This window comes from Bordetella muralis, assembly GCF_054781015.1.
Genome location: NZ_BAAGVF010000002.1, coordinates 173,015 through 401,348, shown reverse-complemented (window position 1 = coordinate 401,348; position 228,334 = coordinate 173,015). Strand labels below are relative to the sequence as shown.

Below are 228,334 nucleotides of genomic sequence, written 5' to 3'. Positions count from 1 at the left end.
CGGTCAAAAATACGCCGCCGCGCATCTTCGTCGAAAACGCCCCCGCCGTATTGGTACTGGTCGATGGCGACCCTGTCCTAAAGCCCGTCGCTCACGCCGATGGCTGGCAACGCGTCGTCAATAGCCGGACCTTGATTCTGCGTGGTACGGATGGCGACTATCACGTCAACGCAGCGGGCTATTGGTACACCTCGCGCTCATTATCCGAGGGGTGGCGCAGCGAATCCCCATCGCAAGGCCTGCTCACCGTCGCAGCAACCGCTGCACAACAGGCACCGGTCGATCCCATGCTCGCAAAAGGCGCGGCACGCCCTCCCGCTGCGCCTGCCTTGATCGTGTCGTCCGAACCTGCCGAACTGGTCCTGATCCAGGGCCAGGCACAGATGCGGCCCGTGCAGGGCACCAACCTGCTGTCCGTCAACAATGCGGACCATGCCCTGTTCATGCAGCCGGCGGACAACCGCTATTACCTGCTGGTGTCCGGACGCTGGTTCAGCGCCTCCACATTGAACGGCACGTGGAGCTATGTTCCTGGCAACAAACTGGGCGCCGACTTTGCCCGCATCGACGTGCATGATCCACAAGCGGGTGTGCTCGCCTCCGTGCCCGGCACACCTCAAGCCAAAGAAGCCCTCATTGCCTCGACCATCCCTCAAACCGCAACCGTATCTCGCACCAAGGCCACACTGCATGTGGACTACGTCGGCGGCACGCCGAATTTCGACCGCGTCGCCGGCACGCAGTTGCGTTACGCCGTCAACACGTCTGTGCCGGTGATTCAAGTCACGAGCAACGAGTATTACGCCTTGTCCCAGGCGGTGTGGTTCACCGCCAGCTCACCGCAAGGTCCCTGGCGTGTGGCGGCCTCCGTACCCGCGGCGGTCTACACCATTCCTCCTGAATCGCCTCTGCATTACGTCACGTACGTGCACATCTATGGCTCCACGCCAGATACGGTCGTGGTCGGCTATACGCCCGGTTACTTGGGCATGATCGCCGGCCCCGATGGCACGGTGGTCTATGGCACGGGCTACACCTATCCTCCCGTCATTGTGAACAACAGCTGGGTCGGCTATCCGCCCACCTATGGCTATAACGCCGCATTGAGCACCGCCGCGGGATTTGCCTTCGGCTTCGCCATGGCCGACATGTGGGGGCCCGAGCCCTATTGGGGGCCGTACGGCGGTTTCCCGTACTCGCGCGGCGTGGACATCAATACGGTCAACGTGTACGGCGGCTGGGGGCACGGCACCGTCACCCGCAGCGTGGGCTACAACAACTGGACCGGCAACGAATGGCGCACTGCGCATGCCGACGGCTATAACGCCGCCACCGGCAGCCACTTTGAGGGATCACGCGGCGCCGATTACAACGCCTACACCGGCAATGCCGCCGCGGGGCAGCGCGACGCCTACAGGAACAACTCGACCGGCGTCTCAGGCGCCAGCCGCTCGGGGGTTGTCGAAAACGACGACGGCCAGTGGCGCGCCGGCCGGCAAAGCGTACGCAACAATGCCAATACCGGACGCACCATCGTCTCCAGCACCACGGCCAACGGCCAAGCCGGCGATGGCGCCGATAACGTGGACCGCCGTGGCGTCGCGCATGACAGCCACACCGGCAACTCGGTTGCGTGGAACAACGGCCACATCTACGGCGACGCCGACGGCCATGTCTACCAGCACTCCGCCGACGGAGGCTGGCAGACTCACACCTCCTCAGGCTGGCAGCCAATCCAGCGCAGCGATTTTTCATCCGGCAATGTGTCGAACTATCTGAATGACCAGCGCCAGGCTCGCGACTGGAGCGATGACCGATTCAACGCCATGCGCGGCGATTCGGATTTTGCAGGGCGCTTTGGCGGAGGTGACCGTTTTGGTGGCGGACGTTTCGGTGGATTCGGAGGTGGCCGAGGCTGGCGCCGCTAGGCCCCCGGATATCGTCGACATTCGATCCGGGACGGGGATGGTGAGGACACCGCCTCGTGCGATCGCTAGTCGTTTACAAGCCTTTGATTTTCACAAATCCAGCAACAGCAGCCGCCCCGACAAGGGCGCACTGCCCAATGCATCAATAGACACGCGATGCCGTTCGGTCGTGATCGCCAGTTGTGCCGCGCCATCCGCACGTTGAATCATGGCCAGGTCGGTCGGACATGGCACAGGCAAACCGACCACGCGATCCAGCTGACCATCCCGCGTCAAGCGAATCACTGACCAGCCATCAGCCAACGCCGTCCAGATACCGCCCTGTGCATCGAATGCCAACCCACTGACTCGGCCAGACCCTCGCGGCAAACTCGTCAACCGGCGTACAGCGTTCTCGCCAGGCCGCAGCATCACAATCGATCCAGATCCCTGCAAGGCCGCATACAACGTTTTCTCGCTGGCATGCCAAGCCAAGCTTTGTACAGGCTCACCAATCCGCCAGCGCACGTCCAACGTGCCATCGGCACGCAATAATCCTATCGCCGCCCCTGATTCCGGCAGACCACACGCGACCCAAATAGCTTGCTCTTCGCCATTGCACAGCGCCAGCACCGAACCGTTGATCCATGACACCAACGCTGTCGCCGTTCCATCAGCACTGACCCGCTGCACCCCAGACTGATGCACGACGATGACACCCTCTCCATCGTGGACCAAACCGATGATGGGGGCCTCCACACGGCAGATCTCCCGATCCTCGCCATTCTCATACAAGCGCAGTGATGGGGCGAGCACATCTGCCCACCACAGTTTCCGTCCGCCATCCGATGATATCGGATGTGCTCCATGAAACGCCCATCTACCCGGCACCGCGTTGACAGACGCTTCGGCATCCGCGTTCGTATCAGCCGCCTGCGTCTGTAGTTGCGCCCCCACTCGCCGCGCTGCCTCCGCCACCTCAGGGCCCAGCAATTCCAGACGCTCCCGTGTCAAACGATACGCCGGCCCCGCGACACTGATCGCGCCACGCACCTGACCTGCACTGTCAATGACCGGCGCACCCACGCAGCGCACACCGAGCACGATTTCCTCATCATCGATGGCATATCCACGCGCCCGGGTAATGCCCAACTCCGCATGCAGGCGGCGGCGATCGGTAATCGTCAACGGCGTCAACGCTTTGAGTACGGCATCCCGAACGAAACTCTCACGTTCCGCATCCGGCATCGCCGACAAAATCGCTTTGCCCTGGCTCGTGCAATGCACAGGCTTGCGCTCGCCTAGCGCCGCCGCAGAGCGCTGGCTATGTGCGCCATCGCAACGCTCCAGCGAAATCACTTCGCGCCCGTCGAGCGCGGCCAGATAGGTAGTCTCGCCGGTCAAATCGCGCAACAAGCGCAATTCGTATGCGGCAGCTGCCACCAGATCCGGCATGGCATAAGCCTGACGCGCCATTTCAAAACAACGAAAACCCAGGCAATACACCTTGCGCAACGGGTCCCGCCGCAATAGACCGCGCGCGACCAGCGTCGCCAGCAAGCGATACACCGTCGTACGCGGCAATGCCAGGCGTTCGGCCAACTCACTTTGCCCCAATCCTTCTGGTGCCGTGCCCACAGCATCCAGCACATCCAGCGCTTTCTCGAGGGCGCCGGTGCCCTCGCCTGCAGAGGTGGCCATGGTTTGTCTCAAATGGTGGTACTGGACCCGCCATCGCTGCCAGCGGGTATCGGTCAATCCATTCTATTTCACCTCAAAGCTCACTAGGATGAACCCATGTGCATGCGCCACACCGCGCATCCCTTCAATCCCATAATGTGAGACAGACATCATGAAAGACGTGCCTGCGCCCTTGACTAGTATTCCTCAACGCGCTCCGGCCCCCTATGTGCCTGATTCGGTTCTCGACCGTCTGGCCAAGGCAACCAGCGGTTCATTGACCACTCAGCTTTATATAAAGGGCATTCGACAACCGGTATTGCATGGCCTGCGCCCCTTGAATAAAAAGATCAAGCCCTTTGCGGGCCGCGCCTACACGATGCGTTTCATTCCTGCCCGCGAGGATGTGGATTTCTACGGCAATCTAACGACCGCCCCCGATGCCGACAATCTGCAATGGGTAGGCGTAGAACAAGTCGAGCCCGGCCATGTATTAGTCATCGACAGCAATCAGGATGGCCGTGCGGCATCGATGGGAAATATGCTGATCACCCGCATGATGATGCGCGGCGCCCGCGGGGTCGTCACTGACGGCACCTTTCGCGATGGCACCGAGCTGAGCAATATGGATTTCCCGATCTGGAGCACAGGTGTCACCGCCACGACACGATTGAGCTATCACCATGTCGCGGACTTGCAAGTCCCGATCGGTTGCGCAGGCGTGGCTATCTACCCTGGCGACGTTATCCACGGCGATGGCGACAACATCACCGTCATCCCCGCTCACATGGCCGAGGAAATGGCCGACCTCTGCGAAAAACGTGATGACATCGAAGCGTATCTGGCTCTCAGGGTCCAGGCTGGAGAACCCTTGTGGGGACTGTATCCGCCCAGCGATGCGACACGCGAGCAGTACAAGCAATGGATCGCTGCCGGCCGCCCCGCCATCACTCCTGCACAGCCGGCAGGCCGCTGATACCCACCGAGGAACCATGATGTCCCCATCCTATACCCCCGACTACTACGCCGCACTCATCCGACGCTATTTCGACGCCTGCAATGCCGCAGACTACAACGCACTCGTCGATTGCTTTACGCCGGACGCGGTACATTATTTCCCCGCCGGACTACCGGAAGTCCCCTGGCGCAGCGCCGACACGATCGCCCGCAAGTGGGTATGGTGCGTCGAAACGCTAGGCTCGCAATGGACCATCGAACGTATCATCGTCAGCCACGATTCCCCCGAGGCCATGATCGAATGGACGCATTGGAAAAACAAGCCAGGCACTGCTTTGAGAGGCGCAGAGTGGTATGACTTCGATCCCGAGACGGGCAAAATCTCCGAGATCCGCGCGTACTACGCCTCGCCTGCGGACTCTAAGGCCACGATCAACGAATTGGTGGATTTTGACTATTCTGGCCGCGGCTACCACCTGAAGAGCGCGACGAGGGCAGGCGAATGATCCGTCACATCGTACTCTTTCGCCGCCGCCCGGACGTCGCCCGGGACCCGCAACGAGAAGCCGATCTGGCAGCACGCATGACAGCCCTCGGCGCGGATATCCCTGCCATTCAGTTCTGGCGCGTTGCGGCCAATGAATTCGAACGCCCGATCAGCTGGGACTATGTGCTCGAATCAGAAGTCGCCGATGCCGAGGCGCTCGACGCCTATCTGCTTCATCCTCTGCACCAGGCCTTGGTCGCAGATCTGAAACCTTATTTTGAATGGGCGGCTGTGGACTATACAGTGGGTGCGGACTCAACGGCTGCTTGAACAGCATTGGCCGGTACCATGACGGCCGTGCAGATGAATCGATCACATCGTCTGATACTGCAGCGTGAACGGTACGCTGCGTGGCTCTAGTGGACGGTGGCGCCGGGGGCAGGAAGGGGGCATGAGTTCTGTTGGACGTTGCATCTTGAGCAGGACGGGGGCATGAGTGCTATTGAACGTCGAAGCGGGGCAGTGACCGTGTTGGCGCTTCACGGAGTCGGTCGGTCGCCTGCGCGTCCGACTGCCGCGTCGCTCGTCTCGTCCGGCCCCTTCGGGCCTACCTACGACGTCCGCTCGCGCGACTCCGAGGCGCGCCAACACGGTCACTGCCCCGCTTCGACTCGCAGCATCTCTGATTCCCTCGCCGCTGGCACGGCTGGTCTTCGTAGGCTTCGTAGGAACGGACTTTTGCAAGGATGAAGATCTTGCAGGGCGGCGATTCATAGCCGCCTACGGGCGCGCCCATGAATCGCGTTCGTGATCGGCATGCAACGACCGTGGCATCGGGGATGAACAGAAGATCTCTCGAGCAACGATTTCTCATCGATCAGCAGGAGATTGTTCGCGCCACGATTTCGCGATATCCGACGATGGGGCGACGCCTCTTCGCACGCTCTGCGTATCCCGATGTCCTACGTGTGGTGACGTTCTACGTGCCCTCGTTCTATGCGTCATGACGCTCTACATCTCATCGTACGTTCCATGCGTCATCTTCGCATGCATCAACGCTAGCCAAGCAGATCTTCCAACCTGGCACCACGCCACCCCGTCGCATGCCCGGACCGATCGCGATTCGCGTGTGTGCAGGGCACACGCGAATCGCAGCACTGCAAGATCTTTCTCTTTGCCAACACGGCGGCAGAAAAACGCCAAGCAAAACAACCGTGCCAGCGATGTCATGAGCTTGAGTTACTGCGAGTCGAGCCGAGGCAATCGGGCCGTGAGGGCTTCACAAAGCCGGTCCGGCGCGCGGGCGCCGGACACCGTGTTCGCTCGTCTCGTCCGCGCCTACGCGCTCCCTTCGACATCCGCTTCACTCGGCTTTGAGGCGCCCTCACGGCCCGATTGCCTCGGCTCGACGTCCAATAAGCACAGCCACCCTCACTCCACCTAACCCTCTAACGCCCCCCCCGGGCGACAACTCCCCTCAGGGCCGTTTACCGAACTCCTCCGAATCCGCACGCCAGCGCAGGGCCTGTTCACTCAACGAGAATCCCAACCCAGTCCGATCCGACACATACATGCGTCCGTCTTTCAACTGCATCTGCTCGTTGAACATCGGCCCCAACCATTCGAAATGCTCCAACCACGGCTCAATCGGATATGCGGCGGCCAAATGCAGATGGATTTCCATCGCGAAATGCGGCGCTAGTTTGCGGCCTTTGAAGGCACCCAGCGACATGATCTCCAGGAACGGCGTGATACCACCCACCCGAGGCGCATCGGGCTGAATGAAATCACTACCCTCGGTCATGATCAGTTGGGCGTGTTCACCAGCGCTGGTCAACATTTCTCCCGTGGCAATCGCCGTATCAAAGCGGTCCGCCAACAAAGCGTGCCCTTCGAAGTCATACGCGTCCAGCGGCTCTTCGATCCAGGTCAAATCGAATTGCTCCAACGCACGGCAGGCGCGCGTGGCCTTTTGACGATCCCATTGTTGATTGGCATCGACCATCAGAGGGAATTCATTCCCCAACAGTTTGCGGACCTCGCCGACACGATGAATATCGATGGACAGATCAGGCTGGCCGACTTTCAACTTGATCCCGCCGATACCGCTTTCCCGGGAAATCTGCACGTTCTTCAACACCTGATCCAGAGGCGTATGCAGATAGCCACCCGACGTGTTGTAGCACTGTACCGAATCACGATGAGCGCCCAGCAACTTGGCCAACGGCAGTCCCGCGCGTTTAGCCTTGAGATCCCACAACGCGATATCAAACGGCGCAATCGCCTGGGTCGTCAAGCCGCTGCGCCCCATAGAGGCTCCAGCCCAGAGCAGTTTGGTAAACAGGCGCGGAATATCGCTGGGATCTTCACCGAGCAGATTCGGCGCGATCTCCTTGGCATGCGCGTACATCCCCGGACCACCCGCGCGCTTCGAATAACCGAACCCGATCCCTTCGTGCCCATCACGCGTGCGAATCTCGGCAAAGATAAAGGCGATTTCCGTCAACGGCTTTTGACGGCCGGTCAGGACCTTTGCGTCACTGACGGGCGTATCCAATGGCAGATAGATCAGCGATACCTTGATCCACTCAATGCGATCACCACTTTCGGCAGCAGTGCGCACATTCGCGTCGGCCTTGGCGTAAGAAACAATATTCGATTCAACAGCTTTCATGATGGGTGTTCCAATATCGGGATTAACGAGCGTCCACTCAATTCAATTTGATGCCTGCTTTCTGTACCACCTGCGCCCAACGGGCAATCTCGCTGTCGACAAAGCGAGTGAAATCCTCGGATTTCGAGGTAACCACGACAAACCCGGCCACCTCCAGTTTTTGACGTACCGCCGGATCTGCGAATCCCTTGATCATGGCGGTTTCCAGTTTCTTCACGATAGCAGGCGGCGTGCCTTTCGGAGCAGACAAGCCCGTCCACGAAACCGCGCTGAAGCCGGGATACCCTGATTCGGCGACCGTCGGCACATCGGGATAAAGCGGGTTACGTTGCTCGCTGGTCACCGCCAGGGCGCGCAGCTTGCCTGCCTGGACATGAGGCAACACCACGTCCTGATTGGTGAACATCCCGTTGATCTGATTGGCCAGCACATCATTCAATGCGGGAGCGCTGCCTTTATACGGAATCCCTACCATGTCCAGGCCGGCAACCTGTTTCAGATACTCGGTCGTCACATGCCCCGACGAGGCGTTGACCTGGCCAAAATTGAATTTTCCGGGATTCGCCTTGACCCATGCGACAAATTCGCCAAACGTCTTGGCTGGAAACGACGGATTGACCACCAGCACATTGGGGCCCGCCGCCAACTGAGAAATATGGACAAAGTCCTTTGCGGAATCATACGGCGGCTTGGGACTGAAGCCGTGAATGATGGCATTGCTACCGATGCCAGATAACAACAAGGTATAGCCATCAGGCTTGGCGCGTGCCGCCTGATCAGTGCCGATAGCACCGCCCGCGCCACCCTTGTTCTCTACCACGAATGGCTTTCCAAGCTGCCGTCCCAATACATCTGCCATCAAACGTCCCATCAGATCACTGGTACCGCCTGCAGGAAACGGCACAATGATCGTGACAGGACGAGACGGATAGTCATCATTCTGTCCAAACGCCGTGGCAGGAATGCTCGCCACACTGGCGAGCAGGCCGAGCGCAATCAACAGAGTTCTACGATTCATCGTGGTCTCCTTTTTCGGCCGATCGCCGTAGTTTTATGTAGAATTTGAAAGCGCTTTCATTTTGACGGCTGGCGGAAATTTCGCAATCCCGATTTCTGCCTGCTGCCGTCAACAGTCCCATAATTTGGAAATTTCACCAACCATGCCGCGCCCGCCCTCCGCCAAAGCCCGCATGAGCGACGTTGCCTATGCTGCTGGCGTCTCGCTGGTAACCGTATCTCGTGCCATCAATACGCCAGACTTGGTTGCCCCCGATACCTTGGCAGCGGTCAAGGCAGCTGTCGATAGATTGGGGTATGTCCCTAACCTGACGGCTGGCAGCCTCGCGTCCAATCGTTCACGTATCGTCGCGGCTATCGTGCCGACCATCTCTAATCTGGTTTTCTCTGAAACCATCGAAGCGCTGGCCCAAACGCTGACACGGGACGGGTACCAACTGTTATTGGGTCAAAGCGGCTACTGCCCGGATACAGAAGGCGCCCTGATCGACGCTTTTCTGGGACGTCGCGTCGATGGCATCGTCCTTACAGGCACAAACCATTCGGCGTCGCTGCGCATCAAACTACGCCGCGCCGGTATTCCCGTCGTACAAACCTGGGACTTGCCTGGCGAGCAGGGAGCCAAAGCGATCGACATGCTTGTCGGCTTTTCAAACAGAGACGCAGGGGCTGCCGCAGCGGAGCATTTACTGCACCGGGGACATCGTACGCTGGCCTTTATCGGTGCTGACGAGCCCCGGGCTCGCGAACGCCTGGCAGGTTTCGCGTCAGCAACGCGCCGCAAGGTCGAAGCAGAGTTGATTGCTCCCCCGGTGCAGGTAGACGCTGCCGCCGACAGCCTGCACCGTCTGATGGCACGCCGTCCTGAGATTACGGCGATCTTCTGCAACAACGACCTGCTCGCAACCGGCGTGCTGTTTGCCTGCCAGCAACGCGGCTGGACCGTGCCGGGGAAGCTGGCCGTGATGGGTTTTGGTGATCTGCCTATTGCACGTGCAGCCCACCCCACCCTCAGTACACTGCGTATTGACCGGGCAGCAATAGGGGCACAAGCTGGCCGTTTACTGCTGGAACGCCTGACTCAGGGTCGCAAGAGCGGCAAACCCTGCAACATCGGCTTCGAAGTCATTCAGCGAGCCAGCACATGACTGAGCTGCACGCGCTGTGGGCAGAATTTGCAGGAGAATGGACTTTTGTAATCTCAAGTCCTGCAATTCTCACGCTCGAAAAAACGTCTAGAGCCGCATGGATACTAAAGAGAAGAGATTATTCAGGATCGATTATTTATTGGAGTCAACAATGATCAGTGAACAAGATCGCAAATACCTTCGACGTTGTATCGAGCTGGCAAAGGCAGCGCTGGCTGCAGGCGACCAACCCTTTGGATCATTGCTGGTCTCAGCGAGGGGCGAAGTATTGTTTGAAGACCATAACCGCGTTTCGGGCGGCGATGCTACCCGGCACCCGGAGTTTGAAATAGCACGCTGGGCAGCACAAAACTTGCGCCCCGAAGAGCGGGCACAAGCAACGGTTTACACATCGGGCGAGCACTGTGCCATGTGCGCCGCAGCGCACGGCTGGGTCGGACTCGGCCGAATCGTCTATGCCAGTTCTTCAGCGCAACTGCGCACCTGGCTATCCGCGCTAGGCGTCCCATCGTCGCGGGTATATGCGTTGCCAATCAACGAGGTCATCGCAGATACGGTTGTCGATGGGCCGGATGATGGACTTGCCGAAGAGGTTCATCAACTTCAGGTTCGATACTACGCTACAGCCAACGGACGATAGTTGGATAGCAAGGATTAAGCAGTGACCGGGCTCGGCAACAGCCCTGGCCTGCCTGCGCAATGGATACTCACGTTAATACGCCGCGTCCACTACACTTGGCACATTAATGATCCCGGGCCCGACGGCTACTCTCAGGTGGCTGTCAGTCCAATACTCCATTGCCATCACGATCCACTATGCCATCCCCAAAGCCCGCACTGATTATCTTCAACCCGGTCTCGGAAGCCCATCGCGAACAGATCGCCGAACACTTCGAGGTGCTGTACGCCCCTACGCCTGAGCTGGCTGCGGAAACCATCGCGGCAGCGGCTGATCGCATCGAAGTCGCACTGAGCATAGGCTCAATCGGGCTCACCGCTGCACAAATCGATGCCTTGCCCAGACTGAAGCTGGCGCACGCATTGGGCGTGGGCTACGAAAAAATCGACGTGGCCCATGCCAAACAGCGCGGCATTTCCACCTCGAATGGCGCAGGCACCAATGACACCTGTGTTGCGGACCATACGATGGCGCTGATACTGTCCATGATTCGCAACGTGCCTCAATTGGATCAACTCACCCGCAAGGGTTTCTGGCGCACGGAAATCCCATGGCCGCTTCATGTATCGGGCAAAAAACTGGGCATTCTGGGTCTCGGTGCCATCGGCGAAAAAATCGCCAAACGAGCCCAAGCCTTCGACATGGCAATCGGCTACCACAATCGCCGGCAGCGCGCAGATGGTGCACACACGTATTTCCCGTCGCTCAGTGCACTCGCCGAATGGGCAGATATTCTCGTCGTCGCCACCCCAGGCGGGCCTGACACGCAGCATCTCGTTAACGCGGATATCCTCAACCAACTCGGCAGCGAAGGATATTTGGTCAACATTGCCCGCGGCAGCGTGGTCGATACTGCCGCGCTAGAACATGCGCTGCGTCACGACCTCATCAAAGGCGCGGCCTTGGACGTCTACGAAGACGAGCCCCATGTCCCGTCCTCGCTATTCGACCTGACCAATTTGGTATTGACGCCCCACGTGGCCGGCTGGTCGCCCGAAGCCATCCAGCTCACTGTCGATAAGTTCCTGGAAAATGCGCGCCGCCTGTATGCGGGAGAGCCATTGCTGACTCCCATCTAATATCGTGCTGACACGCACCAAATAAGCAATGGGGCGGGTCCGGACGAAACGAGCAACGCGGCAGTCGGACGCGCAGGCGGCCGACCGACTCCGTGAAGCGCCAACACGGTCACCGCCCCGCTTCGTCGTCCAACAGAACTCATGCCCCGCAATGCCCGTTATAAAACAGCATTGTTCAGGCTGAACTTAATAGTGCACCACGCTACGAATCGACTTGCCTTCGTGCATCAAATCAAACGCACTGTTGATCTCGTCCAGCTCCATGGTGTGCGTGACAAACGGCGCGAGCTCGATCTTGCCCGACATCGCGTCTTCGACCATGCCCGGCAATTGCGTGCGGCCCTTCACGCCACCAAAAGCTGTGCCTAGCCAACGGCGCCCCGTCACCAACTGGAACGGACGCGTCGAGATTTCCTGGCCGGCGCCAGCCACTCCGATCACGACCGACTGGCCCCAGCCACGGTGCGCACACTCGAGCGCAGCGCGCATGACATTGACGTTGCCGATACATTCGAACGAGTGGTCCACGCCCCAACCGGTCATGCCCACAATGACTTCCTGGATAGGCTTGTCAAAGTCCTTGGGGTTCAGGCAATCCGTCGCGCCGAAGACCTTCGCCAGACCGAATTTGTCGGGGTTCGTATCAACCGCGATAATGCGGCCTGCCTTGGCCTGACGTGCTCCCTGGATCACGGCCAGTCCGATACCGCCCAGGCCAAACACCGCAACGGAATCACCCTCTTGAACCTTGGCGGTGTTATGCACCGCGCCAATACCCGTCGTCACACCGCAACCCAGCAGACAAACATGTTCCGGGTTGGCATTCGGATTGATCTTGGCCAAAGACACCTCGGCCACCACGGTGTATTCGCTGAACGTCGAACAGCCCATGTAGTGATATACAGGCTGGCCGTTGTAGGAAAAACGCGTCGTACCATCAGGCATCACGCCTTTGCCCTGCGTGGCGCGCACGGCCACACACAAATTGGTCTTGCCCGATTTGCAGAACAGGCATTCGCCGCATTCAGCGGTGTAGAGCGGAATGACGTGATCGCCCGGCTTGACGCTGGTGACGCCCTCGCCAACCTCGACCACGATACCGGCGCCTTCGTGGCCCAGAACGACGGGGAACAAACCCTCGGGATCCTCACCGGACAACGTAAAAGCATCGGTGTGACACACACCAGTATGCGTAATCTTGATGAGCACTTCTCCTTTACGGGGAGGTTCGACATCGAGCTCGACGATCTGCAGGGGCTGGCCTGCGGCAAAGGCGACGGCGGCACGTGATTTCATGGAAAAGCTCCGTAAAGAAAAAAGGCAAACAGCATCAGCCGCGCTGACACATTGATTATTTCAGGTAAGTACGAACCAGAGTCAAGAGCTCTTGTACGCGTTGATCATATTGCGCGCCGGATTCGGACGGCTGGCTAAAGCCCTCTCGAATGTGCGACTCCAGCACTTCTGACATCAGTCCATTGATCGCCCCGCGAATCGCGGCGATCTGTTGCAGTACGGGGCCGCAATCTGCGCCCGCCTCCAGTGCCCGCTCCAGGGCATCGCACTGGCCACGGACACGGCGCACCCGCGCGAGCACGCGCTTTTTTTCATCAGGAGAGTGCGGCATGGCGTCAACGGGATCTGAAAATATACTAGGAGGGAGTATATTGGACATGCACTCAATGACGCAAGCCGAGCCCTTTTAGGGTGTCCCATGACTCCCTCCTGGCGCGCAACCGCCGCAAACGTTGTAACGGCCCATCAGCCCCCCTGCCGGCGTCCTCAATCGTGCCGGCGCCGCAGTACAATTCCCCCGTTTTTCAGGCCGTGTGAGCCAGCAGACTACGCACGCCGGGCCGATCACCCGGTGTCAGTACCCCTCCGCGAAGCGCACCTCCCTTATTTCCCGCTACGCCCCCTCTCCCGTGTGGGCCAAGTGTTTTACTCAGTCGCTTCTTACGAGGACATCATGTCGCGGCAGTTGCTGGCCCTGGTGCTGGCTCCCATTTTGGGTTTGTTTGTTGTCTGTATCGGCAACGCGTTTATTTCCTCATTGACCACGTTACAACTGGACGCCGCCGGCGCTTCAGCCACGGTCATCGGGATCATTTCTTCTTCTTATTTTGTGGGCCTGACGATCGGGGCGATTTTTCACGACCGTTTGATCCTGCGTATTGGTCATATCCGCGCCTATAGCGGATTTGTGTCGCTGATTGCCGTGACCGTGCTGCTGCAAGGCTTGATCTTTGACCACACCGCATGGTTTGTCCTGCGCATGATCAACGGCTGGGCCAGCGTAGGCGTTTTTCTGGTAGTTGAAAGCTGGCTGTTGCTCGCCGGTGACCCGAAAATCCGGGGCCGATTGCTGGCGATCTACATGATTACTTTCTACGGCGCCAGCATGCTGGGGCAATTGGAGCTCGGCACCATCACGCAATGGGGAGAGATGGCGCCCTACATGGTGGCAGGCATGCTGGCCGCATTGTCGGTACTGCCCATGGTCATGATTCCCCGCGTATCCCCGCTGGTTGAACGCGCCGAACCGCTGTCTCCTCGACAGCTGTTGCGTCTGACCCCGACCGGCGTGATGGGCTGCTTTGGTTCGGGGGTCGCGATTGCGGCGATCTACACCTTGCTGCCTTTATATCTGCAACGCATCGGTCTCAACGTCGACGAGGTCGGCAAGATGATGAGTATCGTCATCCTGGGTGCGATGCTGTTGCAATACCCGGTGGGCCGCTGGTCCGACCTGAGAGACCGTCAGGTCACGCTCATCGTGCTCAGCGCATCGTGCGCCGTGCTGTCGTTGGCCGTTCTGTTGCTGCCCGACTCGTCCTCGCTGTTGATGATTCTGCTGTTCCTGCTGGGCGGCGGCGTATTTGCTATTTATCCCGTGGCAGTCAGCCATGCTGCGGATCGAGCACCGGCGGACGCATTGGTCCGCATGATTCAAGGGCTGTTATTGATCAATTCCCTCGGTTCCGCGATCAGTCCGCTGCTGATCTCGCCGGTGATGACCAAAATGGGAGCAGCAGGCCTGTTCTGGGTTTTCCTGATGCTCAATCTCGCACTGACGGCCTACTTTCTACTGCGCCGCAAGACGCGCCCTGCCCCCGCGCCCATTGCACCCTTTACAGCGGCAGCCCAGATGTCACCCGTGGGCGTGGAAATGCGGGTAACCGACGATCTCGTGCAGGGTGCGCTGGACCACGAAATGGTCGAAACGCTGGAAAAAGTAACACAGCCAGCTGGATAGGCAATCACGCAACGCAGACGCACCCGCTGGCCTCATCGCTGCGAGTGCCCTTGCAACCGAACCGTTATGCTCGATAGCGCAACGCCTCAATCACCAGCGACAACGCTGGTGAAACCTGGCGTCGATTGGCATAGTAAATGTGATACCCAGGAAAAGATGGCCACCAGTCTTGCAGCACCGGCACCAGTCGGCCCTGTTCGATATGAGGCTGCACCAGATCGTACGGCACATAGGTCAGCCCCATGCCATCCAAGGCCGCCTGGAGCATTAAAAACGTGTTGTTGAACACTGTCTGCCCGGTCACCCGCACATTGATCGCGCGGCCGTCTTTTTCGAGATCCCACGCATAGAGGCCGCCATGCGTAGGCAAGCGTAGGTTGATGCAACGATGCTGCGTCAGATCATCAGGAATAGTCGGCAGCGACCTGCCGGTCAGATATGCCGGCGACGCAGCGATAGCCATGCGCAACGCAGGCGCAATGCATACAGCGACCATGTCCTTATCGATGCGATCCCCCACGCGAACCCCTGCGTCAAAGCGGCCTGCCGCGATATCGGTCAAGGCATAGTCCACGCTGAATTCGATATTGATATCGGGATACTGCTGCAACACCGGCAGCAAACGCGGCCACAGCACCGTCACAATCGCGTGATCATGAGCGGTAATACGCACTGTGCCTGCAGGCTTTTCCCGCATGACACTCAGCGACTCGATTTCCTGGTCGATCTCAGCAAGGCGCGGACCGATCGTACTCAATAGACGCGTCCCCGCCTCGGTCGTCGATACGCTGCGCGTTGTGCGCGATAACAATCGAACACCGAGCCTGGCTTCCAACGCAGACATGGCGTGGCTCAGCGCCGACCTGGACAGGCCGAGCTGCGCCGCCGCGCGCGTAAAGCTGCGCTCGCGGGCCACGACCAAAAATGCTCGCAGGTCATTGAGATTCTCTTTTGCCATTGGTGAATTTTTTGCACTAGAGCATGCTGATATTACCGTCTTCTCATCTAATGAGTCAGCCCATAAAGTTACCTGGAGGCCGCTGCGCCACACAACGCGCACGGCAAATTCTCGCAACGGTCCTGGCCGACGGACGCGCTATTCAGCCTTGCCGCTTGCCAGTAACCGTCAGCCTACAGGAACACACTCATGGCATCCCCATTTCTAAAATTCGCCTGCTGCGCCTTCCATCTGCAAACCGCGATGATAGGCGCCGCCGAGGCTGCCTCTCCCAGCAACGCCCAGCAAATCACACGCGCTGGCGATCAAGCGTCTGTTGCCGGGCCAGAAACCTTCTTTACCGGACAGGCACGTATTGACCCGGTCTGGCCCGCTCGCGAGACCATCAACGCCTCAGGCGGGCTCGTCACTTTTGAGCCCGGCTCTCGATCGGCATGGCACACCCATCCTGCCGGACAACAGCTCGTCGTGGTATCCGGTGTGGGACTCAGTCAGGAATGGGGCAAGCCGGTTCAAGTTATTCGCCCCGGCGATGTGATCTGGTGCCCCCCAGGCGTCAAACATTGGCATGGCGCCGCGCCCGACACGGCCATGACCCACTTGGCTGTAACCGGCACCGTAGACGGCAAAAACGTAGACTGGATGGAGAAAGTTACTGATGAACAATACAGCTCCCGCTAAACAACGCAGTGCCGCTGTCATTGCCAGCGTACTGGCCATGGCCCTCCAAAGCGCAGTCGCCGCAAGCGAGATCGAGGCTACGACAACTCAGGCCAAACCCATGGCTCATACAACGCACGAATCTGGTGTATCCCAAACGTTGACCGCTCGCCAACAGGCCATCGTGCCAATCGCGGCGTTCGCTGCAACCGGCGACCTGCCTGAACTGAACAACGCGTTAAACCAAGGATTAGATGCCGGCCTGACGATCAGCGACAACAAGGAAATTCTCTCGCAGCTCTATGCCTACGCAGGATTTCCGCGCAGCCTCAATGCTCTGAATGAACTGATGAGAGTGTTGCAGGCGCGCAAACAACGCGGGATGACCGACGAGATAGGACAAGAGCCCAGCAAGGCGATTCCAACGGGCAAGGCCTTGTTAGAGGCGGGCACCGCCAATCAAACCAAATTGTCGGGCGCACCGGTCAAAAGCGCACTATTTGATTTCGCCCCGGCAGTCGATGAATACCTCAAAACCCATTTATTCGGCGATATCTTTGAGCGCGACAATCTGGATTGGCGAGACCGCGAACTGGCCACTGTCGCCATGCTATCGGCAATGCCCGGCGTCGAACCGCAACTGCAGGCACATATCCGCATCAGCATGAATGTCGGCCTGACGGCAGGACAATTACAGCAGCTAGCCCAGGTGTTGACCGATCGCGTAGGCACCCACAGCGGTCAGCGCGCTCAAGAGGCGTTGAAGCAACATCTGTCGCGCGGAGGATAGCGCTGCACCGGCAGCCGGCGATCGCCGGCTGCCGCGGTAACATCGAATAAGCAGCGCGATTTAAGCGGCCAGTGTCGCCGTATCAATCACAAAGCGATACTTCACGTCACCCTTGAGCATGCGCTCATAGGCCTCGTTGATCTCGTCGGCACGGATCAGTTCGATATCCGCCACAATTCCATGCTCGGCGCAGAAATCCAGCATCTCTTGCGTTTCGGGAATGCCGCCAATCATCGAGCCGGCAATCGAGCGGCGCTTCGTAATGAAGTTAAATACATTGGGCGACGGGTGCGGCGTGGCGGGCGCGCCTACCAGCGTCATCGTGCCGTCACGCTTTAGCAGCGCCAAGAATGCATCCAGATCGTGCGGAGCGGCGACGGTATTCAAGATGAAATCAAAGCTCTGGGCATGGGCAGCCATTTCTCCGGGATTGCGTGATACGACGACCTCATCAGCACCCAACGCTTTTGCGGCTTCGCGTTTGGAGTCCGACGTCGTGAACGCCACTACATGCGCACCCATTGCATGGGCGAGTTTGATACCCATATGTCCGAGCCCGCCAATCCCGACGACGCCGACTTTCTTGCCTGGACCTGCTTCCCAATGACGCAGCGGGGAATACGTCGTAATACCGGCGCACAGCAAGGGCGCTACCGCCGCCAACTGATCCTCGGCATGCCGGATGCGCAAGGCGAATCGCTCATGCACCACAATTTTTTGCGAATACCCGCCCAATGTCCAGCCGGGCTCATCCTTGGTCGGCGCGTTATAGGTACCGACCATGCCATCGCAATAGTTCTCAAAACCCGCTTCGCAATCCGCGCAGTGCTTGCAGCTATCCACAATACAGCCGACGCCGACCAGATCGCCGATCTTGAAATCCGAGACATGTGCGCCGACCGCCGACACACGTCCTACTATTTCGTGACCGGGCACACAAGGAAACTGCGTCCCCTCCCATTCTGCACGTACCTGGTGCAAATCGGAGTGGCAAACACCGCAGAAAGCAATATCGATCTGCACATCATGCGCGCCCGGTGTACGGCGAGTGATTTGCAAGGACTCGAGAGGTTTATCGGCCGCATGGGCGCCATAGGCATGAACAAGCATGTGAATTCCTTTATGCATCAAGTTACATGAGCATTTTCCAGGTATCGTCAGCGAATCGATAGCGTATTTCGCTGGATTTCTTGCCCAATTCTCCGAGAAACACGCGTTACGGGTAGCAAGGCACATGCCACACGCAGTAAAGTTGCGGCAGGAGATCTCCACCGATATAGCATCCACATCCCACACAGTAACCCTGCCCGCGTCACTGCAACAAGCCATGACGCATATGATCTGCGCTCGCGTCCATCAGGAGGGCGACTACGAAACCGCCATTGCCAATCTCGGCCTTTTTCGACGCGACAATCCTGCCCCCCCGTGTGTCTGCGTGGTCGAACCCTGCATCGTTCTGGTGACCCAGGGCGCAAAGCAGATGTGGATTGGAGGAAAGGCCTATCCGTATGATTGTTCGCGTATTTTGATTACTTCTTTGGACCTGCCCGCGACATCAGAGGTATTGGCCGCCAGTCCCGCCACCCCCTGTGTCGGCCTGGCGATGAAACTCGACCTGCGCATCCTGGCCGAGCTGATCGCTCAAGGCAACCTGCCTCCCTCCCGAGATCGCGCGGTCGGCGCCGGCGCAGGCATCGGAGATGTCACTCCCATGATCCTGGACGCCTTCTGCCGTCTGGTGAAACTGCTCGACGAACCCGACTCCATCCCGGTTCTCGCGCCATTGATACAGCGAGAAATTCACTACCGGCTGCTAAAAAGCGACCAGACGGCCAGGCTGCGTCAGATCGCCTCTGTAGACAGTCAGGGCAACCGCATCGCCAAGGCGATCGAATGGCTGAAACATAACTATGCGCAATTGCTGCGCGTGGACGATCTGGCCGCACGTGCGCAAATGAGCAGCGCAACGTTTCACCATCACTTCCGTCAACTCACCTCGATGAGCCCTCTGCAATACCAAAAATGGCTTCGGTTAAACGAGGCGAAACGCCTGATGTTGAACGAACACCTGGACGCAGCCAGTGCGGCATTCAAAGTCGGCTACGAAAGCCCTTCTCAGTTCAGCAGGGAATACAGCCGGCTATTCGGGGCACCGCCCAAGCGCGATATCAGCGAATTACGGCAGCAGGCCAAGGCCGCTTGAGGCGTGCAGCACAGGCAGCACTCCCCTGCCTGATACCCGCGGCCAGCCATCCCGGACGGATTTGTAACGGGACAAACAATCTGCAAACCGGCCGTTTTCCGGGCGTTCTCCTTATACAATTTCCAGGTGGGTTTTTGACATAGAACGCTAGCAGTAGTTAACTCGTATATTCACATGGCCGCGAGACGGCCGTCGTTTTCTCCGGCAGTCATTTCCCGATAGGGCCTCATGGTCTTTCTCGGGATCCGAATACCGGTCAAGTCGATCACAACATTCCCTTTGGAGCATTCATGAGCAGTTATCCCGACACTCTCCTGTTGATAGACAACGAATGGCGCGAAGCCAAAGGAAATAAGCGCATTGACGTGGTCAACCCGGCGACCGGCGCCAAGATCGGCCAGGTCGCCAACGCGTCGCGCGAGGACTTGGACGACGCGCTGGCCGCCACGCAACGTGGATTCGAGACCTGGCGCGAGATGTCTGCCCATGAGCGTTGCAGCATCATGCGCCGCGCCGCCGTGCTGGTGCGCGAGCGCGCTGACGACATCGCCCGTCTGCTGACCCAGGAACAAGGCAAACCGCTGGGCGAAGCCCGTGTCGAAGTGTTGGCCGGATCGGAAATCATCGATTGGTTCGCCAACGAAGCCTTGCGCGTCTACGGCCGTATCATCCCGGCTCGTAACACCGCCGCCCAGCAAATGGTGCTCAAAGAGCCCGTGGGCCCGGTCGCCGCATTCACGCCCTGGAACTTCCCCGTCAACCAGATCGTGCGCAAACTGGGCGCTGCCCTGGCATCGGGTTGCTCGTTCCTGGTCAAAGCCCCCGAGGAAACCCCTGCCTCGCCGGCCGCGCTGTTGAACTGCTTTGTCGACGCCGGCATCCCCAAGGGCGTGATCGGCCTGGTATTCGGCTCGCCGGCCGAGATTTCCAGCTACCTGATCCCGCACCCGATCATCCGTAAAGTGACCTTCACCGGCTCCACCCCGGTAGGCAAACAATTGGCCGCGCTGGCTGGCCAGCACATGAAGCGCGTCACCATGGAATTGGGTGGCCACGCCCCGGTGATCGTGGCCGAAGACGCCGACGTCGAATTGGCAGTCAAGGCTTCTGGCGGCGCCAAATTCCGCAATGCCGGCCAGGTCTGCATCTCGCCGACCCGCTTCCTGGTGCACTCTGCCGTCAAGGCCGACTTTGAAAAGGCCTTTGTGGCCCACGCCGAAAAGCTCAAATTGGGTGATGGCTTGACCGAAGGCACGACCCTGGGCCCGCTGGCCAACGACCGCCGCCTGGCGGCCATGGACAAGATCGTCAGCAATGCCCGCGAAAAAGGCGCACGCGTTGCCACCGGTGGCGAGCGCGTCGGCACGGCAGGCAACTTCTTTGCCCCGACGATTCTGTCCGACGTGCCGCTGGATGCCGACGTCTTTAACGAAGAACCGTTTGGCCCCATTGCCGCGATCCGCAGCTTTGAGACCCTGGACGAAGCCATCCGCGAAGCCAACCGCTTGCCCTATGGCCTGGCCGCCTACGCCTACACGCGCTCGTTCAAGTCGGTCACCGAGCTGTCGCGCCGCCTCGAAGTCGGCATGGTCTGGATCAACCAAGCCGCTTCGCCGTCGGCCGAGCTGCCCTTTGGCGGCGTCAAGGACTCTGGCTATGGTTCCGAGGGCGGTCCCGAGGCCCTGGAAGCCTATCTGGTAACCAAGGCGGTTTCCGTAGTCGGCGTCTAAGACCCCTCGCTAGTGCCTGACAACAAACCGCCCGCCGATCATCGTTGATCGGCGGGCGGTTTGCTTGTAGCGGAACAGAAATTTACTGTTGCATCACGCGGATCTCGTCCACGTCGAACTCGATGCCTTTGCGATCACGATCAAGCTCACCGTGCAACTCGACCATGGTCTTGTCGTCGATCTTCACACCGACGGGAAAATCGTCGTCATCGATATCAACACGAATACGGCCCGTGCCATCATCAAACGTATAGTGGTCGTCGCCATCGTGCGATACGATGCGGCCACGCAGAATGGCGTTCTGGTCGTCGCGCCCGGTTTCGATCAGCGCCTTGACCGATGTGACGGCAATAGAAGACGGTCCCGTATACCCCTGTTGCGCGGCAGCGGGGGCAGAACTCGGGCCCGAGTATCCCTGGGCACTCACGCCGCCAGCCACCAAAGCACCCGCCAGCGCAGCACTCGCCAACAGAGTCCGACTCAACGACGTAGGACGAAAAGATAGATTCATGACATGACTCCTTGCGCGACATGCGCTGTTGTTGAACACAGCTCCATTAGATACGCTGAAGATTAAGCGAATCTGAGCCTCTGCATACGGCTCGACTATCAACACACAACGCACAAATACCCGCGGATCCTTAATGCGAGCGGTCGACAGGCAACGCCAGCGTCACGCCCAGTCCTCGTCCCTGCAGGCCCGGGCCGAATTGCAGATCAGCACGGTGCAATTCTGCGATCCTGGCCACTATCGACAGGCCCAAGCCACTGCCCTGCACGCCACTGCCCAATACGCGAAAAAACCGTTGCGTCAGCCGCTGCCTGTCGGCCTCTGCGACACCATTACCGTCATCACGGACCGCCAGCATCACAACGTCACCCAGGCGTTCGACGGTGATCTCGACTTTGCCGCCAACCCGCCCATAACTGATGCCGTTATGCACGAGGTTACGCAGCGCGGTAAGCAGCCCATCACGATTGCCTCTGAACGTAGCAACGCGGCAATCGACCGATATCGTGACGTTCCTGGATGCCGCATACGGGGCGCAGGCCTTCACAACTTCGTTCAATAACGCCGACGCCTGAATATCATCGGCCACCAACGCATCGGCAGACTCCGGATCCAGGCGGGCAAGCTGCAACAGGTTTTCCACCAAGGCTGTACTGCGAGCAACGTCCTCGCGCAAACGCTGCAAATCTCCTGCAACGGCATCGACGCCCGCTGTCTGAACGCGACGCTGCATCACTTGAATCCGCGATGCCAAAGCAGCCAGCGGCGTGCGTAGTTCGTGAGCAGCATCGGCGGTAAAGCGACGCTCGCTTTCCAGGGCTTGACCGAGACGCCCCAATAATTGATTCAAGGCGGCGACCACGGTACGTACCTCGAACGCCTTGCCGTCATAATTCAAAGGAGAAAGATCGGTAGGGGATTTTGCTGCCATGGCACCCGCCATGCGCTCCAGTGGCGCCACCAGGCGACGGATCAACCACCAATTCACCAACCCCAACAGTAACCACAGCCCTACCAACGGCCAGGCCAATGACTCCAGCATATCGACGATGAGGTCGGTTCGATCCTCCCACTCCTGGCCGATCTGCACGGAAAAACCCAAGGAGTCGTGCTTACGCACATATACACGCCATCGCTCGCCAGACACTCTGACATCATAAAACCGGTCATCACGCCGGCGCGGATCGACAAAGGGGCGCTTGGGCGCATCCTCGCCCCGGCGGATCACGGCCCCCTCGGGTGAGATGATCTGGTAATCCAGGCGCAGCGTGGGTTGCGTCTCATCATCGCGGCCGCGTGCAGGCATTCCCGCTGCCGAGATACCCTCGCCCAGCGCCAACACCAGCCTGGCGCCTTCTTCGAGGGTATCGTCGAATGTGTCACTCACCTCTTTCCACGCCAACATCAACACAATGACAGTGCTGACCACACCCACAGCAATGCTCGACCCCAACGTGGTCGAAATCAGTCTGCGGCGCAGCGAATAGCCACGGGGGGCTTCGGAACGAGGGATTTTGCTGGTGCGACGCCAACGCATATCAGTCCGCCAACCGATAGCCTTGGCGGCGAATCGTCTTGATCAACTCTGCCGACAGTTTGCGGCGCAGGTTATAGATATGCACTTCGATGGTGTTGCTTTCCACCTCGTCGCCCCAGCCGTACAGAGACTCCTCGAGTTGCGCGCGCGACACGACATGCCCCGGGCGGCGCAGCAAGGCATGCAAAATGGCAAACTCGTGTGCCGTCAACTCGACAGGGCGATCGTGGAACGTAACCTGTTTGGCCGCAACATCCATCGTCAATTCGCCATGGCGCAAACCGGTCTCGGGACGTCCGTCGTGCCGCCGTATTGCCGCTCGGATCCTCGCCGACAATTCCTCCAGATCAAAGGGTTTGACCAGATAATCGTCCGCGCCGAGATCCAGCCCCTCTATGCGATCCCGCACAGCGTCGCGAGCGGTGATCATGATGACAGGTATCGTTTCGCGGCGTGTCCGCAATGCACGTAACAATGCATCGCCAGTCAGACCTGGCAAGCCACGGTCCAGCAACAGGCATTGATACTCATGCGTGCTCAGCGCGGTTTGCGCGAGATCGCCACGGGTGACCCGGTCGACCGTGTAGCCGTCCAGCGTCAGCCATGACTCGATGGACTCGCCCAATGAAATGTCGTCTTCGGCCAATAAGATTCGCATTCGTCGACTATACGCCAGGACATTAAGCGAATCTTAAATTGAATTGACGGGTTCAACCTCGTCGTCCAACTACCCACTCACCAACCGGAGCAGTGTGATCTCCGACGGGGCGCCCAGCCGCTTGGGCGGCCCCCAGTAGCCCGTGCCACGGCTGGTATAGACCCACATGTCCCGGACACGATGCAAACCGGCGACAAAGGGCTGCTGAAAACGCACGAATAGATTCCAGGGGAAAAACTGTCCGCCGTGCGTATGGCCCGACAACTGCAAGGCATAACCCGCCTGGGCAGCCGCGGTGGCGCTGCGAGGTTGATGCGCCAGAAGCACGCGAATAGCCTCGCTGGGCGAGCCCGCTACGGCTTTGGCCGGGTTGCTCGCCTGCTCGGGATCAAAGGCTCCCGCGCTGTAGTCAGTGACACCCGCCACGACGAGGGGCGTTTCCCGATGCCATATCACGACATGCTCGTTCATCAAAACCTGCAGCCCCAAACGGCGGAACTCTGCCACCCAGGGGCCGACGCCCGAGTAATACTCGTGGTTCCCGGTCACCAGGAATGTGCCGTGCCGGGCAGCCAATCGGCCTAGCGGCCGTGTGTGCGCAGATAACTGCGCCACAGGGCCATCGACCACGTCCCCTGTCACGGCGATCAAGTCAGGCTCCAGCGCATTGACCGCCTGCACGATGTGCTCGACATAACCGTGCTTGATGGTCGGTCCTACATGAATATCACTGATCTGAGCGATGGTGAAACCCTGCAGCGCTGGAGGCAAATTCGCAATCGGCACATCGACTGGCCGCACGCGGGCCAAGCGCCGGGCATTAATGGCCCCTACCAGGGTGGCGGCCAATGCCACCATGAGAACCGTCACAGCGCTATCGAACTTGATCTGCGTGACGGGCAACGTCATCGTTGCAAGGTCGCCGCCAACAAATACGATCGCCAACGCGACGTCCCGCAGCAATGTGCACACGAACGTAGAGGAAAACAGGCCCATCAGAACGAGCCCGACTCCGGCGACCCAATCGGCCCAGGGGCGCGCCGCAAAAGGCCGGATAACGAGAGACAACGGCATCATGACGCAGGATGCCACCAGCATGCCTACGCCTACCCATTGCCACCCGCCAGTCAGATGCAGGTCAGGTATCAGGCGCAGCCCGACGTAGACATGAGCAACGGCGACGATGCCGACAAGGCGCAGCAGGAATAAAACTCTGGGCATGACTGGATACGCGCTTGTCAGTTCGTCGTGATATTGCGCTCCTTGATCAGCTGACTCCAACGCTGACGCTCGGTCTGCTCAAAGGCGGCGAGGTCCTTGCCTGTGAGAGTGCCTGCCTTCGCACCCAAGCTGGACAATTGTTCCTTTACTGCAGGCGTGGCGAGCGCCCGGGTTGCCGCATCAATCAGTGTGGCCTGCACCGCGTCAGGCGTGCCAGCTGGCGCATACAGCGCAAACCAGGCCGTCACATCAAATCCCTTGAGGCCGGACTCCGCAACAGTCGGTACATCAGGCAAAGAAGGCGATCGCTGCGCCGAGGTCACAGCCAAAGCACGAACGCGCGAACCATCCTTTAGCTGGCTGATCGTACTGGGTAGATTGTCCATCAGCACATCGATCTGCCCACCGATCAGCGCGGGCATCGATCCCGAAACACCCTTGAACGGCACATGCAGCATATCGATTGCTGCCGCCTGCTCAAGGTAGGCCCCGGTCAGATGCACAGAAGACCCGACCCCAGGTGAGGCATAAGACAGAGGCTTATCCTTGCGTTGCTTGGCGCTGGCAACCAGATCCTGCACCGTCTTCAACTCAGAATCCTGCCGCACCGCAATGACATTGGGTGCCGTAAAGACCATCGCCAGAGAATCGAAGTCCTTGGCCGGGTCATACGGCATATCGCTGTAAAGGAACTGATTGATTGTCTGCGTACCGATGGTGCCCATGGCAATGGTGTAGCCATCAGGATTCGCACGCTTGAGCATCCCCATCCCGATATTGCCTCCGGCTCCGGCGCGGTTATCGACCACGATGGACTGCTTGAGAAACGGCCCCATTGCCTGGGCAATCGTGCGTGCCGCGAGGTCGGTTGTTCCACCGGCAGGGTACGGCACGATCAACGTGATCGGCCTGTCAGGATAGGTATCTGCATGCGCAGTCGAAACCATGCTGCCAATAGTTACGGCACCCAGGACTTGGTACAGCTGAATCAGCTTCATTGCGATCGATCTCCATCCATTGAGGCATAGTGAAAGTGCCCGTGCCTCACCGAGCCATGCGCGGGAAAACTGCCCTGCTCTTTAAGGCAACTCCTTACACCATCAGTTCAATCAGGAACGGCGCCTGCTTGCCAAAGCTGCTCTTCATCAGGTCTGCACACTGTTCCAGCGTGGTAGCCCGCGCGGCCTCGACACCCATCGCATTCGCGAGGCCAACCCAATTCAGCGAGGGATTGCCCAGGTCCAGCATGCTCATCGCGGTTTCGCCAGGAGTCGCGCCGACGTTTTTATATTCACCGATCAGGATGTTGTACTTGCTGTTGTTCAAAATGATCGTGGTGCATGGCAGTTGCTCGCGCGCCTGTGTCCAGAGCGATTGGAGGGAATACATCGCCGAGCCATCTGCCTGCAGACTGATGACGCGCCGCTGTTTCTGCGCGCCAATAGCCGCCCCGGTTGCGACGGGCAAGCCATCACCAATCGCGCCGCCCGCCAAATGCAGCCAATCGTTCGCCGGCGCTGCATGGGTAAATTTATAAAAGCCACGTCCGAAAGACACACTCTCGTCCGACACAATGGCGTTATCAGGCATCACTGCCGCCACCGTCTGCGCCAGCCCTTCGGGCGTGGGCAATCCCGTCGCCACCTCTGGACGCGGGCCCGGATCGGGAATATCGGCCTCGGGAGCATCCAGCACAGACACCAGCGACCGCAAAGCTTTCACCGGATCCTGATCCGGCCGCGACAACACTTGAATTTGTGCGTCCGGCGCATACTGCGTCGAGGGCATTCCAGGATAGCCAAAAAAGCCGACCGGCGCCTTGGCGTTCACCAGAATGATGTGCTTGAATCGCTCGAGCGCTTTGATAGCGGCCTCCATGACATAAGGCGTGCGCTCAAGCGGCAAACGCCCCCGGCCTCGCGCCACGTGTGCCGTGACAAAGTCCGCCATCAACGTAGCCCCCGTGGCCTGCGCGACACGCCAGAGCGGGCCCTGGGCCTCGCTCAACGCCGCGGGCCCTCCGACCAGGATCAGCGTATCCCGACCATATGAACGCAGTGTCCTCGCAGCGTTCTCGATCGCATTGCTGTCCACCTCAGGTGACGCGGGCACGGTCAATGGAGCGCCGACCACGCCGCCGTCATTCCACGACACGTCCGCAGGGAGAATCAATGTAGCGATCTGCCCTGGAAACACTTGAGCTGCGGCGATAGCCTCTGACGCATCACGGCCGAGATGCTCGCTTTGCACGCTCGTGCGGACCCATTGAGAGACCGTTTGCGCCATGCCGGCCGTATCCGCTGTCAGCGGCGCATCAAAGGGACGATGGAAGGTCGCCTGGTCGCCGACAATATTCACGATACCGCTGCGAGCACGGCGTGCGTTATGCAGATTACCCATGCCATTGGCCAGGCCCGGGCCGCAATGCAACAGCGTGCATGCTGGCTTGCGAGCGATGCGGAAATAGCCGTCCGCCATGCCCGTCACGACGTTTTCCTGCAGACCCAGCACGCATTTCATGCCTGGGACTTGGTCCAGGGCCGCGACAAAGTGCATTTCGCTTGTCCCTGGATTGGCAAAACAAGTGTCTATACCCGAAGCCAACAACGTCCTGACCAGACTTTCAGCACCATTCATGCAAAATCTCCATCATGTTTTATCGCTAAACGCGTCGATTCTCTCGAGATAAGCGGCGACGTAGGGCCATTAAACCATGCTGATCTGGATGTCGGGTCAACCGTGGGCCTATGGCTCGTTCAGTCCCTGGTATATCGAGTCACTGCCCGATAATCCTTATTCGGCCCGGAAACACGTATATCCGTCTCGTATGAATCCGGCAGACTCAAGCGATACACCACCGAATAGATATCTGCACCGCAATAATGCTTGTCCACGGCAGTCAATACCCCCGTAGCCCCGCCGCTGAAAGCCAACTCGACAAAGGTCTTTCCATCGTCAGGCCCATCATTGAACAGAATCACCAGAGACTCGTCTTGCGCGAGAAACTTGTAGCGCCGCGTACACCGGACGGCTTGACCGTTATGCAGCGTCAACACCCCTTCTTCATGATAGAGCAGGACGTGATTCTCTACGCGGGAAAACGTCGCGCTGCCTCGCATCGTTGCGCGCTCTTGCTCGATACTGCGACTGAGTTGCCAGTGCCCTTCGAATTGATCCAATAACAGGGAAACATCCATAACGCCCGTCTGCCGACTATCAAAACCCGTATAGATTAGCCGGATTATGGACGAGAATCTGGTCTCTCACGGCTTGCGACGGGCACCAGCTATCCAGCAAGGCCAGCAAAGACCGGTCATCTGGACGTTGAAGCTGGCCGGGATGGGGCCAGTTGCTCGCCCATAGACAACGCTCTGGATAATGGCGGACCAGCGTTTCCGCCAACAAGCCTACGTCACGATACTCCGGCGCCCCCGTACGCGATGTCTCGTACATGGCAGAGAGTTTGACCCAGACATTGCCAGTATCCAGCAGCCGTCTCAATGCAGCAAAGGCGGGGTCCTGAGGAGTCACAGGTTCCAGGAATTTTCCGACATGATCGATCACGATGCGGCAAGGCTGTCTGGCGATCAAGGCCTCGTAATCAGGAAGCGTGCGGCCATCCAGTTGCAGATTGATATTCCATCCCAACGGGGCAATGCGTTGCGCGATCGGCGACAAGTCGTCCCACGTCATGATGTTGCCGCTGTTGGGCACCATCTGGAAACGCACGCCCACCACGCCGGCTTGCGCCAACAGTGCGAGCGCCTCGTCAGTCACGTCTGCAGGCATGGAAATGATGGCGCGCGCCGATCCTGCAGCGGCCTTCAGCGCGTCGAGCGTGCAGCGGTTGTCAAACCCGTAGCCCATGGCCTGCACAATCACGCAGCGACCGATACCGAGTTTTTCCCGCAAAACCAGATAATCGGCCCAACTGGCCCGGGGAGGGGAAACCGGAGACTGCTGCGGCAAGGGATAGGCATCCAAGTCATAGATATGCTGGTGACAATCACAACCTTCGACAGGCACCGGCCAACGCGTGTGGATCATGGCAGCCTCCTGTGTGATCAAGCCTGCGGCAACGCCAGGCCAAAACGGTCACGGGCTCGGCTGGCATGAGCCGCGTTGACGCTGGGCTCGGGAAGCCGACCAGCAATCAATGCCTGCACTTGCCGCACCGAATCCATTGCCTGGTGTTCCGATGCTTGCGGCGTCAGTCCCCCCACATGCGGTGTGGCGAGGACCTTGGGATGCGAGGCTAACCTTAGAGGAGGCATTTGATCTTTGGAGGACCCCACGTCCAGGGCACACCCTGCGATCAGGCCCTCATCCAAAGCCTGCAGCACGTCATGCTCATTGACCAATTCCGCTCGCGACGCGTTGATAAAGTAGGCAGAGCGTCGCATCAGTTGAAAGCGGGATAGATTAATTAGATTGGCCGTTTCCGCTGTTGCAGGCGCCAGGCACGCGACAAAATCCGCCTGCGCCAGCAGATCCTCGAGCGAACGTGGCTGCACGCCGGACTCGGAATCAACAACGGCGTACGGATCATTAACGAGAACATTCATGCCGAAGCCGCTGGCCAGCCTGGCCAAATACTGGCCGATCGTCCCGTAGCCGATGATACCTAGCGTCGCGCCGCGCAGCTCGCGTCCCATCAACGGCACAGGCTCACGGCCAGCGCGGTACGCCGTCGCCGCGGCGTCGATATGGCGCGCCATGCTGATCATGACGCCAATGATCCATTCAGCCACTGACGGACCAAAACCCGGCGTGGCACGAGTCACCAGAATACCGAGGCGGTTCGCGCAGTCGAGATCGATATTCCGGATGTCCACGGCGACCCGGCACACTGCGGCCAGGTTGGGCAACGCCTGCATCAACTCGGCATCGATCGCCGGTACGCGAAAGCTCACCAAAATATCGCAATCGCGGGCCTGCCGGGCAACATCGTCTCTAGTCGTCTCGGTATCGCTGTCGTGAAACCTCACATCGCCCAAGGCCGTCAGCAATTGAAAGGCGCGATCGCCGTAGTAATGGCGCAGCGCGGCGCGGTTATGCGTGAGAAAAATCCGAGTCATGATCAATCGGATGAAATGTTGGGTTGAAAAGGCTTTCCGGGCTCAGACACGGATTGGCGCTCGACCAGACGCGGAGGAAAACTGAATTCTCGCGGAGGTGTCCCGGGCTCATTTACACGCGCGATGGCTTGCTCGACCATGGTTTCCGCGACCTCCTGGACTGGCGTTGCAACGGTGGTCAGCGGGGGCCACACGTATTCCGAGACTGTCACATTGTCCATCCCCACTACCGACACATCCTCGGGAATGGACAGGCCGCAATGACGCAGCCCCGCCATCACGCCAATCGCGGTCATGTCATTGACTGCCACGATACCGGTCGGCCGCGGCGTCATTGCGGCGATTTGCTGTGCAGCCTCAAAGCCCAGCTGTCCCAGCTCGTTATCCCCGAATCTCGAACCGCCATCGATATCGATAACCTGGGCAGAATATTCTGGGCCGGCCTCGCCCACAGCGCCCAAGAAGCCTTCGATTTTTTCTCTGCGGCTGATCGTCGCCCCTTTGGGCTTAACGAAAGCGATGCGTTTGTGGCCGTGCGCGATCAAATGATTCGCGGCCAGCCGGCCTGCCAGGCGATTGTCGGGTAATACATGATCATGCTTGGCCGGTTTTGACGGATCTATGCCCAAGTCGTAGCTGACGACAGCCAGCCCCTTGTCGATCGCAGCCTCAATATGCCGCTCATCATTCAGTGAAGAAATAACAATGACGGCACGGATCCCCAGTCCAATGAGGTCGTCCAACATCTTGGACTCGAGCTGCTTGTCACGATAGGTGTTGCACACCAACACGCGGTAGTTGTGCTTGGCCTGCGCCACTTGTTCGATGGCGACCGCCAATTGACCGAACGACGGATTGGACGTCGTAGGAACGAGCAAACCCAGAATGGGAATATGCCCGGTCTTCAGATGCCGGGCGATTTGATTCGGACGATATCCCAGCTTTTCGATCGCCTGTTCAATACGGGCAAATGTGTCCTGCCTCATCCGTTCGGCGCGGCCATTGAGCACATTGGACACCGAGCTGACCGAGACGTTGGCTAACCGGGCGACATCCTGAATCGTTGCCATCAGGCTCCTCGCTTTGCTGATCAAGTAAATCGTTATAGTAAATCGTTTTATTCACTATATCACGCACGCCGCACATAGTTCTATTTAGGCATTCATTAGAGATACTGCGGGGAATTTTAGATATAAGGGTAAAGCCTAATATGTGATGACTGTCGATAAAAATCCGGCCGTGATATGTTATTAGTAAAACGATCTACTAAATCGATATACCTAATTTTTAACAAGATCGAATCAACCACAGGAGGAGGCACCATGAAGAGCCCCACGTCGCTGCGTTTCCGAGCAAAACCTCTGTTCGCCGCCCTGCTTTCCACAATGATCGTGGCTGTTGCGCCGGCCGCACATGCCCAGGCCAAGAAAGAGTGGAAAATCTCCCACTCCGCCCACGGCGATGTCACGTCCGAGCATCACTTGGTCGCGTGGGTATTCCAGAGCTACCTGGCAGACCATTCCGACACCTTGTCCGCCCGCATCTACCCCACCAGCGCGCTGGGCGACGAGCGTGCGGTTTTCGAGGCGATGCAACTGGGTGCCGGCGCGTCCTGCGCCGTCGCAGGTACAGCCATCCTTAATAACTTCTCCAAACGCGTAGGCGTGATCGATCTGCCATTTCTCTGGAAAGACTACGATCACATGAATCGCGCGCTCGATGGCAAAGTCGGCGACGAAATTGCAGCCGATCTCGAAAAGTCCGGATTCAAGGTGCTGGCCTGGACCACAAACTGGGGGTCCCGCAATGTGGTCACCGCGAAGAAGACCATCAACAAGCCCGAAGACCTCAAGGGCCTGAAAATACGCACCATCCAGAGCCCTGTGTATGTCGAAACGATCAATGCCATGGGCGCGAATGCCACTCCCATGTCATTTGGCGAGGTCTACACCGCCATGCAAACCGGCGTACTCGACGGCTTCGAACACGGCTCTGCAGTCGTAGTCACCAACAAGCTCTACGAAGTCGCCAAAAATATCGCCATCACCAACCATTTCCTGGGCCCGGCTGTGTTCGCCTGCTCCATGAACGAATGGAATCAGCTGACCGATGCCCAGAAGAAAGTCGTGATGGAGGGCGCCAAACTGGCCAGCGATATCAACCGTTCGCTCGCCCCCATCCGGGAGAAAGAAGCGTTGGACTTCCTGCGCAGCAAGGGCGTCACCATCACCACCGTGGACACCACGGCATTCCGTGAGAAAGCCACGGCACTGCAAGACAAGATCGCTGCAGATATAGGCGGCACCGAGCTGCTCGCCGAAATTCGCGCCGCTCAGTAACGCTTGCTACGGTTCGCGCGGGCATAGACGGTCCGCTATTCCCGCGCGTATTCACAGGCACCTGTCCGACTCCGTTCTGTCACTCCGGAAAGCCGATGCGCTACATCAACAAGTTTGTCGAGGCCCTGATCACCCTGCTATTCACGGCCATCGTCATCGTTGGCACACTGCAGGTCTTTAACCGCTTTGTCCTGAATATCTCGCTCAGCTGGAGCGAGGAGTTTCAGAAATTCGCGTTCGTATGGCTGGTCTTTTTAGCCATTCCTGTCGCCTATAACCGCGCAGCGCACCTGCGGGTCGATACCTTCTTTGAACGATTCCCCGCCCCCATGCAACGCTTCATGCAATGGATCATCGATCTATTGTGGATCGGACTAGGCGTGTCATTGGTCACATACACCTGGCGATTGATGCAAGTCACGAAATATCAACTCAGCCCGGGCCTGGGCGTCAGCATGTCGCTGGTGTACGCGGGGATGGTCATTGGCGGCGCGTATCTCGTTCTGTGTGTGCTAACAAACATGGCCGTTCGCATCAAAGCAGAGGGACGCCCATCATGACATTGATCATCATCTTTGCAGCCATGTTGGTGCTGGTGTTCTTCGGCATCCCCATCCTGCTGTCCATTGCGTCGGTCAGTCTGGCCGGCGCCATGGTGATACCCGGACTCGTGCCGGCCCTGGTACCGCAAAAGGCGTTCGCCATGCTGGACTCGTTCAGTCTGCTGGCGCTGCCCTACTTTATCCTGGCGGGCGCCATCATGACGCGCGGCGGCCTGAGCGGAGGACTCATTGAGTTCTCGCAAGCGCTGGTCGGGCACATCCGCGGCAGCCTGGGACATACGGCGGTTCTGTCGTGCACGGCGATGGCCAACATTTCCGGATCCTCCACAGCAGAGGCGGCAGCGGTAGGTTCGGTGACGATCCCCGCCATGAAGGAACGAGGCTACAAACCCGGCCTGGCCGCGGCAATCGTCGCTGCAGCAGCGACCATCGGCCCCATTATTCCCCCTAGCATGACCATGATTGTCTATGGTTCGATCACGGGGGTATCTATCGGCGGCTTGTTCATGGCAGGTGTGATTCCAGGCCTGATGATCGCCGCGCTGCTGATGGCGGTGATTTATGCCCTGTCGTACCTGCCCTCGAATGCCGCACTGCGCGCCACGCAACCGCGCTCATCGCTGAAGCAGATTTACCGGGAGACCCTGCGCGTCTGGCCAGCCCTGATGGCACCCGTCGTGATCATGGGCGGCATTCTCAGCGGCATATTCACCGCCACTGAGGCTGGCGTCGTGGCATGTGTATACAGCCTGATCGTGAGCAAGGTCTGGTACCGAAAACTGCAATGGAAGGATCTCCCCGGCGTTCTCGTTGATGCCGCCGTCACGACAGCCATGGTGGGCGGCGTACTCGGCATGGCAGGCGTGCTCGGTTGGCTGTTGAACTATCTGGATTTCAACGATACTGTCCTGGCTGCATTAAAGGGAGTGACCGACAGCTCGCTGTTGATGCTTGCCCTGCTCGTGGTCATCATGCTGGTCTTGACGATGATCCTCGATGGTCTGGCGGTCGTCGTTGTCATGGTGCCCACGATTGTCTATGTAGGCAGCGCCTTTCACATCGATCCGCTGCAGTTGGGAATCATCATGGTCATGATCACGCAGATCGGCGGCCTGACGCCGCCTGTCGCGATCTTGCTGTTCATCACCACCAGTATCGCCAAGATCCCATTCGCGCAGGGCGTTCAGGCTATCTGGCCATTCCTCGCTGTCGTGGTCCTGGTCATGATATCGATCATGCTATTCCCAGAAATCGTCACGTGGCTGCCCAACAAGGTCATCGACGGGGGTTAAACCCCCACCGACGCCGGGCTGACTCAAGCTCGAGTCAGCCCCATCATGCTGAACATACCTTTGGCCAACGGGCTATCGGCTATCCCGCACTCAAGCACAAGATCAAAATGGTTCAAACCAGGGACACGCAGGTATTCCCCTGGGTACCCCAATGCACGCCATTGGGCCAGATAGTCCATACTCTGACGCTTGAACTCCTCCGTCTCGTTATCCCCATAGGAAACAATGACAGGGCAGCCATATGCAGGCTCATACTGAGCCGGACTGTTGCGCGCCGCGTCGGCTGCGGATAGATGCATCCACTCGTTAATGTGCGTATGCGGAATCGGCGTCAGGTCGTATAGCCCGGACAACAAGAGCGCCCCTTTGGTCAGATCATCTGGCACGCCCACGTCAGCCTGCCAGCCACTGGCCAGCACCATCCCGCATAGATGTCCGCCAGCCGAACTGCCGCCGATATAGATGCGCTCAGGATCACCGCCGAATTCTTCGATGTTGCGATACACCCAGGCCATGGCGCGCCGGCATTGGTCCACGATGAGGTCAAGGCTTGCACCAGGAGCCAATGAATAATTCAGCGCCACATAGACCGCCCCCGCTTTGGTATAGGCGGGCGCCATGCTGCTGGACTCATTCTTGGACAAGGCTCGCCAGTAGCCGCCGTGTATGTACACAAAGACCGGTGCCGGACCCATAATCGAGCCGTCAGCCGGCGGGAATATGTCCATGGTCTCGTCCGGATGGTCTCCGAACGAGACGTCCAAGGAACAAGGCAACGTCGCCCGTGCCGCCCGGCTCTGGTCGGCGTACTGCTGCATGAGAGACTGGAACAACGCCAGCGGCACCGTATTGCGGGCGTTGTACTGCACGTCCAGTTCAGCCTGATCGAAATCGCGATAAAGCTTGCTGCTCATCGACGCTCCATCCCGGTGGGAATACGGAGTCGCAGTGATATGCAGTGCATCAGTCGCACCCCCATCCTACGCAGTCCAGACTACCTGCGTTGCCAGCGCGCACTCGCGCATCACGGTTAATGCGCGTTGCGTCGTATCCACCCCCATCACAAATGGATTCGGACCGCCCGATTTCATCTGCGCCAACTTGACGTCCGCCAAATCAAAACCCGCATGGTTCGAGATGAAGACGTCGATGTTCTCCTTGCCGGCCAGCTCACGCACACGAGCCGTCGCATCGAGATAAGCCTGCAAACGCTCCATGCGGTTGGGCTGCTTGCCAAAATTGAACGACGTGCCGCCCCACAATAAAGCACGGTGCGTCTTGCCGTTGTCCTTGACATCGAATGCCAGCGAAATGGTGCCCATCGTATGTCCCGGCGTCAGCACCACGTCCACGGTGGTATCACCCAAGGTCAGCTTCGCACCATCGTCCACTGCGACCTCACGTTTCGGAGGCTTGCCCCAGCTGGGTATATCGAACTCCAGCTTGGTTTCCATCATGTCCCAATCGGCCTTGCTGGCGACGATCTTGGATTGATATTTCTGCGCAAAATAATCTGCGCCGCCGTAATGATCGCCGTGGCCGTGCGTGATCACGACCATTTTGATTTGCGCGGGGTCCAGCCCCAGCTTGCGCATGCCTGCATCGATCACATGTTCAGCGTCATCGGCGTTGTTCATGGCGTCGATCAGGATAATGCCCTCTGACGTCGGGATGGCCCAGGCACTGACCCATTTGCCGCCCACGAAATAGAGATTGTCGAACGCCTTGCCTGGCGGCGGCGCAGGCAGCGCCATCAGTTCCTCTATCGAGGGAGACTTCTTTCCAGAGACAGGTTGCGCGACTTCCGCCAGTTTCAGATACTGCTTCAGATCGTCGCCGGCCGCAGCGCGCGCTGCGGCCAGATGGCGTTGGACCTCTGCGGACTCAGCCTGAGCGGGAGTGATCTTCAATGCATAGGCTGCGCAGCAGACGCACCCCGCAGCGAGAAAGTAGCGCCGGCTGGGCGATACCTCCAGGCTATCGTTATTGCCGTTCATCCATCTTCTGAAAAGCCTCATCCTCGCCTCCGTTGTGGGTATTACATAATTCTATCGATCTACAACTCCGTTGCCACCGTTCTATGCATCCAGAACGTGAATTTGAATTTATCCGCAGGATATGTACTGACCGTAATCAAGAATTTTTGCTTGGCCTGGTCCAGATATTGACGCGTAATTTCCAACCCCGGAGTATGCGCCTCTGCCTGCAAATGCGGCGCCATTTCCTCTGAAATGGAAGTCGCGCCGATCTGCTGCTTCAGATCCTGGACAGCACGGCCGGAATGCTTTTCGATCAGGTTGCAAATCAAGCCCGTTCCGTCCTGGATCAAGTGCACGATATCGTGGCCCTCTTTGGGATCCAGATACGCATCGGTCCAGCAAATTGGTACCTTGGGCTCGTTCTTTTCTGAACGCAGCATCTGCACTTTTAACCAATGCTGACCCGGTTTGCACTCCAAAGCAGCCGCCAGGTTCTCATCGGCAACAATGTCGGCAATACCCAGGATATGCCGCTCCGTGTAGCTGGCATAGTTCACCAGATCCTCGATGCTATGCAGGGATTTGGTATAGCTGTTGCTGGTCTCGGTGGACTGCACCACCGTGCCCGCGCGCCGTTTGCGAGAGATCAGGCCCAACCCCTCGACAATGTTCAACGCCGACCGCACGGTCGTGCGGCTGACCTGAAATTGCTCACCCAACTCGACTTCACTGGGCAGGCGGTCACCCACCACGTATTTACCGTCGGTAATCTGCTTTACCAGCAGGTTTGCAAGCTCGGTGTAGCGGACTTCCATAGTGTTCTGAGAATAGGTGCGGCGTGTTGCAACAGGGTCGGACAGGCCGGCGCACAGGACCGATCCAGGGGCAGCCCATTGTACAGATCCAGTCCTATGCCCTTCCCCTGGCAACGAGGCCCGTCCCGCAAGCGTTGACCATTCCAAAAAATTTTGCCTACAATTAGTACGTACTATTAATTAGTACCTACTAATAATCCTAAATCGAGGAGACATCGTGTTCAAGAAAATCCTGTCGGCCGCGCTGAGCGCCTGTGCCCTGCATGCCAGCCCTGCCCTGGCGGCCTACCCGGACAAGCCCGTCACCATCGTCGTCCCGTTCCCCGGCGGGCAGACTGGCGACATCATCGCCAGGACGATTGGCGAGCAATTGGCCAAGAAACTGGGTCAACCCTTTATCGTCGAGAACCGCCCGGGCGCCGGGGGAACGCTAGGCACCGGCTATGCCGCCCGCGCCAACCCTGACGGCTACACCTTGCTCTTGACCAGTACCGGCCCATTTGCCATTGCGCCGTCGCTGTATTCCAAGCTGGCCTATCAGCCCCTGCAGGATTTCGAGGCGGTCGCAGACATCGCTGCCACGCCGCAGATCCTGGCCACTTATGCAGCCTCGGGCATCAAGTCGATCAAAGACCTGATCACCCGGGCCAAGAAAGAAGACCTGTCGTTCGCCTCTGCCGGCAATGGCTCCACCCAACACCTGACGATGGAAGTCTTCAACAAGGAGACCGGCCTCAAAATGACGCACATCCCGTTCAAGGGCAGCGCAGAGGCGCAAACCCAGGTCATCAGCGGCCTGATCCCGGTGACGTCCGACTCTCTGCCCGCCATCCTGCCCCAGATCAAGGCAAACAAACTGAGGGCCCTGGCAGTCGTGGACACCGAGCGCAGCGCCTTTTTGCCGGACGTTCCGACCTTGAACGAACAAGGATATCCAACGGTCAGCACCCTGGCTTTTTTTGGCTTGATGGCGCCCAAGGGCACGCCCAAGCCGATCGTGGATCAGTTGAACACCACGGTCAATCAGATTCTGCAGACCCCCGAGGTTCAAGCCAGATTCCAGACCTTGGCACTCACACCGGCCAAGCGGAAATCGGCACCCGAATTTGCCGCGTACCTGACGTCCGAAGTCGGCAAATACAAAAAAATCGTGGACGACGCGGACGCCAAGATTGACTGACGCCGCCTCGACCATACCGGCTCGACATTACGCGCGGCTGTCGCCGCGCTCCTGATTCCCCATGGAGTCTGCATTGAAAATCACGCGCATCATCGAAGCTCCCATCGCGCTACGCAGCAATATTTCCAACGCGTACGTGAACTTCTCGCAACATACCGTCTCTTTGCTCGCCGTCGTCACAGACAAGACGCTCAACGGCAAACCGCTGATCGGACTGTCGTTCAACTCGATCGGCCGTTACGCGCAAAGCGACATCATCAATACACGCATGGCCCCTCGGCTGTTGCAGGCCGCTCCGGATGATCTGCTGACCGAATGCGGATCGCGCATCAGCCCCGAAAAAGTGCTGGCCTGCTCGTTAAAAAACGAAAAACCCGGTGGACATGGTGATAGAGCCATGGCCGCCAGCGCCCTGGAAATGGCCATCTGGGATCTGAACGCGAAACTGAATGACGAACCAGTCAGCGCCACCATCGCCCGTCAGTTCGGCAGGCCCGGACGTGACGACCAGGTAGCGGTCTACGCGGCAGGCGGCTACTACTATGACGGCGAAGCCACCACAAAGCTCATCGACGAGCTGAAGCACTATCAGCAAATGGGCTTCACTCGGTACAAAATAAAAATCGGCGGTGCCGATCTGGCATCCGACCTCCAACGCATTGACGCCGCGCTCACTGTGGCGGGCGCAGCGTCCAATCTCGCCGTCGACGCCAACGGACGATTCGACCTGCAAACAGCGCTCGAATATGGACGCGCCCTCGAACCCTATGGACTGATGTGGTTCGAAGAGGCGGGGGACCCCTTGGATCTGGAACTCAATGCAGCCCTGTCCGAAGCCTACAGCGGCGCGCTGGCGACAGGCGAAAACCTGTTCTCACACCAAGACGTCAAGAATCTGGCGTTGTTTGGCGGGTGCCGGCCTGGCATAGATGTTTTCCAGATGGATCCAGGCTTGAGCTACGGCATGACCGAATACCACCGCATGCTTGGCGTGTTGGAGGGCCGTGGATTTAACCGGCGCCAATGCTACCCGCACAGTGGCCAATTGCTGGGCCTGCATGCCGTATCCGGCTTTGGCTTGGGTGGCTCGGAGGCCTACCCGGGCATTTTCCAACCCCTGGGCGGTTTTTGCGACGACAGCCGTTTTACCGACGGATTCGTTCGTGTTCCCGACCATCCTGGATTTGGATTTGAGTACAAAAACGCGCTGCTGCAAGCGTTCCAGCGGCTGCTCGCCTGACCATTCATAGAGACCGCCCATGCGACAACTAGACACTGATCTGATCACGCAATGCATAGCCGACTTGTGTGTTGATGCCACACATAATCTACCTGACGATGTTGTGCAAGGCTTTCACCGCGCAGCACAGAACGAAATCTCGCCTCTGGGGAAATCGGTGCTGCTCAAGCTCATCGAAAACGACAAAATTGCGCGCGATAACCAGGTCCCCTATTGCCACGATACGGGCTTGACGATTGTGTACGTGGAAATTGGCCAAGAGGTGTACCTGACTGGCGCCCCTTATCAAGAGGCCGTACACGAGGGCGTTCGCCAGGGTTACGCCAAGGGCTATATGCGCAAATCGGTGGTGGGAGACCCCTTGCTGCGGGTGAACACCAATGACAATACGCCTGCCGTGATCCATACGGAAATCGTGCCGGGATCCCAAGTCCGCATCACCGTCCTGCCCAAAGGCGGCGGAAGCGAGAACTGGAGCACGATGAAGTTCCTCTTGCCAGGAGAAGGCGCTGCCGGGGTAAAACGTTTTGTTCTGGATGCGATCAACGCAGCCGGAGGCAGCGCCTGTCCGCCGCTAACCGTCGGGGTCGGCCTCGGAGGCAGCTTCGACAAAGTCACCGAGATCGCAAAAAAAGCCATTCTGCGCGACATTGGCGAGCATCATCCCGACGCCCACATCGCTCAACTGGAACGCGAACTCCTGGAAGACATCAATAAAACGGGCATAGGGCCACAAGGCTACGGAGGGTCCAGCACCGCTTTGTGGGTGGCAGTAGAAACGTATGCCTGCCATATCACGGCACTGCCCGTCGCGGTCAACATTCAGTGCCATGCATCGCGCCGCAAAACCGCTGTCATCTAGGGGAAAAGCATGACCACATATCGATTGACCACGCCGTTGACGGATGATGCCATCAAGCAGTTGACCGTCGGCGATGAAGTGCTGCTCAGCGGCGTCATCTACATGGCACGCGATGCGGCACACAAACGCCTGATCGATCTGCTGCGCGAGAGTAAGCCCTTGCCTGTGGATCTGCGCGGGCAAACGGTGTTCTATGGTGGCCCAGGCCCGACAAAGCCGGGCCATGTCATTGGTGTGGTAGCACCTACGTCCGCTTACCGTATGGACCCTTATGCCACGGTGCTCTTCGATTACGGCGTCAAAGCGGCGATCGGAAAAGGCAATCGGGGTACCGACATACGGCAATCCTGTCAGGATAATTGCGCCGTAGGTTTTTCGGCTATCGGGGGAATATCGGCCACGCTGTTTGCGTGCATCAAAAGCGCGACCGTCGTCGCCTACGAAGATTTGAAAACGGAAGCCATCCAACGACTGGAAATCGAGAACTTTCCGCTCTTGGTCACGAACGACGCACACGGCCGGGACCTTTACGAAGAAGAAGTCCAAAAATACCGGTCCCAGCTGAACGCGGCGACGTAGAGACGGCCTCCTGCGGTGCTCCCTGCCAAAGGCCGGGCTGACAATCAAAGATCGCAGTCCAGCCTATACTTGCCCACATCGAGCAACAAGGAATACTGATGAGCACTGTACCCCCTACCCTGCGTGTTGGCATCGCCGGTTTTGGATCGATAGGCAAATCGATCGCGAAAAAAATCGATGCCGGCATCCCCGGCCTGCAACTGAGCGCCCTTGGTGTTCGTGATGTCGACAAAGCACGCAGCGCATACACCTTTGCCACACCCCCTGTTTACACCGACATAGATCATCTGGTGGAGCATTGCGACGTGGTGGTCGAGTGCGCGCCGGCTGCGTTGTTGCCTCGCATCGCCGAGCCGGTACTCAAGGCAGGGAAAAAGCTGCTGGTACTGAGTTCCGGGGCACTGCTGTTGAACGAGCAGCTTATCGAGGTCGCGCGCGAACACGGCGGGCAGATTATCGTAGCCACCGGGGCACTGCTCGGCCTGGACGCCGTGACCGCGGCGGCCGAAGGCAAGATCAACGAAGTGCGAATGGTCAGCCGCAAGCCGCCGATCGGGTTCTCCGGGGCGCCGTATGTCGTTCAAAACAATATCGATCTGGACGCGATCAAGGAGCCCACGCGCATTTACACCGGCACGGCACGCGAAGCCGCGACCGGATTTCCCGCCAACCTGAACGTCGCCGTGTCCCTGTCGCTCGCTGGCGTAGGGCCAGACCGCACAATCCTCGAGATCTGGGCCGATCCGACGATATCCCGCAATATCCACCGTATCGAAGTGGACTCGGATGACGCCAAGCTGAGCATGGAAATCCAGAACGTGCCCAGCGAGAATCCCAAGACCGGCCGGATTACGGCATTGTCCGCCATAGCAGCGCTGCGCAAGCTCGTAGCGCCATTACGTATCGGCACCTGACGTGCCCGCATACTCACCCAGCGACCCTGGGCGAATACTGGAAATCATCATGCTATCGCACCATCATTGCATGATGACTTCCGGGACCCGCGCCGCGCCTTCTGCAGCCAAAGGATAGAAGCAGGCAACCGATCTATCCTTGCTTGTTTCACAGGTCAGCAGCGGAATCTGCCGATGGCAGTCATCCTGCGCCCGCGAGCATCGAGGATGAAATGTGCACCCCGATGGCAGATTCGTCGGCGCGGGAATTTCCCCTACGATCCGAGACAACGCAATGCGTGCGCCGGGGTCCGGTACCGGCGATGAGTCGCGCAGAATACGGCTATAGGGATGCAACGGCGCATCCAACACCTGCTGCGTCGGCCCCTGCTCGATAATCCGGCCCAGATACATCACGCAGACCGTATCGCAAAAATGCCGTATTACGCCCAGATCATGGGACACGAACACGAAAGACAATCCACGCTCGCGCTTTAAGCGATCCAGCAATTGCAGAATCTGCGCCTGCACCGAGACATCCAACGCCGATACAGGCTCATCCGCCACGATCAGTTCCGGATCCAGCACCAGTGCCCGCGCGATACCGATACGTTGACGCTGGCCACCCGAAAACTCGTGCGGATAGCGGTCCAAGGCGCTCAGGGGCAAACCCACCTCTTGAATCGTGCTTTGGACCTTTGCCTCGATCTCGCGGGCGGAACCCAGACTATGCACGATCAATGGCTCTGACAAGGTCTGACGCACGGTACGTCGCGGATTCAACGAGGCGTAGGGATCCTGGAACACGATTTGAATACGTTGACGCAATGCCCGCATCTGCGATGCGCTGGCCTGCCTCAGGTCTTGTCCATCGAATACGATGCTGCCCTCGTCGGGCTCGATCAGACGCAACAGGGTGCGAGCCACCGTCGATTTTCCGCAGCCAGATTCTCCGACCAGGCCCAGCGACTGCCCCCGCGCCACACTGAACGACACATCGTTCACCGCACGCACGACGGTCTTTTTCCCGCCGAGAAAGCCGCCGCCGCTCTCAAAACGCTTGACCAGGTTACGGACTTGCAGAATGTCAGTCATATAGGCCTCTTGTTCGATTCGACGCGCACGACACAACGGACCTGATGATCCTGGCCGATAGGCTCCAGCGTGGGCGCTTGCGCCTCACACCGTGCCTCTCGCAGCGGACAACGAGACGCATAGGCACAACCCCGCGGCATGGCAGTGATTGCCGGCACGCTGCCCGGGATGGGCTCCAGTACCGCGGTATCCAGGTCCACACGAGGCATCGCCCGCAACAAGGCCTCGGTATACGGATGCGTCGGCCGCGCAAACAAGGTATTCACATCCGCGGTTTCCACTACCTCGCCGGCATACATCACGGCGACGCGATCCGCGATCTGGGCCACCACGCCCAGGTTGTGCGTGATAAAGACAACGGCCATGCCGTGCGCTTCTTTCAACTCCGACAACAGACTCAAAATCTGCGCCTGTATGGTGACGTCCAACGCTGTCGTTGGCTCATCAGCCAGCAGCACCTTGGGCTTACAGGCCAGCGCCATGGCAATCATCACACGTTGACGCATGCCGCCCGAGAACTGATGGGGATAGTCGCCAAACCGGCTCGCTGCGGCGGGTATTTTGACCTCTTCCAAGGCCTCTAGCGCCAGCGCGCGGGCCTCGCGCCATGACAAATGGCGATGCTGGCGAATCGCTTCGGCAATCTGGTCACCCACCGTCATCGTCGGGTTCAGCGAGGTCATCGGCTCTTGGAAGATCATGGCGATCGCATCGCCACGCAGCGCCGCCATCTGTTTTTCCGGTATCGACGCGAGGTCACGGCCCTCTAGCAGTATCTGGCCGCCGCCATGGCGCGACCCTGCCTCTGGCAACAGGCGCAGCACGGATAACGCGGTCACGCTTTTTCCGCTACCAGACTCCCCCACCACAGCCAGCGTTTCGTTTTTCCGTACCGCCAGAGACACATCCCGCACAGCGGCATGCCAGGCGCCCCCTACACGGAACTCGGTACGCAAGTTGCGCAGCTCCAGGACAGCATCTTGTGTGCTCATTACCGCTCCGATCTCAGTTTGGGATCAATGGCGTCGCGCAATGCATCGCCCAACAGATTCAATGCCAATACCGTCAGCAGAATCGCAATACTGGGAAATACGGTCAGCCACCAGGCGTCCAGGATGTTTTCGAAACCCTCGCGAATCATGCTGCCCCAGGTCGCCGCAGGCGGTGGCACACCCAGGCCGATAAAGCTCAGCGACGCCTCAGTGCGAATCGCGGAAGCCATCCACAACGAACCCAACACCACCACATCCGAAATCATGTTGGGCAGGATATGCACACCCATCAAGCGCAATGGGCCATAGCCCAATGCGCGGCCGGCCTCGACAAAATCACGTTGCTTTAAAGCAATCGTGGGCGCGCGAGCTACCCGCACAAACGGCGCAATCTCGGTGATCGCAATCGCGATGATCAGGTTTTCCAGGCTCGCGCCCAGCATGGCCGCCACCATCAGGCCCAACAGCAACGTCGGAAATGACAGCAGCACATCCACCAACCCCATGATGAGTTGGTCGACCACGCCACCGACATAGCCTGCCAGAATTCCCAGCGCTGATCCGATACACATGGCGATCAAAATCGCTACGAACCCTACCAGCAGGGAAACGCGAGCACCATAAATCAAGCGCGACAACACATCACGGCCATAGCTATCGGTGCCCAGCCAGAACTCGGCGGACGGAGGCTCCAGGCGATAAGCGATGTTTTGCGACAGCGGATCGTGCGGCGCCAGCCATGGTGCGAACACGGCGGCCAGCACGATCACTAACAACAGCCCTATTCCCAGCCAGGAAAGCCGGTTCTTGCATAGGGCTTGCCACAAGGCGTTGGGCCTTGCGGCGACAGGTGCGGCGATAGCGCTCATTTGTATTTCACCCTCGGGTCCACCAACCCATACACCAGGTCAGTCAATAGATTCACCACAATCACGCACGATGCGAACACCACCATCAGCCCCTGCAGGAGTGTGTAATCACGCGCGTTCAACGCTCCCAGGATCAGTTTTCCCAAGCCAGGGCGATTGAACACGATTTCCGTCAATACGGAGTTGCCGATCAATGTGCCGAAATACAACCCCACGACCGTCACGATGGGAATCAATGCATTGCGCAGGCCATGCCGCAAAATCAATCGCATGGGCCTCACGCCCTTCGCCTTGGCTGTGCGTACGTAGTCTTCCCCCAGCACTCCCAGCATGGATGAGCGTGTCACGCGCATGACATACGCCGTCATGATCAGACCGAGGTTGAATGCGGGTAATACCAAGTTGTGCAGTTGTGTTTTCCAATCCCCGGCTACCGAGCTGCCGATGACCGGGAACCAGCGCAACTGGATCGCAAACACCAACAACATCAGAATGGCGGATACAAACGCCGGAAAGGACAGGCCGGTCAACGACAACAACCGCCCCAGATAATCTGGCCAGGCATTGCGCCGCAGTGCCGCCCAGATACCTAGCGGCAGTCCAAATACCACCCCAATCAGAATCGAGGCCAGCGTGAGCTGGATCGTCCACGGCAACACCAGGGATACCTCCTGCAAGACTGTCCTGCCGCTGGCCATCGACACGCCAAAATTGCCCGACAACATGTCTTTCAGGAAATTCAGATACTGAATATGCGTTGGTAAATCCAGACCCAAACGCGCACGCAGCGCTTGGAGTGCCTCGGCGCTGGCCTGATCGCCCAGCATTACCGCCGCAGGATCACCGGGCACGAGACGCACCAGAATGAACACCGCCGTCAACATCGCCAGCAGCGTGGGAATAGCCAGCAACAATCGCTTGGCTGCATAGCGCATCATGAGCTCTTCTCCTTGGCGAAGGCCGGCATCAAACGGCGCGCATCCAGGGCTTGAATGGGACGAGACGTCTTCCCAGTCAGTATCAGATCGGCCAACGTCGCGCCGACGACAGGCACCAGCTCGAAACCGTGGCCAGAGAATCCGAAAGCATGGAACACCCCGGGAGCATTGGGCGAGGGCCCCACCACGGGCAGCATGTCATCCGTCTTGGCCTCCAATCCTGCCCACACTCGAACGATCCGGATATCCCTCACGGAGGGAAAGAGATCAGTGGCCGAACGTGCTCCCTTGGCGAGCACCTGCATACGCGCCGTGGACGTTTCGCGGTCCAGGTCGGGGATGCCTTGCAAGCCGCCGCCTATCACCAAGGTCCCTTGATCGGATTGTTTGAACGATAACGAGCGGCCCATGATGGCCACTACCGGTTTGATGAACGGCCGCAGTCGTTCGCTGACCATCATCATCGATGACTTGGTAGCCAGCGGAATATCGTCACCCGCCATCGCTGCAACCCGTCCCGACCATGCTCCGGCGGCGTTCACAATCGCACCAGCGCTCCATTCGCGGCCGCCATCGGCCGACACGAGCCAACCCTGGCCGGTCTTTTTAAGCGCGTTTACACCACAGTGCTCGACCAATGTCACGCCTGCATCGACTGCGCTGCGTCGAAATGCGCGCAATGCGCGATGGGGATCTGCCGCGCCATCACGCCGCGTGTAGGACGCTCCGAGGCAATGATGCGACAACTCCGGCAATAAACGACGCAATTCGGCTGGACCTATCATTTCCTCGTGCGTATAGCCATCTGCGCGCAAGCCATTTACGCGAGCTTCCAGCTTGCTCAATGCACCGGCATTTTCGGCCACGCAGATTTGCCCATTGGCATGAAATCCACAGTCATCCCCTACCAGGGATTCCAGCGCATGCCACATATCCAGAGATTCCAACGACAAATCCAGCTCACCGCGGTCCCGGTTCAGCGTGCGTACGCCTGCTGCCGTGGCGCCGGAGGCATGGCGGCCTACCCAGTGTTTTTCCACCACCAATACGCGCGCGCTACGCCGTGCCAGATGCAGCGCCGCGGACAACCCGTGCAGGCCGCCTCCAATCACAATAACGTCATAGGCCTGAGTCATTCTTTTTCACCATCCAGATCCAAACTGGCGAGTTCACCCAGTGTCAGCGGTTTCAGTGGCGGACGAATACGATAGAAACCCACCTGCGCCACTGGCCGCTGCTGTTCGGCGGCCAGGATATGCGCGATGGTGTAGCCGCATTGCCGCCCCTGACATGGCCCCATTCCGGCGCGCGTAAATGACTTGATTTGATTTGGCCCCGGCTGCCCCAACGCTGCTGCGCGGCGGATGTCCCCTGCCGTCAGTTCCTCGCAACGGCAAACAATCGTATCGTCGCTCGGTGCAAAGACGCTTGCTCGCGGCGGATACATGGCGTCCAGCATAGGACGCAATCGTTGTTGGCCTGCCAATTGTTTTCGCAACGGTAGCGCCTGCTCGGCAGCCTGTTGTGCACTCAACTTTCCTGCCTGCAACGCCATCCCGATTGCAGCAAGCTCGCCGCGGGTGCAGGCGGCGTTAGCCCCCGCAATACCGGCGCCATCACCTGCGACGTACACACCGCGCTGCGAGGTTTGCCCCCACTCGTCCACATCGGGCACCAGGCACGCCTGCTGATCACTCCAATGATGCGCACAGTCGAGCGCACGCGTCATATGGATGGACGGCACGACACCCTCGTGGATCAAGACGACCTTCGCAGGGACTCGCCGCGTAGCTCCATCGTTCACGGTGTACTCGAGCGTGTCCAGCTTGCCGTCGCCCAGCGCGCGCAACGACTGCACGTTTCGGATCCGTTTGACACCGGCCTGTTTCAACTCACGCAGCCAGCTTAAACCCTTGCGGATTTCGCCAAAGCGTTGCAACACGTCCCCCAGATAAGGCATGGCACGCCGCCAGCCACCAGCAGGCGAAGTATCCAGCCACCCTGCAACACGGCCGCCTGCGCGCACTAACTGCGCCATGTACAACAACGGCAAAGGACCGCTTCCGACCACCCAGACAGGTTCCGCAGGGACCTGCTGCGAAGTTTTCAGCAGAATCTGCGCAGCCCCAACCGTCAGCACGCCGGGCAAGGTCCAGCCCGGAAATGGCGCAGGCCGTTCCTGTGCCCCTGTGGCTAGCAAAACCTGATCGGCACGTATGACTTCGGCCTGGCCTGCGCGGCTTTTATACACGTGCCAACCCGGCTCAATCTGCCAGACCTGCGTCTGAGGCTCATAATCCGCCCCCGAGGCACGAAATGCGGCAGCCAGATGCTGCCCAGCGCGATACTCGTCGCCCAGCAACGTTCCTGTCGAGGTAGCGGCCACGGTTTCTACCGCGCGCCAGATCTGTCCTCCCGGCGCAGGCTGCTCGTCCACCACCAGCACCGACAGTCCCGCCGCCCGCAAACGTATCGCCGCGCTCATGCCGGCAGGTCCCGCCCCCACGATCAACACATTCACTTCGCGTGTCATGGCAGGACACTCCGTTTTCCGAATTGACGTTCGACGCGCATACCTTCACGCACTGTCACGAGACAGGTCTGTGTAGATGCGACGCCATCCACGATAGCGAGGCAATCGAAGCACACCCCCATCATGCAATACGGCGCGCGCGGGCTTTCGTTTACCGGCGTCGTACGCGATGCTGCCGTTTGCTGGCGCAGCAATACGGCCGCTACCGTTTCACCGGACTCGGCACGGACCGGCACGCCGTCTATCGTCAAAGTCAGCGCTTGTGCGCCGGGTTCATGCAGCTTGCGAAACATCGAAGCGCTCATGGTGAAAAATTTCCAAAGAATCCGGCAACGCGCCTTCGGCCAACGCACGGGCAAACGGCCCGGCGTGGAACGACGCCAGCGTGACGCCAGAGTGACAAAGCGCGGTCCACGCGCCGGGATACTGGGTGGACTCGGCATAGACCGGTACACCATCGGGAGTCATCACACGCAGGCACGACCAGTGACGCACCCATCTCGCACCTGCCAGATCCGGCAGCACGTGCAGCGCCTTGCGGCTCATGCGCACGGCAGCATCGGTGGTCGTGCTCAGGTCATAGCCGACCTCTTCCTGGGTCACGCCTATCATTACCGTGCCTTCACCGGTCTGCCGCAGCCCACTGGCTGGTACCGGCAACAGCGGTGCGACCCGCTCGGTCACGAGCAACTGCCCTCGCTGCGGGCGCAGCGGCACATCCAGTGCCACCATCGGCCCCAACGCCACGGATCCTAGGCCGGCAGCCAGCACGACATTGGAGGCACCATATACGGCCCGGCGATCCTCTTTGCCTGCATGCACCAGGAACCCACCACCTTGCTGAGGTTGAATGTCCTGAACAGGCTGCTGACTGTGCAACTCCCCGCCACGCGAGATGAACGCTGCCTGTAACGCAGCCAGCAGACACAGTGGATTCACATGTCCGTCCATCTGGCCAAAACTCGCGCCAGAGACTTCAGCCCCCCACCGAATTGCGGGAAACAGGCGCTCGAGCCCGCCACGATCCAGCATGTCGATACAGGGTTCTGTCTCGGCGGCTTGCGCCTGCCATTGCCTCATGCGCAGCGCACGCTCATCCCATTGCGCCTGCCCCAGACAAAAATGCAAGCCACCTCGTTGTTCGTAATCCAGCGTTATGCCCGTTTCGCGCTCCAGTTCCTCCGCGAACGCGGGCCATAGCTGAGCAGCCAAGCGGGATAAACGCTGATAATGCGGATTACCGTAGCCTTTTCCCTGCACCCAGACCAGGCCGAAATTCGCTTTGGCGGCGCGCAAATCGGTGTCTGCGCCGTCCAGCATCAGCACCCGCTTCCCCTGCGCGGCCAGACCTGCGGCAATCGCAGCACCCACCATCCCTGCCCCAGCAACGATGTAGTCGTAATCCTTAACCATGGCAGTTCAGCCCTGTATTTACAGTACGATGCGCATCCGCGCGACGATAGACAGCTGAGTTGCCGCCATACGTCCCACGCCGATGCCATCGCCTATCCTGCGCACGGCGGTTTGCGCTATAAATCACCCTATAACCAAAACAGAAACGACTACTCGCCAATCCACCAAAAGTTATAGGATCGAGTTCATGCAGCAACCCTTGAATCTGAGACAAGTAGAGGCCTTCAAAGCCATCATCGAACACGGCACTGTCAGTCAGGCAGCGCTGGTGTTGAACGTATCCCAACCCGCCGTCAGCAAACTGCTGGCGCACCTGGAAGCAGATACCGGTCTGACCTTGTTCGACCGCGTACGCGGCAAGCTCGCCCCGACGCCTCAAGGCATGCAGCTCTATCACGAGGTCGATCGAGTCTTTGCCGGTTTGCGCCAGGTTGAGCAAGCTGTCGACTCCATCCGTCGCAACGAAGCGCGCAATCTGGTGGTGGGCGTGATGCCGGCGTTGTCCGGATCTTTCATACGCCGCGTCATCGAGAATTTTCTGAAGATTCATCCCGACGTGCATGTATCCGTCCAAAACCGGGCCTCGCTGTTTCTGGCAAACTGGCTGGCCACCCGCCAGATCGATGTGGCGTTGGTCGGCAGCCGCGTGGACAATCCGTATATCGAGCGAGAGACGTTGTTCCAACATCCCTTGGTCTGTGCCATGCACGTCAATCACGCATTGACGCGCAAACGCGTAATCCGTCCGCGAGATTTGAGCGGCGAGCCCTTTGTGGCCTTTGCGTCTGACAGCCAGACACATGAGCTCGTGAAAGCCGCCTTCGAACGCAGCAACGCCACCTTGAATGTGGTGTTGGACGCGACCACGGCGCCCACCGCATGCGAATTGGTCGCCGCTGGCCTGGGTGTGTCCTTGATTCATCCGCTGTTTGCCGATGGTTTGCAAAATCGCCTGGTATTGCGACGCTTTGATCCCGAAATGCAGTTCCATTTCCAGCTCTGCCGCGCACATACATCGCGCAATGCGAGCTTGACAGATACCTTTATCCAGGAAGCTCGAAACGTCGCGTCGCAAGTATCACGCGAGGTGCTAAAGGGTTAGAAAATGGGCCATTCAAGGCCCCGCTGCGCTCAAGGAGCCGACAACGTAGCCGCCTCGGTGATGGACGGCTGAAGATTCAGCGCCCCTTTCAGGTCATAGCCGTAGTTGACGCCGTCTCCCCGTGCCCATACTTGCTTTAGCCCAAAAAGCGGCACGGAGCAGACATCAGCGTGAATCTTGGCTTGCGCGTCTTTCCACAGGGCGAGCTGCTTTTGTGGATCCGGCTCGATACGGGCGGCGCGTATGTCCGCATCCCCCACCGCACAATGTCCAAAATTCGACATCGCAGCAGGAGCGCCGATAGCGGCTGCCGAATCATAGAATTCGCTCAGATACACATCTGCATTGGGGAACCGTGCCGCACCGTAAAACACCAGCGCACTCTGGTCCTTTCGACTCTTGGCCTGATAGGTCGCATGGTCTACGACCTCCATTTCCAACTTGATCCCCGCCTTGGCCAACTGCGCCTGGATAATCTCCATGATGGGCTGTTGCGCCGAGATATTCGAGACGATCGATTTGATCGCAATACCATTCGGGAAACCGGCTTCAGTCAATAGCGCCTTGGCGCGGTCCAGATCATAGGCATACGCGCCCGCGCTGCAGTCTTGGCCCAGGTACCCGTTCGGCACAACCGAACAGCCCTTTTCAGCCACGTCCTTGCCTGCATAACGCACAATCTCATCGACGTTGATGGCGGCGGCAATCGCCTGGCGTACCTTCAGATTGTCCAAAGGCTTGATACTGCGATTGATAAACAATGTGCGGAACTCCGCCGGCTCGAAAATATCGACTTTCATCCCGCGCTTGATCGATCGCTCCACCCAACGCTGTTCACGTTTGCCCTGCATCACGTCGATCTCGTTCGACGTAAAGGCCAGTTCGCGAGCACTATCCGAAGGAATCATGCGATACGTGATGCCCGCCAATTTGGGCTTGCCACGGAAATAGGCGTCATTGGCGACGAGCTTCACATACTGCTGTGTCACATGCTCGCCAAAGGCAAATGGCCCCGTGCCTATCGGCGCCTGCCCAAATTTATCGCCGAGTTTTTCTGCCGCGACCTTGCTGACGATATTGCCGCCATGGTAATCAGACACGCGTCCCAGGAATGCCGCGTCTGGGTACTTCAATGTGAATTTCACGGTGTAGTCATCGATGGCTTCGACCTTATCCAGGATCGCGAAATTCGCGGCGAAACTGGAACGCTTGGGATCTGCTGCCCTCTCAATTGAATACACCACGTCAGCGGCCTTCAGTTCCCCGTAGCCGCCATGAAACTGCACGCCTTTGCGCAGATGGAAGGTCCAGACCTTGCTGTCCGGCGAGGACTCCCATTTTTCCGCCAGATCCGGTTCCAGGGCCTTGGGATCGGCACTGCCCGGCGGAAAACGAACCAGGCCGTCGAACATCTCCGACGCTACGCCCTTATCCGCAGTCGATGTGGCACGATGGGGATCCAGTGTCGCGTTGTCGGCAGCGCCCGAGCTGATACGCAGCGTCGGACGATCTTGAGCATAAGCCGTAGATTGCAATCCCGCGCCCAAAGCAAGAAGAGCAGCGGCCAGAACAGTAAGTGCAGGACGTTTCATGGTTTCCCTTGGGGCCACGTGACGCACGCGGCGATGGTGGTTGACACATCAGCCGCGAATGGAGCGGCACGGTCGCCACCTTAGGCGCGTGCCGCTCACCCCGTCAAAGTCCTTCAACTACACCAGCTATTCCCAAAGGTTATAAGGTGGGCCTGATACTCACCCGTCTGCCAGGAAGCGATGAGCGGGGCTTATGGTTATTACTGATGCCCCAAAATTTTCGAGCCTAGGGAAAACACTAGGCGAATTACACTGGCCCACCCTTCTGCTTTACATCTTGATGTTCGCCTTCTTTGCGACCTCTGCCCATTTTTCAACCTCGGCCTTTTGGAACCGGCCCAGTTCTTCAGGCCCGGCGCCGGACACATCCATGCCCAGCCCTTGGAGTTGCTTCAACACTTCAGGCTGCTTCAACGTTTCAGCCATGGCGGAATGCAGTTTCTGAATCACGTCGTCCGGCGTCCCGGCCGGCGCAAAGACGGCTTGCCAGGACAACACCTCGAAACCTGGCAGGCCCAGCTTATCGAGCGGAGCGACATCCGGCAGCACAGGCGACGGCGTTGTCGATGTCACGCCCAATGCACGCAACCGTCCGGCCTGAATGAGAGGAACGGAAGACGTGATGTTGTCGAAAACGAGATCGATCTCACCGCTCATCAACGCCTGCAAAGAGGGCGCACTGCCCTTGTACGGCACGTGCAGCATCTTTATGCCCGTCACGTCCATGAACAGTTCGCCAGTCAAATGCTGCGAGCTGCCGACACCCGATGAACCGAAATTCAATTGGCTATCGGCTTTCTTCCCTGCGTCGATCAGATCCTGGACGGTTTTATACGGACTATCTGCTCTGACCACCAGTACGTTGGGCAAGCTGCCCGTCAGGATGACCGGCTTGAACGATTTGACAGGATCGTAGCCGATATTGGGATAGATGCTGACGTTGATGGCGTGAGAGCTGATCGTGCCTCCGACGATGTTGTAGCCGTCGGGTTTTGCCCGTGCGACCTTTGCCGTACCCAGACTTCCGCCCGTCCCTCCCAGGTTTTCCACAACGACGGGCTGACCCAGGATTTTCGCTGCGGAAACGCTGTAAATACGGCCAATAATGTCGGTCGCGCCACCCGGTGCGAACGGTACAGTATAGGTAATGGGCCGATCAGGCCACTCTGCCGCCAGCGCGGTAAAGGGCAATCCCACGGTGCCTACGGCAACGGCAGCGGCGCTGGCTTTCAACAGTGAACGACGGTGGTGGTCAATGACACGTGACATGGTTATACGCTCCTCAATATTGGATTTTCTAATTCAATGATCCAAGGCCAGTCCTGTCAGCCTGAGCCTTGGCGATGCTCTGTGGGGATCCCTCCTGCCTGCCGGCGATATCCAGCCCCTAGAGAGGCGTCCTGCGCAACAAGGTGTGGTCGATCTCGTAGGGATGATTGATCCCCAGCAAAGCCATATCACGATCGACTTCAGTGCGCAGAATGTGGATAGCATGCGCCACGCCCGCTTCGCCCGCCACGGTTGCAGCATAGTTGAACGAACGCCCATTGAAAACACAGCGGGCCCCTAGCGCCAGCGCTTTCAGGACATCTGTGCCGCGACGAATACCGCTATCCATCATCACGACGAGGCCTTCGGCCGTCTCGGCGATCTCCGGCAACACATCCAGCGGCGAGAGCGCACTGTCCAGCTGACGTCCGCCATGATTGGATACGATGATGCCGTCCGCCCCTGCCGACCGCGCGAGCTGGGCATCCTCTTTGCGCATGATCCCCTTGATGACCAAGGGACCTTTCCAGAGCTTGCGGACGACTTTGACATGCTCCCAGCATAGATGGTCGCGCGCGACGAAATCGCGCTTCACGGATGCTGACAGAATCGGTGCGCCGCGCTCGGCACGCCAATTCTCAAAATGAGGCATGCCATGGCGCGCAAGGGTCCGCAAGAATGTCCCGGCCAGCCAACGTGGATGGCTGATGCCGTCCCATGCCAAACGCGCACTGGGCCGCAGCGGCGTAGAAAAGCCATTTTTTACATAGCGCTCGGGATTCACCTGAACCGGCAAGTCTACCGTCAATACCAGGGTGCCAAAGCCCGCCGCCTCAATACGCGCCAGCAGTTCCGCGATACGCTTTTCATCTCCCGGCAGATAGGCCTGAAACCACGTACCGGGGGCCGCCTCGGCGACGTCTTCCATCCGGATGAGCGAGGCGCCGCTCATGACTGCCGGGACGCGATGCTCTCGAGCCGTCTTGGCCAGGACGATGTCCCCGCGATAGCTCCACATGGCCGCCAATCCCACGGGGCTGATCCCAAATGGGCTCGCGTATTGCTGGTCGAACAACGTGATGCCTTGCGTCCGCTTTTCTACCCCCTCCAGCACCCGCGGAGAAAACGCCCAGCGATTAAACGCCTGGCGGTTCCGGCCCATCGAGACTTCATCGTCGGCGCCATTGGCAATGTAGCTATAGAGCTGTCGAGGGAGCTTGTTGCGAGCCAGCGGCTGAAAATCATCCAGGCAGTGCACCTGCTTCAAGACGGCAGGTAGCGGCTTGGCAGCGACGGACTGTGCATCAGCCGCCGTGCTCGTGTCTTGTGGAGGAACTGCGGCTGTGTAATTCGTGGGAGCGGTCATGTTTCGGTTTTTTCTGGGAACAATCCCCTTGATGTGCCGCGATCAGGAACATCTTTTCTGACCATCGGCATCGACGATGCTATACGCGCGCGTATAGAACCGCTATGCGGATTCGGCACATCAGGTATGCACGAAATACAGCGCATAACGCCCCTAAAGCGGGATAACCTGCCGCCATCCATCGCCGCAGGCCCCGGCATTACGCCGATCCGCCCAAGGCGACTGACTTTTCTACTGACTATCGCCCATGAACACTCCAGTCCAACACGCCGGTCGCACCGCTGGCCGCGCCCTCGTTTCGTCACTCGTCGCTCACGGTGTAGAGCGGGTATTCTGCGTCCCCGGTGAAAGCTACCTGGAAGTCCTCGACGCCCTGAAAGACGTCGAAGGTCAGATCGATCTGATCGTCACGAAACACGAGGGTGCCGCGGCCAACATGGCCGAGGCCGATGGCAAGCTGACAGGCAAACCCGGCATCTGCATGGTGACGCGCGGTCCCGGCGCCACGCATGCCAGCATTGGCCTGCATATTGCTCAGCAGGACTCCACCCCGATGATCCTGTTCGTCGGTCAGATTGCCCGCAGCCATCGTGGCCGCGAAGCCTTTCAAGAAGTGGACTACCAACAGTTTTTCGGCAGCATCGCCAAGCTCGTCATCGAGATCGATGACCCGCACCGCGTTCCCGAATTGCTGGCCAAGGCATTTAACGTCGCCGTGTCCGGCCGTCCGGGCCCGGTGGTCGTGTCGCTGCCCGAAGATATGCTGACCGAGCTCACGGCAGCACCGGATTGCCAGCCGATTCAGCTGCAAACGGCCGAGGTGGGCGCGGCCACACGCGAACAGATCGCCTCCGCCTTGCAGGCTGCTCAACGCCCGCTCGTCATCATCGGCGGCAGCAACTGGCCGGCTCAAGCCTGCGAGGATCTCCGTACCTTTGCCCAGGCGTGGAATCTGCCCGTGGCCTGCTCGTTCCGCCGCCAAGACCTGCTGGACAACGAAAACAAGCAATACGTTGGCCATATGAGCCTGGGTATGAGTCCGGCGCTGAAAACCCTGGTGCAGGAATCTGATTTGATCATCGCTATCGGCACTCGTCTGGGTGATGTGCCCACCGACGGCTATACGCTGCTGGACCTGCCCACGCCGAAACAGAAACTGATTCACTTCCACCCGTCGACCGACGAAATCGGGCGCGTTTTCCGGCCAGACCTGGCGATCCAGGCTACCTCGGACGCCGCACTGCGTGCACTGGTGCAGTTGCGGACCCCGAGCCAAGCTCCATGGGGTCAACGCACCGCACAGGCGCGTGAAGCCTTTGTCGCATTCACTTCGCGTCGTGAACCGCCGCCATCGCTCAACGGCGTAGATCTCACCGAAGTCATGCTGCATCTGAACGAGGTGCTGCCAAAGGACGCCATTTTGACGAACGGAGCAGGCAACTACTCTGTCTGGCTGCATCGTTATTACCGCTATCGCACTTCCAGGACTGAGTTGGCTTCGACTTGCGGTGCAATGGGATATGGATTGCCCGCTGCCGTCGCGGCTGCGTTGCGCTTCAAGGGTCAGCGTCCGGTCGTCTGCGTCGCAGGCGACGGATGCTTCATGATGTACCCGCAGGAAATCGCAACTGCCGTCGAATTCGGCGCCCCATTGATCGTGTTGATCGTCAATAACGGCATGTATGGCACCATCCGCATGCACCAGGAACGCGAGTATCCGGGACGTGTGTCAGGCACCCGTATTCACGGCTCCGATTATGTCGGTCTGGCAACCTCGTTGGGTGCTTACGCAGAGCGTGTGCTAGACGCAGCCGACTTTCCGCAAGCGTTTGAGCGCGCACAAAAAGCCGGTGGCGTTGCCGTCCTCGAACTGGTCACCGATCCGCTGCAAATCACGCCTGACAAGCGGATCCAGGCATAGCCTGAACGTTAGGCCATTGACCGGAGCGGACCAGATCCGCGACGGTCTGCTTGATGATTTGCACGACAGTCCAATAGCTATCCACCTGAGCACGCCCGCGCGGTGTCGCCAACGCGACCGTACGGGTGGCTCTGGGATGGTCGATACGAACGGCCTTCAGCGTTCCCGCAGCCAGCTCTGCCGTGACCGCAGCCAGGGGCAAAATGGTATAGCCATGGTTTTGCTGCACCAGCCTGCGCATCAAATGCGTGGAACCATCACATTCGATGGCGATATTCGGTGGCTCACCGATATCCTGAGCCAATGCCTCCAGCCAGGTTTTCAAGCCATGTGCAGTGCTGGGCAGCACCATCGGCAGCTTGAGCAATTCCGCGCCGCTGAATTTGGTGCGTGGACTCGTCATAGATGATGAGCAAATGCAGTACAAATCTTCGCGTAGCAGTTCCTCATAGTCGATGAGCTTGGACTGCGTAGGCTGATACAACAGAGCCACATCGACCTCGCCGTCCTGCAGCATGCTGATAATGTGAGATCCCAGCCCTTCGACAAAGCGGATCGTCGAACGAGGGAACTCCGCTTTCAATGCGTGGCCAATCGCGCCAAAAGTCGTATTCGCGATCGTCGGCTGCGACGCGATAGTGATCTTGCCCGGGCCGGACGAGGCCAATTCTGCAGCCGTCCGGCGGGCGCGGGATACGGCACCAACAACCTCTTCCGCCGCCCGAAACATCGCCTGGCCCTTCTCTGTCAGGACCATTCCTCGCCCTGAGCGGTGAAATAACCTCATGCCCACGCTGTTTTCCAGACGCGTGATGTGCCGGGTCAGCGTGGATTGCTCAATACCTAAATCGGAGGCGGCACGAGACACGCTGCCAGCCTGGGCAACGACATAGAAATACTCAAGCGCGACGAGATCCATCGAAATAATTTGAAAATCAGAGGGTTATGGGCAACGCTGATGTTAATTGACATCCTCGTCAGCCCAAAGTCAGGTGCCCCCACACCGCAGACTCTCATTCGCGTTTGAGTTCTTTGGAAATATCCCAAAGATTGGGAAGGCTTGTATTGTGATATCCAGAGATGAACGGCTTGCGCTCCCCCTCCGGCGTGTAAACAGAACGGCTAACGGCGCCGATGTTCGCCCCGTAGACGTGAATGCTGATCGAAACCTGATCCTCGTAGGCGTTAGAGACCTGGTGCACATCGCCCACGGTGGGGGAAACGGCCTCGACCTGCCCTGGTTCCAACCTGACAGCATCTCCTGATTTTTCGACACCGGTTGAAGGGTCCAACACATACGGTTGCGAGTACTCGGCACCTCTCAACATGCCAATCAAGCCCCATACCGTATGGTCATGGATGGGCGTGACCTGCCCTGGTCCCCAGACGAAACTGACGACCGAGAACCGCTGCGCAGAGTCCGCGTGCAGCAAATACTGACGGTAGTAAACGGGATCAGGCTGCGCATACTCTTCAGGCAACCAATCGTCACGTGACACGAGCTCGCTCAACAATGCGCCGCCCTCGCGCAGGATCTCTGGCTCGTCAGGATGACGGGATAGCAGATCCGCAAAGCTGACTACGAAGGTACGTAAACGGGCAATGTTGGGCGTAGAAGATAGGTGGCTCATGGTGGCGTCTAAGTTATCCGGGCCGAAAAACGTTTCTATTTGGCTAAGGTCGCGTAAAGCCATCATATCGCTCGACGGGCAATAGCAGCACACCTAATGCGTTACGGCCACCACGATACAGGCGGCGCCAACCATCAACACCACCGGTATGAAGCCCAAGGGCCACGCTCGTCGATAAATAGCGCCCGTCGCCCCGGCCCCGAGCGCTGCGATGGCGCAGCCCATCATTATCCTGACGGGAGACAGCATGGACAATGCGCTACCGGTCACGTTCTGAATTGCAGCGATCCATTCCACGCTCCAATTGCCTGCATGCGCCAAGCCGACAACATTGGGCATGAGCAGGCTGTTCGACGCCGCATTGCTCGCCGTCAAGAATCCCGCTATCGCTGCCAGCACCGGGGAAAGTATCACCGCAGCAGCAGTACCGATGGTTGCCTGCAACTCATGCGCCAATATGCCCGGAATGCCCCCTGCCATCATGAAGCGCGCACAAATGACAAACAACAAGGTCACGCCGACAGTGATCTTGCCACGCTGCCACGTCATTGCCAGGACCCGGCCAACATCTCGCACCGGGGCTTTCGCCAAGGCAAAGCCCAATCCAACCAGCATCAGCCAGAACACCGGCGACAGCAGCACGGGCCAAGCCATTCCATCGGCAAAAGGCTTGATCTGCACGCGCAGCAAAGATTCGTGAAGCACAGGCAAAAAACGGCACGCCACCAAACAGGCGCACAGCACCACATAGGGAGCCGCCTCGGTCAGTTTGGCACGCAATGACTGTCCGCCATTGACAAATCCATAAAGTGCTGCGGCGCCTCCCAACACTATCAACCCGACCATGTCCGGGTCCGCGTAACGGCTGAGCGTCACCAGCCCCACCAAGATCGCCGCGATCCAGAGCGCCTCTCGAATCAGGTCTCGAGGCCGATTGGACAGCCCGAGACCACGGCACATCGACCAATAGGCACCCAGCCAGGCAATGAGGACGGGCGTCACCAATACGGCCGATCTCCATCCCAATTCCCGAGGATCGCTGATACCGGCCAGCGAAAACCCGAGCATCGTTCCGACCGCAAAAGCGCCCCAGGCGACCAGTATCTGACTGAACAGCGAGAACACGATAGCATCGTGTTTGGGAAGACCTGCACGCAACAGAATACCCAGGGAAACCACCAATCCAACCCCGAACCCTGTTGCCGTCTCTGTAAATGGGCCTATGAGAAAACAGGTGCCAAATAGCGTCAATCGCAGATCTGCCGCAGGTGCAGCCGCCTGCTGCCCGTGGACCTGAGGCGACCAGCATGTAGTGAGCAGAGAGTGAAACAACAGGCCCGCCAAGATCACACTCACAATCGGCGTGGCCAGCCAAATACCCTTTAACAGCTCAATGCCGGCAGAGGAAAACGTCGCGGCGTCTGTTGCCCGGCCTGAAAACCAATACAAGGCTGCCGACACGATGGCAGCTACCAGAGCCGCCATAGAAATAGGAACACGACGCGTCAACATCAACGCGATAGGTACCCAGAACGGAGAAAAGTACAACCAGAATTTGAGCGTCACGGATACAGTGCAGCGTTTATCCAGAGGTCGGGGACAAAAGCCCCGAAGCATAAGAACAGCAGATTACCGCATCACCAAGCCGCCATCTACAAACAGAACCTGTCCCGTCATGAACCCGCTCCAGTCCGAGGCCAGGAACAGCACCGGCCCAGCAATATCTTCCGGCCTGGCAATACGCCGCAGCGGCGTAGCCGCGATCAGCGAATCGCGGAATGACTCCTGGGTGCCGCCGCTGGAGTCCGTCGGATAAACCAAACCGGGTGCGACACAGTTCACCCGGATGCCAAAGGGGCCCAACTCAACCGCCAGATTACGGCTGAATGCCTCCAATGAGGCTTTCGCGGTGGTGTAGTCGTGATATGGGACCACCGGATTCTCGACCAGATTCGTCGAGATATTGACGATGCAACCCTGGGCCCGCTGTTTGAAATGCGGTAACGCGGCGCGACACACATTAAAGGCAGCCCCCACCGATCCATCAAATTGCGATCGATAATCCTGCCACGTCAAATCGCCGAATACCGTACGGCGGCGCGGATCGAACGCATAGTGAAGCAGCGCATTGTTGACCACCACGTCGAGCCGGCCGGCCTCCTGGACGATCGCATCGACCATGGTCTGTACCGCCTCGGCTGAGCCCACATCGGCCTGTACCGCCCACGCATCGCCGCCCAACGCCTGACATTGTGCGACCACTGCCTCAGCCGCGGTCGCGTTATTCAGATAGTTGACGACGACGGTTGCGCCTTCTCGAGCGAAGCCACGGGCGATCTCAGCGCCGATGCCTCGGCTGGCGCCTGTCACCAGCACGACTTTGCCTGCGAATTTCGGGATAGCGCTCATATCAAGACTCCGGTAACAAACTGGTGTCTACAACGCTCGCGACATCAATCGGACGCTGGATCAAGCCCAGATCGCGATAGGCGTCGGCCGCCTTTTGCAGCAGCACCAAATCAAAAGCGCCCAGCACGCGCCTGCCCCCATCCGGGCCAGCAGGTGCCATTGCTGAATCGTTACGCAATCGGATGACTTCCAGGTTGATGTCCCGGTCCGTACCGTCGATCGCTCGTTTGCCAGCCAAGGCAGCGGCCTCCTCTGGCTGCGCGATCATCCAGGCAGCACTGTCACGATAGGCTTTGAGAAACGAACGCAACAACGCTTGCTTCTGCTGATAGGTTTCTTCGCGCACGACGAATAGATCGCTGGACACGTTGATGTGATCGCGCACCTGCATTACGTTGACATCGCCCAAGCCGCGCCGTCTGCCAACCAGCAGGCCCGTGTCCGTAGCAGCAGTGGCATCGACCTGGCCCTGCAGTAGCGGCGCAAAGTTCAATACGCCCGTCACGACGATTTCCACATCGGATTCGGTCAAGCCCGCCTGGTGCAGCATCACCAACAGATTTTGCCGTGTACCGCTGGACAGGCTGTAGACGCCGATACGTTTGCCCTTCAGATCCTCTGGGCGCGTGATGTTGGCGGACTTGAGCGAGACCACGTTGAAGACATTCTGTGGATAGATGTCATAGATCGCCCGTAATTTTTCGCCTTTATCCAACGCCATGAAAAAGGACCCGGGATCGGTAAACGCCACATCCGCTTGTCCGCTCAGCATATTGCGAATGGCATCCCCCCCGCCGGTACCCGGCAGATAGACGAGTTCAATACCCTGGGCTTTGAAAAACCCCTTGTCCGGCTCCACCAACAGATTGGTAATTTCCGAGATGGGTTTGCTCCAACCTGCCAACGTGACTTTGCCGGACGCTGCTTCGTCAGCCCGCACAATCGGAGCAAAAAACGATGTAGCAGTCAGACTCGCGGCAGCGGCCAGGAAGACACGACGAGAGGGTGAAGAAAGCATGAAGAAGTCCTGAGAGATTTCAAAGATGATCGCCATAGGGGCGCAACAAACACCGCTCTATCATCAGCATGGCCTGATAGCACAACAGTCCGATGGCGGCGATGGCGGTCAGTGCGGCGAACATCAGAGGGGTATCCATCATGCCCTGCGCCGCAATAATGACCGCGCCCAGCCCACGGCTGGCGCCGATGAATTCACCGACGACGGCACCGACCAAGGCCAGCACCAACGCCACCCGCCATCCCGCCAGAATTCCCGGCAGTCCCGCCGGCAGTTTCAGACGCAACAACGTCTGCGTACGCGACGCACCCAGCATGCGGAACAGCTGCAGGCGATTCGGATCGACCTGCCGCAAACTGGTCAGCGTGTTCTCCATCAGGGGGAAAAAGCAGATCAGCGCGGTCATCACCACTGTAGGCGCGATACCAAAGCCGAACCACAACACAAACAGGGGCGCCAGCGCCAGCTTCGGCACCACCTGGCTGACGATGACATAAGGCTTGAAGACGCGATCGAGCAACGCTGATTCCGCTAACGCGATGCCCATTGCCAGCCCTGCTGCACCGCCCAGAGCCAATCCCAACAGCATTTCCGCCAGCGTCGCTCCGATGTGGGGCCATAAGTATCCCGTGGACAGCGTCGTCCACAACGTTCGCACCACTGCCGAAGGCGCAGGCAGCACGAGAGCGGAAATGCCCGCTTTTCGCACGACGAGCTCCCATGCGCCTAACAGCACAACCAGCAAGACGATAGGCAGCACACGGCGACTCAGCACCTGCCTCATTTCGCCCCTCCCGTCATCGTGTCGAATATCTGCGCGCAATACGCATTAAACGCCGCACCATGACGCATGGACTGTGTACGGGGCGCAGGCAATTCCACCGGAATATCCGCCAACAATCGCCCCTGATGCATAACGCCGATACGATCCCCCAAATACACTGCCTCGCCGATGTCATGGGTGACGAACAGCACTGTCGTCTTGCGCGACCGGCACATCCGCATCAGATCATCCTGCAGTTCGCCGCGTGTGATAGCGTCCAACGCCGCAAACGGCTCATCCAGCAAGAGCAGCGCTGGCTCAAGAATCAATGCCCGCGCCAAAGCCGTCCGGCTTTGCTGTCCACCCGACAATTGTCGAGGATAGTGCTGCGCATGCCCCGATAGTCCCAACATGGCCAACAGCTCGTGCGCTCGCGCGACATCATCGGCGAGCGGCCGGCGCTGCAGCGACACAGGTAAGAGCACATTGTCGATGACTCGCTGCCACTCCAGCAGTGTCGGTGCCTGAAACATATAGCCTAACTGCGGCCCCGGCTCGACGCGCTTGCCATCCCCTTGTTGGATGCATCCCGATTGCGGCACCAACAGACCGGCAGCGAGCTTGAGCAACGTCGTCTTGCCGCAACCGCTGCGGCCAACCAGACAATGAAAACCGCCGGCCTTCAATTGCCAGTCAATGCCGTCCACAATAGGCCGCTCGCCTGCATAGGTGTAGACCACCTGCCGCATATCAAGAAACGATCTGTCCAAAACCACGCTCATGGCTCATACGGGGCGAAGGGCTCAGCCGCCGCCTCAGCCGATTGCTCGATCTCGGTCATACGGACCAGATCAAGCAGATTAAAGCGTCCATCATGATGCCAGCCTGCCTCGGGCATACTCATCGAACCAATAGCACTGATGCGGGTCACGCCCACAGCCCCAAGCTGCTCGGCAAGGCGATAGAGTTCCTCTGGCGTGGCAGCGATACCTGCAGTCTGCAAAAACGCGCTGCGGCACCGCACGGAGAGCGCGATATCGTCCAAAGCGTCGATCGCCGCCACAACGATACTGCGCTGTAACGCAGACGGTGACAGCGGCTGAGCATCGTCCGTATAGGCAACACTCCATTGCGCCTCATGATCGCCAATCAATCCGTCCACGCTGGGCTGGGCCGAGGTATTCCACTCGATGGCCTGCCGCCATTTCGCCAGCGATACCGACTCTGCCAAATCCAACGCACGCCTCGGATAGCGGCGCTGCAGATTCGCCAATTCGCCCGCAAGATAGCCGGCAAACTCGCGTGGAGCAACCTGTCCGCCGCGCTGTACATAAAACACTTGTGGCGAATAACACCCCTGCTGGTCGTAACGCATCACGTCCCAGGCGGCACGTCGTGCGACGGCGGGCGCCTTTAACGTGTCAAGCGCAGCAGCACTGATCACCCCGAAGCCCAACTTATGCCCATGCGGCAGGAATCGTGTCGTCACAGGCAGACGGCGCTGAATTGCCTGCAATGAATCATTGCCCCCGTAGGCCACCACCGTGTCGGCCTGCGCATAGAGCGCGTCTGCCTCCTCGCCGCCGGGCCCGCGCCACCACACTACCGCAAAGCAGTCCGCCAACGGCGGATGCACCTCGGCCAGCAGCCGCGCGAACCATCCGGCGAACAAGGGCTCTGCGCTAGGAAGTTTGCCGATATTGCCCGCCTTGACCAGCAGGCCGCAGACGAAACTCCACAACGCCAATGCAGGGACGTTCCCTGCCCAGCTATGTACCAACAACTCAGGCCCATAGGCCCGCACGGCGCCACCTTTCGGTGCAGGCTGAAAAGCATCCAGGACTTTAGGATTGGCGAAATCCTCAACGATAAACCTGTGCAACTGCGGCGCCCGAAAGGTCTTGAAAAAACCCGTCAGCCCCAGGCGCACCATCTCTGCGTCATAACCGCTGATCAGCGGCAACAAAGCATCGGCTTGACGGCGATACGGATCATCGGGATCCAGCAAACGGGCAACGGCACGATCGATGATCGCAATAATCTCCGATACCGCCAACGTTTTGAGATGCTGGGCACTGGCCCGCTTGACGCGCTCGGCCAGCATTCCCATTTGCGCTGGCGACAACACCGGCACCGATACCTCGACGCGTTGGTCGCCTTGTACAAATGGCAATATCTGCCACTGCACCTCATCGGCTGACAGCCCCGGCAGATAGCCGGCCTCGACCCGCAGCGTGTTCATGATGCCGCCGACCGAATGAACTCTTCTACAGCTAACGAGCAGCCTTTGGCCTGCGCCCCCTCGGCACGTCCCAACAACAGGAAACCATTTTCAGTCGGTTCACCGACGTCTTCGGTCAGAATCGTGCTGACCGAATTAAAGTTGCCCAGATCGCAATGCACCAGGATGCCGCGCTCGCCATCCGGCACGGTACGCCCGGTTGCAGGATCGACCAGGCGTGAACGAATCCAGTGCGGTCCCGATTTGGCGGAAGGCACCACCGCATTGCCGTCGTCATAAAACTGCGTGCTCAGCTCAGTCATGCCATACATGTTGACGCACAGCTCGCGCGGCACTCCCAGCAATTCAGTCAACGCCGTGTAAAACGCGTCCAATGGCAGCTCGCGCGACTGGCCCTTGTAGCCGCCGGTATCCAGAATGCGGCTGCCGGGCGGCAAACGAAAGGATCGGCCCGATTGACGCAAGGCGTCGATCACGTGCACAAAGCTGTAACTGGCGCCTAGCAATGCGTACGGCTCGCCGAGGCGCTCGGCCTGTTCGAGCCGCTGCCACAAACCGTCCAGATCCATGCCTTGCGCAGACATGAAGTACCGGCTATCGTCATTGCCAAAGGTAGATTTCGCCAACGCCAGATAATGCGCCAGCGACGAGTTGGGCATTGCGATCTCGTCCGGAAACAGAATCCCCATCGGCAAACGTTCGACACCCCGCATAAAACGCCTGGCAAAATTGCGCGTCATCGACAGATCGTAAACATCGAGACGAGGATGAAAATGACGCCCGCGGGTATCGGCGCGCGTCGTCCCGCTGGTCATGAAAACGCGCTCGGTGGGCGACGTCGGCTCACAACGCAGCTCCATTGCCTTGAAGGCGTCAATGGGCACTGCCGGAATGTCACACCAGGATTTCACATTGCGTACCGTAGCGCCGCGTCGCTGGCAAAAGCTGCGAAACGGCGCATTGGCGTTGTACTGGTAGGCAAAAAGACGCAACGCAAGCTGGTCAAACTGCTCGTCCGTGCAGCCATCCTGGGCGATGAATTCGAGAATATCCGCGTCAGGCGGTCCGGCGTAGTTCATGGCTTTCGAGAATCCTATATATGGAAGCTCCGAAGCCCGCCTGCACAGGCCGACCATTCATGCGGCCCTGTCAAGGTCAACGCTCTTCTTACGCCGGTATGAACCGGGTCAAGTTCGCGGGTCTGAATCTCAGCACTGGCGTGCACCCCGGAGCAAGAGCTATGTTAACCCGCAATGGCGACCCAGCAGAACCGCTACAGTCTAAAGCACAGCAACGCCGCTACAACCAAGGCCGCCGCGGCCGCCAAAAGCGAGCTGGAAAAGCTCTGGCTCGACGCATACAAGCGTTCGGCCAGCGCGGGGCCCACTATCTGCCCTATTCCATAGACGAGCGTCATCGCCGCGATCAGGTTCTTGCCCGTCGCGCGGGCGACACGTTGTGCCGCAGGCATGGCGATAGTCACCGTGCCAACGAAGGTGCCGCCCACCAGTAGCGCACTCAGTAGATAACTGAGGGCAGATTGCGACACAGCAGGCAAAACGACTCCCACCGCCTGCAGCACCAGATTGGCAACTAACGCGTTTCTGGTGCCGATGCGCTGATGCAGTTCGTGCCAGACAAAACAGGAGGGTGCCGCGCCCAGTCCAAATACGGCCCATACATGGGTGGAGTCCAGATTTGGCAACGCCGTTTTGACCAGTAAAGGGAGATACGTCGCCGTCACGATGTATCCCAGCCCCGCCAACCCGTACATACACACCAGAGGCCATGCCGCAACGGTTGTTGCGTCATCTGTTCCCCGAGCGCGATCAGAGGCAGCAACAGGAACAGCGGAGCGTATCCCTGGTGCCGCCATCAAACCAAGGACCAAGGTCACGACACCCAACAATAGCCACATTCCGTGACTCCGCAATCCGGCATGAGCGCCTAATACCAGTATCTCGGCGGACAAGGCGATGCCAATGCCAACACCCGCGTACAGCAAGGGTGCCCCCTTGCCATGGCCTCTATGCTCTAACAGCCACAACGACGCGGCGACCATGGAAAGCGCGCTGAATATGCCCGCGATCCCCCTGGTTACAACAATGCCGCTGACGGAATCGAGATAAGCCAATAGCGCCAAGCAGATCGCGGTACCGACGGCAGACCAGATACATAGACGATGCGCATTATGGGCTCGTACCCGTACGGCAAGGGCGGCGCCAAGCAGATATCCCGCGTAGTTGGCCGATGCCGCCCAGCTGCCGCCCTGCACGCTGATTACCCCCTCGTCAACCATGTGCGGATAGATGGCAGTAAATGCGAAACGTCCAAATCCCATCCCGACAGCCAGGATCAAGGCGGCTTCGATCGCAGAACGGAGTTGGGAATGGCGAGAAGGTGTCACCGCGAGTTCCATGTCCGGCTCTCTTTTATTCTCAAATCAAGAACAGGTTTTTATTTTATTCCTTATTTGAGAATAAATCATCCGAATTATTCTTCATGGAAGAACCACCGAGAAGGTCTCCCTCAAGCACTAGCGCGCCTGATCACCTCAAATCCTATATCTTGAATCCGCTCCAAGACTCGCTCACCTCGCGCACGCTCCAAGATGAATTGGGCAGCGAGTTGACCTATTTTTCGGCCATCAATACGCACCGTCGTCAGCGCCGGACTCGTATAGGGCGAAGTGACTTGATCGCCGAACCCCACTACCGCCAATCGGTCGGGCACAGCGATGTTTCTCTCTTTGGCCTCGATCAACGCACCTAATGCAAGGGCGTCTGTACTGCACCACAAGCCGTCAACATGCATATCTCGAGTCAATAGATCAACGAATGCACGCCGGCCATCGCCAAAATGCGCAGGGGCGCTGATTTCAACCACGGGTAGGTCAGCTTCCGCACGAATAGCCCCTCGTGCGATCAAGCGATTCACGAATCCTGCTCGGCGCCGGCGCGCTCTAGGGTCATTACCCGAGATCAACGCAGGCGTCTTACTGCCCCGATCGATCAGCAAATCGGCAACGGCCGCGCCAACATTCTCGTGTGAAAACCCGATCAGCATGTCGACCGGCGTATCCGTCAGATCCCAGGTCTCGACCACTGGAATCCCCGACGAGGCAAGCCGTTGTCTAGCCAATTCAGATTGCACGACACGCGTCAGCACAATGCCGTCAGGGCCGCGGCTGATCAAGTTCTCCAACAGTTCAATCTCATCGGCATCGTCAAAGCCGCTCTCGCCCAGCATCAATTGATAGCCCTTGGCGGCTAGCGCTTGCGTGAGCGCATGTATCGTTTCCTGAAACACGGGTGAAGCAATGGTGGGAACCAGAGCAGCGACCAATTTGCTGCGTCCGGAGGCCAGGCTGCCTGCCAGCCGATTCGGCACGTATCGCACCTGAGCGATAGCAGCACGCACATGCTCAAGCGTTGCAGGCGGCACCGTTTCAGGACTGTTAAGGACCCGCGAGACAGTCTGGGCAGATACGCCCGCAATTCGAGCCACATCGGCCAAAGTCGCACGCCCGGCGCCACGTCGAGTGCGTCGCGGTGGCGCCAGCATATTCGGATCAGAGAATGTCGGAGGCTCGCTCATGGCGGGAAGATAGCACGGTTGCAGAATGAGTTACGGCGAACCACCGAGGGATAACCCTAGCGCCATTCAACCAAATGTTAGCGCTAATATTAGCGCTAACATTTAAACTCACCAAGCCAGCAATACAGGAACCTACGATGTCTCAAACGTTCAGCGGCCTATTTGTCGTCGCGCAAACCCCATTCACCGATGATGGCTCGCTGGATCTCGAGAGCGTCGACACGCTGTGCGATTTCTATATCAAGCATGGTGCGGCGGGACTCACCGTGCTCGGTGTTGCTGGCGAAGCGGCCAAGCTATCGATGGAAGAATCGCTCGCGACCGTACGACGCTACGTGGCACGCGCGCAGGGCAGACCCGTGATCGCAGGCGTCAGCAATCCCAGCGTTGCACAATTGGCGGCACTGACCAAAGACGTCGTAGAAGCAGGTGCCTATGGCGTGATGATCGCGCCAGCAACGGGGCTGAAGACCGAAGAAGACATTTTCAGCTATTTCAATGCAGTGTTCTCGCGGATCGGCGATGTACCAACGGTGCTGCAGGACTTTCCGTTTTCCACGGGAGTCTGGCTATCCGTGCCGACGATTGCCCGCCTCGTTGAACGCCATCCGCAAATCCAGGCGATCAAGGAAGAAGACATCCCGAGTGCAGCCAAGATCACCCGCATGCGCACTGCCCTGCCCCGTCATGTGCCGATACTGACCGGGAACAACGGCGTATTCCTGCTGCAAGAACTGGCACACGGTATCGAAGGGCCGATGGCCGGGTTCTCTTATCCAGAAATGCTGTCTGGCGTGTACAAGCTGTATAGCGCAGGAAAGGTTCAAGAGGCGCACGACCTCTTTGACACCTATCTGCCCTTGCTGAACTTTGAAAACCAATCGCAATGGGGTGTAGCCGTGCGCAAAGAAGTGCTTAAGCGCCGCGGTGCAATACGCTCTGCCACGATGCGCTCACCTGGCCCTGTGTTGACTGCCGCTGATCTGAAAGACATTGATCTGCTGGTCAGCCGTGTCGAAAAAGCCGTGGCTGAAAGAAAATAAGGTGGTGTTGCCTCGGCATCAATCTGCCGGGGCAACACCCCCCTACAAGCGCTACTGTCTATCGCCTCAATCCAGGCCCAGCATCCCACGCATCTGCGAAAGATCCTCTGCCAAAGTATTGACGCGACCAGCCAGAACCTTGCGGTCGCGGTCGGTCAGCTTCTCATACGACTGGAAACCGCCCTCGGCCGTTTTGTACTTGGCCAGCGTATCGAACACGCTCTTGAAATTGCCGTCGGTCTTCTCGACAAAAGCTTTGTCTTCGCGCTCTACCAAGGGGCGCAGCAATTCAAAGATGTGATACGAGCCTTCGAAGTTGGCCTGGAAGTCCCACAGGTCAGTGTGACTGTAGCGGTCTTCTTCGCCCGAGATCTTGGTCGCGGCGACTTCTTCCATCAGTACGGCGGCACCGCCTACGACTTTCTCCGGCGGGAAGGTCAACTGCGACAAGCGCTTTTGCAGTTCCAGCACATCCGCCATCAACTTGTCCGCCACGTCACCGACTTTGCTGGTGCTCTTTTCTTCCCACAGCGCATACTCGATGCGGTGAAAACCAATGAAACCGGGATCCTTCTCGGCTTTTTCATGATCATCGGCACGTGAGTCGATCGACGCGTCCAGATCGCTGAACAGTTCTGCCACCGGCTCGATACGCTCGTAGCTCATCCGGGTCGGCGCAAATAGCGCACGGGCCTCATCGATCTTGCCGGCTTTGACGGCGTCAGTGAACTTGCGAACGTCCTCGACAAACTTGTCGATGTTTTCGTTCACGTAAAGCTTGTACTCGGCCACCGGCCCGACCAATTCCAGCGGCGCCACGGCAGCATGGGCTTGCATCGTCATCGCGCCGGCAAAAATCGCTGCGGCGAGCAGACGGTTGCGGGAAAACGGCATGAGATCTCCTTGTGTGATGTAAACAATGGCCAACGACTTGCTAGGTAGCGCTCAGAAGCGTGCGTCCGAGCCAATCCTGCTTGTCGCGCATCCCTGGAAGCGTGTAGAAAAACCCACCGCCGATCGGCTTGATGTATTCCTCTAGCGGCTCACCGTCCAGTCGCTTCTGAACGGTGATAAAGCCTTTTTCCAGGTTGGACTGATAACAGATGAAAAGCAGCCCCATCTCGAGCTGGCCCGACTTGGTCACGCCATTTGAGTAATTAAAGGGACGGCGCAGAATCAAATTTTTTTCAGACCCTTTAGTACGCGGATTGGCCAAGCGGATATGTGAATCCAGCGGCGTTTTCTTGCCTTCCGGATCCTTGGTGAAATCCGGTACGTCGTGCTCTGTCTTTCCGCCATCCAATGGCGCACCGCTGTCGCGCTGACGGCCAAAGATGGCCTCTTGTTCCTGTAGCGGCGTGCGATCCCAACGCTCGACGAAGTTCCGAATAATCCGTACCGCCTGATAACTGCCACCATGAGCCCAAGCCGGTTCGCCCTCGTCATCCGGCCCCACCCACACAATCTGGCTCATTGCCGTACTGTCATTGGCATTGGGGTTGGCCGATCCATCGCGAAAACCCAGAAAATTCCGAGCGCTTTCCGCCGGAACGCCGGGCTTTTCCGGTACGGGCGGCACGGTGCCTTCCTGTTTCCAGAGCAGAATCAACAAGTCGGGAAACTGCTTGATGATGTCTCGCAGCGCATGAATATTGGTATCGGGCGTATTCGAGCAGAACTGAATCGACAGATCGCCATGGCACAACGCGGCATCCAGCGCATCATTCGGATGCGCGCTCATGCGTTGCAGATGCCGCGGCTTGCGATCCTGCAAACCAAAGCGATCATCAAACAACGAACTGCCGACAGACACCGTAATCGTCAAACCGTCCGGCTGCACGCGCGGCCCCATGATGCCGGAGTCCGCGGGCGGCAAGCGAGGATCCAATCTGGGCACATCACCGCCCTGCGTCAAAAACACAATGCGTTCAGACAGCCCACGCAACAGGCGTTCTAGTTCCTTGCGATCCGTGGCAATGACATCAAAGGACGCCACCATCCCGGCCGAGGGTCTCGGCGTCACGATGCCCGCCTGATGTTCGCCCCAGCAACTGACGCGCTCATCGGTGCGCAGGCTGTGCGGCGCATCGGTCACCTGACTGTCGGCGGGCGGCTTTTGCGCATGGACGGGCAATGCGCCAAGGCCTGCCAGGGACGCTGCGCCCTTTAGCCAATGACGGCGCGATAGCGAGCCCGACGGCTCACGGGAATCTGAATGACTGCCTGACATGATAAAACCTGTACAAATAAAGTTAGTCCAGCCCGAGCTTGGCGTTGATCTGCTCCAGCGTCGCGGCAGCGTGCCTCAGCGCCTGGATCAATGCCTCTCTGGTACTGTCATCCTGCTTTTGCTGATAAGCGCTCAGCTGCGACTCGACAGCAGCAAATGCGCTATCGACTTGCTCTTGCAACGCCGGATCCGCCTTGGTCAACAGCGGGGCAAGCAGCTGTGCGATCCCCTTGGCGCCCGCGATGCTGCCTTGCAGATAATTGGCGGCAACCTCCACCGGCAACGATTGCGCATCGTTGGCAAATCGATCGGCCGAACGCTGCATCAAACGCGATGCCCCGATCGCCAGGCGCGGCGGCTCGATATTCAGGGCGCGCACACGTTCACGCAACGTATCGCCATCTGCGATCAAGCCATCCACGATGGGTTGTGCTTGATCGAGTTTGTTTGCGCGATACAGCTCACGCTCCAAACGGAACAACCCCACAAAAGCACTATCGTCCTCGCGCTTTTCCAGATATTCCGGACGTACGTTCAAACGTGCGTCCAGATCGGAAAATAGATCCGACATAGGCTCCAGCCGTGCATAGGCTTGATGAGCCTGCAAGTATGCTTGTCGAGCTTGGTCCAGATTGCCAGCCTTGACGGCTGCGTCCAGCGTTTTCAGCGCTTTTTGCAAGGCAGCGGCCTGCGTCAACAGTGTCACCCGGTATTCTGCCAGCGGGCCGATATAGGCCACCAAAGACGGCTTCGCAGCTTCGGCATCAGAAGCGGCCGACGGCGTCACCGTCAGTGTGCCACGTGGATTGCTCAGCAGACCGCAGGTGATCTCGAATTTACCCGGCTGCAGCTTGACCTTCATCGTTTGCGAGAAACCGGGCGCAATGTTTTCGCGCTCCTCGACCACCATGACGCCGTCCAGGATTTCCCATTCCAGGATCCGCTTGGAAGCATTCGTGATCACGAACGTGGTCCTGCCGGCCGGCACCGTAATATCGTTCGGTTCGCAAACGTCATCACGTATGGTGACTTTGACAGCGTTGGCGTCAGCCTGCGTCGCCGGGCGTTTTGCCGTCGAGGCCCACCAGAACGTGGCCAGGCCGGCTACGGCCAACACAGCGGACGCCAGAACGGCGACCCATATCAGAGGGGAGCGTTTTTTTTGTGGTGAAGATGACATCGTGGATAAGGTGCTAGCCCGGAATCAAGAAGAAGTTTTAGGCTGAGAAAAGACTTGAGGTCTAGGCCGCAGAAAGAGATAAAGACTCACCGCCAGGAAAACGAGATACACAACGACCTCGCCTGTCACCGGCGCCGATTGATAGCCGAACATGCCCGAGAGCACTGCGCCGACGGGACTATCCATCGGCAGGACATGATCGATGTCAAACACGACGTTCTGGAAATGATTCCACACGCCTGCCTCGTGGAATTTGCGCAGCACGCCGGCCAACAGCCCTGCGGACACCAGCAGAATGAACACACCCGTAATGCGGAAAAACCGGCGCAAGTTCAGACGCAAGCCGCCGCTGTAGATGCCATAGCCGATCACTACTGCGCAGAGCAATCCCAACACCGCCCCTAAAGGCGCGTGCCAACCGCTGCTCTGCTGAAAGATCGCCAGGAGAAAGAACACTGACTCCAGCCCCTCGCGAGCCACAGCCAGAAACACCACGCCAATCAACGCCCACTCGCGGCGTTTGCCACCAGCCAGGGCTGATCGCACAGACTCCTGCAAATCACCCTGCACCGAAGGGCCCGCTTTGCGCATCCAGAACACCATGGACGTGAGCATCACCACCGCGATCAAACCAACCACGCCTTCGAAGAACTCCTGCTCTTTCTGAGGGAACTCGGCCATCGCAACTTGCAGCCCCGCGCCGACAAAAAAAGAAAGGGCAACCGCCAACAGCACGCCGATCACGACACCGGGCATCATCGACGACGAGCCGCTGCGTTTAAGGTAGCTGGCAACAATGCCAACTATCAGCGCGGCCTCGATCCCTTCCCGAAGCATGATCAGAAATGGCACTAACATTAACAACCGTCCAAGAGCAGAATGAGAATAAGAAGCTATTGATTTTACAAACCAAAGCGCGAAGCATATACGAAGTCCACAGCCCTGTTAGGGCTGCTTATTTGATTCAGGACTACGTAAGTAAAAAACCCTTCTAATGAAGGGTTAAGAGAGTAAATTTCGCCGTATTTTTTCGAGTTTTACGACAGCGTTTTTTGTGCTTGCCGCAGACGCGATATCTGCGCTCGTACAGAGTGATAGAGGCCTTCAACTGCACGCAAAATCGGCAGCCGACGACCCAAAGCAAACCGCGTAATTTTTTTAGATTACGGTTTGGTAATGGGACATGAAACGTCGCCTTCCGGACACGCTAAATACCCTTTTAGTTGTTTTGTACGATCTTGCGTCAATGTGGTTAGGCAAGCCGACAAAGCCATTGAATAAGCGGAGCCTCCACCTGCATCAGCAGTGACGAAATCGCACTCGGCATCGCGAAACTTGATCCACTCTCGCTGGGCGGCGACCAGCTTCTTGTGCTGGTCATCATCGCCCTTCACACGCGCAGCCGCCTGCTTATAGGCAGCGTTCAGCTCAGCGTCGGCCTTTTTGTAAGATTTTCCTACGCATTCATTGATATCCGCTTGAGTGGCCGCATCAGCGCAGGGATCGGATTGCGCGGACGCAATACTGTGAAAGGCCATCAGGGGAAAGGCTAAAAACACGAGATGTCGACGCATAAGGGGGTGGCTCCTATGCCGGTGGGGATTTAGCGATTCTATTACCGGCAAGCGGCCCTGCCACCTTTTTTCGCCGAGAAAGCGACTGAAACAGCTTATACACACCGTAGCCCGGCCTGTGCGACTGATACAGGGTTGCGGTGCTAACTTCAGTTCTACGCGAGTGACTTACCGTTAACTCGATACGACATGCTGGCTGCATCGCAGGGCGGCCAACATAGGAGAACAAGATATGACTATGACCAAACGATTGATTCAAGCCATGCTCGCCAGCATACTGGCATTGGGCATCAGCACGACCGCGCTGGCCGACGATCAAACCCGCAACACCATCATCGGCGCAGGTCTGGGTGGCGTTGCCGGCGCATTGCTGTCAGAGGGCGACCCGTTGTACACCCTGGGCGGCGCTGCTGCCGGAGGCTTGCTGGGACACGTCATCACAGACGATGACCGCGGCGGCCGTCGCCACCACCATTGGGACCGGGATCGTGGTCACCGGGATTCCTATCGACGTGCGAATTATCGAGGTCATGACAAACATCGTGGCAACAAGCATTGGAAGCGGCATCGTGACTGAATAAGTCGAGATAGCATCAACGCGGTTACCTCGAAACTGAGCAGACAGCTAGCGAACCCCCAGCGGTTGGATTCCCTCCAACCGCTGGGGGTTCGTTTATATTCGGCACTATCAGTCGATATTCATCCCAATACTGTTCCGCTGTTCGTTCAAGGAGATCGCTCGTGAACAAGAATCAGGCGCTGCGTGCCGCGTTGGAAAGTGGCAAGCTATTCACGGCGATGGCAGCCCACAATCCGCTGGCAGCGAAATTGGCGCAAGAGGCCGGCTTTGATGGCGTCTGGGGCAGCGGCTTTGAGCTATCGGCCAGTTATGCCGTGCCCGACGCCAGCATTTTGTCGATGGGCACACACCTGGAGATGATGCGCGCGATCGCCTCCACTGTGTCGGTGCCACTGATTGCCGATATCGATACGGGATTTGGCAACGCGGTAAATGTGCACTATGTCGTGCCACAGTACGAGGCGGCCGGCGCATCGGCCATCGTGATCGAAGACAAAACTTTTCCCAAGGACACCAGTCTGCGCACAGAGGGCCGCCAGGAACTGGTACGCATCGAAGAGTTTCAAGGCAAAATCGCGGCAGCCACCGACGCACGCCGCGACAAGGACTTTGTGGTGATTGCCCGCGTAGAGGCGCTGATTGCAGGCCAGGGACAGGACGAGGCCATCCGGCGCGGCATCGCCTACACAGAGGCAGGCGCCGACGCGATCCTGATTCATTCCAAACAGAAAACACCCGACGAGATCCTGGCGTTCGTGCGCGCCTGGCCAGGCCGCGTGCCGTTGGTATTGGTGCCAACCGCCTATCCGCAACTCACCGAGTCGGACATCGCTGCGCTAGGCAAAGTCGGCGTGGTGATCTATGGCAATCATGCCATCCGGGCAGCAGTAGGCGCGATGCGGCAAGTCTTCGCACAGATTCGCCGTGACGGGGGAATCAAAACTGTGGACGGTCAATTGCCCAGCGTGAAGGACATCATCGAGCTGCAGGGTGATAACGCGATGCGCGCGATCGAGACGACGTATTTGCGTTGATGCGCCTATCGCACGCGCCGCAATGAACGGCTTCGAGACCAGAAAAACTCACAGCAATTTTTTATCAACCTTGGGAATGTCAGACGACATCGCTATTAAACGCCCTGCTTGTGTCAATAGCCTGGCTCAAGAAAAAATAGCGTGACGTCAAGGAGTTATGGAACTGTAAGCAGCACAGCGTTACCAAGGTGGGAGAACGAGGTTCGCACATCACCGCGCCCACAAGTGGCTCGGGCATTAACTCCGACATGCAAAATATCATGACCCCCACCACGTACCACAACCAGTTCCTCTCGCCAGACAGTTTCCGCGCCTTCGCCGACGCGGGTCACCACATGGAAATTTGCGAAGTTGACGGAGACCCCGCTCTGCGAGCAGCACAGCTCACCCTGAACGACAGAATTCTTTATGCATTGAGCTACGTCCCTGTTCTGAAACACTGGGAGCCCGTCGCGAAGTTCGCTCGGGAACTCGAGATAAAAAATGCTCAGGTTTTGCGAGTATTCATTCAGTCGCTATCGGAACGCTACGGCCCGACGAACGCAGAAAGCGCGATTCGCAATCTGGACCTGACGGGTGCAACCCCGTTGCAAAGCCGCACAATTGAACGCCTCATTGAGAGCGCCGAGACAGGACCGAGCCTTTGCGGGTTCCGTAATCTGGGAAATACTTGCTATGCCAATACGGCATTGAAATTCTTGATCAATTCTATTGGTGAAAATCGGCTCGTCGCACACCTGGAACATATCCAGCAAAATGCCTCTGACTCAAACAAACAGGATTGCGCAAAAAAATTCGTCGATTTGATCAAGGCCACCCACGAGAGCGAAAAACCCTTGCATCGAGAACTACACGATTTCTTTAACAGCTTGCAGGAGCAGGAAAATTTTCGTGCCGGGCCGCATGGTTCCGGGTTCACGGTCATAGGCGATCAGAATGATACGCAAGAATTCTTGATGAAACTTTCCGATTGCTGTGATCTCGAAAATCTCAATACCAACGTCTTGCAGATACAAGAGACGTACGTCAACGGTCAAGAAAAACGCGATCCCAAAATCGCCGATGCAGCGTATTGCCAGCACGCTAACCTGTCGAGCCGCGAGCAAGCGAACTTCAGCTTGCAGCAAATCGTGAACACGCTCACCACAAGGGACGACGATGTTAGCGTCAGGTGGAATGACGACGACAGAGGAAACACGACAGTCACTCGTATTCAGCAATGGACTGCTTCAGACGTCCAAAAAGTAGACCGATTCAACCTGCATATCAATGCGATGGACTATAACAGCGAAGAACTGACACGTCTCATCCTGAATGCAGACTTCACGAAACCGGTACGCATCCCCGTCATCGACCAAAAAACAGGTATCGAATGGACGCTCACCTTGGAGCCCAGGGACATCATCATTCATGCGGGAGGCGCTGTCGGCGAATCTGACACCGCAGGCCACTACTATATGTATAGCCGACGCGAGCAGGACTCGTGGACGCTGCACGATGATGAAACCGTGAAACGAGGAAAAGACATCAACCGAAGCGAACAAGCAAAAATGATCAGTTTCGCCGTCACAGGCAGAGAACGAGTCCGCCCTCCGTTTCAGGTCTCCAACAGTTTCAACTTCCACATGCCCGAGAAATTCACGCCGCGAGCTTGAATTCCCAGAGAAAAACGGCCGAGACCGTCGCTGTTTGTATCGAAGGGGGCGTCTCGCCGTTACGACTAACAGCAAGAAATAATCAAAGCCGGCGCATCAAACGATGCGCCGGCTTTGATGTGGCAGTCAAGACGCAAACCCGTAGAGCGAGCTGGGATTATCAACCAGGACGCGATGCAAGGCCGCTTCCGTTTCGCACCACTGCCACAGCACGGCAACGAGACTCGCGTCATTGACGCTATTCAATGGTTGAGTGGTGTGCGGCCAATCGCTACCCCAGACCAGTCGTTCTGGAGCGGCCTTGACTAGCGCGCGCCCCAAAGGCACGGTGTCCGCATAATCCGGTTCGCCCACAGCCGATCGCATATACGCGCCTGATAGCTTGACCCAGGTATTTCCCTCGTCCAGCAAGCGGCGCAGGATCGAATAAGCCTTCCCATGGTCGGCCTCTGCGGGCGAAATTCTCGCCATATGGTCGATCACTAATGGCACAGGCAGGCTGGACAAGACTGGCGCCAACGCAATGAGTTGCTCGGGATGCACAAAGATCTGTATGTGCCATCCGAGTCTCGCGATTTTGCGTGCCAGTGTGGTCAGCATATCAACTGTCGTTTCCCCCCACGACTGTGGGGTCACAAAGTTGACTCTTAGACCACAAACACCACTCGCAGTCAGTTGATCGAGCGCCTCGGGTGATACGTTGGCATCGACCACCGCAACGCCACGGGCGCTGTCACCCAGCTGCGACAGCGCATCTACTGTGCAGGCATTGTCGGTGCCATACGTCGACGGCGTGACGACAACCGTGCGCGACGTGCCCAGCCTCTGCTGCAATTTCCGATATGCACTCACCTCGGCCACCGGAGGGGTCCGTGTCCAATGCGGTGACGGTGAAAATCGTGGATCGAAAATGTGCATGTGACTGTCGCACGCCCCCGCTGGCAGCACGTGCGTTGGCAGATTCACACCTAGGGAGTGAGGAACCGCTATGTCAGGACGAGACATGTTCATCGCGAGCCAATGTGGATGTCATTGCTTTGTGAGATTGGATTTGCTCACAACACCTGCCCATTTGGCAAACTCCTTGTCGAGGAATTGCTTGAAGTCCTCTGGACCGGCGGCCACGATATCCGCGCCCAGAGAGTCGAATTTCTCTTTGACGCTGGGCTCCTTCAACACGTCGCGAATCGTTGTCTGCAGTTTGTCGACGATGTCCGCGGGCGTGCCCTTCGGTACAAACATGCCGTTCCACTCGTAGACCTGATAGTCTGTCAATCCCGACTCGGCAACGGTCGGAACGTCCGGCAACAGCGCGCTGCGTTTGGGAGAAGTGATGGCTAGGACTTTGACCTGCCCGCTCTGAAACAGCGGCAGTGACGAAGAAATGTTCGTGAACATCATATCCACCTGTCCGCCGACCGTGGCCATGATGGCTGGACCACCGCTCTTATAAGGCACGTGCAGCATGTTCAAATCGCGGCCCTGCCGGAACAACTCGCCCGCCATGAACTGCACCGTTCCCGTGCCGCCTGAAGCGAAGGTCAATTGCCCAGGTTTTGCTTTTGCGGTTTCCACCACATCTTTCAAGTTGTTCAATGCAGACGACTTGGGCACTACCAGGATATTGGGCGTGACCGATACCATCGTCAGCGGCATCAGATCGGCTGCGGGGTCGAAATTCATTTTGTGCAAGGCCGGATTGATCGACAACGGCGTTGCATCGTAGAGCACGGTGTAGCCGTCCGCCTTTGCCCGCGCGACATAGGCCTCGCCTATCATCCCGCTCGCACCGGATTTGTTCTCGACGATCACGCTCTGATTCAGCTTTTTACCCAGATTCAACGCGATGACGCGAGCCAATGCGTCAGCCGTTCCTCCCGGCGCGTATGGCACTACCAAGGTAATAGGCTGGTCGGGATAGGCTGCTGCGGCAAAGGTGGGGATGGCCAAGACGGCCAGGGCGAAGGCGCCAATGGATCTTTTCAATTATGTCTCCCAGGATAGTTATGTGCGCTGCCGACTGACGTCTTGCAGGCTGGCGTATTGTGGGATGACGTTTCATTTAATACAACGTTGTCGCGTATTACGAAACACGTTCTGCCTAATGAAAAGAAACCGGAATTTGGCAATACGGTAACGTGTCGCCGTGCGCTGGGACAGCGAGCCGAATTACCTGCAGGAATAGTGTCCCCGCCTTTGCCGCCTCAGGGTCTTACTCGGGCTGATGGCACACCACGCAGAGCTTGTTGCCATCAGGATCGCGGAAATAGGCGCCGAAATAGTCGGGGTGATACTGCGGTCTCAAACCTGGCTCGCCTTCGTCCGTACCGCCCTCAGCTAGCGCGATGGTATATGCCTGACGAACCTGTTCACGAGAAGATGCCAGAAAGGCTGTCATCTGGCCATTACCGACATCGTGCGGACCGTTGAATGGTTTGCTGATCACGAAGTATGGGCGCCCTCCTGAGGCAGGATTCCAACCAACCCGAGGCACCTCAGGATCATAAAACCGTCGCTTGATATCCAAGACGGAAAACAGGCGATCATAGAAACGCATTGCCCGCTCGAAATCGGTAACGCCGATGAATACGTGTGAAAACATGGTGAGTCCCTCTTTGGCTTTATGCCTCTATAGAACGATACTCAACAACCAACCACCCAGCGCACTGCCCAGGACGACGAGCCATGGGGGCAGCTTCCAGAACATTAAGGCAATCAATGCCACCAATGCTAGGGCAAAGTCCTGTGGCGCGTGAATGGCGCTCGTCCATACCGGTTGATAAAGCGCAGCCAGCAGCAAACCTACCACGCCCGCGTTGATGCCGGACAAAGCAGTTTGCATACGTGCGTTGCGGCGCAAGCTTTCCCAGAATGGCAATGCGCCTGCCACCAGCAAAAAGGCGGGCGCAAAGATAGCGAGCAAGCAAATCCCAGCCCCGAGCCAACTCGAGGGCGCCGCGTTCATCGACGCGCCCAGAAACGCGGCAAAGGTAAACAATGGACCGGGAACCGCCTGCGCAGCACCATAGCCCGCGAGAAAAGACTCATTGCTGACCCATCCGGTAGGCACCACCTCGGCTTGCAACAACGGCAGGACGACATGCCCACCACCAAAAACGAGCGCCCCCGCACGATAGAACGCGTCAACCATTGCCAGAGCCTGGTTCGGGAAGACAGTCGCTGCCATCGGCAACGCAATCAGCAAGGCAAAGAACGCGGTCAGCCACAGCACGCCGACCCCGCGTTTGATCGGAACGGGGAACCGGTCGTCCGACGACGCCTGTTGCGGCTTGAACCACAACAGACCGATGGCGGCGGCCATGGCGATGACTCCTACTTGGCCCCAAATCGATGGAACCAGCAGCACGAAACAACTGGCTGCAGCCATGAGGGTGACGCGTGGCGCGTCGGGGCATAAATTACGAGCCATGCCCCATACGGCCTGCGCCACGACGGCCACCGCAACAACCTTCAAACCGTGCAGCACCCCAGATGGCACCACGTCTCCGTAGCTGGATATACCCAGCGCAAACAGAATCAAGACGATCGCCGATGGCAGCGTAAAACCCGCCCAGGCGGCCAGGGCACCCGTATATCCCGCGCGAGACAGGCCGATCGCCAGTCCTACCTGGCTACTGGCGGGCCCCGGCAAAAACTGACATAACGCGACCAAATCCGCATAACTGCGCTCGGTCAGCCATTGCCGGCGTGTCACGAATTCGTCACGAAAGTAGCCCAAGTGTGCGATCGGCCCGCCGAATGAGGTCAAGCCCAATCGCAGAAAAATCAGAAAGACAGCCCAAGGATTGGGGCCGTTCGTGGGGATTTCAGTCATGATTGGCGCAGCATAGTATGGACTGGCCAACATTAATCGAAAATGGATCAGTGTGCGCCATGAAATCGCGCATCGTAAGATCAACGCAACACTGCGCGGCCGTCCCCCGCTCCCGCCATATCGAACGGCCCTATACGAGCAACGCTCAATGCAATATCCGCTCAAGAAACGCGCGAGTTCGCTCGTGTTGAGGATGGTCAAAAAAGGAGCCCGGATCCGCTGACTCCAGAATACGTCCGCCGTCCATGAACACGACACGATCGGCAACGCTGCGTGCAAAGCCCATTTCGTGGGTGACGCATAGCATGGTCATGCCGTCCTCGGCCAGGGAAGTCATCGTGTCCAGCACTTCTTTGACCATCTCGGGGTCGAGTGCGGAGGTTGGCTCATCGAACAGCATGATGCGCGGCTGCATGCACAACGAACGGGCGATGGCGACGCGTTGTTGTTGCCCGCCAGACAATTGCGCAGGAAACTTGCTGGCTTGATCGGGAATGCGTACGCGCGCGAGATACTGCATTGCCAGATCGGTGGCCTGGTCCCGCGGCATACGTTTAACGTGCATAGGCGCAAGAATGCAGTTTTCCAGTACGGTGAGATGCGGAAAGAGATTGAAGTGTTGAAACACCATCCCCGCATCGGCACGTACTTCGTCAATGGCCCGCAGATCGTCAGCCAGCTCCACCCCGTTGACGATGATGCTGCCCTCGTGATGGCGCTCCAGCCGATTGATGCAACGGATCATGGTGGATTTTCCGGAACCTGATGGTCCGCAGATCACCAGTCGTTCACCGGACGCGACCTGCAGATCGATGTCACGCAAGACCTGGAATTCGCCATACCACTTGCTCATCCCGGCGATGTTCACGGCCAAAGGTACGGCCGCGCCACTATGTTGCCTATTCAACGAAGTTCCCCTTTTTTGAAGCGCCGCTCCAGCCACATTGAATAACGCGAAAGACCGAAGCAGATGCAAAAATAGATAGCAGCGATAAAGAAATAAGTCTCTACATACGGAGTCGGCCAAGCGGGATCAGTCAACGCCGCACGCCCGGAGCTCAGCAAATCGAACAGACCCACAATCAATACCAGGCTGGTGTTCTTGATCATCACAATGGCGGTGTTGGTCAAGGGCGCGATAACTTTTCGCATGGCCTGCGGCAGCACTACCAATCGTGTCATCTGCCACCATGACAGACCGAGCGCTCTCGAGGCCTCCAGTTGTCCTGCCGGCAACGATTGCAGGCCACCGCGGATCACCTCGGCCAAGTAGGCTGCCGAGAAAATCGTCAGGGCAATCCCCGCCCGCAAGAGGCTGTCTATGGTCATCCCTGCCGGCAACATGATGGGCAACACAATCGAGGCCATGAACAGCAGGCTGATCAGCGGCAAACCACGGATCAATTCAATCACGCACGTCGCAATGAAACGCGCCACTGGCAATGAGCCCCGCCGTGCCAACGCCAGCAGGATACCGAGGGGCATGCCTATTCCCAACGCACAGACCGCCAATAGCAGCGTGACAGGCAGTCCACCCCACGAGGCAGTAGGCACACGCTCCAGTCCAAACCACCCGCCCTGCATCAGCGCGAGTGATCCGGCCATGCCGACCAGCCAAAGCACCACGGTACGCAACCGCCATTGCCGAGGATTCAGCGACAGGACGACCATGAACAGAATGAAAGCACACACGAACGCCGGGCGCCATTGTTGAGCCGGAGGATAGATTCCAAACAATATCTGGTTCAGTTTCTCACCCAAGAACGCCCAACACGCCCCGGTGGCTTGGCGGCACATCGCACCGGACTCTCCCGGCCATACTGCATTGATCAGAGACCAGTCTGCAAATCGACTCAGCGCGTATAGACCCAACCCTAATGCGACGATAGTCGCGACACTGCTGATCGCCGTACCGAACAAGCGATGCATGGCGCTATCCCGCCGATCAATTGGGGCAGATCGTGCAGGGACATCCGGGGATATGGAGATCGTAGTCATCTTTGCTCAGTCCGCAGAATACGGCGGTTGTAGAGATTCATAGACAGCGAAACGCTCAAGCTGATGCACAGATATACCCCCATCAGAATCGCCAAGCCTTCGATAGCCTGCCCCGTCTGATTGATGGTGGTGGTAATCACAAACGAGAGGTCCGGATACCCTACCGCCAAGGCCAGAGTGGTGTTCTTCACAATGGACAAGTATTGGCTTGTCATGGGAGGCACAATCACGCGCAAGGACTGTGGAACGACGACGCATCGCAATGTAGTCCAAGGCCGTAGTCCCAGGGATTGAGCAGCCTCCCATTGCCCTGGTGCGACAGCATCGATACCACCGCGAATGATCTCGCCGGAAAAGGCGGCCGAATACAAGGTCAGGCCGATCAATAGCGCGGTGAATTCTGGAGTCAGCGCTGTGCCGCCGACGAAGTTGAGCCCACGCAGCTGCGGCGAGTGGCTCGTGAGCGTCACGCCACCCCACTGCCACGCCAGTATGCAGGCTAGCAGCGTCCCAATAAAAAACACGCGGCCCAATGGCAGCGCCGGTCGACGCCGACGCAAGGGGCGCAACCCCAACCAACCCAACAACGCCGCCAGTATCACCCATACCACGGCAAGCCAATAACCCTCGATCTGTACGCTGGGAAAGAACAGCCCCCGAATCGACAGAAATACTCCCGGCAGCGGATTCAGCGCCTGCCGCGGAGAAGGCAGATTGATCGTGACGAGGCTATACCAGAACAACAACTGCACTACTAGCGGGGTATTGCGTGTGATTTCCAGATAGAACGTCGCAATACCATTCACCAATGGATGACGACTGCGACGCGCGAGGGCGAGCAGAAATCCCAAGACGGTCGATGCCACGATCACGAGAACCGAGATGTACACGGTGTTCACGAGCCCGACCGCAAACGCTCTCGCATAGCTGTCGGTCGGTCGATAAGCCAGCAGGCTTTCCGAGATGGGGAATCGCGCGGCATCGGAAAGGTAGCCGAAGCCGGTCGCGATCCCGCGTTGCGTCAGGTTGTAGTGGGCATTCAACACCAACCAGGCCAGCGTTCCAAAAAAGATGCTGGCGATGAGCACCTGCATCATTACGGAACGCGCCCGCGCGTTGTACCAAAGTCGCTTGAACATGCGTCGTCTCGCTCGGCGTAATGCTCAATTGAAAACGTAGGGGTACATCAGTCCGCCATCGCGATAGAGCCGGTTCAGGCCGCGATCGAGCTTCATCGGGCTGTTCTTTCCGACGTTGCGCTCGAACATCTCACCATAGTTGCCCAATTGTTTGACGATGTTGTACGCCCAGCGTTCGTCCAGGCCCAGCGCCTTGCCATTGCCTGGCTCCACGCCCAGGAAACGTGCGATACGCGGATCATCGGATTTCAGCATGGTGTCCACGTTGGCCTGAGTAATACCCATGTCTTCTGCCGCGATGGGCGCCTGCACGACGAACTTGACGATATCGAACCATCGGTCGTCGCCATGCCGCACCGACGGCGTCAGGGCTTCGCTGTTGCCGCTAGCAGGAAAAATAATGTAGTCATCTGGATTCTGAGCTTGCGTGGCGCGCACTGCAGCCAGAGCCGACGCATCGGTGATCAGACCGTCGCAGCGTCCGGTAAAAAACGCCTGGCGCGATGCGGCGACATTGTCGAACAGCACCGTCTTCAAGCCCAAGTTGAATTTACGGGATAGGTCGGCGACCGTCACCTCGTTGGTCGAACCTGTCTGTACGCAGATCGTAGCGCCCTGCATGTCTTTGGTTTGCGTAATGCCCAGGTCTTTGCGAACCATGAAGGCGTCATATTCGTAGTAGTTGGGATACGTGAAATTGATGCCGTTGGCATCGCGCCGCAGTGTCCACGAGGTGGTGCGCGGCAGCACATCTATCTGACCGGTCTGCAGTGCCGTCAGACGCTGCTGGCCCGTCAACGGTACGAACCGTACCTTGCTACCATCGCCCAGGACTGCAATCGCGATGGCACGGCAAGTTTCCGCGTCCAGGCCTTTCCAATTGCCGTCCTTGTCGGGTGCCGAAAATCCCGTGGTGCCGTGACCCGAACCGCAGATGACGTAACCGCGTGCGCGGATCTGATCCACCGTCGGGCTGTTGCTCGTGGCCGGGATAACCGGCGAAGCCGGCTCGGCGGGAGCAGCCTTCTGCGAGTGAGACACGTTGGGCAATACGGCTGCAGCGAACAGGACAAACGCGCCCTGAAGCGTACGAATGCGATGCATAGCAATTCCCCTTGCAATGTATAGGTGTAGGCGGGCCATGAAACTCGTAACGGCTATTGGCCCTGAAAACGGGATTCAGCGCGTCTGGCTCTCATAGGTAGCCAGAGCATTGCGCAAGTCATCTTTCAGCATCTGGACGTCTTCCAGGCCGATGGATAGGCGCACCACGGGTTGGTCTGTTGCCGGATGAACCCGGTTGGCTTGTAACGATGCCGGATAATAGGCCGCCAGACTATGCACTCCCCCCCAACTGGCGCCGATGGAAAAGTGCTGCAGCGTATCGAAGAAGCCACTGAAGGCCGATTCCGGCCCCGCTTTCAGGATCACCGAAAGCAGGCAGCCATTAGTGCGAAAATCGCGCTTCCAGAGTGTGTGTCCCGCATCGCTTTCCAGCGGCGGATACAGCAAACGCTCCACTTGCGGCTGTGCCTGTAACCACTGCGCGATGTCCAGGGTCGCGGCACTCTGCGCCTGTACCCGCAAAGCCAGCGTTTCCAGTCCACGGAGCACCAGGAAACAATCATCCGGACTGACCTGTTGACCCAGGATGCTCTGCGTTTCACGCAGCACCGCATAGTGCTCCGCGTTATTCATGCTGATGCTTCCCATCAATACGTCAGAGTGCCCGCTGAAGAACTTGGTAGCGGCCTCCACGCTGAAATCGATGCCATGAGCAAGCGGCTGGAAGCCCAGCGGACTGGCCCACGTGTTGTCCATCATCGTCAACACGTTATGGCGGCGCGCCACCTCTGCGATGGCCGGAATGTCGGCCATCTCCATCGTGACAGTTCCCGGGGCTTCCAAGCAGATCATCCGGGTTGTAGGGCGAATCAGTGCCTCGATCTCCGCCCCCATCGAGGGTCGATAGATTTCGACGTCCACCCCCATATATGCCAGCCACTTTTCGGCAAAAGTCTTGAGCGCGCCATAGCAGGCGGCCGAGACCAGTAAATGATCACCGCCGCGCACGAATCCCATCACGACCGTCATCAGTGCTGAGGCGCCAGAGGGGGTGATCACACAGTGCCGGGCGCCTTCGAGTGCTGCGATGCGCTGTTCCAGCAACCGCGCGGTAGGTGTGCCCGTGATCCCGTAACTGTAACCGTCGGGTTGGCGTTGCTTGCGGTTGACAAAATCGGCCAATGAGTCGAATACCACCGTGGAGGCGCGTTGGACGGCCGGGGACAAACTGGCGAATTCGGTATTAGAAGGGCTGACAGAGTTCATTTGGTCTATGCGCTGCGCTTAAGAGAGTGTTTCGATGAGGCGCAGTTTGATTTGCCCAGGCAATTCGTTCAACAATTGAAATAACTTAGTCAATAAGCAGGACTTATACATGGACATGCGTGAAATCCAGGTTTTCCGCGCCGTTATGCAAGCTGGCACGACCAGCAAGGCCGCCAATCTGCTCGGAATATCGCAGCCAGCCATCAGCCAGTCGATTCGCAAACTCGAGGAATCCTCCGGCCTGCGCCTATTCGACCGGGTGCGTGGGCGGCTGGTCGCCACTCCCGAGGCGGGCGCGCTGATGGAGGAAGTCGATCGTTGCTTCGCTGGCTTTGAGCTGATCGAACACCGGATCCGCAGCCTCAAGTCCTTTGGCGTAGGCCGCCTGGCCATCGGTTCGCTGCCGGCGCTGGGCACGGGGTTCATGCCGCGCGCCATCGCCGCGTTCGGCTTGGTCGACCGTGGCCTGCAAATGTCGTTTCAGATCATGAGCTCGCGAGAGGTGCTGCGTCAGGTGGCAGCAGGTCAGCTCGATTTCGGTTTGATGGCTGATGAGCTTTCCGTTGCGGGCCTGGAGCATTCGGTATTCCTGCGCACGCCTGGAGTGATCGCCATGCACAGCCGCCATCCGCTGGCAAACAAGAAAATCATCGACGCCCGCGATCTGGTCGAACACCCATTCATAGCGCTCAATCCAGAGGACGCCAGCCGGCGCCGGCTCGAGGCCGCACTCCAAACGGTTGATCTCAATCTTCGTCCGATGCTGGAAACACCGTATTCGAACTCAGTCTGCGAGTTCGCTCTCAATGGTGTCGGCATTGGCATGGTGCATCCCATCATGGCGCTGGACTACCTCTCTCGCGGCCTGACGATCAAGCGTCTGTCGTTAGAAATCAGCTTTACCAGCTTGCTCGTGTTCCGCTCCGGTACGCCGTTGTCCGGCAACGCAAAGGCGATGCTGAAAGTCATGCGCATCCAGTTGGAAAACGATCTCAAAAAGATGCAGGCTGCCTTGGGTTAAGCCGGTCGGCACGCTATGCTTCACAATCAAACAATGTATCTTTGGCCCCAGCCGCACTTTTTGATTTAACGACATCATGCTCCGAGAACTACAGACCTTCATGGCGGTGGTGCGGTATGGCACGTTTGCCAATGCGGCCACTCACATCGGCCTCACCCAGTCCGCAGTCAGCGCTCAAATCCAGCGGTTGGAAGAGGAACTCGGTTATCCCCTTTTTGACCGGACGGGCAGGTCTGCCAATCTCAATAGCAATGGACGTGAGGCTCTGGCTGTTGCAGAAGAGCTGATGTCGGTCTACTCAAAATTTGGACGCAATACGGACGTCCCGAAAACGGGATTGATCCGTATCGGGTCGATCGCTTCTGCGCAGGAAACGTTCCTGGCTGAGGCCCTGGCCGAATTCTGGAAAATCAATCCAGGGTATCGGATTCGCATGGTGCCAGGCATATCACTCAATCTGCTGGGCCAGGTTGACTCCGGAGAGATCGACATTGCAGTGATGCTCAAACCGCCTTTTGCATTGCCGGCAGACTTGCAATGGCGCGAACTCTACGCCGAGCCGTTCGTCTTGCTCGCGCCTCAAAAGATGCACGATCGCAGTTGGCAAGATCTACTGCAGACCGAACCATTTATCCGGTACGACCGAGGGTCGTTTGGCGGACGGCTGGTTGATCAATTTTTGCGGCGCGCTCGTTTCACAGTCAGAGAAACCATCGAGCTCGACGAGCTGCAGGCCATCGCTCAACTCGTACGCCTGGGAGTGGGAGTCGCGCTGCTGCCGATGAGCGACGCGCTCAGGATACCGAAAGGGGTCGCCGCCATCGATTTAGGCGATGCGACTTTTTTTAGAGAAATCGGCTTGGTCGAACGCCCATCGGATCGCAGGCAACCTGTCGCGACATTGCTGGCGCAACGTATTGCGGAGGCTGCCGTTCGATTTCAGGGCTCGAACAAGAAAATCAGAACTCTTCCAAAAACCGCATCCGGAATCGACGGCCCTTGATATTGCTATTGGAAAGCCGTGAAAACGCCTGCTTCGCGATCTGACGATCCAGTGCCACGTAAGAACTGAACTCGGTGATATTGATTTTTCCGACCTGCTCGAACGTCAGACCACCATCACCAGTGAGTGCGCCCAGCAAATCGCCGGGGCGCAGCTTGTCTTTCTTGCCACCCTGTATGCACAGGGTAATCATGGGCGCGCGCAAGGGACGATCGGCTTTCGCGCGCAGCGACTTGATATCGGCCCATTTCAGCGGCGAACCCTGATATTCCTCGATCAGGTTGGCCCAACGCATTTCGTTCGGCGAACACAGACTCAGGGCCAGCCCCTTCTGGTCGCCACGGCCGCTGCGGCCGATGCGGTGTACGTGGACCTCGGTATCCTTGGTCACATCCACATTGATCACGGCGCCCAGATTCTGGATATCCAGGCCACGAGCGGCGACATCAGTCGCGACCAGCACGGCGCAACTCTGGTTCGCGAACTGGATCAGGATTTCGTCACGATCCCGCTGTTCCAGATCGCCGTTGAGCGCCTGGGCGCTGATGCCCTCGACCTGCAAACGTTCGACCAGATCATGACTGCGGATCTTGGTGTTGCAGAACGCCAGCGTCGACACTGGACGGAAATGCGCCAGCAGCGTGACGACAGCGTCCAGCCGTTCACCCTCGTCGATTTCGTAGAAAAACTGCTCAATGCGGCTGGCATCGTGCTGGGCTTGGACCTTGACCTCCGCAGGATTACGCAGGAAACGTGCACTGAGCTTGCGGATGTTATCGGGATAAGTCGCCGAAAACAGCAAAGTCTGGCGCTTGGCCGGGCAATGCGAGGCAATGGCGACGATGTCGTCGTAGAACCCCATATCTACCATGCGATCGGCTTCGTCCAGCACCAATGTCGTCAGTCCTGACAAGTCCAGGCTACCGCGTTCCAGATGGTCCTGAATGCGGCCCGGCGTACCCACCACCAGATGCGCGCCGCGAGCCAGCGACTCAGCCTGAGGGCGAGCAGCGGCGCCGCCGCACAGGGTCAGGATCTTGACGTTGGGAATCTGACGGGCCAGGCGCCGCAGTTCCTGTGCGACCTGATCCGCCAACTCACGGGTGGGACATAGCACCAGCGATTGCGGAGCGAGGCGATTGACGTCCAGCTTCTGTAACACGCCCAGGCCGAACGCAGCCGTCTTGCCGCTGCCGGTCTTGGCTTGTGCGATCAGATCGCGGCCCTCGAGGATGAGCGGTAGGCTTTGCGCCTGGATGGGAGTCATCTGTTCGAAGCCCAGGCTTTGCAGGTTGTCCTGCAAGGCGGGCAAGAGAGGCAGAGAGGAGAATGGAGCGTTGGTCACAATAAAGGGGCGAAAAAGCTGAAGTGACCGACAGTGTATGCGCTTGCGACCGTTTTCTGTATCGGCAGGCCGACCATCAATCGGTGCAGTAGCTATGAATTATCGGCAAGCCGGCATGAAAACAAGCAGAAAAACACATGAATCAGTCCGCCTTGGGATTGGGCAAGAACACCCGCGCGCGCAAAACAGGTATGCCATTGCGGACATAGCGCTGCCATGGCGACGCGCCTACGATGCTTCGCATACAAAAATCAGGAGACGCATCATGAGCGTGACAAACGGGCGGGTTCGTCGTACTTCGGCCTCGTTGACCGGGTTCGTCCCTACATTTTTCCATACCGGGAGAACAGCGAGGCGATCAGTCATCCGATTCCTGATTGCAGCGACTGCCGTCGTGCTTGCAGTGCCCGCAACGGCGGCTGCGTACCCGGATCGCCCCATCACCTTGGTCAATCCGTACGCAGCGGGCGGCCCCGCCGACGTCGTCGCACGCAGCCTGGCCCGCGCGATGGAAAAACGGCTAGGACAGCCGGTGATCGTGGAAAACAAACCTGGCGGCGGCGCATCGATTGGCACGGGCTTCGTCGCGCGGGCCAGACCTGATGGTTATACCCTCCTGTTAGGCACCTCTGCGGGCCATGTCGTTACACCGCTCATGCAAAAGACGCCGTATGACGGCGTCCGAGACTTTGCGTTTTGTTCAGTGGTGGCCGCGCAGCCCATCATGCTGGTAGTCAACCCCGAACGAGGCATCAAGACCGTGTCCGAACTGATTGCACGCGCCAGAGCCGAACCCGGTAAGCTCACCTATGGATCGGCGGGCGTAGGCGGCGCCACGCATCTTGGGGCCGAGCTGTTTCAACAGGCTGCGCATGTGCAACTCAATCACATCCCCTACCCCGGCGCATCGCCCGCCATCAACGACGTGGTCGGTGGCCAGATTGACTTGGCCATGCTGAACTTGTCGGCCAGCCTGCCATTTATCCGGCAGGGGCGGCTGGTGGCTATAGCTTACGCGGCAGATAAACGCTCTTCGCTGTTGCCTGAGGTGCCCACGTTAGATGAGAGTGGCGTGCATGACGCTCAGTCCTCGACCTGGTACAGCTTGGCTGCGCCCGCGGGAACGCCGGCCGATATCGTACAAAAGCTGAGCAACACTGTTCGCAGCGTCAACGAAGACGCCGAATACCGCCGCCCCATGCAGGAGCAGGCGATCGAATTGATGGCGTTGTCTCCAAAGGATGCGAGCGCCTACGTCCAAAATGATCATGCCAACATGCAAACTCTGTTGAGCAAGCTGAGACTACTGGCAAAGTGAAGAAAACATACTATCCGCTGCGCAAGGCAACACGCCCATGAACTTCGACTTCAACAAACTGACCTCGGCCGACGCATTCAAACTGCTTTCCAGCGTGGTAGTTCCACGGCCCATTGCCTGGGTGGTCAGCCAGTCGGCGCAAGGCTCGCTGAACGCCGCGCCGTTCTCGTTTTTCAACGTGGTCAGCAGCGATCCGCCTATCGTCGCGCTGGGTATCGGTCCACGCGCAGGACAGTTGAAAGACACCTCGCGCAATATTCTGGAAACGCGACAGTTCGTCATCAATCTGGTTTCAGCTGAATTGGCTGAACAGATGAACCGCACCAGCCTGGACTACGAGGCCGAAATCAACGAACTCACACGAGCGGGGCTCTCGACAACGCCGTCCCTGATCGTGAGCCCGCCACGGATTGCGCAAAGCCCCGCTGCCCTGGAATGCAAGGTCTGGCAGGTTCTGGACGCAGCGCCACAACGGGTAATTGTGCTGGCACACGTGGTAGGAATGTATCTACGCGACGAGGCCCTGCTGAACCCGGGGAAATTCTATGTGGACACCCCTGCGCTGCGATTATTGGGCCGAATGCACGGAGCTGGATGGTATGCGCATACTAGCGACCTGTTCCAGATGCATGCACCAAGCGCATCGAACGACCCTGCCGTCAAACCTGCACAAGGACACTGAATAGCAGGAAGCCTATTCATTCAACGCAAGGCTCACTGTTGAGGCACGTGAGCCTTTTGAACGATGCGCTGCCACAATGCGATTTCTTTTTCCTGGAACTCGTGCATTTGCGTTGGGCCGCCTGTCATGGGCGTGGCCCCCAGACGTTCATAAAATTCGCGCGTTTCCTGCATCTTTGAGATCGTCGTGAACAGCTCGGCCAGTTTGGCTGTTTCTGCGGCAGGCGTCTTGGCACTGACCATGGCCCCGACCCAGGTGTAGGCCTCAAAGCCTGGCAATCCGGCCTCTCCCGCCGTTGGCACATCAGGCGATGTGCCGACTCGTTGGCCGGCGGCCACGGCCAACGCCCTGATCTTGCCGCTTTTAGCCAACTCTTGTACCGCAGTCACTTCCGCAAAGGTGTAGCCCACAGTATCAGACGCAACTGCGGTGATGGCCTCGCCCGCCCCTTTGAACGGTACATGTACTGTCTTTATATTTGCCACGTCGTTGAACAACTCTCCCATCAGTTGATAACCCGCCGAGCCGGCTCCGAAATTCACCTTGCCCGGGTTTTGGCGCGCGTAGCTGACTAGTTCCTGCAGCGTGCTGTAGGGAGCCTTGGGACTGGCCGCCAGCATTGCGGGCGAACGCATCATCATCGTCAACGGCGCGAAGTCCTTGACGGGATCGTAGGGCAACGCTTTAAAGAGCGCTGCATTGACAGCCAAGGTTGAGTTACTGCCAATGAATACCGTGTAGCCATCGGGCGGCGCGGCAAGCACGCTCTTGACCGCGATAAAGCCGTTGGCGCCGGGTTTATTCTCGACCACCACGGGCTGGCCAGTGATCGCCTGCAATTGGCGCGCGAAATATCGGGCCGAGGTATCAGTGCCGCTGCCGGGCCCGAACGGCACGACAAATTTAATGGGCCGGTCTGGGAACGTCTGCGCGACAGCGTGAGGCGCTTGAGCCGCCAAGCCAGCCAACGCCAAACCCAGCATGCTCCACAGGAGTGGTCTCCATTGACGCATGGCTTGTCTCCTTTAATCGTGATCTCGACGGCACAGAAAGCACCCTCTGCCTTTTTTTGGTCGTGTTTGCTGCCTCGGTGACTCTATGCCGTGCGAGGATAGGTGTCTAATATTTAAAAACTCAGCCTTGATATTCTTTTTATATCGCTTTACTTTGATCCTCCCTTTAAAGGCTTCATCAATGTCAGCAACGCAAAGCTCCCTGCCTGTCGCCTTGGTTACCGGCTCGACCTCCGGGATCGGTGAGGCCATAGCACGGCATCTTTCTCGAGAGGGTTACGCACTCGTATTGCATTCGCGCAACTCCGTAAAGACTGGCCGCGCGTTGGCCCGGGAGCTCGGCAAGGCCGTTTATGTACAAGCAGATTTGACCATTGATGCCGACCGTGTCAGGTTGATCCAGGAGGCTCTCACGGCATGGGGACGGCTTGATGTCTTGGTGAATAACGCGGGAATCAGCCGCGTGATTCCGCATTCCGATATGGCGGCAGCCACACCGGATATATGGCACGAATTGCATGAGGTCAATGTGGTTGCACCGTTTCGCCTGATCACCGAGGCTGAAACAGCGCTGCGCGCGGCCTCGACGCGAGACAGGCCCGCTTGTGTTGTCAATGTGAGCTCGCACGCGGGGATCCGCCCAAAAGGCGCCTCTATTCCCTATGCAACGACCAAGGCAGCACTCAACCATATGACTCGATTGTTAGCGATTTCATTGGCCCCGGCTATTCGAGTCAACGCAATTGCCCCGGGTTTAGTCGATACGCCGTTGACTGCGGATTGGACAGAGGCACAGCAGTTATGGCGCGACAAATCCCCAATGCGTCGGGCAGCCAGTCCTGCCGACATCGCCCAGGCTGTTTCAATGCTTATTGAATCCAACTACCTGACCGGTGAGATTCTGCTGTCCGATGGAGGACTGAATCTCACGTAACCGTTGTGAAATTCGTCTGTGAAATCTATCTCAGCCGATATTTACTATGCAAACCGTTGATCAGAATCGGGTCAGAGTCTGGCAGGCGCTTTCCACGCTGTTTCTGGACACCGAGAGTGACGACGCGACCTTTTCGCATACCGCTCGTGTCGTTCTGGAAACAGGTTATTCGCGCCCAGAAATTCACAACATTCTGTGGGGCGAAGTCTTTCCTGTCTTGAAGGCCAATCTGAGGAGCATTGCCGGAGAATGGGCGGGCTGGCCTGACGAGTGGCTGCTGGAACATCTACGCCCATGCGAGAAAGCAGTATCGATGCCGCGAGGCATGATTGCCAGAGAGATCGACAGATGCTGGAAAGAGGTGGAAAATCGCCTTCTACCTGATTGGAACCACGAGCAGAAGAGAGATATTGATGCGTAACCGGATTCTGGCGATTTGCCTCGGATTCAGTGCTGCTGCCGCTTGCCAAGCGGACACGGCCCGTACCTGGGCAATGTCAGGCGCAGAATTGGCGCGCGCACTGGAAGGCAAAATGCCCACGCAATTTCACGAAGGTGAGGTACAGCGTCAATTCTCCAGCACATATGGACAGGCCTATATCCTAGGCGTGGCTGACGAAACTCGCGGCAAGCATTGGTGCTCCAGCACAGGTATCCTGCCGCACGAGATGGCGGATCGCGTCTATACCTATCTGTCGGCGCTGTCAGCCGAGCAGCTACGTGGCAATGCGGCCCCGCTCGTGGGCGAGGCCTTGCAAAAAGAGCTGCCTTGCGTGCAGCCCTGATACCGTCACCGCGCAGATTCGCTAGCGGCCTCGCGTCATAGACTGCAGCACGCCATCACGCCGTATCCAGCCGTGGAACAAGGCGGCGGCCAAATGCAGCAGCACCGTGGCAAACAGCAAAAACGCCAGATACCGATGCGCACCACGCAACCAAGCAAATAACGACGCATCGGTCGGCGCAATGGACGGCAATAGCCAGCCGCCCACGCTCACGGGATACCCGCCCGCCGACACCATCGCCCAACCAATCAATGGCATAGCGAACATTAGCGCGTACAACAGAATATGTGAGGCCAAGGCAGCCAGACGTTGCCAGGCCGGAATATCCGCCGGCAGAGCCGGGACACCGTAAATCAACCGCCGGCTCAGCCGCAGGCATACCAACACCAACAACGCCAGCCCCAATGGTTTATGAATCTGCATCAACCATTGATGCCGCTCCGAAACCGAGGCCACCATGCCTACGCCGATAAATAACATCGCCACGATGCCGATGGCCATCAACCAATGCAGCAGGCGTGCAAACAGGCTGAATTTCGCGGGTGCTCGATGAATGGGATAAGCGGAAAAGTTCATTGCACGCGCTCCGGTTTATTGGAATGAGATGGGGCCAGCGCGCTTTGAGGTGGCCCCTCCCCGGTGCGACGCTCGTAAGACGAGGCATAGGCTGCAGAACGTGCCGGCAGCAGCGGATCGTCAGAAATCGCGATACCGCGTGGCAGTATGGTCGGGTCATAATTCACGTCACGGCACGGGCCGTCGTCCTGCGGCGCGCTGCGTGTTATCACCACTGTGCCCGCGTCGACAGTAGGCCGATCCGCCGGCCACTGTTTAGTCGCATCGTTGGTAGGATCGCCTGCGGCACCCAATGTCACGACCAAACGCCAGCGCAACGGTCCCTGTGTCAGGCGCTGTTGCAGATCACCCTGCAAGTAATTGGCGTCATGCTGCGGCTGAGCAGCAGGTGCGGCCTCTGCACCCAAAGGCTCCAGATGCCAGCGCACGGCTTGCCGCTTGCCCTGCGCATCGACAAAGTAAAAAGCATTCAGGCCGTAATAGCTTTCCGTCGCATAGCTGGCCGATGGCTTGGCGGTCTTGACCCACGCCAGAAAGGCCCCGGCCTCGGGATGCGCTGCGAAAAACGCCCCCATCCGCTTTGGATCCGGTTTGTGCGTATTGGGGTCGGGACGAGCAGCAAGCTGTTGTTCATAAAACGCCTGCGGTGTCGCCAACGGAAATACCGGCATGCTATTCATCCCGGTACGCCACTGCTCGCCATTCGGTGAGGTGAACTGCAGGGCAAAGCTGCGAATAGGGACACTGGAGTCGGGGGCATAGGGATTGCCGCCGGGTAGCGCCAACCGCCCTACTACCGGGGTATTACCGCGCTCGAACAAGGCTGCCGTGGACAGGGCATGCGCCGCGCCATTGCTTTCGAAATGACCAACGACACAGACGCCTTTTGCGTGATTGCGCCGAAAGCCTGCGTGAACGCCGCTATTGGCCTCCAGCGCATCTACCACCCGGTCCGGCGTCAAACGATCCGGGTCCAGCCAGCCGCCTACATAGGCAAAAGCCGTGCCGGAAACCACTACGATAGCGCCGATTGCGGCAAGGCGAAAACAGGTTTGCCGGGCATTAAGCGGCCGGGCGTCGCGTTCAGATCCTTGGTGCATGGGACTCCTTGCCCCTGGGGCGTCGAATACCCCTGTAAGACGGCAACCCAGAAAATTTATTCCGCAAGGGAATAAACTCACGGAAGCGGCGTCTCACGACATTAGCCTGTCAGTCTTTGACGCCACGGGCGCAGCGCCCGGACGGGAACAGCCTGGCCGTTCCTTTCTCTCTGCGCCCTCTTCCCCGGTTTGAACACCGGGGTTTATTGAGGCATTTGATGATTCAACCGGTACGCATGCCGATACACGAAGCGGTACCCTCCGATGATGACGCGATAGAGGCGGACGAATTGTCCGATGCCGTCGTACGCCAGCTATTGCCTCGGCTGCGGCGGTTTGCGCTGCATCTGACGCGTGATCCCATGTCGTCCGACGACCTGGTGCAATCCACGCTGGAAAGAGCCCTGACGCGCTGGCCCAGCCGCCGTCCGGAAGGCAATGTGCGCGCCTGGCTGTTCACCATTCTGTACCGCCAGTTTTTGGACTCCCAGCGGCGGTCGCGCCGTTATGCTCGGCTGCTCGATTGGCTCACCGGATCCGACGCGGCAGCGCCATCGGCGGAACGGGCGGCCATTGCACGTGCTTCGCTGGATGCCTTCGAGCGCTTGCCCGAGGCGCAACGTACCTTGTTGTGGCTGGTCTGTGTGGAGGGCCTGAGCTACAAAGTAGTCGCTGACATGTTCGATGTCCCGTTAGGTACCGTGATGTCTCGACTGTCCCGCGCGCGCAGTGCGTTGCGCGATTTGCATGAAGGTCGGGACGGCGCGCCCCACCTGAGGATCCTAAAATGAACGAACGCTCTATCGACGATCTGGCGCGTAACGCGTTTGTGGATGGGCAGCTTGATCCCGCACAACGGCAAACCATGCAGGCCTACCTGCGGGAACATCCCGAAGAAGCTCAAGAACTCGACGCCTGGCAGCGCGATACGCAGCAGCTGCGCGCGATGGCTCGCCACGATAGTCTGCCGCCCAATCCCGCCTTGGACCCCACGGCAGTACGCGCGCGGGTGCGCAGCCGCTCACGGCGCCGTCTCGCAATGGCAGCCAGCCTGGTCATGGCGCTGGCGATCGGCGGCGTCACTGGGTGGAGCGTGCGCGACACGACGCTCGTTGCCAACCGCACCCTGCCCATGCAGGATGCCATGCAAGCCTATCGTTTGTTTGCGTCGGCGGATGCTCCGCAACCCGATGTGCGCGCAGATGCCGCAAATCTGCAAGGCTGGCTGGACGAGTATTTTGCTGACGCAGAACGCCTGCCTAATTTGAGCGCCAGCGGCTTCCAACCGGTTGCAGCTCGGCTGCTGGCGACGGATCAAGGGCCCGCCGCGATCGTGATTTACGACAATGCCGGACAGCGCGCGACGTTCTACATCCGCCCGCCAGGACCTGGTAAACAGTTTCTGCCACAAGGCAGCCGACGCGATGGGGATCTGCTGGCTCGGTATTGGTCGGGACAGGGATACAACTATGCATTGGTGACTTCGGGTAATGGCGCAGCGGATGAAGTCCTGTCACCATCGAACGCCGTGCGCAGCTAGGCGACGACAGCCCTCGTGTGACGGCCAACACCTCGGCCTACGCCTCAGCGGCCCCGACGGCGTGATTTCGCGTGCGTAGACGTAGCCAATGGTGCGAGATGCGAGGCAATGAAGTCTATAAGAATCTTTGCCCTGATCGGCAGATGACGTCCGAATCCATGCACGACCTGCAGGGGAACGGGCATGAGTGGCACGTGCGTCAATACAAGACATAGTCGTCCACTGTCGAGGTCATCCTGTACTGTCGTTTTCAGGATTTGCGTGACGCCTTGTCCATTGATCGCCGCGATGCGCATCGCCTGCCCGCTGTCGGCGTCGAACGTCCCTTCGATCGGGACGCGCTCGCCATTGGCCAACATGATAGGCAACACCTGGCCATCCAGACGATAGCGCACATGGCGATGCGCACCGAGATCCGCGACAGCTTGCGGTTCACCATGACGCGCCAGATATTGCGGGGATGCGACCAGCACCAGCGGCAAATCGATCAGCTTGCGGGCGTACAACCCACTATCCACTATCGTGCCGACTCTCAACGCCAGATCAAAACCCTCGCGGATCAGATCGACATATCGATCGCTCAAGCTGACATCGAGCGCCAAGGCGGGATGCTGAGGCATAAGCTGCGAGGTAATGGGCTCCAGCAGCAAGCGCCCGAGATCCACCGGCATGCTCACCCGCAATGCCCCGGCCGCGGTGTTCGGTGCTTTTAGCGACTCGTCGGCCTCTTCGAGCCCGCGCACCAACGGTGCAACGCGCTCGTAATAGGCCTGTCCATCACCAGTCAAAATAAAAGCGCGGGTTGAGCGTTGAAACAATCGGACGCCCAAGCGCTGTTCCAGCCGGGCAATGCTTTTCGACACAGCGGACGGAGTGGTCCCCAGCAACCGGGCTGCGCCAGTAAATGAACCGGCCTCTACTGACCGGACAAATGCGGATAGACCGTGAAAGTGTTCGACCGTCATTAATGACTATCCGGCATAAATGAAAGCACCATTGTAGGACTATTACGTCCAATTTTTCCAAACTACATTGGTCTCATTCGTCCCAGGAACGTCCTTGAAAGGAAAATTTGACGTGAACAAATTGACAGACAAAGTCGCCATCATCACTGGCGGGAACAGCGGTATCGGTCTGGCCACCGCGAGGCTTTTTATCTCGGAAGGCGCATACGTAGTGATCGTCGGACGCCGTCGCGACGCGGTGGACGGCGCTGTGGCAGAACTCGGGCCGAGGGCCCTGGGCGTCACTGGCGATCTGGCAGACCTCGCGACACATGACCTCGTTGCGGAGGCCGTAACTGAACGCTTTGGCGGCGCTGACATCTATATGGCGAATGCAGGCGTCAACACGATTACGCCTTCAAACGCGGTCGGAGTCCAGGAGTACGACGCTCAGTTCGACACCAATACGCGAGCCGTATTCTTTGGCGTCCAGAAGATCGCACCGGTGATGCGTAACGGTGGCGTGATACTGTTGACCAGTTCGATAGCGAGCGGCAAGGTCCTGGAAGGACATGCCGTCTATGCCGGGACAAAGGCTGCGATTGAGGCCTTTGCACGAAGTTGGACGCTCGAATTCAAGGACCGCGGCATCAGAGTGAACGTCATCAGCCCGGGGCCGGTCGACACCCCGATTCTCGCGAAGCTCGGCATCGCCGCAACTGATCGGCCAGCGTTTGAGACAGGAGTTGCGCAGTCGATTCCGCTAGGTCGTTTAGGTCAGCCTGAGGAGCTGGCGCGCGCTGCATTGTTCTTGGCGAGTAATGACGGGAGCTTCATCACAGGAGTTGTGTTGAACGTTGATGGGGGTATTGCGCTGACTTGAGCGACACACCGCCGCCGATCAACGCCGGCCAAGCAGATCCAGGCAAGAATCCATCTTTGCAAGCATCAATCACGACTCCTCCCCTATCGTGACAGACGCCAAGCCCTCAATCCCCCGACTGCGTCAGCATGGAGCGAGGCAGATTGATCAGAAAATCCGCCAATCCTTTGGAGCTCTGTGACAGACTGATGTGGTGCGACATTTTTTCCTGAGCGAGCATCGCGTCGCCCGCCAGAATCGCTTGTAACAACTCCTCGTGCTGATCGTACGACTCACGCAAACGACCCACCGCGGTGAAGGCATGCTTTAAATAGGCGCCAGTACGCGCGCGCAACCGTAGCAGCTCTTGGCGCAAATACGGATTGCGGCATCCTTTGTACAGCACCTCGTGAAAGTCGTGATTCGCCTGCCGCCAGCCGTCTGCGTCTTCCGCTTCGATCACCGCTGCCGCCTCGGCATGGACGCGTGCCAACTCGGCACGTTCTTGCTGCGTCATCCGCTGGCAAGCCATGCGGGCGGCCACGGCCTCCATTTCGCCCAGCAGCTCCCACACGGCCAGCAACTCTTGCACGTCCATTTTGGCGACAGTCATGCCGTTACGCGGCAAGCTGTTCAGCATGCCTTGGACTTTCAACTGCAATAGCGCCTCGCGCACGGGCGTGCGCGACACATTGAACTGCGCCGCCAGTTCATTTTCATCTATGGCGTCACCAGGCAAAAGAACGCCGTTCCGGATGTCGTCCTCGATGGCCAGGCGGATTTGTTCGCTGATTTTCACGTTTATGAATACATACAAACACTGATATAGAAAAATTATAAGGTGATTTATAAATATATTTATGAGATCGGAAAATACATGAAAACACCAACCCCTCGCCCACTCGTCGATGTGAACACGGCCCTGGCCCCCCGCCAGGAGGACGCCATCGTTGCTGCATTGCAGAATACGCTCGCTCTCCAGCACATCGTTGCAAGCGACACCGAGTGCGCGAATATCGCTAGGACTTTGCGGCGCATAGCTCCGCCCGACGATGACGTACTGCCGAGGAAATCGGCGTGACACAGACCGCTCTTCGCACACCGGCAGGACTGCCCACCAGCATTGGCGCCTTGCGCGCCTTGCTGCGTGACGGCGAACTGACCGTACCCGAAGCGCTGACCGTCCAACAGCAAGCGTTGCGCGAAGATCGCTGGCATTGTGTCGTGCACGTACCGGAATTGCCCGAAGTCCCGCAGGATGCGTCATTGCCTCTGGCTGGCGTGGGCGTGGCGCATAAAGACATCTTTGCCCTGCCGGACCGGCTCCCCAGCTGCGGCGCGGATGGCCCACCATCAGGATGGTCGGCAACACGACATGCAACCGTGGTGCAGCGCCTGACAAACGCAGGCGCCCCCCCGTTGGCGATGCTGGGGATGGCACCATTCGCCGGTGGAGCAACCGCCGAGAACAGCGCGTATCCGCCTATGCACAATCCGATCGATCCCGTTGCCGCCGTGGGCGGCTCGTCCAGTGGGTCAGGCGTCGCCATAGCGGCCGGATTGTGTTACGCCTCTCTAGGTACCGATACAGCAGGCTCGGTACGCATGCCGGCCGCGACCTGCGGCATAGTAGGGCTGAAAACCACCCATGGCCTGATTCCCACGCAAGGCGTGGCGCCGCTGGCGTCTTCACTGGATACGGTAGGACTGCTGGCGCGCAGCAGCTCGGATGTGATGGCAACCTTGAGCTGTGCGTTGACCGCCGCTCAAGCGCGCAAACTGCATGCCACGTATGAGGCGGCGCAACGCGACGGTTTACGCATCGCGGTGAGCTGGACACATGCGAATCCAACTGGTGAGCTTTCGCCCAGTGTTGCGCAAGCCTTGGATTCATTGTCCTGCGCACTAAATGTCCCGGCAGAGCGTTCAATAAAAGACTTACGCGAATTGCAGCGTTTGGCAGAAATATCGCTGTATGCGGAAGCGGCCAGCGTGCATGCGCCAGCACTGCGCGCTGGCACACAGCTGCCCGCCCTGGTTCGCAACCTGGCGCTGACCGGCTCGGTCATGCCGGTCACTTGGTATCTAGATGCCCGTCGCGAGCAGTCGGGTCGATGCCAGGAATTCCTGAGCACTGCATTGGCCGATGCCGACATCCTGCTCACCCCTGCCCTGCCGCGCGGCGTGCCAGATCGCAAGATCGTCACGACGACATCCGCCGACTTTCAACCACGCGAGCTCGTGGCCATGTTCAGTTGGATGTCGTTTGTGAATTATCTGGGTTTACCCGCCATCGTTGTGCCTATTGGCCGCGATATGGGCGGACGGCCTATTTCTGTTCAGGCGATTGCCCGCCCCGGCAACGAGGGTCTGCTGCTGGCATGGGCGCAGCAGGTAGAACAACGTTGGCCAGACGCCTTTTCGTCTTTATCCCCTTCAAATAAAGAAAGAAACCAGACATGCCTCAAATAACTGCGTCAAAAGCCTTGCAGCGTTTCCGTGTGTTGGACTTATCGCGTGTGCGCGCAGGCCCGACTTGTGTACGTATGCTGGCCGACTTTGGCGCCGATGTGATTCGGGTCGAACCGCCGGCGGGCATAGATCCCAATGAGGCCATGTTCGCGGCCGACCGATGGAGCGGCGACTTTCAGAATTTAAACCGCAACAAACGATCATTGACCTTGAATCTCAAGACTGCCGAAGGCCGCGAGGTGCTCAAGCGGCTGGCCGCCGGCGCCGACGTGCTGGTGGAGAACTGGCGTCCCGATGTCAAAGCGCGCCTGGGCGTAGATTATGAGTCATTGCGATCGATCAATCCCCGCATCATTCTGGCCAGCATCTCCGGATTCGGCCAGGATGGTCCATATGCCAAGCGGCCTGGGTTCGATCAGATCATCCAGGGCATGGGCGGGCTGATGTCGGTCACGGGCCTTCCTGGACAAGGCCCCGTGCGCGCGGGGTTGGCCGTGGCCGATTCCAGCGCCGGTCTATACGCGGCGCTCGGCATATTGACGGCCTTGCTCGAACGCGAACAGTCCGGGCAAGGCCAATGGCTACATACCTCCTTGCTCCATGCGCAGATTGCGATGATGGATTTTCAAGGAGCGCGATATCTCAATGACGGAGACATCCCTCGCCAAGAAGGCAACGATCATCCGACCAGCAGTCCGATGGGCCTGTTTCACGCGAAAGACGGTCAATTCAACTTGGGAGCGTCGGGTGAAGGCAACTGGAAGCGTTTTTGCGAAGCCATCGGGCACACCGAATGGATGGACGATCCCGAATTCGAAAATGAAAAGCTGCGCGTGAAGAATCGTCAGCGCTTGAATCAAATGATCCAAGCCGTCTTCATGACGGCGACGGTGGCTGACTGGGTCCAACGCCTGAACGCGGCGGGCGTTCCCGCGGGGCCGGTGTATTCGGTCCCACAGATGTTCGAAGACGAACAGGTCCGGCATCTAGGGGTGGCCAAGACCGTAGCCGCCTGGCAGGGAGGGCAACGCACCATGATTACGCAGCCCGTCACACTCGCACGTACGCCAGCCGACATCGCCCGCACGGCGCCTGGCTGGGGGGAACACACTGATGAGGTATTGCGCGAGATTGGCTATGACGAGCGGGACATTGAGGCACTGCGCGGCGCAGGCGCCGTCTGAGAGGGAGGTGACCAAGATGAGCTCAGTGCATACTCAACCAGGGCATTTGAAAGTCGATGAGACAAACGGCATCGTCACGATCCATATCTGCAATACGACACGCTTTAATGCCATGTCGCTCTCGATGTGGGAGCAGATGGCCGTCATAGTCGCGCAAGCAGAACGATCAACGACTACCCGCGCGTTGGTGTTGACCGGCGAAGGTGACCGTGCATTCATGTCGGGTGCGGACATTTCCGAGTTCGGCACATTACGCAATGATCCCGAACAGATCGCGCGTTATGGCCTGGCCGTGAACAATGCCCAGAATGCGCTCAGCGAAGCGCGGTATCCGACCATTGCCGTGATTCGCGGCATCTGCATGGGCGGCGGTATGGGTCTGTCGTTGGCTTGTGATCTGCGCTATTGCACGGATGATTCACGTTTTCGTATGCCGGCAGCCAAATTGGGATTGGGTTATGCCCGCCCTGGTGTCCAACGGATGCGCGAAGTTCTAGGCAGCGCCCGCACCACAGAGCTCTTTATGACCGCTCGCACCTTCGACGGTATCGAAGCCGCCCGTATTGGAATGGTGCATGAAGTATTTGCTCACACGAATTTCGATCAAATCGTCGCCGAGCGTATTGCCGCAGTGTCTGGCAATGCGCCGTTGACGATCAGAGCAGCCAAGCTGGCATTACGTCATCTGGCGGGAGGCGAGAATGCGCCGTCGAGCAGTGAGGTCGACGCCGCTACCGACGCCTGTTTTTTGAGTCAGGATTACCAAGAAGGGCAACAAGCCTTTCGCGACAAGCGCCCGCCAGCGTTCAAAGGGCGATAGCGTTCAATATCGAGTCATCATCCGAAGCTTCGTTGGTACACCTTGCGGTCCTTAATAAATGATCAGGGGAAGTGAAAATGAAAAAGTGCAATGTGTTGATGTTGGTCGCCGCTCTCGGCATGTACTGCGGCCTGGCCCAGGCAGTAGGCCCCCAGCCTCCAGCAGCAAAAGAAAAACAAGTCCTGACCGTGGGCTTCGTCAAGGTGGGGCATCTGTCGCCCATTCTTGACGTCCCTGAGGCGGTAAAAGCGTGCAACGTCGAAATCAAACCCATCGAGTTCGTGCGCTATGCCGACGCGCGTACCGCGTTGTTGTCGGGGTCTGTCGATATCTCGGGCATAGGGCCTGCAGATCTCGCCATCGCGCTGGCGCAAGGCAGCGACAAGCTGATCGGCCTGACAGGCGTCGCGGCCTCACCCAAATACCTCGTCACGCGTAAAGGGGTAAAGATCGAGGATTGGAAGGACATCGCGGGCAAGCGTATCGGTATTGCACCGGGTTCGGCGGTATGGTTCCAGTGGGCGGCCACACTGGCCGAAAAAGGCGTCCCATACAACAGCTTCACGGCGGTAAATATACAGGGTGGCGGTACGGCATTCGTGCAAGCGCTCAAGCGCGGAGACATCGATGCCGTCGCGCTATGGGAACCCTTCGAATCCCAGTTGGTGGCCGACGGCACCGCGACATTCTCCAAGAATCTCGAATACAGCCAATCAAAAGCCGTAGGTGCGGAACTCGGCTTGCTCGCTGCGACTCGCGATGCAGTGACCAACAAGCGCGAAGCCGTAAAATGCTTTCTGTGGGCCTACAAGTCAGCGGAAGAAAAGCTCGCCAAGGACCCAGAGCTGTTTGCACAGACCTACTCGAAATATACCGGCCTGCCCCTCGAGGTCACTCGTGAATCCGTCAAGCTTATCAACCTGGGCGGCGTGCTGGACCTCGAACAGTTGCAACGTCAAGCCAAGACCTTCAATGAATTAGGCGTCATCCCGAAAGACGTCAGCGGCGAGATAAGCAAAGTCTGGGATCCCAGCCTCTTGAAAGAAGTCATGTAATCATTGCGCCCTGTTCGTTACCGGAAGGAAACGAGCATGGGTAGAGGAGTCGCGTGTGAGCGAATCAAGTGCAAAAATCCCCCTCCCGACCGTGGCTGGGCGAGCTGATCGGCGCCATAACGCCGCGCTGAAACGAACCGCCCTGGCGCTATTGGTACCCGTACTCGTCTTGATTGGTTGGCAGTTGATTGGCCAGTCTGACCAGTTCGCCGGTGCGGTCCCCACACCAGGCCGTGTAGCCTCGGCCTGGTGTGACTGGATCTTCGCCGAGCCGGGAATGGGACTCAACCCTTATCTGGGAACCTGGTTAAGCAATGTTCAATACTCCACCATGCGTGTGATCCAGGGCTTTGCGCTGGCGATGCTGCTGGGTATCCCGCTAGGGCTGGCGATCGGCTGGAGCCGTATCGCATCCCTGACACTGGACCCGATGGTACAAGGCCTGCGGCCCATACCGATCACAGCATGGCTGCCCTTTTCGATTGCCGTATTCGGTATTCGCGATATGGGCTCAATCTTTCTCATTTTCCTGGGAGGTTTCTACGCCATCGTCGTAAACACCACGCAAGGCGCGCGCGACATTGATCGAAATCTGGTGCGTGCAGCGTCGATGATGGGCGCCTCGTCGAGTCAGTTGCTGCGCCGAGTCGTGCTGCCTGCGGCCATGCCCTCGATCTTCACAGGTCTGCGCATCGGGCTGGGCATTTCCTGGACCGCGGTCATCGTCTCGGAGATGGTGGCCGTGAAATCGGGGCTGGGCTACGTATTGTGGGACGCGTATTACGTCGGCCGCATGGACATCGTGCTGGCGGATATGGCTTCCATAGGATTGATGGGCTTCATCAGCGATCGCCTGATCGTCGCGGTGGAACGCAAGGTCCTGGTATGGCGCATGCTGCAAAATCATTGAGAAACCCATGTCTGATATTTTTGTAAGTGACCTCAGCAAGACCTACGGCGGGGTGTCCCCAGTCCAGGCGCTCGACAACATCGATTTGACGGTCGAGGCGGGTGAGTTTGTGGCGCTACTAGGCCCATCCGGCTGTGGAAAATCCACGCTGTTGAACCTCATCGCCGGTTTCGAGACACCGTCGTCCGGCACCTTGAAAGTCGGCGGCGAACCCGTCACATCCCCAGGCCCTGCCCGCGGCGTTGTCTTTCAGGAAGCGGCGCTATTCCCTTGGTTGAATGTATGGGAAAACGTCGTATTCGGCCCAAAGATTGCAGGAAAGCCCAAGAAGGAATATGTCGAACGGGCCGAAGACATGCTGGACATCACGGGGTTGTCCGCATTTAAAAAACACCTGCCAGTGCAATTGTCCGGAGGCATGCGCCAACGCGTAGGCATCGCCCGTGTCCTGACACTGGGATCGAAGGTGCTGCTGATGGACGAACCGTTCGGCGCACTCGACGCACAGACCCGCCTGACGATGCAGGAACTGCTGCTGTCGGTTTGGCAAAAGCTGCGAACAACCGTGGTCTTTGTGACCCACGACATCGATGAAGCCATCCTGCTGGCCGATACGATTTATGTCATGTCCGCACGTCCGGGGCGCATCGCCACTCGAATCACCGTTCCCATCGAACGTCCGCGCAGCCTGGATCTGATCACCAGCGAGGTTTTCAACGGCCTCAAGCGCGACATCATGCAACAGATGCGTCACTGAACTGGACCACCATCATGGCAAACCCTAGAGTTCCCTATGCGTTTTCAAATGACCGCCCTCCATTGACACCTCCGGCGGCAGGCAAGATTCTCGTGCACCTGGTGGTCAATGTCGAGAACTGGAGCCTCGACCAACCCATGCCGCGAACCATCATCACGCCGCCGCACGGCAAGGAAACGGTACCGGACGTGCCGAACTTCAGTTGGGCAGACTATGGCATGCGCGCCGGCTTGCCGCGGATGCTGGAGGCCATCACGTCTCGCGGTCTGCCTGCATCAACGAGCTGCAATGCCAGTGTGATCGACGCCTATCCCCGCGCGGCACAAGCCATGCTGCAAGCCGGCTGGGAATTCATCGGTCACGGCATGCACCAGAAATCCATCAATCACGGCGGCTCCGAACTCGAGACTATCCAGGCATGTCTGGAGAAAATCAAATCGTTCACCGGCCAACGCACGCGCGGTTGGCTCAGCCCCGGGTTGCGCGAAACATACGATACGGCCGATATTCTGGCTGCCAATGGGGTTGATTATGTTTGTGACTGGGTCATCGATGACCTGCCCCATTGGATGAAGGTCAAAGAAGGCCGCCTCATTCAGATGCCCTACAACCTGGAGCTGAACGACTCGGTCATTTACGCGGTTGAAAAACATTCATCGCCAGAATTCCTGCTGCGCTTGCAACGCACGCTCGCGTTGTTCGAACGCGAAATCGAAAGACAACCCAGAGTGCTGGCGCTCGGCCTTCATCCCCATTTGATGGGAGTACCGCATCGCTTCGGTTATCTCGAAGAAATGCTGGATCTATTGGTGCAGCATCCGCAGGTGGTCTTCATGAATGGCAGCGCAATAGCCGATTGGTTCATGGGTCAAGAGAGATAACCCATGCCTGTTCCCCATCGCCGCAATACGTCTCTCGCGATCCACGCCCATGCAGGCGCAGCGCGGCAAACAACATGACGCTCGCCGACCAGTTGGCCCAACACTGCGCTCGCCCGACCTGCGCAATCGATCGCAAACGTGCCAGTTTGCACCTGATGGCGTGGACCGGCGCAGCGGCATTGGCGGCGTCAGCACCATCTGCCCAGTCATTCTGGCAGGGCCTGAAGGCCTTATCACTGTCTGACGATCCGTGGCATACGCTACTGTTCGAGGCCAGCCTGGGCAGTCTTTTCGAAATGGATGACACGCATCGTCAGGCGCTGGTGCATCCAGCCCCTGTCATCGTCCCTGCCGCGTTCGCCGTTGCCCGCCAGAGCGGCGCCAGTGGACAGGAGACTCTCGATGCAATGGTGCGCGGTTACGAAGCGATGATTCGTTTGGGTATGAGTGTCGGACCCGCACATTACCGTTACTGGCACAACACCTCCACCTGCGGCGCGGTGGGCGCCGCTGTTACCGCGGCGCATCTGCTATGCCTGAGCGCCGGGCAAACGGCACACGCTATCCGTCTTGCGCTGGTGCAGACATCCGGACTATGGCAAACGCGGCTCGATCCCTGCGACGCGAAACCATGGCACCTGTCACGCACTGCACAAACGGGGGTACAAGCCGCCTATTTGGCTCAGGCTGGCCTTCGCGGTCCCGACTTTGCCTTTGAGGGAAAAAAGGGATTCTTTGCCGCGACCTGCCCCGACGCCCGGCCAGAGATGTTGACCGCAGTGCTGGATGCCAATTGGCAGATCCATGCGACCAGCTTCAAACCCTGGGCAGCCTGCCGCCATGCCCATCCGACCATCCATGCTGCCGTCGGCCTGCGTGATGTATGGTCGTCCCAGGTCGACGCACCGTCTTTGACGCAAGTGCAGCACATAGAGATCCGAACTTATGACGATGCCATTGCGTTTTGCGATCGCCCCGATCCATTCGATACCGCCCAGGCGCGGTTCAGTTTGCAGCACAGCGCAGCCGTCGCGCTCTGCCAAGAAGCCCTCTCACCGGCATCATTCGACGCACCTGCCATCGCAGACCCTCAAATCTCCACGTTGCGCAAGTCAGTCCGCTTAGTTGCCGACGCAGAATTCTGTCACCGCTACCCACTTCATTTCGGTGCCAGGGTGACGGTGTACTGGAACAATGGAATATGCCTGAGTCATGCTGTACACGACACATTAGGCGATCCAGAATGCCCTTTAAATGAGACTGAGTTATGGGCCATTGCGGAAGACGCGTTGGCGAGCGCGGGGTGGCGGGAATCCGACCGCCATGCCCGGCTCGCACAGATCCGCGCGCTGACAGAAGACACTACAGGAGCAGGAATGGCCGCCCTGGCCCCCTTACGGCCCAGGGGTACATCGCCGAGCGCATAATCGGTCCTATATCCCCTACACCGACGAAGTATGACTGCGATGTCGCGCTATGAGCGGGGGATCGCATGGACCTGAATAAAATACCGCCTCAGGCGGAATAAACTCCAGGTCATGCATCAGAGCGCCTCGTCGCAGCGCTGCGGCATGGTTCTTGCTGCGGAGCCGAGCTACTCACGGTGGGGGCAAAATGGATTCTTCGGCAAAACTTCCGACAGATGACCTATATCGACTATTAGTCGACGCGGTCATGGACTACGCTATCTATCTCCTGGACCTAAACGGGCGGATAATCAGCTGGAATACAGGCGCCGAGCGTTTTAAAGGTTACACAGCCGACGAAATCATCGGCCAGCATTTTTCGGTTTTTTATACCGAAGAGGATCGAGCCGCCGGTATCCCGCAATTAGCCCTGGCCACCGCGAAAAAAGACGGCCGATTCGAAGCCGAGGGATGGCGAGTTCGCAAGAGCGGAACCCGCTTTTGGTGCAGCGTCGTGATTGACCCCGTCTATGACGACAAAAAGGCGCTGATCGGATTTGCCAAAATTACTCGGGATATTACAGAGCAAAAATTGCATCGGGAGCAACTGCAGGCGGCCCGCGACTCCATGCACCATGCGCAAAGAATGGAAGCCATAGGCCGTTTGACCGGCGGTGTAGCGCATGATTTCAACAACTTCCTGACTGCAATCGGATTCTCGGCCGAATTCCTGAAAAGATCGAAGGAGATTCCGGAATCGATGGCTCACTATGTCGATATCATTTCGGATACCACTGAGCGCGCCGCGCGACTGACTAGACAATTGCTTGCCTATGCAAAGAAACAACCGCTTCAGCCGCATGTATTCGATGTACGAGAGAATTTATCCGCGTTGAGGCAACTCTTTGAGGCATCGGTCGGATCTTCAATCGCGGTAACCTATGAACTGGGCCCGGGGAATTGCACGATATTCGCCGATCCCGGTCAACTAGAATCGACGTTGCTCAATCTTGTGATCAACGCACGAGATGCCATGCCGGCAGGAGGCACACTGACCATAGCTGTCCGACATATTGAGAGCATTCCTTCCTCTACTGCCGATTCCAATAAGCCAGAAGGTCATGTTGCTCTGTCAGTGCGCGATACGGGCACAGGCATTGAGGCGGACATTCTGACACACGTCTTTGAGCCGTTTTTCTCGACAAAGGGTGCTCACGAAAACTCCGGGCTCGGGCTTAGCCAAGTACAAGGATTTGTGCGGCAATCCGGCGGCGACGTGCGAGTACAGAGTGTGCCCGGACAAGGAACGGAATTCACGTTATATCTACCCGCCGCGGAGCCTCTGCTGCGTATCGCCGGCACATCTGTCGATTCAGACCCGAACCGTGACATCGGCGCTGGATATGACATCCTGCTGGTTGAGGACAATGTCATGGTCGGCGAAGTCGTTTTTGCCATGCTAAAGGACCTCGGCCAGCGTCCGGTTTGGCTGAAAGACGCTCCGTCTGCGTTAAGTGCTCTAGAAAAAAATGCTGGGCGGTTCGACATCGCCATCTTGGACGTCGTATTACCGGGAATGAACGGCGTCGACCTGGCCAGACAAATTCGCACGCAGTGGCCCAGCATATACATCTCACTAGCGAGCGGATACAGCGACGTCATAACGGGACCAGAAGCCGTTGAGTTTCCCTTGATGCAGAAACCCTATTCCTTGGACATGCTCAGGGAGGTATTGCGCAAAGGCGCCGCAAGACCCACTGCGGCCCCCTAAGAGGCGGCCGCCCTTTCCTTTCCCCGGGCCCTTGCGCAGCTTGGCAACGGTTGTGTGCTTCGTCAGGTTTTGTCTCGCAATTCATCAGGGCTGCCGCCAAGCTCGGTCCCCGTGGTAGGGTTCGAGTTTGGGTCTGATGCGGTCCTGGAAACCAGGGCCTGCATGGCCGTGAGCTCGTCTTCCTTCAAATTGACGGATGCCTGCCCATCACCGTCTATCGCGCACTGTTTTTCGCGATCGGATTCGTAGACAAAGTTCTCGTCGCTATTCCAGGGGCCTCGCGTGTCCCCATCGCCCTGGGACATATTGAAATAGACACTGGTAAACCGCGGATCGCCAGGCAATTTTCCTGGAGGGAAATTGGGTTCCATCGAGTAAAGCGCCTTCTCGAATGAGCGTTGATGAGAGATCTCACGCGTCATGAGAAACCCCAGAGCTTCCTGTACGCCCGGATCCTGGGTAGCGTTGATCAGCCGCTCATAAATAATCTTTGCTCGCGCCTCTGCAGCGATATTGGAACGCAAATCCGCGGCAGGGTCGCCGATAGTATCTATATAACCGGCGTTCCACAGTTGGCCGCCAGAGTTGACCAACGCGGGACCGCCGCCATAGAGTACCTGTGTGACATGCGAGTCGTTGCCGGGCCCGTTCAGGCGCCGATACATATCGGCTTCAGCTTCAGTAGCTTCCGCCAGGACACCCTTGGCTCCTTTGTTCAGCATCGCCACCATGGTCCCGATGATTTCGAGATGGCTGAGTTCTTCGGTGGCGATGTCGTACAGCATGTCTTTACGGCCCGGATCGTCTTCCGCGAGCGCCTGTGTAAAGTAGCGACAGGCAGCCGCCAGCTCGCCCTGCGGGCCACCGAACTGTTCCAATAGCAGATTCGCCAGGCCCGGATTCGTCTCGGCGACTCGGACGGTGTATTGCAAGCGTTTGTTGTGAGCGAACATAAGGATCTCCGTGACGCTGGACGCGTGGCCCGGCGCAATACCGTAGCCATGAGCCCTGCGGTGTGAATGTGGGACTAGGGGTTTGTTGAGCGGTGCGACTCATCGAGGTCTGCTTTGTGCCGTGTCCCTCGGACGGCGGCGACCCACCAACACCTAGCATCCCGCATTCCTGAGCCCTATGCGAGGCTGGCCGCCTGGCGCATCAGCAAAAATTTCCGATGCGTTCGGAAATTCCGGCTTGAGCAAACTCGGTTGAATCCCTGGCCGTATCACCTACGAAAAACGGATTCCCCCTCACGCCACGATCTTTGCGAACCATGTGATCGTCAGCCCACTACTGCCGCCAAGCCTGCCATCACTTTATCCAGCGTAACCGGGAATTCACGCACGCGAACGCCAGTCGCGTTGTAGACAGCATTGGCCACCGCCGCGCCCGCACCGCACACGCCCAATTCGCCCAGCCCCTTGACGCCCAGCGCATTGGCGTGTTCGTCGGGCTCCTCGAGAAACACGACATCCATCTGCGCGATGTCGCCATTGACCGGCACCAAGTATTCGGCCAAATCGTGATTGACGAAATGTCCATGGCGCGCATCCAACAGCGTCTGTTCCATCAATGCTGCCCCGATGCCCCACGTCATTCCTCCCAGGATCTGCGAGCGCGCCGTCTTGGCATTGAGAATACGTCCGGCACTGATGACCGACAGCATGCGGCGCATGCGGATTTCGCCGGTATCCATATCGACTTCGACTTCCACAAAATGCGCACCGTACGAATGCTGCGAGTACGCTTTGTACGACTCACCCATAGGTCCTACGCTGCCGTCGGCTTGCAAGCCACGGGGCGCTACGCGCGCCATCAACGTAGCGAGGGATTCTGAATGGGAACCTGCGATGACCCTCCCGCCAGCAAAACGCAGCGTGGCCCCATCGGCCTCGCGGTATGGCGATCCGGCAGCGTCGGCAATCTGCCGCTTGATGGCTTGGCAGGCTGCAACCACAGCATTGGTGGTGCTGGCAGCTCCCCACGAACCACCCGAACCGGCAGTGCGGGGATGGCGACTGTCACCCAGCTGTACTCGCACCGCCGACATGGGTACCCCGAGGTTCTCAGCGGCGACCTGTGAGACGATCGTGTAGGTACCAGTACCAATATCGGTCATGTCCATACTGACAGTAACCCGGCCCATCGCATCGATAGCCACGCGGGCGGTGGATGCGCCGATGTAATTAGGGCGGATGGCAGCCGCCATGCCCATGCCGATCAGCTTGCGTCCCTCGCGCACACTGGCAGGCTTGGGATTACGCTGTTTCCAGCCGAAACGCTCGGCGCCGGTATGCATACATTCCACCAGATTGCGGGTAGAAAACGGCACGCCACGCTCGGGGTCTTCAGCGGGTTCGTTACGCACACGCAGCTCGATCGGGTCCAACGCCAAGCGCTCGGCCAGCTCGTCCATGCCGCATTCATAGGCCAGCATGCCAGGCGCCTCCCCCGGCGAACGCATCCATTCGCCGCGATTCAGATCCACCGGCACCAGACGATGACGGGTCAGACGATTGGGGGCAGCATACAAATGACGGGCAAAAACCGCGGTCTGTTCGCAAAACTCCTCAAAGCGGGAGGTAGCGGAATAAACGTCGTAGCCCATCGCTGTCAACCTGCCGTCCGGCTGCGCGCACAGGCGCAACTGATGCACCATGGCCGCACGATAGCCCGCGTTGGCATACATCTGTTGGCGCGTCAGGGCGATCTTGACGGGACGCTGCAATACTCTCGCGGCCAGCGCCGCCAGAATGGCGTCGGCATGAGGAATCAGCTTGGCGCCAAAGCCTCCACCTACGTAGGGGCTGATGATGCGGATACGCTCAGGGGCAACGCGCAGCGTGTTGGCCAGCGTCGCGCGAAAATTATTCAAGGTCTGCGCTGACGCATATACCGTAAGATCATCGCCCCGCCATACCGCAATGGTAGCCTGCGGCTCCATGGGATTATGGCTTTGATACGGTGTCGCGTAGGTCAGATCCAAGGCGATCGCTGCCTGCTTGAACGCGCCCTCGAAGTCTCCCACCGCGCTGTCGGGGGCCATACCCGCATTGACACGTGGCGGCGTATAGGCCTGCCCCAAGCGTGACGTCAGTTCGAAATCGGCCTTTTCCTCGTCGTAGCGCACACGTATCAGACGCGCGGCCGCCCGAGCGGCCTCAAAGGTCTCAGCCACGACGAGCGCAACTGGCTCGTCGTAATAGCGTACGCGGTCGTTGGCCAGAACGGGCCGGGCACGCGTGAAGACGTCCCGCACATTGGGAGGCACGGCGGGGCCAAATTCCGGCTGCGCGGGCGCGTTGCGATGGGTCATGACGTACAAGACACCCGGCGCACGGCGCGCGGCGCTGTCATCGATGTCCGTGACGCGCCCCTTGGCGACGGACGCCCCCAGGATGTAGCCATGCGCGGCCTGCCCGGCTTCGGTGTGTTCGTATGCATAGGTAGCCCGGCCAGTGACTTTCAATCGACCATCAATGCGGTCGATGGGCTGGCCGATCAGGCTCTGATCTTGCATGGATGTGGTCATGGTCAGGCTCGCGAGATTTGGGCGGCTGTCGCCAGCGCCTGTTGCAGGGTCCGTTTGGCCAGCGGAATCTTGAAATCGTTACCGCCGTGTCCTTGTGCCGTTGCCAGGGCAGCCTCGGCGGCCGCCGCATAGGTTCTCTCGGCGGCCTGCTGTCCTGTCAGGCTCTGCTCAGCAGCCACGGCACGCCATGGTTTGGGCGCAATGCCTCCTAATGCAATGTGGGCAGTACGCACTCGGCCCCCTGATGCGTCGAGCACCACAGCGACAGAGACCAAGGCGAACGCATACGACGCACGGTCGCGCACCTTGCGATAGAGCTGATGGCCGCGCGGCGCAGGCGGCAAAGTGACGGCCGCAATCATCTCGCCGTGCGCCAGCTGGGTTTCAATATGCGGCGTCGTACCGGGCAAGCGGTATAGCTCGGTGATGGGCAGACTGCGCGTTTTCCCGTCCGGCATGATGGTCTGCACTGTGGCATCCAATGCCGTCAGGGCCACAGCCATATCCGACGGATGCACCGAGATGCATTCAGCACTGGCGCCTATCACCGCATTCATGCGGTTATGACCTTGCATGGCGGAACATCCCGTGCCCGGTTCACGCTTGTTGCACGGCGTATTGGGATCATAGAAATAGGGACAGCGCGTGCGCTGCAGCAGATTGCCGCCAGTCGTGGCCTTGTTGCGAATCTGGCCCGACGCTCCCGCCAGCAGCGCCTGTGACAGCATGGGATACCGGCTGCGCACGCGGCCGTCAGCGGCCAAATCGCTATTGAGTACCTGGGCGCCAATACGCAGGCCTCCCTCGGGAGTGTCTTCTATGATGGCCATAGGCAGCCGGCTGATATCGACGAGGTGATCGGGCTTTTCGATTTCCAACTTCATCAGGTCCAGCAGGTTCGTGCCGCCGCCGATGAAACGCGCCCGTGGATTTGTCGCGACCGCTTCCGAGGCCTGAACGGCGCTGGCAGCTCGCTCATAAGTAAAGGGCATCATGGGATCAGGCCTCCTTGGCCGCGTCATGGATGGCGGCAACGATGTTGGGATACGCGGCGCAGCGGCAAATATTGCCGCTCATGCGCTCGCGGATCTCGGCATCGGTCAGGGGCGTCATGGGCGCAGCCACATCCTGGCTGACATGACTGGGCCAACCGGCGCGCACCTCTTGCAGCATGCCCACTGCCGAACAGATCTGGCCGGGCGTGCAATAGCCGCATTGGAAGCCGTCACGCGCGATAAAAGCAGCCTGCATGGGGTGGAGTTTTTCATCGTTGGCAAGACCCTCGATGGTGGTGATGTCATCGTCCTCATGCATGACCGCCAATGTCAGGCACGAATTAATGCGACGGCCATTGATCAATACGGTGCATGCGCCGCACTGGCCGTGATCACACCCTTTCTTGGAGCCCGTCAGGCCTATCTCGTGGCGCAAGGCATCCAGCACCGTGGTGCGCGGGTCCAGCGACAGCGCGTAGACCTCAGCATTAACGCGCAAGGTAACGGGACGAGTCGGCAGTGGCGTGGCAGCGCGCGGCACAGCCTGGGCTGCGCGTGCTTCGCGCGCTACGGTCGGCGCCGCGCTTGCGAACAACAGGCCAGTAGCGGCGCCAGCCTGCAGAATTGCGCGTCGAGAGGGACGCGTCGGCGCATTGTTATCCATGAGTCTCTCCTGAAAGTAGGGGCAGGCACTCAGTATGGATAAGATCGCCGAGCCGCTCTTTCAGGAATCAGGATGCGATATCAGAATCCTGGAAACCCGCGCGTTGCCGGTAAGCATAGGGCGTGATGCCGATCACGCGCCGGAACGTCGACGTGAAATGGCTTTGACTGGAAAAACCCAGTCCGAAAGCAATCTCGCTGATCGGAATATTGACGGTGCGCAGCAGCGTTTCGGCCCGCCTCACTCTGCGCTCGATCACATACGCATAAGGCGCCATACCAGTCTCGGCCTTGAAGCGCCGCGCAAAAGTATCGACGGGCATGCCAGCTAAGCGGGCCAGTTCGCTTAGCGAGATCCCGGCTTCGATGTGCGACTCGATGTAGTCGTCCAGACGCTTGAGCACGCCACGGCCCAGGCGAGGCATTTTGGTTGCAGCACCGTTAGATCGCCTTCCAATGTTGCCACCTAGCCGCAGCGATATCAAGGCCAGCACATGTTCCAGGTACACCGCCTCTGGCAGTTGGCCTGCTGCCAGTTCGGCACCGAGCGACGCCATCAGCGCCCGAATGACCGAGTCGCTAGTATTGACGCGCAGCGGCGCGGCGGACAATTGTGAACAGCCCTGCAGATCCAGATTCGGATCGACCCACAACGCGGTGTAGACCAGATCGGCATCGCGGAAATATCCATTCCGCTCCACCCCCGCAGGCACGAAACTGACAACCCCTGAACGGTCGCGGCCATCGTAGATGGGCTTGGCGCCGTCACGCATATGGGTGCGCGCCGTGCCACCGCGCTCGGTCAAGATGATGACGTGCTGTGGCGCCGTCCAGCGAAACTCCGCCTCGCGGCAAGTCCAGCGGCGGCGGTCGATGGTGATCTGTCCGCCGTGCAACGAATGCTTCTGCAACGCCTGTCCGTCAGGCTGGCGCGCGAGAATCTGCCCATTGCCCACCAACGGTTGCAGTAATCGTGCCGTTGCTCGATGTGTCGTATCCATTCGATCATCCTCCCCGCCGATGCGGGCTATGGGTCGCTGAATCGCCTTACCCGCTCAAAGTACACAAAAAAGACGGTCAATTTGCAGTCGTTCAGCTGACAGTTAGGACAGCTTCATGAAGGTGTCACCCCGATTCCCTAGCATGCCCCTCTCACGCGAGCGCCAGGGACGACGGATGTAACGACGGCTATGTCACCGAGCTCTGCGCCCCCAATGCCCGCATATCCCACATCGGAATCAACGAACATGTCTGACTCACTGAAAAATATCCACCGCCGTCAATTACTGAAGTTCATTGCTGGCACTCCGGCATTCCTCCCCCTGGGCGCAGCCGCCACCGCGATGCTCGCGGCCTGCGGCAGCGGCAGTGACGATGATGACGACGATGAGTCAACCCCTACCCCCGCCCCCCAGATCAAATCCGCCACGTTCGTCGGCATGCCGGCTCCCGCCGCGAGCAGCCCGGCCGAACTGGCCTCTACTTCCGTGAAATCGGAACTGGTACTGGAGTTGACCGACGGCAGCACCGTCAATTACAAGCTGGCCTACCAGCCGTTCTTCATGACCGGCGACATGGTGCCGGACGGCAAGGGTGGCGAGATTCTCGCTGGCGGCTACTATGACATCAACAACCAGCCATTGATGGACACCTCCGTGCCTGGAGATGTGAGCCAGTTCTACTCGGACTGTCCGGACGGCACCTCGTTCTTGACAGTCGAGGGAGCACAAGTCGACGGCGTCAAGGGCAATACCGTATTTGCGGTAGTGCAGTTCGAATACAAGAGCAAAGCCAAAGACGGCTCCAGCACCTACGGTGCGCTACCGTCGCCGATTGCGGTGCTGACGCTGGATCAGGACCCTGAAACCGGCAAGCTCACACTGGTCAAGTATCACAACGTCGACACGTCGAAAGTCCATGGGCTGTGGATCACATGCGGCGCGAGCCTGTCGCCCTGGGGCACGCACCTGTCCAGCGAGGAATATGAACCAGACGCTTTCGATATGAATCAGGGCGGCCAGTCGCTGTCCACACTCAAGGCCTACAGCAAATTCACCTACGGTGACGAGACCAGCGCCAACCCCTACAACTATTGCCATTTGCCCGAGATCGTCGTGAACCCCGACGGCACCGGTACGGCCAAGAAACATTATTGCCTCGGCCGCATCTCGCACGAGCTGGTCCAGGTCATGCCCGACCAGCGCACCGTGCTGATGGGTGACGACTACACCAACGGCGGCCTGTTCATGTTTGTGGCCGACAAGGAAGCTGACCTGTCCGCCGGCACGCTGTACGTAGCTAAATACACCTCGGCCCTGAGCGCCCAGTCGATCGACCAGGCAACCGCCGGCAGAATCCAATGGATCAAGCTCGGCCATGCCACAAGCGACGAAATCTCGGCACTGGTGAATACCGACAATATCCAACCCACCGACATCATGGACGTGGTGAACGCAACCACCGCACCAGACAACACCTACACGTCGGTAACGCTCAACAAAACGCAGCGTTGGGTCAAGTTGGCCGACGAGAGCGACAGGACGCACAAAGCCGCTGCGTTCCTCGAAACCCACCGTTATGCCGCACTCAGAGGCGGCAGCATGGCCTTCACCAAAATGGAAGGCACAACGGTGAACGCGAAGGACAAGATCGCTTATTCCGCCATCGCCAACATCACCGATTCAATGGTCGTGGGGCTGTCCGGCTACGTGCCCGAGCACAACGTGCATTTTCCCAAGAAAGTCAATGCCGGTTGCGTGCTCCAGCATTTCCTGGGCGGCGGCATGGTGGACTCGGATGGCAATGCAATCAACAGCGAATGGGCGCCGCAAAGCACTGCCGTGCTCATCGCCGGTGAAGACCTGCCATCTGGCACGGCCGATGGCCTGGGCAACACCAGCAATCCTGATCTGATCGCCAGCCCCGACAACCTCAAGTTCTCGGAACAACTGCGTACTTTGTTCATTGGCGAAGACAGCGGCAACCACTTGAACAACTTCCTGTGGGCATACAACGTCGATACCAAGTCGCTCGAACGTCTATTATCATGTCCAGCCGGCGCCGAATCCACCGGCCTGCACGCCGTGGATGAGATCAACGGTTGGACCTACATCGCCAGCAACTTCCAGCACGCGGGCGACGAGTGGGCGCGTTATATGAACAAGGCCGACGAGGCTGGATCTTCGATCACCACCGGTGGCTTGCCGGCCGCGCTCATGGCCCAGATCGATGAAGCCATCGACAAGAACTTCAAGGACAAGAACGGCGCCTACGTGGGATATCTGACTGGTGATGTAAGTGCGATCAAGCTGAAATAAAGCGTAGAAGTGAGCTCGAACGAATCGGCCAATCCGTGGTGATTGGCCGATTTTTTTTCAACCGCTGGCGGCATTCCTCATGCTGCGGTGCAACAGCGGTCGAGGGGGCTTGAGGATCTTCATCCATAGCGATAAATTAGGTGTAACGACGTCATGGACACAGCCTCCGCAAGAGGACTGCAAAATCGTTGGAGCACGCGAATGGATATCATCGAAGCAATCACTTCGCACACAGATGCGCTGCAATTGCCGCTTTACGCCGTGACGGCGAGCGCTATACAAAAAGCGGATACTCCGATCATCCTTACCTTGCATTGGCACGGGTTCCACCGTGACCGTGAGTCAATTGGCACGCTGCAGTCTGTTGCGGGTTCCGCAATCCAAGTCAACCAGCGTTGGCACGACTATGCCGTGATTGATCGCGCCATGTTGGACGCAGGCTGGAAATTCGGAGCCTGGGATGTCGAACGTGTGGCAGAACCCGCGTGGTATCGCCTTAACGCGCCAGTATCCGAAGCGCTGGCATGCCGCAGGGCCTTCGCTGATTATTCGGATCTGCCGCGCTCGGACGATGCAGTGATTGTCGAGGCACCTGACCAGCAAGCGCTGCTCGAACTCGCCTCTCGCCGAGGCTACGTTCGTTGGCTATTCCGGCCACGCAAAGGAGGCGTATGGAGCCAACTCGATGAGGACGACTGTACCTTGGACGCCGATGGCGGCCGCTCGGCTCCATGTCCCGTCGCATTACAACGAGAAGGACGCGAGCTACGCCGGAAGGTGCTTTACCGTTTGGGAAAAGGCAGAGATTTTCTGATTCATTAAGTTTCATTTAGAATCAAAATTCCCTCTTGAAGCGCCTTTCCGGCGCCCATAAATTTCTTGCGCATCCGCCTGGATGTACGGCGCACGCGGGGCCATTCGCAGCGCCGGCTTTCACTTTTTGATGATCAAGACTTCAGGAGATAGAGTCATGAAGATCCGTCCCCTTTACGACCGGATTATCGTTAAGCGAATCGAACAGGAACGCAAAACGGCTTCCGGCATTTTCATCCCAGACTCGGCAGCTGAGAAGCCAGAGCAAGGCGAAGTCGTCGCCGTCGGGCAAGGCAAGCGTACCGCCGATGGCTCGATACGGGCACTCGAACTCAAAGCTGGCGACCACGTGCTTTTTGGTAAGTATTCCGGCCAAACCGTGAAAGTCGATGGCGAAGAGCTGCTCGTCATGCGCGAAGAAGATGTCTTCGCTGTGCTCACGCCCCAGGATACTCAATTGAAAAAAGCGGCCTGACGCCACGACCGTAAAAATTGAGGAGCAAAAAATGAGTGCGAAAGACGTTAAATTCCACGATAGCGCCCGCAGCCGTGTCGTCAAGGGCGTCAACATCCTGGCCGATGCCGTAAAAGTCACGCTCGGACCCAAGGGCCGTAATGTTCTGCTTGAACGCAGCTTCGGCGCCCCGGTCATTACCAAGGACGGTGTCTCAGTGGCCAAGGAAATCGAACTTAAAGACAAGTTCGAAAATATGGGCGCCCAGATCGTGAAGCAGGTCGCATCAAAAACAGCCGACGTGGCTGGTGACGGTACGACCACAGCCACGGTGCTGGCGCAATCCATTGTCCAGGAAGGCATGAAGTACGTCGCCTCCGGCATGAATCCAATGGATCTCAAACGCGGCATCGACCTAGCCGTATCCGGCGTCGTAGATGCCCTGCGCAACATGTCGAAACCGATCTCTACCAGCAAGGAAACGGCACAAGTCGCCGCGCTTTCGGCAAATGCCGACGAAGCCATCGGCAAGATCATTGCCGACGCCATGGACAAGGTCGGACGCGAGGGCGTGATTACTGTAGAGGACGGCAAGTCGCTGGACAATGAACTGGATATCGTAGAGGGTATGCAGTTCGATCGCGGCTACCTCAGCCCCTACTTCATCACTGACCCGGAGAAACAAGTCGCTCAGCTCGACGATCCGCTGATTCTGCTGTACGACAAGAAAATCTCCAACGTGCGCGAGCTATTGCCCGTATTGGAAAGCGCCGCTAAGGCAAGCAAGCCACTGCTTATCGTCGCCGAAGACGTAGACGGAGAAGCATTGGCCACCTTGGTCGTCAATTCCATGCGTGGCGTACTCAAAGTCACTGCGGTGAAAGCGCCCGGCTTCGGCGATCATCGCAAGGCCATGCTGGAAGACATCGCCATCCTGACCGGTGCCACGGTGATTTCCGAAGAAACAGGCAAGCAGCTCGATAAAGCCACGCTGTCAGATCTCGGAAGCGCCAAGCGGGTCGAAGTACGCAAGGAAGACACCATCATCATCGACGGTGCAGGCAAACAGGATGCGATCGACGCTCGCGTCAAATCGATTCGCAAACAGATCGAGGATGCGACCAGCGACTATGATCGCGAAAAACTGCAGGAACGCGTCGCCAAACTGGCTGGCGGCGTAGCAGTCATCAAGGTAGGCGCCGCAACCGAAGTCGAGATGAAGGAGAAGAAGGACCGCGTCGACGACGCGCTGCACGCCACGCGTGCGGCCGTCGAAGAAGGCATCGTACCCGGAGGCGGTGTCGCATTGCTGCGTGCTCGAGCGGCGATTCAGGATCTGAAAGGCAGCAATACCGATCAGGATGCCGGCATCCGCATCGTCCTGCGGGCTCTGGAAGCGCCTCTGCGCGCCATTGTTGCCAATGCTGGTGAAGAGCCTTCGGTAGTCGTCGCGAAGGTAATGGACGGCAAAGGCAACTATGGCTACAACGCAGCCACCGGCGAGTACGGAGACTTGGTCGAGATCGGCGTCGTCGATCCGACGAAGGTGACGCGGACCGCCTTGCAAAATGCGGCGTCAATAGCAGGACTCATCCTGACCACCGACGCTACCGTCGCGCAGGCGCCTGAAGACACCAAACCGCAAGCAGCCCCTGCCGAAGCCATGGACTTCTAAGCCCGCCTTCGGCTTCTTGAAGCAGCAGTCAGGCATCGCGCTACGGCGCGATGCCTTTTTATTGTCGGCATGGGACTGGGAGTCAGAATACGCCTTCTACCCGGGGACAAGAGAAAATGGCTGCTCGAACCAAGCCCCTGTGCACGATTGACCGAGACTTGGGCAGCGAAGCAGATTTGCCGAGAATGATGGTAAAAACACGCCACAATCGCGTAGTCCAGAAACAAGGAAACACAGGTGATAAGTCTGAAAGGGTGTCGCACGACCATGGCGAGGGCTTTGCTCAGTGCATGCATGCTGCTGTGTTTCCAACTGGCGTGGATCTCGCCCACGCAAGCAGAAACCGACAATCCGCTTTCCCCCGTCAACCGATCCAGCCCGAGCGAAACCTATCAGTCGTTGCTCTCCGGCGCGAAACGCCTCGAGGATCTGTACAGGGTCTATTCCGCCGACAAGAGCTTCGCCAATCTTCACGAGATCCGTTATCAATTCAATCGCTTGCGTACGCTTTTAGATTTGAATGCCGTTCCGTCGGCCAACCGGGTCAAGGTCGGTAATGCAGCCTTGACTTATCTTTCCGATATTTTGGTTCGGCTGCCGGCCATCGACCCGAAGTCCATTCCCGGTGCAACCGGCAGCGAGAGTCCCCTGCCCGCCCGCTGGACGATTCCAGGTACCGATATCCAGATCGCCCGCGTCGACAGCGGCCCACATGCAGGCGAGTATCTTTTTACCGCGGAAAGCATCGCGAATCTCGCCGAGTATTACCGGCGAGTGCGAGACCTGCCGGTACTGCAGCCCCGCTACTATCCCTGGTTTCACAAAGAGCACATCAATGCGACGGGGCCGCTCATTCCTGACTGGCTCACACGAGACATTCCGGAATCGTGGAAGGTCATATACCTAAACACCCCCGTCTGGAAGATCGTCTCCATCGCGTTCGTGTTGCTCGTCGTGCTGACACTGGCCTATGTCTGGGCTCGCGTCGTCCGAACGCAAAGCCGCCATGGCAGCGAAGTACGGAAACTGTGGTGGCGCTTTACCCTGCCTGCAGTGCTCCTGACGATCTACTATGTCAGCGAGTGGTTCGTCATCGCACACATCAATCCCGCGGGTCTTTTCGCGACAGGAGAAAGTCTTCTGTCAACCGCATTACTTTACGGTGTGGGAGCATGGGCGACATGGATCGGCTGTTTCCTGGTGGCCGAAGCGATCATTAACACGCCTCGGATTGCAGGAAACAGCCTTGATACACACCTGCTTCGGCTCGCCGCGCGTGTCACCGCCATTGGCGCGACGGGAGGCATCCTCATTTACGGCGCCAACGAGATCGGCATACCGGCCTTCGGGCTCATCGCGGGTATCGGTATCGGTGGCTTTGCGTTGGCATTGGCCGCGCAATCGACCATCGAAAACCTGTTCGGGGGTGTAGCTCTTTTTGCCGATCGCCCTTTCCGTATCGGTGACATCATCAGTTTTGGAAGCGAGCGCGGATCGGTCGAGATGGTCGGCACACGGTCCAGCCGCATCCGCGCTCTCGACGGCACGCTTGTTACGGTGCCGAACAGCGATCTCGCAAAGATGAAGATCGTGAACTTCACGAAACGCAATAAATGTCTGTTTCACCACACGCTGGCCCTGCACGTGGATACTCCCGCCAATCAGCTTCGCTTGTTGCTTCATCGCATACGTAGCTTGATGACAGAGGAGGACATGGTCGAGAAAACGGACAGCTCGCCCCGAGTGCGTTGTGTAGGCGTCGCGATCGGGCGTATCGAAGTGGAGTTACGGGCCAGTGTACTGACCACGGACTATACGAAGTTTCTCGCAGTACAAGAGACGTTGCTGTTGCGGATCTTCGAACTCATCGAAGAGATGGACATCGAGCTCGCGCCGCCCGCTCTCGCTTCGATACCTAATGTGAAATAGCCGTCAGGCTCACACGACCGCAACAGCAACAAGTCAGTTTCGCTGCGATCAGTCACGCAAGAAGTTGAGCAAATCCTGGTTCAAACGATCCTTGTGCGTATCTGTCAGGCCGTGAGGAGCACCGTGATAAACGATCAATTTGGCACCCTTGATCTGCGCAGCGGACGCCTTGCCGGCCGCGTCGATCGGGACGATCTGGTCGTCGTCGCCATGGATCACCAGGGTGGGAACGTCAAACTTCTGCAGATCTGCCCGGAAGTCAGTCGCCGAGAATGCAGCGATAGAGTCATACGTGTTCTTGTGGCCGGCCTGCATGCCCTGTACCCAGAAGGCTTGGATCAACCCTTGGCTGGGCTTGGCACCAGGACGATTGAAACCAAAGAACGGACCCGAGGCGATGTCCAGATATAACTGCGAGCGATTCTCCAGCGATGCCTTGCGCAGGCCGTCGAAAACCTCGATGGGCAGGCCGCCGGGATTGTCGGCGGTCTTGAGCATCAGGGGCGGCACCGAGCTGACGAGCACGGCCTTCTTGACGCGGCTGGTTCCGTGGCGGCCGATATAGCGGGCCACTTCACCGCCGCCTGTGGAAAAGCCCACTAACGTGACGTCTTTCAGATCCAGGGCTTGAATCACAGCAGCCAGGTCGTCGGCATAGTGGTCCATATCGTTGCCCTCCCAGGGTTGACTGGAGCGACCATGCCCCCGGCGATCATGCGCCACCACGCGATAACCTTGAGACGCCAGGAAAATCATCTGCGATTCCCAACTGTCCGAACTCAGTGGCCAACCGTGGCTGAAGGCCACTACGGGGCCGTCTTTGGGACCCCAATCCTTGAAGTAAATCTGTACGCCATCGCGCGTCGTGATGTAGTTGCCGTTCTTGGTGGCATTGGTCACGCGGACCGCTTCTTCTGTCGGAGCAGCTTGAACCGGCGCACCGGCCTGCACAGCAGCAGCCAGCAATGTCGTCGCAACAGTTTTGGATAGGGTGTTCATGATCAAACCTCGTCGTAGTCATTCGTTTAGGGGGCCGGAGTGGCTTAACGACATTCTGCGCGACCCAGCACGACGATTGGTGATATAAAATCCTGAAAAATTAACCGAAAGTACAAAATGACAGATCGACTCGCGGAACTATTGCAGCGCTTCGCCATTAACGCGCAGGTGTTTCACGCCGGGACCCTATGCGGCCACAACCTATTGGAAGCCCAAGATGGCTTGGGTCAATTGCACCTGATACGGCGCGGCCCGGTCGAGGTGATTCACGACGATACCTCGCTGACCGTCGAAACACCCAGCCTCCTGCTGTATCCACGTCCGATGGCGCATCGATTTATCACGGACGCTATGGATGGCGCGGACATGGTGTGCGCCAACTTGTGCTTCGAAGGGGGGTTGCACAACCCCATCAGTGCGGCCCTTCCGCCGTTCATCTGTCTGCCACTGGATTCGATTGCCGGCGCGACCGACGTGCTGCGAATACTGTTCGATGAAGCATTCGAGCAACGATGCGGCAGGCATGCCGTGGTGAACCGGCTCTTCGAGGTAGTGATTATCCAAATCCTGCGGCAACTGATGGAGACCAATCAGATGCAAAGCGGCATGCTGGCTGGACTGGCACATCCCCGCCTGCGCATCCCGATCGTGGCCATGCATGAGCATCCGTCCAGGGAATGGTCGCTAGAGGATCTGGCCAGCACCGCCGGCATGTCACGCAGTGCGTTCGCCACGGCATTTCGTGAAGTGGTGGGCATCACGGCAGGCCAGTACCTGCAGAGCTGGCGCATCGGCCTGGCGCAACGCGCATTACGCCTGGGCCAGCCACTCAAACTCATTGCAGGCGACGTCGGCTATGGCAGCGAGGTCGCCCTATCACGCGCCTTTAAAGCACACACGGGGCAATCACCCGGACAATGGCGTAAGTCGGTTGGGTAGACATTCGCAATACCTGCACCTCCCACCACAGGAAAACCCCTAGAAAACATCACGTCTTCATAGAGAAAACGTGGGCCCGAACACGCCTGTGCGTCACTCAGCGCCGCATTCCCGTGCTCGACACGCCTTCGACATATGCCTATACTTTTCCAATAATAGACATCATGTCTAAAAATGGAGACAACGATGAAAGCCCTTCCACGCCTGGCCGGTGCGCTGGTGACCAGCGCACTCTGTCTGCTCTCGGCGCCGTCGCGCGCCGAAGCCCCCCTGCCCGATCTGATCAAGCTGATCGTCCCGTTTTCGCCGGGCGCCAGCAACGATGTATTCGGCCGCGCGCTAGGCGCCAAGCTGTCGAAGGAGCTAGCCACAAACGTCATCGTCGAGAACAAGCCGGGAGCCGGCGGTGTGATCGGCGCGTCCGAAGTGGCGCGTGCGAAACCTGATGGCAGTACGCTGCTGTTCAGTTCGGTGTCATTCGTGACAAACGCGGCCACACAGGAAAAGCTGCCATATGACGCGATAAAGTCGTTCACGCCTATTGCGGTGGTGGCACGCGGCGCCATGGTTCTCGTCGTGAGCAAATCCACGTCATATACCAGCGTGGCGCAGCTGATCGATGATGCCAAATCCCACCAAGGCAAACTGAACTATGGTTCGGCGGGCATCGGATCCATCGGGCAAATGAGCTCTGAATTGCTGAGCCAGCAAACAGGCACAGACATGGTCCACGTACCCTATAAAGGCATCTCGAACGCCGTCACGGACATGATAGGCGGCCGGCTGGAATCCATGATCACCACACCGGCGTCGGTCAGCGGCCCGTTGCAGGCCAAAGATATCCGCGTACTCGCGACAACGTCGACCACGCGTTCGAAATTCTTTCCCGACGTACCGACTATCGCGGAAACCGTACCGGGCTATTCCGTTGATGTGTGGTGGGGTGTATATGCGCCCGCCGGCACACCGGCCGATTACGTGAATCGTCTGAATGCCGCCATACGCAAGGTCAGTGCCGAACCGGATATGCGTGAGCTGTTTGCTCGCGAGGCCACAGAACCGTCAGACATGAACAGCGCCGACGCAGCCAGATATGTGCAGGCAGAATTGTCGAAGTGGCAAACGCTGGCATCTGAACGGCACATCGTTGCGAGCAAATAGTGGAATGATGTACGCCGCCAGTGTGCCAAGGCCGGACAACGTATGCTGACCGGCCGAACCTGCTCTTACGTCGGTAGTTTTACGCCTTCCAGCTTGGCATAGGGCGGCGCGTACAACGCAGTATCGCCTCCTAAATCGCGCGTCAGTTTCGCGCCGGCTTCCATGACGATGGGCAGATAGTTCTCGAACACGGATTTGTTGAAGCGGTACAGGGGCATGCCCAGGGACAGGGCGCAGATCAAGCGTTGCCCCGGCCCGAAGATGGGACATGAAATCGCCGCGCTTTCCGTTTCGCGCTCCGCCAACGAGATCGCATACCCGGCTTTACGGATGCTGTCATAGACAGCGCCTTTTTTACCGTCAAACGCCAATAGCACTTTGCCCGCGGCGCCTTTATCGAGGTCCACGCGATCGCCTTCGCGTACATGCATGCGCACCGATCGCGGTTGCACCATGCGGTGCAAGCAGATGCGTTCATCCCCTTCGCGAATATAGATGGCCGCGGTTTCCTTGGTTTGACGTATCAGGTCGCGCAATACCGGCGCGGCGTAATCCCACAACCGGAAGGACTCCTGATACAGCATGCCCAGATAGAACGGCGTAGGTCCGAGCATGTAGCGGCCATCTTCCAGTCGCTTGATAAAGCCGAATTGCTCCAGCGATTCGCACAGCCGCAGGATGGTGCTGTGATACATGCCGGTTGCATTCATCAAATCGGTCAGGGTCATGCCCTCCACGCTTTCCTGAAAGGCCATCAGGATGGACAAGGCTCGATTAACTGACGCCACGCCCGAGTCGGCGGCTTTCGGCATAAAGGGCTCCTGGATTTCTAGGGTTCGCTGATCAGCGAAAACGCCCCAAATTATATATTTTCAAAAATAGACATCATGTCTATTTTGTTGATAAACTGAAAATCATGGACAAGACAACACCTGCTGCCACTACCCTGAAACGGACGTCGTATTCGGCGAATTCTCACGGTCCGTTGCGAGGTCTGCGTGTCATCGACCTGTCACGGCTAGTGGCGGGCAATATGCTGACATTGCAACTGGCTGATTTCGGCGCCGATGTCATCAAGGTGGAACCCCGCAATGGCGACACCTTGCGCGCATTCAAGACTCGTGAGGTCGAAACGTTCTGGAAAGTCTATTGCCGCAACAAGCGCAGTGTGTGCCTGGATTTTCGCCACGAGCGCGCCATCGGCCTGCTGCGAAAAATGATCGACCGCGCCGACGTTCTGGTCGAGAGCTTTCGTCCTGGCGTGTTGGAGAAAATGGGTTTGGCTCCGGACACGCTGCGCCAAACCAATCCGAAACTGGTGGTCGTGCGTATATCTGGCTGGGGACAATCGGGTCCATACAAACGCCGCCCCGGGTTTGGCACGCTGGTCGAGGGATATTCCGGTTTTGCGGCCATGAACGGATTCCAGGATCGCGAGCCCGTGCTGCCGCCCATGTTTCTGGGCGACATGACAGCAGGACTGTATGGCGCCAGCGCCACCATGACCGCATTATGGGAAGTCCGTATCAATGGCGGGCAGGGACAGGACATCGACCTGTCTTTGTTCGAACCCATGATTTCCATACTGGGTCCGCAGGCCGCCAGCTACCGCATTACCGGCAAGGTCAAGGCTCGCACCGGCAGCCGCTCCAGCACCACGGCGCCGCGCAACACCTACAAGACCGCCGACGGCCAGTGGGTGTGCGTATCCACGTCGACGCAGACCATGGCAGCCCGCCTGTTCTGTGCCATCGGACGTGCCGACATGAATGACGACCCGCGTTACAGCACGAACGTGGCACGGCTGGAACACGTAGAGGATGTAGATGCTGTCGTGTCCAGGTTCGTGGGCCAGCGCACACTGGCAGAGAACCTGCGGATTTTTGAAGATGCCGAGGTCACCGTTGGCCCGATCTATGACGCGTCGCACTTGCTGCACGACGACTACGTGATTGCACGTGAAAGCCTGATCGACGTGGAAGACCCCGACCTGGACTACATGCCCATGCACAACGTCGTGCCACGGCTGTCTACTACTCCAGGCACGTTGCGCAGACCCGCACCTCGCAAGGGCCAGCACACCGTGGAATGCTTGACAGAGTTGTTGGACGGCACAGACCTGCAGCCCCTGTTCGACCAGGGCGTGGTCTTTGGTGAAGCATCGACCGTCAATAAAACCGAAGCAGCCGTATCATCGCCATCCGCCCTGCCCCAGACAGTCTGACCGCACCTGCCTGCACCGCATACTGACATCGAAGGAGACCCCAATCATGAGCAAAATCGGAACACAGATCGACACGCTGGGCGCCTGGAAAGGCCCCGATATCGACTGGATGAAAGAAGGCCTGCATATCCTGAGCGATAACGAACAACGCGAGATCGACCTGGCGTTAAAGCATCTGCTGGCTCAGGGAAATCTCGATTTTCCAGATATCACGCCAGAGACGTTCCCGTTGGACAAGGTGGGCGACCTGATGCGTGCTTTGCCGGATCGTCTACGCCATGGCCGTGGGTTCCTGATGCTGCGAGGGCTGAATCGCCAAGCCTATTCCGATGACGACATGACGCGCATCTACTTTGGCCTGGGCTCATATCTGGGTAAACCGATGACGCAATCCTACCTGGGCGACATACTGGGCCATGTCATGGACGTCAGCGACTATGAGCCCAAATCGCGCGGCTATCGCAAAGGCGGAGGCCAGCTGATGCACACCGACTCTTGCGACATTATTGGCTTGATGTGCCTGCGGTCCGCCATCTCGGGGGGTGAGAGCCGCATCAGCAGCGCGCTGGCGGTGCACAATACCATGGCTCGGGAATACCCTCATCTGCTGGAGATCCTGGCGCGCGGTTTGTACCTGAAACGCACGGACGAAGACGGCCGCCGCGCCACGCGCACCTACAGTCCTGACCGCGTGCCGTTCTTCTACGAAGAAAACGGCGAGATCACCTGCTATCTGCCCACGGGATATGCCCGCCTGGCCGAAAAGAGTGGGCAATGCAACTATACGCCCGAGGAATCCGAGGCCCTATATCGCGTACGCAAAGTGTCCGCGTCGCCCGAGTTGTATCTGGACATGGGATTCAAAGAAGGCGACATTCAGTTCCTGAACAATCGCATGATGGTTCACGGTCGTACCGACTACCAGGATGCCAAAGAACTGGCCGACCGCCGCCACCTCCTGCGCTTGTGGTTCGAGGTCCCCTCCTGGCCTGCCATGCCGGAAAAGCAGATTTTCCACACGGAGGAAGACCGCCGGTTATGGAGCCAGTATCGCAAGCCGTTGATTGAACTGCCTTCGGTTCATTACCAGCAGTTGTTGGACGGTCAGCTGGGTCAGATGGTCGATTAAGTGACAGGCGGTGGCCCCCTGTTAGTTCGGGACACAGCGCCCCCTGCTTCGCCATCACGGCGTCCACCAGGCCGGGGGTGATGGGCCTGGGCCCCAGGCGGCATCTTGCATACTTCTGTCGAGTACGGGTAAGCCATGATAAATATTAGTTCATACTTAAACTAAGATTCGCAGACATCTCATCGCCCAGGCCACATCGGCATATCCGGGAGGACGCCATGCGTCGTAGACCTCTGCTCGTAAAGCTCGTCGCTATTGCAATATTGGCCTGTCAACCGTTACTGGTACACGCTCAGAAGACGGAAAGCCAAGAGCCAGAGGTCATACGTCTAAAGATGTCGCACTTTCTAGGCCCAAAGAGCTTCTTTCAAGTTGATCTGGTGGAACCCTGGGCGCGCGAGCTCGAACGGCAGACGGGTGGCAAGGTGGCAGTCGAAGTCATCAACTCAAGCTCCCCATTAGGAAATGTGCGAAATCAGGCCAGCCAGGTCAAAGCGGGCACCGTCGATATCGCGCTTGGGCTGCGCGGCGCAGAAGGCGAGCGTTTTATGCGAAGCTCGATAATCGAGCTGCCATTCGTGGTTTCTGATGCAAAGCGCGGCTCCGAGGCGTTATGGGCGCTTTATAAGAACAACGTGATCGCCGATGAGTATAAAGAGTTCAAGGTGCTGGCGTTGTTCGTGCAAAATCCCGGCCTGGTACACACGAAACAGACGCGAGTCGTCGAACTAGGCGATTTAAAGGGCTTGCGATTGCGGGTGCCAAACGCCACCGTTGCAACCACGCTGGAATATGTCGGTGCGCAACCCAAGTTACTGCAGCCCGACGAAATCATGCCTGCACTGCGGGCGAACGAACTCGACGGCATCATCACCAATTGGGGCACGCCCATTCCCGGCTTCAATGATGAGATGAAGCAACACACCGCAGTGCCATTTTATGCGTCGGCGTTTTTTATCGTGATGAACAAAGCAAAGTTCGACGCTTTGCCTGCGGATGTACGCACAGCCATAGATCGCTTGTCTGGCGACACACTAGTTGCGCAGTTTGGACCGCTGTGGGATAAATGGGACAAGCCCTACTACGATGGTGCGCACGGACCTGGACAGGAAATAGTGCGGCCGGACGCTGCGACGTTGCAGCGTTGGAAGTCGGGCCTGCAGCCCGTGTCGGACGCCTATGTCAAAAAGCTCCAACGGCAGGGGTTTACGGACGCCCCTGCGGTGTACGATGACTTGATTGCAAAATCCGCCTTGCAATAAGCCAAATAGCGCGAGATCGCGGGCTCAGTGAGTCAATCGAGAGTAATGTTCTCTCGTTTGACGACTTCGGCCAGTTGCTTGGTCTCGTTCGCAATACGTTCGGCAAAATCGCTCGGACCAACCATGGCAATGGTTCCTTGTGCGCTCAACGCCTTGTTCGCTGCCGGCACCGACATGGCCTGCTTCGAACGCTCGTACAGTTTTTCAATGATTTCTGGAGGAGTTTTGGCGGGTGCCAGCAATCCCAACCAGAACGTCACAGCGATATTCGGAAAGCCCGCTTCGGCAATGGTGGGGACTTCAGGCAGCTGAGCGAGGCGCTGTTGTGACGTCACTGCCAATGCCTTGAGTTTTCCAGCTTTAACCTGCGGAATACTCGTCAGCGTGTCAAATAAGGTGTTGACTTCCCCAGACATCGCCGCTGTGCTGGCCTGTGACCCGGCCTTGTAGGGGACATGCGTAGCCTTGAACCCCACTTCGTTGCTCAACATCGCATACGCCAAATGCGCCAGATTGCCCATACCTCCCGAGCCGTAAGTGAGCTCAGACGGATGGATCTTGGCAAAGGTCGTCAAATCCTTGATCGAGTTGATCGAGTGCTTCTTTGCCCATTCGGCATTGACGTTCACGATGAATGGAGCGTCCAGCACCAGCGTGATCGGTGCAAAGTCGGTCGACTTATAGGGCGAATTTTTATAGACCAATGGATTGACGGTAATACTGCTGCTGTTGGTAGCCAGCAAGGTGTACCCATCCGGAGCTGAACGCGCCACCTCAGCGGCCCCGATTGACCCATTGGCGCCCCCTTTGTTCTCCACGATCACGGGCTGTCCCAGTGTCTTCGACAGGTCGTCTGCCAACAGACGAGCCATCGCATCGGTAATGGACCCAGCCGGAAACGGTACAACAATTCGAATAGGTTTGGCAGGCCATTGGGAGTCTTGCGCAAACACCGCGCTCGGACCCAGCCCAAGCCCGGCAGCGCCTGCGATACTGGCGGATGCTATGAGAAAGTCTCTACGCGATTTGAATATAGTCATTTTTTTGTCTCCGAATAGTTTGACAACTTCCAAGCCGAAAATACCGGTCTCGCTATCTAAGCTGCTTTCTTCGTTGCGGCGGTTCCTGTTATGCCGCACGCCTCAAGTGCCTGCTGCTGCGCTTGAGTCAGTCCGAGCACTCGCGAGAAAACCTCTCGGCTGTGCTCTCCCAGGGTGGGCGCCGCACGGATGACTTCCGTGGGCGCTGCTGTTTCTCTGAACCACGGTGTGGTGGTCAGGTATTGCCCCAGATATGTGCGCGGAATCGTTTTGAAGAACCCCCGCTTATTCAGATGTGGATCCTCCAGGATCTCCCACACGGGCTTTACGACGCCAGCACTGATACCGGCCGTCTGCAACACGTGCATAGCCTCTTCTGCCGACCGTTGTTTGGTCCACTTGCTGATCTGTTCATCTATCACTTGTCGCTGGGCGCGGCGGCCTGACACATGACTCAACGATGGATCCTGCGCCAACTGCGGCGCCTTTAACACGTCGATCAGGGTGTGCCATTGCGTATCGTTGATCACGCTCAAAACCACCCAATCGTCGTCGCTTGCGCATTGATAAATGCCATGCGGGGCGAAAACAGGATGCGCATTCCCGTTACGAGCGGTGGCATGGCCGCATACCGACTGCTCTATGAGGAACGGTGCAACCATCGAGAGCATGCATTCGACTTGCGAAAGATTGACGTGTTGCCCTTTCCCGGTGCGCGCCTGCACAAACAGCGACACCAACGCCGCGGCACCCCCGTTCCATCCCCCGACGGGGTCTCCGTACGCATAGGATGTCAGCGACGGCGGGTTTTCAGGAAATCCGGTGTGATGAGGCAAGCCACTAGCCTGCTCAAGCGTTCCGCCATAAGCCCTGGTGGTGCTCCACTCGTTGCCACTCCCGAATGCCGGCATGGAAATCATCACCAGCCGATGGTTTACCCGAGACAATGCTGCGTAGTCCAAGCCCAATTTAGGAAGCACTTCGGTCGAATAGTTCTCAATGACAATGTCAGCGGTTTTCACCAGGTCGAGTAAAACCGAGCGCCCCTCTTGCCGCGTCAGATCAAGCGTAATGCCGAGCTTGTTGCGGTTCATCAACGCGAAGTTCGAGTTCTTTTCATACAACCGATCGCGATAAAACTCCTCGGTATGGTGAGTCCCTCTCCACCAATCTGGATATTGCGTGGCCTCGACCTTGATGACTTCGGCGCCAAAGTCGGCAAGCGTACGCGCGGCCAACGGCCCCGCCCAGCCCATTGTCAGGTCAATCACGCGAATCTGCCGCAGCGGTGCCACAGCCGCCGGCGCACGTGTGCGGCGTGATCTGGGGCGCAATGCTTGTTCAGTGCGATAAAAGGCATTATCTGCCCCTGTTGCCGGCGCAGTCCCGCCAGGCAGCGGCCCCGCATCGCCGAGTGGCAGCGGAACGACCACGCCTTCGAATTGGCTCGATCCGAATTTCACCGGAACAAACGCGCCGCGTTCTCGATGGACGCGCTGTTGCAGCAATTCGTCCATGGTAGGCACCAGCACGGCAGGGAATTTGTCGCGTGCCAATTGCTCAAACCATTCCTGAGCAGTCTTGGTCAGCAGCGCTGGAATCAAAAACGCATCGATCTCGTCGGCATGTTGAATACGCGTCGGACCATTGATGAAACGAGTGTCAGTGGCGTGTTCCGGATGGCCGATCGCCGAGCATAGCGCCGCCCATTGAGGAGCCGTATGCGCGAAAATGCCGATCCAGCCCTGCCTGGTCTGGTAGATTCCCCCCGGGTGTGTCGTGCAGAATCGGTTCACACCCAGACGGGCTTTGGGGTGACGCCCGTCTTGCACCATGCCCGCCTCCATTTCCACCACCGAGAACGCCAGCTCGTGAATACTGAGCACATACCGGCGAGTCCCGTCGGCCGCTCCGATCAGCGCTGATATCGCACTCGAGAACGCGGCCAGACCGGCAACAATGCCGGTTTGAACGTCATGTGGCAGATGCGGCGGGCCTTCCACCGCCCCGCTGGTGTAGACGGCGCCGCTCAAGGCACGGCATACGGCCGTCGTTCCCACGAAATTGCGATAGGGCCCGCTTTCCCCAAACCAGGTCAAGCACACCTCTATAGGAGCGTTTGACTCATCGGCAGCCTCCCCGGTGCCGCAAACTGGCCGGCTCAGCACGTCAACGCCTGCGCTCAACGCTCGGGCATCAAGAATCACGTCACACGTCCTCGCCAGACGCGATAGCCATGCGTGCTCTTCAAAGCTGCTATTGCTCAAGGTAACGCTGCGTTTGTTTGTGTTGAGCCAGGCGTTCAGCGCGCTTTGCGGCGCCGATCCGGGAGGACTCAACAAAGGCGGAACAAGTCGCAGTTCTTCCGCCGCGGGGTCCTCAAGTTTGATGACTTCAGCGCCGAAGTCAGCGAAGAGCTTGCCCGCATAAGCCAGTGCCGCTCCGGTACCTATTTCGAGGACGCGCAGTCCAGCGAGGGCAAGCTGGTCCGTAGAGTCGTGCTTCATCACGGTCGGTTCCTCAGTAATTTTTGTGCTCACCACGTATCGACAAAAGAGCGACGTGCCCGGCCCGCACGCAACGCTGCGGATGCGATCCCCTGACGAATCCAGATGCGGGTTTCGGCGGGATCGATAACTGCGTCGATTTCGGTCGTAGAAGCGACATTGATGGCATGGCCACGTTCGTATGCGCGCGCTACCAATTGGTCGTAAAGTGCTTGACGCTCGGGCCCTGGCGGAACATTCTCGAGCTCCTTTTTGAAGCCCAACCTGATCGAGCCCTCCAGCCCCATAGGGCCGAACTCCCCTGTGGGCCACGACACCGCACAACTGGCAGAGCGAAAACTGCCCCCCGCCATTGCCATGGCGCCCAGGCCATAGCCTTTACGCAGCGCAATCGCCAGCAGCGCGACGCGCAACTTGGCAGCCACCACAAACATCCGGGACACATGGCGAACCTGCGCTTTGGCTTCCTCATCAGGGCCGACCATGAATCCCGGGGTATCGATGAGGGAAATGATGGGCAGCCCGTGAACGTCACAGAGCGTCATGAAGCGGGCTGCTTTGTCCGCCGCATCGGCGTCGATGGCGCCGCCCAAATGATGGGGGTTATTGGCGATGATGCCTACGGGCTGACCCTCGACCCGCGCCAGCGCGGTGTGCAGCCCATGCCCGAATCCCGAACGCAACATCAATACGCTGCCCACGTCGGCGATGCCTTCGATGACCTTGCGGCTATCGTAGACGCGCAGGCGATTCTCCGGAACCATATGCCGCAGCTCGAGCGGGTTGGGCGCCGACCAGGTTTTCGTACGCCCCTGAAACATAGAGAGATAGTGCTTTGCCACCGCGACGGCCTCGGCCTCGTTTTCCACAAGGATGTCGATCACGCCGTTGGCAAACTGCACAGGTGCGGGCCCAACGTCCTCAGGCTTGAAAATGCCCAGCCCCCCGCCCTCGATCATGGCCGGCCCCGCCATGCCGATGTTTGAACGCTTGTCCGCAATGATGACGTCACATACGCCTAGAAAAGCAGCATTGCCCGCGAAGCATCGGCCCGACACAATGCCCAGTAGTGGCACCTCGCCGCTCAGTTCCGCCAGGGACGCAAAGGTGGGTTGATACAGCCCGGACACGAATGGAAAGTCCACGTCTCCCGGACGGCCCCCCCCGCCTTCGGCGAACAACACCAATGGCATCTCGTCCCGATGCGCGCGCTCGACCAGCCTGTCTGTCTTGATGTGATTACGCTTGCCTTGCGTGCCTGCCAGGACCGTTGCATCGTAGGCCAATACGGCACTCAACGAGGCGTCATAGCCGAATTCAGCGCCATTGATGTTGCCCACGCCAGTAACGATACCGTCGGCAGGCGTATTGGCGATCAAGTCTTCCTTTGTGCGCCGGCTGGCCTGGGCGGCAATGACCAATGCGCCATACTCGACAAAGGAGCCTTCGTCGCACAGGTCTGCAATATTGGCCCGGGCGGTTCGCTGACCTCGAGCGTGCCGCTTTGCCACCGCGTCAGGGCGGGCGTCATCATAGAGAATCGCATGACGGTCAAATACGGCCTGCAGATCCGGGCGAACCGCATTCAAGTCTACGGCTTTTACATCGGCATCTACATCGACGCCGTCGAAGTCCTGCTCGATCACAACTAGGATTTCGTCTTCGGCTGCTTGATTTCCTTTGATGGCGCGGACGTCCACGACTCGGCCATTGCCCTCGGCGAGAACGGAATACTCCATTTTCATCGCTTCGATGACCGCGATGGGTTGGCCTTTTAGAACCACGTCATCTACGCCAACCGACAGCTCGACAATGCGACCGCTCAACGGCGCGCGGCAGGCGGCCAATCGCTCATCAAGCACCTCGTTGACGACTGCTTTCAAAACAGATGATGCCGCAGGCGTTTGCGTGTCTTCGCCGATTAGCTGATCCTTGGCTTGCTGCTCGCTTTTCAACTGGGCAGCAGCCGTTAGCAGTTCCGGCAAAATCGCCTCGACATGGCGCGTATGGTTCTGCTGCTGCAGGAAATCATCGCGCTCGACAAGCGCCATGAGCAGATGAATATTCGTCGCCACTCCAACGACCCGAAATTCGGCCAAACTGCGGCGCAGGCGCCTGACGACACTGGCGAAGTCCTCGTTGGCACTCGATACGATCAATTTGGCCAAAAGCGTATCAAAGGCCGGCGCGGGCGAATAGCCGCTATAGGCGTGCGTATCGACTCGCACGTCCGGCCCAGTTGGCGGATCAAACCGCTCCAGCCGCCCGTGTGCAGGGCGAGCCATGCCAGTAGCATCAGTCGTTTCTGCCGTGATCCGCGCCTGAATGGCATACCCTCGCGGCTGCGGCGGACACGCAGGATCCAAGCCCAAGGCCTGCAGGCTTTTCCCCTGCGCGATGCCAATTTGTACTGCGACCAGATCGACGCCTGTGACCTGCTCTGTGATGGTGTGCTCGACTTGCAGTCGAGGATTGGCTTCGATAAAAACGAAATTTGTCTGTACGCCCCGGTCGTCTTCTTCGACGAGGAATTCAAAGGTTCCCAGGCCGCGATAATTCACTTTCGAGGCAAGCTTTGTTGCGGCATCGAGAATGCCGGTGCGCAGCGCAGCGTTGAGAACCGGACTGGGCGCTATTTCCACGACTTTCTGAAAGCGGCGCTGCAGCGTGCAATCGCGCTCACCCAGAGCAATGACATTGACGCCATCGCCGACGATCTGCACTTCGATGTGGCGAGCACGACTGACCAGGCGTTCGGCATAGAGCGCATCCACTCCGAATGCAGACATCGCCTCGGATCGGCAGCGGGCGTAGCGTTCGGGAATGTCAGATTTATCCTGTACGACGCGCATGCCGCGACCACCGCCGCCGCCGACCGCCTTGATGACGATGCCGGCGCTACCCTGCTGGTCGAAGAACTGCGTGACTTCTTCGAACGAGGCGCCGCCGTGTGTCGCCGGCATCACCGGAACATCGCATTCTCTGGCTAGCTTCAGTGCACTCCCTTTGTCGCCAAATAGAGCCAGTTGCTGGACCTCTGGGCCAATGAACGTAATTCCTGCATCGGTACAAGCTTGCGCGAAATCCGATCGCTCGCTCAGAAACCCATAACCTGGATGAATGGCATCGCAGTCCTCATTTCTGGCTGCGGCGATGATGGCATCAATATCGATATAGGCCGCCGGACCAGACCCCTCCAACGCAACCGCCGTATCTGCCAAAATTCGATGCCGTGAGTTTGCATCATCTTGTGAATACACGGCCACGCTTTGCATGCCCAGGTCACGTATGGCGCGAAAAACCCGCACGGCAATTTCACCACGGTTGGCAACCAAAATTCTTTTCATGGCTTTTTGATCTCTTGTCTCACGGTTCTGTCGCCTGCAAGCAGGCCCTCCAACCCGACCCATGGTATTTGCCGCGTAACTACGAGACAATTCACATCTTGCTCTGGCGGCTATAGCGGTTCGGCATAGATCAATCAGTGGAGTGAGCCGACGATGGACTTAAGACAACTACGTACCATTCTGGCCATAGCGGAAACGGGTAGCCTCACTAGAGCGTCGGAACTGCTGCATATCGTTCAACCCGCGCTATCTCGACAACTGAAACAGTTGGAAGACGAGTTGGGGGCGCCCTTGTTCCACCGAAACCACCTGGGGATGGTGCTGACCGTCCCGGGCCGACGCTTTGTCGATCAGGTACGCGTCTCTCTCAAAGGGCTGAATCAGGCCAAGGCGGACATTGGCGCCGCGACCAAAAACCTGATGGGATCAGTGGCCATCGGGATGTTGCCCGGCCTGGCCGCCGTATTGGCGGGGCCATTGGTGACGTCGTTGCGTCACCAATACCCAGACCTGAAAGTACGAATCGCCGCGGGATTCTCTGATTTTTTGCAGGATGGTCTCGAGGACGGCAAGCTGGACATCTGCCTCATGGGCGACTATCTGCAATCGGAGATGCTGCAGACCTCACCGGTATATCGCGAGCCGATCTACGTGGTCGGCCTGCCGGGTTGCGGGCTCTCGCCATCGAGCCCGGTCAACCTCGCCGAGGTCGTAAAATTGCCTATGGTGGTGCCTGAGGCAAAGAGCCTGCGCAACGCCATCGACCGTGCGTGCACAATCATTGGCGTCAACCTGAACCCAGTCGCAGAATCGGACAGTACCGCCGTCATCCTGGACTTGGTCGAACGCGGTGTGGGTTACACCATTCTGCCGGTCATGCCCATTACGCCGATGCTGGAGGCCCAGCGACTCGTGGGCGCACCAGTAGTCAGCCCGTCGCTAGGCAGAACGATCGTTTCCTGCAGCCCCATGCTCACGCGTAACCCGCATACGGTAAAAGCGCTACACAGTGAATTGATCGCCTTGCTGCGGCCATACGTGCGGACATTCAAAAGCGCGGGCGTCACGTGGCTCGCAGAGAATGAGGTGGGGCGGGAATCCCTTCAGCCCGGGTTTACATGAAGGTCTCTCCGTTCGGATTCGCCCCGAGCTCGCTGTAACGAGATCTCCTACCCACAATCTCAACGGTCATCCGGAAAGTGCAATGTCGCTCCGGTACACGCTCGCAGTTCATCATCACTGATATCGACGAGCTTCTCTCTCAGGAGGAATCCTTTCGGCGTGATATCAACGATCGCCAGGTCGGTGTAGACGCGATGCACCACACCGAGGCCTGTCAATGGCAAGGTGCAGTTCTCGACCAGCTTGGGCGTGCCGTCCTTGGCGTTGTGTTCCATCAGGATGAATACTTTTCGCGCGCCGACGGAGAGATCCATAGCACCACCGACGGCAGGCGGCTCGCCTTTGCGGCCCAGGGACCAGTTTGCCAGGTCACCTGTCTGCGACACCTGCATACCACCCATGATGCACAAGTCCAGGTGCCCGCCGCGCATCATGGCAAACGAGTCCACATGACCAAAAAAGGCGCCTCCGGTGAGCAACGTCACCGGGTGCTTGCCCGCGTTGATGAGCTCGTGGTTCTCTTCGCCGGGCGCGGCTGCCGGTCCCATGCCAAGCATCCCATTCTCGCTATGCAGCAGGATTTCATCGGCGGGATCGAGGTGATTGGCCACCAGTTCCGGCAGACCGATGCCGATATTGACGTAACTGCCGGCGGGGATGTCCTTTGCGAGCCGGGCGGCCATCTGAATGCGGGTGAGTTTTTGCATCGCGATTTCAACTTGAGAATTGGGGATTGCTGACGACCACCACTCGCTGCACGAATATGCCGGGAGTCACAATCACCTCGGGATCGAGCTCGCCCAGCTCCACCTTATGCTTGACTTGTACGATGGTGGTTTTCGCGGCCTGGCACATCACCGGACCGAAATTGCGCGCCGTCTTGTTGTAGGTGAGATTGCCCCACCTGTCGCCTTTCTCGGCCATCACCAGCGCATAGTCAGCGTGCAGCGGGCGTTCAAACACATAGAACTGACCGTCGATCTCTTGGACGTGCTTGCCCGCTGCCAGCTCGGTGCCGTAGCCCGTGCGCGTATAAAAGCCCCCCAGCCCAGCGCCCGCCGCATGCAGGCGCTCTGCAATCGTGCCCTGTGGAACACATTCCAATTCGATGCGGCCTTCGGCGTAGAACTGGTTGAATACGTAAGAATGACTGGCCCTCGGAAAAGAACAGATCATTTTCCGGACTCGCTCGGCCTTTATCAGCGCCGCCAAACCGACTTCGTGATTGCCTGCATTGTTGCTGACCATCGTCAGGTCGCGTGCTCCCTGCTCAAGCAATGCATGCAGGAGTTCCGTCGGATGCCCCGCTCCGCCAAAGCCGCCGACCAGAACCGTCGCCCCGTCGGGGATATCGGCCACCGCCTCATGTACGTTGTCCTTGAACTTGTTGATCATCTCAGTCCTGCGTTAATGGAGTTTCAACACGGTTGCATCAAGCGCTGACACTGGCGCCGCCGTCCACCAGAATCGCCTGGCCGGTGATATGACGAGAGGCTTCACTGGCAAGCAGCACCGCAATCCCCTTCAGGTCCTCTTCGCCGCCTACGCGCTCCAGTGGTATGCGGTCCAGCAGCGACTGTCCCAAGCGCTGAATCTGCGCGTCCGCCATGCGCGACGAGAAATATCCAGGACATATGGCATTGACGTTGATGTTGTAACGCCCCCACTCGCAAGCCAGCGTGCGCGTAAAGTTGACGGCAGCAGCTTTCGACGTGTTGTAGGCGATCGTCGATACACCTTTCGCCGTACCGCGCATTCCGGCGGCGGAGGCAACCGTGATGATCTTGCCCGCGCGGCGCGGGATCATCGTCCGGCGGCCGACTTCCCTGGACAGATAAAACACGGCGTTGATGTTCAGGTCCATGACCTTGTGCCACGCCTCATCGGGATAGTCTTCGGCAGGCGCCCCCCAGGTTGCGCCCGCGTTGTTGACCAGCACATCGATCACGCCAAAGCGATCCAGCACACGGTCTACCAAGCCAGGTATGGTGTCGAACTGCGAGAGATTGCCGGGCACGGTGAGCACCTCAATCCCTTGAGACTGCAGGTGCTGCGCGGCAGCCTCCAGCTCAGCTTCTTTGCGGGCGGTGATAGCCAACTTGCAGCCCATCTCGCCCAAGGCCTCTGCTATTTGCAATCCCAGGCCGCGAGACCCGCCCGTAATGAGAGCGACTTTTCCTTCCAACTGAAACAGCGACTTCACGCTCATTGAGTTCTCCTTCCTGGCCGTGCCGATCAAGCTACTTCGAAAAGACCGGCGGCACCCTGTCCGCCACCTACGCACATCGTCACGACGACGTACCGCGCGCCGCGGCGCTTGCCCTCGATCAAGGCGTGCGCCGTCAACCGGGATCCCGACACGCCATACGGATGTCCTACGGCAATGGCGCCGCCATTCACATTGAGGCGATCATCGGGTATGCCGAGATGGTCGCGACAGTAGATCACCTGGCAGGCAAAGGCCTCGTTCAGTTCCCATAGATCAATGTCAGATACCTTGAGCCCGGCCCGCTTGAGCAGACGAGGCACAGCAAAGATGGGGCCGATGCCCATCTCGTCGGGCTCGCAGCCGGCGACAGCAAAACCGCGGAATATGCCCAGCGGTTGAATGCCCCGACGTTCCGCCAGTTTCGCATCCATGACCAGGCAGGCCGATGCGCCGTCAGAGAACTGGCTCGCGTTGGCGGCAGTGATCACGCCGCCGGGCAGCGCAGATCGGACCCCCGCGATGCTCTCGAGCGTTGTGTCTGCACGTATCCCCTCATCCGAAGAGATGGTCACCTCACGGCGCGAGACTTTACCGGTGGCCTTGTCCTGCACTGCCATGATGGTCGTCATGGGTACGATCTCGGCGTCGAACAGGCCGGCGTCGCGCGCAGCGGCAGCGCGTTGCTGGCTGCGCACGCCATAGGCGTCCTGCGCATCCTTGCTGATGTTGTATCGGCGGGCAACGTTTTCTGCGGTCTGCAGCATACTCAGATAGAGGGCAGGTTTATGCTCGAGCAGCCACGGGTCGCGACGCATGTGCATGTTGGCTTCATTCTGCGTGCACGAAATGCTCTCAACCCCGCCGGCAACAATCATCGGCGCGCCTTCGACCATCACACGCTGTGCGGCCAATGCGATGCTTTGCAGGCCTGTGGAGCAAAACCGATTGATACTCATGCCAGCGGTCGTGACCGGCAGACCTGCACGCAAGGCGATGGCACGGGCGATGTTTCCACCGGTTGTGCCTTCGAGGTAGGTGCCGCCCATGATGCAGTCCTCGACTTCGGCGGGGTCGACACCGGCTCGGGCAACGGCATGGTGAACCGCATGAGCGCCCAGCGTCGCGCCATACGTCATGTTGAATGCGCCGCGCCAAGATTTGGCCAGACCGGTGCGAGCCGTAGAAACAATGACAGCCTCGTTCATGATGTCCTCAATGTGATCACGGGTTATTTCAATGCGTCGCCGGATTCGGCCAGCTGAACCAGCATCGAGGCTGGCTGCCAGAAATCCGGATTGCGCGATTGCGCGGCAAACCGGCGCATGGCGCGTACCACGTTGTACAGACCGACCTGCTGGGCATAATGCATGGGGCCGCCGCGATGCAGCGGGAAGCCATATCCATTGAGGTATACGATGTCCAGGTCCGAGGCCCGTTGCGCGATGCCCTCTTCCAGGATGCGTGCGCCCTCATTGACCAGCGCAAACACGCAGCGCTCGACGATCTCGCGCGGGCTAAAGCTACGCGGCACGATGGATTTTTCCTGGCGGTAGGCATCGAGAATCTCGGCGACCACGGGATCTGCGTGGGCCGTACGGCTACCGGATTCGTATCGATACCAACCCGCACCGGTCTTCTGACCAAATCGTCCTGCTTCGCAGAGGCGATCCGCTACGCAGGAGAAATCCCGGTCCGGGTTCTCGGCCTGTCGGCGCTTTCGGATTGCCCAACCAATGTCCAAGCCCGCCAGGTCGCCCATGCGATAAGGCCCCATCGCAAAACCGAAGTCCTCGAGAGCTTTGTCAATGTCCTTCGGCGACGCGCCCAGCAACAGCAATTCTTCGCCTGCGTCACGATACCCATTGAGCATACGGTTGCCGATAAAGCCGTCACATACGCCAGAGACTACCGGCTGCTTGCCTATCACCTTTGCCAGGTGGAGAGAGGTCGCCAGCACTTCGTCGGAAGTCTGATCTGCTCGGACGATCTCAAGCAATCGCATAACATTGGCGGGGCTGAAAAAATGCAGTCCCACCACGTCTGCGGGGCGCTTTACGAATCCTGCAATCGCATTGACGTCCAGGGTCGAGGTATTCGTCGCCAGGATCGCGCCAGGTTTCAGCACCGCGTCTAGCGCGCTGAATACTTTCTGCTTGACGGCCATGTCTTCGAACGCGGCTTCGATGACCAAGTCGACATCGCTCAGGTCACTATAGTTGAGGGTTGTCTGCAGCAAAGCAATGCGTTGGTCCATCTGCGCTTCGCTGATTCGTCCTTTACGCTTGGTGGCTTCGTAGTTCTTGCGAATAGCGGCTACCCCCCGCGCAAGCGCTTCGTCGCCCATATCCAGCAAAACCACCGGAATGCCGGCGTTCAGGAAATTCATACCGATGCCGCTACCCATGGTGCCTGCACCAATGACACCAACTCGCCGGATCTCGCGCTTCGGCGTTTGCGGCGAGATGCCCACCACCTTGGTCGCGGCACGTTCGGCAGCGAAGACATGCCGCAGCGCTGCAGATTCAGGGCTGTTCATCAGCTGCATGAAAAGCGCCCGCTCTTTCCTGACGCCCTCATCGAATGGCAGCAGGCAACCAGCAACGGCCTCGACGCATTGCGAGGGCGCCGGCAGTCGAGGGTGAGCGGCAGCCGTATTCCGTCGGACGACTTGCAGGAATGCTTGCGCGTCCGGCTCTGTGATGGCGATGTCGCGCGTGCGCTGGATCGGATCATTGGCGCGAACGCGCTCACGGGCAAACGCCATGGCGGCATCCGCTACAGCGCCCTCAACCACCAGATCAAACAAGCGGGTGGCGGCCAGGTCAACGGCTTTTTCCTTTTTGCCGTTGACGATCATATCCAGCCCCCGTTCCAGGCCCACCAGCCGTGGCAGCCGTTGTGTGCCGCCCGCGCCGGGCAACAGGCCCAGCTTTACTTCAGGCAAACCAACCAAAGCCCGTCCAGTTGCAACACGGTAATGTGTCGCCAGCGCTAACTCGAGCCCGCCGCCCAGGCATATGCCATCGATGGCGGCAACGACGGGCTTGGAATATGCGTCGAGCGCGTCAATGACGTCGCGCAACGTAGGATGCCGGCTCGCTTTTGGCGTTCCGAACTCCGTAATGTCGGCACCACCCGAGAACACCTGCTCGGATCCCGTTATCACCACAGCCTGTACCGCGGCGTCTGCCTCGGCCTGGTCCAGCGCCTCCAGGATCTGTCGGCGTTGCATGTGTCCCATGCTGTTGACGGGTGGATTCTGCATCGTGATCAGAGCGATGCCGTCGACCACGGTATAGGTGAGCTGCGTCATATGTATGAAGAACCTTTCACGTTCGGTGTAATGGGAAAAGCGATACTGGCATTGCCTGCGGCGGTAGCCTAGCCAGGCGCGCCTGTCTGTTCTTTGATCTGTGCTGCCAGATCCAGCAATCGGGGACGAACCTCGTTAAGCAGATATTCGCGTGACATGCGAAACGCAGGCCCGCCGAAGTTCAGCGCCATCAGTGGCTGGTTGCCGCCGAGCCGCAGGCCGACGGCGATGCTGTGCACGTCGGGATTCCAGTCACCAAAGCAGCAGGTGCAGCCCAGCTTGGCGTAGTCTTCCTGTGCCTGCTCGAGCCCGCGTGCGATGGCTTGCCCTGAGCCGATGTCCAGTTCACTGGCGCGTTCAATGACTTCGCGTTGCTCTGCGGAGCCCGCTTCTACCAGATAAGCGCGCCCCATGGCCGTGACGGCAATGGGCACATGCGAACCCATCTGCAGATTCAAGGTCAAGGCGACCTGACTACGGCAGGCCTCTAGATACAGCATCGAAAACCTGTCGCGGGCACCGAGTGCCACCAGACCACCGTAAGCACTCGCCAACTGCTGCATGCCGGGCCTGGCAATCTGGCGTACGTCCAGTTTGGCGAGCATACCGGCACCCAACGCCAACGTAGCTACGCCGAGGTGATATTTGCCGGTGCCCTCGTCCAGCCGCAGGTAACCCAATCGTGCCAGCGTGGCGGTCAAGCGCGACACCGTGGACTTGGGCAGCCCGCAGTGACGCGCGATCTCTTGATTACCCAAAGCGCTGTCCCCGCCGTTAAAGCTGGCTAGAACCTCCAAACCGCGCGCTAGCGCTGTCACGAAATGCCTGTCTTCCGAGTCCGTGCTTTTTGCACGCGGCAGAGTTTCTGTAGAGGTTTGCGCAATGGTCATGTTTTACATCTAGGGCACGACGCCCGGTTCGTTACAGGCCCAGATCGGTGATCAAGGGTTTTTGAGTTTCATACTCGTTCTTGGCGAACGCAGCATAGGCATCGTGATCAAGGTAGTACGTTCTGACGCCGAAGTTCTTGGCAGCGGTCTTGACCTCGTTGTCTTCCAATGCCGCTTTGATGGCTTTGTCCAGCTTTTCGACGATCGGAGCAGGCAGATTCGCGGGACCGCCGATTCCCAGGGGCGATTTCACAACAACGTCGTAGCCGAGTTCTTTCAGCGTGGGCACGCCTTCGAACTCGGGGTTGCGCGCCTCGTCCGCCGTTGCCAGCACGCGTACGTTGCCCGACTTGACCTGAGCGAGAATGCTGTTGGTCACAACCGCGGCCCGCACATGCCCGCCCACCAACGCTGCGGTCGCATCCGCATCGCCTTTGTAGGGGATATGGGTGAACTCTACGCCCTCGCGTTTGCCCAGCATGGCGAGCACGACTTGATTGCCGGTGTACCGCCCCGGCGTACCGTAATCGATCTCGCCCGGATGCTGCTTTGCATAGTCGACCAAGTCCTTGGCCGTCTTGAACGGTGAGTCAGCCTTTACGGACAGCGCAAAGTCATAGGTCAGGATCGTCGCGATGTAGGTCACGTCACGGATGGGATTCCAGGACACCGGTTGCAAATGCGGTTGGCGAAAGATGCCGACCGGCGTCATGGTCAGGGTATAGCCGTCGGGTTTGGCTGTCTGCATCGCTGCCACGCCCATGGACCCGCCTACCCCCGGCTTGTTTTCGATGATCACGGGCTGCTTCAACTGTTTCGACAAGCTGGTCGCCAGCGCTCGTGCCATGACGTCAGTGGTACCGCCCGCGCCATAAGGAACAATGAGGGTGATCGGCTTTTCAGGATAGTTGTCCTGGGCAGCGGTAACTGAGGGGGACTGGCTGACGGCCAGCATGAATATCGCCAAGGCAGCGCTGAATTTCATAGTTGTCTCCGTAGGTGGGCATGTCGAAACTGCAGAAGCCGCGGTAGACGCACACTACATTCGTCAGCCGCAATCCAACGCAGCGTGTAGAACCCGATACCGGATTTTTCCGGTCTTGTATGTGATTTGATGCTAGCATGGCCAAAATAGTTCTGCAATGCAGTTTTATATTCTGCACAACGGAACCAAACCAGCCTTGTTTGATGATTCGGAAGCCTGATGACCAACCTTCTTATCTGCCGCGACCATCTCGATTTTGTGCTGTACGACATGCTGGACAGCGTGTCGCTGACCCAGCGGGAACGCTATGCCGATCATTCTCGCGAGACCTTCGACGCGGCGATTGACGCGGCTCAGCGTCTGGCCAGTCAATATTTCGCCACTCACAATCGGCTTTCGGACGAAAACGAGCCTGAATTCGATGGCCAGACAGTCAAAACGTTGCCCGCGGTGGGCGAAGCGGTACGCGCCTTTGCCAAAGGCGGATTCTTGGCCGCGACGCACGATTACGAACTGGGTGGCATGCAGCTACCGATCACCATTTCTCAGTCGTGTCTGGCATTGTTCCGTGCCGCGAATGTGGGGACCTCTGCGTACTGTTTTCTCACCGCTGCCAATGCAAACCTGATACGCGCGTTCGGCACTGTCGAACAAAAAAAGCGATTCCTGCCATCGTTGCTCGAGGGGCGTTGGCTGGGAACGATGGCGCTGACCGAATCCGATGCCGGATCCTCGGTGCCTGATCTGCGCTCTACCGCCAACCCGCTATCCGACGGCCGCTATTCGATCAAGGGTCAGAAGATTTTCATTTCCGCAGGCGACCACGATATCAGCGAGAACATCGTGCACCTCGTGCTGGCGCGCATTGCCGGCGCGCCGCCGGGCGCTCGAGGCCTGTCGCTGTTCATCGTGCCGAAATTCCGCGTTGACGATGACGGACGAGCTGGTGAATCGAACGATGTCGCGCTCGCGGGCTTGATCCATAAGATGGGCTACCGGGGCACCACATCAACGATGCTCTCATTCGGAGAAAACGATGATTGCATCGGTGAGTTGATCGGAGAACCCGGCCAAGGCCTGCGCTGTATGTTCACGATGATGAACGAGGCGAGAATCGGCGTCGGTATGGGCGCTACGATGTTGGCCTACACGGGCTACCGCCATGCGCTGGCCTATGCAAAAGAGAGACGCCAGGGTCGTCTGCCTGGCGCTAACGACCCGCACAGTCCCCAGGTACCCATCGTCGAACATGCGGATGTGCGGCGGATGCTGATGACACAGAAAGCCTACGCAGAAGGCGCCTTGTCGTTATGCCTCGTCGCAGCCAGATTGGCCGACGACGAGGCGAATCATCCCGATGCGGACGAACGCGCGGAGGCCGCGCTGTTGTTACCGCTGCTGATTCCCGTGGTCAAGTCTTGGCCGGCGCGTTACGGATTAGCGACTAACGATCTTGCAATTCAGGTACACGGCGGATACGGCTACACGCGCGAGTATCCCGTGGAACAGTTCTATCGAGACAATCGCCTGAACGCGCTGCATGAAGGCACGCACGGTATTCAAGCGATGGATTTGCTCAACCGAAAGGTGGGCATGCACGACGGGCAGGCGCTGGAGCGTTTTCACCAGCGTGTGATACGCACGATAGAGGCCGCAAAAGCCAGTGCCAATCCGAAGCTCGCCGAACATGCGATTGCATTAGATCGGTCGTGGCGGGAACTGCGTGAAACGACACGGGTTTTGTTAGGCGCAATTGAGCAGAACCCCCGCGAAGGATGCGCCAATGCGGCCTACTACCTCGATCTGTTCGGTCATAACGTCGTCGCGTGGATCTGGTTGTGGCAGGCTCGAGTCGCGCATGCGCAGATTTCGGCACGTCCTGATCTTGAGGAGTTTTACCGAGGCAAGATAGCGGCGTGCGATTGGTTCTTTCACACTGAACTTGCATTGACGTTGCCGGTGCATCAGTTGCTGCGGGCAACGAAAAATTCGGCGCTGGGGGTAGAGATTGATTGGTTATAGATGATGTTGTGCAGCCGCTACGGTCTGTGCCCCGGGGGATACGCTCGTAGCCCCCCGGCCAGGCGGGACACGGATCGGGCAGCGAGGGGCCGCTCTGTGCGCTGATGGCCGCTAGAGAGTGCTATTTTCCGAAACTTTGTATATGCTATCCCTGACGTCCTACTGCATTAGGTCCCTGTATAGGCTAATCAAAAGGAGGTAAATGCAATGAACAAGACATTCATAGCCATCGCGCTGATGGGCGCGTTGGCGGGCTGCCAATCGGGCGGTGGCATGCACACCAGTTCGGAATTCAACTGTATTGCTGGCACCGTAGGTGGCGCCGTTGCGGGTGGCCTGCTGGGCAGCATGGTCGGCGGCGGCACCGGCAAGACCGTTGCCACGATCGCAGGCGCAGGTGCCGGCGGCTATGCTGGCAATCGCTTAGGTTGCAACTGAGGTCCACCATGAAAAAGACACTGCACCGCCTCGCCCCCATTGCCGCGTTGTCCTTTTGCCTTGCCGGTTTTGCGGCCCAGGCCCAGGCCCAGACTCAGATCCAGCCCCGCCCGACCGAAGCCCAGCTCTTTGAGCGAATGGACACCAACCGCGACGGCAACGTCAGCGAAGTCGAATATCGCACCTTCATGGAACAAGCCTTCACCAAGCTTGACAAGACAGGTGACGGCAAGCTCGCCCGCCCCGAAACTGCCACCGTATTCACGGACGCCGAGTTCACCATGCTGGATAAGAACAAGCGCGGCTACATCACGCGTGATGAATTCATGAGCCAAGTCATGGATGACTTCCGCAAGCAGGATCGTGACGGTAACGGCATGCTGACCCGTTGATATGTTCCGCTGGCGGTGTGAAACTACGGAGTAGTCTTTACACCGCCGCCACGGCCTTTGCCCACTTGGACAACCACCAGCCGTAGGGTTCTGGCCAGCGCGAGAAGTTCGGGTCCACTCCGAACTCTTGCGCGCAATGCTGTACCCAGGACGGGTTGAACAGCAATTGCCGGCCAATCGCGACCAGATCCGCCTTGCCGTCGCGCAACACTTGTTCTGCGTCGGCGCCGGTCCGGATCATGCCCACCGCCATTGTAGGAACGAGGGCCTTGCGACGCACTGTTTCCGCAAAGGGAACTTGATAGAGCGGGCCCCGAGCCAAGTTGGAGTTCGTCGCACCTCTGAGCAGGTTTCCGCCAGAAGAGCAATCGATCAGATCAACGCCGGCCTCTTTCAGGCGTTCGGCCAGCACCACACTGTCTTCCAACGTCCAGCCGCCATCAATCCAATCTGTAGCAGAGATGCGCGCGAAGATCGGCGTTTTATCGGATAGCGCGGCCCTCGTGTCGCTGGCAATCTCCAGGGGGAGACGCATCCGGTTCTCGAGAGAGCCGCCATAGGCATCCGTGCGTTTGTTTGCCAACGGCGTAAGAAAACTCTGCAGCAGATAGCCGTGCGCCAAATGCAACTCAATAATGTCGAACCCTGCACGCTCAGCCAATAAAGCGGTGTGGACAAACTCCCGGCGCAGCAACTGGATTCGATCGAGGGTCATCGCCTCTGGTACCGGCCACCCAGGTGCGAACGGTAGATCCGAGGGGCCTTCTGGCTGCCACAGCTCCTCTCCGCGCGCGATATCGTCTGCAGTCAGGGGACCGTTACCTTGCCATGCTCGCTGCGCACTGGCTTTGCGTCCACCATGATTGATTTGAATCGCCGCCTTACTGCCAAAGCTGTGAATCACATCGGTGAGCCGACGAAAGGCCGGCAGATGATCTTCGCTCCAAAGTCCCAGACAGCCATTGGTAATTCTTCCTCGGCGGCAAACCGCCGTCTGCTCGACAGTGACCAAACCCACGCCTCCCATGGCGAACTTGCCATAATGGGTCATATGAAAGTCATTCAGTGCGGCTTCGTCAGCGATGTACATCGCCATGGGCGACAAGACAATACGATTCGGAAGCGTCACCCCACGGAAGGTGATCGGACTGAAAATCAGATAGTCATTCGACATGATCGACACTCACAAAATATAGGTTTAACGCAACGAGTTAACGGGGCAGATTTCTCAAACTGGGGTGGCAGCGCAGATACGGATCAGCGACGCGCATTTCACCTTTTAGGGTCAGACCGGCATGCCAGGCCCAACGCGGGTTGAATAGCATCCCGCGGCCGACGGCAACCAGGTCGGCTTTTTCTTCGGTCAATACGCGATTCGCCACATCTGGATCGGAAAGCATGCCAACAGCCATCACCGGCAGCCCGGACTGTGCTCGCACCTCGGCGGCGGCAGGGACTTGATAGGCAGGTCCCACAGTGATTCTCTGATCGGGTGAAATTCCGCCGCTCGAGATCGCGACATAATCGCAACCCAATACTTTTAAACGTTCGGCAAACACCACGGACGATGCGATATCCCAGCCACCTTGCACCCAGTCGGTGACGGAAATGCGCACGCCCATGGGTTTTTCGGTGGGCCACGCCTCGCGCATACGCCGGAAAACTTCCAACGGATAACGCATCCTTCCCTCGATGTCTCCGCCCCACTGATCATCGCGGGAATTGCTTAAGGGAGACAAAAAGGTATTCAAAAAATAGCCATGTGCCGCGTGCAACTCCACCAGATCGAAACCGGCGTCGTTGGCCCGTCTGAGTGCTGCAAGATAGCTTTCTGTAATGCGATCCAAGTCCGCGGCATCTGGGCAGATAGGTTCATCTCGCCCTGGATAGGGCTTGGCCGATGCTCCCCACAATTTCCATCCGCCGTCTGATTCCGACAATGCAGCGCCACCCTCCCAGGGCGGGGCAACAGAGGCTTTGCGTCCAGCATGTGCCAGCTGGATTCCCATATAGCTTGCGTTCGGCCGACGGGAAAAATTCACGATTCTCCGCAGACCGTCGACGTGAGCATCGTCCCACAAGCCCAAACAACACGGCGATACACGGCCCTCGGGCACCACGGCGGTGGCTTCCATAATGACCAGGCCAGCACCGGACAGAGACAGGCTACCGTAATGAACGAGATGCCAGTCCGTCACAAGACCGTCGGCATTAGCTGAATATTGCGCCATTGGCGATACCACAATCCGATTCGGCAACGTCAGCTCGCGCATACGATAAGGTTGAAACAACAAATCGTTCACTTGTACCTCTCTCCGTCCGTTGCTGAATCCGATATCAGCAGAGTGTTATGAAGCGATGCGTCTGCACGATTGACGCAGTATCAATTCCGTTGGGATCTCGATCCTCACGGACTTGTCTTCGTGAGTCCGGCTTTCTATTTGGTCAATCAAATTTTCCGCTGCCATTCGGCCCAGCGCTAAGGCGTCATATCGCACAGCGGTGATCTGTGGCGTTACGATCCGAGCGATATCGGTGTCATTGCCGCAGATCAGAGAAAGGTCATCAGGGATCTTTTTTCCGATCAGCTGTAGGGCCTCCAACACACCCGGCAGCAGGCGTACCCCCATCGACAACAAGGCTGTCGGCGGCTTCTTCATATTCATCAGACGTTGAGTCTGCGAAAGCCCGTACTCGGCCGAAAAAGAATCCAGGCAAAAAAGCGCGGGATCAGGCTCAACCCCCGCCGATCGCAACGCCTCCTCGAGTGCGCGAACTCGATCCCGGGCGACTTTCGTGCCCCGGCCGCCTGTAATCAAGGCAATTCGCCGATGGCCCAGGCCCAGCAAATATTCCACTGCCTGACGGGTTCCATGAAAATGATCGGCGCCGATGGACACCGAATGCATGGGAATCTCGCGCTCCATCATCACATGCGGGATACCCCAACTCGAAATGGCAGAAAGTACGGCACTATTATTCTCGTCCTGGATCGTCAGAATCATTCCGTCGGCACGGCGGCGTTTGAAGAAATCCATCAACGCCACTTCCCGCTCGGGGTTGCCATCGCTGCTGGCGGTGACCAACAGATAGCCCTTGGTACTCAGCACCTCTTCAGCGCCTTTGGTCATACTCGAATAAAGCGAATTTCGAATATCGGAGAATATGAATCCGATCATTCGTAGCGACGGCGATCGTATGTTCTGCGCGGCGATGTTCGGACTCCAGCCCAACTCGTCTATCGCCATCTGCACTTTCTTGACATAGGCAGGCCGCACCCCGGGCACATTGTTAACAACGCGAGAGACCGTACCGATCGATACTCCTGCGCGATCGGCGACCTCTTGCACCGTGATTCTGGGGGGTGATGATGGTGACATCGTTTTTTTTGCGCGCGCCATACAAATGCTCCAATTCAGCTGGTTTCTTTCAGCATAGCCACGGCGCCGCAAGAGTGAGTCAAGGCCTTAATTCTCATTCGCCGTAGGTAGTGCAGGTTGGGAAATATCCCATACACCATCGATGCCCGCAACAGCAGGGAATCGATCACGCAGCTTGGGGTCGTGCCCAGGAATAATATGGTCAGGGGTCGCTGCCAAACGTTTGAGCAGCGCCAGGCCGTTCATATAATCCAGCACATTCACGATTACCGGATAGGGATTGGTCAACTCGCCATTCGCGTAGAAATGCATGGCGTCTGACGCGAGAATCACCTGCCCACGGGCCGTCGTCACCTCGACGATTTGCAGCCCTGGCGCGTGACCTCCGACGGGCCGGATGAAAATACCCGGCAGGATTTCGGCAGTCTGGTCTGTAAACGAGACGCGGCCGGCATACAGTGCGCGCAACACCGTACAGACCTGCTCGACATCGTAAGGACGGCGTAGCGTTTCGTGACACATCGCGCAGCCCGTGGCGTGCTGCATTTCGGTCTTGTGCACATGAATCCGCGCATTGGGGAATTTTTCCAGATTCCCCAGATGATCCCAATGCATATGTGTGACGATGACGTCCGTGACTTGCTCGGGTGAGACGCCCAGGCTGCGTAACGCGTCGGTCGGACAACGATGGAACGTGTGCCCACGGCGATTGCAGGTTTCCTCGTCGCAACCGCTATCTACCAGCACGACCTTGTCTTTGGATATCGCCACCCAGACATAAAAATCCAATGGCATGGGTACATCGTGGAAATCCACGGCCGCCATGAAATTGTGCTGTGCCTTGCGGTTTGCCGGGCTGGACGCATAGTGCACGGTGAGCAGTCGATACTGGGAATCGTCCACCTGGAGATTCTTTGACGAATTCATAAATATTCCTCCTCAAGCGCTGTACTACGCAACTCATCCACCGTCCCCTGACGCAGGATATGGCCCGTACGCATCACATAACCACTGGTCGCCACCTTTAGTGCCGGCACAGCCATTTGTTCAGTCATCAGCACCGTTACACCTTCAGCGCGAAATACACGAATCGCCTTGCTGATCTGTTCGATCCACACAGGAGCCAAACCAAGAAAGGGTTCATCCAACAGTAAAAGCCTCGGCGCAGCGCTCATCGCCCGAGCGATCGCGACCATCTGCTGCTGGCCGCCACTCAGAAAACCGGCGTAATCATCCGCCCGTTCTCTGAGCATGGGAAACAAATCAGCCAGCTTGTCGTATACGGCGTTCTGCTTGGCCCGACCGAGCCGCGATGCGCCTGCAAGCACGTTGTCGCGTACCGTCATGGTCGGAAATACGCGGCGCCCTTCCGGGGAATACCCTATTCCCTGATTGGCGCGTTCATAGGGCGGGATCTTTCCCAGGTCGACGCCATCGAGAAGGATAGTGCCCTCGCTGAGGGGTACCATTCCGATGATCGCATTGATTAAACTGGATTTACCCGCGCCATTGGCCCCGACGAGAATGACTGTTTCGCTCTTTGGCACCGTAATGGAAACACCGTTCAAAGCGGAAATACCGCCGTAGCGGACGACAAGATTGCGTGTCTCAAGCATGAGCCTGCTCCTCCTCGGTCGCCGTCCCCAGATAGGCGTCGATCACGTCGCGGCGGGCCAGGACCTCCGCAGGCGGACCATCGGCGATCAGGACGCCTCCATCCAACACGCAAACGCGGGGGCACAGCCGTTTCACGAGATCCATATCGTGCTCGACCAACAGTACGCAACAGCCCATCTCTCTCCGGGCGACCTGCACGTACTGGTCGATGAAAAAACGCTCTTCTTTTTCCAGTCCGGCGGCAGGCTCGTCGAGCAACAGAATACGTGGGTCAGTGGCCAACGCCATGAGCAGGCCCAGCATCTTCTGCATGCCGTACGGTAAGGAATCGCTGAGATGATCCAAACGGTTGAGCAAACCCGCCGTACGCAGGAGCCCGGCCAAATAGGTCTCATCAAGCGAAATCCCTCTCCTGCTGAATAATTTCGCCCGATGCAGGTTCTCGTATACCGATGCCGTCTTGAAGATTTTCGTCTGCTGAAAAGAACGAACCAGACCCATCGCACTTCGGGTATGGAACAGTTTGTCGCTGATATCACGTCCACTGTACAGAATGCGGCCGCTGGTTGGTGCTATCTGACCGGAAACCACGTTGATCAACGTGGTTTTACCGGCGCCGTTAGGACCGATGACGCCAAGCACCTCGCTCGCGTTCAAGGACAAGCTGACATTATTGAATACTCTGTTGCCGCCAAATTGCTTGGAAACGTTATCGACCTGCAGTATCGGACCAGAATGAGCACAAACGTCAGTCATACGTACTCCTTTTCATTTTGGCCCTTGACCTGCCCGGTGGGAGGTCGCCTGCGTGAGAAAACGCGGGTTCCATGTTGCTGGATGAGGCCGATCAGGCCGCCTTTGGCAAACACCACGGCAAGCATCAGTACGAGACCGAACAGACCTTGCGAGATTTCGCCTTGCAAGCTGAATAAATTTGCCGCCCACACCAAAATGCCCGCGCCCAGTAACGGCCCCAGGATTGCACTTTGCCCGCCTACGATGGCATAGGCCACGTAATTGACCGACGACATCGCGGAGAACGACGACGGATGTGCGGTCATTAACATTTCCACCAGCGCAAACCCAGCCAGTCCCGCGATACCTGCGGCAAAACAAAAGCCAATGATTTTGTAGCGGGCGACCGCCAGGCCCACGCTTTGAGCCAGCACTTCGTCCTCGCGGATGGAATCGAATTGAGACTTGAAATAGCGAGTAAGCACCACAGTCAATACGACCGACAACAATGCCAGACCGCAGGCAAGCATCAGCACCGCGTTGTTAGACTCAATGGCATACGTGTCGCCAAAAACCGTGACAGCCGGCAACCCTGCTATTCCGTTCGATCCACCCGTGAAGCCAGGTGTCTCAAAAAGGATGAGCGGCATGATTTCGGCAAGCACAAAGGTGACGAGCACGAAGTACACACCCTTCATCCGCAGGACCAGCAGGCCAAGCGGAATAGCCAGCAGAAACGGCAAGCCGAATGCCGCCACGGTCAAGATAGACAGATCAGTGGTGTCGTGACGCGCGCTCAGAATGGCCGCGGCATACCCCCCGATCGCCATGAAAGCGGGCACCGCAAAAAACATCAGATCCATACGCAGCATGATGTAGACGCTCAGCGCCCCCATCGCCGCAATCATGAACTGCGTCAGAACAGAAACGGCAGCTGCGTCCGTCATGATCGCAGGCAGAATCAGCGCAAGCGCCATCACTGCTAGAGCGATCAACTCCGAAGGCCCGACAATACGTACCAGATTACTTTTTTTCATGATCTCAGGCTCCGCGTGTCCGCACGCCCATGAGTCCGGTTGGCCTCACCAGCAAGACAATCAGAACAAGCACGAACAACATCAGTGCGCCTTTGGACCCGCCCAGATAAACAGCGGCATAGGCCTCGACCAGGCCAACCAAAAAGGCAGCGATCGTTGCGCCGCCCAGGCTACCCAATCCTCCCAAGATGACCACCAGGAAAGAGGCAGCGAGTACGGGATCACCTACGTGAGGGGTGAGCGAGAGTATGGGCGTAACCAATGCGCCGGTCATGCCCGCCAGGCCTGTCGCCAAGGCAAAAGCCAAGGGAAACATCACTCTGGCACGAATACCCAAGGCGACTGCCACCGGCCGGTCCTCGGACAATGCCCGTAGACTGCGTCCGAAGTTGGTCCGGTACAAAAGCCCATAAGTCACCCCGATCGCCGCAAAACAAACTGCAAAAACAATCAGATTGGCCAACGGGAGATACACACCGCCAAAATGCAGCACGCCGTCTACCGGAAACTGAAAGAGCGGTGCATCTGGCCCGAACACCACGACCACTGCAGTGCAGATGACCAGATACAGCCCCAGCGTCAGAATCAACGTTGCCAGGTGGTTGTCGATGACCCGTTCGAGGAGCAGGAGTTCGAATAGATATCCCAGTACGGCAGTCGCCAATGCTGCGCACACGACCGCGAGGGGATAAGGCATCCCGAACCACGATACGCCTACGTATGCCACATAGCCGCCCAGGAGATAGAACCCGCCGTGAGCAAAATTCACCACACCGAGGATTCCGAAAATCAAAGCGAACCCCAAGGCAAGCAATGCATACTGAGCGCCGAGCGAAAGCCCAATCAGGCCCGCTGAGATAAAACTATCCACGATCTCGCCCCTCGTCCTGGGTCTCAATAATCGACAGGAGCTTTAACCTGAATCACAGGTTGTTCCTTGCCGCCAAGAATCGTTCCGATACCAAACGGCAACGACAATTCTTGATTGATCTTGTAGGTGGCCTGGCCGATCCATTTACCCTCACCAAGGTTGGGATCGACCACGTCGAGTTTGCGCAGCACTTCCGCCACCTTGTCAGCGTCGCTGTACGTGCCTGCTTTTTCAATGGCTTGCACCAAAGCCCGGCCACCGGCGACAAACAGATAGAAAAAGTTGTTCTCTGGCGGCTCTGCCTTCAACAGTGTCTTGTAGCTTTCCTGCAGCTTCAACACGTTTTCGTCAATAAAGACCGGTTCAAACCAATAGAAGTCGCGCAGCACTTCCATGCCGCCCGCTACACGAGCAATCTCGACAGTACCCGGTCCGCCAAGGCGCCCGATCACCCCCTTGTAGCCTGCCTGGCGCAATTGCTTGACGAGAATGCCGGCATCGCCCGGCGGGGTCGATACCGTATCTACTGTATCTGGATTGCTGGCCATGATGCGTGTGACAATGGGCGCAAAGTTGGTCGTGCCACGTTGGTAATACTCCAGCTTGGTCGGCACGCCATTTTTTTCATAAATAGCAGCAACTACCTCGGCCACATCAGTACCAGCCTGGTCATTCGGTGCAATCGTCAGTGCACTTTTAATGCCAAAGGTTTGCTTCGCGTGCTTGACGATCGGATCTCCCCATGCAGCCGGGCCCGGGCCAATATGGAACGTGAGCGGCCAACGAGGGCCGATGGCGTCACGCGCATAGCTATCGCTCATCATGAGCATCTTGTTGCGCGTGGCGATCGGTTTCATACCGGTGACCTCCGGCGAACCCATGGGTCCCAGAATGAATTTGACGCCTTGGCTGACAAAGTTGTTTGCCGCTGCGGCAGCGCCTTCTGCGGTGTACTTCGCGTCTATGGCAACGACACGTAGCTGACAGGTTTCGTCTCCGACTTTCATCCCGCCTTTGGCGTTGACTTCGGCCGCCACATAGTCTGCAGCCCCCTTGATCGCCAATCCCCACTGCGTTGCTGCGCCGGACAATGGGCCGGTTGCACCCAGCTTGATCTCACAATTCGCCGCTGCTACGCCGGGCAGAGCCGCTATCGTGCATGCAGCGGCAAGTCCTACAAGCTTCTTTTTCATGTCGTCTCCTCGACCTATTGATTAGCCATAATCAAAGCTATGGCCGTTTTGAATAAATGAAGTAGCGTCAAGCCTTAATGGCTTGTCCGTTCATCCCTGCTCTCGCGCAAACGTCAGAATGCCTCCGCAAACAAAGCGCGGAAGTCCGCTGTGGACGTCGTGCGTGGATTCCATCGGTTGTAATTGGCTTGGGTGCACAACGCTGCGATTTCGTCGAATTTGTCTTCGGTTGCGCCGACGTCGCGCAACCGGGCCGGTATCGCCAGATCCCTGCACAATGCCTCGATAGCCTCGACCGCAGCACGGGCCGCATCCATCTCGGCCAGTCCTCGCACAGGGCGATCCATGGCGGCGGCCACCCGAGCGAACTTGCGCGGGTTGGCAGAGAGATTGAAACGCGCAACATGTGGCAAACACACGGCGTTGGACAAACCGTGAGACAAATGCCAGTAAGCCCCGACAAAACGCGCCATACAGTGGACGTTGCCCAAACCGGTCTGACCGAATGTGATGCCAGCCAGCGCCGAACCAACCAGCATGTTGAGACCGGCCTGCAGGTTGTCACGGTTCGCGACAAAGGGCCGTATATTGGCTGCCAGCAGCTCGATCGCTTCGATGTTGATGGCGTCGGTGACCAGATTCGCCTGGCGCGAAATATATGACTCGAACGCATGTACAAACGCGTCCATGCCTGAATGCGCCGCCACGTGTGCCGGTAATGTCCGCAAAGCGAGCGGATCGAGGATGGCAAATCGCGCAGGGTTGAGCGCGGCATGGCGAATCGACATCTTCAGGTTCTTTTCGGTATCGGTGATAACACACGATCCCGATACTTCGGAGCCCGTTCCCGCCGTCGTGGGAATGGCGATCAGCGGCAGCGGAGGCGTTGTGAATTTCTCGATACCCTCATAGTCGTGGATACGTCCGCCGTTGGTAGCCAGGATACCGACCGCTTTTGCCACGTCCATGGCGCTGCCGCCGCCCACTGCCAGCAACGCGGTGGCTTGATGTGCCTGGCATGCCGCGAATGCGCGCTCTACGGTGATCGCGCTGGGGTCCGGTTCGATCTCCGAATAGCTCGCAATGGCGATACCTAAATCATCCAGCATCGTGCGGATGTTGGTATAAAACTCGCCGGACAATAGCGCGCCGTCGATGACCACGAACAGTCGATTGCAACCCTGCGCTCGCAGCAGATCGCCGAGTTTACGGTGCGACCCTATACCCATATACAAGCGGGTTGGACAAAAGAATGTGCTGATTTCGGAGACTGCCATGCTGAACCTTTTTGTGTGTTGTCGTGCTATGAACGCTTAGTCGTTGCTATCCCAGTCTTTAGCCAGAGTGGTCCAACGTACTGTTTCTTCGTGGACGAACTTCTGGAATTCGGCCGGGTCCATACCGCCTGGGTTTGCGGCCATGCCTTCGAGCGTTTTGCGCATGACTGGGTCGTCCATACTGGCCTTGACGGCTTGCCAGATGCGCTGCACGACGGCAGGTGGCATATTCTTGGGCCCGGCCAGGCTGTACCAGGTAGACATCTGATAGCCCGACACGCCGGATTCGTCCAGGGTCGGCACGTCGGGCAGGAACCGCGTTCTCTCCAGGCTGGTCACCGCCAGCGGTTTGACGCCGCCACCGTTGATCTGCGCGGCCGCCGAGGCTGCCGAATCCAGGGCAAAGGTGAGACGGCCGCCAATGAGATCCGTCATCATGGGCGCGGCGCCTTTGAACGGTATATGCAGAGCTTGCATACCCGTCTGTTTCTTTAGCAGTTCCGCCGACAGGTGTTGTGTAGTACCGATGCCGGCCGAACCGTAGTCGATTTCCTTGGGGTGCGCTTTGGCATAATCCAGCAGTTCGCTGACGCTATTGACCGGCGAGCTTTTCGCGACGACCAGGACATTGGGCACGTCGGCCACTGTCGTGATCTGCGTCATGTCACGTTCGAAGTCGTACGGCAGATTCTTGTACAGCGCACTGGCTGCAGTGTGACCGACATTGGCCAGCAACAAGGTATAGCCGTCGGGTTTGGCTCGGGCGACGATGCCCGCCCCCAGGGTGCCGCCTGCACCAGGCTTGTTTTCGACGATCACGGTTTGACCCAGTTGCTGTTGCAACTGCATCGCTACCGCACGCGCGACGATGTCGGTTGTCCCCCCTGGGGTAAACGGCGCGACCAATGTGATCGGCTGTTGGGGCCACTCGGCTGCCCGAGCCGCCGTGCCCGGCATGAGGAACATTGCACAGGTGGCGAGCGTAGCCGCGGCACGTGAACTGAGTTGACGCATTGTGTCTCCTGTATTGTTGTCAATCAACGGTGATGTTGAGTTTGGTCAGAATGGGGGCCCAGCGCTGTACTTCACTGGCCAGCAATTCAGCTGCGCCTTCCGGCGTCTGGTTGCGTGGGTTGGGCACTTCGATACCGGAGCCGGACAGACGCTCGCGGGTAGCGGGCGCAGCCACGGAATTGCGCAACGCCTGACTCAGGCGCTCAACGACAAGCGCCGGTGTGCCCTGAGGCACCAGAAGCATGTTCCAGATGTCGTAGTGCAGGTCGGCGAATGCCGACTCGCCAGCGGCTGGCACGTCGGGCAGCGCTGCAATCCGCTGTGGCCTCAACACGGCGACACCGCGCACCATGTTGGACTTCACATAGCCGACCGAGGTCGTGCTGCTATCCACTAGATAGTCCAGATGGCCAGCGATCACATCATTGAGCGCCTGGCCGGCCCCGCGATAATTGACCGCAGTTATTTTCAGGCCCAGCCGCTCGTTTAACAGGACACCACCCAGAAACGAGCCTGAGCCCACGCCGGCTGCACCGAAATTCATCTCCTTGGCGTGATCGCGAGCGTGGGCCGCGAACTCATCCAGACCGGAAACCGGCAAATCTTTTCGTGCCGACAAGACTTGCGGCGCATCGCCGACAGAACCCAAGGCGATGAAGTCCTTGAGGATGTCGTACGGAAGCTTTTTATACAGCGTCGTGTTGGCCGCCAGCGTGCCTACGTTGCCAATGAGCAGCGTATATCCGTCACCGGCCATGCGTGCGGCGCGGGCATTGCCTACGGTGCCACCGGCCCCAGGCGTGTTCTCGACGATGATGGGCTGCCCCAGGTCCTTGGCCATTCCCTCGGCGATGACGCGTGCCAGCACATCCGTGGGACCGCCAGGCGCAAATGGAACGATCAGGACAATCGGCTTGGAGGGAAAGGCACCCCCACTAGCACAGGCTCGTCCCAAGGGGAAGGCGGCACCAGCGGTTGCGGCGGCCGCTCCCAACAGGAGGCGGCGTCGCGCATCGCATGTCTCACTCCGAATGAATTTTTCTTTTTTCATGATTCTTTTGCAGAACACCTCATGGATTGAAAACGACCAGCCGTTCTTCGGTCATCTCGCGAATCGCGTGAGCGGGACCTTCCTTGCCGAAGCCGCTGTCCTTGACTCCGCCAAAAGGCATCACGTCAGAACGGGCACTTGAGGTTTCATTGATCTGTACAGTCCCGAAACGCAAGGTCGAGGCCGCGCGCAAAGCACGATCGATGTCTTGAGTAAACACGCCGGCCGACAAGCCGAACGGGGTCGAGTTGGCATCGCGTATCGCTTCTTCGAAATCGTCGAAGGGCCGCAGGGCCAGCAATGGTGCGAACGCTTCCTGACACCAGACGCGGCCGCCGTCGGGGGCATGCGTCACGATCGCAGGTGTGATGACCGAGCGTTCGCGTTGCCCGCCGCACAGCAGTTGGGCGCCGCCTTGTTCTGCTTCGCGCAGCCAGCTTTCGGCACGAATCGCAGCTTGCTCGCTGATCAGTGGACCGACCTTGGTATCCGGGTCGCGCGGATCACCAGCCTTGAGCGTGGCAGCGAATGCCGCGAGACGCTGGCCGACTTCCTCGGCGATATCCCGCTGCACGTATAGCCGCTGCACAGAAGTGCAGACTTGACCGGCTTTGCGCAGTCCGGCATTGGCGATCTTTGGTATTGCGCGCTCCAGATCTGCGTCGGAGCAGACAATCGTGCTGGCGATGCTGCCCAGTTCCATCTGTGTACGTCGCAGGCCAGCCGCCTGTTGAATGATGCGCCCCACTCTCGTACTGCCCGTAAAGGTGTAGAAAGCGATGTCCTGTTCTTCGAGCAGCCATGTGCCGACAGTATCGCCCTCACCTTGCACCACCGCCAGAAACGCGGGCGGCATTCCTGCTTCCAGAAGCAGTTGTGCCAGCAACGCGCTGGTCAGCGGCGTAAAGGCCGAGGGCTTGAGCACGACCGAGTTGCCTGCTGCATACGCGGGCGCGACCTTGTGTAGCACCGTATTGAGCGGCGCGTTAAAGGGAGTAATGGCACAAACAACCCCAATGGGAAATCGCTGCGTGAAACCCATACGGCGATGTGCGCCAGGGCTGGCACCAAACGGGATGACGTCGCCTACCAAACGTAGAGCCTCGTCCGCGGAAAGACTCAACGTGACGATCGCACGATCGATTTCTCCATTGGCATCAACGATCGTGAAGCCGGCTTCGGCCACCATCACATCGACCAGGCGCGTCCGGTAGGACTCAATCAACCCGGCAGCACGGCGCAATACCAGGGCACGGTCGTGCGGCGGCGGCGGACCGCCGTCAACGGCGGCTCGAGTGACGCGCACAGCCTCGGCCACTTGGTCACGCGTTGCCGAGGTGACTTCGGCCACAGGACGGCCGCTGAATTTGTCCTCGACGGTAAAGCTTGGGCCGCCATCGAGCCATCGGCCATTGATCAGTTGCCCGGTCGGTGGCAGGCCATCGATGTGCAAGAGTGCTGCGCTCATTAGTTGATCCTAAAGTGAAACGTTATCTGGAATTTTTAGCGCTAAATAAGGGATATTTTTATCCTATATCGCAATTTAAATGAAATGATTCATTTTCGAATTATAGGTAGGTCAGCCTGTCATTCGTATCCAGTTTTCATGAAGAGGTGTTTAAAGCAGGTGAAGTCGCTTTACCGCTCAACATCGCCCGGAGCGCGGGGTGGTGGGATTTTCTGAGGGCCGTGAATACAATCCCCTCGGCTCGAGCTTATCTTCGCCAGCAACGACTAATACGCGATGATTTCCGAGGCCAGGCCCAGTAGAAGAGCAACTCGCGAGCGACCCAATCCTCAATTCTCAGGCCCGCTTCTGCGGGCGACGAGCGCGGCCGCCACCAGCAATGAAGTCACTACCGTGAAGATCAAGCTGGCAGCAGCCAGGCCCCACAGCACGGCCGCCAGGCCGATGCCTAATACCGGAATGGACGCGCCGACGAAACAAGCAAGATAGTAGGCGGACGAAATCGACGCGCGATGGCTGGACGGGCTGATTTGGCCGACAACGCGCAGGCTGCCGCCGAACCCCATGCCCGATGCCGCGGCCGTGAGCAGCGTAGCCAGGACCAGCAACCCGAGCGACGCCTCGCGCTGTGCCAGGTAGAACGTGCACAACGCCGGCACCAATAGCATCAGGCCGATGCGCATGCTGCGGTCGCAGGAAAAGTGACGCTCAGCCAGCAGCGCTCCCAGCCCCCCCATGAACAGCACGAACATGATGGCGCCGGTTGCCAAGCCACCTCCCGACGGCAGGATTCCCTGCACGATGCTGGGCAGTAAAGCCAGGTAATAACCAATGAAGGCGAACACGCAAAAGGCCGTCAAGGCGGGAGTGATGAAGTATCGGCGCAAACGCCGCGGTACCGCGATGCGCGGCCGCAGGTCCGGCCGGCCGGATGCCATCGGCCGGTCCGCCGGCACGCGACACAGCAATATCAGCACGCCAACCAGTGCGGCTAGATAGCAGCCCCATGCCAATTGCATGGGCGCGAACGCGTACTGATACAGCACGCCGCCCGCCAGCGGACCGATGGCAGATCCGGCGAAGTTCGCCCCCGCGGCCCGCACAGTAGCATGTTCGGTGTGGTGCTCGGCGTCGATATCTACCAGCCAGGCCGTGCCCGTGCTGGACGCCAGGCCTACAGCCACCCCGCTGACCAGTCGGGCAGCGAACAACCAGATCGTGCCAGCCGCGAAGATGAACAACAACGTAGACAGACAGGCGAGCAGCAATGCGGCCATCAGGATGGGTTTTCTGCCCAGGCTATCGGACAGGCGCCCCAAGAACAGCAGCGCCACCATATTGCCCAACACATAAATCGCGTAAATCTGCGTCAGCGTGAATTCGCTAAACCCGAAAGTTTGCTGGTACGGCAGATAAAAGGGCGTCGCGAGCGTGCTGCCCAGGAACGCGGCCCCGATGATCAGCATGGCGGTGGGGACGCTATGACGATGCCGATATTCTTGGTTGTTCATATAGATCAGCCCATCATAGGCGGGCAGGATGATCCGCTCAACACTCGACAGGTTTCTGCTCCTGAACGAATGTTTCGTCCGAACAGCCCCTGGACTTGGCGCAAGTTGGATGAAATCTTCCACCAAAAATGTAACAACGCCCCTTCCCCCCTTGAACCTCCCGCCATCATCCCTATAATTAGCACTCGCTGCCGGTGAGTGCTAACACTGCTTCCCGGCCTGAAACCCGATTTTTTCACCTTCTATATTTAGAAACAGGAGTTCCTCATGGCCCTGCGTCCCCTGCACGATCGCGTGATCGTCAAACGCCTGGACAACGAGCGCAAAACTGCCTCGGGCATCGTTATCCCTGATAGCGCCGCTGAAAAGCCGGATCAAGGCGAAGTCGTGGCCGTTGGCCCGGGCAAGAAGACCGAAGACGGCAAAGTGCTGCCGGTCGATCTGAAGGCTGGCGACAAGGTTCTGTTCGGCAAGTATGCCGGCCAGTCGGTGAAAGTCGACGGCGAAGAGCTGCTCGTCATCCGCGAGGAAGAAATCCTCGCCGTGATCCAGTAATTACCTGAACAAAATTTCGAAGGAAGCTCACAATGGCTGCCAAGCAAGTCCTGTTCGGCGATGACGCGCGCGTGCGCATCGTTCGTGGCGTGAATGTTCTCGCCAACGCTGTCAAAACCACCCTGGGCCCCAAGGGCCGTAACGTTGTGCTCGAGCGCTCGTTCGGCGCCCCGACCGTCACCAAAGACGGCGTGTCGGTTGCCAAGGAAATCGAACTGAAAGACAAGTTCGAAAACATCGGCGCTCAACTCGTTAAAGACGTTGCCTCGAAGACCTCGGACAACGCCGGCGACGGCACCACCACCGCCACCGTGCTGGCTCAAGCCATCGTTCAAGAAGGCCTGAAGTACGTTGCCGCTGGTTTCAACCCCATCGACCTCAAGCGCGGTATCGACAAGGCTGTGGCCGCTGCCGTGGCTGAACTGGCCAAGCAATCCAAGCCGGTCACCACCAGCAAGGAAATCGCTCAAGTTGGCTCGATCTCGGCCAACAGCGACTCGTCGATCGGCCAGATCATCGCTGACGCGATGGACAAGGTCGGCAAAGAAGGCGTCATCACCGTCGAAGACGGCAAGTCGCTGGAAAACGAGCTGGACGTGGTCGAAGGTATGCAATTCGATCGCGGCTACCTGTCGCCCTACTTCATCAACAACCCCGAGAAGCAAGTTGCCGCTCTGGACGATCCGTACGTTCTGATTTTCGACAAGAAGATCAGCAACATCCGTGATCTGCTGCCCGTGCTGGAACAAGTTGCCAAGTCGAGCCGTCCTCTGCTGATCATCGCCGAAGACGTCGAAGGCGAAGCCCTGGCTACCCTGGTTGTGAACAACATCCGCGGCATCCTGAAGACCACCGCTGTCAAGGCGCCTGGCTTCGGCGATCGTCGTAAAGCCATGCTGGAAGACCTGGCCATCCTGACCGGTGGCGTGGTGATCTCCGAAGAAACCGGCATGTCGCTGGAAAAGGCTACCCTGGAAGACCTGGGCCAAGCCAAGCGCATCGAAGTTGCCAAGGAAAACACGACGGTTATCGACGGCGCTGGCGACAGCAAGTCCATCGAAGCCCGCGTCAAGCAAATCCGCGTGCAAATCGAAGAAGCGACCTCGGACTACGACCGTGAAAAACTGCAAGAGCGCGTGGCCAAGCTGGCCGGCGGTGTTGCTGTGATCCGCGTCGGTGCTGCTACCGAAGTCGAAATGAAAGAAAAGAAAGCCCGCGTCGAAGATGCCCTGCACGCTACCCGCGCTGCTGTGGAAGAAGGCGTGGTTGCTGGCGGCGGCGTAGCTCTGCTGCGTGCCAAGCAAGCCATCGCTGGCCTGCAAGGCGATACGCCTGACCAGAACGCTGGTATCAAGCTGATCCTGCGTGCAGTCGAAGAACCCCTGCGCACCATCGTTACCAACGCCGGCGAAGAAGCCAGCGTGGTGGTGGACAAGGTTCTGAGCGGCAAAGGCAACTACGGCTACAACGCCGCTACCGGCGAGTACACCGACCTGGTCGAGCAAGGCGTGTTGGATCCCACCAAGGTGACCCGCACCGCACTGCAAAACGCCGCTTCGGTGGCCAGCCTGCTGTTGACGGCTGAAGCCGCTGTGGTCGAACTGGCTGAAGACAAGCCCGCTGCTCCCGCAATGCCTGGTGGCATGGGCGGCATGGGTGGCATGGACTTCTAAGTCCACGCCATTGTCGCGAAATATCCCCGGCATGCCGGGGATATGCCGAATCAACACCCTCGGGGTTTATGCTCCGGGGGTGTTTTTTATTTGACGGCGACTGCTCGATGTGCAAGCCGCTTTCTGTTATCCCCCATTGCCGGCGCTCTCCGTACTATCTATGCAGTCGGAATCGTACCGCCATCAATCACGTATTCCGTGCCCGTGATCGTTGCAGCGAATGGCGATGCCAGGAATGCGATGAGATTGGCCACCTCAACGGGCGTAGACGGTCGTCCCAATGGTATGCCTCCAAGTGACTTCATGATGATCTGCTTGCCACCCTCATAGTCCGTTCCGGCCTGCAAGGCGAGCCGCTCTGCCAGCGCAACCGACGCCTCGGTTTCAATCCATCCTGGGGCCACCCGGACGACACGAACTCCCTGCGGTGATACTTCTTTAGACAGACTTTTGCTGTACGTCGACAGGGCAGCCTTCGCTGCTGCATAGGCTGTAGTCGATTCGGGTAATGGCAGTTGACGCTGGATCGAGGTGACATGGATGATGACGCCGGTGCCTTGTGCCAGCATCCCAGGCAACAATGCACGATCCAGGCGAACGGCAGGCAGTAAATTGAGGTTCAGCTCGCGCTGCCACTCGTCTTCTCCCAACGATGCGAAGCCTCCTCCGGGTGCCGTTGAACCGCCCAGGACATGGACGATGATGTCCACGCTACCAAAGTTGGCAATGACTGCATTTGCCACGGCGTTGCAGCCGTCGATCGTCGTCAGGTCGGCAGCAACGAAGATGTCTGCTGAGTCATCGGCTGGCCGCTTGCGTGCCGTTGTGAGCACTCTTGCGCCGAGCTCATGAAACAAATCAACGGTAGCTTTCCCAACTCCTTTAGTGCCCGCAGTCACGAGAACACGTTTATTTTGCAGGTCCAAGCGCATGAGCGTCAGCCTATTTTCAGCGACTGGATCTTGTCGCCCGCCAGATCAAACAAATGATCCAGCCGTATCGGGCTGCCCGGAAAGTTGCCAACCACATTGGCAATGACAGACAGATGATTATTACCGTTTCGGGTCACGCTGACAGGTTCAACGGTGTATTCATATTTTTTCTGTGCATCAAGCGTCCAGCGTTCAATGGCAACCGGCCCCTGGTATGTCTGGCCTTCGTCAACAACGACAGCATCTTGCGTGAAGCAATCGCCGATCTGGGCAATGTCCGAGCCGTTGCTGATCTCGAAATAGGTGGAAATAGAGCTTGGTAGTGAAAGGGACATAATCGCGTTCTCGCTAGTGTTTGCCGTACAGGTATTTTCACCATAGACTACCTATCTATCAAGAACGCACTAAAAAGTAAGTTACTGAGTTATGAGAAAGACATACACACCGGCGACCGCAGCAGTGGGGGTAGAGGAAGTCCTCCGATTGCTTGAGGGCCGATGGAAACTCATCATTCTTTTCCACCTATTCGATGGAAAAGTGCAGCGCTACTCGGACTTCGAAAAGCTGATCCCAGGTATTTCCCAGAAGATGCTGGCTCAACAACTGCGGCAATTAGAAGCCGATGGCATTGTTTCCAGAAAGCTCTACCCTCAAGTGCCGCCCAAGGTCGAGTACCGGCTCACCGAGTGGGGACAGGCCTTGTGCCCAGCCTTGGATGAGATGCTGAAATGGGCGGAGCAACGCGATGCTTTTTTATCGAAGGATGCCGTAGATGGGAGAAATTTACGAGAGGCGGGGCAGCGTTAAATCGAACTTCGTCATCGTTTCGTCCGAGGTAACGGACACGGTACCGTCGTGTATTTGTGCGATGGATTTTACGATTGCCAACCCCAGCCCTGCCCCGGCAGAGTTCCGTTGACGTGCGGGATCAACCCGAAAAAAGCGGTCAAACAATTTGGGCAGATATTGCTCGGGAATTTTCTGGCCGGGATTTTCCACCTTGATTCGCGTCGACCGCTCGTCCTGCGTCAAGCTGACTGTGACTGACGAACCACGCGGCGTATAGCGGATGGCATTGGACAAGAGATTACTCAGCGCACGCAAGATCATTTCCTTGTCTGCACGCACCGGCTGGGCCTCACCCTCTAATCGAAGAACGATGCCCGCATCCTCTGCGAGCGCTTCGAAGTAGTCGAACAAGCCGCGAATCAGCTCAGCAAGGTCTATATTCGATCTATGCAAATTCCTTGGGTCATTTTCCGTTTGGGCCAGAAACAGCATGTCGCCGATCATGCGGCCCATGCGATCAAACTCCTCAAGATTCGAGTAGAGGATTTCCCGGTATTCAGCAGCCGAGCGAGCTTGGCTCAGCGCTACCTCCGTCTGAGTCACCAGATTCGTGACAGGTGTTCTCAACTCATGCGCAATATCGCCAGAGAAATGCGATAGCTTGGAAAAACTGTCTTCGAGGCGGCCGATCATATCGTTGAACGATGTAGCCAACTCAGCCAGTTCCATGGGAACATCAGCGGGATGCAGCCTGACGTCGAGCTGTGAAGAACGAATGGCTTGAATTTCTCTAGTGATCTTGCGGATCGGACGATGCCCCCACTGGACCGCTAACCAGGCGACGACGATCGAAATGAGGAGCACGATGGCCGTTGCCCAGCGTTGCATCTGCTTGAATGAATCCAGGAAATGCACATGGAAATCAATGTCCATCGCCACGACGACCCGAGGCGCGGACGCACCGAGGTCCGCTACATCAGTCCAGAACGCCCCACCCCGATACGATTTACCACCCTCGTCCCACACTGACACGCTATCAGGATCGAAGCGGGATGACTTGCTCGGCGGGGAGATTGCAGAAAGATCAGGCCCGGGAGTGGCATAGACCGTTCGCCCTGCATTGTCGAACACGCCATAGAACACACCATGATGTCCCACGGCAATTGCACCCAGCCGTTGCACTAGCGAGGCGTCATCATCGTTCCCTGCTTGCAAGGTGTTGACGACCGCTGTTGCCACGGCGTCCAGTTCCCCCGCATCTTGCTCGGAAAAATGCATATGCAGCGCGCGCAAGACGACCCAGTTGAATGAGAGAAATACCAATGTGGTCGCGATGCCTACCAGCAACGTTACGCGCAATGCCAGTGAAGCAGGCCGCCGCCCTGTGGCTGGTTTACTTCTCATCGGGAGCGTCCAGCATGTACCCCATTCCCCGTACGGTATGAATGAGTTTGGGCTCGAACGCATCATCTATTTTTGCGCGCAGCCGGCGTATGGCAACATCGATCACATTGGTATCGCTATCGAAATTCATGTCCCATATCTGGGATGTGATTAAAGAGCGTGGCAGGACTTCGCCCTTTCGCCTTGCCAGCAGCTCAAGCAAGGAGAACTCTTTGTTCGTCAGATTGATCCGCACGCCTTGGCGGCTTGCGCGCCGTCCGAGCAGATCAAGCACCAGGTCTGCCACTTCGAGGCGATCGGGATGGGCCGAGGCACTGCCACGCCGCAGCAGCGTGCGAACCCGGGCCAGCAGTTCTGAAAACGCAAAAGGCTTCACCAGGTAGTCATCGGCTCCTAATTCCAGCCCTTTGACGCGGTCGTCCACACTGCCGCGCGCGGTCAGGAACAAGACAGGCACGCGCGCACCCGCATTTCGCAACGACTGAACGATACGCCAGCCGTCCACATCCGGGAGCATGACATCCAGCACGACCAGATCATAGGTCTCGTTCATCACCATGTGCTGACCATCCAGCCCATTGCGTGCCAAGTCCACCACAAACCCCGCCTCGGTGAGGCCCTGCCTGACATAGTCCGCGGTCTTGTTTTCGTCTTCGACGACCAGCAACTTCATCGCTTACCCCTTGTGGTATTCCGGTGACGACGGCTGTCATACATGAGGTTGCGACGTTCGACAGACCACCATCGTGCAATTTACCTACCACCACCTGCCATCAACATTACCGGAACATTACATGAATGTAATGCGCGGGTCATTTAACGGAAAGTGGCGGATTCGTATTCTGCCCATAGCACGTCAAAACAAGCGATTCCATGCCCGCAGGAATCTGTACCGACGCTTTTATTGATCCTCTGAGGAAATCTTTCTATGCCACGCCGATCACCGTTGATCCTGCCTGCCTTTGGGCTGAGCCGCCGGCGCTTTGTGCAGGGGTTGGCAGCGGGTGGCGTATTAACCAGTCTGTCCATTCCGGCAATGCAAGCGATGGCCCAGGGAGCGAGGGCCAGTCATGGCGCACCGCCGATTCTACGCGGCAACGAATTCGACTTGGTGGTCGCCGAAACGCCGGTGAACTTCACCGGCAAGCCAGGTGCCGCGACGACTATCAACGGCTCGCTGCCGGCTCCTACGCTGCGCTGGCACGAGGGTGAGACGGTCACGATCCGTGTGACCAACAAGCTGCGCGAGCCGACCTCGATCCATTGGCACGGAATCATTCTGCCCTACCAGATGGATGGCGTTCCCGGAATCAGTTTTGCGGGTATTCCCCCGGGATCCACATTCACCTATCGGTTCAAAGTTCAACAAAGCGGGTCCTACTGGTACCACTCGCACTCGGGCATGCAGGAACTGACCGGCATGTACGGAGCCATCATCATCGATCCTGCTGGCGCCGAGACCATCAAGGCAGACCGGGATCATGTGCTGGTCTTCACCGACTGGATCGATGAAGATCCGATGCGAGTATTCAGCAAGCTCAAGTCACAGGGCGACTACTACAACTATCACCAACCCACGGTGCTCGATTTCTTTCGCGATGCAGCGCAGGAGGGCTTCGGCGCGGCATTCGACAAGCGCAAGATGTGGAACGAGATGCGCATGAGCCCGACCGACCTGGCCGATCTCTCTGCGCAGACCCTGACTTACCTGGCCAACGGCGTCACGCCTGCTGGTAACTGGACGGCGCTTTTTCGTCCCGGTGAACGCGTGCGATTACGTATGGTCAACGGCGGCGGCAACACCTTCTATGACGTGCGCATTCCCGGCTTGAAGCTGCGGGTCGTGCAGGTCGATGGCGTGGATGTCGAACCTGTGACCGTAGACGAGTTCCGTTTTGGTCCGGGAGAAACGATCGACGTGATCGTCGAACCTCGTGATGATGCATATACGATCTTTGCCCAATCGATGGACCGTTCAGGGTTCGCACGCGCAACGCTGGCCGTGCGCGAAGGATTGCAGGCAGCCGTACCTGCAGTCGATACGGCTGAGTGGCTGAGCATGGCGGACATGATGGGGTCAATGAATCACGGAGCCATGGGACATGGATCGATGAACCATGGTTCGATGACCGGCATGGCTGATACGACCGAAATGACGGGCATGACTGGAATGACAGGCATGACCGGCATGAGTCACGGCGCGATGACGGGGATGAATCATGCCGCCATGGCGATGGATCACAGTCAGCACACCGCTGCAGTGGGAGGCCTGACTGCGCCGTCAACGACGGCGCGCCACGCCCGCACCGAATACGGACCGAGCACGGATATGCGCGTGGATATGGCCCGCACCAATCTTGACGACCCCGGTATAGGGCTGCGCAACAACGGACGACGGGTATTGACGCTTGCCGATTTGCACACCCCTTCTGGCCCCATGGATGCGCGTGGACCGGGCCGGGAAGTCGAGCTGCATCTGACGGGCAATATGGAGCGTTACACCTGGTCCTTCGATGGATTGGAATTCAGCAAATCCACGCCGATCCATTTCCGCCATAACGAGCGTCTGCGGGTGATCTTGCATAACGACACCATGATGACTCATCCGATGCACCTGCATGGTATGTGGAGCGAATTGGAAAGTCCGGACGGAAAGTTCCTGGCACGCCGCCACACCCTGCCCGTGCAACCCGCGCAGCGTGTGAGCTTCCTGGTAACGGCCGATGCACTTGGCCGTTGGGCGTGGCACTGCCATCTGATGTTCCACATGGATGCGGGGATGTTCCGCGAAGTCGTGGTGTCTTGAGCCAGTGCAGAAAAAGGAAACGTTGATGTCGAAACTAGCACCTATCAGAGCACTGGCCATGGCTGTTGCGTCTCTGACAAGCATTGCGGTACAGGCGGCAGACCCGCACGCAGGCCACGACGCCGACCAGAATGCAACAGCATCCGAGCCGTCAATGGATCACGGCGACATGAAAATGCAGGGTGGCTCGGCGCCACCGAATGCACGCGATCCGAATGCGTACTCCAACGGTTTAAAGCTGGGCGAAGGCGACTATGCCGTGCCTGGTGTTCCGAAGCTCATGCTCCACGGAGAGCACCGTTTCATGTCGCTGCGCGCCGATACCTTTGAACGCCGCTTTGCCCGCAAGGGCGCCGACAGCACGGCCTATTCTCTGCAGGGCTGGTATGGCACGACTTACGACCGGCTGGTGATGAAGGCAGAAGGCGACTGGGCCGAGGGAAAGCTGCAAGAGTCTCGGACCGAACTGCTATGGGGCCACGCGATTTCTGCGTACTGGGACAGCCAGCTGGGTGTGCGCCTGGACGCCGGCGAAGGCCCTAATCGGGAGTGGCTGGCATTTGGCGTACAGGGGCTGGCTCCCTATTGGTTCGAAGTCGATGCCACTGCCTACGTCGGTAGCGGCGGCCGCACCGCCCTGCGTCTTGAGGCGAGCTATGAAATGCTCCTCACCCAACGGCTGATTCTGGAACCCAAGGTCGAGGTCCAGCTCTTTGGTAAAGACGACCCCGCTCGCCAAATCGGTAGCGGCTTGTCCGAAGGCTCTGTTGGGTTGCGCCTGCGCTACGAACTGCATCGGCAGTTTGCGCCGTACATAGGGATAGAACAGGCCGCGACTTTTCGAAAGACCGCCGACTACGTACGCGCCGAGGGTGAACGAACGACACAGACTCGTTTCGTGGCAGGCGTGCGCTTCTGGTTTTAACGTTAACCCCAATGCAACTGGAGCTTCCATGTACCTTTCACGTTTTGCAGCAAAGTTCGCGATTGCAGCCGCGAGCACACTATTTGCTACCGCTGCGATTGCGCAGCCCGATCTGTTGTCTTCTACGCCGGAAGACCAATCAGAAGGCCCGGCGCCGGCCACTGTTGAGTTGAAGTTCTCCGAAGCCCTGACGACACAGTCCTCCGCCGCAAGCTTGACGATGACGAGCATGCCAGGCATGGCGAACCATGGCGAGATGAAGATGAGAATCAGCGTGGCTGGCGCAGACGACGGCAAGACGATGGTCATCACCCCCGCCAATACGTTGAGTGCAGGCACGTATCGAGTGGACTGGCGTGCGGTCTCGTCGGATGCCCGCCCTGCCGTCGGAAAAATTACTTTTCAAGTGAAGTGATCGATCCGAGGGTTTGTAACATCACGGGAACGCCCTCTACAATGCAGAGACTCTGACTGCATTTCGCCGCACGCCATGCCCATCCCTGCCCGTCTGCTGAAAATACTGCGCCCCTCGGAGATCTATGGATTGCTTGTCGAATCGGGCAAGCAGTGGTCCAAACACCGCGCATCGAGCAAGGGCGCTGCGCTATCACTGTATATGGTGTTTTCGCTGGCGCCGATGTTGATTCTGGTCATTGCGGTGGCGGGCGTGTTTTTTGGCGAAGAAGCAGTACGCTCGGAGCTCTTTGGCCAAGTACATGACATTATTGGGGCACGCGGGGCCGAGGTAGTGCAAACCGTACTGGCCAGCGCCCACGAGTCGGGGGGAGGCTGGATCGCAGCCCTGCTGTCCATTGCGATTCTCGTATTCAGCGCGACAACTGCGTTTGCGGAATTGCAGGCCAGCCTGGACGAACTGTGGGACGCGACCAAGAACCGCAAATCAGGTCTGCAGGGCATGCTACGCAGCAGGATGGTGTCGTTTGGGCTGGTGCTGGTGCTGGCGATGTTTTTGCTGCTGTCGCTGATGATGAACGCGGCGCTGGGTGGGGCCAAAGCATATTACGGGGATCTGTGGACGAACTCGGTTTTCGCCACGGTGGCCGAATGGATGTCGAATCTGTTCTCTTTTGCAGTAGTGACGGCACTGTTTGCAGTGGTGTACAAGCTGCTGCCCAGCATCAACATCCCCTGGCGCGATGTCATCCCGGGTGCGATAGTGACCGCAGCCCTGTTCCTGATCGGTAAATGGGGCATAGGCCTTTATCTGGGTCGTGGCGGCGCAGTATCTGCGTATGGTGCCGCGGGCTCGATGATCGCACTGCTGTTGTGGATTTATTATTCCGCGCAGATTTTCTTTTTTGGGGCGGTATTCACGCGCCAGTTTGCGGAGCGATTCGGCGACAGGCATGCCGAGGAAGTGATAGCCGGAACCTCAGGCGACGAGCCTGACACGGTGTAGTCGATAGTCACGCCGTATCAATGGCTGCGGGTAGCTGCAGATCCAACCGTTCGCTCCATTGCGTAAATTCTCGCCATAGCCCGAGTTCGATAGGGATGCCATCATGCAGACGCTGTGTTTGGGCTGACTGCTCCGGGTCGCCAGGCATGCGTGGCTGGCCGGGTTGCGCCGCCAGTTCTTGCGCCATTTGAGCGACCACAGTGCCCAGCATAGGGCCGCCTGCGAAACGTGCAGGGTCTATCACGATAAAGAACGCCCCTAATCGGCGGGCCACGTCCAACTGTTCGTACATCGGCGAGATATGCGGGCCGAATGGATTGCCATTCAATGGCCCACACAGCAGTTCGATCATCAGGGCGAGACCATAGCCCTTGTAGCCTTGTTGCGGTCCGCCCAACGGACGTAACGCACGGGCTAATTGCGGATCGGTGGCCTCGTTCCCGTCTACATCAAAGGCCACACCCGGCGGGAGTTCATGGCCCTCGCGACGGGCATTCATCACGCGGTTCCAGGGAATAGCGGTCGAGGCCATGTCCAGACATACCGGGGCAGCGTCGTGGCGAGGTACCGCCACGGAAATGGGATTGGTGCCTAAGAACGGCGCATAGCCGCCAAAGGGCGCTGCGATGGAATCGGAGTGCGTAAACGCAAGACCGATCAGGCCAGCCTCGGCCGCGACACGGCTATAGAGACCGACTGCGCCGCAATGAGACGAGTCGCTGACGCCTACAGCAGCGATGCCGGTCTCTCGTGCCAGGTCCATGGCGAATGCATTGGCGCGATGCGCGACGACGATACCCAAGCCTTGACCGCCATGCACCTGTGCCGTAGCGGGGCCGCTCTGCACGACACGGATGTCCGGGCGCGGCAGGATGGAGCCATGTGCAAGACGATTCAGATAATGCGGCAAACGCGCGATACCGTGAGAATCGATACCCCATAGGCTGGTCTGGACCAGGCTATCTGCCACGCAAGCCGCGTCGGTCTCGGAAACGTCCATGGCCAGCAAACAATCTCGCCCCCATTCCCGCAGCGTGGCAGCGTCGCAATGACGCAATAACGTTGATGTGTCGTCCGTAGTCATATCCACGCTCATCCCATCAGAAAAGACGCACCGCAGCGCGCACGCCCTGCTGTCTCAACACCATCGCATGGCGCGCGACCTCGACACTGAGTTCCTCGCATCCCGCAAGATCGCCGAATACCGGCGCATAGCCGATCAATGCACGCGCACGCTGAATATCGGTGTCACTGCCCTGCCCCGCAGATGCGAGGCGGGCCTGCAATTCCTCTGCCAAAGGATCCTGTATCGGATAGGCATTTCCCTGCTCGTCGTAACCCCGCAGATATTGCATCCAAGCCGCCAATGCCAACGCCAATCGCTGATAACCGGCCCCTGCACGCATACGGTCGCGCACTGTACCCAGCAAACGCTGCGGCAGTTTTTGGGAGCCATCCATGGCGATCTGCTGTGTGCGATGTGGTAACGCAGCGTTGGAAAAGCGAGTCAAAAGACGCTCGCGTAACGCCACGAGATCGACGCCAGGCACGGATTGCAATGTAGGGGTGATTTCCTCTCTGATCAGGGCATCGAGATAGTCATGCAAGGCAGGGTCGGCCATCGCCTGGCTGACCGTGTCCAACCCTGCGGATACCGCCAGATAGGCCAGCGCGGAATGCGGGCCATTGACCATGCGCAACTTCAGATGCTCGAATGGCGCGGCGTGTTCGACAAAGCGTGCGCCACCGGGTTGGTCCCACGCAGGGCGGCCGTTGACGAAGCGGTCCTCGATGATCCATTCAAGAAACGGTTCTCCGACCACAGGCCAGGCGTCGTCCATCCCCAACCGTGTCGCGATACGTTGACGGTCGGCATCGGTCGTGCGCGGCACAATGCGATCCACCATGGAATTGGGAAAGGTGCAATGCGCGGCGATCCATTCCGCCAGACCAGGATCGCGCAACCCCGCAAATTCCAGCACCAAACCGCGTAACGTATCGCCGTTAGAAGGCAGGTTATCGCATGAGAGCAAGGTAACCGGCGGCAAACCGGCATCACAACGGCGCGCAAGACCATGCACCAGCATGCCGATGGCGCTGCGCGGCGCGTCGCTGTCAGCCAAGTCGTGAGCGATATCGGGATCGTCGCGACGCAAACGTCCCGTGGCAGGCTCCTGACAATAGCCCTTTTCCGTCACAGTCAGGCTGACGATACGGGTATCGGGATGCGCAATCTGTGCCAGCACAGCGCCGGAATCCTCGGCTGCTACCAATACGCGCAGAACCGAACCCACTACGGATAACGTTTCGCGCGATGCGCCGTCGGCATCCGTGTCGAGCAGTGATAGCGTGTACAAGCCGTCTTGCGGTGCCAGCGCGTCGCGCGTATCGGGACTGCGCAACGATACGCCGATAATTCCCCAGCGCAGATCACCGCTGGCCCCAAGCGCCAGGTCAGTGACGGGCGCCTGGTGGGCACGGTGAAACGCACCAATGCCCAGGTGGACAATACCTGGCCGCAACTGTGCGCGGTCGTAACCCGGGCGCTCGACGTCAGCGGGCAAGTGAGCCAAGCTACTGGCTCCCAGCCGCTGAGCCTCAGAATGGGAAGGCCCCATCACCAGTTCCACAACGTACCGTCGTGCGCCTGACGATTCACTGGCAGATAGGCACGCTGATACGGATATTTCGCCGCAAGCTTTTCATCGATATCCACGCCATGCCCCGGGGTATCGCCCGGATACATCATGCCGTCGGCAAAGGAATACGCATGAGGAAACACCGCATCAGTCTCGTCGGTGTGACGCATGTATTCCTGGATCCCGAAATTAGGCACCCATAGATCAAAATGCAGGGCAGCGCCCATGCACACGGGCGACAAGTCTGTCGCGCCATGGCATCCTGTGCGCACCTGATATAGCGATGCGAGATCAGCGATCCGGCGCAGATGCGTGATGCCTCCTGCGTGGACCACGGTGGTGCGGATATAGTCGATCAATTGATTCTGGATGAGGTCTTTGCAGTCCCATACAGTGTTGAATATCTCGCCTACCGCCAATGGCGTCACGGTGTGCTGGCGGATCAACCGGAACGCTTCCTGATTCTCGGCAGGGGTGGCGTCCTCCATCCAGAACAGCCGGTACGGTTCCAGCGACTTGCCCAAGCGTCCTGCCTCGATAGGTGTCAGGCGATGATGGACATCATGCAGCAGATGAGTATCCCAGCCCACGGCATCACGCACGCGAGCGAACAGTTTAGGGGCATGGTCCAGATATTTTTCGGTAGACCAGTCGTGCTCGGATGGCAGGTCTGCATCGGCAGGCTCGTAAAACATACGGCCACGGCCCACGCCGTAGACCGCGTTCAGGCCCGGCACGCCGCTTTGCGCGCGAATGGCGCGGTAGCCCATGTCGCGATAACGCAATACTTCGTCGACCGTTTCGTCGATATCGCGGCCATTGGCGTGGCCGTAGACCATGACGCCAGTACGGCTCTTGCCGCCCAGCAGTTGATAGAGCGGCATGCCGGCGGCCTTGGCTTTGATATCCCATAACGCGGTATCGACTGCGGCGACGGCCGACATGGTCACCGGTCCGCGCCGCCAGTAGGCGCCGCGATACAGGAACTGCCAGATGTCTTCGATCTGATGAGCATCGCGACCAATCAAGCAAGGAATGACGTGATCGGTCAGGTAACTCGCTACCGCTAATTCGCGGCCATTCAGCGTCGCGTCGCCGATGCCGGTGAGGCCCTCGTCGGTTTCTATTTTCAGGGTAACGAAGTTGCGTCCGGGACTGCACACGATGACACGTGCGTTGCTGATCTTCATCCGAAGCTCCGAGAAATGGGAATCCGCGCGCGTCACGGCGCGGCACAATCAAATCGACCGGGATCGCTACATCACTGCGCCTAATTGCCAGGGCACGAACTCATTCTGCCCATAACCGTGGATCTCGCTCTTGCTGCGCCGGCCCGAAGCCGTGTCGAGCATCAATTGAAAAATCCGTTCGCCCATGGCTTGCACATCGCTATCGCCATCGACGACTTCACCACAGTTGATGTCGATGTCATCTTCCTGACGCCGCCACAATTCGGTATTGGTCGAGAGCTTTAATGATGGTGACGGTGCACAGCCATAGGCCGAGCCGCGTCCTGTCGTGAAGCAGATCAGATTCGCACCACCTGCGACTTGCCCAGTCGCCGACACGGGGTCGTAGCCCGGCGTATCCATAAACACCAGCCCCCGTGCCGTGACGGGCTGCGCGTATTCATAGACATCCACCAAATTGGTCGTGCCACTCTTGGCAATAGCGCCCAGAGATTTCTCCAGGATAGTCGTCAAGCCGCCGGCCTTATTCCCCGCCGATGGGTTGTTATCCATCTCGGCATCATTGCGAGAACAGTAGTCTTCCCACCAGCGCAGTCGTGCGAGCAGTTTGTCGGCCACGGCGGAAGACACGGCCCGGCGCGTCAGCAGGTGTTCGCCCCCATAGATTTCCGGCGTCTCGGACAGGATAGCGCCGCCACCGTGGCGCACCAGCAGGTCCACCGCCGCTCCGAGCGCCGGGTTTGCGCTGATCCCCGAATAGCCATCTGACCCGCCGCATTGCAGACCTACGGTCAGATGACTGGCTGACACAGGCTGACGTTGCACGCGATTCGTTTCCTCCAGCATCTGTTCGATCAACTCGATGCCTCGCGCTACCGTACGTCGAGTGCCTCCGGTGCCTTGGATGCTGAAGGTATGTAGCCGCCCGCTCTCCCGCAGGTGTTCCTGTTCCATCAGGCCTTCGATTTGATTGGTTTCGCAGCCGAGGCCCACCACCATCAACGCACCGAAATTGGCGTGACGCGCATAACCTCCCAAGGTACGGCGCAATACCCGCAAGGGCTCTCCATCGCTGCCTGTGGCACAACCCGCACCATGCGTCAACGCTACGACGCCATCGACATTAGGATAGGCAGACAAGGCCTCGGGATGAATGTCGCGCCGAAAATGATCAGCGATGGCGCGGGCCACCGTGGCAGAGCAATTCACCGACGTCAGCACGCCGATGTAATTGCGCGTGGCCACACGTCCGTCGGCGCGCACGATGCCGTCAAACGTGGCCGACTGCGCCACGTAATCCGTCGCATGAGCATCCTGTCCCACGGCATAGTCGCGCTCGAAATCGGAGAACGCCAGGTTATGCGTATGCACATGCTGGCCCGGCGCGATGTCTTGCCGCGCGATGCCGATGACCTGGTTATAGCGGCGCACGGGCTGCCCCGCAGCAATTGCGCGCACTGCGACCTTATGCCCGGGCGGAATCAACCCGGCCACGGTGACGCCCTCGGTAGGCAACACCGTGCCGCCTACCAATTGACGGCGCGCAATCACGACGTTATCGGCCGCATGAATACGAATAATTGGAATATCGCCGGCCCGCGCGCCGGCCTGTTCTGCGTGACTCACTTACCACCTCCGACCAGATCGGGTAACCACATGCTGACACTGGGAATATAAGTAATGACAATCAGGGCGATGAACAGCGGCACGAGCCATGGCAAGATCGCCATCGTGGTGCGCTCGACGGATAGTTTTGAGACCCGCGCCAGGACAAATAGCACCATCCCCAGTGGCGGATGCAACAGACCTATCATCAGGTTCAGCGTCATCACCAACCCAAAGTGAATCGGATCGATGCCCAGCTTCAACACCAGAGGCAGCAGGATCGGCACCAGAATGGTGATCGCCGCAATGGTATCGATGAAGCAGCCCACCACCAGGATCAGCAGGTTTGCCAACAGCAGGAATACCCATTTGTTATGGGTCACCGCCAGAATTGCGTCGGTCAATGTCTGTGCGGCCTGGGTCGTGGTCAACAGCCAGGCAAACACCGATGCCGCCGTCACGATGAACAGCACCGATGCCGTGGTCTCAATGGTGTCGAAGGTAGCCTTGGCCAGGGTACGCAAGGTCATTGAGCGATAACGTACCAAGCCCAGGAACAAGGCCCAGATCACAGCCGCAACGGCCGCCTCAGTGGGCGTGAACCACCCCATCGTCATGCCGCCGATCAGAATCACCGGCGCCATCAGCGCCATCACTGCGGAAAAATCGAAATACCAGTCAACAGTCAACAACGCGGCAAAGGCTATTAACGTGGCAGTATTGGCAGAAACGCCGAATTGAGTCATCAGCCAGATACTGAACGGGAATGCCAACACCACGACGACCTCTAGGGACGCACCAGCGAGTCGTCTCCAGTCAAAGGGCACGTCACCGCCCCAGTTGTTCTTGCGCGCGAAGTAAGCTACGGTGAACATCATCAGCAGCGTCAACACCACGCCGGGAACCACGCCTGCCAGAAACAAGGAACCAATAGACACATTGGCCATCATGCCGTAGATCACGAACGGCAACGAAGGCGGCAAGATCGGACCCAGCGTCGCCGAAGCGGCGGTGACACCCACAGCAAACTCGGTATCGTAGCCATGATCTTTCATGGCTTTGATTTCGATAGTACCCAGCCCGGCGGCGTCGGCAATTGCAGTACCCGACATTCCGGCAAACACCACCGAACCTACGATGTTCACTTGCCCCAATCCACCACGCATCCATCCTACCAACGCCACGGCAAAGTTATAAATGCGGCCCGTAATCCCGGCGATATTCATCAGATTGCCAGCCAGGATAAAAAACGGCACTGCCAGCAACGGAAACGACTCGACGCCAGCAATCATGCGCTGCGCGATCACCACGTCAGGCACGCTGCCAGACCACAACAGAAACAATAAGGACGCACCGGCCATAGACACCGCTACCGGCACACCAAAGATCATCAACAACAGAAAGGTTCCGATCAGAATTCCCATACTGGCTCCTTGCGCGTCAGGTCAGTCCAGACTTTGATAAGCGGCGGGGTTATCCAGTGACGAATATCCCTGACGCCAGTTCTGCACGCTGACTTGTATGGAGCGCACAAACATCATCACGAAACCGGCCTCTGCCAGCCAGTACACGTAGCTCTTGTTCCACATGATCGTGGTCATGGGTTCTACGCCCACCAGCTCGATGTAGCGATACACCAGCCACACGGCGTAGCCGAAAAATGCCGTGCGTACGATATCGATCACCGTCGACAAAACCCGCGCCACTGCTCTAGGCAAGTAGCGATAGAGAAAATCGACCTGGATATGGCGGCAGGCGCGTACGCACATGGCCGACCCGATAAACACCACGCCGATCAGTGCATAGACAGCGAGCTCTTCGGTCCACGCAAATGAATCGTTCATTACATAGCGTGTAAAGAACTGCAGAAAGACCAGGCCCCCCATGATCCAGAACAGCACCAGGCAAAGCCAGTCCTCGAACGCGTAATGCGAGAGATCGACCTTTTGGCTCTGGTCGGCTTCTTCGAAACTGTGGACAATCGATTCGACGGACGATTCGTGCTGCCCCGTCGCGACACGTTCGCCATCGTTGCGATATTGAGCCATGACGCTCGGGCCGGCTCCAGTATTGACGTGCATGCTTTCCCTCTGCTGGTTATGTACCGTGGTGTGTACCAACCGGGGCCGCGCGCGGCCCCGTCAGTGGGCGATTACTTGACTGCCTGGATCGCCTCCCAATCCGCCTTTTCGTAACCGTATTGCTCAAACGGCACTTTCTTGAGCACGGTGTCACGATAGGCAGCGGTATCGACCTCGGTCACAGTCAACCCTTTTTTGCGGAACACATCGACCAGTTCTTTTTCACGGGCGATGACTTCGAGTGATGCCTTGGCGGCCGCCTCTTGCGCGACCTCGGCAAAAATCTTGCGGTCTTCTTCGGACAGGCTCTTCCACAGCTTTCCGGAAATCACCGTATTCAAGTGATCAACGATATGGCCGGTCAGGATGATGTTCTTTTGCACCTCGAAAAATTTCTTGGCTTCGATGGTGGTCAACGGGTTTTCCTGGGCCTCTACCGTGCCGTTCTGCAACGCCAGATAGACCTCGGCAAAGGCGATGGGCGAGGTATTCACCCCACACGCGCGCGGCATGGCCAAATAGGCCGGCACATCAGGCACGCGCATTTTCAGTCCCTTCATTTCCTCGCAAGTGGAGAAAGGACGATTCGAGGTGGAATGCCGCGTGCCGTAATACGTGGTCGCCACAATGTGGTTGCGGCTTTTTTCTTCGTAGCCCTTGGTCAGCGTCTTGTAGATGTCGCTCTTGGTGTAGGCCAGCAAGTGCTCGGGGCTGCGGAAAGTATAGGGGTAATAGGTCACCCCGATACGCGGAAAACTCTTGGCGGCAAAGCTGGAGCCGGAGATGATCATATCAACCGTGCCCAGTGTCAGGCCCTGATTGATGTCGTTTTCCTTGCCCAGTTGCGAGGCCGGATACACATCGATGTGATAGCGGCCATTAGTGCGTTTTTCGATTTCCTTGGCCGCCCATACCGAACTGGTGTGGAACGGCTCGGAGGTCTCATACACATGCGCCCATTTCAGCGTGGTCTGGGCCCATGCGCTACCCGATGCAGCCAGGGCGGCTGCGGCTAGCAATACTTTGAGAGCGTTACCTTGCGTCATTCTTGTCTCCTCTCTTGCGATTAAGCAGGCGACAGCGGTGTTGTTATGTTTGCCGTTGCCTTTAGGGGTGGTCAGGGTTCACATACGAGTTGCACCTTGGTACTACGCTGGCGGTCGGCCGCCAATTCAAAAGCTTCCACAGCACGATCGAGCGGCAATTGCGCGCTCATCAACGGCCGCACATCGACCCGGCGCGAACGCAAGAACGAAACCGCCCAATCGAATTCGATACCGGCGCGGAATGCGCCGACGTAATCCAGCTCGCGCGCCATGATGTTGTTGGCGGGAAAGGAGATCCCGTCAGCGGGCAGCGTGCCGACTTGCACAATGCGGCCACCGCGGCGCGTTGCGCGCAGGCAAGTGTCCAGCGCTGCGGGATTACCGGCAGCCTCGATAGAAACATCGGCGATGTCCGCCAATAGGGCAGAATCGGACTGATCGGACCGGATGGTCTCGTCGGCACCGACCTGAATGGCCATCTGCAGCGGACGATCTGCAACGTCCGTCACGATGACACGCGCTGCGCCAGCGAGTCGAGCCGCAATCACGGTCATACAGCCGATGGTGCCGCCGCCTGTGACCAGCACAGTTTTGCCCAATAGTGCGCCGGCGCGATTCACACCATGCAGACCGATGGACAGCGGCTCGGCACAGGCCAACTCACCCAGCGAGATGTCTTCGTGCACAGGGGTCAACTGACGCTCGCCCATGACAAAGCGCTCGCGGAACATGCCCTGCACATGCGGATAGATGCTGGCGCTGCCCAGAAAACGCATATTGCGGCACAAGTTGTCGCGTCCGGCGCGGCAGTAATCACACTGCCCACAGGGATGCGACGGATTGATGGCGACCTTCATGCCGGGCTGTACGCGCGTCACGGCGTCACCTACGCGTAGCACGACACCCGAGGCCTCGTGGCCAGGAATCAAGGGCTCGCGAATGACAAAGGCCCCGACACGCCCATGCAGGTAATAGTGCAGGTCAGAACCGCAAATCCCAGCTGCGCCCAGCCGCAACTCGACCTCATGGGGCGCAAGCGCGCGTTCGTCGTCATGTTCCAGGCGCAGGTCGCGCGCGCCGTGGATCTTACAGGCCAGGGTCATGTTTTTACCTTGTCGGACGCGGGTGCCCAGTTGGCGGTCAGACGATCATGCGAGCAAGACAGATGATGCCGCATGGCTTCGCGCGCACGTACGGCATCACCTGCCGCAATGGCATCAACCACCAGGCCGTGTTCAGAGATGGCGGCCTTCCAACTGGAGGGGTTTTCAAAATAGTCGCCGAGCTTGATCGACAAGGGGTTGTGCCGTTCGTCGAACAAATCGCCCACCACGCGCAGCAACACGGAGTTGTTGCTGATCTCGGCAATACGCAAATGAAATAGCCGGTCGCCCTGGATGGGTATCTGCCCGGCCGCGGCCTCTGTCTGCATGGCGTGCAACGCCTCGCGTAGTCCGGCGACTTGGGCGGGTTGGGCTAATTCGGCAGCCTGTGCCGCCAACTCGCCCTCGACCAACTGGCGGGCCCGGATGGTTTCCAGCGGACTTTCGGCCACGACGCTATCGGCAGCGTGGCTGCTGTGCACATAGATCCCCGAGCCCATGCGCACCTCGACCAGGCCCTCGACCTCGAGCGCGATCAAGGCCTCGCGTACAGATGGCCGCGACACGCCCAGCTTGATCGCCAGATCGCGCTCGGGCGGCAGGCGCGCGCCCACTGGAAACTCCCCGCCCTGGATCAACAGACGAATCTGGTCTGCGATCTGACGGTATAGACGACGAGGTTCGATGGGCTGAAAAGGCATGAGGACCGGTTAGGAGGTAAAGTGGCCTGACCAATTTGTTCCGCATCTTGCGCCGAGATGGATAAGCCTCACAATTAGGGTTTCCGCTAGGCGCTGATTCGCAATCCCCCTGACGCGCGCAACGCGAATCTGTTAAAAACGACGCGCCTCTCTTCTACTTGCTGAATTCATGTCTCATACTCCGCATCCTTCGCCCTACAAAAGCACGGGCGGCCTGCGCCGCGTGCTCAACGCACTGCGTTATTCACTGCAGGGCCTGCACGCCGCGTTCAAGTACGAGGCGGCGTTCCGCCAGGAACTGGCGCTGGCGATTTTGCTGATTCCCGCGGCATTTTTTCTGGGACGCAGCACGGACGAGGTCTTTATTCTGATTGCCTCGGTTGTTCTGGTATTGGTGGTGGAATTGCTGAACTCTGCCGTCGAGGCGCTGGCCGACGCCTTGTCGGTCGAGACCCATCCGTTATTGGGGCGCGCCAAAGACCTAGGCAGCGCGGCGGTCATGCTGATGCTGTTGTTCACGATCGCCGTGTGGGCGGGCGTAGCGATCAGCCGCTTTGTCATGTAGATGGGGACGGATGTATTTGCAACACTTTTTGCACTGCACAATACGTTTTCAATCAATAGCTTAGAGAACTTCTAGTCTTTTATAAGACCGAAATTTCAGCGCGATTTCGAGCGGCACACTTTATACTGGCCGCTATGAATCAAGCACCCGCCAGGCCGGCATCAGGCCAACCACATCATGTCATTATCGTCGGCGGTGGCGCCGGCGGCCTGGAGCTGGCCGCAAAGCTCGGCCGCAAGCATGGCCCAAAACACGTCACCCTCGTCGACAGCCGGCCGATCCACATCTGGAAACCCTCATTGCACGAGGCCGCGGCGGGAACGCTGGATATTTACCAGGAAGGCCTGTCGTATCTGATGTTGGCCAACTTGTGCGGATTCACCTTCGCGCTGGGCGCGGTACAAGGCGTGGACCGCGAACGCCGCACGGTCAATGTGACAGAGGTGCGGGATGCAATGGGCGAAGTCGTGTTGCCCCTGCGTGAGCTACCCTACGACACACTGGTGCTGGCGTTGGGCAGCGAGTCGAATTTTTTCAATACCCCCGGCGCGGCAGAACATGCGGTGACGCTGGACTCGACCGAGAATGCCGAAGCCTTTCGGCTGACCATGCTCAAGGCCATGGTGCAAGTCGATCAGGCCAAGGTCAATGATCCGTCTGCCGAGTTGAATGTGGTGATCGTCGGTGGCGGCGCGACTGGCGTCGAATTGGCCGTCGAGCTGCGTGAGGCGGGCGGGATTGTGGCTGCCTATGGTTTGCCGAATTTTCGCGCGGATCGGGATCTGGTCATCACCCTGGTCGAAGGCGCCCCGCGCATTTTGTCGGCGCTGCCGGAAAAAATCTCCAATGCCGCCCTCAAGCGCCTGACGGAATTGGGCATCCGGGTGGAAACCAACTGCCGCGTGGCCGAGGTCACGGCCGATAGCATCAAGACCGCAGACGGCCGCGAGTTTGCGGCCGGGCTATGTATGTGGGCCGCAGGGATTCAAGGCCTGCCGTTGATGAAAACATTGGATTTGCCGTTAAACCGCATCGGTCAACTGATCGTCAATGGCCAACTGGAATCACCTGATCCGAATATCCTGGCGCTGGGCGATTGCTGCGCCGTGCCCATGGGCGAGGATGGCCGCACAGTGCCCGCCCGTGCGCAGGCCGCACACCAAGAGGCCAGCTATCTGATGGACAAGCTCACCGCCCGTATCCGCAACACCAGTGAGCCGACAAAACCTTATGTCTATCATGACCATGGCTCGCTGGTATCGCTGGGCCAGGATGCTGGCGTAGGCAGTTTGATGGGCAAGCTGGCAGGACGTGGATTGTTTGTCAGCGGTACACTGGCGCGCCTGATGTACATGAGCCTGCACCTGATGCATCACCATGCGGTGCTGGGCGTCTGGCGCACGGGGACGCTGGCGCTGGCACGCTTGTTGCTACGCCGTACGCATCCGCGCGTCAAACTACACTGACGGCTCCTTTCTTTCTCCGGCATGACTGCTGAGATTTTTCGACGCGACTAATGACCTTTATTCAACAACTCGAACAAGCCTGGGCCACCGGCAACACCCTGCTGCAAGTCGGCCTGGACCCTGATCCTCAGCGCCTTCCGCGCGAACTCGACGGCAAGCCGGACGCGATTTTCCAGTTTTGCCGCGACATCGTCGATGCCACCGCGCCGTACGCGTGCAGCTTCAAGCCGCAGATTGCGTACTTTGCGGCGAATCACGCCGAGGACCAGCTCGAGGCATTGTGCGCCCATATCCGTGACAAGCATCCGGGCTTGCCGATCGTGCTGGACGCCAAACGCGGCGACATCGGCTCGACGGCAGAGAACTACGCGCGCGAGGCCTATGAACGTTATGGCGCGCATGCGCTGACGGTGAGCCCGTATATGGGGCTGGACTCGATCGAGCCTTATCTGGCGTGGAAAGATCGCGGCGTGATCGTACTGTGCCGCACGTCGAATCCCGGCGGCTCCGATCTGCAGTTTTTAAAGCTGGACAATGGCGAACCGCTGTATCTGCATGTCGCCGGTCTGGTGGCGGACAAGTGGAATGCGGGCGGCCAATGCGGCCTGGTCGTAGGCGCGACGTTTCCGAACGAATTAGCATCGGTGCGGCAGCGCATTGGTGATGCGGTGCCCTTGTTGGTGCCGGGAATCGGGGCACAAGGCGGTGACATCACCGCCACCGTCAATGCGGGTCGAAACGCGGCCGGAACCGGGATGATGATCAACTCGTCGCGGGCGATTCTGTACGCGAGCGGCGGCGATGACTGGCGTGATGCCGCGGGCAAAGCAGCGCGCGATCTGCGTGATGCGGTGAACGCAGTGCGCTGATTAAACTGGTGGTCAGGGTCGCAGCATCGGCATGGCTCGATATGCGGCCTCATGGCCGAGATCGAACGCCTGGTCCGAGTCAGGGCCGGCTGCGATTCACCGGCTCGCCAATCAATTCCAACAGTCCCCGCAGGGCATAGACCACCGAAGCCTGCCTGACCTGAGCCCGGTCGCCGGGGAATACCTCCGTCAGCGCACGCGACGTAATGCCATCACTACCCCGCATAGCAAAGCCAAAGCACACCATGCCCACCGGTTTGCCCGGCGTGGCGCCGCCGGGTCCGGCGATGCCTGTGGTCGAGGCGGCAATGTGCGCGTTCGGCGTCGCCAGTAATACGCCATTGGCCATCTCCAGCGCGGTCGCTTCGCTGACCGCGCCATAACGATCGAGCGTATCGGGAGACACGCCGATCTCGGCGACTTTGGCTGCATTGCTATAAGTCACGAACCCGCGCTCGAACCATTCGCTGGAGCCCGCCACCGACGTAATTGCCCCCGCCAACAAGCCGCCTGTGCAGGATTCCGCCGTACCCATCAGCCAACCGCGACGCTGCAAGGCAGCGCCCAGACGTTCGGCCAAACCCAGCGCCTGGGCATGAGAGAGCGAGGCTGGCGCCAGACCGGGCACGGGCTTGTGGGGGGTGGTACTCATGCAAAGGCTCCCAAACGCACGACAATTGCCATGACGAGCAACGCATAGGCGGCCGCGACAATGTCGTCCCACATCACGCCAAAGCCGCCTTTGATCTTCGAATCAAAGTATTTGATGGGAGGCGGCTTGGCAATGTCGAATAAACGGAACAGGCCAAAAGCGAGCAGTTGCGCATAAAAGGTGTCGGGCGTGAGCCACAAGACCAGCCAGAACGCGACCATCTCGTCCCAGACGATACCGACGTGATCGCTGACTTGCAACTCGCGGCCCACACGATGGCAGGCCCAGCAGCCATAGAGAAATGCCAGCGCCAGGAATATGCTCATGGCCAGATCCGAGGCCGCCCCGGCAGCAGCGGCCCAGATCAACCACGCCAATAATGTGCCCCACGTACCCGACGCGGGACGCAACAAACCACTGCCCAGGCCAAAGGCAATCAGCCTGCCTGGATCGCTCATGACCCAACGCGCCGGCGGATAGGCTACCCGCGTGCGGTCGCGCATGGTCTTGGACGACGAATCGGAAGAAGCATCGAGCATGATTCAAGACACCGGAAAATGATCAAAGCCGCGCGGCAATGCGGACAGAGGATGGCCGTCTGCGTCCAGCACCACCATACCAGGGGCCTGCGTGATATGGCCCACCCTCGTCACAGCAACACCCGCGCGGGCCGCAGCACCGAGGACCTGTTCGTGTTGGTCCGCAGCGGCCGTAAAGCACAGTTCGTAAACATCGCCGCCACCCAGGACGGCTTGCATCAAGGTGGCCGGCGGCAAGCCATGCAAGGCCGGCGCCACCGGCATCGCATCGTAATGTAATTGCGCCCCCACACGGCTTGCGGACAGGATATGTCCCAAGTCTTGTACCAGGCCGTCGGAAATATCGATCGCTGCATGCGCCACGCCAATCAGCCCCAGGCCCAAGGCGACACGAGGTTCCGGCCATTCGAGCGCCCGACGCGTCGCAGCCAACAAAGCGGCATCCGCGGGCAATTGACCATCCAGCAGGCGGTACGCGACATCTGCAGCACCCAACGTACCGGACACCCAGATTTCATCGCCCACCTGCGCCGCATCGCGGCGTAGGGCGCGATCGGCGGCAACCGCGCCAAAAATCGTCACGCTGATCGCCAGATCATGCGAACTGCGGGTCGTATCGCCCCCGATCAAGGGACAGCCATGCGCATCAGCGAGCGCGTGGAAACCCTGCGCGAACGCCGCCAACCAGGACTCGTTGGCCTGGGGCAATGCCAATCCGAGAACACAACCGACAGGACGGGCGCCCATTGCCGCCAGATCTGAAAGATTCACGGCCAGCGATTTGTGGCCTAGCGCCCGTGGATCGACATCGGAAAAAAAATGCCGCCCCTCGATCAACAAATCGGTGCTGGTTGCGATGTGCATTCCCGCAGGCACAGGAAACAACGCGCAATCGTCGCCCACCCCAAGCAGGCCCGCAGGCGCGGGCCGCGTGAAGTAACGCGCAATCAGATCGAATTCAGACGACAAAGAGAAAAGCCCCCCACGCTGCGCCTACGGCTGCCTCAAGCGCCGCAAGCTTTAGCTCCCGCCTTAGCGGCGCTGAGCGGCGGCCGCCTGGACTTCGGTGGTACGCACGTCGGCGGCGAGCTTATCGAGCACGCCGTTGACGAACTTGAAGCCATCCGTGCCGCCGAACGACTTGGCCAACTCGACGGCCTCGTTGATGGCGACCTTGTAGGGAACCTCGACGTGATGCACCAGCTCGAAGCTGCCGATCAGCAAAATGCCATGTTCGACCGGCGACAGCTCGTTCAACGGACGGTCGATATACGGCGTAAAACGCTCACGCAAGCTGGGCGCCTCGCGAAACACGCCGTGCAGCAAGGTCTTGAACCACTGTGCGTCCGCCTCGGAAAAATCGTCAGCATCGCGCAAGTGCGCGTCGATCTCGCCAGCGTCCTGCGTGCCTTCGCCGCCACGGAGCAGCCACGCATACACGCCCTGCAAAGCAAACTCACGGGCGCGACGGCGGGCGCTGCGGGCGTTGGCGCGTGCCTGGGCAGCGCTATCCGCGGCGGTCGGTTTATTCGTTGTCAAAATCTTCTTCCTCGTCTTCGTCCTCGTCGTCCTCTTCGGGCTCCAGCGCCGCGACCAGGTTGGCCATTTCCACAGCAACCAGGGCGCAGTCGCGGCCCTTGCCGGCCGCGCGGGCCTGCGCCTGCTCGTCGGTGTCGACGGTCAGAACGCCATTGGCCACGGGGATGCCCGTTTCCAGGGAAATGCGGGAAATGGCGGTGGCCATTTCGTTGCTGACGACTTCAAAATGGTAGGTTTCGCCGCGAATGACCGCACCGAGGGCGATCAATGCGTCGAACTCGAATGTCTCGGCCATGTGCGACAACGCGACGCCCAGCTCGAGCGCACCAGGCACCGTCGCGACCATGACGTCGCGCTCGTCCACGCCCTGCTCGGCCAATTGCTGCAGGCAAGCGTCGAGCTCGGCCTGGCCGATTTCCTCGTTAAAGCGAGCGCGCACGATACCGATGTGCAGCCCTTCGCCATTCAGATCAGGGGTAAGGATGTAGGGATTCATTTGTCAGCCTTGTGAAGTGGCGGGGGTTGAAGGGTCGCAATCGTAACCCGTAACGGTCAGCGAGAAGCCGGCCATGCTGGGCATTTTGCGTGGACGCGCCAGCAAACGCATCTGGCCGACGTTCAGATCACGCAGGATCTGAGCGCCGATACCATAGGTGCGCAACCCGTAGCGATCGCCGCCATCGGTGCCGGTTTGCTGGGCGTTACCGGCCCAACCCGCGATTTGTTGGAACAGGTGTTCAGTAGAAGATTGGCAATTCATCAGGACCACGACGCCAGCGGGCGTCTTGGCGATGGCTTGCAACGCGCGGCCTACGCCCCAGCTGTGGGGGGTATTGCCGGTATCCAGGGCATCGAGAATGGACGCGGGCTCGTGCACGCGCACCAGGGTTTCACGCTGCGGATCGATATCGCCGTGCACCAGGGCCAGATGGGCCGAGCCACTGGCGGTATCCTGGTAGGCCACCGCGCGGAATTCGCCCCAGGCGGTCTGCATGGCGCGCTCGCCCACACGCTTGACCACGGACTCGTGCTCGCTGCGGTATTGGATCAGATCGGCAATCGTGCCGATTTTCAGGTTGTGCTGGCGGGCGAACTGAACCAGATCGGGCAGGCGCGCCATCGTGCCATCAGGGTTGAGAATCTCGCAGATGACGGCGGCAGGCGTCAGGCCGGCCATAGCGGTCAGGTCGCATCCAGCCTCAGTGTGGCCCGCGCGCACCAACACACCACCGGGCACGGCACGCACCGGGAAAATGTGGCCCGGCTGCACCAGATCGGCGGGTTTGGCGTCACGTGCCACGGCAACCTGGATGGTGCGGGCCCGGTCAGCAGCCGAAATCCCGGTTTCCACGCCGACGGCGGCCTCGATGGATTGGGTGAAATTCGTGCCGTATCGCGTGCCGTTGCGGCTGGCCATCAGGGGCAGCTCGAGTTGGCGGCAGCGCTCTTCGGTCAGTGTCAGACAAACCAGCCCGCGGCCATGGGTGACCATGAAATTGATCGCCTCGGGCGTTACAAACTCGGCCGCCATGACCAAGTCACCTTCGTTTTCGCGGTCTTCTTCGTCGACCAGGATGACAATGCGGCCGGCGCGCAGCTCGGCGATGATCTCTGCGACAGACGCAATACCAAAGGATTCGGGTACGGTGTCAGGGGAAACGGAGGCAAGCGGGGCGGACATGACGTCAGGGAAACCGGCTGGGGAAAACCGTGATTTTACCTGCCCTTGGGGCCGCCGGGGGCCAGCCCCCGTGACAAAGGCCCCGCCCCCTGCCCGAGTGCGTCCCCGAACGGTACACTGCCATCAGAAAAACTCATCAGAAATCAGACAAAACAGCCATGCAAGACTTAGCGTCCCTCCCCGCCTCCATTGCCGCAGCCGTGCAAATCGTACTGACCGATATCGACGACACCCTGACCACCGAGGGCCGTCTGCCGGCCGAGGCCTATCACGCGCTGGAGCGCCTGGATGCCGCCGGGATTCAAGTCATCCCGATCACGGGCCGCCCGGCGGGCTGGTGCGACCATATTGCCCGGATGTGGCCGGTGCGCGCCGTGGTGGGCGAGAACGGGGCGTTTTATTACGCCTACGATCGCGGCGCGCGGCGTATGAAAAGCCATTACTGGGCCGATGCGCAAACCCGCGCGGCAGGCCGTGAACAACTCAATGCGATTCGTGACCGGGTACTGCGCGAGGTGCCGGGTACGGCGGTCGCCAGTGATCAGGATTACCGGGTGGCCGACCTGGCGATCGATTTTTGCGAAGACGTCCCCGCCCTGCCTGATGAAGCCATCAGCCAGATCGTGAACATTTTTCAACAGGCCGGCGCGCAGGCCAAGGTGAGCTCGATTCACGTCAACGGCTGGTTTGGGGACTACGACAAACTCAGCATGACGCGCACCCTGTTTGAACGCGAACTCGATCTGAATATTGATCAAGTGCTGTCTGACTGCCTGTTTATCGGAGACTCGCCCAACGACGAGCCCATGTTCCAGTTTTTCCCGATTTCCGTCGGCGTGGCCAACATACAGGCGCTGCTGCACCGGCTGACGCATCAGCCGGCCTACGTGGCGGCGCGTCACGGAGGCGGCGGATTCGTGGAAATGGCTGAACGTCTACTGCAAGCTCGCGCCGCACAGGGGCAGCGAGCATGACGGCAGCGTCCAAGCCTAACGATGGGCGGCGGAGCATTCAATCTGTGGAGGTCGGCTTTCCCTTGCTGGCTGCGTTAGTGGATGCCGGCAAGCCTCTGACTTTGCGCGATCTGGCCGCAGCGGCAGGCATGACCTCAGCGAAAGCGCATCCATATTTAGTCAGTTTCACTCGCGTCGGTCTGGTACAACAGGATGGAATTACCGGTCAATATGAATTGGGACCGTTCGCGCTGCAGATGGGGCTGGTCAGTTTGCAGCGATTGGATCCGGTGCGCGTTGCCTTGCCCGAGATTGCAGAACTGCAATCAAGTATCGGGCACACGTTAGGTATTGCCGTATTGGGCTCGCATGGTCCCACGATGATTCATATGACCGAGGCCAGTTATCCGGTGCATGTGAACATGCGCAAGGGCACGGTCATGTCCATGCTGCATACGGCGACGGGCTTGGTATTTGCCGCATGGCTGCCGCCCAAAGTCGCCGAACACTATATCCAGCGTGAGGCAGGCGACACCGCGGTCATCGCGGGCCAAGAACCGCCTCGCACGGTGACTTATGCAGATGTGGAGGCACGCTTGGCGGACATTCGCGTGCACGGAATGGCGCGTGCGATTGGCAATCCCTTGCCAGGTGTGGATGCGTTGTCAGTACCCGTGTTTGATAACACGGGGAACGTGACGTTGGCGTTGACGTGTCTGGGACCGTCGGGACTATTTGATGTAGCGTGGGATGGGGCCATTGCAAAGCCATTGCTGGCCTGCGCAAGCGAAATTTCGCGGAAACTGGGATATCGGAAATAGGCACCGCATGAGGCAACACCGCAATGCTGCGGAGCAAGTCCACCAGGCGTTGGAATACCGTCCGCCCTATCAATGGGACGCCATGTTGGCGTTTCTGGCGGCGCGCGCCATCCCTGGCATAGAGAGCATCGAGTCGAATACGTACGGACGTGCTGTAGCGCTGACTGGACTCGACGGAAAAATGCACTCGGGATGGATACGCGTGAGCCATCTGCCGCAAAAACACGCGCTCAATGTCGAAGCCTCAGTCTCACTGCAGCCCGTTCTGCCGCAAGTGCTGGCGCGGGTGCGCCATCTCTTTGACCTGGATTGCGATCCCGTAGCCGTCGATGAAGGACTGCGCGTGATGAACGACTTGGCGCCGGGGCTACAGGTGCTGGGGACGCGGTTGCCAGGCTGTTTTGATTCCTTTGAAATGGCGGTGCGGGCGGTGCTGGGGCAGCAAATCACTGTAGGCGCAGCGCGCACACTGGCAAGCCGTGTGGTGAGTCAGTATGGCACGCCTGTGCAGACTGGCATTGCAGGCTTGTCCCATGCGTTTCCTGCGCCGCAACGCATACTGTCCCTGGACGGAGACATCGAGAGCCATCTCGGTCCGCTCGGCATCATACGCACGCGCGCCAGAACGATTCTCGCGCTCGCACGGGCGCTGGCCGGAAACGAGATCGACTTTGGCACTGGCGCACAGCCCGAGCAAGAGATCGAGAAATTGCTGGCCCTGCCTGGCATCGGCCCCTGGACCGCGCAATACATTGCGATGCGCGCGATGGCGTGGCCTGACGCATTTTTACCGACGGATTATGGCGTGAAAAAGGCACTGATGCCGCGTACGCCGAAGCAGATCGTCGAGCTTGCAAACGGTTGGCGTCCGTGGCGTAGCTACGCCACGGTCAATCTGTGGAATTCTCTGCATTGAAACGGATCAGGCACAGTACTTGCTGAGCCATGACGACAAGTGGGGCATTTCGCCCTGGGTGTGTTAACCGTTATGGAGAAAAGCATGGCTGATCATGTCGTCAAGGTATTGAACAACCTTATTGAAACTTCCAAGAACGGCGAAAAAGGCTTTACCGCCGCCGCCGAGGACACCAAGAACCCCGAACTGCAAACGCTATTCAGGGACCGTGCGCGCGATTGCGCGTCCGGGGCTGCCGAGTTGCAAACCGTCGTCGTTCAACTGGGTGGCAAGCCCGAAGACAGCGGCACAGTGGCTGGCGCCATGCACCGGGGGTGGACGAACCTGAAAGCCGCCGTCACCGGCCGCAGCGACGCCTCCATCCTCGAGGAATGCGAACGCGGTGAAGATGTCGCAAAGTCCCAGTACAACGACGCGCTGAAGGAAGCGCTGCCAGAAGAAATACGCGCCCTCGTTGAGCGTCAGTATCAGGGCGTGCTGCGCAACCACGATCAGATCCGCGATCTGCGCAATCGCTACAAAGACGCGACATAATGTCATGTGCGCCCGGCCATTGCCGGGCGTTTTTTTCAGCGGTCCGCCGGTTCGGCAAAATACACAACCATCCGGAGATGCCGGTGCTCGTCCACCACAAGCGTCTCATGGCGGAAATTTTTTCGCTCGCCGTCACCAGTCATCACCAATCTGAGTCCACGCCGCGCTTGCTCACTGTCGGGGGTGTCCCACCAGCGCCGAAACTCGGCTGACAACGCCTTGAGGCTCTCCACCAATGCCAACATAGGCGGATCGTTCGGCGCAACGGCGAAGTCATACCGGAACTGCGCCAGCAATTTTGGTGCATCGTCCCGCCACGCAGGGAGGCGCCGCCGTATATCGGGATCGGCAAACACCATATGCAGAATATTGCGGGCTTCACGCTCACGTACGCGAAAGCCGAACAAATCTTCAGCCGCTGCATTCCAGGCAACAACGTCCCAACGCAAATTGAGCACATAGGCGGGCCTGGCCGTCAGATCGTCCATCAACTGTTGGATCAGCGGCGTGACCGATGTCAGTTGATGGGCTTGCGGTGGCGGCGGGCGCTGGTGAGCCAGCAGAAACAGATGGCTGCATTCGGCATCGTCGAGCTTGAGCGCATAAGCCACACTCAGCAAAAATTTTTCTGACACCTGAATGTCGCGCCCCTGCTCGAACCACGTGTACCAGGTGAGCCCGACACCAGCCAGCGCGGCGACTTCTTCTCTACGCAGGCCCGGGGTCCGGCGTGAGCCGTGCGATGGCAGACCCACGTCGGCCGGCGTCAGTTTCTTGCGATGCCGGGTCAGAAATTCCGATAGTTCAGTCTTGGTACGGCTAAGGCTACGCTCGATCATGGCTGTTGCCGTTAGTAATAGGATAAATGCTTAAATTGTAATGGGATCATATCGCGTTGAGAATGCACTCCGACAGCCTGATCAGTGAACCCGGAGAAGCATTGTGCAAGCATGTGGCGATTCAACGCTCATTAGCGAAAGACCTCAAACGCAAACAAATACTGCCGAGAAACGCGCCGGTCGCCGAGAGTGGGTGGGACTGGCGTTGCTGGCGCTACCGACCATCCTGCTCGGAATGGACTTGACGCTGCTGCACCTGGCGCTGCCAGCACTCGCACTCGATTTGCGTCCGACTAGTGCCCAAACACTCTGGATAGTCGATTCCTATGGTTTCATGATCGCCGGCCTGCTCATCACAATGGGAACATTGGGCGATCGCATCGGGCGGCGAAAATTGCTCTTGGTAGGTGCAGCTGCTTTTGGAATAGCTTCCGTGATGGCGGCATACTCGACCAGCGCCGCCATGCTGATTGCTGCGCGTGCTGTGCTGGGTGTTGCGGGTGCAACGCTGATGCCTTCGACACTGGCGTTGATCAGCAACATGTTCCAGCATCCTCACCAGCGTGCACTGGCCATCGGAGTGTGGGCGACCATGTTCGCGTTGGGCATGGCGGCGGGTCCCGTCGTGGGCGGTATTCTGCTTGAACATTATTGGTGGGGCGCAGGATTCCTGGTGGCTTTGCCGATCATCGCGATGTTGCTGGTGGCCGGGCCATTTATCCTGCCGGAGTACCGTGCTCCGCAACAAGGCCGTCTGGATCTGGGCAGCGTCGCGCTGTCGCTGCTTGCATTGCTGCCTATCGTTTACGGCATCAAGCAATTCGCAAAAAACGGGATAGAGGCCGGTGCTCTGTGGGCTATAGCAGGCGGGTCAGTGTTCATGATTCTATTCATCCGGCGACAACGCCGATTGCGCAGTCCTTTGATCGACCTGGACCTGTTCTCGAACCGGGCGTTCAGCGTTGCCCTGGTAGTGCTATTAGTCGGCCTGATTGGTGTAGGCGGGACCATGCTGCTGGTGACCCAGTATCTGCAGCTGGTCGTGGGCTTGTCGCCTTTCACAGCAGGGTTGTGGATGGGGCCGCCTGCGCTTGCCATGCTGGCAGCAGGTATCACGGCGCCACTGCTTGCGAGAAAAATCCGGCCAGGCAATGTGATCGCAGGTGCGCTGGGTTTATCCGTAGTGGGCTATCTGTTACTGACTCAACTCGATAACGCATCACGGGGAATTGAGCTGGTAACGGCATCCTTTGCTCTGGTCTATCTGGGCTTGGGCACTATCGCCGCATTGGGAACAGATCTGGTGGTGAGCGCCGCCCCCGCCGAAAAAGCGGGATCCGCATCGGCCATGTCAGAAACGGTACAGGAACTCGGTCTGGCTGTGGGCATCGCCATGCTGGGCAGCCTCACGACCACGATCTATCGCATCAAGATCGCTGATCGCATCGACATACCGATGGCACTGGACGTGCGACACGCAGCATCGGACAGTCTCGCGGGCGCTACGTCAGTGGCGCAGGCGCTGCCGGCCGGCCTGCTGGAACAAGCGCAAACCGCTTTCATCACAGGGGTGCATGCGGCGGCAGCAACCTGCGCCCTCTGCGTCGCCATTCTGGCTGGACTGGCCGCCATCACGTTGCGGCATATCGGTATCAGCGATAGCCCGACGAAATGACCGTTCCGGCAAATCCCGTCAGACGCACAGGCCGGCGCCTGCGGCGCACAGTGCAGCTCGTGCGCCGTCCATTGGCTTGCGCGCCCCCTGCACCAGGCTCGCCGCTGCCGCCATCCAGGGATGCGCCAGAGCCACCACATCGGCCCCTTGTTCGTATGCGTCTTGTGTGGCCTGCGCACATGCTTGCAGACATGCTTCGATGTCACCGTTCTGGAACGACGCCCAAACGCCGGGCACCAACCGCACCGTTATGCGAGCTCCTGTTGCGGCAGCGTAATGGCCGAACAACGTTCGATTTGCTTCGACAGTCGACTCGACCGCGCAGAGAACGACAATATTCCTTCCGCCGCGCGATGCAGCCTCTGCCAGCGCGACATCGGCTCGGATGATGGGCACTGCGATCTCAGCAATATCCTCGACGATGGGGCCTAACGTGGCACAAGTAACGATCACCGCGTCGGCAGTGCTGGCCAAATCCCCCACCGTGCGGCGAATCTGATCGTGTATTTCGTCGTCCGACATTTTCCCTTCGTCCACGGCTTTCCGTAAATCCGAGCGGACAATATGGCGCAACTGCGTCGCAGACAATCCAGCTTGCGCAGCCGCGTTTGCGAAAACAGCCTGGTTACTTTCAATGGTGTGCAAAAAAGAAATTCGCATCCGGTAGTCCTCTAACGTACGATGGCAGGCAGCATTGTTGTAGCTGTCCGATATCGCAACAAGACAATTCGAAATACCGGTATTGCCAGTACCCGGTAGAGAACAGGTCCGGAAATTAGATCGGCGCAGCCGGCTGCTGTGTCGAGAATGCAGGCCTTTCGCCCGTCGTTTGCAACCACACCGAGCAGCCCGCTGGCGCGGTTGTCCCGCTAACGTAGAGCGCACCGGATCCGTATAACGCGAAGCTCTGTCGGAACGATAGATTCCGGACCACCCACACGCCGCCAGCACGGTCCGTCCAAACGATGCGAGCGTCGGTTCCGTCCAAGGCCTGCAGCAAGCCTGCGGCCGAGGCATTTGGACGCAGCGCCACCACCGTCGTGCCATTGTCACCGCGCAGTGGAAAGAGATTGGCCGCAGCCGCCCCGCCCAGCACGACGATCAGGAAACCAATGGCTACCTGACCCGACTCCATTGATCCGCCGCCCTTGGAACGGCCACGCCAACCGAAGAAGAACGGCACCAATCCGAAAACCACCAGCCATGCGACATCCCAGACCAGCGGCATATCGGAATCCATTCGGATGCGGTGGATACCGGTGACCCAATGAGAGAACACGGCATCGACGATATGCCAAGCGCCGAACCCCATCCAGAATGCCGGCCATAACGGACGAAGCGACACCGCCGGTGAACTGCCCCGCAGCCGGAACAGGACCCACAAACCGGCGGCGGCCAGCACATACATCAGCGCATGAAACATGCCATCGACCGCCACCTGCACGCGCAAGTCTCTCAAGATTCCAGCCTGGATTGCAGACAGCAAATGATGCCACTGCAGGATCTGGTGCAGCAGAATGCCGTCGAAAAAGCCTCCCATGGCAAATCCCAGGAGGTAACCGGCGCGACGCACACGGCGATCGGAAGCATCCGCAGTAGATGAGATGTCCACGCGTCACTCCTGGTTCTTCGGACCACTGCGCTTGGGCATCACGGCTGGCGTCTCGTCCGCGGGCTTGAAGACGCCGGAGTCTTCGTCTGCTCGGGGGTTTGGTGAACCGTCGAACTCCGTCGCCTTGTGGCCAGTGGGCGATGTCCGCTTTTCAGGCTCGCGTTGTTCGTTCGATTTCTTCAGGCCACCCTGCACGCGAGACGCAATATCTACCTGCGACTCGCTACCGGGTTCGGGCGTCGCAGGCTGCCTGTGGTGTGGCGGGCCGTTATGCTTTGATGATTGCATGGCTGTCTCCGTTTATGGCTAGGAGTACAGCGCAGCAAGCGGCGTGCCTATTTGCACCCCGTCACTTCCTCTATTGCAATTTCGCTATCACGCTAGAACGGATGTGGTTCAGCAATTCTGCGCGCTCTCGTGGATAGGCGGCGAGATTATCTGTCCCTGATGCGAGGTATGCATCTCTCGCAGCCATGACGATTTGCTGGTGCTCGATTGGCAAACGCTGTAGGGCCCAGTCAGCTGCGGCATCTTTCGATGCGATATCTCCCGTCATCGCTGTGTACCAAATGCGCACCAAGGCCAGGACAATGTTTCTTTCATCGCCCTCCCAATCTGCCTCGGTGTTCCAGAGCGCCAAGGTGTCTGATAGCGAACGCTGCACATCGCGGAGAGGGATTTCGTCGAAAAATTCCTGGGCTGCGGGACCGTACAGGGGCACGCTATGCCGCCGCACCTTGGTCAACAAGATCGCCAGGTCATGGTCCATCATCGCCGGCTCAATAACGCCAGCCTTGATATCGTCACGTAACCATTCACCGAATTGCATTTGCCGCTGCGCCGGATATCGCCACGGGTTCACGTCTGCTTGGGCCAGTATGGTCACCTCTAGCGCCCGCAGTGCCGCATCGGTACACGGGAAAGCCGATACCGACAACAGATCGGTCATCAAAGTGGCTCTCGTTGAATCATCCAACGCTGTGTTCACCGTAACCAGCAGGTCAATATCGCTGGATGGTTTTAAGCCGCCATCCACTGCAGAGCCAAACAAGTGAATCGCCAGAAGCTTGTCGCCCAGGTGTTTCTCTAAAATTGAACGCGTAGCGGATACTTGACCTGCGATGGATTCTGGAAGCTTGATAGACATAGTGAAGATGACGTCGTGATAGTGCAGATGGTGGCCGTGGCAGAAAACGCTCACCGGCAAACGTCCGTAGTTCACGCGTAGCGAATACGCGGTGCGAAAAAGCGGTAATCAGAATTCGTCGCGTTCTACAAACGCTGAGAGCCTCGCGAGCGCCTGATCCCATTGCGCTGAAATCTGATCGAGATATTGTTGAGCTTGCACCAGCCCCCGGGGCTCGAGCCGCCACACGCTTTCGCGACCGCTTCGTTCGTTACGTACCAGGCCTGCGTTCGACAACGCATGCAGATGCTTTGTGACAGCCTGGCGCGAAATATTCGCGCCCTGCGTGAGCAGCGCAATCGATAGCGGACCTGCGTCGCACAGCTTGGCAACGATACGCAGACGTGCCGGATCTCCGAGCGCAGCAAATACTGGCGCCGTACTGATCAGCCTTTGTGCGGCAGCCGTCGACGCACGGCTCACGATGAAAACTGATCCAGGTATTTCTCGATGAGCTTCAACTGATGCGTCCAGCCGCCTTCGTTGCCCGTGAATGCCTCGGCGCGGCGCTCGAGCGGAATGGCGTCGAACCCGGATTCTCGGATCACCAGCAGCGTACCTTGCTCGACGTCTTGCAGACGAAACTCGACAAGCGTCATCGGTTCGGCTGAGTAGTCTTTGTTGAGGTCCGTCGCGCCCGGATGCCAGCGAAAGGAAAAGAGATTCATCGGTTCGATCCGCTCAATGTGGAATTCGAACGGGATCCCAACGTAGGGTTGCTGCAGCTTGGCGACCTCGGGGTCAACCTGTGTCGGGACGATCCGGCCGGTCAGCCGAGTCCCGGTGGCAAACTCGCCATCGAACTCGACCCCGAACCAGGTGCCGAATTGCTTCGCCTCAGTGACCGCTCGCCACACACGCTCGCGGGGAGCACGCAAGACGATTCGCTTTTCGATGTAGTCAGGGGTAGGATTCATTACGCAACCTCCAGGTTGCATAAACTATAACTCCGTATGCTCTGCGTCGCAAACTCTATATGCGCCGCCTTTTGAGTTTTAGTTCCTATCAAATGGGACACTCTATCCAGCTCGCGATACGACCGCACGCGAGGGCCTACGTCCCCTCGCCCAGGAGCACGCTCAGCCGCCTCGGTGACGCACACGCCCTGTGTAAAATGCCCCTGTTTTCCCAATATTCAGGAAATTAGCATGGACAAGACGCTACTCAAAGGCCTCACCGTTCTCGAAGCCGTTACCGACGTGGAGCATCCGTCGCGCACGATCGAGGAACTGGCGGCCCGGGTAGGCTTGACCCGCAGCAATACACACCGGACGTTGCAGACGCTGATGCACGCCGGCTACATCGAGCGTGACGAAGGCACTGGCTACCGTGGCGGCATCCGCCTGTTTGAACTCGCTGCGCGCCAGCTCGGCAACCTGGACCTGCGCAGAATCGCGGGCCCGGCCATGCGCAAGCTGGCGGCTGACACCGGCGAAACCGTTCACCTCTCTGTGCTCGACGGCATCGAAGTCGTCTATATCGACAAAATCGATAGCCCGCAACCTATCCGTGCCTATTCGATGATCGGGGGCCGGGCGCCCGCGTATGCCGTGGCCACGGGCAAGGCACTGCTCGCCCATCAGCCCGAGGGCTATCTCGAAGCGTACGCAGAATCGCTGAACCGCCACACGGGCGCCACCATCACCACGCTGCCCTTGCTGAAAGAGGACCTGCGGCGTGCAGTACGCGTCGGCTATGCCTTGAACCGGGGAGAATGGCGAGATGGCGTGGGCGGCGTTGCCGTGGCGATCTTCAACGCCCTGGACGATGTCGTGGCCGCGATAGGCATTTCCGGACCGCTGGACCGGCTGTCGTTAGGCCGAGCCAAGGAACTGGCCGCCGACGTCAAAGCCTGTGCTGCTGGTATTTCGGCAGCGCTTGGACACAAGGCTCCCTGACGAATAGATGGCCGGCATACCTGTCGGCTGTCGCTGCCCCTCTGGCCTCACAACACAACGGCCGTCTGGCGCTGGATTTCCACCCATTTGGCGACCGCCTTGCGATCAATCTTGCCCACCGCATTTTCTGGCAACGCGTCACACCGGTACACGTTCTGCGGAACATAGATACGACCGAGCCGTTCCTGAACTGTGGCGCGCAGCGCCGCTTCGTCGATGAGAGGCGCATTTGCATCCGCCACAACCACGGCCACGGGCACTTCCCCGAGATCATCATCTGCCTGACCCACGACGCAACATGCTGCGACACCAGGAAACGATGCCAACACGTCCTCGATCAATTTGGGCGAGATATTTTCCCCACCACGGATGATCACCTCCTTGATGCGGCCAGTAATCGTGAGGTAGCCCTCGGCATCGAAACGGCCGAGATCGCCGGTATGCAGCCAGCCATCGCGCACTGGATCATCCCCATCGTGGCCCAGATACTTCAGCATCAGTGCATCGCCGCCGATGCATATCTCGCCCTCGCCTCCTGGCGGCACAGGCGCACCAACGGCATCAAGCAGGGCAACTTGCTGACCAGCCAGCACTGTCCCGACGCTTCCGATGCGGCGCGCGCCTGGCGGATTCATCGTGGACGTGCAGGTCGCTTCGGATAGACCATAGGAGACCACCAGTTCGCAGCCCGTGAAGGCCTCGATCTCTCGATGCAGCGCCGGTGTGATCGGCGCCGAACCGCAGCGCATCAGCCGCAGGCGAGCGAATGCGTCCGGCGAGATTTTTTGCTGCAGCATGCGTGCATACATCGTGGGCACGCCGGTGAGGATGGTCGGCCGAAAGCGCGACAACACATGAGGCAAGGCCTCGGCGCGAAAGCGATCGGCCAACGCAATCGTCGCCCCGCAGGCCAGCGGCGCAAAGACTTGATTGTTGATGGCATTGGTATGGTGCAGCGGCATCAGATGAAGCAATACGTCTGCTGCTGTCAGCGCCGTGTGGACGATGACGCCCTGGGCGTTGAGCGCCAGCCCGCGATGCGCCAGCAGCACGCCCTTGGGTTTGCCAGTGCTGCCAGACGTGAACAGCAATAGTGCGACCTGATCCGGTTCGGGATTTTCCGCCCAGAACGCTGCGGCGCCTTGCAAATCCCCGAATGGCAACACATGCCGCGCGGGCAACCCAGACGCCTTTGCACCAGCCGCATTCTCATCGTCATGCACGATCCAACGCAGCCCCACCGCCTGCACGCGGCGCGCAGTTTCCTCTGCCGCAATACGCGGTTCCAACGGACATGGACACGCACCCGCGGCGATGCAGCCCAGCAACATCAGCACTTGCGCGGGGCCGCGTTCCAATGCCAAGGCAACGTAGTCTCCCTGCTGTACGCCGGCACGCCGAAGCCCTCCAGCCAGCACACGCACATCGTGATCCAGTTGCGGATAGGTCCAGCTGCGCTCTTCTGTGACCAACGCAAGCTGGTCTTGAAATTCCGGCGCACGCCACACCCACTGCCAGACCTGCGGCAGGCTCGAGATCGCATTCATGGTTGTCCCCCGGGCTCTCGTCTCAGCGCAACTTCACATTGGCATCGCGTTCAAATGTGCCGTCCGGATCGAGCGCTGCCAAAGCGGCACGCTCCGCATCTGTCGGGAAAGGTGTAGGTTCAGCGCCCGTTGCGTCGAAGTCGAAAGCAGTGCGCTCGCGCACCTCCTCGAGGCTGGACTCTGGATGCCACGACTGCAAAGCCAACCTGCCGTCGCGCTTGATAAAGATGGCAATGGGGGTAGCCACACCGTGAAAGCCGCCCCAGGAAGTACGAAAGTCGAGCTTCTGCACAAAGGTCCGCGTGGAATGCTCAGTACGCCACGTGCAGGCTCTCCGGGCAGTCGGCAGCATCACCGCACCGCCGCCACCGCCGGGCAGACGCACCTTGGGCTGATGCCAATCGCCAATGCAAGAATTATTGGCGCACCCTTCACCATCGATTTGCGCCGCCCCTAGAAAGGTGAGATCCATCTTGCCACGTGTACACAGGTCGTAGAAATCTTCGTTAGAAAAAATCGATGCGGTATGTGCCGCAAGCTGCGGGTCGGAACTCGAGATCGGAATCGAATCGGGCCGCGGGTCCACTCCACCCGCCACGTTGATGTAAATGAAATCGAAATCGTAGGCGCGCTTGGCCAACAGGCAGGCCAGCATGGGCGGCGTGGAGTTCACACCGCTGAAGGTGATTTCATTCGGACGGATGAACCGCGCCAGACCCAGCACCACGTGCTCGAACGGGGAAAAGGCTTCAGACATGCAGAGTCTCCTTGAGCTCGGGGGCTTCGGCCATGTGGGCCTCCAGCGAGCCTTCCTTATTCATGTAGCGCTCGACCGCCGGATAGTCGATGTCGTAATACGGCGTGCAAGAGCCGGGCCATGCGCTGCCGGGCAACACGGTAAACGCCTCCACCATGAAATAAGGCAGCAGTGTCGCCTCTGGCTGGTCTTCGAACACAGCGGTTTCCACCAGCCTCTCGGCCACCACCAGTACAGTGCCTGCTGCACGCGACATGATGCGGTCCCAATGCGCAGTGCCATAGACACGCGCATTACCGAGCCGGTCGACTTCAGAAACCTGCAGCACCGCGAAGTCCGGTTTCACTGCGGGAATCAGATAGGTACTGGCGCCGCTGCCATACGGGTCATCGAGCAATGTCCATTTATTCAAGGCAGGAAGATCGCTGCCATGCAGGCCACCGCAAGGCATAAACGGCACACCGAAAGCGGCCGCACGCAGACCGGCGGTCAAACTGGCGCACGCGTGCTCTTCGAGTTTGAGTTCACCGCGTTCGATCGCCTTGCGATACCACGGCGCGAGGCCAAAGTTGCCTTCCATCGCGACGATACCTGCACGCGCCCGAGAGGCCACGCCAGCGCGGCACAGAATATCAATGTCGTACCCTGGGGATTGCTTGATGATCTCCAGATCTCGGCGCTGCTGCCGGATCAGCTCACGCACGAACGCGAACGGACCGCGATGCAGAAAACTGCCGCCCAGCGCCACTGACGCGCCGTCGGAAATTTTGGCTGCCAGCTCGGCCAAAGCCATCTGTTTACCGGATTGGTTAAAGCCTGATGTCATTTGTCTCACTCCAGATAAGCCTCGCTGCTCGCCGGCAGCATAGGCGGCAAAGTCTGCCTAAGGATTCAAGTAGGCGCGTATACGGCTCTTTAGCCCCGGCGCAGCGGCCGAGCGCACCAGGCTGGCGAGGTCAGCGTCGCTCTCGCTGCCACCCAGCACTGCGTGCAGCTGCTGACGTGCACTGGCGCTGAGCTCACGCGCACTGACATGCGCAGCAGCCGCTACCGCGTCCCATTCGCCTATCTCGGCCAACGACGTGGCAAATCCCATTTGCAGCGCGGACTCGGCATTAAAGGTACGAGTATGAATCAGCACGTCATGCGCAGTCTGTGCACCCACCACGGCCGCAAAGCGGCGCGTGCCCAGCACCAGGCCGAACTTCAGCCCAGGCATACGAAAGCTCGCATCCGGTGTCGCCACGCGCAACCGGCAGGCACCGAACAGATCCACGCCAGCGCCAAAATTTCTGCCATGAGCCAGCGCCAGAGTGAGCGCAGTCGACGCCGCTACTTTCTGCAGCAGCTGTTCCAGGCGTACAAATCGCAGCAGCAAATCGCCTTCGCTCTGTTCCTCATAACCGCCAAAATCGAAGCCCGCACTGAAATTCTTGCCGTTACCCTGAAACACGATGGCTTCACTGTGCCGGGCATGCGCCTCATCAACTGCGTCGATGAGGCCCTCGACCAATTCGGCCGACAATGCGTTCATCTTTTCGGGTCGTTGCAATGTGATGCGGCACAGGCCATCCTGATATTTCACATCGACGAGCGCGCTCATGGCGACACCTTGTCCGCATTACGCAACGTGCCCAGAATTTCCTCGGTGTGTTCTCCCAGGCTGGGCGGACGCATGCGGATAGGCGCGCTAGCGCCGCCAATGCGCACGGGCGCGCCGAATGTCTTGGTCTGCACGCCGTTGGGTAGCTCCAGCGGGCGCACCCATTCCATGTGCTCGACCTGAGGATCGGTCAGTACCTCTGAGTAGCTGTTGATCGGCGCGCACGGCACGCCGCGCGCGCGGAACTTCTGCAGCCAATTGGCACCGTCGTCCTGCACGAAGAGCGCCTCGAGGAATTCGCGCAACTCGTCCTGGTTGCGTGCACGCAGCGTGGTGCTGGCGTAACGCGGATCCTCGACGAGTTCGGGATGACCGATGATCTCGCACACCGACCGCCATAGCGCATTGTTGCCGGCGGCCATTCCGAAATATCCGTCACGGCAGCGAAATGCCTGGTACGGCGCATTGCGCGGATGCGCAGAGCCGAGTTTCTGCGGGTCTTTACCGCTGCCGAAATATTCCGAGGTCTGCAGCGCAGCAATGCCGAGCGTAACGCCAAGCATGGCGACATCCAGATGCGTGCCCTTTCCGGTACTTTCTGCCACACGCAGCGCAGCCGAGATCGACGTCGCTGCATACAGGCCAGCCGTGAAATCCGCCAGCGGCACGCCGCATTTCACGGGTGCACCGCCCTGCTCGCCCGTCACACTCATGATGCCGCTCATGGCCTGAATGGTGAGATCAAAGCCGCCCTCTTGCGAACGCGGCCCGGTCTGGCCATAGGCAGAGATCGAGCAATAGATGAGACGTGGATTACGAGCCGCCAGCGCCTCGTAGCCCAGGCCGAGGCGCTCCATCACGCCAGGGCGGTTGTTTTCCAACAGCACATCCGCATCGTCGATCAACCGGCGCGCGAGTTCGACATCGCCTGCGTCCTTGAGGTTGAGAGTGACCGAGCGCTTGTTGCGATTCAACGATGCGAAGTTTTCGCTATATCCATCACTGAGGGGCGGCCACGACCTGAGCGTGTCGCCGCCTTCGGGATGTTCGATTTTGATGACATCGGCCCCCATATCCGCGAGCAGCATGCCGCAGAACGGTCCTGCGGCCACGTTGCACACCTCGATGACACGCACACCGGCCAATGCTTGCTTGTGATCCATGTTGCCTCTTCGTTTTTTAAATCCTGATTTTCATACATCGAATCCCATAAAACCCTGGGGTGGTCGATCAATGCTTGACCAGAATAGCATCACATGCGATTCTTGTTAAGCCAAATTTGGGATTTATATCCTATATATTGGGAAACATAGAAAGGCACATAACTTTGCGCCATAAGAAACACATCGGAGACAAACCACCATGGTCAAGACCCTGTTGCTATTGCTCGCCGCTGCCATCAGCGGCCCACTGATGCCCGCCGCCCACGCGGCCGAATGGCCCGATCGCCCTATTCGAATGGTCGTCCCCTACCCGCCCGGCGGTGCCACCGATGTCGCTGCGCGCCTCTACGCGCAGCACATGGGCGATTTCCTCAAGCAGACCGTCGTCGTGGAAAACAAAGCCGGCGCGGGTGGCGAGGTAGGCGCCGAGGCCGTCGCGCGCGCCACGCCCGATGGTTACACCGTGCTCATGGGCGCGCTGGGCAGCCTCGCGATCAACGCCTCGCTGCTCGACAAACAGAACTACAGTTTCGTAAAGGATTTCAAGGGAGTCTCTGTTGCCATCACCATGCCGATGGCACTGGCGGTGAACACCAGCGTGCCGGCCAATTCCGTGCAGGAGCTGATCGCCCTGGCTAAATCGCGCCCCGGCAAACTGTCGATCGGTTCGGCCGGCAACGGCAGCTCGCAGCACATGGCCGGTGAATTATTCAAACAAATCACCGGCACCGACATCCTGCACGTTCCCTATCGCGGCAGCGGCCCGGCCGTCACCGACCTGCTCGGCGGCCAGATCGATATGGTGATCGACACGCTGCCTGCGTTGATGCCCCAGTTGGCCAGCGGCAAGATTCGCATTCTCGGTGTCACCACCGCTGAACGCGCCCCAGCCCTGCCCGACGTCAAAACGCTCGCCGAACAAGGTGTCCAGGGCTATGCAGTTGCCACGACCTATGCCCTGCTGGCCCCGACCGGCACGCCGCCTCAAGCCATCGAAAAAATGTCCATGGCCATGCAGAAAGCCGGTGCACTGCCTGAACTGCGCGAAGGCGCTGCCAAACTAGGAGCGAAAGCAACGCCCACATCACCTGCCGAGACTGACAAGGTGGTATCTGGCGAATTGAAAAAATGGGCAGCCGTTGTGAACCGTTCGGCCACCCGCACTGCCAAGAAATGATTGACCAGCCAGGTCACCCCGGCTCAAATCAAATCCGGCGCGAGAAAGGAAACGCCCGCCATGCGCGCACCTGCGACCTCGCACAAGCAACGCTATGGCAATGGTAAGGTTCTATCTACGCCAATTGGCGCATCGCCGAGTTCCGATCAATCACCTCTCGCGTTGGATTCATGGAATATCTATATCAATTGCTCACGCTGTCCGGCATCGTGCTACTGGCTTGCATCAGCCCCGGCCCGGACTTCGTCGCCGTCACGTCGAATGCCTTGAACGACCGTCGATCAGGTGTGTTCGTTGGCCTGGGCATCGCGTGCGCAGTCGTCGTCTGGGCAGCCCTGGCCATCCTAGGGTTTGGGTTGCTTATCAAGGAGCTGTTCTGGCTGTATGAAGCCATCCGCCTGGCAGGCGCGGCTTACCTGATCTATCTCGGCACGCGGATGCTGATAGCCTCGTTCAAAGCCAGGAACGGCGAGCCACGTGTGGATGATGTGCCTCGAATTGGGGCGTTGCAAGCATGGCGCCAGGGCTTCTTGGTCGGCATCACGAATCCAAAGACGGCGACTTTCTTTGCCACTCTGTTCGTGACCGTACTACCGGTCGGCGCCCCCACATGGGTGTATGTCAGCGTGGTTGCGCTGGTCGGTTTGATAACGGCCGGGTGGCTGGGATTGCTCGCCACATTCTTTTCCGTGGGACGGGTGCGATCAATCTATGCACGCGTGAGCCGCGTAGTCGATGCAGTAATGGGTGCGGCGCTTGTGGGCCTGGGGATTCGGTTGGCCAGCAGTCGTTAGCCAGCGACACACTATCAAACCGGGCACTTCACACTACCCAGGTACCGCTGGCGCGCGTTTATCTCCTATCAATCCACGAAATCGGTGGCTTCCGACGAGCCCTTCCACGCGTTCAGGTCTTTTTGGACTGCAGAGGATTTGGCGGCAGCCAGTTCATTGGCAATTTTCCCGGCAAACAAATGCAGCGGCGGCGCCTCGACGCTGGCTGCCTGAATAATCAGCAAAGCGAGTTTGTCCGGATCTCCGGCCTGATGGCCATGCAGCGTGTCCAGATGCAGATCTAGCGAGGCCTTGGCTTCGGCATAATCGTCGATCTGCCGCTTGGCCACGGCTAATGCGCCGCTGGACAGAAAATCGGTGCGTACAGGTCCGGGATAAACCACCGTGGCGTGAACGCCTAGTTCCGCAACCTCTGCAGCCAGCGATTCAGTCAACCCGGCAAGCGCAAACTTGCTCGCCACATAACTGCCCCAGCCGGCATAGCCACCCTGATAACCCACGATGGATGCGATATTGATGATGTGTCCGCTGCGTTGCGCGCGCAGATGTGCCAGCGCGTGCCGCAGCACGAGCACCGGCGCGAAGAAATTAACTTCGAAGTTCTGACGTAGTTCTTGGTCCGACAGGGCTTCGATCGTGCCTTGCTGCGCATAACCCGCGTTGTTGACGATCACATCGATGCCGCCGAATGTTTGCACGGTCTGCGTAATTGCCTGTTCGACACTTCGATCGTTAGTGAGGTCTGCTTCGAGCGGCAGGAAATTGTCGGATGGCTGTCCGAACGCTTTCGTCAATGCAGTTGCGGTGCGCGATGTTGCGGCCACACGATGGCCTTGATCAAGCAGATGTTTGACGAGTTTTTGGCCGACGCCCTTCGATGCGCCGGTGACGAACCAGATACGGGATGTTGATTTCATAATGATGGCCTCGATCAGGATGTGTTGTGATGGTGGGATAGCAGCGATGTAGACACCGTGTCAGGGCAACGCAATACTCAAATGCGCGTGAGCCATGACACGGGCGAGCCGGGAAAGCACTCAATACGGACTCGCAGTAGGACGCACCACGATCTCGCTGACGTCCACATCGGCCGGTTGCTCCACGGCGTAGGCGATAGCGCGAGCGATAGCATCCGGCGTGATTGCGATGCGACGAAACGCCTGCATGGCTACACGCGCCGTGTCGTCGGTGATGGTCTCAGCCAATTCGGATTCCACGACGCCCGGGCAGATCACCGTGACGCGGATCTTGTCCGTCTCTTGGCGCAGGCCGTCAGAGATGGCGCGAACGGCGTATTTCGTGGCGCAGTAGACTGCGGCAGTGGGCGATACGGAAAGCCCTCCGATCGAGGAGATGTTGATGATCTGGCCATGGCCCTGCTGCTCCATCGTCGGCAGGACAGCTGCGATACCATGCAACACGCCGCGAATGTTTACATCGATCATCCGATCCCATTCATTCACCTTTAGGGCGTTCAGCGGCGAGAGCGGCATCACGCCTGCATTGTTGATCAGCACATCGATGCGGCCGAACGTCTCGAGTGCGAAACGCGCAAACGCAGCGGCATCCTCCGCCACCGTAACGTCGAGTTCGCGGTATTGGACGATGCCTCCTGCATCCTGCAATGACTTCGTCAACTCGACAAGCCGCTCGGTGCGGCGAGCGCCAATAACGAGTCGATGCCCTTGGGCAGCGAGCAACCGGGCCGCACCCTCGCCAATGCCGCTGCTGGCGCCGGTGATCAGGATGACTTTCGATTCAGTAGAGGGGATTGCCATCTTGCATACTCCTATTTGAGATCGGATCTTTCGGTGTACGCCAGCATTCGATTAGCGCGCACACACCGAACCAGTTTCAGGCCTGCCATGAAGCAATATTCATTCATTGGCCGGTGAAAGAATGGTAGAAAAATCCGTCCCTCAGGCGAATACATGGACCGATGCCATCATTGCCTATTTCTATCGCCCCCGGTAGCGCGCGCGGAATCGCGACGCTAGAATGATCCCCGTCGCAACAACAGGAAAGAACGGTGTCTGACCTCCGCAATCCCGCTTCGACCAAAATGATCCACCTGCTGGAGAAACTCGCCCCCAACGAGGGATACACCCAGTCTGCGCTGGACAACGTGCGGCTGATGCGGTCGGATCGCCCGCTCGGACGCACGCCGGTGTTATATGAACCGAGCATCGTGATCGTTTGCCAGGGTCGCAAATTGGGATTCCTGGGCGATGCGGTGTACACCTACGATGCACAGCACTACCTCGTGCTGTCCGTGCCATTACCATTTTCCACAGAAACCCAAGCCTCGCCAGAGGAGCCTTTGCTTGCGGTATCTATCCGCCTGGATCTGCTGGAACTCAGCGATCTGATTACACAGATCGGCGCCAGCGGCCATCAGGCCGATGCATCACCAATCGGTATTACTTCCACTCGACTGGAGGGCGACCTTGCCGTCGCGACATTACGGTTACTGGATGCTTTGACGAAACCACTGGACGCGCAGATCCTGGGGCCAAGTATCGTGCGAGAGATCTGCTATAGGGTCCTCACGGGCGAGCAAGGCGCGGCAATGCGCGCCGCGCTTGCGCATCACGGCCGATTCGGGCGCGTCGCGCGGGCGCTGAACCGGATTCATACCGATTATGCAAAGCCGCTCAACGTCACTCGTCTCGCTGAAGAAGCCGGCATGAGCGTGCCTGCGTTTCATGCCAATTTTCGCACGGTGACTCAGACATCTCCTATCCAGTACATCAAATCCACCCGCCTGCATCAGGCACGCCTGATGATGATTCGCGATGGTGTGACTGCAGCGGCGGCAGCGGGACGCGTCGGTTACGAGAGCGCGTCCCAGTTCAGCCGTGAGTTCAAGCGCCTGTTCGGGCGAACGCCAGTTGATGAAGTACGTGACATGCGCGAATCGTTTTCGCTCTCGCCGGCAGTGCGCTTTGGGGCTTGACCGATCAACCAGAATGACTGCGAAACTCGACGTTGGACAAAAACTCCAGCAATGAATCCAGATCAATCGGTTTCGCCAGATGCGTGTCAAACCCGGCCTCTAACGAGGCTTGACGATCCTCGGTCTGCCCCCAACCGCTGAATGCGAGGATGGTCATCTGCCTGCCCCATTCCTGCTGACGGATACGGCGGCACGCTTCGTGTCCACTCATCCCAGGCAGTCCGATATCCATCAGGATCACCTCAGGGCGCATTTCTTCGGCAAGTTCGATGGCGCGCGCGCCATCGTATGCGAGGCGCACCTGATGGCCTTCCATCTCCAATAAAACGACCAGCGACTCAACCGCATCTCGATTATCGTCCACCAGCAGAATACGGCGTGAAACGCTCGGACCCGTGACCTTGCATTCCGGCACGGGCGTGTCCTGAGGCGCAGCCACAGGCAGCCGAACCACAAAGGAACTGCCTTTACCCAGGCCACCGCTATACGCCTGCACAGATCCACCGTGCATTTCAACCAATTGTTTAACCAGCATCAGGCCGATGCCCAAGCCACCTTGCGCGCGTTCCAAGGTCCGATCCACCTGAGTGAACATCTCGAATATGTTATCGAGCTGGTCCGGCGGAATCCCCGACCCATTGTCCCGCACGGTGACTTCCACATTGTTGTCTTGTGTGCATGCAATCAATTCAATATCACCACCGGGCGGCGTGTATTTCGCGGCATTCGATAGCAGATTGCTGAACACCTGGGCGAGGCGCACTGAATCGCCCAAAAGGATTGTCGCAGCAGCCGATTGTTCTATCCTCAGCCGATGCCCCAGCCGCTCTATCGTGGGGCGACATGACTCGACGGCTTGCTGCAGCACCTTATCCAAGGTGAGCGTTTCTATGCGGAGCTCCATTTTGCCGCGATTGATCCGGTTTACATCCAGCAGATCGTCAACCAGTCTGACAAGGTGCTTGAGCTGGCGCTCCATGCCCTCGCGCGCCCGTTTCGTAGCGCCGGAATCACGCTCTGCACGTTTCTGGATTTCTACCATGTTGTGCAACGCGGCGAGCGGATTGCGCAGTTCGTGCGCCAAGACGGCCAGAAACTCGTCCTTGTGCTTGCGCTCTTGAATCAGTTCGGACTCCGCCAAATGACGCTCAATGAGTTCCGCCGCCTGCCGTGCCAGGAGGTCGATATAACGCAATGCGTCGGCGGGCGGGCCGCCGCGCTGGCGATAGTGGTTGTTCAACATGCCCAGCAATTGCCCGCTGCGGCTAATGAGAGGCGTGCACTGAATTGAGCGAATGTCATCCCCCTGGATCATCTCGAGCCCCAAAGTACCTTTCAGCTCTATCAACTGATCTACATCCTCCACAACCAACCGCCGGGCCTGCTTGGCCGCCTTCCCGCAGCTCGCCTCCCATCCATCTTGTGCAAAATGCTCTACAAATCGGGCACTCAGACCTTGGTGCACGGCGATCCGCAAGGTCTTCTTGGTTGGATCGAAGATCTGTATGTTTCCCTTGTCCGTCCCCGAGATGTCAGCAGCAGCGGCCAGGATTTTTTTCAGCAACGGCTCGAGCTCACCAGGCCCCACCAGCTCTGCGCTCAGTTCCTGCAACCTGGCAAGTGCTCGTACTTCGTTGCGCAGATGCGCTGCGGCACCGTCGCGCTCCACCACAATGCTAGTAACCAGCGCACCGAACTCTGTCACCCGTTGTTCCCACGCGGTAGGCTCCCTGGCCTCTGAAAAGCAAAGGCAGAAGAATCCGACCGTTTTGCCTCCTGGGCCAAATGTCGGATGCGCGTAATACGCCCGGATATCGTTCTCCAAACAAAGCGCACGCCATGATCTGTCCCATTCCAATGCGCCTTCGACATCGGCACACACCACCGGGCGCCCCTCGTGCACGGCTGTGGCGATAAAGGCCTCGCCAATCGGTAAACCGCGGATCGCTGCGGCAAAACCGGCCGGGAAATGGGATGAGTAACCATCGTCCATCGCAGTGAGCTCTGCATTGGCGAGTAATACGCAAGCGCGCGTGCCAGGAATCAGCCGGCCAGCGGCGAGCGTCAGTGCGTTCAGGCACGTCTTGAGTGACGCCCCCGATGCAACGAGAAGCAGAGCTTGCCGGTGTTCCTCATCCAGGGCTGTGAAACTTTCGAATTTCGATGACACTTGTTTCAATGCGATTCTCAGTAATTCCGGGCATGCGGAATCAATACGATATCATTAGTAAAATTGTTTCACCCTGTCTCACATTGGACCAGACCTGAAGACTGCTGCACATCAGGACTCAGGCCGGCTTGATCACCATCAAAGCAAAGATGGCGAGGAACGCACCGAGCGCCGGGAAACCCAGCACAAACCAGGCTCGGAAGACGCGCTGAAATTCCGCGGATAAGGGCATCCCATTCGTTGCACTGGCCTGAGCGCTATCGCGCATTCGGATCTGCAAGCGCACCACCGGCAGCCAACAGGCAATCGCCACCGCATAGAGCCCCAGCGACCACGCTACCCACGGCGTCGTCAGCGGCAGCTGTGTGCGATGCACCAGATACAGGCCAGTGAGCGGTTGCAGCACCGCAGTTGTCGCCGTGAAGAGCCAGTCAGCCATGACGACAAAGCGCGCCACGCTCGCTACCACCCTCACGTCACCCTGCCTCACGACACAAAGCAGATAGAACGCCGTGCCCACGCCTGTGCCGAACAACACCGTTGACGAGAGAATATGCAGCAGTTTGACCCAAACGTAGTCCATGCTCACCTCTTGCGTGCGTCGTAGAACCAGAGCAGCATCAACGCGGCCAACATTGGCAGGTTTTTCGACATGGGGCCGAAAGGATGCAACCATTGCTCGGGCAAACGCACCGTGATGATAAGCGTGTACCCCAGAATCAACAGGATCTGCGCCAGCCAGAGCCAACGCCGCCCCGGGCCACGCAACGCGAGCGTCAATACACCCAGCAATAGATCCAACGTGGCCGCGCCGTAAAGTGCCATGGGCGCGAGCGCCGCGCTCACACCGACGTCGCGTAACATCGCCAGGCTTTGCTCTGCAGGGTAAAGGCCGAACGACACGATAGCGGTCCATAGCCAGACGAACGCGATGCACAAACGCATCGTCGGCAGCGTCAGTCCCAGCACCGCATGCGAGTGACGTGCTCGGCTGTCATGCTCGCCGATGAACTGATCAGGGGCGCGTGCGGGCCGGCCTAACAGGCGCGCAAAGGGCTGAGGGTCCGCGACGTTGCCTCGTTCCAGCATTGTGAGGCTATCGCGGCTCAATAGTCCGCCGCTCCCACGCTCGCCAATAGGCGCAACTGCCTTACACAAGGCCATCGGCACCGGTATCACATACTGGCGGCCTACGCTGCCTAGTCCGTCGTGCAGCACCTGCAAGTAATCTCGTATGGACAGCCGTGTTGGACCACAAAACGCAATGGTGACAGGCTCGTCGACGGGCGTGTCGATGAGCGACACGATTCCCGCGACCAGGTCGTCGATGTGCACCGGCTGCATAAGTTGCCGTCCACCGGAGGGCAACAGCAGCACGGGCATCAACGCAAGGCGCTCAAACCAGGCGGCACTGGCGCCGCCAGGTCCATAGACTAGCGATGGCTGCACGATAAAGGCAGAACCGGCACGACGGCGCAAGGCCTCATCAGCAGCCGCTTTGGTCCGCAAAAAGGCCGTCTCGGCCTGGATGCTGGCACCCAGGGCGGATATCTGGATCACGCGCGTACCACGCGCCGCCTCGAACAACGCCCGTGGGGCGTGCGTGTGCACGGCTTCGAGTTCCTGGGTATTGGCAGAGAACACGCCCGCGGCGTTAATAACGCAGTCAACACCATGGAGCCAAGGCAGCCAGTCATCGGGGCGCGTCATGCGCGCGAACTGTGCGGGCACGAAGCTTGCTCTGCCAATATCAGTCTTGACAGCCACTCCGCGCACGGGACAGACCACGTCGTGACCGTGCGCGGTCAAGGCCGCCAGGATATGGCGCCCAATGAAGCCCGATGCGCCGGTCAAGAGAATCTTCATGTTTTTCCTCGCGGCAGAGATGGACAGTCCCGCGAGCGTTGTGTCAGCAATCCCCGTTCCCATCATCATAAACGGAGGAGAAACCATGTCGAGTTGGCGAACCTCGCTGGCAGAGGGCCTGCGTGCCGGTACAGCCGCCAGCGTAGTCTCTACTGCGGTGCTGATAGCGGGTGGTCGGGCCCACACCGGGCACGCGTTTTCCGCGACCAATGCCACCAGTCACTGGGTATGGGGCAGACCCGCGCTGTACGTCAATGCGCCGTCCATGCGCCACACCGCAATCGGCTACGTTGTCCATCACGGCGCATCGATATTCTGGGCGGCGTTACATGCCCAGGCGACTGCACACAAGCCCAATGCCGATTCGCTTCGTGCCGTGATGACCAGCGCTATGGTTACGTCTGCCGTCGCCTGCCTGGTCGATTTCTGGCTGACGCCCGCGCGCCTCACGCCGGGTTTCGAGCACAGGCTGCCACGCGCAACGATAGGCGTGGTCTATCTGGCCTTTGGGCTTGCGATGGGCGTTGGTGCGTTGTGCTGGCGACGTAGTGCTAAATACCGCGCTAAGGAAACAGCGCGATAACACGTCCCGGCTACCCGCTTTTAGCGAGTAAGATTGGCTATCTGTCTCGCCACAGGAGGACCACCATGCCGATATTTCAGATTCAGCACTTAGATCATGTCGTCCTCAGAGTCCAGGATATGGCGCGTAGTGTGGACTTTTATACGAAGGTATTGGGCTGTTCCGTCAAGAAGAGGAACGACAAGTACGCCATGATTCATCTGGGTGCGGGCGGGTCCATGATCGATCTGGTCGATGTGCAAGGACCATTAGGTGCCGCAGGCGGCGCAGCCCCGGAAAAAGAGGGGCGTAATGTCGATCACTTTTGTCTGCGAGTTGATCCCTTCGATGAAACCGCCATCCTCGAGCATCTGCAAGCTTTCGGAATCACCGCGGACAAAGCCGTGATGCGATACGGCGCGGAAGGAGACGGACTTTCGATCTATTGCTTCGATCCCGACGGAAACCAAATCGAGTTGAAAGGGCCTGCGGTGTAGAGGGCACGGAGAACCGTTACGGTCCATCCGTCAACTTAACCGCCCCCTATCCAGCAGTTTCTGCCATTTAGCGGTGTCCTCGGATGAATTTCTGCAGATCCTCACGCGAACCACCACCCGCAACCATCCCTGCGTTGTTTACCGCAGCTTGAACGCCTGGCAGGAAAAGCTATCTGAGCACGCGTTCAGCAGCTTGAAAATGAGTTGATCAACCGCCATCAATATGGTTGAGCATCCTCCACAGACCGGGATATTCGGAAACGACCCCAAAATCCGTCGTTCTGAGAGTCGCTTGATAGCCGTGCATGGGGGAAGAATAGTCGTAGGTATTGGGGCCGGTACGGGCGTATTCCTGAGGTAGCTTTTTTACTTTCCAGTCTTCCGTATCCAACCATACAGCGATTGATGACGCAGTCTGTGATTCCGTGAGATTCAAGCGCCGTAATGCATTGGTATTACTGGCCGGCGTGAAGCCTAGGTCAATATCCAACAAGCCTTCAAAAGCCTGGTCATGCAGCCCATTGATAGACCAACGTCTACCGGGGTCCTGACTGATGCTTATCTCTATGTTTTTTTCCCCCACCCAGCCTTTGACCAAAGCCGACTGGCTGCACCAGCGATCATCACAGACCAGGCAATAAGAGAGACTTGCCACATCGCCCTGATGACAAAAAACCGCCGTGCCTTCGATGCTCCAACCGTCAGTGATTTTGCTAATTCGGCAAGCATCATGGCCGCTCTTGTCTAAACATGTCCATAGAGCTGTGTACATAGATCTACTCCACATTTATTACTGGCGCATTCTAGCTTGGAATGAACTGTCGATGATGTCTCCGAGAATATAGAGAACACCTACGACCCATCCTTCAACTTAACCGCCCCACTATCCAGCAGCTTCTGCCATTTAGCCGTGTCCTCAGCGATAAATTTCTGCAGATCGTCGCTCGAGCCGCCTCCTGCGACCATCCCTGCGTTCTTTACCGCAGCTTGAAACGCCTGCGAGCGCACCGTCTGCTGTAATGCCGCATTCAATTGATCGAGCACCGTTGCATCAATGCCGGGCGATGCCGCAACCGAGAACCACTGGCTGGCGTCATAACCCGCAAACCCCGCCGCTGCCACCGTGGGCACATCAGGCAACGCATCCAATCGCACGCTGGTCGTCACTGCATAAGCCTTGAGCTTGCCCGCCTTGATTTGAGGCAGTACCGGCGCCGAGCCCAAAATAGCCAATGGAATCTGCCCGCCCGCGACATCCGAAACGGCCTGCCCGCCTCCCTTATACGGGATGTGCATGATGTGCGTACCGGCATACTGATTAAGCAACTCGCCCGCCAAATGCTGCGACGTGCCGTTACCGGAACTGCCATAGCTCCAACTCTCAGGTCTCTGACGCGCATCCGCCAACACATCGCGCAACGTCGGTAATGCGCGCTGCGATGGCCCCACGATCACCATCGGCCCTTGAGCCATCAGCATCACCGGCGCGAGCTCTTTGCCAATCGCAGGCTGCGGCGTCGGATAAATCAGCGGACCGGGCACCGTGAGCAGATAACCATCGCTAGCCTGGCTGCGCGCCACCTGTTGCAACGCAATCGCGCCCGAGGCACCAGGTTTGTTCTCGACCACCACATTCAAACCGGTGCGGCTGGCGAGATCCTGCGCCGCCACACGTGTGAGCACATCTGCTGTGCCACCCGGCACAAAACCTACCACCCACGTAATCTGTTTGGCAGGCCAAGGCAGCGCGGGCTCTGCCTGGCCAGATAAAGGCATCATCCCAACACAGCCGAGCGTCAGCCACGCGACACCGCTACGAATAGCTAATTTCATGATTTCCCCTTGTGCTTAGCGATGCCCGTCTGTGCGGACCGCTCAGTCCCGGTCGGGCCGACCAGGCGTCGTATTGGGATGCTCGGCGCAGGTTTGGTTAAAAGCCTGCACCATCTTCAGCATAGGACCGAGCACCCAGGTGTTGAATATCAGGATATCGCTTTCTTCCTTGGGATCTTGCTTGAGGTTAAAGAGGTACGGCGACTCGAGTTTGCCCTTGCCCTCGTTGACCTCTGGCTCCCAGTAAAAATGCAGTTTCCAATCGCGCCACTTGAGTGCGCGTAAGTCGTTCTTGATGTAGAACAGGAATCCCTCACGCGCTGAATTCGGCCGCGCGCCGGTGAAAAAGTCAGTTTGATCTACTCCGTCGATGGGCCTATCCTGCGGCACGCTGGCGCCGCCGATATGCGAGAGCGTGGTAAAGAGATCCGTCACGTGCACCATCTCGTTCGACACCTGACCGGGTGCTACCTTTCCAGGCCAGCGGATGATAAAGGGCACACGCAGGCTGCCTTCCATCGCGGTGTGATAGGTGCCGGACCAGGGGCCCGCCGTGCCGCGATAGGGCCTGCGATACTCCGGACCGTTGTCGCTGCAGAAAATAAATACCGTGTTGTCGCGCAGACCGAGTGCATCGACCTCGGCCATGATCTGGCCCACCCGGTGATCCATTTCTACCATAGAGTCAGCGAAATCGCCTGCACCGGTGCGGCCTGCGAAATCCGGGTGGGGCAACGTCGGGAAATGCAGATGCACCAACGGCAGATAGAGAAAAAACGGCCGGCCGTTACTCGCGTGCTCTCGCATGAAAGTCTGAGCATGTTGCACCAGATCCGCATCGATGCCGCGACGGCTATCCAGGTCGTACACCTTTACATTGGTCGAGGGCTCGCCGGAGCGGCCCTCCATGATGTGGGGCAGTTCCGCGACGCTGGGGTCAAAACCAATCGACGATGTGAACTGGCTTTCGTCAGTGGTGCGCGGAATTCCATACCAATGGTCAAAGCCGCGATCAGAAGGATAGCGCCCTGGGATATCACCCAGATGCCATTTGCCGTAATGGGCGGTGGCATAGCCCTGCCCGGACAATTGCTGGGCCAGCGTGATCTCGTCACGTGTCAGCCCTTGCGGTAATCCTGGCGGCACCGATTGCAAGCAGCCGGTCCGGATCGGATGACGGCCGCTCATCAGCGCCGAGCGGGTAGGCACGCAGTCACTCTCTACGTTGAAGTTCTGCAGCAACAGGCCCTCGGTCGCGAGCCGGTCGATATTGGGCGTGGGCGCGCCGCGCAATGCGCCGCCGCCATAGCAGCCGAGTTCGCCCCATCCAAGGTTGTCGGCGACGATCAGAACGATATTAGGGGAATTCGGCATAGGGATAGATCGCAGGGGTATCGGGTATGCCCCAAATTCTAGAATCGCCATCTCGCCGTAATATTCCCAGAAGCAAACCAAAATATAACTTCTGTTCATGAATCTTTCCCTGCGCGACATCGAATATTTTCTGGCCGCCGTAGAGCATGGCCATCTGGAACGCGCGGCGGCGGCCTGCGGGGTGAGTCAGCCCGCGCTGTCCAAATCGCTGCGGCGGTTGGAGTCGGATACTGGGTTGGCGCTGATGCAGCGGCATGGACGCGGCCTGAGACTCACGTCCGAGGGGATGGTGTTTTTGGATCACGCCAAAAAGCTTTGGGCGGAATACCGGGATGCGGTGCGCCATGCGATGGAATTGCGGGTGGGTGAGGCGGGATTGCTGCGTATTGGTGCTACGGGGGCTACCGTTGACAGTGTGGTGATGCCCGCATTGCAGCGGTTGTTGCCACGCCGTCCGGCGTTGCGTATCCAGCTGACACAAGGGCTGTCGGATGATTTGAATGCAGAGGTGGAGAGCGGCAAACTGGATCTCGCGGTGACGCCTATCTATGCAGATGGGCCGGCTACTTTGCGTCACGAAATCATGTTCGATGATCCGCTGTGCGTGGCGGCCGGGCGGAGTCACCCGTTGGCGACGAAATCTCGGCTGGCGCTACGGGAGTTGGAGGGGCAGCGATGGATCTTGCCTCGGCCTAGCTCGGTGGCGCGACAGATGTTGGACGTGCGGTTCGCTGAGGCTGGCTTGGCATTGCCCGCAGGGGCGTTAGAGGTCGAGCATTTTTCCGAGGGGTCGCTGCAACTGTTGGCAGACAGCGGCATGCTGGCGGTGTTGCCGCAAAGTGCTCTGGCCAAGAGTGCAGAGGTGATGCGTTTACCGGTGACGCTGGGACCGCCATTACGACGCAACATTGCGTTGATATCGCGTCGCGGTACTACGTGGTCACCGTTGATGGAGGAGTTTCGAGAGACGATATTGAGAGGTAAAAAACAGTCCTCTTCCCTCTTTCAACCAGATTAAATCTTCGACGAGGATGCGGAGCATTAAGCCTGGTAACGCAAGCGTCCGCTAGCTCGTCAACGTGATGCCGCAGAGCGACGGGGGCCAGCACCATCTAACGATACGTGCACGCCTCACAACATCCGCATAGCGCGAACTATTGATTCAACGCAGCTTTCGCAGCTTCCGCAGGGGTCAGCCCCTCGTAAAACATATCCGTGAACCACTCGGCCTCGTCTTCAATATGCTGCTGGGATTCTTCGCGTGACGCGCCGGCCGCGACGAATAGCTCTTCTACTTCAGTACACCACTGAATCAGTGCGACTTCGTCCGGATCTGGTGCCTCGGGTTTTCGGGCCATGATTTGCTCCTTGATAGATATGCGCATCATACTGCTGCGCCAACCTCAGTGTGTTGGCTTTGCAGCACGCTTGCGGCGCAATTCGACCACCTGCTCTGCGCCAACGGCGCGAGCACGCAGCTGCCCACAGCCGCCCTCCACATCCTGCCCAGCGCTATTCCTTACCTTGGTCAGCACACCACGGCTGTGCAGATAGCGCACGATCTCGCGTATGCGCTCGGAATCGGGGCGCTGGTAGTCGCTCCCTTCGAGACTATTGAAGGGAATGACGTTGAGTACGCCGTATTTGCCCTTGAGCAGACGCACGATTGCATCGAGTTCGTCGTCCCCGTCGTTGATGCCCTTGAGCAGCGTCCATTGATACTGGATCGGATAGTTGGTGTCGCGAGCGTATTTCTCACCAAGTTCGATCAGTTCTTCCGGCGCAATTTTCGGCGCGCGCGGCAACAGGTGTTCGCGCAGTTCGGCCTTGGTCGTGTGCAGCGACAGCGCCAGCGCGGGCTTGATGCGTTGTTGCGGCAGGGCTTCGAACACACGCCGATCGCCTACGGTGGAGAACACGAGATTCTTGTGGCCGATATTGCCTTCGGTGCCGAGCAGTTCGATGGCTTCGAGCACGTTGTCGAGGTTGTGCGCCGGTTCTCCCATGCCCATGAAGACGACTTTCTTCACTGCACGCAAACGTCGCGCCAGCACGACTTGGGCGAGGATTTCCATGCTCGTGACCTGGCGGATCAGGCCGCTCTTGCCAGTCATGCAGAAGCGGCAACCGACCGCGCAGCCTACCTGGGTGGAGACGCAGAGTCCGTCGCGCGGCAATAGCACGCTTTCCACCATCTGCCCGTCGGCGAGCTCGACGAGCAAGCGCGAGCCATCGCTGCCGGGGTGTTCGGAGCGGACGCGGGTGAGGCCGTCCAGTTCTGCCGTCAAAGCGGGCACGGCGTCGCGCAGCGCGAGGGGTAGAAAGTGCTCGGAGCTCCGCCGTCGCGTGCCGATGTCGAGCGCTTGCCCTTTCAGCCAGACGCGCACGACCCGGCCACGGTGAACGGGCAAGGCGCCGAGAGCGGCGAGGCGTTGGTCGAAGTCGGAGAAGCGCATGGGAAGCGGATTTTACTCTGCCCCCAGGAATGGGCTGTCGGAGAGTAGATGGCCTTGTTGATGACCACAGCCCAGAATATGACAGTTTCTGAATTGATCATCCCGCCGACGGAGTGACCACGATCTTGCCCTGTTGGTCTTACATCGCTCGCGGCTCCTTCTTGAACAAGTCCTGGAAAATCAGAGGTCCCCAGATCTTGTTCCGCGCGTGCACAAGTGCGCCCCCCTCTTCGAGCCTCCCAAGATTGACGGGTGCGAAACCGAGCCGCTCGGCGAGGGCTGCCACCGGCGCCACAGCGCCGTCATCGTCGCTCGTCAGAAACACTACTCTTCTGCCACCCTGTACGGCCGGATCTTGGCCTAGGACGGCAGCCACCAGATGGTTGAAGCCCTTCACCAATCTTCCACCCGTGAAAGCCTGCGCGACGACCTTGGAAGAAGGCTGTCCTCCTAGCTCCTCAGGGGACACGCCATAGGTATTAGTCACGTCAATGATGATCTTTCCCTCCCAGCTCGACAGCGCCTTCGCGACATCTGGGTGCGACTCGTAACGGACAGCTAAAAAAATGATGTCCGCCTTGACGGCTTGCGCCAGTGTTTTGGGTAGGATCCCCGGTCCGATCGCGGCAGCAGCGGATGCAAAGCTTTCCGGGTCGCGAGTGGTGGCAACGGATACTTCGATACCGTTTCGGGCAAACGCCCCGGCAAGCGCCCGGCCGATTTCGCCGAAGCCGATAATTGCGTAATTCATATGTTTTCCTTTGGGTGTCACGTCAGATTTGCGCCAGGCCGCCATCGACGGCCACCTCGCTCGCGGTCATGAAGCTGCTGTCCTGCGATGCGAGAAAGGCAGCCACCGCGCCGATCTCCGCCGGATCGGCCATACGCTTGAGCGGATTGAGCGAGGCAAATATGTTCATGCCTTCCTCACCTATCGCTTGCACTGCGAGTTCCGTCGCCGTCGGTCCGGGCGACAGCACGTTCACCCGAATACCGGTGCCCTTGAGGTCCTCTGCCCAGGACCGCGCGAGGTTGCGCACGGCCGCCTTGCTCGCGCTATAGGCACTAAATGCAGGGGCACCCGTCGTGCCGGCGCTCGATCCCGTCAAAACTATCGAACCGCCATGGCTCATCAAAGGCAGCGCCTTCTGAACCGTAAAAATTAAACCCTTCACGTTGGTGTCGAAGATGTCGTCAAGGTGCTCGGCGGTGATCTCGCCAAGCGGAAGCTGGCTCCCCGCCCCGGCATTGGCGAAAACAATGTCGACCGTTCCGCGCTCGGCCTTCACCGCCGCGTAGAGTCGATCGAGGTCGGCCAGCTCGGAGACTGAACCGTTTATCGCACGAGCATTGGACCCGAGTTCGGCCAACGCGGCGTCGAGCGCTGCCTGCCGGCGGCCAAAAATGAAGACAAAGGCGCCCTCCTCAATGAAACGCTTTGCCGCGGCGCGACCGATGCCGGTAGCGCCACCGGTGATCACGGCGGTCTTTCCACTCAATCTGTTCATGATATGTCGCCGAAGCCGGCGTCCTAAGTTGAATTAGAAGGCAGTCTAGCCCCCTTTACATATCTACATAATTGACTAAAAATCGCTTAATTAAATCTATTTTTTAGATAAATATGCTCGACAATGTCACCATCAATCAATTGCGTGCGTTCGTTGCGGTATGCGACCAGGGAAGCTTTTCGGCTGCGGCGCAGAAACTCAGGCGTGCGCAGTCAGCCATCAGCCATGCAATCAAGGCGCTAGAAAGCGCATTTGATGTCGAGTTGTTCGAGCGAAACACGCGAAAGGCGCAGCTCACTGCAGCGGGGCACAGCCTCTTGCCGGACGCACGGGCAGTGATCTCGCGTACGGAAGAGATGAAGAATCGCGCCAGTTCGATCGCCAGAGCCGGGGCACCCCAGGTTTCAATTGCGATCGACGCTTACTTCCCACGCGCCCAACTCATTGAATGCTTGCGGACACTGCAAGCGGAGTTCCCTACCGCCGTGATCGACCTGCGAATCACGACCATGCAAGGCGGTGAGAACTTGGTGCTCGAAAGGGTGTGTGCCCTGGCGGTCACGATACACAACGTGCCGGAAGTAAACCCGGATGCCATCGAACGCCATTGGCTATGTGAAACGGAGATGGTGACCCTATGCGCGCCATCCCATCCACTCGCTTCGGCACCCAAATCCATCCCAATGGATGAGTTCAGTAGGCATGTTCAGGTTATCGTGACAGACAACCAGCCTGGAGCGGAAAAGACCCAACAAGGCGTCGCCGGCAAGCGCCAATGGCTAGTCAATGACCTAGGTGCCAAGCGTGATCTGCTCAGCGCCGGTCTTGGCTGGGGGCACTTGCCACGGCACCTCGTTGAGGAGGACTTGGCCAGCGGACGGCTCGTCGAACTCGAACGCCGCGCCTGGCACCTCGGTTCGCTCACGTTCATGATCTCGCAGCGGCGGGGGTATGACCTCTCCCCCTGCGATTTGCGAATGGTCGAGCTTCTTGGCAAACCTCGGCGCGTCCCAAAGAAGGCCGGGCGGCGCTCCGTCTCAGTTAAAGGCGCAATGCCTAAAGGTCCCTTGCGTGAGACGCGGTCTGTATAACTTATGCTTTATGGAAAAACGTCCGCAAAGCAGATCAACGGCCCTCTGCTTTCGGGGACGAGCTATGTCCACTCAGGGCCATAGGAAAGAAAAGCGTTTCGTCCCTCAACGTTGGTCACCTCCAGCCTGAGTGCCCTGCTCCAGCGCCTCTGCGAACT

General features: G+C 58.7%; 220 protein-coding genes and 1 riboswitch (2 of these 221 cut by a window edge). Of the genes, 83 read left to right on the top strand and 137 right to left on the bottom strand.

What is annotated here, in order from left to right; translation table 11 throughout:
* Positions 1–1,928, top strand: the 3' portion of a protein-coding gene (locus ACYVIT_RS03965; protein WP_415808949.1) for a carbohydrate-binding family V/XII. The gene continues 502 nt to the left of window position 1, outside the view; 1,928 of the gene's 2,430 nt are visible here — the last part of the coding sequence; its start codon lies beyond the left edge, outside the window; it ends in the stop codon at positions 1,926–1,928.
* Positions 1,929–2,018: 90 nt separating this feature from the next.
* Here the strand turns inward: ACYVIT_RS03965 and ACYVIT_RS03960 are convergent, their stop codons facing one another.
* A complete protein-coding gene (locus ACYVIT_RS03960; protein WP_415808948.1) occupies positions 2,019–3,608 on the bottom strand; it encodes an IclR family transcriptional regulator domain-containing protein in 1,590 nt (529 codons plus the stop codon).
* Positions 3,609–3,759: 151 nt separating this feature from the next.
* Here ACYVIT_RS03960 and ACYVIT_RS03955 point away from each other — a divergent pair, with 151 nt between their 5' ends.
* The 4 genes from ACYVIT_RS03955 (at position 3,760) to ACYVIT_RS03940 (ending at position 6,038) form a co-directional block, all read left to right on the top strand.
* Entirely contained in the window at positions 3,760–4,563 is an 804-nt protein-coding gene (locus ACYVIT_RS03955; protein ID WP_415808947.1) for an RraA family protein, read from the top strand.
* 16 nt (positions 4,564–4,579) lie between these two features.
* Positions 4,580–5,050 (top strand): nuclear transport factor 2 family protein, encoded by a 471-nt coding sequence (locus ACYVIT_RS03950; RefSeq protein WP_415808946.1) that lies wholly within the window; start codon positions 4,580–4,582, stop codon positions 5,048–5,050.
* Positions 5,047–5,361 carry a Dabb family protein gene (locus tag ACYVIT_RS03945; RefSeq protein WP_415808945.1) on the top strand — a complete coding sequence of 105 codons (315 nt, stop codon included), beginning with the start codon at positions 5,047–5,049 and terminating at the stop codon, positions 5,359–5,361. The genes ACYVIT_RS03950 and ACYVIT_RS03945 overlap by 4 nt, the downstream gene beginning before the upstream one ends.
* A 509-nt stretch (positions 5,362–5,870) precedes the next feature.
* On the top strand, positions 5,871–6,038 hold the full coding sequence (locus tag ACYVIT_RS03940; RefSeq protein ID WP_415808944.1) for a hypothetical protein: 168 nt from the start codon (positions 5,871–5,873) through the stop codon (positions 6,036–6,038).
* 470 nt (positions 6,039–6,508) lie between these two features.
* Here the strand turns inward: ACYVIT_RS03940 and ACYVIT_RS03935 are convergent, their stop codons facing one another.
* Both ACYVIT_RS03935 and ACYVIT_RS03930 read right to left on the bottom strand, forming a co-directional pair.
* On the bottom strand, positions 6,509–7,705 hold the full coding sequence (locus tag ACYVIT_RS03935; protein ID WP_415805287.1) for an L-talarate/galactarate dehydratase: 1,197 nt from the start codon (positions 7,703–7,705) through the stop codon (positions 6,509–6,511).
* A 37-nt stretch (positions 7,706–7,742) separates the two neighbouring features.
* Complete coding sequence (locus tag ACYVIT_RS03930; protein ID WP_415805288.1) at positions 7,743–8,723, bottom strand: Bug family tripartite tricarboxylate transporter substrate binding protein; 981 nt, start codon at positions 8,721–8,723, stop codon at positions 7,743–7,745.
* 142 nt (positions 8,724–8,865) lie between these two features.
* Between ACYVIT_RS03930 and ACYVIT_RS03925 the strand changes: the two genes are divergently transcribed.
* The 3 genes from ACYVIT_RS03925 to ACYVIT_RS03915 all read left to right on the top strand — a co-directional run bounded on the left by ACYVIT_RS03925 (position 8,866) and on the right by ACYVIT_RS03915 (position 11,628).
* The gene (locus ACYVIT_RS03925) at positions 8,866–9,870 is read left to right on the top strand and encodes a LacI family DNA-binding transcriptional regulator (protein ID WP_415805289.1); all 1,005 of its coding nucleotides are present in this window, start codon (positions 8,866–8,868) and stop codon (positions 9,868–9,870) included.
* 97 nt (positions 9,871–9,967) lie between these two features.
* The gene (locus tag ACYVIT_RS03920) at positions 9,968–10,510 is read left to right on the top strand and encodes a nucleoside deaminase (RefSeq protein WP_415805290.1); all 543 of its coding nucleotides are present in this window, start codon (positions 9,968–9,970) and stop codon (positions 10,508–10,510) included.
* A 176-nt stretch (positions 10,511–10,686) separates the two neighbouring features.
* On the top strand, positions 10,687–11,628 hold the full coding sequence (locus ACYVIT_RS03915; RefSeq protein ID WP_415805291.1) for a 2-hydroxyacid dehydrogenase: 942 nt from the start codon (positions 10,687–10,689) through the stop codon (positions 11,626–11,628).
* Between the two features lie 186 nt (positions 11,629–11,814).
* On the opposite strand, the gene ACYVIT_RS03910 is transcribed toward ACYVIT_RS03915, so the two are convergent.
* Positions 11,815–12,924 carry an S-(hydroxymethyl)glutathione dehydrogenase/class III alcohol dehydrogenase gene (locus ACYVIT_RS03910; protein WP_094838715.1) on the bottom strand — a complete coding sequence of 370 codons (1,110 nt, stop codon included), beginning with the start codon at positions 12,922–12,924 and terminating at the stop codon, positions 11,815–11,817.
* Positions 12,925–12,979: 55 nt separating this feature from the next.
* On the bottom strand, positions 12,980–13,255 hold the full coding sequence (frmR, locus tag ACYVIT_RS03905) for a formaldehyde-responsive transcriptional repressor FrmR (RefSeq protein WP_415805292.1): 276 nt from the start codon (positions 13,253–13,255) through the stop codon (positions 12,980–12,982).
* 342 nt (positions 13,256–13,597) lie between these two features.
* Between frmR and ACYVIT_RS03900 the strand changes: the two genes are divergently transcribed.
* Entirely contained in the window at positions 13,598–14,884 is a 1,287-nt protein-coding gene (locus ACYVIT_RS03900) for an MFS transporter (protein ID WP_415805293.1), read from the top strand.
* Positions 14,885–14,948: 64 nt separating this feature from the next.
* On the opposite strand, the gene ACYVIT_RS03895 is transcribed toward ACYVIT_RS03900, so the two are convergent.
* Entirely contained in the window at positions 14,949–15,842 is an 894-nt protein-coding gene (locus ACYVIT_RS03895) for a LysR family transcriptional regulator (RefSeq protein ID WP_415805294.1), read from the bottom strand.
* A gap of 189 nt (positions 15,843–16,031) precedes the next feature.
* Here ACYVIT_RS03895 and ACYVIT_RS03890 point away from each other — a divergent pair, with 189 nt between their 5' ends.
* Both ACYVIT_RS03890 and ACYVIT_RS03885 read left to right on the top strand, forming a co-directional pair.
* Positions 16,032–16,523 carry a (R)-mandelonitrile lyase gene (locus ACYVIT_RS03890; protein ID WP_415805295.1) on the top strand — a complete coding sequence of 164 codons (492 nt, stop codon included), beginning with the start codon at positions 16,032–16,034 and terminating at the stop codon, positions 16,521–16,523.
* Positions 16,501–17,292, top strand: a complete 792-nt coding sequence (locus tag ACYVIT_RS03885) for a carboxymuconolactone decarboxylase family protein (RefSeq protein WP_415805296.1) — start codon at positions 16,501–16,503, stop codon at positions 17,290–17,292. The genes ACYVIT_RS03890 and ACYVIT_RS03885 overlap by 23 nt, the downstream gene beginning before the upstream one ends.
* Positions 17,293–17,352: 60 nt before the next feature.
* Here the strand turns inward: ACYVIT_RS03885 and ACYVIT_RS03880 are convergent, their stop codons facing one another.
* Entirely contained in the window at positions 17,353–18,402 is a 1,050-nt protein-coding gene (locus tag ACYVIT_RS03880) for an NAD(P)-dependent alcohol dehydrogenase (protein WP_415805297.1), read from the bottom strand.
* A 217-nt stretch (positions 18,403–18,619) separates the two neighbouring features.
* On the opposite strand from ACYVIT_RS03880, the gene ACYVIT_RS03875 reads away from it, so the two are divergent.
* Both ACYVIT_RS03875 and ACYVIT_RS03870 read left to right on the top strand, forming a co-directional pair.
* A complete protein-coding gene (locus ACYVIT_RS03875) occupies positions 18,620–19,495 on the top strand; it encodes an AraC family transcriptional regulator (protein ID WP_415805298.1) in 876 nt (291 codons plus the stop codon).
* Positions 19,496–19,785: 290 nt separating this feature from the next.
* Positions 19,786–21,225: an NAD-dependent succinate-semialdehyde dehydrogenase gene (locus ACYVIT_RS03870; RefSeq protein ID WP_415805299.1), complete on the top strand. Its 1,440-nt coding sequence runs from the start codon at positions 19,786–19,788 to the stop codon at positions 21,223–21,225.
* An 82-nt stretch (positions 21,226–21,307) separates the two neighbouring features.
* Here the strand turns inward: ACYVIT_RS03870 and ACYVIT_RS03865 are convergent, their stop codons facing one another.
* The 10 genes from ACYVIT_RS03865 to ACYVIT_RS03820 form a co-directional block, all read right to left on the bottom strand.
* A complete protein-coding gene (locus ACYVIT_RS03865; protein ID WP_415805300.1) occupies positions 21,308–21,736 on the bottom strand; it encodes a YgiW/YdeI family stress tolerance OB fold protein in 429 nt (142 codons plus the stop codon).
* A gap of 130 nt (positions 21,737–21,866) precedes the next feature.
* A complete protein-coding gene (locus ACYVIT_RS03860) occupies positions 21,867–23,273 on the bottom strand; it encodes an ATP-binding protein (RefSeq protein WP_415805301.1) in 1,407 nt (468 codons plus the stop codon).
* A 1-nt stretch (position 23,274) separates the two neighbouring features.
* Entirely contained in the window at positions 23,275–23,931 is a 657-nt protein-coding gene (locus ACYVIT_RS03855; protein WP_415805302.1) for a response regulator, read from the bottom strand.
* A 69-nt stretch (positions 23,932–24,000) separates the two neighbouring features.
* Complete coding sequence (locus ACYVIT_RS03850) at positions 24,001–25,152, bottom strand: metallophosphoesterase (protein ID WP_415805303.1); 1,152 nt, start codon at positions 25,150–25,152, stop codon at positions 24,001–24,003.
* Positions 25,153–25,169: 17 nt separating this feature from the next.
* Complete coding sequence (locus ACYVIT_RS03845; protein ID WP_415805304.1) at positions 25,170–26,150, bottom strand: Bug family tripartite tricarboxylate transporter substrate binding protein; 981 nt, start codon at positions 26,148–26,150, stop codon at positions 25,170–25,172.
* Between the two features lie 94 nt (positions 26,151–26,244).
* Positions 26,245–27,789, bottom strand: coding sequence for an acetolactate synthase large subunit (locus tag ACYVIT_RS03840; protein ID WP_415805305.1), 1,545 nt, complete (start codon positions 27,787–27,789; stop codon positions 26,245–26,247).
* 119 nt (positions 27,790–27,908) lie between these two features.
* Positions 27,909–28,349 (bottom strand): DUF6314 family protein, encoded by a 441-nt coding sequence (locus tag ACYVIT_RS03835; protein WP_415805306.1) that lies wholly within the window; start codon positions 28,347–28,349, stop codon positions 27,909–27,911.
* 19 nt (positions 28,350–28,368) lie between these two features.
* Complete coding sequence (locus tag ACYVIT_RS03830; RefSeq protein WP_415805307.1) at positions 28,369–29,199, bottom strand: amidohydrolase family protein; 831 nt, start codon at positions 29,197–29,199, stop codon at positions 28,369–28,371.
* A 17-nt stretch (positions 29,200–29,216) separates the two neighbouring features.
* A complete protein-coding gene (locus ACYVIT_RS03825; protein WP_415805308.1) occupies positions 29,217–30,230 on the bottom strand; it encodes a hydroxyacid dehydrogenase in 1,014 nt (337 codons plus the stop codon).
* A gap of 2 nt (positions 30,231–30,232) precedes the next feature.
* Positions 30,233–31,300 carry a LacI family DNA-binding transcriptional regulator gene (locus ACYVIT_RS03820; protein WP_415805309.1) on the bottom strand — a complete coding sequence of 356 codons (1,068 nt, stop codon included), beginning with the start codon at positions 31,298–31,300 and terminating at the stop codon, positions 30,233–30,235.
* 252 nt (positions 31,301–31,552) lie between these two features.
* Here ACYVIT_RS03820 and ACYVIT_RS03815 point away from each other — a divergent pair, with 252 nt between their 5' ends.
* The 3 genes from ACYVIT_RS03815 (at position 31,553) to ACYVIT_RS03805 (ending at position 34,424) form a co-directional block, all read left to right on the top strand.
* Positions 31,553–32,569 carry a TRAP transporter substrate-binding protein gene (locus ACYVIT_RS03815; protein WP_415805310.1) on the top strand — a complete coding sequence of 339 codons (1,017 nt, stop codon included), beginning with the start codon at positions 31,553–31,555 and terminating at the stop codon, positions 32,567–32,569.
* Between the two features lie 95 nt (positions 32,570–32,664).
* Entirely contained in the window at positions 32,665–33,129 is a 465-nt protein-coding gene (locus tag ACYVIT_RS03810) for a TRAP transporter small permease (RefSeq protein WP_415805311.1), read from the top strand.
* Positions 33,126–34,424: a TRAP transporter large permease gene (locus ACYVIT_RS03805; protein ID WP_415805312.1), complete on the top strand. Its 1,299-nt coding sequence runs from the start codon at positions 33,126–33,128 to the stop codon at positions 34,422–34,424. Before ACYVIT_RS03810 ends, ACYVIT_RS03805 begins: the two co-directional genes overlap by 4 nt.
* Before the next feature lie 23 nt (positions 34,425–34,447).
* On the opposite strand, the gene ACYVIT_RS03800 is transcribed toward ACYVIT_RS03805, so the two are convergent.
* The 3 genes from ACYVIT_RS03800 to ACYVIT_RS03790 form a co-directional block, all read right to left on the bottom strand.
* The gene (locus tag ACYVIT_RS03800; protein ID WP_415805313.1) at positions 34,448–35,338 is read right to left on the bottom strand and encodes an alpha/beta hydrolase; all 891 of its coding nucleotides are present in this window, start codon (positions 35,336–35,338) and stop codon (positions 34,448–34,450) included.
* Between the two features lie 66 nt (positions 35,339–35,404).
* Positions 35,405–36,421, bottom strand: coding sequence for an MBL fold metallo-hydrolase (locus ACYVIT_RS03795; protein WP_460478153.1), 1,017 nt, complete (start codon positions 36,419–36,421; stop codon positions 35,405–35,407).
* A 59-nt stretch (positions 36,422–36,480) separates the two neighbouring features.
* Positions 36,481–37,218, bottom strand: a complete 738-nt coding sequence (locus tag ACYVIT_RS03790; RefSeq protein ID WP_415805315.1) for a GntR family transcriptional regulator — start codon at positions 37,216–37,218, stop codon at positions 36,481–36,483.
* Between the two features lie 217 nt (positions 37,219–37,435).
* Between ACYVIT_RS03790 and ACYVIT_RS03785 the strand changes: the two genes are divergently transcribed.
* The 5 genes from ACYVIT_RS03785 to ACYVIT_RS03765 all read left to right on the top strand — a co-directional run bounded on the left by ACYVIT_RS03785 (position 37,436) and on the right by ACYVIT_RS03765 (position 41,993).
* Positions 37,436–38,398 (top strand): Bug family tripartite tricarboxylate transporter substrate binding protein, encoded by a 963-nt coding sequence (locus tag ACYVIT_RS03785; RefSeq protein WP_415805316.1) that lies wholly within the window; start codon positions 37,436–37,438, stop codon positions 38,396–38,398.
* 73 nt (positions 38,399–38,471) lie between these two features.
* Positions 38,472–39,638 (top strand): enolase C-terminal domain-like protein, encoded by a 1,167-nt coding sequence (locus ACYVIT_RS03780; protein WP_415805617.1) that lies wholly within the window; start codon positions 38,472–38,474, stop codon positions 39,636–39,638.
* 19 nt (positions 39,639–39,657) lie between these two features.
* Positions 39,658–40,500 (top strand): fumarate hydratase, encoded by an 843-nt coding sequence (locus ACYVIT_RS03775; protein WP_415805317.1) that lies wholly within the window; start codon positions 39,658–39,660, stop codon positions 40,498–40,500.
* Positions 40,501–40,509: 9 nt separating this feature from the next.
* Positions 40,510–41,079, top strand: a complete 570-nt coding sequence (locus ACYVIT_RS03770; RefSeq protein ID WP_415805318.1) for a fumarate hydratase C-terminal domain-containing protein — start codon at positions 40,510–40,512, stop codon at positions 41,077–41,079.
* Positions 41,080–41,177: 98 nt separating this feature from the next.
* Positions 41,178–41,993, top strand: coding sequence for an aspartate dehydrogenase (locus ACYVIT_RS03765; protein WP_415805319.1), 816 nt, complete (start codon positions 41,178–41,180; stop codon positions 41,991–41,993).
* Between the two features lie 63 nt (positions 41,994–42,056).
* Here the strand turns inward: ACYVIT_RS03765 and ACYVIT_RS03760 are convergent, their stop codons facing one another.
* The 8 genes from ACYVIT_RS03760 to ACYVIT_RS03725 are packed head-to-tail and all read right to left on the bottom strand — an operon-like array spanning position 42,057 to position 49,812.
* On the bottom strand, positions 42,057–43,067 hold the full coding sequence (locus ACYVIT_RS03760; protein WP_415805320.1) for an ABC transporter ATP-binding protein: 1,011 nt from the start codon (positions 43,065–43,067) through the stop codon (positions 42,057–42,059).
* Positions 43,064–44,059, bottom strand: a complete 996-nt coding sequence (locus tag ACYVIT_RS03755) for an ABC transporter ATP-binding protein (protein ID WP_415805321.1) — start codon at positions 44,057–44,059, stop codon at positions 43,064–43,066. Before ACYVIT_RS03755 ends, ACYVIT_RS03760 begins: the two co-directional genes overlap by 4 nt.
* Positions 44,059–44,928, bottom strand: a complete 870-nt coding sequence (locus ACYVIT_RS03750; RefSeq protein ID WP_415805322.1) for an ABC transporter permease — start codon at positions 44,926–44,928, stop codon at positions 44,059–44,061. The genes ACYVIT_RS03755 and ACYVIT_RS03750 overlap by 1 nt, the downstream gene beginning before the upstream one ends.
* Complete coding sequence (locus ACYVIT_RS03745; RefSeq protein ID WP_415805323.1) at positions 44,925–45,866, bottom strand: ABC transporter permease; 942 nt, start codon at positions 45,864–45,866, stop codon at positions 44,925–44,927. Before ACYVIT_RS03745 ends, ACYVIT_RS03750 begins: the two co-directional genes overlap by 4 nt.
* Positions 45,863–47,002: an NAD(P)/FAD-dependent oxidoreductase gene (locus ACYVIT_RS03740; protein ID WP_415805324.1), complete on the bottom strand. Its 1,140-nt coding sequence runs from the start codon at positions 47,000–47,002 to the stop codon at positions 45,863–45,865. The genes ACYVIT_RS03745 and ACYVIT_RS03740 overlap by 4 nt, the downstream gene beginning before the upstream one ends.
* Positions 46,999–48,399: an FAD-dependent oxidoreductase gene (locus ACYVIT_RS03735; RefSeq protein ID WP_415805325.1), complete on the bottom strand. Its 1,401-nt coding sequence runs from the start codon at positions 48,397–48,399 to the stop codon at positions 46,999–47,001. Before ACYVIT_RS03735 ends, ACYVIT_RS03740 begins: the two co-directional genes overlap by 4 nt.
* Positions 48,396–48,692 (bottom strand): (2Fe-2S)-binding protein, encoded by a 297-nt coding sequence (locus tag ACYVIT_RS03730; RefSeq protein ID WP_415805618.1) that lies wholly within the window; start codon positions 48,690–48,692, stop codon positions 48,396–48,398. Before ACYVIT_RS03730 ends, ACYVIT_RS03735 begins: the two co-directional genes overlap by 4 nt.
* Entirely contained in the window at positions 48,673–49,812 is a 1,140-nt protein-coding gene (locus tag ACYVIT_RS03725; RefSeq protein ID WP_415805326.1) for an NAD(P)/FAD-dependent oxidoreductase, read from the bottom strand. The genes ACYVIT_RS03730 and ACYVIT_RS03725 overlap by 20 nt, the downstream gene beginning before the upstream one ends.
* A 187-nt stretch (positions 49,813–49,999) precedes the next feature.
* On the opposite strand from ACYVIT_RS03725, the gene ACYVIT_RS03720 reads away from it, so the two are divergent.
* Positions 50,000–50,914 carry a LysR family transcriptional regulator gene (locus ACYVIT_RS03720; protein ID WP_415805327.1) on the top strand — a complete coding sequence of 305 codons (915 nt, stop codon included), beginning with the start codon at positions 50,000–50,002 and terminating at the stop codon, positions 50,912–50,914.
* A gap of 29 nt (positions 50,915–50,943) precedes the next feature.
* On the opposite strand, the gene ACYVIT_RS03715 is transcribed toward ACYVIT_RS03720, so the two are convergent.
* The 3 genes from ACYVIT_RS03715 to ACYVIT_RS03705 all read right to left on the bottom strand — a co-directional run bounded on the left by ACYVIT_RS03715 (position 50,944) and on the right by ACYVIT_RS03705 (position 55,141).
* The gene (locus ACYVIT_RS03715; RefSeq protein WP_415805328.1) at positions 50,944–52,506 is read right to left on the bottom strand and encodes an ABC transporter substrate-binding protein; all 1,563 of its coding nucleotides are present in this window, start codon (positions 52,504–52,506) and stop codon (positions 50,944–50,946) included.
* 270 nt (positions 52,507–52,776) lie between these two features.
* A complete protein-coding gene (locus ACYVIT_RS03710; RefSeq protein WP_415805329.1) occupies positions 52,777–53,775 on the bottom strand; it encodes a Bug family tripartite tricarboxylate transporter substrate binding protein in 999 nt (332 codons plus the stop codon).
* Between the two features lie 118 nt (positions 53,776–53,893).
* Positions 53,894–55,141, bottom strand: a complete 1,248-nt coding sequence (locus ACYVIT_RS03705) for an alpha-hydroxy acid oxidase (RefSeq protein WP_415805330.1) — start codon at positions 55,139–55,141, stop codon at positions 53,894–53,896.
* 247 nt (positions 55,142–55,388) lie between these two features.
* On the opposite strand from ACYVIT_RS03705, the gene ACYVIT_RS03700 reads away from it, so the two are divergent.
* Positions 55,389–57,062, top strand: coding sequence for a thiamine pyrophosphate-binding protein (locus tag ACYVIT_RS03700; RefSeq protein WP_415805331.1), 1,674 nt, complete (start codon positions 55,389–55,391; stop codon positions 57,060–57,062).
* Here ACYVIT_RS03700 and ACYVIT_RS03695 read toward each other — a convergent pair.
* The 11 genes from ACYVIT_RS03695 to ACYVIT_RS03645 all read right to left on the bottom strand — a co-directional run bounded on the left by ACYVIT_RS03695 (position 57,034) and on the right by ACYVIT_RS03645 (position 68,722).
* Positions 57,034–57,981: a LysR family transcriptional regulator gene (locus ACYVIT_RS03695; RefSeq protein ID WP_415805332.1), complete on the bottom strand. Its 948-nt coding sequence runs from the start codon at positions 57,979–57,981 to the stop codon at positions 57,034–57,036. The two genes, ACYVIT_RS03700 and ACYVIT_RS03695, sit on opposite strands and share 29 nt — an antisense overlap.
* A 94-nt stretch (positions 57,982–58,075) precedes the next feature.
* Positions 58,076–58,693, bottom strand: coding sequence for a cysteine dioxygenase family protein (locus tag ACYVIT_RS03690; RefSeq protein WP_415805333.1), 618 nt, complete (start codon positions 58,691–58,693; stop codon positions 58,076–58,078).
* 93 nt (positions 58,694–58,786) lie between these two features.
* On the bottom strand, positions 58,787–60,259 hold the full coding sequence (locus tag ACYVIT_RS03685) for an L-lactate permease (RefSeq protein WP_415805334.1): 1,473 nt from the start codon (positions 60,257–60,259) through the stop codon (positions 58,787–58,789).
* A gap of 63 nt (positions 60,260–60,322) precedes the next feature.
* The gene (locus tag ACYVIT_RS03680) at positions 60,323–61,102 is read right to left on the bottom strand and encodes a 3-oxoacyl-ACP reductase (protein WP_415805335.1); all 780 of its coding nucleotides are present in this window, start codon (positions 61,100–61,102) and stop codon (positions 60,323–60,325) included.
* A gap of 1 nt (position 61,103) precedes the next feature.
* Positions 61,104–62,120: an ABC transporter substrate-binding protein gene (locus ACYVIT_RS03675; protein ID WP_415805336.1), complete on the bottom strand. Its 1,017-nt coding sequence runs from the start codon at positions 62,118–62,120 to the stop codon at positions 61,104–61,106.
* Positions 62,121–62,139: 19 nt separating this feature from the next.
* On the bottom strand, positions 62,140–62,904 hold the full coding sequence (locus tag ACYVIT_RS03670) for an ABC transporter permease (RefSeq protein WP_415805337.1): 765 nt from the start codon (positions 62,902–62,904) through the stop codon (positions 62,140–62,142).
* Positions 62,901–63,665: an ABC transporter ATP-binding protein gene (locus tag ACYVIT_RS03665; RefSeq protein WP_460478152.1), complete on the bottom strand. Its 765-nt coding sequence runs from the start codon at positions 63,663–63,665 to the stop codon at positions 62,901–62,903. Before ACYVIT_RS03665 ends, ACYVIT_RS03670 begins: the two co-directional genes overlap by 4 nt.
* Entirely contained in the window at positions 63,662–65,125 is a 1,464-nt protein-coding gene (locus ACYVIT_RS03660; protein ID WP_415805338.1) for an acyl-CoA reductase, read from the bottom strand. Before ACYVIT_RS03660 ends, ACYVIT_RS03665 begins: the two co-directional genes overlap by 4 nt.
* Entirely contained in the window at positions 65,122–66,204 is a 1,083-nt protein-coding gene (locus tag ACYVIT_RS03655) for a LuxE/PaaK family acyltransferase (protein ID WP_415805339.1), read from the bottom strand. Before ACYVIT_RS03655 ends, ACYVIT_RS03660 begins: the two co-directional genes overlap by 4 nt.
* Positions 66,205–66,272: 68 nt before the next feature.
* A riboswitch (TPP riboswitch) is annotated at positions 66,273–66,364 on the bottom strand.
* 34 nt (positions 66,365–66,398) lie between these two features.
* Positions 66,399–67,544 carry a YbfB/YjiJ family MFS transporter gene (locus ACYVIT_RS03650; RefSeq protein WP_415805340.1) on the bottom strand — a complete coding sequence of 382 codons (1,146 nt, stop codon included), beginning with the start codon at positions 67,542–67,544 and terminating at the stop codon, positions 66,399–66,401.
* A 110-nt stretch (positions 67,545–67,654) separates the two neighbouring features.
* Entirely contained in the window at positions 67,655–68,722 is a 1,068-nt protein-coding gene (locus tag ACYVIT_RS03645) for a LacI family DNA-binding transcriptional regulator (RefSeq protein WP_415805341.1), read from the bottom strand.
* Between the two features lie 137 nt (positions 68,723–68,859).
* Between ACYVIT_RS03645 and ACYVIT_RS03640 the strand changes: the two genes are divergently transcribed.
* The gene (locus ACYVIT_RS03640) at positions 68,860–69,765 is read left to right on the top strand and encodes a dihydrodipicolinate synthase family protein (RefSeq protein WP_415805342.1); all 906 of its coding nucleotides are present in this window, start codon (positions 68,860–68,862) and stop codon (positions 69,763–69,765) included.
* A 66-nt stretch (positions 69,766–69,831) separates the two neighbouring features.
* Here ACYVIT_RS03640 and efeO (ACYVIT_RS03635) read toward each other — a convergent pair whose 3' ends face one another.
* The 5 genes from efeO (ACYVIT_RS03635) to ACYVIT_RS03615 form a co-directional block, all read right to left on the bottom strand.
* Positions 69,832–70,659, bottom strand: coding sequence for an iron uptake system protein EfeO (gene efeO / locus ACYVIT_RS03635; RefSeq protein ID WP_415805343.1), 828 nt, complete (start codon positions 70,657–70,659; stop codon positions 69,832–69,834).
* A 40-nt stretch (positions 70,660–70,699) separates the two neighbouring features.
* Positions 70,700–71,995 (bottom strand): iron uptake transporter deferrochelatase/peroxidase subunit, encoded by a 1,296-nt coding sequence (efeB, locus tag ACYVIT_RS03630; RefSeq protein ID WP_415805344.1) that lies wholly within the window; start codon positions 71,993–71,995, stop codon positions 70,700–70,702.
* Positions 71,996–72,017: 22 nt separating this feature from the next.
* A complete protein-coding gene (gene efeO, locus ACYVIT_RS03625; protein ID WP_415805345.1) occupies positions 72,018–73,112 on the bottom strand; it encodes an iron uptake system protein EfeO in 1,095 nt (364 codons plus the stop codon).
* 87 nt (positions 73,113–73,199) lie between these two features.
* Positions 73,200–74,033, bottom strand: coding sequence for an iron uptake transporter permease EfeU (gene efeU / locus ACYVIT_RS03620; RefSeq protein WP_415805346.1), 834 nt, complete (start codon positions 74,031–74,033; stop codon positions 73,200–73,202).
* 305 nt (positions 74,034–74,338) lie between these two features.
* On the bottom strand, positions 74,339–74,749 hold the full coding sequence (locus tag ACYVIT_RS03615) for a lysozyme inhibitor LprI family protein (RefSeq protein ID WP_415805347.1): 411 nt from the start codon (positions 74,747–74,749) through the stop codon (positions 74,339–74,341).
* 232 nt (positions 74,750–74,981) lie between these two features.
* Between ACYVIT_RS03615 and ACYVIT_RS03610 the strand changes: the two genes are divergently transcribed.
* From ACYVIT_RS03610 to ACYVIT_RS03600, 3 genes are all read left to right on the top strand, one after another.
* Positions 74,982–75,326 carry a hypothetical protein gene (locus tag ACYVIT_RS03610; RefSeq protein ID WP_415805348.1) on the top strand — a complete coding sequence of 115 codons (345 nt, stop codon included), beginning with the start codon at positions 74,982–74,984 and terminating at the stop codon, positions 75,324–75,326.
* Between the two features lie 164 nt (positions 75,327–75,490).
* Positions 75,491–76,363 (top strand): phosphonopyruvate hydrolase, encoded by an 873-nt coding sequence (locus ACYVIT_RS03605; RefSeq protein ID WP_415805349.1) that lies wholly within the window; start codon positions 75,491–75,493, stop codon positions 76,361–76,363.
* Between the two features lie 260 nt (positions 76,364–76,623).
* Positions 76,624–78,018, top strand: coding sequence for a type III secretion system effector BopA family protein (locus ACYVIT_RS03600; protein WP_415805350.1), 1,395 nt, complete (start codon positions 76,624–76,626; stop codon positions 78,016–78,018).
* Positions 78,019–78,144: 126 nt separating this feature from the next.
* On the opposite strand, the gene ACYVIT_RS03595 is transcribed toward ACYVIT_RS03600, so the two are convergent.
* The 9 genes from ACYVIT_RS03595 to metC form a co-directional block, all read right to left on the bottom strand.
* Positions 78,145–79,029 (bottom strand): amidohydrolase family protein, encoded by an 885-nt coding sequence (locus tag ACYVIT_RS03595; protein ID WP_415805351.1) that lies wholly within the window; start codon positions 79,027–79,029, stop codon positions 78,145–78,147.
* A gap of 18 nt (positions 79,030–79,047) precedes the next feature.
* On the bottom strand, positions 79,048–80,004 hold the full coding sequence (locus ACYVIT_RS03590) for a Bug family tripartite tricarboxylate transporter substrate binding protein (protein ID WP_415805352.1): 957 nt from the start codon (positions 80,002–80,004) through the stop codon (positions 79,048–79,050).
* Positions 80,005–80,230: 226 nt separating this feature from the next.
* Entirely contained in the window at positions 80,231–80,620 is a 390-nt protein-coding gene (locus ACYVIT_RS03585; protein WP_415805353.1) for a VOC family protein, read from the bottom strand.
* Between the two features lie 27 nt (positions 80,621–80,647).
* Positions 80,648–81,853: a chromate efflux transporter gene (chrA, locus tag ACYVIT_RS03580; protein ID WP_415805354.1), complete on the bottom strand. Its 1,206-nt coding sequence runs from the start codon at positions 81,851–81,853 to the stop codon at positions 80,648–80,650.
* A 145-nt stretch (positions 81,854–81,998) separates the two neighbouring features.
* Positions 81,999–82,706 carry an amino acid ABC transporter ATP-binding protein gene (locus tag ACYVIT_RS03575; protein WP_415805620.1) on the bottom strand — a complete coding sequence of 236 codons (708 nt, stop codon included), beginning with the start codon at positions 82,704–82,706 and terminating at the stop codon, positions 81,999–82,001.
* 50 nt (positions 82,707–82,756) lie between these two features.
* The gene (locus ACYVIT_RS03570; protein ID WP_415805355.1) at positions 82,757–83,782 is read right to left on the bottom strand and encodes an amino acid ABC transporter permease; all 1,026 of its coding nucleotides are present in this window, start codon (positions 83,780–83,782) and stop codon (positions 82,757–82,759) included.
* A gap of 65 nt (positions 83,783–83,847) precedes the next feature.
* The gene (locus ACYVIT_RS03565) at positions 83,848–84,990 is read right to left on the bottom strand and encodes an amino acid ABC transporter permease (RefSeq protein WP_415805356.1); all 1,143 of its coding nucleotides are present in this window, start codon (positions 84,988–84,990) and stop codon (positions 83,848–83,850) included.
* Between the two features lie 24 nt (positions 84,991–85,014).
* Positions 85,015–86,094, bottom strand: a complete 1,080-nt coding sequence (locus ACYVIT_RS03560; RefSeq protein WP_415805357.1) for an amino acid ABC transporter substrate-binding protein — start codon at positions 86,092–86,094, stop codon at positions 85,015–85,017.
* 75 nt (positions 86,095–86,169) lie between these two features.
* On the bottom strand, positions 86,170–87,321 hold the full coding sequence (gene metC, locus ACYVIT_RS03555; RefSeq protein ID WP_415805358.1) for a cystathionine beta-lyase: 1,152 nt from the start codon (positions 87,319–87,321) through the stop codon (positions 86,170–86,172).
* A gap of 109 nt (positions 87,322–87,430) precedes the next feature.
* On the opposite strand from metC, the gene ACYVIT_RS03550 reads away from it, so the two are divergent.
* Positions 87,431–88,342 carry a LysR substrate-binding domain-containing protein gene (locus ACYVIT_RS03550; RefSeq protein ID WP_415805359.1) on the top strand — a complete coding sequence of 304 codons (912 nt, stop codon included), beginning with the start codon at positions 87,431–87,433 and terminating at the stop codon, positions 88,340–88,342.
* A gap of 76 nt (positions 88,343–88,418) precedes the next feature.
* The gene (locus ACYVIT_RS03545; protein WP_415805360.1) at positions 88,419–89,345 is read left to right on the top strand and encodes a LysR family transcriptional regulator; all 927 of its coding nucleotides are present in this window, start codon (positions 88,419–88,421) and stop codon (positions 89,343–89,345) included.
* Here ACYVIT_RS03545 and dbpA read toward each other — a convergent pair.
* Positions 89,302–90,690, bottom strand: coding sequence for an ATP-dependent RNA helicase DbpA (dbpA, locus tag ACYVIT_RS03540; protein WP_415805361.1), 1,389 nt, complete (start codon positions 90,688–90,690; stop codon positions 89,302–89,304). The two genes, ACYVIT_RS03545 and dbpA, sit on opposite strands and share 44 nt — an antisense overlap.
* Positions 90,691–90,955: 265 nt before the next feature.
* Between dbpA and ACYVIT_RS03535 the strand changes: the two genes are divergently transcribed.
* Positions 90,956–92,008 carry a Bug family tripartite tricarboxylate transporter substrate binding protein gene (locus ACYVIT_RS03535; RefSeq protein ID WP_415805362.1) on the top strand — a complete coding sequence of 351 codons (1,053 nt, stop codon included), beginning with the start codon at positions 90,956–90,958 and terminating at the stop codon, positions 92,006–92,008.
* Between the two features lie 37 nt (positions 92,009–92,045).
* On the top strand, positions 92,046–92,690 hold the full coding sequence (locus tag ACYVIT_RS03530; RefSeq protein WP_415805363.1) for a flavin reductase family protein: 645 nt from the start codon (positions 92,046–92,048) through the stop codon (positions 92,688–92,690).
* A gap of 32 nt (positions 92,691–92,722) precedes the next feature.
* On the opposite strand, the gene ACYVIT_RS03525 is transcribed toward ACYVIT_RS03530, so the two are convergent.
* Entirely contained in the window at positions 92,723–93,703 is a 981-nt protein-coding gene (locus tag ACYVIT_RS03525; RefSeq protein ID WP_415805364.1) for a Bug family tripartite tricarboxylate transporter substrate binding protein, read from the bottom strand.
* Between the two features lie 181 nt (positions 93,704–93,884).
* Between ACYVIT_RS03525 and ACYVIT_RS03520 the strand changes: the two genes are divergently transcribed.
* Genes ACYVIT_RS03520 through ACYVIT_RS03510 form a run of 3 tightly spaced genes read left to right on the top strand, consistent with a single transcriptional unit; the run spans position 93,885 to position 95,422 of the window.
* On the top strand, positions 93,885–94,637 hold the full coding sequence (locus ACYVIT_RS03520; RefSeq protein WP_415805365.1) for an SDR family NAD(P)-dependent oxidoreductase: 753 nt from the start codon (positions 93,885–93,887) through the stop codon (positions 94,635–94,637).
* 46 nt (positions 94,638–94,683) lie between these two features.
* Positions 94,684–95,058: a DUF7079 family protein gene (locus ACYVIT_RS03515; protein ID WP_415805366.1), complete on the top strand. Its 375-nt coding sequence runs from the start codon at positions 94,684–94,686 to the stop codon at positions 95,056–95,058.
* The gene (locus tag ACYVIT_RS03510) at positions 95,051–95,422 is read left to right on the top strand and encodes a Rap1a/Tai family immunity protein (RefSeq protein ID WP_415805367.1); all 372 of its coding nucleotides are present in this window, start codon (positions 95,051–95,053) and stop codon (positions 95,420–95,422) included. Before ACYVIT_RS03515 ends, ACYVIT_RS03510 begins: the two co-directional genes overlap by 8 nt.
* Before the next feature lie 21 nt (positions 95,423–95,443).
* On the opposite strand, the gene ACYVIT_RS03505 is transcribed toward ACYVIT_RS03510, so the two are convergent.
* Together ACYVIT_RS03505 and ACYVIT_RS03500 are read right to left on the bottom strand one after the other, a co-directional pair.
* Complete coding sequence (locus ACYVIT_RS03505) at positions 95,444–95,998, bottom strand: cytochrome b (RefSeq protein ID WP_415805368.1); 555 nt, start codon at positions 95,996–95,998, stop codon at positions 95,444–95,446.
* The gene (locus ACYVIT_RS03500; RefSeq protein WP_415805369.1) at positions 95,995–97,098 is read right to left on the bottom strand and encodes a catalase family peroxidase; all 1,104 of its coding nucleotides are present in this window, start codon (positions 97,096–97,098) and stop codon (positions 95,995–95,997) included. Before ACYVIT_RS03500 ends, ACYVIT_RS03505 begins: the two co-directional genes overlap by 4 nt.
* Before the next feature lie 236 nt (positions 97,099–97,334).
* Here ACYVIT_RS03500 and ACYVIT_RS03495 point away from each other — a divergent pair, with 236 nt between their 5' ends.
* Together ACYVIT_RS03495 and ACYVIT_RS03490 are read left to right on the top strand one after the other, a co-directional pair.
* A complete protein-coding gene (locus ACYVIT_RS03495; RefSeq protein ID WP_415805621.1) occupies positions 97,335–97,889 on the top strand; it encodes a sigma-70 family RNA polymerase sigma factor in 555 nt (184 codons plus the stop codon).
* On the top strand, positions 97,886–98,638 hold the full coding sequence (locus ACYVIT_RS03490; protein WP_415805370.1) for an anti-sigma factor family protein: 753 nt from the start codon (positions 97,886–97,888) through the stop codon (positions 98,636–98,638). The genes ACYVIT_RS03495 and ACYVIT_RS03490 overlap by 4 nt, the downstream gene beginning before the upstream one ends.
* A gap of 44 nt (positions 98,639–98,682) precedes the next feature.
* On the opposite strand, the gene ACYVIT_RS03485 is transcribed toward ACYVIT_RS03490, so the two are convergent.
* The gene (locus ACYVIT_RS03485) at positions 98,683–99,603 is read right to left on the bottom strand and encodes a LysR family transcriptional regulator (protein WP_415805371.1); all 921 of its coding nucleotides are present in this window, start codon (positions 99,601–99,603) and stop codon (positions 98,683–98,685) included.
* A 112-nt stretch (positions 99,604–99,715) separates the two neighbouring features.
* Here ACYVIT_RS03485 and ACYVIT_RS03480 point away from each other — a divergent pair, with 112 nt between their 5' ends.
* On the top strand, positions 99,716–100,465 hold the full coding sequence (locus tag ACYVIT_RS03480) for an SDR family NAD(P)-dependent oxidoreductase (RefSeq protein WP_415805372.1): 750 nt from the start codon (positions 99,716–99,718) through the stop codon (positions 100,463–100,465).
* 106 nt (positions 100,466–100,571) lie between these two features.
* Here ACYVIT_RS03480 and ACYVIT_RS03475 read toward each other — a convergent pair whose 3' ends face one another.
* Positions 100,572–101,243, bottom strand: coding sequence for a GntR family transcriptional regulator (locus ACYVIT_RS03475; RefSeq protein WP_415805373.1), 672 nt, complete (start codon positions 101,241–101,243; stop codon positions 100,572–100,574).
* A 278-nt stretch (positions 101,244–101,521) separates the two neighbouring features.
* Here ACYVIT_RS03475 and ACYVIT_RS03470 point away from each other — a divergent pair, with 278 nt between their 5' ends.
* The 9 genes from ACYVIT_RS03470 to ACYVIT_RS03430 all read left to right on the top strand — a co-directional run bounded on the left by ACYVIT_RS03470 (position 101,522) and on the right by ACYVIT_RS03430 (position 111,700).
* Positions 101,522–102,916 carry an amidase gene (locus ACYVIT_RS03470; protein WP_415805374.1) on the top strand — a complete coding sequence of 465 codons (1,395 nt, stop codon included), beginning with the start codon at positions 101,522–101,524 and terminating at the stop codon, positions 102,914–102,916.
* Entirely contained in the window at positions 102,904–104,100 is a 1,197-nt protein-coding gene (locus ACYVIT_RS03465) for a CaiB/BaiF CoA transferase family protein (protein ID WP_415805375.1), read from the top strand. The genes ACYVIT_RS03470 and ACYVIT_RS03465 overlap by 13 nt, the downstream gene beginning before the upstream one ends.
* 16 nt (positions 104,101–104,116) lie before the next feature.
* A complete protein-coding gene (locus ACYVIT_RS03460) occupies positions 104,117–104,920 on the top strand; it encodes an enoyl-CoA hydratase (protein WP_415805376.1) in 804 nt (267 codons plus the stop codon).
* 77 nt (positions 104,921–104,997) lie between these two features.
* A complete protein-coding gene (locus ACYVIT_RS03455; RefSeq protein WP_415805377.1) occupies positions 104,998–105,975 on the top strand; it encodes an ABC transporter substrate-binding protein in 978 nt (325 codons plus the stop codon).
* A 55-nt stretch (positions 105,976–106,030) separates the two neighbouring features.
* On the top strand, positions 106,031–106,885 hold the full coding sequence (locus ACYVIT_RS03450; RefSeq protein WP_415805378.1) for an ABC transporter permease: 855 nt from the start codon (positions 106,031–106,033) through the stop codon (positions 106,883–106,885).
* A gap of 7 nt (positions 106,886–106,892) precedes the next feature.
* Positions 106,893–107,642: an ABC transporter ATP-binding protein gene (locus ACYVIT_RS03445; protein WP_415805379.1), complete on the top strand. Its 750-nt coding sequence runs from the start codon at positions 106,893–106,895 to the stop codon at positions 107,640–107,642.
* Positions 107,643–107,656: 14 nt separating this feature from the next.
* Positions 107,657–108,523, top strand: coding sequence for a polysaccharide deacetylase family protein (locus tag ACYVIT_RS03440; RefSeq protein ID WP_415805380.1), 867 nt, complete (start codon positions 107,657–107,659; stop codon positions 108,521–108,523).
* A gap of 74 nt (positions 108,524–108,597) precedes the next feature.
* Complete coding sequence (locus tag ACYVIT_RS03435; protein WP_415805381.1) at positions 108,598–109,950, top strand: MmgE/PrpD family protein; 1,353 nt, start codon at positions 108,598–108,600, stop codon at positions 109,948–109,950.
* A gap of 187 nt (positions 109,951–110,137) precedes the next feature.
* Entirely contained in the window at positions 110,138–111,700 is a 1,563-nt protein-coding gene (locus tag ACYVIT_RS03430; protein WP_415805382.1) for an ATP-binding protein, read from the top strand.
* A gap of 62 nt (positions 111,701–111,762) precedes the next feature.
* Here ACYVIT_RS03430 and ACYVIT_RS03425 read toward each other — a convergent pair whose 3' ends face one another.
* The 5 genes from ACYVIT_RS03425 to ACYVIT_RS03405 all read right to left on the bottom strand — a co-directional run bounded on the left by ACYVIT_RS03425 (position 111,763) and on the right by ACYVIT_RS03405 (position 117,888).
* Positions 111,763–112,653 (bottom strand): manganese catalase family protein, encoded by an 891-nt coding sequence (locus ACYVIT_RS03425; RefSeq protein ID WP_415805383.1) that lies wholly within the window; start codon positions 112,651–112,653, stop codon positions 111,763–111,765.
* A 326-nt stretch (positions 112,654–112,979) separates the two neighbouring features.
* Positions 112,980–115,229, bottom strand: a complete 2,250-nt coding sequence (locus ACYVIT_RS03420; protein WP_415805384.1) for a molybdopterin cofactor-binding domain-containing protein — start codon at positions 115,227–115,229, stop codon at positions 112,980–112,982.
* Positions 115,230–115,231: 2 nt separating this feature from the next.
* Positions 115,232–116,224: an FAD binding domain-containing protein gene (locus tag ACYVIT_RS03415; protein ID WP_415805385.1), complete on the bottom strand. Its 993-nt coding sequence runs from the start codon at positions 116,222–116,224 to the stop codon at positions 115,232–115,234.
* A 4-nt stretch (positions 116,225–116,228) separates the two neighbouring features.
* Positions 116,229–116,888, bottom strand: a complete 660-nt coding sequence (locus ACYVIT_RS03410; protein WP_415805386.1) for a 2Fe-2S iron-sulfur cluster-binding protein — start codon at positions 116,886–116,888, stop codon at positions 116,229–116,231.
* Between the two features lie 67 nt (positions 116,889–116,955).
* Positions 116,956–117,888 carry a helix-turn-helix domain-containing protein gene (locus ACYVIT_RS03405; protein ID WP_415805387.1) on the bottom strand — a complete coding sequence of 311 codons (933 nt, stop codon included), beginning with the start codon at positions 117,886–117,888 and terminating at the stop codon, positions 116,956–116,958.
* A 246-nt stretch (positions 117,889–118,134) separates the two neighbouring features.
* On the opposite strand from ACYVIT_RS03405, the gene ACYVIT_RS03400 reads away from it, so the two are divergent.
* The 5 genes from ACYVIT_RS03400 (at position 118,135) to ACYVIT_RS03380 (ending at position 125,075) form a co-directional block, all read left to right on the top strand.
* Positions 118,135–120,204 (top strand): PhoX family protein, encoded by a 2,070-nt coding sequence (locus ACYVIT_RS03400; protein ID WP_460478151.1) that lies wholly within the window; start codon positions 118,135–118,137, stop codon positions 120,202–120,204.
* 201 nt (positions 120,205–120,405) lie between these two features.
* Positions 120,406–121,026: a diguanylate cyclase gene (locus ACYVIT_RS03395; protein ID WP_415805388.1), complete on the top strand. Its 621-nt coding sequence runs from the start codon at positions 120,406–120,408 to the stop codon at positions 121,024–121,026.
* A gap of 148 nt (positions 121,027–121,174) precedes the next feature.
* Positions 121,175–121,492, top strand: a complete 318-nt coding sequence (locus ACYVIT_RS03390; RefSeq protein ID WP_415805389.1) for a co-chaperone GroES — start codon at positions 121,175–121,177, stop codon at positions 121,490–121,492.
* Between the two features lie 31 nt (positions 121,493–121,523).
* Positions 121,524–123,146, top strand: a complete 1,623-nt coding sequence (gene groL, locus ACYVIT_RS03385; protein ID WP_415805390.1) for a chaperonin GroEL — start codon at positions 121,524–121,526, stop codon at positions 123,144–123,146.
* 294 nt (positions 123,147–123,440) lie between these two features.
* The gene (locus ACYVIT_RS03380) at positions 123,441–125,075 is read left to right on the top strand and encodes a mechanosensitive ion channel family protein (RefSeq protein WP_415805391.1); all 1,635 of its coding nucleotides are present in this window, start codon (positions 123,441–123,443) and stop codon (positions 125,073–125,075) included.
* A 48-nt stretch (positions 125,076–125,123) separates the two neighbouring features.
* Here the strand turns inward: ACYVIT_RS03380 and ACYVIT_RS03375 are convergent, their stop codons facing one another.
* Entirely contained in the window at positions 125,124–126,074 is a 951-nt protein-coding gene (locus tag ACYVIT_RS03375) for an alpha/beta fold hydrolase (RefSeq protein WP_415805392.1), read from the bottom strand.
* 117 nt (positions 126,075–126,191) lie between these two features.
* Here ACYVIT_RS03375 and ACYVIT_RS03370 point away from each other — a divergent pair, with 117 nt between their 5' ends.
* Together ACYVIT_RS03370 and ACYVIT_RS03365 are read left to right on the top strand one after the other, a co-directional pair.
* Positions 126,192–127,013, top strand: coding sequence for an AraC family transcriptional regulator (locus tag ACYVIT_RS03370; RefSeq protein WP_415805393.1), 822 nt, complete (start codon positions 126,192–126,194; stop codon positions 127,011–127,013).
* A gap of 186 nt (positions 127,014–127,199) precedes the next feature.
* Entirely contained in the window at positions 127,200–128,174 is a 975-nt protein-coding gene (locus tag ACYVIT_RS03365; RefSeq protein ID WP_460478150.1) for a Bug family tripartite tricarboxylate transporter substrate binding protein, read from the top strand.
* Between the two features lie 65 nt (positions 128,175–128,239).
* Here ACYVIT_RS03365 and ACYVIT_RS03360 read toward each other — a convergent pair whose 3' ends face one another.
* The gene (locus ACYVIT_RS03360; RefSeq protein WP_415805394.1) at positions 128,240–128,986 is read right to left on the bottom strand and encodes an IclR family transcriptional regulator; all 747 of its coding nucleotides are present in this window, start codon (positions 128,984–128,986) and stop codon (positions 128,240–128,242) included.
* Positions 128,987–129,090: 104 nt separating this feature from the next.
* Between ACYVIT_RS03360 and ACYVIT_RS03355 the strand changes: the two genes are divergently transcribed.
* From ACYVIT_RS03355 to ACYVIT_RS03345, 3 genes are all read left to right on the top strand, one after another.
* On the top strand, positions 129,091–130,398 hold the full coding sequence (locus ACYVIT_RS03355; RefSeq protein ID WP_415805395.1) for a CaiB/BaiF CoA transferase family protein: 1,308 nt from the start codon (positions 129,091–129,093) through the stop codon (positions 130,396–130,398).
* A gap of 46 nt (positions 130,399–130,444) precedes the next feature.
* Entirely contained in the window at positions 130,445–131,527 is a 1,083-nt protein-coding gene (locus tag ACYVIT_RS03350; RefSeq protein ID WP_415805396.1) for a TauD/TfdA family dioxygenase, read from the top strand.
* A gap of 218 nt (positions 131,528–131,745) precedes the next feature.
* Entirely contained in the window at positions 131,746–132,789 is a 1,044-nt protein-coding gene (locus ACYVIT_RS03345) for a TRAP transporter substrate-binding protein (RefSeq protein WP_415805397.1), read from the top strand.
* A gap of 32 nt (positions 132,790–132,821) precedes the next feature.
* Here the strand turns inward: ACYVIT_RS03345 and ACYVIT_RS03340 are convergent, their stop codons facing one another.
* Genes ACYVIT_RS03340 through ACYVIT_RS03330 form a run of 3 tightly spaced genes read right to left on the bottom strand, consistent with a single transcriptional unit; the run spans position 132,822 to position 139,683 of the window.
* Positions 132,822–133,829 carry a Bug family tripartite tricarboxylate transporter substrate binding protein gene (locus ACYVIT_RS03340; RefSeq protein ID WP_415805398.1) on the bottom strand — a complete coding sequence of 336 codons (1,008 nt, stop codon included), beginning with the start codon at positions 133,827–133,829 and terminating at the stop codon, positions 132,822–132,824.
* 56 nt (positions 133,830–133,885) lie between these two features.
* Entirely contained in the window at positions 133,886–136,336 is a 2,451-nt protein-coding gene (locus ACYVIT_RS03335; RefSeq protein WP_415805399.1) for a CaiB/BaiF CoA-transferase family protein, read from the bottom strand.
* Positions 136,337–136,365: 29 nt separating this feature from the next.
* A complete protein-coding gene (locus ACYVIT_RS03330) occupies positions 136,366–139,683 on the bottom strand; it encodes an acetyl-CoA carboxylase family protein (protein ID WP_415805400.1) in 3,318 nt (1,105 codons plus the stop codon).
* Positions 139,684–139,836: 153 nt separating this feature from the next.
* Here ACYVIT_RS03330 and ACYVIT_RS03325 point away from each other — a divergent pair, with 153 nt between their 5' ends.
* Complete coding sequence (locus ACYVIT_RS03325; protein ID WP_415805401.1) at positions 139,837–140,805, top strand: LysR family transcriptional regulator; 969 nt, start codon at positions 139,837–139,839, stop codon at positions 140,803–140,805.
* A gap of 59 nt (positions 140,806–140,864) precedes the next feature.
* On the opposite strand, the gene ACYVIT_RS03320 is transcribed toward ACYVIT_RS03325, so the two are convergent.
* From ACYVIT_RS03320 to ACYVIT_RS03290, 7 genes are all read right to left on the bottom strand, one after another.
* Entirely contained in the window at positions 140,865–141,512 is a 648-nt protein-coding gene (locus ACYVIT_RS03320) for a 3-oxoacid CoA-transferase subunit B (protein WP_415805402.1), read from the bottom strand.
* A 7-nt stretch (positions 141,513–141,519) separates the two neighbouring features.
* Positions 141,520–142,200, bottom strand: a complete 681-nt coding sequence (locus ACYVIT_RS03315; RefSeq protein WP_415805403.1) for a 3-oxoacid CoA-transferase subunit A — start codon at positions 142,198–142,200, stop codon at positions 141,520–141,522.
* Between the two features lie 37 nt (positions 142,201–142,237).
* Positions 142,238–143,014: an SDR family oxidoreductase gene (locus ACYVIT_RS03310; RefSeq protein ID WP_415805404.1), complete on the bottom strand. Its 777-nt coding sequence runs from the start codon at positions 143,012–143,014 to the stop codon at positions 142,238–142,240.
* Positions 143,015–143,040: 26 nt separating this feature from the next.
* Positions 143,041–144,219 carry an acetyl-CoA C-acyltransferase gene (locus ACYVIT_RS03305; RefSeq protein ID WP_415805405.1) on the bottom strand — a complete coding sequence of 393 codons (1,179 nt, stop codon included), beginning with the start codon at positions 144,217–144,219 and terminating at the stop codon, positions 143,041–143,043.
* A 23-nt stretch (positions 144,220–144,242) separates the two neighbouring features.
* A complete protein-coding gene (locus tag ACYVIT_RS03300; RefSeq protein WP_415805406.1) occupies positions 144,243–146,327 on the bottom strand; it encodes a 3-hydroxyacyl-CoA dehydrogenase NAD-binding domain-containing protein in 2,085 nt (694 codons plus the stop codon).
* Positions 146,328–146,395: 68 nt separating this feature from the next.
* On the bottom strand, positions 146,396–147,217 hold the full coding sequence (locus tag ACYVIT_RS03295) for an IclR family transcriptional regulator (RefSeq protein WP_415805407.1): 822 nt from the start codon (positions 147,215–147,217) through the stop codon (positions 146,396–146,398).
* A 31-nt stretch (positions 147,218–147,248) separates the two neighbouring features.
* Positions 147,249–148,202, bottom strand: a complete 954-nt coding sequence (locus ACYVIT_RS03290; protein WP_415805408.1) for a tripartite tricarboxylate transporter substrate binding protein — start codon at positions 148,200–148,202, stop codon at positions 147,249–147,251.
* 219 nt (positions 148,203–148,421) lie between these two features.
* Here ACYVIT_RS03290 and ACYVIT_RS03285 point away from each other — a divergent pair, with 219 nt between their 5' ends.
* From ACYVIT_RS03285 to ACYVIT_RS03275, 3 genes are all read left to right on the top strand, one after another.
* Entirely contained in the window at positions 148,422–150,224 is a 1,803-nt protein-coding gene (locus ACYVIT_RS03285) for an acyl-CoA dehydrogenase (RefSeq protein WP_415805409.1), read from the top strand.
* 207 nt (positions 150,225–150,431) lie between these two features.
* The gene (locus tag ACYVIT_RS03280; protein ID WP_415805410.1) at positions 150,432–150,662 is read left to right on the top strand and encodes a glycine zipper 2TM domain-containing protein; all 231 of its coding nucleotides are present in this window, start codon (positions 150,432–150,434) and stop codon (positions 150,660–150,662) included.
* Between the two features lie 8 nt (positions 150,663–150,670).
* Positions 150,671–151,054: an EF-hand domain-containing protein gene (locus tag ACYVIT_RS03275; RefSeq protein ID WP_415805411.1), complete on the top strand. Its 384-nt coding sequence runs from the start codon at positions 150,671–150,673 to the stop codon at positions 151,052–151,054.
* A 37-nt stretch (positions 151,055–151,091) separates the two neighbouring features.
* On the opposite strand, the gene ACYVIT_RS03270 is transcribed toward ACYVIT_RS03275, so the two are convergent.
* The 14 genes from ACYVIT_RS03270 to ACYVIT_RS03205 all read right to left on the bottom strand — a co-directional run bounded on the left by ACYVIT_RS03270 (position 151,092) and on the right by ACYVIT_RS03205 (position 166,208).
* Positions 151,092–152,228, bottom strand: coding sequence for an NADH:flavin oxidoreductase/NADH oxidase (locus tag ACYVIT_RS03270; protein WP_415805412.1), 1,137 nt, complete (start codon positions 152,226–152,228; stop codon positions 151,092–151,094).
* A 37-nt stretch (positions 152,229–152,265) separates the two neighbouring features.
* Entirely contained in the window at positions 152,266–153,357 is a 1,092-nt protein-coding gene (locus ACYVIT_RS03265; RefSeq protein ID WP_415805413.1) for an NADH:flavin oxidoreductase/NADH oxidase, read from the bottom strand.
* 45 nt (positions 153,358–153,402) lie between these two features.
* Positions 153,403–154,506, bottom strand: coding sequence for a LacI family DNA-binding transcriptional regulator (locus ACYVIT_RS03260; RefSeq protein WP_415805414.1), 1,104 nt, complete (start codon positions 154,504–154,506; stop codon positions 153,403–153,405).
* 15 nt (positions 154,507–154,521) lie between these two features.
* Positions 154,522–155,361 (bottom strand): N-acyl homoserine lactonase family protein, encoded by an 840-nt coding sequence (locus ACYVIT_RS03255; RefSeq protein ID WP_415805415.1) that lies wholly within the window; start codon positions 155,359–155,361, stop codon positions 154,522–154,524.
* Complete coding sequence (locus ACYVIT_RS03250) at positions 155,358–156,050, bottom strand: ABC transporter ATP-binding protein (protein WP_415805416.1); 693 nt, start codon at positions 156,048–156,050, stop codon at positions 155,358–155,360. The genes ACYVIT_RS03255 and ACYVIT_RS03250 overlap by 4 nt, the downstream gene beginning before the upstream one ends.
* Positions 156,043–156,807: an ABC transporter ATP-binding protein gene (locus tag ACYVIT_RS03245; RefSeq protein ID WP_415805417.1), complete on the bottom strand. Its 765-nt coding sequence runs from the start codon at positions 156,805–156,807 to the stop codon at positions 156,043–156,045. Before ACYVIT_RS03245 ends, ACYVIT_RS03250 begins: the two co-directional genes overlap by 8 nt.
* Positions 156,804–157,823 carry a branched-chain amino acid ABC transporter permease gene (locus tag ACYVIT_RS03240; protein WP_415805418.1) on the bottom strand — a complete coding sequence of 340 codons (1,020 nt, stop codon included), beginning with the start codon at positions 157,821–157,823 and terminating at the stop codon, positions 156,804–156,806. The genes ACYVIT_RS03245 and ACYVIT_RS03240 overlap by 4 nt, the downstream gene beginning before the upstream one ends.
* Positions 157,824–157,827: 4 nt before the next feature.
* Positions 157,828–158,694 (bottom strand): branched-chain amino acid ABC transporter permease, encoded by an 867-nt coding sequence (locus ACYVIT_RS03235; protein ID WP_415805419.1) that lies wholly within the window; start codon positions 158,692–158,694, stop codon positions 157,828–157,830.
* 23 nt (positions 158,695–158,717) lie between these two features.
* Positions 158,718–159,887 carry an ABC transporter substrate-binding protein gene (locus ACYVIT_RS03230; RefSeq protein WP_415805420.1) on the bottom strand — a complete coding sequence of 390 codons (1,170 nt, stop codon included), beginning with the start codon at positions 159,885–159,887 and terminating at the stop codon, positions 158,718–158,720.
* Positions 159,888–160,000: 113 nt separating this feature from the next.
* Entirely contained in the window at positions 160,001–161,164 is a 1,164-nt protein-coding gene (locus tag ACYVIT_RS03225) for an iron-containing alcohol dehydrogenase (protein ID WP_460478149.1), read from the bottom strand.
* Positions 161,165–161,200: 36 nt separating this feature from the next.
* The gene (locus ACYVIT_RS03220) at positions 161,201–162,178 is read right to left on the bottom strand and encodes a Bug family tripartite tricarboxylate transporter substrate binding protein (RefSeq protein ID WP_415805422.1); all 978 of its coding nucleotides are present in this window, start codon (positions 162,176–162,178) and stop codon (positions 161,201–161,203) included.
* A 19-nt stretch (positions 162,179–162,197) separates the two neighbouring features.
* On the bottom strand, positions 162,198–163,229 hold the full coding sequence (locus ACYVIT_RS03215; protein ID WP_415805423.1) for a Bug family tripartite tricarboxylate transporter substrate binding protein: 1,032 nt from the start codon (positions 163,227–163,229) through the stop codon (positions 162,198–162,200).
* 19 nt (positions 163,230–163,248) lie between these two features.
* On the bottom strand, positions 163,249–164,697 hold the full coding sequence (locus tag ACYVIT_RS03210) for an aldehyde dehydrogenase family protein (protein ID WP_415805424.1): 1,449 nt from the start codon (positions 164,695–164,697) through the stop codon (positions 163,249–163,251).
* A gap of 329 nt (positions 164,698–165,026) precedes the next feature.
* Positions 165,027–166,208: an MFS transporter gene (locus tag ACYVIT_RS03205; protein ID WP_415805425.1), complete on the bottom strand. Its 1,182-nt coding sequence runs from the start codon at positions 166,206–166,208 to the stop codon at positions 165,027–165,029.
* A 267-nt stretch (positions 166,209–166,475) separates the two neighbouring features.
* Between ACYVIT_RS03205 and groES the strand changes: the two genes are divergently transcribed.
* Together groES and groL (ACYVIT_RS03195) are read left to right on the top strand one after the other, a co-directional pair.
* On the top strand, positions 166,476–166,763 hold the full coding sequence (groES, locus tag ACYVIT_RS03200; RefSeq protein ID WP_012250823.1) for a co-chaperone GroES: 288 nt from the start codon (positions 166,476–166,478) through the stop codon (positions 166,761–166,763).
* Between the two features lie 32 nt (positions 166,764–166,795).
* Positions 166,796–168,436: a chaperonin GroEL gene (gene groL / locus ACYVIT_RS03195; protein WP_415805426.1), complete on the top strand. Its 1,641-nt coding sequence runs from the start codon at positions 166,796–166,798 to the stop codon at positions 168,434–168,436.
* 158 nt (positions 168,437–168,594) lie between these two features.
* Here the strand turns inward: groL (ACYVIT_RS03195) and ACYVIT_RS03190 are convergent, their stop codons facing one another.
* A complete protein-coding gene (locus ACYVIT_RS03190) occupies positions 168,595–169,368 on the bottom strand; it encodes an SDR family oxidoreductase (protein WP_415805427.1) in 774 nt (257 codons plus the stop codon).
* A gap of 5 nt (positions 169,369–169,373) precedes the next feature.
* Entirely contained in the window at positions 169,374–169,703 is a 330-nt protein-coding gene (locus ACYVIT_RS03185; protein ID WP_415805428.1) for a nuclear transport factor 2 family protein, read from the bottom strand.
* Positions 169,704–169,794: 91 nt separating this feature from the next.
* Here ACYVIT_RS03185 and ACYVIT_RS03180 point away from each other — a divergent pair, with 91 nt between their 5' ends.
* Positions 169,795–170,175: a winged helix-turn-helix transcriptional regulator gene (locus ACYVIT_RS03180; protein WP_415805429.1), complete on the top strand. Its 381-nt coding sequence runs from the start codon at positions 169,795–169,797 to the stop codon at positions 170,173–170,175.
* On the opposite strand, the gene ACYVIT_RS03175 is transcribed toward ACYVIT_RS03180, so the two are convergent.
* Positions 170,152–171,561, bottom strand: coding sequence for a Cu(+)/Ag(+) sensor histidine kinase (locus ACYVIT_RS03175; RefSeq protein ID WP_415805430.1), 1,410 nt, complete (start codon positions 171,559–171,561; stop codon positions 170,152–170,154). The genes ACYVIT_RS03180 and ACYVIT_RS03175 overlap by 24 nt on opposite strands.
* Positions 171,551–172,234, bottom strand: a complete 684-nt coding sequence (locus ACYVIT_RS03170) for a heavy metal response regulator transcription factor (RefSeq protein ID WP_415805431.1) — start codon at positions 172,232–172,234, stop codon at positions 171,551–171,553. The genes ACYVIT_RS03175 and ACYVIT_RS03170 overlap by 11 nt, the downstream gene beginning before the upstream one ends.
* A gap of 255 nt (positions 172,235–172,489) precedes the next feature.
* Between ACYVIT_RS03170 and ACYVIT_RS03165 the strand changes: the two genes are divergently transcribed.
* The 4 genes from ACYVIT_RS03165 (at position 172,490) to ACYVIT_RS03150 (ending at position 176,712) form a co-directional block, all read left to right on the top strand.
* A complete protein-coding gene (locus tag ACYVIT_RS03165; RefSeq protein ID WP_415805432.1) occupies positions 172,490–174,367 on the top strand; it encodes a copper resistance system multicopper oxidase in 1,878 nt (625 codons plus the stop codon).
* Between the two features lie 25 nt (positions 174,368–174,392).
* Positions 174,393–175,292: a copper resistance protein B gene (locus ACYVIT_RS03160; RefSeq protein WP_415805433.1), complete on the top strand. Its 900-nt coding sequence runs from the start codon at positions 174,393–174,395 to the stop codon at positions 175,290–175,292.
* A 28-nt stretch (positions 175,293–175,320) separates the two neighbouring features.
* Positions 175,321–175,707 (top strand): copper homeostasis periplasmic binding protein CopC, encoded by a 387-nt coding sequence (copC, locus tag ACYVIT_RS03155; RefSeq protein WP_415805434.1) that lies wholly within the window; start codon positions 175,321–175,323, stop codon positions 175,705–175,707.
* 75 nt (positions 175,708–175,782) lie between these two features.
* The gene (locus ACYVIT_RS03150; RefSeq protein WP_415805435.1) at positions 175,783–176,712 is read left to right on the top strand and encodes a YihY/virulence factor BrkB family protein; all 930 of its coding nucleotides are present in this window, start codon (positions 175,783–175,785) and stop codon (positions 176,710–176,712) included.
* A gap of 7 nt (positions 176,713–176,719) precedes the next feature.
* Here the strand turns inward: ACYVIT_RS03150 and ACYVIT_RS03145 are convergent, their stop codons facing one another.
* The 9 genes from ACYVIT_RS03145 to ACYVIT_RS03105 form a co-directional block, all read right to left on the bottom strand.
* Entirely contained in the window at positions 176,720–177,796 is a 1,077-nt protein-coding gene (locus ACYVIT_RS03145; protein WP_415805436.1) for an Ldh family oxidoreductase, read from the bottom strand.
* Between the two features lie 16 nt (positions 177,797–177,812).
* Positions 177,813–179,330 carry a mannitol dehydrogenase family protein gene (locus tag ACYVIT_RS03140; protein ID WP_415805437.1) on the bottom strand — a complete coding sequence of 506 codons (1,518 nt, stop codon included), beginning with the start codon at positions 179,328–179,330 and terminating at the stop codon, positions 177,813–177,815.
* Entirely contained in the window at positions 179,330–180,541 is a 1,212-nt protein-coding gene (manD, locus tag ACYVIT_RS03135; protein WP_415805438.1) for a D-mannonate dehydratase ManD, read from the bottom strand. Before manD ends, ACYVIT_RS03140 begins: the two co-directional genes overlap by 1 nt.
* 66 nt (positions 180,542–180,607) lie before the next feature.
* Entirely contained in the window at positions 180,608–182,128 is a 1,521-nt protein-coding gene (locus tag ACYVIT_RS03130; RefSeq protein WP_415805623.1) for a UxaA family hydrolase, read from the bottom strand.
* Between the two features lie 35 nt (positions 182,129–182,163).
* On the bottom strand, positions 182,164–183,570 hold the full coding sequence (locus ACYVIT_RS03125) for a TRAP transporter large permease (RefSeq protein ID WP_415805439.1): 1,407 nt from the start codon (positions 183,568–183,570) through the stop codon (positions 182,164–182,166).
* 21 nt (positions 183,571–183,591) lie between these two features.
* Entirely contained in the window at positions 183,592–184,227 is a 636-nt protein-coding gene (locus ACYVIT_RS03120) for a TRAP transporter small permease (RefSeq protein WP_415805440.1), read from the bottom strand.
* 71 nt (positions 184,228–184,298) lie between these two features.
* A complete protein-coding gene (locus ACYVIT_RS03115; RefSeq protein ID WP_415805441.1) occupies positions 184,299–185,273 on the bottom strand; it encodes a sialic acid TRAP transporter substrate-binding protein SiaP in 975 nt (324 codons plus the stop codon).
* Positions 185,274–185,344: 71 nt separating this feature from the next.
* Complete coding sequence (locus ACYVIT_RS03110) at positions 185,345–186,376, bottom strand: L-idonate 5-dehydrogenase (protein ID WP_415805442.1); 1,032 nt, start codon at positions 186,374–186,376, stop codon at positions 185,345–185,347.
* Positions 186,373–187,077 carry a FadR/GntR family transcriptional regulator gene (locus ACYVIT_RS03105; protein WP_415805443.1) on the bottom strand — a complete coding sequence of 235 codons (705 nt, stop codon included), beginning with the start codon at positions 187,075–187,077 and terminating at the stop codon, positions 186,373–186,375. The genes ACYVIT_RS03110 and ACYVIT_RS03105 overlap by 4 nt, the downstream gene beginning before the upstream one ends.
* A 169-nt stretch (positions 187,078–187,246) precedes the next feature.
* On the opposite strand from ACYVIT_RS03105, the gene ACYVIT_RS03100 reads away from it, so the two are divergent.
* From ACYVIT_RS03100 to pyrF, 3 genes are all read left to right on the top strand, one after another.
* The gene (locus ACYVIT_RS03100; RefSeq protein WP_415805444.1) at positions 187,247–187,642 is read left to right on the top strand and encodes a diacylglycerol kinase; all 396 of its coding nucleotides are present in this window, start codon (positions 187,247–187,249) and stop codon (positions 187,640–187,642) included.
* Between the two features lie 134 nt (positions 187,643–187,776).
* Complete coding sequence (locus tag ACYVIT_RS03095) at positions 187,777–189,108, top strand: NAD(P)/FAD-dependent oxidoreductase (RefSeq protein WP_415805446.1); 1,332 nt, start codon at positions 187,777–187,779, stop codon at positions 189,106–189,108.
* A gap of 50 nt (positions 189,109–189,158) precedes the next feature.
* Positions 189,159–189,977 (top strand): orotidine-5'-phosphate decarboxylase, encoded by an 819-nt coding sequence (gene pyrF, locus ACYVIT_RS03090; RefSeq protein WP_415805447.1) that lies wholly within the window; start codon positions 189,159–189,161, stop codon positions 189,975–189,977.
* A 79-nt stretch (positions 189,978–190,056) separates the two neighbouring features.
* On the opposite strand, the gene ACYVIT_RS03085 is transcribed toward pyrF, so the two are convergent.
* The 6 genes from ACYVIT_RS03085 to ribBA form a co-directional block, all read right to left on the bottom strand.
* Positions 190,057–190,629, bottom strand: a complete 573-nt coding sequence (locus tag ACYVIT_RS03085) for a CinA family protein (RefSeq protein ID WP_415805448.1) — start codon at positions 190,627–190,629, stop codon at positions 190,057–190,059.
* The gene (locus ACYVIT_RS03080; protein ID WP_415805624.1) at positions 190,626–191,132 is read right to left on the bottom strand and encodes a phosphatidylglycerophosphatase A family protein; all 507 of its coding nucleotides are present in this window, start codon (positions 191,130–191,132) and stop codon (positions 190,626–190,628) included. Before ACYVIT_RS03080 ends, ACYVIT_RS03085 begins: the two co-directional genes overlap by 4 nt.
* A 39-nt stretch (positions 191,133–191,171) precedes the next feature.
* The gene (thiL, locus tag ACYVIT_RS03075) at positions 191,172–192,137 is read right to left on the bottom strand and encodes a thiamine-phosphate kinase (protein WP_415805449.1); all 966 of its coding nucleotides are present in this window, start codon (positions 192,135–192,137) and stop codon (positions 191,172–191,174) included.
* Positions 192,138–192,200: 63 nt separating this feature from the next.
* The gene (nusB, locus tag ACYVIT_RS03070) at positions 192,201–192,707 is read right to left on the bottom strand and encodes a transcription antitermination factor NusB (protein WP_415805450.1); all 507 of its coding nucleotides are present in this window, start codon (positions 192,705–192,707) and stop codon (positions 192,201–192,203) included.
* Positions 192,694–193,203, bottom strand: a complete 510-nt coding sequence (gene ribH / locus ACYVIT_RS03065; RefSeq protein ID WP_415805451.1) for a 6,7-dimethyl-8-ribityllumazine synthase — start codon at positions 193,201–193,203, stop codon at positions 192,694–192,696. The genes nusB and ribH overlap by 14 nt, the downstream gene beginning before the upstream one ends.
* A 3-nt stretch (positions 193,204–193,206) precedes the next feature.
* On the bottom strand, positions 193,207–194,388 hold the full coding sequence (ribBA, locus tag ACYVIT_RS03060) for a bifunctional 3,4-dihydroxy-2-butanone-4-phosphate synthase/GTP cyclohydrolase II (RefSeq protein ID WP_415805452.1): 1,182 nt from the start codon (positions 194,386–194,388) through the stop codon (positions 193,207–193,209).
* A 158-nt stretch (positions 194,389–194,546) separates the two neighbouring features.
* Here ribBA and ACYVIT_RS03055 point away from each other — a divergent pair, with 158 nt between their 5' ends.
* The 4 genes from ACYVIT_RS03055 to ACYVIT_RS03040 all read left to right on the top strand — a co-directional run bounded on the left by ACYVIT_RS03055 (position 194,547) and on the right by ACYVIT_RS03040 (position 197,612).
* A complete protein-coding gene (locus ACYVIT_RS03055) occupies positions 194,547–195,362 on the top strand; it encodes an HAD-IIB family hydrolase (RefSeq protein WP_415805453.1) in 816 nt (271 codons plus the stop codon).
* Positions 195,359–196,162, top strand: coding sequence for an IclR family transcriptional regulator (locus ACYVIT_RS03050; RefSeq protein ID WP_415805454.1), 804 nt, complete (start codon positions 195,359–195,361; stop codon positions 196,160–196,162). The genes ACYVIT_RS03055 and ACYVIT_RS03050 overlap by 4 nt, the downstream gene beginning before the upstream one ends.
* A 7-nt stretch (positions 196,163–196,169) precedes the next feature.
* Positions 196,170–197,078, top strand: a complete 909-nt coding sequence (locus ACYVIT_RS03045; protein WP_415805455.1) for an AlkA N-terminal domain-containing protein — start codon at positions 196,170–196,172, stop codon at positions 197,076–197,078.
* An 84-nt stretch (positions 197,079–197,162) separates the two neighbouring features.
* Positions 197,163–197,612, top strand: coding sequence for a PA2169 family four-helix-bundle protein (locus tag ACYVIT_RS03040; protein ID WP_415805456.1), 450 nt, complete (start codon positions 197,163–197,165; stop codon positions 197,610–197,612).
* Positions 197,613–197,647: 35 nt separating this feature from the next.
* Here the strand turns inward: ACYVIT_RS03040 and ACYVIT_RS03035 are convergent, their stop codons facing one another.
* Positions 197,648–198,451 carry a helix-turn-helix transcriptional regulator gene (locus tag ACYVIT_RS03035; protein ID WP_415805457.1) on the bottom strand — a complete coding sequence of 268 codons (804 nt, stop codon included), beginning with the start codon at positions 198,449–198,451 and terminating at the stop codon, positions 197,648–197,650.
* Between the two features lie 193 nt (positions 198,452–198,644).
* Here ACYVIT_RS03035 and ACYVIT_RS03030 point away from each other — a divergent pair, with 193 nt between their 5' ends.
* Positions 198,645–200,126, top strand: a complete 1,482-nt coding sequence (locus ACYVIT_RS03030; RefSeq protein ID WP_415805458.1) for an MFS transporter — start codon at positions 198,645–198,647, stop codon at positions 200,124–200,126.
* A gap of 18 nt (positions 200,127–200,144) precedes the next feature.
* Here ACYVIT_RS03030 and ACYVIT_RS03025 read toward each other — a convergent pair whose 3' ends face one another.
* The 6 genes from ACYVIT_RS03025 to ACYVIT_RS03000 all read right to left on the bottom strand — a co-directional run bounded on the left by ACYVIT_RS03025 (position 200,145) and on the right by ACYVIT_RS03000 (position 203,841).
* On the bottom strand, positions 200,145–200,786 hold the full coding sequence (locus tag ACYVIT_RS03025; protein ID WP_415805459.1) for an aspartate/glutamate racemase family protein: 642 nt from the start codon (positions 200,784–200,786) through the stop codon (positions 200,145–200,147).
* Positions 200,787–200,901: 115 nt separating this feature from the next.
* Positions 200,902–201,738 (bottom strand): DUF2243 domain-containing protein, encoded by an 837-nt coding sequence (locus tag ACYVIT_RS03020; protein WP_415805460.1) that lies wholly within the window; start codon positions 201,736–201,738, stop codon positions 200,902–200,904.
* A gap of 3 nt (positions 201,739–201,741) precedes the next feature.
* Entirely contained in the window at positions 201,742–202,026 is a 285-nt protein-coding gene (locus ACYVIT_RS03015; protein WP_415805461.1) for a hypothetical protein, read from the bottom strand.
* 70 nt (positions 202,027–202,096) lie between these two features.
* Positions 202,097–202,885 (bottom strand): AadA family aminoglycoside 3''-O-nucleotidyltransferase, encoded by a 789-nt coding sequence (locus ACYVIT_RS03010; RefSeq protein ID WP_415805625.1) that lies wholly within the window; start codon positions 202,883–202,885, stop codon positions 202,097–202,099.
* Between the two features lie 108 nt (positions 202,886–202,993).
* On the bottom strand, positions 202,994–203,347 hold the full coding sequence (locus tag ACYVIT_RS03005) for an ArsR/SmtB family transcription factor (RefSeq protein ID WP_415805462.1): 354 nt from the start codon (positions 203,345–203,347) through the stop codon (positions 202,994–202,996).
* Positions 203,344–203,841: an SRPBCC family protein gene (locus ACYVIT_RS03000; protein ID WP_415805463.1), complete on the bottom strand. Its 498-nt coding sequence runs from the start codon at positions 203,839–203,841 to the stop codon at positions 203,344–203,346. Before ACYVIT_RS03000 ends, ACYVIT_RS03005 begins: the two co-directional genes overlap by 4 nt.
* A 231-nt stretch (positions 203,842–204,072) precedes the next feature.
* Between ACYVIT_RS03000 and ACYVIT_RS02995 the strand changes: the two genes are divergently transcribed.
* Positions 204,073–204,822, top strand: a complete 750-nt coding sequence (locus ACYVIT_RS02995) for an IclR family transcriptional regulator (protein WP_415805464.1) — start codon at positions 204,073–204,075, stop codon at positions 204,820–204,822.
* 47 nt (positions 204,823–204,869) lie between these two features.
* On the opposite strand, the gene ACYVIT_RS02990 is transcribed toward ACYVIT_RS02995, so the two are convergent.
* From ACYVIT_RS02990 to ACYVIT_RS02970, 5 genes are read right to left on the bottom strand one after another with little or no spacing between them, the layout of a single operon-like run.
* Entirely contained in the window at positions 204,870–206,369 is a 1,500-nt protein-coding gene (locus tag ACYVIT_RS02990; protein WP_415805465.1) for a class I adenylate-forming enzyme family protein, read from the bottom strand.
* A gap of 22 nt (positions 206,370–206,391) precedes the next feature.
* Positions 206,392–207,126: a CoA-transferase subunit beta gene (locus ACYVIT_RS02985; RefSeq protein WP_415805466.1), complete on the bottom strand. Its 735-nt coding sequence runs from the start codon at positions 207,124–207,126 to the stop codon at positions 206,392–206,394.
* Positions 207,119–207,952: a CoA transferase subunit A gene (locus ACYVIT_RS02980; RefSeq protein WP_415805467.1), complete on the bottom strand. Its 834-nt coding sequence runs from the start codon at positions 207,950–207,952 to the stop codon at positions 207,119–207,121. The genes ACYVIT_RS02985 and ACYVIT_RS02980 overlap by 8 nt, the downstream gene beginning before the upstream one ends.
* Positions 207,953–208,009: 57 nt before the next feature.
* The gene (locus tag ACYVIT_RS02975; RefSeq protein WP_415805468.1) at positions 208,010–208,729 is read right to left on the bottom strand and encodes an enoyl-CoA hydratase/isomerase family protein; all 720 of its coding nucleotides are present in this window, start codon (positions 208,727–208,729) and stop codon (positions 208,010–208,012) included.
* Positions 208,726–209,892, bottom strand: coding sequence for a CaiB/BaiF CoA transferase family protein (locus tag ACYVIT_RS02970; RefSeq protein WP_415805469.1), 1,167 nt, complete (start codon positions 209,890–209,892; stop codon positions 208,726–208,728). The genes ACYVIT_RS02975 and ACYVIT_RS02970 overlap by 4 nt, the downstream gene beginning before the upstream one ends.
* 199 nt (positions 209,893–210,091) lie before the next feature.
* On the opposite strand from ACYVIT_RS02970, the gene ACYVIT_RS02965 reads away from it, so the two are divergent.
* Positions 210,092–211,069 (top strand): Bug family tripartite tricarboxylate transporter substrate binding protein, encoded by a 978-nt coding sequence (locus ACYVIT_RS02965; protein WP_415805470.1) that lies wholly within the window; start codon positions 210,092–210,094, stop codon positions 211,067–211,069.
* A gap of 170 nt (positions 211,070–211,239) precedes the next feature.
* Positions 211,240–211,863 carry a LysE family translocator gene (locus tag ACYVIT_RS02960; protein ID WP_415805471.1) on the top strand — a complete coding sequence of 208 codons (624 nt, stop codon included), beginning with the start codon at positions 211,240–211,242 and terminating at the stop codon, positions 211,861–211,863.
* Positions 211,864–211,931: 68 nt separating this feature from the next.
* Here the strand turns inward: ACYVIT_RS02960 and ACYVIT_RS02955 are convergent, their stop codons facing one another.
* Together ACYVIT_RS02955 and ACYVIT_RS02950 are read right to left on the bottom strand one after the other, a co-directional pair.
* Positions 211,932–212,780: an SDR family oxidoreductase gene (locus tag ACYVIT_RS02955; RefSeq protein ID WP_415805472.1), complete on the bottom strand. Its 849-nt coding sequence runs from the start codon at positions 212,778–212,780 to the stop codon at positions 211,932–211,934.
* A 120-nt stretch (positions 212,781–212,900) separates the two neighbouring features.
* Positions 212,901–213,641, bottom strand: coding sequence for an SDR family oxidoreductase (locus ACYVIT_RS02950; RefSeq protein ID WP_415805473.1), 741 nt, complete (start codon positions 213,639–213,641; stop codon positions 212,901–212,903).
* A gap of 284 nt (positions 213,642–213,925) precedes the next feature.
* On the opposite strand from ACYVIT_RS02950, the gene ACYVIT_RS02945 reads away from it, so the two are divergent.
* Positions 213,926–214,819, top strand: coding sequence for an AraC family transcriptional regulator (locus ACYVIT_RS02945; protein ID WP_415805626.1), 894 nt, complete (start codon positions 213,926–213,928; stop codon positions 214,817–214,819).
* A gap of 4 nt (positions 214,820–214,823) precedes the next feature.
* Here the strand turns inward: ACYVIT_RS02945 and ACYVIT_RS02940 are convergent, their stop codons facing one another.
* From ACYVIT_RS02940 to ACYVIT_RS02930, 3 genes are all read right to left on the bottom strand, one after another.
* Entirely contained in the window at positions 214,824–216,989 is a 2,166-nt protein-coding gene (locus ACYVIT_RS02940) for a hybrid sensor histidine kinase/response regulator (protein ID WP_415805627.1), read from the bottom strand.
* A gap of 118 nt (positions 216,990–217,107) precedes the next feature.
* The gene (locus ACYVIT_RS02935) at positions 217,108–217,572 is read right to left on the bottom strand and encodes a DUF2269 family protein (protein WP_415805474.1); all 465 of its coding nucleotides are present in this window, start codon (positions 217,570–217,572) and stop codon (positions 217,108–217,110) included.
* A gap of 2 nt (positions 217,573–217,574) precedes the next feature.
* Positions 217,575–218,855 carry an NAD(P)H-binding protein gene (locus ACYVIT_RS02930; protein WP_415805475.1) on the bottom strand — a complete coding sequence of 427 codons (1,281 nt, stop codon included), beginning with the start codon at positions 218,853–218,855 and terminating at the stop codon, positions 217,575–217,577.
* A gap of 85 nt (positions 218,856–218,940) precedes the next feature.
* On the opposite strand from ACYVIT_RS02930, the gene ACYVIT_RS02925 reads away from it, so the two are divergent.
* The gene (locus ACYVIT_RS02925; protein WP_415805476.1) at positions 218,941–219,438 is read left to right on the top strand and encodes a hypothetical protein; all 498 of its coding nucleotides are present in this window, start codon (positions 218,941–218,943) and stop codon (positions 219,436–219,438) included.
* Between the two features lie 65 nt (positions 219,439–219,503).
* Positions 219,504–219,914, top strand: a complete 411-nt coding sequence (locus ACYVIT_RS02920) for a VOC family protein (RefSeq protein WP_415805477.1) — start codon at positions 219,504–219,506, stop codon at positions 219,912–219,914.
* Between the two features lie 208 nt (positions 219,915–220,122).
* Here ACYVIT_RS02920 and ACYVIT_RS02915 read toward each other — a convergent pair whose 3' ends face one another.
* From ACYVIT_RS02915 to ACYVIT_RS02905, 3 genes are all read right to left on the bottom strand, one after another.
* Positions 220,123–220,686: a putative glycolipid-binding domain-containing protein gene (locus tag ACYVIT_RS02915; protein WP_415805478.1), complete on the bottom strand. Its 564-nt coding sequence runs from the start codon at positions 220,684–220,686 to the stop codon at positions 220,123–220,125.
* A gap of 80 nt (positions 220,687–220,766) precedes the next feature.
* Positions 220,767–221,747, bottom strand: a complete 981-nt coding sequence (locus ACYVIT_RS02910; RefSeq protein WP_415805479.1) for a Bug family tripartite tricarboxylate transporter substrate binding protein — start codon at positions 221,745–221,747, stop codon at positions 220,767–220,769.
* 42 nt (positions 221,748–221,789) lie between these two features.
* Positions 221,790–223,121 carry an arylsulfatase gene (locus ACYVIT_RS02905; protein ID WP_415805480.1) on the bottom strand — a complete coding sequence of 444 codons (1,332 nt, stop codon included), beginning with the start codon at positions 223,119–223,121 and terminating at the stop codon, positions 221,790–221,792.
* A gap of 97 nt (positions 223,122–223,218) precedes the next feature.
* Between ACYVIT_RS02905 and ACYVIT_RS02900 the strand changes: the two genes are divergently transcribed.
* A complete protein-coding gene (locus tag ACYVIT_RS02900) occupies positions 223,219–224,139 on the top strand; it encodes a LysR family transcriptional regulator (protein ID WP_415805481.1) in 921 nt (306 codons plus the stop codon).
* 136 nt (positions 224,140–224,275) lie between these two features.
* Here ACYVIT_RS02900 and ACYVIT_RS02895 read toward each other — a convergent pair whose 3' ends face one another.
* From ACYVIT_RS02895 to ACYVIT_RS02880, 4 genes are all read right to left on the bottom strand, one after another.
* On the bottom strand, positions 224,276–224,479 hold the full coding sequence (locus ACYVIT_RS02895; RefSeq protein ID WP_094822951.1) for a hypothetical protein: 204 nt from the start codon (positions 224,477–224,479) through the stop codon (positions 224,276–224,278).
* A 45-nt stretch (positions 224,480–224,524) separates the two neighbouring features.
* Complete coding sequence (locus tag ACYVIT_RS02890; RefSeq protein WP_415805482.1) at positions 224,525–225,577, bottom strand: RNA methyltransferase; 1,053 nt, start codon at positions 225,575–225,577, stop codon at positions 224,525–224,527.
* 139 nt (positions 225,578–225,716) lie between these two features.
* The gene (locus ACYVIT_RS02885) at positions 225,717–226,328 is read right to left on the bottom strand and encodes an NADPH-dependent F420 reductase (protein ID WP_415805483.1); all 612 of its coding nucleotides are present in this window, start codon (positions 226,326–226,328) and stop codon (positions 225,717–225,719) included.
* Between the two features lie 22 nt (positions 226,329–226,350).
* Positions 226,351–227,085, bottom strand: coding sequence for an SDR family NAD(P)-dependent oxidoreductase (locus ACYVIT_RS02880; RefSeq protein ID WP_415805484.1), 735 nt, complete (start codon positions 227,083–227,085; stop codon positions 226,351–226,353).
* A gap of 113 nt (positions 227,086–227,198) precedes the next feature.
* On the opposite strand from ACYVIT_RS02880, the gene ACYVIT_RS02875 reads away from it, so the two are divergent.
* Positions 227,199–228,176, top strand: a complete 978-nt coding sequence (locus ACYVIT_RS02875; protein WP_415805485.1) for a LysR family transcriptional regulator — start codon at positions 227,199–227,201, stop codon at positions 228,174–228,176.
* A gap of 105 nt (positions 228,177–228,281) precedes the next feature.
* Here ACYVIT_RS02875 and ACYVIT_RS02870 read toward each other — a convergent pair whose 3' ends face one another.
* On the bottom strand, positions 228,282–228,334 hold the 3' portion of the coding sequence (locus ACYVIT_RS02870) for a MarR family winged helix-turn-helix transcriptional regulator (protein WP_415805486.1). The gene runs 445 nt beyond the window's last position; the window shows 53 of its 498 coding nt (coding positions 446–498); its start codon lies beyond the right edge, outside the window; it ends in the stop codon at positions 228,282–228,284.

Excerpts from the sequence above, each read along its gene's own strand:
- ACYVIT_RS03960 (WP_415808948.1), bottom strand. The coding sequence starts at position 3,608 with ATGGCCACCTCTGCAGGCGAGGGCACCGGCGCCCTCGAGAAAGCGCTG.
- ACYVIT_RS03955 (WP_415808947.1), top strand. The coding sequence starts at position 3,760 with ATGAAAGACGTGCCTGCGCCCTTGACTAGTATTCCTCAACGCGCTCCG.
- ACYVIT_RS03950 (WP_415808946.1), top strand. The coding sequence starts at position 4,580 with ATGATGTCCCCATCCTATACCCCCGACTACTACGCCGCACTCATCCGA.
- ACYVIT_RS03945 (WP_415808945.1), top strand. The coding sequence starts at position 5,047 with ATGATCCGTCACATCGTACTCTTTCGCCGCCGCCCGGACGTCGCCCGG.
- ACYVIT_RS03940 (WP_415808944.1), top strand. The coding sequence starts at position 5,871 with ATGAACAGAAGATCTCTCGAGCAACGATTTCTCATCGATCAGCAGGAG.
- ACYVIT_RS03935 (WP_415805287.1), bottom strand. The coding sequence starts at position 7,705 with ATGAAAGCTGTTGAATCGAATATTGTTTCTTACGCCAAGGCCGACGCG.
- ACYVIT_RS03930 (WP_415805288.1), bottom strand. The coding sequence starts at position 8,723 with ATGAATCGTAGAACTCTGTTGATTGCGCTCGGCCTGCTCGCCAGTGTG.
- ACYVIT_RS03925 (WP_415805289.1), top strand. The coding sequence starts at position 8,866 with ATGCCGCGCCCGCCCTCCGCCAAAGCCCGCATGAGCGACGTTGCCTAT.
- ACYVIT_RS03920 (WP_415805290.1), top strand. The coding sequence starts at position 9,968 with ATGGATACTAAAGAGAAGAGATTATTCAGGATCGATTATTTATTGGAG.
- ACYVIT_RS03915 (WP_415805291.1), top strand. The coding sequence starts at position 10,687 with ATGCCATCCCCAAAGCCCGCACTGATTATCTTCAACCCGGTCTCGGAA.
- ACYVIT_RS03910 (WP_094838715.1), bottom strand. The coding sequence starts at position 12,924 with ATGAAATCACGTGCCGCCGTCGCCTTTGCCGCAGGCCAGCCCCTGCAG.
- frmR (WP_415805292.1), bottom strand. The coding sequence starts at position 13,255 with ATGCCGCACTCTCCTGATGAAAAAAAGCGCGTGCTCGCGCGGGTGCGC.
- ACYVIT_RS03900 (WP_415805293.1), top strand. The coding sequence starts at position 13,598 with ATGTCGCGGCAGTTGCTGGCCCTGGTGCTGGCTCCCATTTTGGGTTTG.
- ACYVIT_RS03895 (WP_415805294.1), bottom strand. The coding sequence starts at position 15,842 with ATGGCAAAAGAGAATCTCAATGACCTGCGAGCATTTTTGGTCGTGGCC.
- ACYVIT_RS03890 (WP_415805295.1), top strand. The coding sequence starts at position 16,032 with ATGGCATCCCCATTTCTAAAATTCGCCTGCTGCGCCTTCCATCTGCAA.
- ACYVIT_RS03885 (WP_415805296.1), top strand. The coding sequence starts at position 16,501 with ATGAACAATACAGCTCCCGCTAAACAACGCAGTGCCGCTGTCATTGCC.
- ACYVIT_RS03880 (WP_415805297.1), bottom strand. The coding sequence starts at position 18,402 with ATGCTTGTTCATGCCTATGGCGCCCATGCGGCCGATAAACCTCTCGAG.
- ACYVIT_RS03875 (WP_415805298.1), top strand. The coding sequence starts at position 18,620 with ATGACGCATATGATCTGCGCTCGCGTCCATCAGGAGGGCGACTACGAA.
- ACYVIT_RS03870 (WP_415805299.1), top strand. The coding sequence starts at position 19,786 with ATGAGCAGTTATCCCGACACTCTCCTGTTGATAGACAACGAATGGCGC.
- ACYVIT_RS03865 (WP_415805300.1), bottom strand. The coding sequence starts at position 21,736 with ATGAATCTATCTTTTCGTCCTACGTCGTTGAGTCGGACTCTGTTGGCG.
- ACYVIT_RS03860 (WP_415805301.1), bottom strand. The coding sequence starts at position 23,273 with ATGCGTTGGCGTCGCACCAGCAAAATCCCTCGTTCCGAAGCCCCCCGT.
- ACYVIT_RS03855 (WP_415805302.1), bottom strand. The coding sequence starts at position 23,931 with ATGCGAATCTTATTGGCCGAAGACGACATTTCATTGGGCGAGTCCATC.
- ACYVIT_RS03850 (WP_415805303.1), bottom strand. The coding sequence starts at position 25,152 with ATGCCCAGAGTTTTATTCCTGCTGCGCCTTGTCGGCATCGTCGCCGTT.
- ACYVIT_RS03845 (WP_415805304.1), bottom strand. The coding sequence starts at position 26,150 with ATGAAGCTGATTCAGCTGTACCAAGTCCTGGGTGCCGTAACTATTGGC.
- ACYVIT_RS03840 (WP_415805305.1), bottom strand. The coding sequence starts at position 27,789 with ATGAATGGTGCTGAAAGTCTGGTCAGGACGTTGTTGGCTTCGGGTATA.
- ACYVIT_RS03835 (WP_415805306.1), bottom strand. The coding sequence starts at position 28,349 with ATGGATGTTTCCCTGTTATTGGATCAATTCGAAGGGCACTGGCAACTC.
- ACYVIT_RS03830 (WP_415805307.1), bottom strand. The coding sequence starts at position 29,199 with ATGATCCACACGCGTTGGCCGGTGCCTGTCGAAGGTTGTGATTGTCAC.
- ACYVIT_RS03825 (WP_415805308.1), bottom strand. The coding sequence starts at position 30,230 with ATGACTCGGATTTTTCTCACGCATAACCGCGCCGCGCTGCGCCATTAC.
- ACYVIT_RS03820 (WP_415805309.1), bottom strand. The coding sequence starts at position 31,300 with ATGGCAACGATTCAGGATGTCGCCCGGTTAGCCAACGTCTCGGTCAGC.
- ACYVIT_RS03815 (WP_415805310.1), top strand. The coding sequence starts at position 31,553 with ATGAAGAGCCCCACGTCGCTGCGTTTCCGAGCAAAACCTCTGTTCGCC.
- ACYVIT_RS03810 (WP_415805311.1), top strand. The coding sequence starts at position 32,665 with ATGCGCTACATCAACAAGTTTGTCGAGGCCCTGATCACCCTGCTATTC.
- ACYVIT_RS03805 (WP_415805312.1), top strand. The coding sequence starts at position 33,126 with ATGACATTGATCATCATCTTTGCAGCCATGTTGGTGCTGGTGTTCTTC.
- ACYVIT_RS03800 (WP_415805313.1), bottom strand. The coding sequence starts at position 35,338 with ATGAGCAGCAAGCTTTATCGCGATTTCGATCAGGCTGAACTGGACGTG.
- ACYVIT_RS03795 (WP_460478153.1), bottom strand. The coding sequence starts at position 36,421 with ATGAACGGCAATAACGATAGCCTGGAGGTATCGCCCAGCCGGCGCTAC.
- ACYVIT_RS03790 (WP_415805315.1), bottom strand. The coding sequence starts at position 37,218 with ATGGAAGTCCGCTACACCGAGCTTGCAAACCTGCTGGTAAAGCAGATT.
- ACYVIT_RS03775 (WP_415805317.1), top strand. The coding sequence starts at position 39,658 with ATGCGACAACTAGACACTGATCTGATCACGCAATGCATAGCCGACTTG.
- ACYVIT_RS03770 (WP_415805318.1), top strand. The coding sequence starts at position 40,510 with ATGACCACATATCGATTGACCACGCCGTTGACGGATGATGCCATCAAG.
- ACYVIT_RS03765 (WP_415805319.1), top strand. The coding sequence starts at position 41,178 with ATGAGCACTGTACCCCCTACCCTGCGTGTTGGCATCGCCGGTTTTGGA.
- ACYVIT_RS03760 (WP_415805320.1), bottom strand. The coding sequence starts at position 43,067 with ATGACTGACATTCTGCAAGTCCGTAACCTGGTCAAGCGTTTTGAGAGC.
- ACYVIT_RS03755 (WP_415805321.1), bottom strand. The coding sequence starts at position 44,059 with ATGAGCACACAAGATGCTGTCCTGGAGCTGCGCAACTTGCGTACCGAG.
- ACYVIT_RS03750 (WP_415805322.1), bottom strand. The coding sequence starts at position 44,928 with ATGAGCGCTATCGCCGCACCTGTCGCCGCAAGGCCCAACGCCTTGTGG.
- ACYVIT_RS03745 (WP_415805323.1), bottom strand. The coding sequence starts at position 45,866 with ATGATGCGCTATGCAGCCAAGCGATTGTTGCTGGCTATTCCCACGCTG.
- ACYVIT_RS03740 (WP_415805324.1), bottom strand. The coding sequence starts at position 47,002 with ATGACTCAGGCCTATGACGTTATTGTGATTGGAGGCGGCCTGCACGGG.
- ACYVIT_RS03735 (WP_415805325.1), bottom strand. The coding sequence starts at position 48,399 with ATGACACGCGAAGTGAATGTGTTGATCGTGGGGGCGGGACCTGCCGGC.
- ACYVIT_RS03730 (WP_415805618.1), bottom strand. The coding sequence starts at position 48,692 with ATGTTTCGCAAGCTGCATGAACCCGGCGCACAAGCGCTGACTTTGACG.
- ACYVIT_RS03725 (WP_415805326.1), bottom strand. The coding sequence starts at position 49,812 with ATGGTTAAGGATTACGACTACATCGTTGCTGGGGCAGGGATGGTGGGT.
- ACYVIT_RS03720 (WP_415805327.1), top strand. The coding sequence starts at position 50,000 with ATGCAGCAACCCTTGAATCTGAGACAAGTAGAGGCCTTCAAAGCCATC.
- ACYVIT_RS03715 (WP_415805328.1), bottom strand. The coding sequence starts at position 52,506 with ATGAAACGTCCTGCACTTACTGTTCTGGCCGCTGCTCTTCTTGCTTTG.
- ACYVIT_RS03710 (WP_415805329.1), bottom strand. The coding sequence starts at position 53,775 with ATGTCACGTGTCATTGACCACCACCGTCGTTCACTGTTGAAAGCCAGC.
- ACYVIT_RS03705 (WP_415805330.1), bottom strand. The coding sequence starts at position 55,141 with ATGACCGCTCCCACGAATTACACAGCCGCAGTTCCTCCACAAGACACG.
- ACYVIT_RS03700 (WP_415805331.1), top strand. The coding sequence starts at position 55,389 with ATGAACACTCCAGTCCAACACGCCGGTCGCACCGCTGGCCGCGCCCTC.
- ACYVIT_RS03695 (WP_415805332.1), bottom strand. The coding sequence starts at position 57,981 with ATGGATCTCGTCGCGCTTGAGTATTTCTATGTCGTTGCCCAGGCTGGC.
- ACYVIT_RS03690 (WP_415805333.1), bottom strand. The coding sequence starts at position 58,693 with ATGAGCCACCTATCTTCTACGCCCAACATTGCCCGTTTACGTACCTTC.
- ACYVIT_RS03680 (WP_415805335.1), bottom strand. The coding sequence starts at position 61,102 with ATGAGCGCTATCCCGAAATTCGCAGGCAAAGTCGTGCTGGTGACAGGC.
- ACYVIT_RS03675 (WP_415805336.1), bottom strand. The coding sequence starts at position 62,120 with ATGCTTTCTTCACCCTCTCGTCGTGTCTTCCTGGCCGCTGCCGCGAGT.
- ACYVIT_RS03670 (WP_415805337.1), bottom strand. The coding sequence starts at position 62,904 with ATGAGGCAGGTGCTGAGTCGCCGTGTGCTGCCTATCGTCTTGCTGGTT.
- ACYVIT_RS03665 (WP_460478152.1), bottom strand. The coding sequence starts at position 63,665 with ATGAGCGTGGTTTTGGACAGATCGTTTCTTGATATGCGGCAGGTGGTC.
- ACYVIT_RS03660 (WP_415805338.1), bottom strand. The coding sequence starts at position 65,125 with ATGAACACGCTGCGGGTCGAGGCCGGCTATCTGCCGGGGCTGTCAGCC.
- ACYVIT_RS03655 (WP_415805339.1), bottom strand. The coding sequence starts at position 66,204 with ATGAACTACGCCGGACCGCCTGACGCGGATATTCTCGAATTCATCGCC.
- ACYVIT_RS03650 (WP_415805340.1), bottom strand. The coding sequence starts at position 67,544 with ATGGAACTCGCGGTGACACCTTCTCGCCATTCCCAACTCCGTTCTGCG.
- ACYVIT_RS03645 (WP_415805341.1), bottom strand. The coding sequence starts at position 68,722 with ATGAGCGAGCCTCCGACATTCTCTGATCCGAATATGCTGGCGCCACCG.
- ACYVIT_RS03640 (WP_415805342.1), top strand. The coding sequence starts at position 68,860 with ATGTCTCAAACGTTCAGCGGCCTATTTGTCGTCGCGCAAACCCCATTC.
- efeO (WP_415805343.1), bottom strand. The coding sequence starts at position 70,659 with ATGCCGTTTTCCCGCAACCGTCTGCTCGCCGCAGCGATTTTTGCCGGC.
- efeB (WP_415805344.1), bottom strand. The coding sequence starts at position 71,995 with ATGTCAGGCAGTCATTCAGATTCCCGTGAGCCGTCGGGCTCGCTATCG.
- efeU (WP_415805346.1), bottom strand. The coding sequence starts at position 74,033 with ATGTTAGTGCCATTTCTGATCATGCTTCGGGAAGGGATCGAGGCCGCG.
- ACYVIT_RS03615 (WP_415805347.1), bottom strand. The coding sequence starts at position 74,749 with ATGCGTCGACATCTCGTGTTTTTAGCCTTTCCCCTGATGGCCTTTCAC.
- ACYVIT_RS03610 (WP_415805348.1), top strand. The coding sequence starts at position 74,982 with ATGACTATGACCAAACGATTGATTCAAGCCATGCTCGCCAGCATACTG.
- ACYVIT_RS03600 (WP_415805350.1), top strand. The coding sequence starts at position 76,624 with ATGACCCCCACCACGTACCACAACCAGTTCCTCTCGCCAGACAGTTTC.
- ACYVIT_RS03595 (WP_415805351.1), bottom strand. The coding sequence starts at position 79,029 with ATGAACATGTCTCGTCCTGACATAGCGGTTCCTCACTCCCTAGGTGTG.
- ACYVIT_RS03585 (WP_415805353.1), bottom strand. The coding sequence starts at position 80,620 with ATGTTTTCACACGTATTCATCGGCGTTACCGATTTCGAGCGGGCAATG.
- chrA (WP_415805354.1), bottom strand. The coding sequence starts at position 81,853 with ATGACTGAAATCCCCACGAACGGCCCCAATCCTTGGGCTGTCTTTCTG.
- ACYVIT_RS03575 (WP_415805620.1), bottom strand. The coding sequence starts at position 82,706 with ATGAGCAAGTGGTATGGCGAATTCCAGGTCTTGCGTGACATCGATCTG.
- ACYVIT_RS03570 (WP_415805355.1), bottom strand. The coding sequence starts at position 83,782 with ATGCATCGCTTGTTCGGTACGGCGATCAGCAGTGTCGCGACTATCGTC.
- ACYVIT_RS03565 (WP_415805356.1), bottom strand. The coding sequence starts at position 84,990 with ATGTTCAAGCGACTTTGGTACAACGCGCGGGCGCGTTCCGTAATGATG.
- ACYVIT_RS03560 (WP_415805357.1), bottom strand. The coding sequence starts at position 86,094 with ATGCATCGCATTCGTACGCTTCAGGGCGCGTTTGTCCTGTTCGCTGCA.
- metC (WP_415805358.1), bottom strand. The coding sequence starts at position 87,321 with ATGAACTCTGTCAGCCCTTCTAATACCGAATTCGCCAGTTTGTCCCCG.
- ACYVIT_RS03550 (WP_415805359.1), top strand. The coding sequence starts at position 87,431 with ATGGACATGCGTGAAATCCAGGTTTTCCGCGCCGTTATGCAAGCTGGC.
- ACYVIT_RS03545 (WP_415805360.1), top strand. The coding sequence starts at position 88,419 with ATGCTCCGAGAACTACAGACCTTCATGGCGGTGGTGCGGTATGGCACG.
- ACYVIT_RS03535 (WP_415805362.1), top strand. The coding sequence starts at position 90,956 with ATGAGCGTGACAAACGGGCGGGTTCGTCGTACTTCGGCCTCGTTGACC.
- ACYVIT_RS03530 (WP_415805363.1), top strand. The coding sequence starts at position 92,046 with ATGAACTTCGACTTCAACAAACTGACCTCGGCCGACGCATTCAAACTG.
- ACYVIT_RS03525 (WP_415805364.1), bottom strand. The coding sequence starts at position 93,703 with ATGCGTCAATGGAGACCACTCCTGTGGAGCATGCTGGGTTTGGCGTTG.
- ACYVIT_RS03520 (WP_415805365.1), top strand. The coding sequence starts at position 93,885 with ATGTCAGCAACGCAAAGCTCCCTGCCTGTCGCCTTGGTTACCGGCTCG.
- ACYVIT_RS03515 (WP_415805366.1), top strand. The coding sequence starts at position 94,684 with ATGCAAACCGTTGATCAGAATCGGGTCAGAGTCTGGCAGGCGCTTTCC.
- ACYVIT_RS03510 (WP_415805367.1), top strand. The coding sequence starts at position 95,051 with ATGCGTAACCGGATTCTGGCGATTTGCCTCGGATTCAGTGCTGCTGCC.
- ACYVIT_RS03505 (WP_415805368.1), bottom strand. The coding sequence starts at position 95,998 with ATGAACTTTTCCGCTTATCCCATTCATCGAGCACCCGCGAAATTCAGC.
- ACYVIT_RS03500 (WP_415805369.1), bottom strand. The coding sequence starts at position 97,098 with ATGCACCAAGGATCTGAACGCGACGCCCGGCCGCTTAATGCCCGGCAA.
- ACYVIT_RS03495 (WP_415805621.1), top strand. The coding sequence starts at position 97,335 with ATGCCGATACACGAAGCGGTACCCTCCGATGATGACGCGATAGAGGCG.
- ACYVIT_RS03490 (WP_415805370.1), top strand. The coding sequence starts at position 97,886 with ATGAACGAACGCTCTATCGACGATCTGGCGCGTAACGCGTTTGTGGAT.
- ACYVIT_RS03485 (WP_415805371.1), bottom strand. The coding sequence starts at position 99,603 with ATGACGGTCGAACACTTTCACGGTCTATCCGCATTTGTCCGGTCAGTA.
- ACYVIT_RS03465 (WP_415805375.1), top strand. The coding sequence starts at position 102,904 with ATGCCTCAAATAACTGCGTCAAAAGCCTTGCAGCGTTTCCGTGTGTTG.
- ACYVIT_RS03460 (WP_415805376.1), top strand. The coding sequence starts at position 104,117 with ATGAGCTCAGTGCATACTCAACCAGGGCATTTGAAAGTCGATGAGACA.
- ACYVIT_RS03455 (WP_415805377.1), top strand. The coding sequence starts at position 104,998 with ATGAAAAAGTGCAATGTGTTGATGTTGGTCGCCGCTCTCGGCATGTAC.
- ACYVIT_RS03445 (WP_415805379.1), top strand. The coding sequence starts at position 106,893 with ATGTCTGATATTTTTGTAAGTGACCTCAGCAAGACCTACGGCGGGGTG.
- ACYVIT_RS03440 (WP_415805380.1), top strand. The coding sequence starts at position 107,657 with ATGGCAAACCCTAGAGTTCCCTATGCGTTTTCAAATGACCGCCCTCCA.
- ACYVIT_RS03435 (WP_415805381.1), top strand. The coding sequence starts at position 108,598 with ATGACGCTCGCCGACCAGTTGGCCCAACACTGCGCTCGCCCGACCTGC.
- ACYVIT_RS03430 (WP_415805382.1), top strand. The coding sequence starts at position 110,138 with ATGGATTCTTCGGCAAAACTTCCGACAGATGACCTATATCGACTATTA.
- ACYVIT_RS03425 (WP_415805383.1), bottom strand. The coding sequence starts at position 112,653 with ATGTTCGCTCACAACAAACGCTTGCAATACACCGTCCGAGTCGCCGAG.
- ACYVIT_RS03420 (WP_415805384.1), bottom strand. The coding sequence starts at position 115,229 with ATGACCACATCCATGCAAGATCAGAGCCTGATCGGCCAGCCCATCGAC.
- ACYVIT_RS03415 (WP_415805385.1), bottom strand. The coding sequence starts at position 116,224 with ATGATGCCCTTTACTTATGAGCGAGCTGCCAGCGCCGTTCAGGCCTCG.
- ACYVIT_RS03410 (WP_415805386.1), bottom strand. The coding sequence starts at position 116,888 with ATGGATAACAATGCGCCGACGCGTCCCTCTCGACGCGCAATTCTGCAG.
- ACYVIT_RS03405 (WP_415805387.1), bottom strand. The coding sequence starts at position 117,888 with ATGGATACGACACATCGAGCAACGGCACGATTACTGCAACCGTTGGTG.
- ACYVIT_RS03400 (WP_460478151.1), top strand. The coding sequence starts at position 118,135 with ATGTCTGACTCACTGAAAAATATCCACCGCCGTCAATTACTGAAGTTC.
- ACYVIT_RS03395 (WP_415805388.1), top strand. The coding sequence starts at position 120,406 with ATGGATATCATCGAAGCAATCACTTCGCACACAGATGCGCTGCAATTG.
- ACYVIT_RS03390 (WP_415805389.1), top strand. The coding sequence starts at position 121,175 with ATGAAGATCCGTCCCCTTTACGACCGGATTATCGTTAAGCGAATCGAA.
- groL (WP_415805390.1), top strand. The coding sequence starts at position 121,524 with ATGAGTGCGAAAGACGTTAAATTCCACGATAGCGCCCGCAGCCGTGTC.
- ACYVIT_RS03380 (WP_415805391.1), top strand. The coding sequence starts at position 123,441 with ATGCTGCTGTGTTTCCAACTGGCGTGGATCTCGCCCACGCAAGCAGAA.
- ACYVIT_RS03375 (WP_415805392.1), bottom strand. The coding sequence starts at position 126,074 with ATGAACACCCTATCCAAAACTGTTGCGACGACATTGCTGGCTGCTGCT.
- ACYVIT_RS03370 (WP_415805393.1), top strand. The coding sequence starts at position 126,192 with ATGACAGATCGACTCGCGGAACTATTGCAGCGCTTCGCCATTAACGCG.
- ACYVIT_RS03365 (WP_460478150.1), top strand. The coding sequence starts at position 127,200 with ATGAAAGCCCTTCCACGCCTGGCCGGTGCGCTGGTGACCAGCGCACTC.
- ACYVIT_RS03360 (WP_415805394.1), bottom strand. The coding sequence starts at position 128,986 with ATGCCGAAAGCCGCCGACTCGGGCGTGGCGTCAGTTAATCGAGCCTTG.
- ACYVIT_RS03355 (WP_415805395.1), top strand. The coding sequence starts at position 129,091 with ATGGACAAGACAACACCTGCTGCCACTACCCTGAAACGGACGTCGTAT.
- ACYVIT_RS03350 (WP_415805396.1), top strand. The coding sequence starts at position 130,445 with ATGAGCAAAATCGGAACACAGATCGACACGCTGGGCGCCTGGAAAGGC.
- ACYVIT_RS03345 (WP_415805397.1), top strand. The coding sequence starts at position 131,746 with ATGCGTCGTAGACCTCTGCTCGTAAAGCTCGTCGCTATTGCAATATTG.
- ACYVIT_RS03340 (WP_415805398.1), bottom strand. The coding sequence starts at position 133,829 with ATGACTATATTCAAATCGCGTAGAGACTTTCTCATAGCATCCGCCAGT.
- ACYVIT_RS03335 (WP_415805399.1), bottom strand. The coding sequence starts at position 136,336 with ATGAAGCACGACTCTACGGACCAGCTTGCCCTCGCTGGACTGCGCGTC.
- ACYVIT_RS03330 (WP_415805400.1), bottom strand. The coding sequence starts at position 139,683 with ATGAAAAGAATTTTGGTTGCCAACCGTGGTGAAATTGCCGTGCGGGTT.
- ACYVIT_RS03325 (WP_415805401.1), top strand. The coding sequence starts at position 139,837 with ATGGACTTAAGACAACTACGTACCATTCTGGCCATAGCGGAAACGGGT.
- ACYVIT_RS03320 (WP_415805402.1), bottom strand. The coding sequence starts at position 141,512 with ATGCAAAAACTCACCCGCATTCAGATGGCCGCCCGGCTCGCAAAGGAC.
- ACYVIT_RS03315 (WP_415805403.1), bottom strand. The coding sequence starts at position 142,200 with ATGATCAACAAGTTCAAGGACAACGTACATGAGGCGGTGGCCGATATC.
- ACYVIT_RS03310 (WP_415805404.1), bottom strand. The coding sequence starts at position 143,014 with ATGAGCGTGAAGTCGCTGTTTCAGTTGGAAGGAAAAGTCGCTCTCATT.
- ACYVIT_RS03305 (WP_415805405.1), bottom strand. The coding sequence starts at position 144,219 with ATGAACGAGGCTGTCATTGTTTCTACGGCTCGCACCGGTCTGGCCAAA.
- ACYVIT_RS03300 (WP_415805406.1), bottom strand. The coding sequence starts at position 146,327 with ATGACGCAGCTCACCTATACCGTGGTCGACGGCATCGCTCTGATCACG.
- ACYVIT_RS03295 (WP_415805407.1), bottom strand. The coding sequence starts at position 147,217 with ATGACCATTGCGCAAACCTCTACAGAAACTCTGCCGCGTGCAAAAAGC.
- ACYVIT_RS03290 (WP_415805408.1), bottom strand. The coding sequence starts at position 148,202 with ATGAAATTCAGCGCTGCCTTGGCGATATTCATGCTGGCCGTCAGCCAG.
- ACYVIT_RS03285 (WP_415805409.1), top strand. The coding sequence starts at position 148,422 with ATGACCAACCTTCTTATCTGCCGCGACCATCTCGATTTTGTGCTGTAC.
- ACYVIT_RS03280 (WP_415805410.1), top strand. The coding sequence starts at position 150,432 with ATGAACAAGACATTCATAGCCATCGCGCTGATGGGCGCGTTGGCGGGC.
- ACYVIT_RS03275 (WP_415805411.1), top strand. The coding sequence starts at position 150,671 with ATGAAAAAGACACTGCACCGCCTCGCCCCCATTGCCGCGTTGTCCTTT.
- ACYVIT_RS03270 (WP_415805412.1), bottom strand. The coding sequence starts at position 152,228 with ATGTCGAATGACTATCTGATTTTCAGTCCGATCACCTTCCGTGGGGTG.
- ACYVIT_RS03255 (WP_415805415.1), bottom strand. The coding sequence starts at position 155,361 with ATGAATTCGTCAAAGAATCTCCAGGTGGACGATTCCCAGTATCGACTG.
- ACYVIT_RS03250 (WP_415805416.1), bottom strand. The coding sequence starts at position 156,050 with ATGCTTGAGACACGCAATCTTGTCGTCCGCTACGGCGGTATTTCCGCT.
- ACYVIT_RS03245 (WP_415805417.1), bottom strand. The coding sequence starts at position 156,807 with ATGACTGACGTTTGTGCTCATTCTGGTCCGATACTGCAGGTCGATAAC.
- ACYVIT_RS03240 (WP_415805418.1), bottom strand. The coding sequence starts at position 157,823 with ATGAAAAAAAGTAATCTGGTACGTATTGTCGGGCCTTCGGAGTTGATC.
- ACYVIT_RS03230 (WP_415805420.1), bottom strand. The coding sequence starts at position 159,887 with ATGAAAAAGAAGCTTGTAGGACTTGCCGCTGCATGCACGATAGCGGCT.
- ACYVIT_RS03225 (WP_460478149.1), bottom strand. The coding sequence starts at position 161,164 with ATGGCAGTCTCCGAAATCAGCACATTCTTTTGTCCAACCCGCTTGTAT.
- ACYVIT_RS03220 (WP_415805422.1), bottom strand. The coding sequence starts at position 162,178 with ATGCGTCAACTCAGTTCACGTGCCGCGGCTACGCTCGCCACCTGTGCA.
- ACYVIT_RS03215 (WP_415805423.1), bottom strand. The coding sequence starts at position 163,229 with ATGAAAAAAGAAAAATTCATTCGGAGTGAGACATGCGATGCGCGACGC.
- ACYVIT_RS03210 (WP_415805424.1), bottom strand. The coding sequence starts at position 164,697 with ATGAGCGCAGCACTCTTGCACATCGATGGCCTGCCACCGACCGGGCAA.
- ACYVIT_RS03205 (WP_415805425.1), bottom strand. The coding sequence starts at position 166,208 with ATGAACAACCAAGAATATCGGCATCGTCATAGCGTCCCCACCGCCATG.
- groES (WP_012250823.1), top strand. The coding sequence starts at position 166,476 with ATGGCCCTGCGTCCCCTGCACGATCGCGTGATCGTCAAACGCCTGGAC.
- groL (WP_415805426.1), top strand. The coding sequence starts at position 166,796 with ATGGCTGCCAAGCAAGTCCTGTTCGGCGATGACGCGCGCGTGCGCATC.
- ACYVIT_RS03190 (WP_415805427.1), bottom strand. The coding sequence starts at position 169,368 with ATGCGCTTGGACCTGCAAAATAAACGTGTTCTCGTGACTGCGGGCACT.
- ACYVIT_RS03185 (WP_415805428.1), bottom strand. The coding sequence starts at position 169,703 with ATGTCCCTTTCACTACCAAGCTCTATTTCCACCTATTTCGAGATCAGC.
- ACYVIT_RS03180 (WP_415805429.1), top strand. The coding sequence starts at position 169,795 with ATGAGAAAGACATACACACCGGCGACCGCAGCAGTGGGGGTAGAGGAA.
- ACYVIT_RS03175 (WP_415805430.1), bottom strand. The coding sequence starts at position 171,561 with ATGAGAAGTAAACCAGCCACAGGGCGGCGGCCTGCTTCACTGGCATTG.
- ACYVIT_RS03170 (WP_415805431.1), bottom strand. The coding sequence starts at position 172,234 with ATGAAGTTGCTGGTCGTCGAAGACGAAAACAAGACCGCGGACTATGTC.
- ACYVIT_RS03165 (WP_415805432.1), top strand. The coding sequence starts at position 172,490 with ATGCCACGCCGATCACCGTTGATCCTGCCTGCCTTTGGGCTGAGCCGC.
- ACYVIT_RS03160 (WP_415805433.1), top strand. The coding sequence starts at position 174,393 with ATGTCGAAACTAGCACCTATCAGAGCACTGGCCATGGCTGTTGCGTCT.
- copC (WP_415805434.1), top strand. The coding sequence starts at position 175,321 with ATGTACCTTTCACGTTTTGCAGCAAAGTTCGCGATTGCAGCCGCGAGC.
- ACYVIT_RS03150 (WP_415805435.1), top strand. The coding sequence starts at position 175,783 with ATGCCCATCCCTGCCCGTCTGCTGAAAATACTGCGCCCCTCGGAGATC.
- ACYVIT_RS03145 (WP_415805436.1), bottom strand. The coding sequence starts at position 177,796 with ATGACTACGGACGACACATCAACGTTATTGCGTCATTGCGACGCTGCC.
- ACYVIT_RS03140 (WP_415805437.1), bottom strand. The coding sequence starts at position 179,330 with ATGGGGCCTTCCCATTCTGAGGCTCAGCGGCTGGGAGCCAGTAGCTTG.
- manD (WP_415805438.1), bottom strand. The coding sequence starts at position 180,541 with ATGAAGATCAGCAACGCACGTGTCATCGTGTGCAGTCCCGGACGCAAC.
- ACYVIT_RS03125 (WP_415805439.1), bottom strand. The coding sequence starts at position 183,570 with ATGGGAATTCTGATCGGAACCTTTCTGTTGTTGATGATCTTTGGTGTG.
- ACYVIT_RS03120 (WP_415805440.1), bottom strand. The coding sequence starts at position 184,227 with ATGCACGTCAATACTGGAGCCGGCCCGAGCGTCATGGCTCAATATCGC.
- ACYVIT_RS03115 (WP_415805441.1), bottom strand. The coding sequence starts at position 185,273 with ATGACGCAAGGTAACGCTCTCAAAGTATTGCTAGCCGCAGCCGCCCTG.
- ACYVIT_RS03110 (WP_415805442.1), bottom strand. The coding sequence starts at position 186,376 with ATGACCCTGGCCTGTAAGATCCACGGCGCGCGCGACCTGCGCCTGGAA.
- ACYVIT_RS03105 (WP_415805443.1), bottom strand. The coding sequence starts at position 187,077 with ATGCCTTTTCAGCCCATCGAACCTCGTCGTCTATACCGTCAGATCGCA.
- ACYVIT_RS03100 (WP_415805444.1), top strand. The coding sequence starts at position 187,247 with ATGTCTCATACTCCGCATCCTTCGCCCTACAAAAGCACGGGCGGCCTG.
- ACYVIT_RS03095 (WP_415805446.1), top strand. The coding sequence starts at position 187,777 with ATGAATCAAGCACCCGCCAGGCCGGCATCAGGCCAACCACATCATGTC.
- pyrF (WP_415805447.1), top strand. The coding sequence starts at position 189,159 with ATGACCTTTATTCAACAACTCGAACAAGCCTGGGCCACCGGCAACACC.
- ACYVIT_RS03085 (WP_415805448.1), bottom strand. The coding sequence starts at position 190,629 with ATGAGTACCACCCCCCACAAGCCCGTGCCCGGTCTGGCGCCAGCCTCG.
- ACYVIT_RS03080 (WP_415805624.1), bottom strand. The coding sequence starts at position 191,132 with ATGCGCGACCGCACGCGGGTAGCCTATCCGCCGGCGCGTTGGGTCATG.
- ribH (WP_415805451.1), bottom strand. The coding sequence starts at position 193,203 with ATGAATCCCTACATCCTTACCCCTGATCTGAATGGCGAAGGGCTGCAC.
- ribBA (WP_415805452.1), bottom strand. The coding sequence starts at position 194,388 with ATGTCCGCCCCGCTTGCCTCCGTTTCCCCTGACACCGTACCCGAATCC.
- ACYVIT_RS03055 (WP_415805453.1), top strand. The coding sequence starts at position 194,547 with ATGCAAGACTTAGCGTCCCTCCCCGCCTCCATTGCCGCAGCCGTGCAA.
- ACYVIT_RS03050 (WP_415805454.1), top strand. The coding sequence starts at position 195,359 with ATGACGGCAGCGTCCAAGCCTAACGATGGGCGGCGGAGCATTCAATCT.
- ACYVIT_RS03045 (WP_415805455.1), top strand. The coding sequence starts at position 196,170 with ATGAGGCAACACCGCAATGCTGCGGAGCAAGTCCACCAGGCGTTGGAA.
- ACYVIT_RS03040 (WP_415805456.1), top strand. The coding sequence starts at position 197,163 with ATGGCTGATCATGTCGTCAAGGTATTGAACAACCTTATTGAAACTTCC.
- ACYVIT_RS03035 (WP_415805457.1), bottom strand. The coding sequence starts at position 198,451 with ATGATCGAGCGTAGCCTTAGCCGTACCAAGACTGAACTATCGGAATTT.
- ACYVIT_RS03025 (WP_415805459.1), bottom strand. The coding sequence starts at position 200,786 with ATGCGAATTTCTTTTTTGCACACCATTGAAAGTAACCAGGCTGTTTTC.
- ACYVIT_RS03015 (WP_415805461.1), bottom strand. The coding sequence starts at position 202,026 with ATGCAATCATCAAAGCATAACGGCCCGCCACACCACAGGCAGCCTGCG.
- ACYVIT_RS03010 (WP_415805625.1), bottom strand. The coding sequence starts at position 202,885 with ATGTCTATCAAGCTTCCAGAATCCATCGCAGGTCAAGTATCCGCTACG.
- ACYVIT_RS03000 (WP_415805463.1), bottom strand. The coding sequence starts at position 203,841 with ATGAATCCTACCCCTGACTACATCGAAAAGCGAATCGTCTTGCGTGCT.
- ACYVIT_RS02995 (WP_415805464.1), top strand. The coding sequence starts at position 204,073 with ATGGACAAGACGCTACTCAAAGGCCTCACCGTTCTCGAAGCCGTTACC.
- ACYVIT_RS02990 (WP_415805465.1), bottom strand. The coding sequence starts at position 206,369 with ATGAATGCGATCTCGAGCCTGCCGCAGGTCTGGCAGTGGGTGTGGCGT.
- ACYVIT_RS02985 (WP_415805466.1), bottom strand. The coding sequence starts at position 207,126 with ATGTCTGAAGCCTTTTCCCCGTTCGAGCACGTGGTGCTGGGTCTGGCG.
- ACYVIT_RS02980 (WP_415805467.1), bottom strand. The coding sequence starts at position 207,952 with ATGACATCAGGCTTTAACCAATCCGGTAAACAGATGGCTTTGGCCGAG.
- ACYVIT_RS02975 (WP_415805468.1), bottom strand. The coding sequence starts at position 208,729 with ATGAGCGCGCTCGTCGATGTGAAATATCAGGATGGCCTGTGCCGCATC.
- ACYVIT_RS02970 (WP_415805469.1), bottom strand. The coding sequence starts at position 209,892 with ATGGATCACAAGCAAGCATTGGCCGGTGTGCGTGTCATCGAGGTGTGC.
- ACYVIT_RS02965 (WP_415805470.1), top strand. The coding sequence starts at position 210,092 with ATGGTCAAGACCCTGTTGCTATTGCTCGCCGCTGCCATCAGCGGCCCA.
- ACYVIT_RS02960 (WP_415805471.1), top strand. The coding sequence starts at position 211,240 with ATGGAATATCTATATCAATTGCTCACGCTGTCCGGCATCGTGCTACTG.
- ACYVIT_RS02955 (WP_415805472.1), bottom strand. The coding sequence starts at position 212,780 with ATGAAATCAACATCCCGTATCTGGTTCGTCACCGGCGCATCGAAGGGC.
- ACYVIT_RS02950 (WP_415805473.1), bottom strand. The coding sequence starts at position 213,641 with ATGGCAATCCCCTCTACTGAATCGAAAGTCATCCTGATCACCGGCGCC.
- ACYVIT_RS02945 (WP_415805626.1), top strand. The coding sequence starts at position 213,926 with ATGATCCACCTGCTGGAGAAACTCGCCCCCAACGAGGGATACACCCAG.
- ACYVIT_RS02935 (WP_415805474.1), bottom strand. The coding sequence starts at position 217,572 with ATGGACTACGTTTGGGTCAAACTGCTGCATATTCTCTCGTCAACGGTG.
- ACYVIT_RS02930 (WP_415805475.1), bottom strand. The coding sequence starts at position 218,855 with ATGAAGATTCTCTTGACCGGCGCATCGGGCTTCATTGGGCGCCATATC.
- ACYVIT_RS02925 (WP_415805476.1), top strand. The coding sequence starts at position 218,941 with ATGTCGAGTTGGCGAACCTCGCTGGCAGAGGGCCTGCGTGCCGGTACA.
- ACYVIT_RS02920 (WP_415805477.1), top strand. The coding sequence starts at position 219,504 with ATGCCGATATTTCAGATTCAGCACTTAGATCATGTCGTCCTCAGAGTC.
- ACYVIT_RS02915 (WP_415805478.1), bottom strand. The coding sequence starts at position 220,686 with ATGTACACAGCTCTATGGACATGTTTAGACAAGAGCGGCCATGATGCT.
- ACYVIT_RS02910 (WP_415805479.1), bottom strand. The coding sequence starts at position 221,747 with ATGAAATTAGCTATTCGTAGCGGTGTCGCGTGGCTGACGCTCGGCTGT.
- ACYVIT_RS02905 (WP_415805480.1), bottom strand. The coding sequence starts at position 223,121 with ATGCCGAATTCCCCTAATATCGTTCTGATCGTCGCCGACAACCTTGGA.
- ACYVIT_RS02900 (WP_415805481.1), top strand. The coding sequence starts at position 223,219 with ATGAATCTTTCCCTGCGCGACATCGAATATTTTCTGGCCGCCGTAGAG.
- ACYVIT_RS02895 (WP_094822951.1), bottom strand. The coding sequence starts at position 224,479 with ATGGCCCGAAAACCCGAGGCACCAGATCCGGACGAAGTCGCACTGATT.
- ACYVIT_RS02890 (WP_415805482.1), bottom strand. The coding sequence starts at position 225,577 with ATGCGCTTCTCCGACTTCGACCAACGCCTCGCCGCTCTCGGCGCCTTG.
- ACYVIT_RS02885 (WP_415805483.1), bottom strand. The coding sequence starts at position 226,328 with ATGAATTACGCAATTATCGGCTTCGGCGAAATCGGCCGGGCGCTTGCC.
- ACYVIT_RS02880 (WP_415805484.1), bottom strand. The coding sequence starts at position 227,085 with ATGAACAGATTGAGTGGAAAGACCGCCGTGATCACCGGTGGCGCTACC.
- ACYVIT_RS02875 (WP_415805485.1), top strand. The coding sequence starts at position 227,199 with ATGCTCGACAATGTCACCATCAATCAATTGCGTGCGTTCGTTGCGGTA.